Below are 230,686 nucleotides of genomic sequence, written 5' to 3'. Positions count from 1 at the left end.
AGATCGAGGCGCAGGAGGACGGCTGCATGGCATCGGCAGGGGCCGGCGCGGACGCGCTCCCGCACAGGCGGCTGCGCGACGGTGCGCCGGGGCTCCCGCGAGACGATTGCCGCCCGCCCGGGGCGGTGCTCAGCTCCGGGTATGCGATGGCGTATGGCTTGTGTGGGGCTGTGTGGGACTTTGCTGCTCGGAGGCGCAGCGTGTGGCGGTGATGGGGAGCCGCCGGCCGCGTCTGGCGCGGGCGGCGCAGGTGCAGGCGGCACGGGCGCGGGTGGGGGCAGCACGAGCGCGGGGGGAGCAGGCGCGGGCGGCGAGGGGGGAACGGGCGCGGGCGGCGAGGGGGGAACGGGCGCGGGCGGCGAGGGGGGAACGGGCGCGGGCGGCGAGGGGGGAACGGGCGCGGGCGGCGAGGGGGGCTGTGCGCCGACTCCGATCACGACGGTGGCGTGCGCCGATCTCACGGACATGACAGGACAGTGGTCCGCGTTTGCAGAGGACGGCGCGACCACGTCGATCACGCAGCCGGACGGCGGGGTGAACGGCACGTTCGTGCAGGCGGACACGCAGGCTGCCTTCGCGTTTCACCTGCGCTTCGAGCCGGAGTTCCCTGTCGACGCGAGCGCCGCGACGTCGTTGCAGCTCGCGGTGCGCGCGAACAACACGAGCGGCTACGGGTGGCAGATCAACTCGCCCGTGCTCGTCGTCGAGGACCAGGACGGGGCACAGCGGATCTACACGCCGGGGTCGGTCCTCCTGCCGGTCGATGGAATCGCGTGGCGCCTGCTCTCGGTGCCGGTCGCGGGAGGCGACGGGTGGACGGTGGAGGGGCCCGCGATCGACATGGCGCGCGTGTCCGCCATCGAGATCCGCACCGATACATGGGACGCGGGCTTCTCGCTGTCGGTGGACGCGCTCTCGTTCAAGCAGGAAGGGGAAAGTTGCGCCGTGTCGTGCCCGTCGGGCTGCTCCGGCCGCGGCGCGTGCGAACCTTTGTCGCTGGGCTGCTCGTGCGAGATCGGGGCGACGGGGCCCGATTGCGGCGAGTGCGCCGAGGGCTTCGTCGAGAAGGACGGCGCCTGTGCCCTGCAGGACGACGGCGTCCATGCGGAGTGGCCCAATCCCACGAGCCGCGCCAACAGCGATCCGTGGATCGCAGCGCACCACGACGAGATCGAGGTGCTGAGGCCGCGGCTCCTGGTGCTGCACTTCCCGAACCCGTCGGACCCGGCCACGTCCACGATCGTGTCCGACGTCGTCGCCGGCTTCTCCGACGGCTCGCGGTTCCATGCCTACAGGGACGCCGAGGCGGCCCCGCAGCTCGTCTACCAGATCGACAAGGTGGTCGATCTGCGCGACGGCGTGAACGGCCGGCCGCCGGCGCCGCCCGACTATGTCTACGAGAACAGCACGCTGTACCCGCGCAAGAGCACGCCGGACGGCCTGGTGCTCGATTACGGGGCGTTCTTCTCCGAGGAGTTCGCCGAGCTCTACGGGTATTCAGATCCCGACGAGCCGGGGCAGTTCCTGGACCTCTGCGCGCTTTTGGATCGCGGGCTCGTGCACGAGGTCTGGATGGTCGGGTCGGGCGACGTACCGGACGCTCCGGCGTTCGAGGTGCTCGAGAACAAGCAGCGTTACACGGCGTCGGGCACCAGGATCGCGGGCGCGTTCGAGAGGTGCGCGGGCAACGGCTGCTTCGAGCCGGACGTGCCCTTCTGCGGCCGCAGCGTGCGTATCGGCTTCGTCAACTACACGCGTGGCCCGGGCTGCTACATGCACTCGCAGGGGCACGGCCTGGAGTCGGCCGCGGCGCATGGCGTGGCGCCGGGGCTCTCGGAGTGGTTCGCGCCGTTCGCCGCCTTCGACCTCGACAGGAAATATGGGTTGCCGTTCTCCAGCCTGTACGGCCTCGACTGCGCGACGCCGCCTTGCGTGGAGCTCCCCGTCCCCACGAAGGCGGTCTTCACGGCCGGCGACCAGACGTTCGAGGTCGAGCCGTACGACGCAGTCTGCGGCAATGTCCACTTCCCGCCCAATGGCCGCTCTCACTACGATTACGCGCCTTCCGGCGAGGTGATGTCGTCGTGCGCCGCGTTCGGCGAGAACGGCCTGGCGTGCGGCGTCGACGAGACGGAGGCGGTCACGAAGGAGACGTGGGCCGCCTACGAGGCGCTGCACGGCGACTGCGGCGGCGGGTTCTTGACGTGGTGGTACCAGTCCATGCCCGCGTTCGGCGCCGCGAAGACGTTCGCGGACGGCCGTCGGATGAAGAGCGTGTGGCCGTATCTGTTCTACTGAGCGCTCGCGGCCGGACCGAGACGGATTCGCCAGGTTCGTCGACCTCGACCTTCCGTCACATTCGAGAGATCCCCGCGATCCCGCAGGCGAGCTCGGAGAGCACCGTCACGGCCGCGCCGTACCCGCCGGCGTCCTCGGAGCTCGCGTTGCCCTGAAGGCTCCGCCTGTAGACGCCCTGGGCGATCGCGGCGAGGCGGAAGACGCCGAAGGCCATGAAGTACGGCCACGCCTCGATGCCGTCGCGACAGGAGAGCTTGCAGTAAGCGGCGACCATCTCGTCCTCGGTCGGGATCCCGAGCGACGCGACATCGACCCCGGCGAGACCGCCGCGGCCGGGGAGGTTGAGGTGATAGCCCATGCAGGCGTACGCGAGATCGCTCACCGGATGTCCGAGCGTGGAGAGCTCCCAGTCGAGCGTCGCGATCGCCTCGGGGCGAGCGCCGGACGAAAAGACGAGGTTGTCGATCCGGTAGTCGCCGTGGACGAGCGTTGTCTCGTCGTTCGCCGGGACGTTGGCGGCGAGCCAGCGCATCAGCGCCTCCATCGCCGGCACCTCGCCCGTGCGCGAGGCGTCGTACTGCTTCGACCAGCGGTCGACCTGCCGCGCGACGAAGCCGCCCACCTTGCCATAGTCCGCGAGCCCCACGGCGGCGTAGTCGACGCGATGGAGCGCCGCGAGGACACGGATGTATTCTGTATAGATCGCGCGGCGCTCTCCGGCGGTCCCGACCTCGGGCAGGGTCGGATCCCAGAAGATCCGCCCGTCGGCGTACCGCATGACGAAGAACGGCGTGCCGAGCACCGAGCCGTCCTCGCAGAGGGCGAGCGCGTCCGGAACGGGCACCTCCGCGTCGCGAAGAGCGCGCATGACCCGGTATTCCCTCTCGACGGCGTGTGCGGAGGGAAGGAGCTTGCCGGGCGGCTTCTTTCGCAGGACGAGCTCGAGATCTCCGCCGGCCCCGCCGTCGACGCCCACCCAGTAGGTCGGGTTCGACTGGCCGCCCTTGAACTGGGCGACGGTCACGGTGCCTCCCGCGCAGCCCTCGACGTGCTCGGTGAGCCAGCGACCGAGGGCCGCTTCGTCGATCCGGTGCGCCTCGCGGGGCGCGCGTGTGTGGGGCGGCGGAGTGAGGGCCATCGCGCGTCCGAACCTATCACGCAGCCCTCCGGCCTCCTATACTGCCGCCGTGACGATCTCCTTCGATCTGCCCCCCGAGCTGGCCGAGCTCCGCGGCCGAGTGCGCGCGTTCGTCGACGCGCACGTCATCCCGAGCGAGACTTCGATCCTCGAGGAGGATCGCGCGCGACGGAAGGACACGCTGACGGCGCTCCGCGCGCGGGCGCGGGCCGAGGGGCTCTTCGTTCCGCACCTGCCCGCGGAGCACGGCGGGCTGGGGCTCGGCATCATGGGCATGTGCGCGCTCTTTCGCGAGATGGGCCGCTCTCCGCTCGGCGCGGCCTGCTTCAACTGCGATGCGCCGGATCAGGGCAACATGGACCTCCTGCTCAAGACGGCCTCTCCCGCGATCCGCGCCAGGTACCTCGCGCCGCTCGCTCGGGCCGAGATCACGAGCGGCTTCTCGATGACCGAGCCCGCCCCCGGCGCCGGCGCCGATCCGTCGAACCTGCGCACGAAGGCGACCCGGGTCGACGGCGGCTGGGTGATCGACGGTCACAAGTGGTACACGACAGGCGGCGGCGACGCGGCGTTCCTCATCGTGATGGCGCGGACATCCGACGATCCTCGCACCGGCGCGACGATGTTCGTCGTCGATCGTCACGCCGAGGGCGTCGAGCACGTGCGCGACATCCCCGTGATGAGCCCGCCGATGCTCGCGCACCGCGAGGCCGAGCTCCGCTTCCACGCCGTACGCGTCGGCGACGACGCGGTCCTCGGCGGCGTCGGCGAGGGCTTCCTCCTCGCGCAGCGGCGCCTCGTGCCGGCGCGCCTCACGCACTGCATGCGCTGGCTCGGCTGGGCCGACCGCGCGCTCGCGATGTGCCGCGAGTACGTCCTCACGCGGGAGAGCTTCGGCAAGGCGCTCGCGCACCACCAGATGATCCAGAAGAAGATCGCCGACGCGGCGTCGGGCATCCACGCCGGCAACCTGATGACGTTGCACTGCGCGGCGATGCTCGAGCAAGGCAAGGAGAAGGAGGCGCGACCCTACTCGTCGATGGCGAAAAACCACGTCGCGCGGCTCCTCTGCCAGGTGCTCGATGACGCGATCCAGATGCACGGCTCGCTCGGATACAGCGAGGACATGCCGTTCTCGCTCTGGTACCGCTTCGCCCGCGCCGCTCGCATCGCCGACGGCCCGGACGAGGTCCACGACGTCGTCGTCGCGCGTGACTTCCTGCGAGGCGCGTTGACGACGCTGATCTGAGACCTCTTCGTGCTGCTGGCCGCCGGGTTCGAGACGACGACCCACCTGCTCAACGCCGCGCTGGTGCTCCTCATGGATCACCCCGAGGTGTACGCGCGGATCCGCGCGGACCCGGCGCTGATCCCGGTTTTCCTCGAGGAGACGCTGCGGTTCGAGCCGCCGGCCCAGATCGCTTTGCGGCGAGCAGGTCTTCCCGGACCCGGATCGGTTCGATATCGACCGCGAGCGGCAGGTGGGGCTGTCGTTCGGCCACGGCGTCCACTTCTGCGTCGGCGCGGCGCTCGCGCGCGCCGAGGCGAGGATCGGGATCGAGGTGCTGGCGTCCCTCCCGGGGCGGTTCGAGCGGGCAGGGAGGGCGCCGGAGTGGAACCTCTCCCTGCTGTTGCGAGGGCTGAAGGCGTGCTGGGTCCGGTACGTGCTTTGAACGGCTCCCGGTAGAGCGCTCCAGGGGGCTCTCCGCGTGCTCCTCGCGGCAACCGTCGTGTCCATGGAAACACGACAGGGCGTATATCCATGCATCAAAGGGGCCGCCTTCGCTCCACGACCGGCGGGGCTCCCCTCCCGCGAGGCTCAGCCCCTGAGGGTCGCGCCGTCGAGGTGCGCGGCGAGATCGGCGTACTTCATGCGAAACCGGCCGCAGCCCTCGGGGAGCGGCGCGCGGGGCGGGGTGCCCTGGCAGCTGTCCGACCCCACGGGGTTGCGCAGGATGACCGAGGCGGGCGTGCCGTCGGCCCCGCGCTCGATCTTCTCGGCAGCGACCCAGTGGTAGCCACCGTTCCATTTCAGGAGAATGGGCACCTTCTCGCCGCGCCCGATCGCCCCGGCGACGTCGTCGGCGACGGAGGCGCCGCTGCGCAGGAGAGACGAGACGCTCGTGTAGCTGCCGCCCATGATGTCCTGGAACAGGCTCGTGAAATTGCCGAGCGGGATCAGCGAGTCGCCCCCCAGGGCGGCCCAGAACGAGGCGTTGTCCTCGGGGTTGTCGTAATCGAAGATCCAGCTCATCGCGGTCGCGTGGTTCATGAGCGCGGATTGCAACAGCCGGTCGATGTCGACGCGGCCCGAGGCGTCGCGCAGGATCGCATTGCGCGGCACCCTGAGCACGCGGCCCGAGCGGAGCGTCACCTCGCCCGCCTCCCGCGTGATTCCGTCGAGGATCCGCACGAACTCGGCCGGGTCGACGCGCAGCAGGACGTACTCCATCGTTCCCGCGCCGCATGTGCCGTGGTGCGCGCCCTGCTTGACGCGCAGCGGGTTGTCCACGTGCCGGATCGCCTGCGCGAGCACGAGGTGCGGATCGATGCCGCCCTCGAGCACGAGCCTTGGATCGCGCCGGACGCCCGCCAGGGTCCCGAGGTTCGGCAGGAGCGCCCCCGTGTGCAGCCGGCCCGCCGCGAGCAGCCTGCCGAGCGCGGCCAGCGCGCGCGCGTCGCCCCCGAGCGCGCGCCGGACGTCGTCGAGGTGCGCGCTCCGATCGGCGGCGAGCGCGCCGGAGACGGTGGTCGCCGGCCTGTCGCCGGCGGAGTCCACGGCGGGCGGCGGCGAGTCTGGGTCCGGCTCGGCCCCGGGCACGACCTGCGGGAGCCTGTTCGCGTCGGTGAAATAGGCCTGGTCGTGGCGCGAGGGCGCGGCGGACGCCTGGACCGCGGGCGACTTGCGGCCGAGCGCCGCCACCTGCTCAGGGCTGAGCCCCGCGGCCCTGGCCAGGGCCTCGTCGAGCGGAAGCGCACGCCGGGCCGCGAGGCGCCCATCGAGGGCGGCGATCGTCGCGGCGTCGACGATGCCGGTCTGCGGCAGGCCCTCCGCGGCTTGCAGCGCGACGATGGCGGCGCGCGTCTTCGGCCCGAACGAGCCGTCGGCCGTCATCGGGTGGCCGATCGCGCCGAGCGCCTCTTGCAAGGCGCGCACGCCGTCGCCGTGCGCCCCCGGCGAGAGCGTCGCCGCGCCCGCCGCGACCGATCTCAACACCTCGTTCGACGCGAGCTCGGGGGCGCCGAGCCCCGTGTTCCTGTTGTCCCCCATGGGTCCCCCCTCCGGCGATCGCCGCCACCTCGAATTCGTCCCTGGTCGACACCGTACTACCGCGGAGAGATCCCCGCGATCCCGCAGGCGAGCTCGGAGAGCACCGCCACGGCCGCGCCGTACCCGCCGGCGTCCTCGGAGCTCGCGTTGCCCTGAAGGCTCCGCCTGTAGACGCCCTGGGCGATCGCGGTGACGCGGAAGACGCCGAAGGCCATGACGCGGACCCGACCCGCGCGGACCCGACCCGGGTTGAGGTGCGCGGACCCGACCCGGGTTGAGGTACGCGGACCCGACCCGGGTTGAGGTACGCGGACCCGACCCGGGTTGCGGGGACCCGCGGACCCGACCCGGGTTGAGGTACGCGGACCCGACCCGGGTTGAGGTACGCGGACCCGACCCGGGTTGAGGTACGCGGAGGTGCGCGGACCCGACCCGGGTTGAGGTACGCGGAGGTACGCGGACCCGACCCGGGTTGAGGTGCCCGAGGTGACCCGGACCCGACCCGGGTTGCGGACCCGACCCGGGTTGAGGTGCCCGCGGGTTGGAGGTGCCCGCGGGTTGAGGTGCCCGCGAGATGCCCGTCAGCCCACCACAACAGCATAATTGCAAAATTCTTTCATTGTCGCAATTCTGCCGACCCCGCACAAAAGCGCGCCCGCTCCGTCGATCGCGCGCCCCCTCGTTCGTCGTGACGGTAGTGGCAGGGCTCAGCCGGTCGAGACCGTCCGGGCGCCCTGCATCCCACCCGAAGGAGACACGACGATGCGATTCATCATCACCGCAGCACCTGGCACCAACGAGGCGAATGCGAAGGCGGATGGGCCTCCGGACGACGAGCTCTTCGCCGCGTACATGAAATTCAACGAGGAGATGATGAAGGCCGGCGTGCTTGTCGCGTCCGAGGGGCTCAACCCCGGCGGGGCCCGCGCCCGCGTCGGCATCTCCGGGGGAAAGCGCACCGTCCTCGACGGGCCCTTCGTCGAGACGAAGGAGCTGGTCGGCGGCTTCTACCTGATCGAGGTCAGCTCCAAGGAAGAGGCCATCGAATGGGCCTTGCGCTGCCCCGTCGGGTTCGGGAGCGACGATGTGCTCACGATCCAGCAGATGACCGAGCTCTCCGACATCCCCCCGCGGTTCAGGGAGATCATCGCCGACGTGGCGCCGACGTGGAGCGCGTCGTTCTCGAGGGCGCGGTAGGCCCAGCGACCGCACCCACGCTCACGCGGACGTCGCCGCAAGGGCGCTCCGCGATGTCGCACGAACACGGACCCGCACGGTCATGAGCGGAGCTCGATCTCCAGCGATGAGCTCCGCATCCCCGTCCGGCTCAAGGCGCCTGGAGCTTCTCCTTGACCCACCGCCCCGACTCGGTCAGCTGCCCATCTGACCACGGGCCGCCCGTGCTCGCCCCGGGCCTCAGCGCGGCGCAGGCCTCCGCCTTGTCGACGATGGACCAGTTGAGCCAGCTGATGTTGTTGCTGTTCAGGAAGTCGAGCCACCTCTGCGCCTCGCCGAGATCCAGCGTGCCGCTCCCGCTGGCGTCGCAGGTGCCCCACTCGGTCACGAAGAGCGGGAGCCCCGCGGCCATCGCGTTCGTCGCCTTGGTGCGCAGCGCACCTCTGTGCGTGTTGGCATAGAAATGCAGCGTGTAGGCGACGTTGTCGTCGCTCGTGATCGGGTTCCTGGCGGCCACGTCCACGTCCTGCGACCAGGTCGGCGTCCCGACGATCACGAGGTTGTCGGAGCCGGCGTCGCGGATCACGCCGATCACCTCCTCGGCATACGATTTCACCTCTGCCCAGCTCTCGTTGTCCGGCTCGTTGAAGATCTCGAAGATCACCGCGGGCTCGTCGCCGTACTCCGTGGCCATCTCCCGGAAGAAGCGCTTCGCTGCCTCCTTGTTCGGAGCCTGGGCCGCGTTGTGATCGTGCCAGTCGATGATCACGTAGATGCCCTTGGTGATGGCGGCGTTGACGATCGCTCGGACCTTGTTCTTCTCCGCCTCCGGGGTGTGGATGTAGCCGAGTCCCGACATGCTGACGGCCATCGCGGCGCGGACGATGGTCGCATCCCAGTCGTCCACGAGCGTGTTCACGGCGGAAGCGTTGTAGAACTTCGCTCCCTCCCAGATGCTCCAGAACATGCTCATTCCCTTGAGCTGGAGCTCTTCCCCGTACTCATCGACGACGCGGTTGCCCATCACGCGGAGGCGGCCGTGCCGCTCGACCGGCGTTCCGGTGGCCGGGCCTGTCCCGGTCGAGGTCGTCGAGGTCACGCCGCTGGAGCTGGAGGTCACGGCCGACGTGGAGGAATCGCCGCCGCCCATGCCGCCGGCGCCGCCGCCCGAGGAGGCGGACGTGGAGGTCACGGCCGACGTGGAGGAATCGCCGCCGCCCATGCCGCCGGCGCCGCCCGCGCCGCCGCCCGAGGAGGCGGACGTGGAGGTCACGCTCGACGTGGAGGAATCGCCGCCGCCCATGCCGCCGGCGCCGCCCGCGCCGCCGCCCGAGGAGGCGGACGTGGAGGTCACGCTCGACGTGGAGGAATCGCCGCCGCCCGAGGAGGCCGACGTGGATGCCACGGTGGATGCGTCGCCGCCGCCCGTACCGCCGGCGCCGCCCGTACCGCCGCCGCCGCCCGTACCGCCGGCGCCGCCCGTACCGCCGGCGCCGCCTGTGCCGCCGCCGCCGCCCGTTCCGCTGCTCGAGGACGTCGACGTCGACGTGGACGCGTTGCCGCCGCCTCCCGAGGACGTCGATGTCGTCGAGTCGCCGACCCCTGATGCCGAGTCCCCCGACGAGCCATTACAGCCGAGCAGCATCATCGCCGGCAGCGCGAGATGCAGAAAGCCGCGCGTCCACCTCGGCCCAGCGAACAGTCCAGTCGTCACATCGTGGCTCATTGTACTCTCCAAGGAAGGCTCTCGATCGAAGCGCCCTGCATCGAGCAAGGGGCGTCAAGCAGGCGCATCAGCAAAGAAGACAGCTTCGCTGCATAGCAGGCCCACCCCGAGGGGTGAAGGTAAAAGTGGGAGAGCCATCGACTCGGTCACACAGGTTGCACCGGCCGCCGGTCGCGCCGGTCGCGCCGGTCGCCGAGCGCGCCTGCCGACATCGGAGCGTGCCGGCCGGCCCGGCGATCCGAGGTCGCCGAGGCGCGCCTGCCCGGTCCCGCTCCTTCGCGCCTTCCTCGACCTGCCCGTGAAGCGCGCGCGCAGCCCGGCCCCTCATGGCGCGGGCGCCCGTGGCCCTATGCGCGGCGGAGGATCTCCTCCAGCGCGTGCTCCAGCCGGCGCTCGACCTCGGGGTCGTCGAGCACGGGCGTGATCTCCTCGGGCACCACGCGCGCGCGCATGATGATGCGCGCATAGATGAACGCATCGCGCGCGCTCGGAGCCTCCTTGTCGCCGAGACAGGAACGGAGCAGCTGGTAGGCTCTGCCCTTCACCACGCCTCCGTTGCGCGCGCGCGCTCGACCGTGGCAAGGATCCGGCGCACCGCGGCAGAGGCGGTCTCGTGCGCCGCCAGCGCGTCCCGCACGACGTGCGCCGCCCTGGCGGCGGCTCTCTCGTCGAGCGTGCCTTGCAGCACGCCCTCGGCGAGGCGGATGAGCGGGCTGATCTCGACCATGTCCCGCGCGAGGGAGCGCGTCGCCAGGGCGATCTCGGCGGCCGTCTCGGCCGGGGACGAGCGCGAAAGGAGCATCGCGTCCTCGGCCAGCTCCGCCACGATCGCGAACATGTCCCTGTAGCAGTCGACCGCCGCGCGCAGATCGGCCGGGCTCAGCGACGCCGGGGGCGCCTCCGGCAGCGTCGCCGCGGCGCTCTGCGCTTCGGCGATCACCGGAGCGATGGCCGCGAGCGCGTGCTCCAGCGTGCGCGCGGTCTGCTCGAACCGCGCGAGGCGCTCCTTCACGGTACGGCTCGGCGGCGGCGCGTCGCTCTCCAGAACCTCGATCCGCGCGCCGACCTCGGCGGCGAGCCGCTCGAGGCCCTCGAGCACGCGCGGACCGAACCCGCGGGGGACGACGTCGAGCACGCAGAACGAGCCGACCACGTGCCGGCGCACCCGGATGGGCACCCCCGCATAGGCGCGGATGCCGTAACGCTCGACGAGCTCCCTGGGCACGCGCTCGTCGTGCACGGCGTCCTCGACGAGGAGCGGGGCCTCGTGGCGGACCACGAGCTGACAGAAAGAGTTGCTCCGCGAGGTCGCGCAGCTCACGCACAGCTCCGGCGGCAGGCCGCGGTGCGCGCGGAACAGCTGGATGTGACGGACGATCAAGCTCACCAGCGCCATCGGCGCCTGGGCGAGCTCGGCCGCACGCTCCACACAGGAGTCGAGAATGACGTCCGCGTCGTCGCGCAGCAGCACCTGGTGCAGCTCGGCGAGGCGCGCGGGATCGTTCAGATCGGCCATGAGGAGGTGCTCTTGCTCGGGCGAGAGAGAGGGCGAGCGCCGATTCTGCCTCGAGCGCCGTCAGGAAGCAGCCGCGCTTTTCGCGGAGCTTGCCGCAACCGAGCGCTGGCGGCCGTACCCGCGGGCCGCGCCCGCCGGGCTCAGCCGGGCTCAGCCGATGTGTGGAGACACGACGTGCAGCCGATCCCCCGGGTCGTCTGCGGCTTCGCGCGGCCTGCCCCGGCTCACGCGCGCACCTGGACGACCGAGACGCCGAGCTGGCCGAGCACATGGCGGAGCGCGGCGCGCAGCGTGCTGAACGTGCGCAGCTCGCCGAGCTCGACGCCGAGGCCCACCAGCGTCCTGCTCACCGCGGGCGAGATGCCGGAGAGCGCGCACGTGGTCCCGAGCAGGCGGGTGGCCCGCACCAGCTTGAGCAGGTGGTTCGCGGTCGCCGTGTCCACGATGTCGACCCCGGTGAGGTCCACGATGGTGAACCGCGCCCTGCGCACGCTGACGGCCTCGAGGAGCGCGGTCATCATCTCGGCCGCGCGGACGCTGTCGACCACGCCGATGATCGGCATCGTGAGCACCCCGTCCCAGATCTCGATGATCGGCGTCACCAGGGAGTGAATGGTCCGCTGCTGGCGCTCGATGAGGTGCTGCTGCTCCTTCAACGCCAGCTCGTGGCGCCGCCGCTCCCGCTCGGCCGTGATGTCGGCCTGGATGGCCACGAAGCTCGTCACCTGGCCCGACGCGTCGCGCACCGGCGTGAGCGCCATGCGCATCCAGGCGCGCGCGCCGTCGCGCTCGGCCGGGAACTCGACCGAGATCTCCCGGCGCTCGGCGACCGCGCGCGCGAGCTGCTCGGCCGCGGCCGCGTCGGCGACGCTGCCCACGAGCCGCCGGAACGAGGCGCCCAGGAGCTCGGCCACAGGCCGCCCGGACAGGCGTGCGAAGGCGGCGTTCACGTACGTGACGGGCAGCTCCTCCTCGTCGCTCGCTGCGACGAGGATGCCCTGGGAGGCCGCGCCGATCGCCTGCTCCAGGAGCTGCCGGTCCCGCTCGGCGCGCCTCTTGTCCGTGATGTCCCGCGAGACGCCGACCGTGCCGAGCACCTCGCCTCCGGCGCCCCGCAGGGGGGATTTGACCGTGGTCAGCGTCCGGACCGCGCCGTCGTGGCGCGTGGCCGGCTCCTCGTCGATGACCAGCCGATCGCCGGTCTCGAACACGCGCTGGTCGTCCCTCACGTACTGCTGCGTGAAGTCAGGCTCGGTGCGCGGCGAGTCGACAAGGCCGTGGAGCTCGGCGTTGCTCATGCCGTAGAGATCGCGGAACGCCTTGTTGGCCCAGATCACCTTCGACCTCGGACCCTTGACGAGGACCATGTCCTCGATGACGTCGAGGATCTGTTGATAGACCTCCTCCGCGAGGAAGCTCCCGGCCGCGCTCGCCTGTCGGCCGGTGATGTCCTCGAAGACGCCGTACGCCAGGTCGTCTCGGCCGTACGTCGACGCGCGGAGCGAGAGCAGGCGCGTCGAGCCGTCGCCGCGGAGCACGCGACACTCGAGGTCTGCCGTCGAGGGGCCGGGGAAGAGGCCGCCGAGCGTCGAGCGCACCTGCGCGCGATCCGTCTCGACGACGATCTCGTCGAGCGACTTGCCGCTGAGATCCAGGGCGGACCGGCCGAGCGCCCGCGCGCACGCCGCGTTCCACTTCACCAGGCGGCCCTCGGCCGTCACGACGCAGAAGGGGTGCTGGCAGGCCTCGAAGAACAACTCGAAGGAAGGGTGCGCGGTCGGTTGCGTGTTCATAGACCTCGCTCGCTGGGGCAGACTCACCCACAGGGCTGTGCTGTTCCGCGGCGCATCGAACGCCACAGGCACGATGGGATCGATGCGCCTGTCCCCGTTTATACCAGCAGGCCCTCGCTTCGATAGAATCATTTATAATGTCGGCAGATACGTTCTCGTCGTATTGCCGATATCACCAGTATCGCCGGCATCACCGGCATCACCGGTGTTCCCGATCAGTTCCTGACGTAATGCGAGGGCGCGCTCGTCCTGTGTCGAGGCGCCGGCCACACCGCGTCGCGGTCGCCCGTCCGCGAGGGCGCGTCCGCGCTGGACACGCTCGTCGCGAGGTCCATGCGTCGCGCTGCGCCACGCCGGGACGGAGCTCCGCGCCGCCTGCCGGCTTTCTCCTCCAGCATGTCGTCAGACCCGAGCCGAGGTGTGCGCACCTGACAGGTCGAGTGCTCCTGCGTCGATCTCGACTGCCGCTCTCGTCCCCGTGGTCATCTGCGCTCCTTGATCTCCCAGGCTTCAACTACGCGCTTGCGGCGCCTCGGCCCTGCTGCGCCGGCGAGGATTCGCCCGCATCTCTCGGCGCGCCCGCGGAGCGCGGTCGCCGGGCTTCGGATCTCCCCGTCACGGAGGGAGGCCCCCCTTTTTGGTGCGGCAGCAACTTTCCTGTGCCATGGTCGAGGTGTGACTGGCCGCTTCTTGCCGGGTCGGCGGGCGGGGGCAGCGCATGGTAAACCCCGGCGTGCACCTGGTGACGAGGAGGCTTCCTGATGAGCAGCGCGGCAGAGGCCGTTCGGCGGTTACCTGTACAGCTCGACAGAGACCACTTTCTGCGGCAGCTCCTGCGCGAGCTCGCCGGGACGTTGCAGGAGGTCGTCGGCCTCGAGCAGGCGTCGGGCTTCGTGAGCATCGTGGGCCAGAAGATCGGCGACAGGCTCAACGAGGAGTACCGGTCGGGGCTTCAGGCGCCGACGCTCACACGCGAGCAGGTCACCCAGGTGCTTGTGGACCTCAAGCGGCGGATCCAGGGGGATTTCTACGTCATCGAGGAGAGCGAAGAGAAGCTCGTGCTCGGCAACCGCGCGTGCCCGTTCGGCGAGCTGGTGAAGGACCGACAGGCGCTGTGCATGATGACATCCAACGTCTTCGGCGTCATCACCGCAGAGAACCTGGGTTATGCGCGCGTGGTCATCGAGGAGGCGATCGCCCAGGGGCACGCCGGCTGCCGCGTCGTCGTGCACCTGAAGCCGTCGCCCGACGCCGACGGGCAGGCCGGTCAGGTGTATTTCAAGGGATAAGCGCGCTGCATGGTGATGCTCAGCTTCGGCCAGCTCGCCGATGTGCTGCCCGAGCCTGTGCTGCTCGTGTCGACCGACGGGCTCGTCGTCGCCGCGAACCAGCGCGCCCGCAAGGAGCTCGGCGGCGCGAGCGAGGGCCAGCCCCTCTTCGCGCTCTGCTCTGATGCGCGGGAGCACGTCGAGGGATTGCTGAGGCGCAGCGCGCGCGTGCGCCAGCCGACGCTCGGCACGCTCACGCTCAACGAGGGGCGCCGTTATCGTGTCGAGGGCGCGGTCGTGCGCCCTTCGTCGGAGGGCTCACCGGCGATCGTGATGCTCCGCCTCGTGCACGAGCAGGCCGCGCTGGCGGCGTTCGTGGAGCTCAACCGCACGCTCGAGCACCTGCGGCGGGAGATCACGGCCCAGCGGCGCGCGAGCGGGGAGCTCGACCGGCAGCGCGAGTGGCTGCGGGTGACCCTCGTCAGCATCGGAGATGCGGTGATCGCGACCGACGTCGGCGGGCGTGTCGTCTTCATGAACCCCGTGGCGGAGCAGCTCACCGGCTGGACCGAGGGCGAGGCGACCGGCCGGCCGGTGGACGAGGTGTTCCACGCCATCCACGAGACGACGCGAGAGCCGATCGAGAACCCCACCGGGCGGGTGCTGCAGGAAGGGAGCATCGTGGGCCTCGCCAACCACACCCTGCTCGTGGCGCGGGGCGGCGCCGCGACGCCCATCGACGACAGCGCGGCGCCCATCCGCGACGCGAGCGGCGAGATCATCGGCGCCGTGCTCGTCTTCCGCGCCATCGCGGAGCGCCGCGCGCTCGAGCGCCTCGCCGAGCAGCGCCTCGCGGACCTCGTCCTGGCCGACCGCCGGAAGAACGAGTTCCTCGCCATGCTCGCGCACGAGCTGCGCAATCCGATGGCCGCGATCCTCACGGCCTCGACCCTGCTGAGCGCGCCCGACGAGGACCCGGGGGCGGTCACGTTCGCCGCTGCGGTCGTGGAGCGCCAGGTCCGCCACATGGCGCGGCTGGTCGACGACCTCCTGGACGTCGCGCGGATCAGCCAGGGGAAGATCACGCTCCGCGTGGAGGTCGTCGACGTCTCGCTCGTGCTCCAGCAATCCGTCGAGACAAGCCGCCGGCCGATCGAGGCGGGCCGGCACGAGCTCCACGTCTCCATCGCCGGGGGCCTGCCAGCCGTGCAGGGGGACGCCACGCGCCTGGAGCAGGTCTTCGGCAACCTGCTGAACAACGCGGCGAAATACACGCCGCCGGGCGGCCACATCTGGCTGTCGGCGCGCGGCGACCATGACGGGGTGGTCGTCTCGGTGCGCGACAACGGGGGCGGCATCGCTCCGGAGCTCCTGCCGCATGTCTTCGAGGTCTTCGTCCAAGGCGACCAGTCTCTGCACCGTTCCCGGGGCGGGCTCGGCGTCGGCCTCGCGCTGGTCAAGCGCCTTGTCGAGCTGCACGGGGGGTCGTGCTCGTGCGCGAGCGCGGGCGTCGGTCAGGGAGCCGAGTTCATCGTGCGCCTCCCGGCGCTACGCGGCGAGGGCGCGGCGGTCGGCGCGCGCGAGCGCGAGCGCGAGTCGGCAATGCGCGCGGCGCGCCTGCGCGTCGCCGTGGTGGACGACAACCACGATACGGCCAACCTGCTCGCCGTTTCCCTGAAGCGGTGGGGTCACGACGTCGTGGTCGCGCACGACGGGCACGCGGCGCTGGAGCTGGTGCGGGAGCACAGGCCGGACGTCGCGGTGCTGGACATCGGCCTGCCGGGGATCGATGGATACGAGCTCGCGCGGCGGCTGAGGGGCGAGGCGTCGCTCGATCGGTGCATGCTCATCGCGGTGTCCGGCTACGGCCAGGACGCCGACCGACAGCGCGCCATCGACGCCGGGTTCGATCACCACCTGCTGAAGCCGGTCGAGCCGGCGGCGCTCATGCAGCTGCTCGCGAGGGGGATGCCGTCCGGCGGCTCTGCGCCGTAGGCGCCCGGGCGCCGGAGAGGGCGACCAGAGAGCGCCGGCGAGCCGGCCACGGCGGGAGCGCCGGGCGGCGGAGGGCTCGCCATCACTCCATTAGAGCGTTTTCGAGTGGGACTCTGGAGCGTCTGCCCTGTGCCCCACCCGCCCTTCGTGCCGACGAAGCGAGTCGAGCTCTCGAATGGTGGCAACCGCGGTGAGCAGCGAGAAGACGTCCACCATCAGGTGAATTGGGTTTGCCATGGCGGTGACAAGTAATCTTGGCGCGCGAGTGAGATTCAGGGCATCGCGCGCCGAGGCGTCGCCGGCGACGTACGCAACCACTGCCGCCAGCTCGTCGACGCGCCCAGGTTCGACTACTTCGGTCAATGAGTGGCGCGCGATGCTTAGCTGTTCGCGTATCCAGGGGAGCGAATGCTTCAGCGCCGCTTTGCGCCAGAGCAAACGCGCCTGACGACTGGTCGAGCGAACGGATGTAGTCGCGACCGTCACGTCTCGGTGACCGCTGCGCTCGACCATCGCCGGAGCATAGCGATCGTTTGCGAACGGTTGCGCGGCCAGCCTGGGCGATAGGCGCGCCGTGAGCTCGAAGTGCACCCGCTCTTCCAGGCGGTCCGCGAGCGGTAGTGAGTAGTAGTCCTGCAGTAAAGGCAGCGCGAACACCGGGTTCACGTGCGCCCCCCACAGACCGTCGTGGAGCTTGGCCTGACCTACCCAGCGCGTGACCCGCTGCTGCAAGTAAAACAGGTCCGGCACCTGCTCGAGCGGAGTGCCCTGCAGCTCGAGCTCGGTGATCCAGCTGCGCACCGAGCGCACGTGGCTGTGACAAAGGTCCTGGCGCACGACGCGACTCGCGGACGGCCGCTGGAGCAAGCTTCCGGCGAGCTCGTCTGCGGACAGCGAAGGGTCGCTCTGCTTACGCCGGTACACCTCGCCGAGTAGCCCGTGTACGCCGATTTCGCCGCCCGGGAAGACGGCGTCTTTCATGTCCCACGCCGAGAGCATGCCCTCGGTGAACTTTACGTGGCTCTGCACGCTGCTTCGCAGATCGCTGCGCTCGTCAGGCTCCAGTCGCTCGTACGGCAGCCCCAGCATCTTGGCGATCGACCCGCCGACCATGAAATCCGAATGGTCCTCGGGCGCTCTGATGTAGCCCGTGACATGTCCGGGAGCCCCGAGCGCGTCCAGCATCGACATCACCAGCCGACTATCTTTGCCGCCGGTCACGGCCACACGCATCGGCGCGGGCGAGCTGCACACGTCGGCCATGCGCTGCTTGGCTGCCAGCGCGTGCGACTGCCAGTCCACCGCGCCGCGCGCGCGCCTCCTCTCCACGGGTTGACGCGTGGTGCGCTCCACGCGTCCGTCGCGGTTCAGCCGGATGGATTCGCATGGAGCGAGCAGCTCGATGCCTCGGACAGCCGTGCCTCCGGTGCAGAACGGGTAACCTAGATGAACAAGCCGGGCAATCGAGCTCAGGTCCACCTGCAGCTCGAGGCCCTGCCTCGCCCGCAGCAGCCAGAGCGGCCGGCAACGATTGGAGACCGCCGTGTACGCTGAGTTGCAGTCGACATACACGTGCTCTGTCCCCGCTGCCGAGCTGACCGCCAGCAGCGCGGTCTCGTCGCCCGCGATCGCCGACCATTCGCCGTCCACGGTCGCGCACGCCTCCAGCAAGTCGCGCAAGGAGGGCGGCGCCGTCAGCGAGCCTGTTCGCGCCAGCATGTATCCGGAAAGTGCGGAGATGGCTTGAGGGCTACTCGTGACCGTTTCGTGCCAGGCCACTCGGTCGTACTCGTAGACGCGCGCAGCCAGGTTGCCCGCCGACCAGGCGAACGTGCGCTGCGGCACGCGCGGAAGAGCGTCGGCAGCGTCGGCTAGAATGGCGTCTGGCGATATGGCGCTGTGGGACGCGACGCCGCAGTACGTCAAACTCATGTTCGGAGTCTAACACAGTCCAGACCTTCAGGGTGCGCTGAGCGCCTCTCGCGCGGTCCCGCCGGCTCCTTGCCATCGCACCTCAGGCGCTCGCGTCACTTCGCCTTGCGCCTGGCCGGCCGCGCCGGCGGCTCCGGCGCCTTCTCGGGCCGCGCGGCCAGGGCCACGACGCGGCCGAGCTCCTCGCGGAGCGCGTCCGCCTTGCCGGCGCCGAGCCGCTCGCGGACGTGCTTCTGGGTCCGCTCCCACAGCGGGAACGCCGCCTCGATGGCGCGCTCGCCCTGGCGCGTGAGGAAGATGAGGCGGACGCGCGCGTCGTCGGGCGCGCGCGCCACCCGGAGCAGGCCCGCCTTCTCCAGCGGCACGAGGTTCCTCGTGAGCGTCGTGCGATCCATGACGAGCCCGTCCGCGAGCGCGCCGAGCTTCACGCCCCCGTCGCCGCACGTCGCGACCGCGACGAGCATCGTGAGCTGCGTCGCCTGGAGCCCCGAGGGCCGCAGGCTCTCGTCGTAGAGCCGCGTGAGCGCGCGCGACGCGCGACGCACGCGCACGAGGGCGCACTGGCTCGCGATGATCTCGGAGGCCCGGGCAAAATCAACCACAAGTGTGTATGTACACTATTTCGAGCCGGCCTGCCATTTCGGACATCCCGAACTGCTTGACATCTGTTCAGGTGCAGGTACACCTACTTTCACGATGCGGGGCGGCATTCCCCGCTCGATCGCTGGCTCGGCGCCGGGGTTCTCAAGACCCCGGCGCGCTCTGACCGATCCGTCGATGGATCGCTGCCCGGGCCGCGGCGGTGGTGAGGTGCGCACCCGTGGTGCGCATTTACGTGTAGCTACACTTATTTCGACAGCCCGGACCGCGCGGCGGTGAGGGACGCACGACGTGCGTCGTCGCGCGCGCGGGTCGGCTGCGTGGAGAGGACCCATGGGCGAGTACTTCGTCGTTCCCTACTGCGTGAAGTTCGAGGACAGCATGGCTTATGGGAGCCATCACTACCTCACCAACTTCCGCTTCCAGTGCATCGCGCGCGAGACGCTCTACTTCGCCGAGGCCGCGGACGGCACGCTCCCGTACGAGGACGATCGCGCGGCGATCCGGCTGCTCACCACCGAGGGCTACAGCCGGAACCTGGCGCCGGTCCGCGTGGGCGAGCGCGTCGCGATCTTCATGACCCTCGGCGCCGTGACGCGCTCGAGCGCGTACGGCTACTTCCGCACGGTCCGCTTCGACGGCGAGCCCGTGGCGTGCGGCTACCAGCGGATCGTCGCCGTCTCCGCGACGAGCGACGAGCTCGCGCCGCTGTCCAGGTCGGTGACGATGCACGTCGGGGCCCTCGACGAGCAGGTGCCGCACCAGCGCTTCGTCGAGCTCGCCCTGCGCGGCGGCTCCGCGCTGCGCGAGCTCTTCCCCGAGCACCTCCTCCGGCACGCCGTCGAGGTCGCGCGGGAGCCGCTGCACGCGTCGCGCCCGCACCGCACGCAGTGGAGCGCGGCGGGCGCGGCGGGCGCGGCGGACGAGCGCGCGCGGGAAGGGGACCCCGCGGGCGAGGGCCGCGGCGGCGCCGCGAAGGTCGCGCTGCTCCTGCCCGGCCAGGGCTCGTTCGACCTCCGGCTGCTGCGCGCGCTCCACGCCCGCTTTGACGCCGCGCGCGCGGCCGTCGCCGCGGCCGAGCCCGCGGCGCGAGCGCTGCTCGGCGCGTCGCTCGCGGCGCTCGTGGCCGCCGGCGAGGCGGAGGCGCGGGGCGCCCTCGAGGCGTGCGCCGACCTCGATCAGCTCGGCATCCTCGTCCAGGACTACGTCGCGGTCGCGCTGCTCCGGTCCGCCGGGCTCGAGCCGGACGTCGTGGCGGGGCACAGCCTCGGGGAGATCGCCGCGCTGGCGGCAGGGGGGACCTTCTCCCTCGCGACGGCCGCGGAGATCGTGTGCCGGCGGGTGCTCGCCCTCCGCGGCGCGCCGCCCGGCCGCATGCTCGCGGCGCACACCGGCGCCGAGCGGCTGCGCGACGAGGTGCAGGCGCTCGGCCGGGACGACGTGTTCGTCGCGGTGGCCAACGCGGCCGACCAGGCGGTCGCCTCGGGCACGGCGGACGGCATCGCGGCGCTGGAGCGGCGGCTCGAGGGCGCCGGCGTCCGCGCGACCGTGCTCGCGAGCCGGTACGCCTTCCATTCGCCCCTGCTCGCAACGGCGGTCGGTCCGTTCGCGCGCGCCGTCGGGCGCGCCGGCGCGGCGCGGCCCGCGCTGGCCACGTACTCGCCGATCGACCGCGTTCACTACGGCGAGGGCCCGCTCGCGCCCGCGCGCCTGCTCCCCATGCACCTCGTGACGCCGCTCGACTTCGGAGCGGCCGTGCGCGACCTCCACGCGGCGGGCTGCCGCACCTTCGTCGAGTGCGGCGGCGGCGGCACCCTGACCGCCCTCGTGCGGCGGAGCGCGCCGCCGGGGCCCGACCTGCGCGTGATCGCGACGTTCCGCGCCGGAGAGGACGTGGTGGCCGAGCACCGGCGCGCGGTCGAGGCGCTGCGCGCCGCTGGACATGCGCTGACGGCGGTCGCGCCGCTCGCCGAGGAAGCTCGGGACGACCGCGGCCCGCGCGGAGACGCCGCGCCCGCGAGCGCCGCGATGCCCGCCGGCGCCGCGCCGCCCGCGACCCCCGCCGCGCCCGCGGCGACCCCGGACGGCGACGACGCCTCCACGGCGGGCGCGACCCCGATCGCGATCGTGGGCATGGGCGCGGTGCTGCCGGGGTCCGGCGGCGTCGACGCCTACCTCGCGCAGCTGCGCGCGGGCACGTGCGGGATCACCGACACCGGCGCGCGACACCCGGAGCTCGCGACCGATTTTCTGAACCCCGACCGCGCCGCCGACAAGACCTACAGCCTGCTGGTCGGCACGGTCGACGCGCTCGGGCCGTACGCCGAGCGGACCGGGTACGACGCGCCCACCCTCGAGCGGCTACCCAAGACGGCCCGCATGCTGGCGTGCGCGCTCGCCGAGGCCAGGTCGCAGGCGGCGGTGCTCCGCGACGGCGCGCCGCTGCGGATCGCGTGCCTCCTCGGGTCCACGGCGGACGGCTCGATCGAGCACGACGAGGCGACGCTGCTGCTCGGCGTCGAGCGGGCGCTCGCCGGTATCGCCGCCGGCCCGGCGGACAGCGCGGCCGTGGCGGAGGCGCTCGCGGGCGAGCTCGGGCTCGACGCCGAGCGGCGCGCGGCGTGCCGCGGCCACCTCGAGCCGCTCGCGCGCGTCGTGCGCGACGTCGTGCGCGAGGGCGTGCACACCGTCGTCGTCGACGCGGCCTGCGCGTCGTCGATGCACGCGGTGCACCTCGGCGCCGCGATGCTGCGCCGCGGCCTCGCCGACGTCGTGATCGCCGGCGGCGCCTACCAGCCCGGCCCGACCAACGCGTGCCAGTTCTCGCAGTTCGGCGGGCTCTCCGCGACCGGCAGCCGCCCGTTCGACGCGTCGGCCGACGGCGTCGTGTTCGGCGAGGGCGCCGCCGTGGTCGTGCTCGAGCGGCTCGACGATGCCCAGGCGCGGGGCGATCGCGTCGACGCCGTGCTCCTCGGCAGCGGCGTGTCGAGCGACGGCCCGAGCCCGTCGGTCACGGTGCCGCAGAGCCGCGGGCAGAGCCTGGCCATGCGGCGCGCCTACGAGCGCGCCGGCGTCGCGCCGCGATCCGTGCAGTACGTCGAGGCGCACGCGACCGCGACGCCGGTCGGCGACGCCACCGAGTTCCAGGCGCTGGCCGAGGTGTTCGCCGGCGACGAGGGCGCGCCGCGCATCGCCCTGGGCAGCGTCAAGTCGCTGCTCGGCCACACGGGCTGGACCGCCGGCGTCGCGTCGCTCATCAAGGTCGTGCTCGCGATCCGCGAGCGCACGCTCTTCGCGCAGCACGGCTTCAAGGCGCCGAGCGGGCGCATCGACCTTCCGCGCTCGCCGTTCGCCATCTCGACGGCGGCCGCCCCGTGGACCGCCGACGGCGCCCGCCCCCTGCGCGCCGCGCTCGACAGCTTCGGCTTCGGCGGCACCAACGCCCACCTCATCGTCGAGGAGCACCGGCCCGGCCGCCACGCGCCGCGGCCGCGGCCGCGCCATGAGGCCCGCGCGCTGTGCGTCGTCGGGCTGGGGGCCGTGTTCCCCGGCGCCGTCGGCGCGCCCGCGGACACGCCCTCGGACGTCCTCGCGTTCGACGAGCGCGCGCTCCGGCTGCCGGCCCGCGCGCCGGTCCTCCCGGACGCCCTCGAGGCCATGGACCCGACGCAGCTGCTCGCGGCGATGGCCGCGGAGAAGGCGCTCGCGGCGCTGCCCGCGCGCGAGCTCGGCGAGCGCATCGGCGTCGTCGTCGGCCACGAGGGCAAGACGCGCCGCGGCGCGCGCGCGAACGAGCGGCTCTTCGCCGACCGCGTGGCGCGGGCGCTCCGCGCGCGCGGCGTGAGCCCCGCGCTGGCCTCCGCGACGGTGGGCGCGCTCCGCGCCGGCTCGCCAGCGACGGGGCCGTACACGCAGCCGGGCAACATGCCCAACGTCATCTCCGGGCGCGTCGCCAACGTCTTCGGCCTGCGCGGGCCGAACTTCGTCGTCGACACCTCCGCGACCTCGCTGCTCGACGCGCTCGCGGCCGCCGATCTCGTGCTCGACGAGGACTGCGAGGTCGTGCTGGCCGGGGCCGTCAACGCGTTCAGCGACGATGTCGCGCGCGGCGCGTCCGCGACCCGTGACCCGCGGCCGGTGGGCGAGGCGGCGCTGCTCGTCGCGCTGTGCACCGAGGACACCGCCGCGCGCCACGCCTGGCCGGTGCTCGCGCGCCTCCACGTCGCCCCAGGCGCCGGGGCGGCGGAGGGCGGCCTCGCCGGCCGCGAGCTCGTCGTCAACGACCCGCGCGGCCCGCGCGCGCGGCTGCGCGGAGCCGAGGGCGCCGTCGAGCTCCTCGAGGCGATCCGCGACGCGCGCGCGCACGGCGCCGCCGTCGTGCGCTGGCCCTCGGACGCCCGCGCCGTCCACGTCGCGCCCCCCGAGGGGGTGCGCGTCGCGCCGGCGCCCCCGCCCGCGCCCTCGGGCTTCGCGACGGGCACGCCGATCCACCGCTACGTCCCCGAGATCGCGCGCGTGCCGGCGACGGGGCCCGCGGCGCGCGTCCCGTCCCGCGTCCTCTACGTCTGCACCGACGCGGCGCTGGCCGCGGACGTGCGGCGCGCCGCCCGCTCCGCCGAGGAGCGCGCGCGCGTCCTCGAGCTCGCCGGCGAGGCGGCGCCCGACGCCGCGCCCGGGGCCCCGCGCGATCTCGCGGCGCCGGGATCCGAGGCCGGCGGCGGCGGGGGGCCGTCGATCGACGCCCGCGACGAGCAGCGCCTGAGCGCGTCGCTCGTGGCCCTCGCGCCCGACGATGTCGACGCGGTCGTCGTGCTCACCCGCGCCGGAGACGCGCGCGCGTTCCTCGACGGCGCGCCGGGCTCGTACCGGCCGGCGCTGCGCGCGCTGTTCGGCGCGGCGCGCCGCTACTACGACGCCGTGGCGCGCGGCGACGTGGCCTTCGCGGCCGTCGTCGTCGGCGCGGTCGACCCGGCTGGGCGGCTCGCGCCGGCGAGCGGCGCGGTCGGCGGCTTCGTGAAGTCGCTGGCGCGCGAGCTCCCGGGCGGCGACGTGCGCGTCGTCCACACGGACGCGCAGGGCACCGCCGCGGCGCTCGGCGCGCTCTTCGAGGAGTGGCGCCGCGCCCGGCCGGCCGCTCCCGAGGAGGTGGTCGAGCTCGGCGGCGTGCGGCACGTGGTGCAGCTCGCCCGCGCCGCCTCGGAGCTGACCCCGCGCGCGGCCTCTCCGCTCGGCCCCGGCGCGGTCGCGATCGTCACGGGCGGCGCGCGCGGCATCACGGCGCAGTTCGTCGAGGGCCTGCTCGACCGCTTCGGCTGCCGCGCCGTGCTCCTCGGCCGCTCGCGGCTGGAGGACGCCCCCCCGCGCACGGTCGCGATGACCGACGCGGAGCTCGACACGTACGAGCGGGAATTCTACGCCGAGGCGCTGCGCGAGGGCCGGGGCGTGCGGATGCCCGCGCTGCGCGAGCGCTACGCGCGCATCCGGTCGGCGCGCGAGGCGCACCGCGTCCTCTCCCACCTGCGCGCGCGGGGCGGCAGCGTCGACTACCACGCCGCCGACGTGACGAGCGGCGCCGACGTCGATCGCGCCGTGGCCGCTGTCGCCGCCGCCTACGGCCGGGTCGACCTGATCGTGCACGGCGCGGGCATCCAGGTGTCGAGCCGCCTCACGTCGAAGTCGCTCGAGCTCTTCGAGCGGATCGTCGACACGAAGCTCGCGGGCCTCGGCCATCTCCGGCGCGCCCTCGCGCGCCACCTGCCCGCCGCCCGCCCGCACGTCCATCTGGTCACCTCGGCGTTCAGCGTGCTCGGCAACGACGGGCAGCCCGACTACGGCGCGGCCAACGAGGCGCTGAACCGCGCCGCCGCGTACTTCGCGGCCGAGGCGGACGCCGGCCCGTGGTCCAGCATCGCGTGGCTCGGCTGGAACGGCGTCGGCATGACCGCCGGGTCGGAGTACAGCGCGCTCGGCGCGGCGCGCGGGCTCCGGGGCATCGAGCCCGAGGAGGGGAGGCAGATCTTCCTCGATCTCGTGGCCGAGCGCCCCGCCGGCGCGGCCCACGTCCTGCTCACCGACAGCGAGATCGAGCGCTTCGCCCCGCGCATCGCGGCGGCGGGCGCGCCGACGCCGCGCATCGCGCCGGCGAGCCCGCCGGACCGCACGTGGACGATCGATCCGCGCGTCGATCCGTGGCTCTCCGACCACCGGGCGCGCTCGAGCGCCGTCGCGGCCGGCGCGTTCCTCGTCGAGCTGGCCGTCCGGCACGCGCTCGCGACGGCGGACGGCGGCGCGCTCGTCCGCGAGGTCCGCGACGTGCGCTTCCGCGAGTTCCTGCGCCTGCCCGACGACGCGGCGCGCGAGGTGCGCACGGTGACGACCCGCCACGAGCGGCTCGCCGGCGGCCGCGCCGCGTGCGCCGTCGAGGTGCGCGGCGACTTCGTCCACAGGTCGGGCGTGGTCCTCCGCGCGGGCGTGGTCTTCGCGACCTGCGTCGTCGAGCTCGGCGCGCTCGACGCTCGCCGCGACGCCCTCGCCCCGCGCCACGCCGGGCGCGTCGAGGGGCCGGCGGTCCGCGATCCGTACGCGAGCCCCGGCGCGCCGCTCCGGCACGCGGGCTGGTTCGATCACCTCGGCACCGTCGTGCTCGGGGACGCGCTCAAATCGGCCCGGTTCCGCGCCCCGAAGGACGGCGCCCTCGGGCGGCTGCGCGCGGCCGCCACGCCGTTCCTCCTGCTCGACGCCCTCCTGACGCTCGGCACCCTGCGCCGCGACGAGGCGGGCGCGTTCCCGGTGTGCGCCGCGGGCGGCGTCGACCGCATCCGCTTCGGAGCGGCCGCGAACGACCTCGCGATCCGCGACGCGGGCGGCGCGGTCCGGCTCGTCGCCGCGGTCCCGGCCGCGGCGGGCGATCGCGTCCTCGGCGCGTGGGCGCAGGCGCTCGATCCGTCGGGCGGCGTGCTGCTCGACGTCGAGGGGCTCGAGGGGCTCGTGGTGGGCCGCGTCGCCGTGGACGCGCGCAGTGCCGCGCCGGCGTCGCTGCCGCTGGGGGCGTCGTGACGCCGCCGCTCGCGATCGCGGTCGTCCGGGCGGACGAAGGCACGGCGGCGCGCCTCGAGCCCTACCTGACCGCCGGCGAGCGCCGCGCGTGCGCCGGCCAGCGCGTCGCTGCCCGCCGGGCGCAGTCCGCGTGCGCGCGCGTCGCCGCGAAGTGGCTGCGGCTGGAGCTCGCCGCCGGCCGCGGCGCGCCGCTTGTCTCGCTGGACGCGGCCGCGCTCGCGGCGCACAGGCCGGCGGACTACCTCGCCTGCGCGATCACGGGGCCCGGCGGCGGTCCTCCGCGCTTCGACGACGGCGCGTTCGCGCTGTCGCTCTCCCACGCGGGCGACCTCGCGGCGGCGGCGGTCACCACGGCGCGCGCCGTCGGCGTGGACGTCGAGCGGGTCGAGGCGCGCGCGGCGGTCTTCGCCGACGAGCACTTCACGCCGCGCGAGCGCCGGGGGCTCGCGCGCGGCGTCGCGGCGGGGGTCGATCGCGCCGCGCTCGAGACGCTGCTCTGGAGCGCGAAGGAGGCGCTCTACAAGACGGGGGCGCTCGATCTTCCCGCCCGGTTCTCCTTCCGGGACATCGACATCGCGCTCCCGCCGGGAGGCGAGCGCCTGGCGCCGCCCTCCGTCCGCGCCTTCGCGCTGACCGCGCGCGGCGGGCAGTTCTTCGGCCGGGCCGTGCTGACCGGTGCGTTCGCGCTCGTCGCGACCGTGCCGGTCCCTCCGGTCGCCGCTCTGGGATGAATGGCTCTCACAACCACGAGGTTTCGACGATGCAAGCTCAAGATCTCCTCGAACATGTTCGCTCTGTCTTCGTGCGCATGACGCGCTACCCCGACGAGGTCGTCGTCGCCGACGCCGACCTGGAGCAGGACCTCGGTATCGACTCCGTGAAGCGCGGCGAGATCCTCGCGACGCTGCGCGCGGATTTCGGCCTCGCGGAGGCGCTCAAGGCGAAGCCCGACGAGCTGCGCACGGTGGCCCGCGTCAGCGACTTCCTCTCGCGCACGCTCGCGGCGCACTCCGACGCCGCGCCGTGGACCGACGTTGCGGGGGGCGGGAGGCATGGGAATGGCCACGCGGGGCTCGCCGGGCACGCCAACGGCCACGCGGAGCCCATCGGGCACGCCAACGGCCACGCTGCGGGCGATGGCGCGGCGAGCGGCGCCGCCCAGCCGGCGGGCGTGACGGCGAGGCCGTCGCCGGAGTCAGGGGGCGAGGCGCTCCGCGTCGCTGTCCAGGCGCTCGCGGACGTGACGCGCCACCCCGTCGCGCTGCTCGTCCCCGACGCGCTGCTCGAAGAGGACCTCGGGCTCGACCGCCGCCGCCGTGACGAGGTCCGCGCGCTCCTCCGGCAGCGCGGCGCCCTGCCGGACGCCCTCGCGGGGGCGCTCGACGAGGCCCGCACGGTCGGCGGCCTCGCGCGCCTCCTCGGCGCGACGCCGCCCGCGCCGACCGCGCAGCTCGCCGCGGCGCGCGCGCCGGCGGCTCCCGTCGCGCAGCGCGCGAACCCGGCTCCTCTGGCCGCGCTCGCGGGCAAGACGGTCCTCGTGACCGGATCGAGCCGCGGGCTGGGCCGCGCCATCGCGACGCAGCTCGGGCGCGCCGGCGCGCGGGTCGTCATCAACAGCTTCCACTCGCGGGACGACGGCGACGCGATCGCCGACGAGATCCGCGGCGCCGGCGGCGACGCGGTGCACGTCTGGGGCTCGGTCGCCAACCCCGCGCACGTCGACAACCTCTTCGAGGCGATCGCGCGCGAGGTGGGCGAGCTGCACCACTTCGTCAGCAACGCGTCGAACGGCCGGTTCGGCCCCCTCGAACAGACGACCCCGGAGCACTGGGAGCTCGCCTTCCGCACGAACGTCATCGGCTATCACCAGTGCGCCATGCGCGCGGCGCGCCTGATGGAGCGCCACGGCGGCGGGCGGATCGTCGCGCTGTCGTCGAACGGGTCGTCGCGGTACCTGGAGCACTTCGGCGCCATGGGCGCCGTGAAGGCCGCGGTGGAGTCGCTCACGCGCGCGCTCGCCGTCGAGCTCGCCCCGCGGAACGTGCAGGTCAACTGCATCTCCGCCGGGCCGATCTACGGCCACGTGACGAGCAGCTACCCGGATCACGAGCGGATCCTCCCTTACTGGGAATCTCGCACGCCGGGCGGCCGGCTCTGCACCGAGGAGGACGTCGCCGAGGCCGTCCTGCTGCTCCTGTCGGACGGGGCGCGGAGGATCAACGGCGCGACCCTCACCGTCGACGGCGGGGGCTCGCTGTGCATCTGACGGCTGCGATGGTGGGCGCCGGCCTGGTTCCTGCGCGCGGAATCTCGCGTGAGCTCGCGAAAGCTCCCTTTCAGACAGCGGAGAAGGAGGAATCATGATTGCCAATCTCTATCGGCAGCCCCCGGGCCCGGGCCCGCTGGCCAGCCTGCGGTACCTGGCGAATTTCAGGACCGGCGACATGCGTCATTACGAGCACCTCTTCGCGCGGTACGGCGACGTCGTGCGCCTGCGGGCGCCCGGCGCCGAGGACTTCGTCATGGCGTTTCACCCGAACGACATCGCGCATGTCCTCCGCGCGAACATCCGGAACTACCCCAAGGGCAAGCGGTATCACGAGCTCGCCCACGTGCTGGGCTGGGGCCTCGTGAACAGCGAGGGCGAGCTCTGGCGGCGCCAGCGCCGGCACGTGCAGCCCCAGTTCAACCACGCGAACACGCTCAAGCTCGTGCCCATCATCGTCGACCACATGGAGGCGGCGCTGCGGCGCTGGGACGCCCAGCCGGGGGAGTTCGAGCGCGACATCAACGACGACATGATGGACGTGACGTTCGGTATCGCGGGCGAGGCGTTCTTCGGCGCCGCGCTGCAGGCCCACACGGACACTGTCCGCGAGGCGTTCAAATACGCGCTGTCGATCGCGCTCAACCGGATGTACTCCCTGGTCAACCCGCCCCTGTCCTGGCCGCTGCCCAGCCACCTGCGCTTCCGTCGGGCCATGGACCGCGTGCACACCGTGATCGACGGCATCATCGACGGCTATCAGCGCGGCGCGGGCGACGCGGACAACGTGCTCGTGCGCCTCATGAGCTCGGTCGATCCCGAGACGGGCGCCACGATGGGCCGCGCGCAGCTGCGGGACGAGATCAAGACCATCCTGATGGTCGGGCACGAGACATCGAGCGTCACCGCCTCCTGGGCGCTGTACCTCCTCGCGCAGCACCCCGAGGTGTCCGCCCGGCTCACCGACGAGATCGACCGCGTCCTCGGCGGCCGGGCCCCGACGGCGAAGGACTTCGAGTCGATGCCTTACCTCGCCATGGTCTTCAACGAGTGCCTCCGGCTCCTGCCCTCCGTGCCGTTCATCCTCCGCAGCCCGCTGGAGGATGACGTCCTCGGCGGCCACCACGTCGCCGCGGGGTCGACGGTGGCCATCGTCCCGTGGGTCACGCACCGGCACCCGGAGTTCTGGCGCGATCCGCTGCGGTTCGACCCCGAGCGCTTCGCGAATCACCGACGGAGCGCGGACGACAAGCTCGCCTACATCCCCTTCGGCGCCGGCCAGCGGATCTGCCTGGGCGAGTTCATGGGGCAGCTCGAAGGCAAGATCATGGTCGCGATGGCGCTCCAGCGGTATCGACTCCGGCTGGTCCCCGGCTTCGACCCGCGTTGCCGCGGCTTCATCTCGCTGCAGCCGGTGAACGGCATGCGCATGATCCTGAAGCGGCGGGAGCCGGTGAGAACCGCGCGCGCGGCGCCGGCGGGGCGGGCGGAACCGGCGGAGCCGGTGACGGCCGAGCCCCTTGCGGCCGCCATGCGCTCCAGCGGCTGCCCGTTCAGCGCCCGGGCCTGACGCGCACCTCCACGTGCGGCGGGAGGGCTCGCCGGACCTGCCCCTGGTGGTGCTCGTCGAGCACCCCGGAGTGCATTTTCATAAGAAAATTCAATTAGTTACGGAATTTTTCCGCCGCGATGGCGCATGGATCCAAGGTCGCGACGGGCGCGCCTCTCCCAAGCTCCGGCCTCGCTGTCTGTATCATCACCCCATGAAGCGTCGCCGGGGATCGGGATCGCGTGGATTGCCACCGAGGTGCTTGTGCTCGAGGGGGCTGCCGGCCCTCGCCATTCCGGTGCTGGCCACCTCGCTCTGGCCGGCCGTGGCCCGCGCCGACCCGTACGAGCGCTGTCTCCGCGACGCGAAGACCCAGGCCGAGATCGACGCGTGCGCTCCACCGGACAAGCCTATCGAGGTGAGGGTGCGGGCGAAGCCGCCGGCCCGGAGCGCCTCGGACGTCGAGGTGGACGCGCAGGTCATCGCGGCGGCCCCGCACGGCTCGGGCGCCGACGTGCTGAACGTCGCCCCGGGCGTCTTCGTGAGCGACCGCGGCCTGCCCGGCCGCGCGCCGCACCTGTCGCTGCGTGGCTTCGACGGCACGTCGGGCCAGGACGTCGAGATCTTCGCGGGCAACATCCCGATGAACCAGGTCTCGCACATCCGTGCTCCCGGTTATGCCGACCTGCGCCTCATCATGCCGGAGGTGATCCGGTCGGTCCGGATCGCCAGCGGCCCCTACGACCCGAGGCAAGGGGACTTCGGCGTCGCCGGCTCGCTCCGCATGGACCTCGGCCTCCCGGCGCCGGGCTTCTGGTTGAAGGGGGGAGTCGGCTCGTTCGGGACGAGGCGTGTGCTCATCGCGTTCGCGCCCGAGCACGACGAGATGATGGACACGTTCGCGGCCTTCGAGACCGACGCGACCGACGGGCCGGGCGGCGCGCGCGGGGGCGAGCGCAGCTCCTTCGTGGGGCAGCTCGGCGGAGGCAACGAGCACGTCGACTACCGGGCGACGGTGGCGATCGGCTCGGCGCGCTTCGACTTCCCCGGCTACCTGCCGCAGGCCTTCGTCGAGCGCGGCGGCGACCCCTACGCGGCGCAGCGCCCGCCCGGCCGCGATCGGACGTCGCAGGCGCTCATCGGCTCCGAGGTCGTGTGGAGCCCCGGCGACGGCATCCTCGGCATCGGCGCCTTCGCGGGCAAGACCAAGACGACGTTTCACCAGAACCTCACCGGGTTCGCCCTCGACCAGCTCGCCGGCGAGCCGCTCGCCGAGAGCGACGACAGCGAGATGGTGAACGACGCCTCGACCGTCGGCCTCACGCTGCATTACCGCCACGCCGTCGAGTTCACCTCGAAGCGCGATTCCATCGAGATGGGCGTCACTTCGCGCGTCGACACCGTCGACCAGACCGACACGCGCCTGTTCGAGGATGGCACGAAGAACGCCTCGCTCGTCGACGCGACCGTCGACGCCACGAACGTCGCAGCCTACGCCGATTTCTCGCTTTACCCGATCCGCCGCGTTGTCGTCCGCGGCGGCTCGCGCCTCGACTCGCTCTCGTACAGCGTTCGGGATCGCACGAGCGACGCCGGGCTCGAGCGGACAGCGCAGGGGTTCGTCGTGTCCAGCAAGGTCATGGCGGACGTCGCGGTCCGCGGCGGCGTGCACGTCGTGGCGAGCTATGGTGAGGGGTTCCGCTCCCCGCAGGCGCGCGACCTCGCCGAGGGCGAGCGCGTGCCGTTCACCAAGGTCCGCAGCGTCGAGGCGGGGGTGCGGCTCAAGGAGGGGAGGTTGTTTCAGGGCTCGGCCGTCGGGTTCGGCTCGTGGCTCGGCAACGACAGGGTGTTCGACGCGACCTCGCGGCAGCACGTCGAGGCTCCGCCGTCCGTGCGCGCCGGCGCGCAGCTCGTGATGAGCGCGCGCTCGGGCCCGTTCGGCGCGCACCTGAGCGGAACGTACACCCACGCCCGCTTCACCGGATCCGACGCGCGCTTCGCGGAGGGCGACCCGGTGCCTTATGCCCCGGCGTTCGTGCTGCGCGACGACGTGTTCGCCTCGGGGACCGTCGGCAAGCTCTTCGGCAAGGAGGTGACGGTCCGCGTGGGCGCCGGCGTCGAGGGCGTGGCGGGGCGCTCCCTCCCGGGCGGGCGAGCCGGCAAGGACTCGGTCAGCCTCGATGCCGTCGCAGCGGTCGGCTGGCGCGGCATGGAGCTCGGCCTCAATGGCACGAACCTCCTGGGCCTGCGTTATTACGACGCCCAGTACGTGTACGTCTCCAATTTCGAGAAGAGCCTTCCACCGCCGCCTTCATCGCCGCACGTGCTCGTCGCCGCGCCGACCTCATGGATGCTCACGCTCCAGATCCATGTCCGCGGCAAGACACGCGATCAGGCGATGCGCTACGAGTAGCCAGGAGCTTCGCGCTCGCGGGCGTCCGGAGCCGAGGACTTCGTCATGGCATTTCACCCGAACGACATCGCGCATCTCTTCCGCGCGAACGTCGGCCGCCACGAGGAGATCGAGCTACCCGAGGAGCGGCTCGCCCTTGTCCGCCGGGGATCGAGGGCGGGCGTCTGGCACTTTGATTGCAAAGCCGTCGTTCGACGCCGCCGATCGAACCACCCAGCCGATCTCATCCACGAGCCGTGAGGAACACCGAGCCCACGCTTCACCCCCGCGACGCGGCGCAGCGCCTCGTCGATGCCATCCCCGAGGTCGTCGCGCTCTGGGAAGAAAGGTTACGCCGCGAGGTGTCGGCCGCGCGCCGCCAGAGCCGGCCTGCCCTGATCGACACGCTCCCTGTCTACCTGGAGCAGATGTCGAGGGCGATCGCGACCTTCGGAGCGAACCGCGAGGAGATGGAGGACACGGCCCGGCGTCACGCGGCCGAGCGCGCCCAGCTGCCCGGGTTCTCGCTGGAGCAGCTGCTCGTCGAGTACAGCGTCCTTCACCGGACGCTCCTCGACATCCTCGAGCGGGACAGCCGCCTCACCAGCGAGGAGAGCCGCGTCCTCAACGACGTGATCGAGCGCGGCATCCGGGACGCGGCGTCGGAGTACGTCCACGTGCAGCGCTCCCGCAAGCGCAGGCTCACGCTCGAGGCGGAGCGCGCGCAGGAGCAGATCGACGCGCTCCTCCAGAGCGCCAAGGACGGCGTCGCCACCGTCGACCTGGATCGGCGCTACATCTACATGAACGACGAGGCCGCGCGGATCCTGAGCGCAGGGAAGCCCCCGAAGACCAAGGAACAGCTCCTCGGCAAGACGATGTCGGAGGAGTTTCCCGAGCTGATCGGCGACAGGTTCTTCTGGGGCCAGATCCGGGCGCTGGAGACGCAGGCCTCCATGCGGTACGAGGACTACGTCCCTGCGCTCGGGCGCTGGCTCGAGATCAGCATTCACCCCTCGCCGTCGGCGCTGAACCTCTTTTTCCGCGACATCACGGCGCAGAAGAGGGCGGAAGAGGAGATCGAGCGGGGCGAGGCGCGGTTCCGCTCCGCGGTCGAATCGGTGAAGGACTACGCCATCTTCCTCCTCGACCCGGGAGGGCACGTCGCGAGCTGGAACCTCGGCGCCGAGCGCCTGAAGCAATACCGCGCCGAAGAGATCATCGGCAAGCATTTCAGCGTCCTCTATCAGCCCGAGGACGCCGCCATCGGCAGGCCCAGCTACAACCTCACGGTGGCGCGCATCAAAGGCCGCCAGGAGGACGAGTGGTGGAGGCGAAGGAAGGACGAGTCGCGGTTCTGGGCCAACGTGGTGATCACCGCGCTCTACGACGAGTCAGGTCACCTCGTCGGCTTCATGAAGGTGATCCGCGACCTCACGGAGAGGAAGCGGCGTGAGGAGGAAGAGCGCTTCCTCGTCGAGCTCCAGAGCGTGCTCTCGGCGTCTGCCAGCTACGACGACAGCCTGCGGCAGATCGCGGAGCTCGTCGTCCAGGCCCGCGCCGACTGGTGCGTCGTCGCCTCGAGCCGCGAGAGCGACGCGTCCGCCCAGCGCCAGGCGGCGGCGCACAGGGATCCCGCGAAGCGGCAGCTCCTGGAGCGCTTTCGGGAGCGGCACGCGGCCGGTATCACGCTGTCCGGCGGCCCGGCCAGGGTGCTCCGCACGGGGCGCGCCGAGCTCGTGACGGAGGTCGACGACGCAACCATCGACGCCCTCGTCCACCACCCGGAGGCTGCGGAGCTCATCGAGGCGCTCGGGATGCGATCGTACGTGTGCGTCCCGCTGTCCGCGCGGGGGCGGATCCTGGGCGCGGTGACCCTGGTCTCCGCGGACCCGAGCCGGCCCTACGGCATGGACGACCTCAAGTTCGCGGAGGAGGTGGGCCGCCGCGCCGCGCTGACGATCGACGCAGTCCAGAGCCAGCAGCTCATCAGGCTGCGCGAGGAGGTGCTGGCCACCGTCTCACACGACCTCAAGAACCCGCTCAGCGCTATCCTCTCGAGCGCCGAGCTGATCACGCGCGAGGCGCGTCCCGGCGAGAGCGGCGACGTCTTTCGAAAGCAGGTGGCGATCATCAAGCGCTCCGCGCTGAGGATGGACCGCCTCGTCTCGGACCTGCTCGATCTGGCGAAGATGGAGGCGGGACGGTTCACGGTGGAGCGCCAGCGGCTGGACGTCCTCTCCCTCCTGGGCGAGGTGGTGGAGGCGCACCAGGTGCTCGCGCGCGCAAAATCGATCACGTTCGAGGCGAGCTGGGTCGTCGATCGCTGCGAGGTCGACGGCGATCGGGATCGACTGTTCCGGGTGTTCACGAACCTGATTGGAAACGCGATCAAGTTCACGCCTGCGGGAGGTCAGGTGACGGTCCGGCTGGAGCATTGTGGGGACGATGTACGGTTCTCGGTACAGGACTCCGGGCCGGGGATTGCCGAGGAGGATCGGTCACGCATCTTCGAGCGTTACTGGCAGGCCGGGCCGGCCTCGAGGCTGGGTACCGGGATCGGCCTCTCGATCGTGAAAGGCATCATCGAGGCGCACGGCGGCACGATCTGGGTGGAGAGCGAGGTCGGCGCGGGCAGCACGTTCTTCTTCACGCTGCCGGCGTCCGCGAGGGCGACGATGGCTGCCTGAAGCGGCGCGACTTCTGCCCCACGCGGGCCGCGCTGCTCGCTCACTCCGCCGCCGCCGCGAGCCGCGCCGGCTCCGCCGGCCGCGCGCGGTTCCACGCGGACGCGACCGCGGCGAGCGACGCCATGACGGCGCTCCGGTGCGTCCCCACCCCGAAGGTGCGTTTGCGCCCGACCGAGATCGCCGCGTAAGCCACGGACTCGGCGCCTGCGCTCCGCTCGGTCGCGTGCTCCGCGTGTTCGTCCAGCGCGATCGCGATCCCGGCGTGACGCGAGAGCGCGCTGGCAAAGGCCTCGACGGGGCTCTTCCCGGCGGCGCTCAGCACCTGGGGGACACCGCGGATCTGGACGTGGAACTCGTGTCGTTCCCCCTCGCCCTGGCCGCTTCGCCTGTGCTCCGTCACGCGCAGCGGCCCGCCGCGGTTCACGTACTCGCGCTCGAAGATCGCCAGGATCTCGGCCTTCTGCACCTCGCCCTCGGTCCGCTCCGCCCTGCGCTGCACCGCCTGGCTCAGCTCGATCGCGAGCCCCTTCGGCAGCGCATAGCCATGGTCGTGCTCGAGCACGTACGCCACGCCGCTCTTCCCCGACTGGCTGTTCACGCGGATCACCGCCTCGTAGCCGCGCCCCACGTCCTGCGGATCGATGGGCAGGTAAGGCACCTCCCAGACCGTGCTCCCGCCCTCGCGCAGCGCCTTCCAGCCCTTCTTGATCGCGTCCTGGTGCGAGCCCGAGAAGGCGGTGTACACGAGCTCGCCGACATAGGGGTGGCGCGGGTGGACCGGCAGTCGGTTGCAGTGCTCTGCCGTCTCCTTGATCGCCTGGACGTCGTGGATCTCGAGCTCCGGATCGACGCCCTGGGAGAACAGGTTGAGCGCCAGCGTGATGACGTCGACGTTCCCCGTGCGCTCGCCGTTGCCGAACAGCGTGCCCTCGACGCGGTCGGCCCCCGCCATCACGGCGAGCTCCGCCGCGGCCACCGCCGTCCCGCGGTCGTTGTGCGGGTGCACGCTCAGCACGATGCAGTCGCGCTGCTTCAGGTTCCGGTGCATCCACTCGATCTGATCCGCGTAGACGTTGGGCGTGGCCATCTCCACGGTGGACGGCAGGTTCAGGATGATCTTCCGTGACGGGGTGGGTCGCCACACGTCCATCACGGCCTCGCAGATCTCCTTCGCGAAATCGAGCTCGGTGCCCGTGAAGCTCTCGGGGGAGTACTCGAGCACGACGTCGGTCTCGGGCATGCGCGCCGAGAGCTCCTTCACGAGCCTCGCCCCGCGCACGGCGATGTCGACGATGCCCGCGCGGTCCAGGCCGAACACCACGCGTCGCTGGAGCGTGGAGGTGGAGTTGTAGAGGTGAACCACGGCGCGGCGCGCCCCGCGGATGGCCTCGAAGGTCCGCTCGATCAGGTCGGCGCGCGCCTGCGTGAGCACCTGGAGGGTCACGTCGTCCGGGACGAGCCCCTCGTCGATGATCCGGCGCACGAAGTCGAAGTCGGGCTGCGACGCGCTGGGAAAGCCCACCTCGATCTCCTTGAATCCCATGCGCAGGAGCTCGTGCCACATGCGGAGCTTGCGCTCGGGGCCCATGGGCTCGACGAGGGCCTGGTTGCCGTCGCGCAGATCCACGCTGCACCAGCGCGGCGCCCTCTCGATCACGCGGCTGGGCCAGCGCCGATCGGGCAGATGGATGGGCTGAAACGGCTTGTACTTGTGGACGGGCATCGTGGACATGACAGGACTCCCTGAAAGATGAAGATGGGAGTCGTCGCGACGACGATGCGAGGACCCCCACCGGGACAAGAGACCGAGGGGGGCCGAGCTGCGAGGATGAACGTCGTCAGCAGTGCGCGCAGAGCCCCCGAGGCCGTAGGCCTAGGCGGGGGCAAAGGGAGCGCGCGGGCACGACAGACATCGCGGGGCAGCCTAGCGAACGTCCTCTTGCTTGTCCAGCGCCGCGACGCGAGGGGGCTCTGCGCGCGCTGGCCGCGATCAGGACGCCGCGGTGCACCTCTCGCCGCGTCGTCGATGCGCGGGGCCCTGACACGCCAGTGCTGGGCGCCGGTCGTCGTCGCCGCTCGAACCGTTGACGCATTCGAGCACCGCGTCATCGCGCACAGCGCCATGAGGAGCGGCCGAGAGAGGCCGGTGCAGCGCTTCGTGAGCCCGGCCTCACGTGTGATCATTGTGTGATCATCGACTTGCTCGGCGGAGATGAATGCTCATGTGGCGAGGCTCAACCGGCCTCTGCTGGCGGTAAAGATTTCCTTCACAAGAAACCGATGTCGTCCGCCCATGACGACCTCAGCCGGAACCGAGAACCGCGACGACAGTCGCCCGAGAGGTCCGCCGATGCGCAAGATCGCTTACTTGATCGCCCTCAGTTCGGCAGCAATCGTCGCGGGCTCGCTCGCGACCGGCTGCGTCGCGATGATCGGAGATGCCGCAGACAACGACTCCGACGATTCGAACGGAGCGGGAGCGGGGCCCGGCTCTTCGTCGAGTGGAGATAACAACGCCGGCGGCTCCAGCGGCTCCAGCGGCTCCAGCGGCTCCAGCGGCTCCGGAGGCTGGACCAGCGGCTCTGGAGGGTCGTCCAGCGGCACCGGCGCGGGCACCGGCGGCGGCACCAGCACCGGCCCGAACCCGGAGCCCATCGCTGGATGTGAGCTGGGCTTCACCGAGCTCCCGGATGGCAAGGGCGGCGTGAACGTCGAGTCCGTCTGTATCGGGGACGAGGTCGGGTTCGACAGGGCCAGGTCGCTGGAGGCCTTCAAGACGACCGTCTACCCGCTGCTGACACAGAACTGCTCGGCCTGCCACAGCACGACGAGCCGGGCGCAGGCGCCCATCCACTCCGACGTCGACCCGGCGCTGGCCCACGAGTACGCGCTCACGCGCGTGAACTTCAGGAAGCCGGAGGACTCCAAGCTCGTCGTCCGGATGGGCATCGACCGGCACAACTGCTTCGGATCGAGCTGCAAGGACGCGAACGCGCAGATGCTCTCCGCCGTGCAGGCGTGGGCGGCCGCGGTCGCGCCGTCGCTCCCGGAGACCCCGCGCCCCGTCGCGGCAGGCGAGCAGGTCAGCGAGGCGCAGGTCAAGGCGTGGATCGCGGCGGACAAGGCCACCCACGCGGCCGGCGCGGACGCCGAGTTCATCAAGTACACCTCGTTGCACGAGATCCACAACAAGGGCGCCTCGGCGGAGGACATGAACGTGGCCCGCGTCGGCCTGTCGAAGGCCCTGAACTCGACCGCGCGCTGGGCGCCCGGGATCGTGAACCCGGTGGACATCAACGGCAAGGGCATCGTCTACCGCTTCGATACCCGCGACTACTGGGGTCACAACAAGGGCGTCACGAAGCTCCACTTCGGCGGCTCGGACGACGACGTCTTCTTCGGCAGGACCAGCGTCAACTACCTGGGCGAACGGGTCGGCTCCGATGTCACAACGAAGGAGAAGTACAGGTACACGGCGGAGGTCCAGGAGGACCCGAGCTTCGCGAAGCTCGTCTGGGGCCGCGTCCTCGCCGGCAACGTCGAGGGCGCCACGGACAGCGCGGTGCTGCCGCCCTACGTCGACGGCTTCAAGACGGATTACGTCGAGACGAGTCAGCTCGTCTACACGCTGACGCGCCCCGACGTGTACAACGCCATCATGGCGATCCCCTGGTACGCCCAGGACCTCGAGACCGAGCTCGGCGTCATCAAGGACGATGGGATGAAGTCGTACGAGTACATGGTCACAAAGCAGGCCATCACCATCGACTCCCGCATGTACTGGCGGGCCAGGACGAAGAGCGGCGGGTACTACTGGAAGACCTGGGACATCTTCACCGGGCAGCTCGAAGGCAGCGTGCAGACGATCGAGCAGGCGTACGAGCAGGGCCAGATCCGGTTCCCCTTCTGGGCGCACCCGATCCCGACGTTCATCGCCGGGACCGGCGGCGGCGTGACGGCGGGCACCCTCAGCTTCGTCGCGACCCTGGCTCAGCCGTTCAAGAGCTCGGAGCCGTCCGGGTGCGATGGGCAGCCGAACTACGGCGGCAACGATTTCCTGAACTGCCGCTATTACACCGGGACCGCGGGGCTCCAGCAGTCGGCGGAGGAGGTCATCTGGGATCTGCCGAACGGCCTGCAGGGGTACTCGCTGTGGGGTGGCTTCAACCAGCGCCGCGTCGACGCCTTCGTCAACATCGTGCGTGATCCGCGCATCACCCGGCAGGACGCGGACGCCGTGATCACGAGCCGGATCGGCTTCGCCAGCACGGACCGCCGCCTGAACACCGGCAGCTCGTGCATCGGCTGCCACGCGGACGGCATGAACCGCGGCGACAACGACCTGCGCGACTGGCTGGACGAGGGCGGCGCGCGCCTCCCGAAGGGCCAGCACGGGGTCGACGGGTGGATCGACGACGAGCAGACGGTGGCGCAGGTCAAGGAGCTGTACCCGCCCTCGAGCGTGATGAGGCCGCGGATGGAGGACGATCGCCGCGTCTTCATGAAGGCGATGTCCCGGATCAAGCGGGAGATGGTCCTGGGCATCGACAAGAACGTGTACGTGGAGCCGACGATCTGGACCATCGAGTGGGCCCAGAGCTTCTACAAGTACGCGCCGACCCGCTCGAACTGAGCCGGGCCTCGCGCGCCCGCGCGTCTCCGTCGGCTTCGTGCTTCGCGCGGGGGCGCGACGATGATTTTGCCGAGGAACTTCGCGCAGCTGCGGAACGCTTCGCCCACCGACGGCCCGACCGCGCTTGACAGTTCTCCGGCGACACGATGACTTCAGGAGATGAGGTCCTCCCTCACTTATCTTCTTGTCGCGCTATTGCCTCCGTCCCTCCTCGCCGCCGCCTGCACCCCCAGGGCGGACCCGTTCCGGAACCCGCCCAGACCGGCGGCCGAGGGCGGGACGGGCGGCTCGGGGACCCTCGGCGACCTGGGTGTCGGCGGCGGCAGCAGCGGCGGCTTGACGGGGAGCGGATGCTCCGCGGACATGAGAGACGTCGTGGACGCCGAGGGGAACGTCCTCGGCGCGTGCCCGCCCCAGCTGGGGTGTTACCAGGGGCAGTGCATCCCCGCGTGCGAGGCCGCCGAGAAGGCGGGCGGCTCGATCGGTTGCGACTACCTCGCGCCGTCGCCGCCGTTCTTCCAGAACGATCTCGCCGGCTCCACGTTCAGCGGCGCGTGCCATGCGGTCTTCCTCGCGAATACCTGGGATCGCCACGCCAGGCTCCGCATCGCTTACGACGGCGAGGCGCTCGACGCGGCCGGGTTCACCTACCTCCCGAGCGGCATCGGTCCGAGCACCAGGTACACGCGCTTGCCCGAGGACGGCATCCCGCCGGGCGAGGTGGCGGTGCTGTTCCTCTCGCACCGGACGGGTGCATCGACCGGCTTCAGCTCGCTCGAATGCCCGCGGCCTCCCGCCGTGCTGGCCGATGTGGCGGTGCACAGGAGCGGCACCGGCACCGCGTTTCAGGTCGCGTCGGATACGCCCGTCTCGGCGTATGACATCCTGCCGTACGGCGGGGCGTTGAGCTTCCTCCCCAGCGCCTCGCTCCTGCTCCCGCGTAGCACGTGGGGCACCAACTACTACGCCCTGGCGCCGCACCCCCACGGCCTCGGCGTTCCGTGGATGATGCTCGTCGCCGCCGAGGACGACACAACGGTGGATCTCGTTCCCTCATCGAGCCTCCCCGGCGGTCCCGGCGTCCCGGGCGCTCCGGCCAACGCCGCCACGCGGATCCAGCTCGGCGCCGGCGACGTCGTCCAGTGGATGGGCGCCGACCCGAGCGGCGCCGTGCTCCAGTCGAGCAAGCCCATCGGCGTGTGGACCGGCAACACGTACCTGCAGGTGGCGACAAAGACGTCCCCGGCCGGCGGCGGTCAGGACGCCGCCCACCAGCAGATCGCGCCCATCAGCGCTCTCGGCGGCGAGTACGTCGGCGCCGGCGTGGTCTCGCGGCTGTACTCGCAGGAGCCGGAGAGCGTCGTCTACCGCCTGCTCGGCGTGGCCGACGCCACGACGCTCTCCTGGGATCCGGCGCCGCCGGCCGGCGCGCCGGCCACCCTGGCGGCGGGCGAGGTCGCGGAGTTCCAGACGACGTCGCTGTTCTCGGTGCGGTCGCAGGACGGCGATCACCCCTTCATGCTCACGCAGTACATGCCCGGCGCCCCCGCCAGGACGCTCCCTGGCTGCGTGGCGGAGATCCCGGTCTCCGGCTCACCGTGCCAGCTCGGGGACGAGGAGTGGGTCATCCAGCTGCCGCCCGAGCAGTTCCTCGAGCGATACGTGTTCTTCACCGATCCGACCTATGCCACGACAAGCCTGGTGATCACCCGCGTCAGGGGCCCGAACGGCTTCGCGGACGTGGAGCTGAGCTGTCTCGGTCCGGTGACCGGGTGGCGCCCTGTCGGGGCCGCGGGCGCGTTCGAGGTGGCCCACGTCGATCTGAGCCGCGGCTTCGTGGGCGCGAGCCCAGCGTGCGAGACGAGCCAGCACGAGGCGAGCAGCGCGGGCGCCTTCGGCGTCACCGTGTGGGGCACGGACTTCTTCGCTTCGTACGGCTACCCCGCCGGCGGCAACGTCGAGAGCATCAACGACGTCGTGGCCCCGCCCGTCCCGCGCTAGCGACCCGCGCCGCGTCAGGCCGTCAGGGGGCCGCGATCGCCTGCGCGCTCCCCGCGCCTGCGGCGGCGAGCCGCGACGCCACGCGCGACGCGAGCCGCTCCGCGATCTCGTGGAGCGCCGCCCCCATCGCCGCGGCCATGTTCCCGGGATCCTCGATGTCCCCGCGGATCTCGACCTCCGCCGTCATGCTCTGGGTGTCCAGCACGGTGCGGTCGTCCTGCACGGCGTAGTGGAGGGTGATACGCGCGGCGCGGCCGCCTCTCCGGTGCACCTCGTCGAACGCGAGCAGCTCGACGTCGAGCGCCGGTCCGCCGCCGGACACGGCTTGCACGAGCGGGCGCTCCTCGAAGAGCGCCCGCGCGAGCGCGCGGCGGACGAACTCCTCGGGCCTCTCTGTCCAGCGGCGATCCGCATACATCGCGACCTCGACGTCGGAGGAGCGGTACACGATCTGGTTGCGCAGGTGGGAGCTCGACGAGATGCGGCCGAGGCGCAGGCGCGGCCCGTCGGCGCTCCCGCGATCGGGCGCTCGCGGCGACTCTTCCCATCTCGGGGTGAAGTAGCGGACGGACAGCGGCTCGGCCTTGGAGGTGAGCGCGCAGCCCGGGCTCGAGAGGAGCAGAGCGAAACAGAGCGTCTTCACGATCTTCACGGCTGCTTCTTTCCGGCGCGACCTTTGATGAGCATGTCGGGCTCCTTGTCCAGCGACTCGAAGACGTCGCGGACCGCCTCGAGCGCCTCGCGGAACTCGCGCAGCGTCGCGTCGATCTCGCGCGTCGTACCGTGGGCGCCGCGACCGACCTCGCCGAACGCGTCCGTCGCCCGCGTCGCGCTCGCGACGAGCCCGTCGTCTCCGCCGAAGCGCAGGAGCACGCCGTCGAGCCGCGAGACAGCGACATCCATCTTGGCGAGGGTGCTCGCCGCCTTCTCGGGGATCTTCGCCTGGTTGATGCCCTTCACGGTGCCCTGGAGGTCGGCCAGCATGTCATTCATGTTCGCCAGGGTGGCGACCGTCTTCTCCGCCAGGTTCTCGTCCTGGAGCTGCCCGAGCATGACGTCGATGTGATTCAGGGCGGACGAGATCTGCTCCCCCATGGCGGGCAGGCTGTCCGCGGCCCGCACGATGCTGTCCTCGAGGTTCTTCATGAGGGACGGCGCGGCAGGGATGTAGTTCGTCGGCGTCTGGAAAGGCAGCTCGGGGAGCGGGGTGGTCTCGATCTCGAAGAAGTCGATGGCGAGGAACTTCATGCCCGTGATGCCCTGGGACTGGAGCTGCGTCCGGAGCTCGGGCGGCACGGAGAACCGGACGGAGTCCGCCTCGCCGGGCGGCGACGTCTCCGTGAGCCCGAGCCGCCGGATGCTCTCGAGATCGAGCTCTGCGACGACCTGCACGTGCCGCCGATCGGGCGCGATCTCGATCGCGGCGACCGTCCCGATGGTCACGCCGCGGTACTTCACCGGCGAGCCCAGGTCGAGCCCCTGCACCGATTCGTTGAAGTACGTGGCGTAGGCGAGCGTCCGCCGTTCGACCCGGTTCGCCCCGAAGGCCACTGCTGTCGCGAAGGCGGCGGCGAGCCCGAGGAGGACGAAGAGACCTATCTTGAAGTGGTTCGTGGTGGAGAACATCAGACGGCCTCGACGGTGCGGTTGAAGAAGCTGTGGATGCGCGGATCGCCGCTCTCGCGCAGCTCGGAGGGGCGGCCGCGCGCGATGATGCTCCTCGTCTCCTTGTCGAGCAGGATGCACTGATCGACGATCGCGAAGATGCTCTGCAGCTCGTGGGTCACCACCACCACGGTGAGGCCGACGACGCGCTTCAGCGTGAGGATGAGCTCGTCGAGCCCGGCGGACATCACGGGATCGAGCCCGGCCGACGGCTCGTCGAGGAAGAGGAGCTCGGGCTCGAGCGCCATGGCCCGCGCGATCGCCGCGCGCTTCTTCATGCCGCCGGAGAGCTCCGAGGGGAGCTTGTCCGCCGCGCCTTCCAGGCCGACGAGGCGCAGCTTGGCGCGCGCCATGGCGTGCACCACGTCCGGCGGCAGCCTCGTCCACTCGCGGAGGGGGAGCGCCACGTTCTCGACCACGGTCATCGAGCCGAACAGCGCGCCGTGCTGGAACATGACGCCGAACGGCGGGCGGCCCTCGACGAGGCGCGGCGCCCCGACCCCATCGATATGAATGCTGCCCGAGAGCGGCTGCTCGAGCCCGGTGAGGAAGCGCAGCGTCGTCGACTTGCCGCACCCGCTCCCGCCGAGGATCGCGAACACATCGCCGCGCGCGACGCGGAACGAGGCGTTCTCCAGGAGCCGCGTGTCGCCCCAGCCGACGGTGAGATCGAGGACCTCGATCATCGGGTCGCTCATACGTCGAGCGCCCTGAAGAGGACGGTGAAGAGGGTGTCGATGAGGACGATGCAGAAGAGCGATGCGACGACGGTCGACGTGGCGCGGCGCCCCACCCCTTCGGCGCCGCCCGAGGTCGCGAACCCTTGCTGGCACGCGATGAGCGCGATGGTCATGGCGAACGCCGCGCTCTTGATCAGGCCGGTCCCCACGTCGTGGGGGTGGACGGCGATCAGCGTCTCGTTCCAGTAGGCCTGCCGGCTGACGCCGAGCGAGATCGACGCCACGAGCATCCCGCCCGCGATGCCCACGATGTCGGCGAGCAGGGTCAGCACCGGGACGACGAGGAGGAGCGCCAGCGCGCGCGGCAAGACGAGGTAGTTGGCCGTCCCGAAGCCCATGATCCGCAGCGCGTCGATCTCCTCGGAGACCTTCATCGTCCCGAGCTCTGCCGCGATGGCGGCGCCCGAGCGGCCACAGACGATGATCGCGGTCATGAGCGGGGCGAGCTCGCGCGTGACGGAGAGGCCGACGAGGTCGGCGACATAGATGTTGGCGCCGTAGGCCGCGAGCTGCTTCGCGGCCTGGAATGCCATGACGAAGCCGACGAGGGTGTTGATGAGGAGGACGATCGGCAGCGCGTCGACGCCGGTCTTCTCGACGAACGGGAGCGTATCGTGCCAGTTGCCCGTCCTCGGCCGCCGCGCGACGTTGACCGCGGCGACCACCATCTGCCCGAGGAACTCGACGACGAGCCTGGCCTCATCGAGCACGGAGACGGTCGCGCGACCGACCTGCTCGACGAGCCCCTCCGCCCTCTTCGGCACGGGGCGCGCGACGCGATCGTTGCCGCCGTAAAGCTCGATGAGGGCCGCGATGCGCTCGTTCGCCCCGGAGAGATCGAGCCGTGCGCCCCGCTCCGCGAGCACGGCGCGGAGGTGCAGCAGGAGCGACAGGATGCCGCCATCCATGACGCTGACGCCCGTGAGGTCGAACGTCACGGTTCCATCGTGGATCTCCTCGACGGCCGCGGACAGCTCGGGCCAGAGCGCGTCGGCGTCTCGCATGCGCAGCTCGCCGTGCAGCGGGATCAGCCGCCTCGCCGAGGACCCCTGGTCAGGGATCAGGGCCGCCCTTGGGGCAGCGAGCTCAGCGGACGACATGGAGGTTCACTGGGCGCCTAGCTCAGCAGGTGCCGTGCCGGGACAGACGAGGGGGAAAAGCCCTCCCGCGCGGGCGTCGGTGCGGGGCGTAATGGCGCACTTGTGGCATTCGGACACGGGCGTGCGCGTAGCCGCGCCGCTGCGAGCTCCTCGCCAGCCTACACCGCGCGCTGCCGCCGGCTACAAGGCCGACGGCGCCTTTTCACGGCGGCCGGCGCCTGTTCGAGGACGGGCGATGTCGTGAGCCGCCTGCTCCGGGCGCCCTCCGAGGTGGCCGCGAGCTCCCGCGAAGACAGGGACTAGCTAGCGACCCTCTCGGCGCGGGATCGGAGATCCGATTGCACGACGGATGACCGACATCGGCGCAATGGCCCGCGGGATGGCAGCGCAGGCGCATTGACGACAAGACATCGAGATCCGCTGCCCTGGACGAGTCGACTCCCGCGGCGTATATGAGCGCTGTAGCCGGGGACACAGGGGGCCAGGAAACTCATGCCGAAGCTGATCATCGGAAACGTCGCTACCGAGAACATGCTCGGCGAGACGTGGAGGATGACCCACGAAGACCGGCATGGCTGGTCGACCGTGGCGAATCGGCTGGCCTGGCTCGCGGAGGACGGCGACATCATCCTGGCGCCCCAGCCGCTGCCCGAAGCGTTTCTGCGCTACGTGTTCGTGCTGAATGGCGTCGACCGCAGCGCCGTGAGGGTCGTCGTCCCGCCGGGGAGCGAGCGGCAGTCGACGCTGCTCACGTTCGACGTGCTGAGCAGCCCCGCGATGCTGGAGCGGCTCCTCGCGGCGACCCGGGATCGTGGCGACTGGACGGTGTTGCCCTATTATTATGACCGGGCGATAGCCTGGCTTGTCGCTCGTCTGGGCCTTCGTGAGCATCCTTCGGTGCAAGCGACCATGCGCCAGGGCGGCGCCGAGCAGCTGAACAGCAAGGTCGACTTCCGTCGTATCGCGGCTGGCCACGGGATCCCGGTCGCCGAGGGGGCGCCCTGCTCGTCAGAGGTGGAGCTGCGGGCTGCGCTGGACGAGTTTCTCCGTCCGACCGGCGCTGTCATCGTGAAGCAGGATCTCAACGCCGGCGGGCTCGGGAACGTGGTCGTCACCACCGAAGCCCTCGATCTGGACTCCAGCGGGGCGGCGGAGACGATCCTCCTCGGGGAGGCGTCGGACCAGGGCCAGGTGGCCGAGCAGCTCTGGAGGCGCCTCACCGGCCCTCGCAACGCGACCCTGGTGGTCGAGGTGTTCTACCCGCAGGCGCCTTCGTATTACACGGAGCTGGAGATCTTCGTCGACGGGATCCGGCCCTATCTGCTGAACTTCGGCGAGCAGCGCCTGGATCCGATCTGGGTAGGCTTCATGATCCCCTGTCATACACTCGGGCCTTACCACCTGGCCGAGCTGCTCTCGGTCTCCATGAAGCTCGCGGACGTCGCGTGCGCCCGCGGCTACGTGGGCAAGCTGAGCTGCGACGCCATCCTGACCCGGGACGGTCGGATCCTGTTCAACGAGATCAACGGGCGGCTGGGGGGGTGCAGCCATATCCACGTGCTCGCCAGCCGCTTCTTCGGCCCTCGCTACGGCAACGACCACACCCTGCTCACGCGGAACAACGTGAAGGCGGGCCCTTTCCCGCGGGTGCTCGATCTCCTGGAGCAGGATGGGCTGCTGTACTCTCGCGGCCGCGAACAAGGCGTCGTGGTCCTCAACGAGGACACGGAGCGGACCGGGACCGTCGAGTACATGGTCGCCGCCCCGACGAGGACGGCAGCCCAGGAGCTCGAGCATCGCGCGCTACGAACCCTGGAGAGGAGCTGTCGTCCATGAGGATGAGGATCGCGGCGCGCGCCGAGCGGCCTGCTCGTGATTAAGGCGGATCCCACCCGGTCGCTCGGGTTCGCGGTGTGGATCGCGCTCGTGTCTCAGCTTCTCATGAACATGGCCGCCTTCGTGGCGACGCCGTTCATCACGATTTACCTGGGGAAGAACCTGCGGTTCTCCCCCGCCGAGGTGGGCACGATCGTATCGGCGATGATGGTCTCCGGGCGTCTGCTCCAGATCCTGACCGGCCCGGTCGCCGATCGCGTCGGCGGACACTCCATGATGATCGCCGGCTTGCTGCTGCGCGCCGCCGGATTCGCCGGCTTCGCGTTCCTGACCGGCTGGTGGGAGCTGCTTTTCATGACTCTGCTGGCCGGCGTCGGTGACGCGCTGTACGAGCCCTCGGTCAACGGGACCTTCGCGGCCCAGCCGGCCGAGATCCGCCCGCGCGTGTTCATGCTGCGCAATCAGTTCCTGAACATCGGCGTGGTCATCGGCCCCATGCTGGGCGCGGCGCTGGTGGGCTACGGGATACGTGCGCCTTTTCTGAGCGCCGCCGCGTGCTTCGTGGCGCTCTGCGTCCTTCTGGCGGTGGTCGGCCCCCTCGTCGAGTCACCGGAGCGACGGCCGTCCGTCCTCGAGAACTATCGCGCCGCGCTGAGGCACCGGCCGTTCCTGGCCTTCTGGGGCGTCATGGTGCTCTGGTGGATGCTCTTCTCGCAGCTCTTCGTCTCGCTGCCGGTCAAGGCGCTGGAGATCGGGGGCAGCGAGCGGTGGGTCAGCACGGTGTTCCTCGTGAACGGCGTCATCGGCACGCTGGCGATACTCCTTGTGCACCGCCTGAACGAGCGGCTCCCGGTGCACAGGTCGCTGCTCGTCGGCATCGTGCTCGCCGGGCTCGGCCTCGGCTTCGTCCCGCTCTTCCCGGCCATGGGGTGGCTGCTCGTCTGCGTCCTGATCTACACCCTCGGCGAGTCCATCACGCAGCCGTGCGCCGACGTCATGGTCGCAGGCTTCGCCGACGCGCGGACCGGCGCGACCTTCTTCGGGCTCTACAGCGGCTCGTACGCCCTCGGGGTCACGCTGGGGAACTACCTCGGGAGCTGGCTTGTCCTCCGGCTCACCGGCGCCGGGCCATGGCTCGTTTATGGCGCGATCGGAGCGCTGGGCGCGCTGGGAGTGACGCTCTACAACCGGCGGTTCATCGACGCCGCGAGAGCCGAGCGCGCCCTGGCTCACCCATGACCGCCGGGGGCGACCCCCCCAATGGCAACGACGTGACTCGCCCTGCACCACGGAAGGAGCGCGCGCATGACTGCATCCGGATCGATGAGCTCGATTGTCGATGACTATGTCCGTCTGACACCCCGGTCACGAGAGCACTTCGAGCGCAGCCGCGCCGTCGTGCCCGCCGGCGCGACCCGGAGCCTGAACTCCTGGCTGCCTCATCCGGTCTATGTCCGGGGGGGCAAGGGGGCGCTCGTGTGGGATATCGACGGCCGTGAATACGTCGACTTCCTCAACAATTACACAGCGTTGATTCATGGACACGCCCACCCGGCCGTCACGGCCGCGATCTCCGAGCGGCTCGAGAGCGGGACGTCGTTCGGGTTCTCGACCGAGCTCGAGGCGACGCTCGCGGCGCTGCTCGTCGAGCGCGTGCCGTCCGTGGAGCGGGTGCGCTTCACGGGCTCGGGCAGCGAGGCCGTGATGTTCGCGTTGCGCCTGGCGAGGGCCTTCACCGGCCGCATGCGCGTCGCGAAGATGGAGGGGGGGTTCCACGGCGCGCAGGACGATGTGATGGTCAGCGTGAGGCCGCCGCCCGCGCAGGCCGGGCCGATCGCGCAGCCCGCCGCGCTGCCCGAGACCCACGGGCTGCCGCCGGGCCTCGCCGAGCGCGTCCTCGTCCTGCCGTTCAACCATGTGGACGAGACCACGGCGTTGATCGAGGCGCACGCCGGCGAGCTTTCGGCGGTGATCGTCGAGCCGATGCTCGGCGTCGGCGGGATGATCCCGCCGGCCCCGGGCTACCTGGCGCGCCTCCGGGAGCTCTGTACGACGCACGGCATCCTCTTGATCTTCGACGAGGTGATCTCCCTGCGGCTCGCGCCGGGAGGGGGGCAAGAGCTCTATCAGGTCACTCCAGATCTCACGGTCATGGGCAAGATCATCGGCGGTGGGCTGCCCGTCGGAGCCGTGGGCGGGCGGGCCGACGTCATGGCGCTCCTCGAGCCGAGGGGCGGGCATGACATGTATGATCCGCGCGCGGGCGGACCTGCCCTCTACCAGGGTGGAACGTTCACCGGCAATCCGCTGACGCTCGCGGCCGGGCTCGCCACGCTCCGCGAGCTCACGCCCGACCGCCTTGCGTCCCTCGACGCGCTCGGCGACGAGCTGCGCAGGAGAATCGCGGACCTGCTCGGGAGGCTGGGCGCGCCGGCCACGGTCACCGGGGCGGGCTCGCTCTTCACGATCCACATGACCGGGGGACCGCTGCGGACTTTCCGGGAGGTCCGCCGCGCCGATAGCGTCTTGCAGCAGGGCCTGTTCCTCGGGCTGCTGAACGAGGGGGTGATGCTGGCCCCGCGCGGCATGGGCAGCCTGTCGACGCAGACGACCGCCCTTCACGTGGATCGCCTCGTGGACGCGGTGGGCCGCGTGATCTCCGACCTTTGCGACGGGGGCGCGGCGCGGGGCGCGCGCGGGTGAGCCGGCCATGCTGTGGATATGCCAGTGCTGCGAGTACGAGAAGCAGGCGGCGATCGCCGATACCTGCGCGTGGTGCGGCGGCGATCTCGCGCCTGCGGAGCGCGCAGGCGATCACGGCGGCGCGGATCCGGCCGGCGCCCCGACCTTCCTGTGGGCCTGCGGGAAGTGTGAGTACGAGAAGGTGGCGACGTGGGCCCGGTACTGCGCGTGGTGCGGCAGCGACCTCGTGGCCCTGTGCACGGCCTGCCGGCAGCGCGTCGATCGCGGGAGCGGACGCTGCGCCACACATGAAGCTCATGGGGGGAATGGCCCGTCAGAGAGCAGAGGAGGCGACGATGCAGCTTGAGTGGAGCCAGCAGCAACTCGAGATCCGTGAGCGGTTCCGCCGGTTCGCTCGGGCGGAGATCGCGCCCGGCGCGGTCCGGCGCGATCGGGAAGGGTCGTTCGACCACGCTCTGTGGAAGCGCCTGGCGGATACGGGCCTCTGGCGCCTGCTCAGGCGGCGTGAGCCCGGCGGCGACCCTGGCGCGCTGTGGGATTTCCTGGCCGCGTTCGAGGGGCTCTCGTCCACCGCCGAGGATTTCGGGCTCATCATGTCGGTGATCGCCCATGCGGGGCTCCTGGAGGTGCTCCTCCAGCATGGCACCGAGTCGCAGCGCCGTGAGCAGCTCCCGCGGCTCATGAGCGGGTCGGTGGGGGCGACCGCCGCGACGGAGCCTGGCGGCGGGTCGCACATCGCCAGCCTGAAGACCGCGGCGACGCCGGTCGAATCCGGGTACGTGCTCACCGGAGACAAGGTGCACATCACCAACGCGCCCATCGCCGATGACCTCCTGATCGTCGGGCGGATCCCGTCGCTCGGACGGCAGGACATCACCCTCTTCCTCGTCGCGCGCGGCCAGCCGGGCGTGGTCCTGGGGCCCGGTGAGGACCTCCTGGGGCAGCGATCGAGCCCGACGGGCCCCATCGGCTTGCGCGACGTGCGCGTGACGGCCGCCGATTTCGTGGGCGAGCCGGGCCATGGGCTGGCGACGCTCTACTCGTTCCTGAGCTTCGATCGGCTGATGTATGGCATCGCCGTGGCGGGCGTCCTGGAGCCGGTGATCGCGCGCGCCATGGAGCGGATCAGCTCGCGCATGGCGTTCGGGGTGCCGCTCGCCGAGCACGAGTACATCCAGGACAAGCTCGTCGACATGAAGCTGACGATGGAGACATCACGCTGGCTGGCCTACAGCGCCGCTTCGGAGCTGTGCAAAGCAAACCCTGCTTCCAGCATGCAAGCGTCGCTGGCGAAGCTCGCGGCGTCCGAAGGGATGGTTCGGGCAGGGCTGGAGCTCATCCAGCTCTTCGGCCACGAGGGGTACGACCGGGCGTCGGGGATCGAGCGGGTCCTGCGGGACGCGACCGCGCTCCGGCTCGCCGGCGGAACGACCGAGATGCAGAAGAAGAACATCTTCAAGCACCTCGTCAGGCTCAGGGCGCAACACCCTCAGAGGAGCGACGGCGAAAGCTGAAGCGGCGTGGGATGGAGGAGAAAAGCATGAATACGATGACCCTGCCCTCGGATCTCGAATTTCAGGAGCGCATCTCGGTCCGCGTCGAGGACTGCGCGAGCTCCTGGGGAAATGACGGGCTGCTCGCCTTCTCGACCCCGGCGATGCTCGGATACATGGAGCTCGCCTGCGTCAAGGCGCTGCGGCCGCACCTGCCCGCGGGCACCATGACGGTCGGAGGGACGGTGACGCTCCAGCACCTGGCCCCGACGCCGGCGGGAACGCACGTGGAGCTCCGGGTGGCGCTGCGCGAGATCGACGGCAAGCGCCTCCGGTTCGCCTTCACCGTGCACGACGCCCAGGAGAAGGTGGGGGAGGGCATTCACGACCGGTATCTGGTCGACCAGGCGCGGTTCGAGAAGCGGCTGCAGCAAAAGCGCGCGGCCCTCGGCGTCGGCAGCGGCCCGCAGGCCGTGGAGTGAAGGCGGCTCCTTCGATGCATGGATGAGATGCGCCTGCGGCCCACGCACGTCGCGGCGGGCCGATCGACCGCTGTCACGTGGCCTCGTCTCCGAAGAGCGCGTCCATCTCCAGCTCCACCTCCCCGAACGGCTCTGCCCTGACGCGCTCTCCGCGCTCGGCGGTGAGGATCAGCAGATATCCCTCGGACGTCCAGCGGTGGACGGTCAGCGTCTGGTCCTCGGGATCCACGATCCAGTAATGCGGTACCCCGCATCGCTGATAGACGCGCATCTTCTTCACCCGATCGTTGCGTGCGCTGGACGGCGAAAGCACCTCGCACACCCAGTCGGGGCGTACCGAGATCGGCGTCGTCCTGGGCAGCTCGGGCAACCTCTCCCGCCGCCATCCGACCCCGTCGGGGCGATAGACCTGAGCCTCTTCGAGCTGCACCTCGGCCTCGGTCACGATCCACCACCCGCCCGGGAGCCGCCCGCCCGGCCGCCGGTCGTACGGATCGCCGATGCGGCCTCCGAGGACGCGCTGCGCCCTCCCGTGGGGGCCGCTGGGCATGGCCTTGCGCACGAGCTCGCCGTCGAGGATCTCGTGAAAGCGCTGCTCCTCCGGGATGGCCAGCAGATCGGCGAGGGCGGCCCGGGGCCCGAGCTGGATGGCGACCGACATCCCGCCAGCATACACCGCGCGCCGCCGCTGGCTTGCAGGCCGACGGCGGCCGGCGCCTGTCCGGGGACGGGCGATGTCCCTGCTCCCGGGTGGCTCCGGCCACGGCGGGCGACCTGCCACAACTTCGCCACAACCTCTCCGCGTCCCTTCCTTGTCGCGGGCGCGGGCGCGCCTCGCCCGGGGGGTACTTCCGTCGAGGCCTGCGCGGCAGCGACCAGGCCGAGCCTCCTCGGGCGATCGGTCCAGGAGGTTCGGTCGAGCGTGCCGCGCAGCGCTCACCACCCCGGAGGTCCTGTGCACGCGCAAGCTCCCTGTCTTCTCATCCCACCCTCGCCGGAGCCCGGCACGGAAGCCGGTGTTCCCGGGCCCGCGCCGCATCGAGACGACGCGCCGCCGCCGCCCGCGGCCGGCGTGGCCGCCGAGCCCGCGGCGCGCGCTGGACACCCCAGCTGGACGGCCTCTCTTCTCGTCGAGCGGCCGGCGGCCGAGCTCCGTCACGACCTGTCCAGGTTCGGCGTCGGCGTCGGCCTCGCCTCGGTCTATGGCCTCGCGCTCGGCGCGCGGCAGGGCGGCATGTCGTTCGTCCACCACGCCGCCGGCGTCCCCGCGGCCATGATCGCCGTCGCCTGCCTGGGCGTCCCCGCGCTGACGATCGTCCTGACCCTCTTCGACGCGCCGCTCGACCCCTCGCGCGTGCTGTCGGCCACGGCGCGCGCCGCCGCGGCCACCGGCCTCGTGCTCGGCGGCCTCGCGCCCGCCGCCGCGCTCTTCGTCGTCACGAGCGGGTCGCAGGACACGGCGGCGCTCATGGGGCTGCTCGGCCTCGCCGTCGGCGGCGCCCTCGGCGTGCGCGTCTTCCTGCGCGACCTCGGCGCCGCGCTCCGGCGCGATCAGGGCCTCTTCACCCGGTCCGGGTACACCGCGGCGCTCCTCGGCTTCGCGGCGTTCGCCGTCGTGCTCGCCCTGCGCGTCTGGTGGGAAGCGCTCCCGCTCCTGGACGGGGGTAACTCGTGAGCGCCGCCGTCCTGAGCCGCCTGCTCCGGGCGCCCTCCGAGGTGGCCGCGAGCTGCCGTGAGGACAGGGACATCCGCGCCATCGCGCTCGCGTCGCTCGGCGCCATCGCCCTCGGCTCCGCCGTGTTCGGCGGCGTGATCGGCAGCTTCCGCGGCGACGAGCAGATCCTCTACGCGGCCATCAAGGTGCCGCTCGCGATGCTGATCACGCTCGTGCTCTGCGCCCCGGCGTTCCATGCGCTCGCGGCGGTCCTCGGCCGCCCCTGGCCGATGCGGTCCGTCATCGCCCTCGCCCTCGCGTCGGCGGGCCGCTCCTCGCTCGTGCTGCTCGCGTTCGCGCCTGTGCTCTGGCTGCTCATCGATCTGGGGCTCGGCTACCACGCCTCCTCGGTCGCCGCCTGGCTCGCCTACGCCGTCGCGGGCCTCGCGGCGCTCGGCGTGCTCGTGCGCGGCATCGGCGTGGGCAAGGGCCGCTGGCTCACCGCGGTCGCCTTCATGGCTGTCTTCTTCGCGATCGGCGGCCAGGCCGCGTGGATCCTCCGGCCGTACATCGGGCGGCCGAGCGCGAAGGAGGTCCCGTTCCTGCGCGCCCGCGAGGGGAGCTTCCCCGACGCGTTCGTGAAGAGCTGCCGCTCCGCGCTCGGGATCTACGACGACGACGGGCTCCCGCCCGATCCCTCCGACTACCCGCACGGCTACCCGTACCCGTACGAGAACGAAGAGGGCGCCGCGGGCGGCGGCCTGACGGAGGGCGAGCGATGAGCCTCCGCGACCTCTCGATCCTGTACCTGATCGCGGGCCTCGCGTGCGCCGTGGCGGTGTACCGCGCCTCGCGCGATCGCGGCGACGCGCGCCGGCGCGCCGCGCTCTCCGCGGCGCTCTGCTTGCCGCTCTGGCCCATCTGGGCGCCCGTCGCGCTCACCGCGGGCCGCGGGGCGGGCGGCGCGCGCCCGGACGGCGACGCGGGCACCGCCGCCGCGCGCGTCCAGGGAGCCCTGCGCGAGGGGGTCAGCGCGTGCGCCGGCACCTCGTTCGAGGCGCTCCTGTCGCGCGACGCCGCCTCGCGCATCGAGGCCGAGGTGGCGCGCGCCGCCGCCCGCCACGCCGAGCTCGACGCGCTGCTCCGCCAGAGCGGCTTCGACGAGGCCGCCGCCGCCGCGCGCGTCGCCGAGATCGAGCGCGGCGGCGCGGGCTCCGGGCGCGCGCTGGCGACGGCGCACCTCCACCTCGAGAACATCCGCCGCCTGCGGGCGATGCGCGACCGCGACGCCCGCGCCCTCGAGGAGCTCGCGGATCTCGTCCAGGCGCTGCGCACGCAGCTCGTCCTGGCGCGCTTCGCCGGATCCTCGGTCGAGGGCGTCGGTGGTATCGTGTCCGAGGTCTGGGCGCGCGTGGAGGGCCTCGACGCGGCCATCGACGCGCACGGCGGCGCTGGATCAGAGGAACCTATCGCGACGTGAGCAAGCACATCCTGGTCGTCGACGATGAGGCGCGCATCCGCGAGGTCCTGCTCTACGCCCTGCAAAAGGAGGGCTACCTCGTGACGGCGGTGGCCGACGGGCGCGCCGCGCTCGAGGCGGCGGGGGCGGGGCAGGTGGACCTCATCGTGCTCGACGTGATGCTCCCCGAGCTCGACGGCCTGGAGGTGTGCCGGCGGCTGCGCGCCGCGAGCAGGACGCCGATCCTCTTCCTGTCGGCGCGCGGCGACGAGGTCGACCGGATCGTCGGCCTCGAGCTCGGCGGCGACGACTACCTCACGAAGCCGTTCTCGCCGCGCGAGCTCGTGGCGCGCGTGCGCGCGCTGCTCCGGCGGGCCGAGGCGCCGCCGCCCGCGCCGCCGCCCGTAGGCGCGCGCACGGCGGTGCTCCGCCACGGCCCGATCGAGGTCGACACCGACCGTCACGAGGCCCGCTACCTCGGGCAGCTCGTGTCGCTCACCGCGACCGAGCTCGGCGTGCTCGGCGCGCTGCTCGAGCGGCCGGGGGTGGTGCTCTCGCGCGGCCAGCTCATGCAGCGCGCCTACCGCTACGACAACCTCATCACGGAGCGCACGATCGACACCCACGTTCGCCGGATTCGCGCGAAGTTTCGCGTAGTTGGCGGTGATCCGATCGCGACGGTCCACGGCGTCGGCTACAAGCTGCACGGGGCGTAGCCGGGCCGCGCGATGCCGGGCCATGCGATGATCGAGCGCCTGCGCCGCGAGCTCGGCCGGATCCGCGTCCGGCTGCTCATCGTCAACCTGGTGGTCCTGCTCGTGCCGGTGGCCGGGCTCGAGTTCGCGCGCCTCTACGAGCGGCAGCTGCTCGGCTCGCTGGAGCGCGACATGGCGAACCAGGCGGTCCTTGTGGCGGCGATGCTCACGTCGGCGCTCGACCGGGGGCTCGAGCTCGACGCGCCGGAGCACGGCGACGTCCTGACCCGGGCCGCGAGGCACACGCGCACGCGCGTCCGGGTCCTCGACGGGGCGGGCGCGGTGGTCGCCGACTCGCACGAGAACGGTCCGCCCGAGGGGCCGGAGCCGGCGGCCCCCCGGCTCATCTCGGCGCGCAGCCAGGGCGGTTCGGGCCGGGGCCTCGCCGATCTCGCCGACGAGGTGCGGCCTTTCGGCGAGGACGCGCGCGAGCGCTGGCCCGAGGTCCCGGACCGCGCGGAGGTGCGCGACGCGCTCGCCGGGCGCCGCGCAGCGAGCACGCGCGTCCGGGAGCGGCAGCCGGCGGTCCTCCTGTTCCTGGCCGAGCCGATCCGGTGGGGCGGCGAGGTGCTGGGCGCCGTCTACGTGGTGCGCTCGACGCAGCCGGTGCTCGTCGAGCTGCACCGGATCCGCTCGGGGCTCCTCCGTGTCCTCTTGATCGCGAGCCTGTTCACCGGCCTCGTCACGCTGGTGCTCGCGTGGTCGATCTCGAGGCCGCTCGGCAAGCTCTCGCGCGCGGCCAAGCGCATCGCTTCCGGCGAGCGCGACATCGTGGTGCCCGTCTCGGGCAGCGGCGAGATCCGCGACCTCGGCGCGTCGTTCGCGGCGATGAACGAGCGGCTGGGGGCGCGCCTGCGGTACATCTCGGATTTCGCGGCCGACGTGGCGCACGAGTTCAAGTCGCCGCTCACGTCGATCCGTGGGGCTGCCGAGCTGCTGGACGAGGGGGCGGCGGACGATCTCGAGGCGCGGCGGCGCTTTCTGCGGAACATCGAGCTCGACGTGGCGCGGCTCGACCGGCTCGTGTCGAGGCTCCTGGAGCTGAGCCGCATCGAGGCGTCGAGCGAGGCGATGACGGTGTTCGACCTGGAGGCGCTCGTGGCGCGCGTCGTGGAGCGGTGCGCGACCTCCGGGCAGCCGGTCGTGCTGCGGTACGAGCTGCGGAAGCGGCTGCTCCGGGCGCGGCAGACCGACCTGGAGACGGCGCTCTTGAACCTCGTGGACAACGCGGTGAGGTTCTCGCCGCCGGGGGAGGCGGTGGTGGTGACCGTGGAGGGCGGGGAGGGCGGGGCAGGTGGCGAAGGTGGGAAGACGGCGAGGATCGCGGTGCGCGACCGGGGGCCGGGGGTGCCGGCGCAGCATCGGGCGCGGATCTTCGACAGGTTCTTCACGACCGACGAGAGCCGCAACGGGACGGGGCTCGGGCTGGCGATCGTGAAGAGCGTCGTCGAGGCGCACGGCGGGGCGGTGACGGTGGAGAGCGCGCCGGGGGAGGGGGCGAGCTTCGTTGTGGAGCTGCCGGTGAGGCAGTAGAGAGGGGCGGGCAGGGCTGCCAGCCTGCCAGGCGTGGTGAGCTTCATCAGGTCAGATCGATGGAGGGCCATCCACTACCCGCGGTAGCTTGACCCCGGCCGCCTGCGCGCTGCGCCTCGCTGCGCGGCGGGCGCAGTCACGGTGTTGCGGCGCACCTGGCACGTGGCTGCTAGAATCGTCCTCGGTCTCATCCTCTGCACGCCGGAGGAGCTCACCTTCGAGGAGAAGCCATGATAAACGACCCGATCGTGGATGAGGTCCGTGCGATTCGCGACTCTATCGCGAACGAGCACAATTATGATATTGACTCGATCTTCGAGTCCTTTCGGCGCTTGCGAAAAACTGGCGAAAAATCTGCTGCCCGACAATCGCCTGATGAGCACGACTCCGTTTCGTCAGAGGGGGCAGTCGAGCAGGATGGTGCGGCGGAAACCGCTGCGCGCCATCGCTGAGCGCCGAATCGATGTGACGGTGTACCAGCGCGTGCAGGATGTCAGCGATCGCCATCGGACGGCTCGCGCACGCTCATGATCAGGTCGATCGCGCTCTGCACCTGCGCGAGCCGCTCCGTGGGGGACAGGCTGAGCATCCAGCGCACGAGGGAGCGGTCCACGCCGTTCTCGTCGTAGGGGTTGTCGTCCCGCTCCTCGGCGGGAGGCTCCACAGGAGCCCGCGCAGACGGCCCATCGCTGCGCTCGCATCGCTCGTTACTCGTTAGCAAGAGCTCCACCATGCCCTCCGTCCCGCCCACGAGGATCTCCCGGCCATCGGCGATTCGCTCCGTCGCTCCGGACGCGCCGATGACCGCGGGGATCCCGTATTCCCGCGCGACGATGGCCGCGCGGGAGATGGCGCCGTCGGTATTCGTCACGACGCCCGCGGCGTTATAGGTGACTGAGCCACATGTCCCGTTTTTTGTGGTCGCAGCTCATCAACTATTGGTGCGAATCGCCTTCGGAGCGCAATAGTCCTAGGGTAAGAAGTGCATTGCAAAGGCTCTCTTCAAGCGCGCGAAATGCCATAAGCTCGCGCAGCGGACCGAAGTCGTCCATCAAGTCCGCAAGGCGGCGGACATCCGGGCGGAACTGTTTCAGTCGTCTCCCTGATAAATTGCTTGCGGTGCGAAGGGCTTCGAAAAGCACCTGTTTCGGATCGGGAATGGTTTCGGCATCCTTGAGCGGCGGGAGATAGAGCGGTTTGCGGCCATTCGGGCAGCCAGCTGCGCGGCGGATGGCCTGTTCATCGAACAAGAACCATGCTTCCTGCATTCTTACTGGAACGAGGCTGACGACAGGTATGTGGATGTCCCGCGTGGCGTCGAGAATCTCCTCGCGCCGTTTCTCTATCGGTTCGCGTTCCGCATCGCGATGAATGACGAGGAGATTGCATGGGTAAAGATCGAGCGCTCTGCGTACCCGCTCCACGAGCTTCGATGGTGGTCGATGCAAGCGCCGCAAATCTGCCCAGTCCAACTGAAAGAATGCCGTGGAGCGCTCGCGAAGCAGCCATCGGAGGATCGCGAGCAGCGCCTGGTCACTGGCGCCATCCGATAAGAATGTTAAACGCATGTGATCATTCGGCTGCCCGCGGCGATTCGTCGAACGGCAGAAGTTCCTGTAGATCGGGGCGATCCTTCACTCGCCGTCGCCTGGGTGTCTGACTCGACGCACGCCCCGTTTCGCCCGGAATCGTATCGCTTCGTGGCGGGCCAATCGGATCTAGGTACGCCAGCAAGTCCCCTTTGGAGACTGTTGGGTCTTTTTCGTCGTGAACACGCCAGGTCTTTGGGAGAGGCAACAGAACCGCGTGCTCAGCGCCCGATGCTCCCGGGACGAGTTTGGCTACGAGCAGCGAATCCTCGGGCACGTCCGCTACAACTGAAGGAGAGTGTGTGTTGATTAGTACCTGTCTGAGCGGGTTGTCGGGACCGACAGCCTCATCCGTGTCGACGGCGAGCTCTTGAAGAAGGCGAAGCATTGCAGGGACGCGAGCCGGGTGCATCCCGTTTTCTGGTTCTTCGAGGCACAGAAGCGAGCGCGGATGCGGCTCTTCGTGCATAACTGCTAGCGCCAGAAATCGAAGCGTTCCGTCTGATAAGGAGCCTGCCATGTGGGATGTGCCATGCCGATCGGTCATGATGATGCTTAGCAGTTGGCGCTTCTCGTCGATGTCCACAGCGATAGACCGGACTTGCTCCAAGAGCTCCGAAAGCCGATTGGCTATCCGGGCATAGATGTCGGCGTCTCCACCTGCAGTCGCTGCTGCTGCGTCACGCGCGAGTCTGTACAGCGTTGCTGGCAAATGCGATCCATTAGGTCCGATGACCGGCGGTGCCGTGAAGTCGTCGGGCGCACGCAGGGCGGAGGGCTCCAGGTGGAGCTGGGTCCATGACAGCATCTCGCGGCGGGCCAGTGTCGCGGTGCGGTGCTCGGCGGCGTTCTCCGCTGTGGACAGGACCGTACGCGGCAGATCTTGGGGGCGACGGATTTTTCTCGGGTTTCCACCACCGTGCCCACCTTTGGAATCTGCGTGCAACAGCACGGCGCCATCTTTGGTAGTAGAAATGTAGGGCACGGTCCGGCGTCCTTGAATGCACGATTGTCGCCATTCCTCGGAGCATGGGAATCCTAGCGAGCGTTTTGCGCTCGTCAGGTTTAGGTGAGATAAGCTTTCTCTTACGATCTCGATTCCACCATTGGGTCGTGATGGTAGTTCGGATCGATAGCAGAGCTCGAGCTCATATCGGAGGTAGGTCATGGATGCTTCGGCCAACTGGCCTAACTGATCCTCGCCCCTGGGTGGAACGATCATTTCAGCACCCAAGAACATGGTGTCCGCGGCCTTTTCGCCTACACGTCGAAACAGCCCGCGAACATCACCCATCCGACCGGCTCCGCCACGCACGTCGAGTGCCGCTTCAAGGAGTGGCTTCCCGGCTAAGGACGACAGGAACGAGATCGCGTCGAAGAAGTTCGACTTGCCGACGCCATTGGGACCTGCGATGCAGGTGAACGGACCCAGCTGGACATCAATGTCCAGGTTTTTGAAGCCGCGTACACTGAGGCGCGTCAACATGCTCGGGAATGTACTCCGTCGCGGCCGGGTCGACAACGCCTTCTGCCGCGAACTTCTTGGCCCAGCTTGGGCGCCGATTCCTCGAACACTTGGCAGGGCGGGGCTGCAGGTGGACGGACGAGCGGCGCGGACGTGCACTCATCGGCCTCGCCTGCCGACTTCCACGCACGGCTAGGTTGCGCTGAGCTGTTCCGGCCTGGTCCGGCCAAGGTCGAACGCACTGTCGAACTACACATCGAGCTGCTTGATGACCCTGCCGCGCTGACCGACGGCGGCACGATTTGCGCGCATTCGCGCCGCTCGCCTCGGTTGGGTAGCGCGTGGATGCTCTGTAAGGTGACCCTCCCGGACTCTGACCGCGGCCAGCCCGCCTCGCCTGGGTCGCCCTGAGCATCGGCCACCGACGGTCGTCCCTTCGCCATGTTCTCATGGACGTAACACGTCTCGATGTGGGCGTAGCGCGCAGGGCGAGGCGGTGCTGGTCGATTTGCAAGCGCACAGACGGTTGTCGTTGACCGACGCGGGTCGGTACGCTCGTGCGATGAGCGCCAGCGTGCTGCTCGCTTAGCTGTTCAGGCAGGGTGGCGCGGCGCAGCAGGACGCCGGGCTCGACCCCGAGCGCGTCGGCGAGCCGGACCAGCGCTACGACCCCGACGTTCGTTTTCCCGTGCTCGACGCGCTGCAGGAAGCCCGTGCTGATCTCCGCCGCCGCGGTGAGGGCGTCCTGGGTGAGTCCCAGCCGCCTCGACCAGGTGATCGGGGTCGCCGATTTGTTGGAGCCGCTGGGCTCCGTCGAGCAGCCCGCCGGAGGCGAGAAGGACACGCCGCTTGACGATGTCCCGCCGGAGGCGTGAGCGCGGGAGTCATCTGCGTGATGCCCCGCCGAGCAAGTCGAGCGCTATGCACCTGAGCCATTGCGATAACACAACCTATGCGTTGTTTTATTATGGAACGTCCGAATGTACGACGTCCGCATGCGCTGCACACTCCCCGATCCCCGGCAAAATCCACGTCCCTGCAAGCCCCAGCGCCGCCGCGTCCACCAGGCCCCCGCGCCGGCGGGCCGCTCTCCTTCGCGCGGAGGCGCCCGATGAGCCCCACCCCCGTCGACGTCCCCGCGATGCCCGACGCGGCCCTGGTGGAGCTGGTGCTCGGCCTCCCCGACCTGGGCCGCCGTGCCTTCCCTGCCGAGGACCTCCCGTCCCTCGCGCGCCTGTCGCCCGTCGCGCTGGCGGAGCGCGCCGAGCTCGCGCTCCAGGCGGCGACCCGCCTCGCTGCCGCCTTCGAGCTCGGCCGGCGTCTTCACGCCGCGCGCACGCGCCGCCCGAAGCGCCTGCGCCGCCCGCGCGACGTCGCCCGCTTCTTCCACGCGACGCTGGCGCCGCTCGTCCACGAGGAGGTCTGGCTCGCCGCGCTCGACGCCCACGATCGCGTCCGCGGCGCGCGCATGGTCTGCCGCGGCGGCCTCCTGGGCGGCTCGGTGCGCGCCGCCGATGTCCTGCGCGCCGCCATCGAGCTCGGCGCCGTCGCGTTCGTGCTGGCCCACAACCACCCGGGCGGCGACCCCGCGCCGTCCGACGACGACGTCGAGCTGACCCGCGAGATCGAGCACGCCGCCCACCTGATCGGCGTTCCCCTCCAGGACCACGTCATCGTGACGCCCGCCGGGCGCTTCGCCTCGGTCTTCCGGGCTGGCTCATCCCGCTAGACCGTCGGGATCCTGGCGCCCACCGGCGTCCCCGCCGCCAGACCCACGCGTCGCGCGGAGCGACCACCAGGCCCGGGACGTCCCTGCCGCCGCTGCCGAAAGCAACCTTTCGACGGGTCCTCCCGAGGCCGCACTGGGCGCCTCCGGCCTCCCTCCTGGCCAGAACGATGCCAGCCCAGCTATCCCAGCAACATCCCTCGTTTTTCTCACCCATCCATCCCCCGCGCTCCCCCGGACACCGCAGGATTCCGACACCCTCCCTTCTTCTATAAATCATCTTCTCCTTCACTTCTCTCTGGACACCTCTCATCACATCATGAATAGAGCACCCTTGCCCGTCTGGCGTTCCAGCGCAATCCCGCGCTCCTGCCACGGACGAGGATGATCTCATGAGCAAATACACCGCTTCTGAAGTGATCCAGCTCCCCCGCCTCACCGCCGTCGGGGCGATGGCGCTAGGCGAGCAGCTCCTCACGGCGGCGAAGCCCGCGAAGAAGCAGCTCGCGAAGGGCATCGCGCGGGCGCTCGCCGCGCTCTCATCGCGGCACGGCGAGCTCGCGTCGGCGCTGCGCGATCAGGTGTCGCTGTCCGGAGGAGGGGAGGCGAGCGAGGATGCCGTCCAGTGCGACCGTGTCATCGACGGTTGCTGGAGCGGTCTCCACGACTTCCTGACCGCGTTCACCAAGCTGCCGTCCGGCGCGCCCGAGGTCGCCGAGGCGAGCGCGCTGAAGGCGGCCATCTTCACGGGAGGGCTCAAGTTCCTCCAGCTCACGTACGTCCTGGAATGGTCCGAGAGCGAGCTCCGGCTGCAGCGCATCCGCAAGAACGGCCTCGACGCGCGCCTCGAGGCGCTCGGCGGCAAGCGCTTCCTCGTCGTCCTGGAGGCCGCGCACGCCGCTTACGGCAAGGCGCTCGGCGTCACGGCGCCCACGGCCGCGGCCGCGGCGGCGCCGCCGAGCGTGCGCGAGGCGCTCGACGCCTTCACCGAGGCGCTGCGCGTGTACGTGATCAAGGTGATGGGCGCGGTCGAGCCCGACGAGCCGGAGACGCAGGAGCTCGCCGACAAGCTGCTCGCGCCGCTCGCGACCTGGAGCGTCGGGCCGAGCGGTCGCGGCGCCGCCCGGAAGAACGACAAGCCCGAGGGCGAGCCCGCAGCGCCCCCTCCGCCCGACGCGCCGAGCGCCCAGCCGGCGCCGGTCGACCTCTGAGCCCGCTCGCATAACCCCGCCCACCGGACGCCCGCTCGCGCAACACCGCCCCGCCAGACGCCCGCTCGCCCCCGCGTCACCCGCCCAGGAGCACGCCCTGTCCGCCGCCGTGGCGGCCCCCGGCGCCACCGGCATCCGGGCGTCAATTCAGGCCATCGACGGTGACGGTCGGCATGGCTCAGCCTTCCGTGCTCAGGAAACGGTCGGACTGCTCGAGCTCCTCGTCGAGCGCGGTGATGGTTCCCATGTCGTCCACGGAGGGCCCTTGCTGCACCGAGACACCCGCGTCCGACAGGTGCAGCCCGAAGAAGCGCGCGTCGACCTCTCCCCCCTTGCGCGCGAGCAGCATCTCGATCTCGCGCAGCAAGAACAGGCTGTGCGTCGCGATGAACACCTGGATGCCGCCGAGGCTCAGATCGACGATGCTGCCGGCGACCTTCTTGATGATGCGCGGGTTGAGGTTCGCCTCCGGCTCGTCCCAGAACAGGCACCCTTTGTCGAGCAAGGCCCCTGTCGCGATGAGGCGGGCGAGCATGCCGAGCTTGCGGAGGCCCTCCGCGACGAGCGGCATCTCCATGCGACCGCTCCCGCTGCGGAAGTAGAATCGACCGTTCTTGTCGAGCTCGATCGCCCCTCCCATCGCCTCCTCCAGCGGACCAAGGAGCTCCCGGACGCGCTTCTCCTTGGCGCCCCTCTTGAGCGGCGCGCCGAGGAGCAAGCAGGTATCGCGCCATGTCTCCTCGAATTCGAGATAGTGGTTCTCGTACACGGACACGAAGCCTGGATAGATGGTGAGGAGCTCCCGGGTCGGCAGGAAGGCCGGCGCCGCGTCGATCCATTCCGTGGGGAGCGTGTCGATCGAGACGTCCGACTTGCTCTGCGTCGAGAAGCCGAACGAGAACTCCCAGGCCTCGTGGGTGCAGGTCATCCGCACATCGCAGCGCTCACGCCCTTGCTTCCGCCGGGCGAGGCGCCCCAGGGCCTCCGGGCGGAAGACGCTGACGAGCTTGTCCGCGAGGCGGGTCTGCAGAGCCGCCTTGGTCGGGGGCGCCGCGTTCGGCTTGCGCCCCTCCTCCCAGCTCGTCGCGAGGATGGAGTAGGCGAGCTTCAGCGCGTGCGTCTTTCCCGTGCCGTTCTCTCCCACGAACACGTTGAGGTGCTGTCCGAAGTCGAGGTCCGCCTCGCTGAAGGCGGTGAAATTCTTGATATGAAGCGACCTGATCATGGCTTGCGTTCGAACAGATCGAGCGGGTCCTTCGTCTCCGGGACCTCGCCGGCCGCGGCCTCCTCCTTGACCCTGCGGCGCATGAGGTCCGACGTGTCGACCGCGTGCGCGCCGTCGCGGAACCTTCCGTAGAAGTGATCCGCGTCGAGGAGGGAGCCATCCGGCAGCCGGTGGATGAGCTGAAGCGAGTCCGGCGGGATGGGGATCGCCGCGACCACGGTGACCACGCTCGACGGCTCCACGCCTTCCAGGCTCGCGCCGTTCGTGACGTCCTCGAGCTTCACCGTGTTCCTCTTCCGATCGGCGCGAGCATGCCGCGAGGCGACGCACCGTAGCCGGAGCACGCTCGCCCAACAAGGGCCGACGACCGAGGCGCGCCGCTGGACGGCACGAACCGCCCGCTCTGTGCCAACCCCCCGTGATCTGTGCCAGATGAGGGGGGTCCGGCACTGGCACAAACGCAATGCATTGCGACACACAGGGGTCCGGACCCCTCGACGACGCTCTGCAGAGCGTCTCCGGGAGCAAAATTGTGCCAGAATTCGCGTTTCACAGCGGAATTCTGTGCCAGAAGCGCCGTGAACGTGCTGGATCTTGTGCCAGATGGGGGGGCGGGACCCCTCCGGACCGCAAAACAGAGCGCCCGCGCGGGCTCGGCACCCCCTCCGGCCCTCAGAGCAGAGCGCGAGCGAGGAGTTCTGCAGGCTCGTCGGCGAAAGCCGGAGCGCACCCGAGGGCTCGAGCCGTCGCCCCCGGATCAGGATCGGCTGTCTAGCCTCGTCTCTCGCCGGGAGCGTCGCCGGACGAGGCCGCCGCCGTGCGGTCCACGCCCACGTCGCCGCGGAGCGGGTCGGGCGCGGGCGTCTCCACGGATGCCCGCGGGGGAGGCTCTGCCAGCGACGTGTCCGCCGGCCGCTCCGCGTGGGAGCTGCCGGCGACGCGATGGCGCCCCCAGAGCTCCTTCAGATCGGCCGGAAGCTGGCTCCCGATGTCCGTGACCTCCTCCATCGGGATCGCGCGCTCCACGGCCGCGAAGACCGCATGGGACACCGCCCTTGCCTGGTCGTTGTCGATGTGCAGGTGCTCCGCGAGCGTCTCCAGGAACTCTCGACGATTGAAGACCTCGGCATCCTCGTCGCGGTGCGTGGCACATGGCTGTACAATCGCCTGGATCGTCGATGGCAGGGCCGCGGCGAGGTCCCGCGCCTCTCCACCGCTCAGCCGGCGCGACAGCGTGCACAGCGCCGCACCGACGGCCTCGGGCGCCCGCAGGTGCGGCGGCAGCGCGCCGCTCTGCTCGACCTGGCGGAAGACCTGCTCTGATAGCTCGTCGATCGACCGAGCGGCCGCGGTCGTCGCATTCGCCTTGCTGCCCATTCGACTCCTCCTTTCGTGCGGGACCCGGGGGTACCTCCATGACAGAAGGCAAGAGCGGTGCCGCCCCCACCTCGTCGCGCACGGCACGCACAGCAAGAGTCCGAGCTTGCCTCGTCTTCTATGAACCACCTCTCCCTCGGATTCTCACTGGACTCCTCTCTTCACCTCGTGGACAGAGCACGCCAGCTCCTCCGCCTGGTCGACCTCGAGCGCCGGTGCCATTGTCGCGTCGATGGGGCTTGATCGGCCCCATCGCGGACACGATGCCCGTGCCCATCCCGACCGCTCGACGGTTGCCTCGACGATGCAAGTGCGTCTACCATCGCCCATGCGAACCGGCTTATTCTGTTTCGTATCTCTGATCCTCGCAGGTTGTTCCGAACCGGCCCCGTCCACGCCTCCCACGGGCGGCACGAGCTCCTCCAGCAGCGGGAGCGGCGGCGCGGGCGGCACCGGCGGCACCGGCGGCACCGGCGGCACCGGCGGCACCGGCGGCGCGGGCGGCACCGGCGGCGGGTTTTCCCTCGATTGCATGCCGGAGCCGGCCCCGGAGCTCCCGCCCGAGGCCTTCTGCGCGCGTGTCGCCGCCGGCGCCCAGGGCAGCCGCCCCGTGCCCGTCGACCTCTCCGCGGCGCATGCGGGCGTCCGTTTTTTCGGGCCCGTCACCGCATATGCCGACGCGGATCAGGCGCTCGTCGCCGCGCTCCTCCCCGCGGACGCGATCGATTCGCTGGACCTCGCGCCTTATGCCAGCGCCCTGCCCGGGATCGCCTGCGCCCTCTCCGCGAACGCGGCTGCGGCCTCGCTCGACGTCGCGCGGGTCGAGCTCGTGGAGGGCGAGGACGGCGCTGTCGCCCTGGTCCGGCCGGGCACGGGCACGGTCGAGGTGCCGCCCGAGGTGTCGGCAATCGTCGTCGATCTGCGGGATCTGCCGCCTGCGCCGGGCCTGCGCGAGGCGCTCGAGGCCGCCGCGTCCCAGGCCCTCGCCACGCCCGTGCCGCGCCTCGCGCGCCGCGTGCGGCGCCATTACGGGATGACCGACGAGCAGTTCTTCCAGCAGAACCTGTTCAGCAACACGATCGCCGAGATCCAGGGCGACCCGATCCCCGCCGCGAGCAGCGCCGACCGAAAGCTCGCCCTCTTGACGAGCCCGCGGCTCGCGCCCGAAGCGGCCTCGCTCGCCCTCTCGCTCCGGCTCGCGGGACGCGCGACGATCGTCGGCGAAGGGCTCCGCGCCGACGTCGCCGAGGCGCGCTGGCAAGGGATCGGAGATTCCGGGATCGCCCATCGCGCCGCCGATCTGATCTTCCCCGACGGGCAACGTGTCCCCGACTCGATTCCGGCCGACCGCCGGATGGGCGAGCCGGCGTGCATCGTGCATGAAATGGGGGATCTCGAGGCGCCTCCGCCCATCCCGCCCGGGCCGGCGGAGCGGCCCGAGGAGAAGAGCGTCTCGCCGTTCAACGAGCGGCAGCCGCCGGAGATCCACCTCGGCACGGGCCGCGCCGCGCTCGTCGTGGCGCACGGCGCTGCCCGGTCGTTCTTCCCGTACTTCGAGGTCGTGCCCGACGTGATCGATGCGCGGCTCGTGGAGACGATCGACCTGCTCGGCGAGGAGCCGCCCGAGCGCCTCGTGGTCCGGAACGTCCTGCGCCGCTTCGGCAATGCCCTCGACGACAGCCACACGCTGGTGCGGGATTACGTGACCAGGGCGACCGGCTCGTTTCCTTCGTACCTCGAATGGATCGACGGCGAGGCCGTCGTGCGCCAGACCCTGGCCGTGGGCGTCAATCCGGGCGATACGCTGGTCTCGATCGACGGGGTCCCGGCGGCCGACTGGTATGCCATGGAAATGGCTCGCTCGTCGGGGGCGACCGAGGCGAATCGCTTCGTCGTGGCCTCGTACGAGGTGCAGCAGCTCATGAAGCCCGTCGCGCTCGGCCTGCGCGACCCCGATGGCGCCATGAGGACCCTGCCCTTCGAGCCCCAGCCGCTCGCCGACTTCGGTGCCGTCGGCTTCACGCCCACGCTGCGCACCGCCGGATGGCTCGCCGATCTCGGCGCACCGGAGCTTTATTACATCAACCTGGCGGGCGAGGTCCTCTACGACATGAACGATTTCCACACGGCCCTCACCGAGGCCGAGACGGCGGACGGGCTCATCCTCGACATGCGGGGGTATCCGGGCATCGACGTCGCCGAGGTGGCGCAGCGGGTGATCCCGGGGCCGTGGTCGGGCGCGATCTTCCGCGTTGCCGTGCGCACGGGGCCGGACGACGTGTCCATCGACGAGTTCTTCGATACGTTCGGCCCGCTGGATTCGCCCGCGTACGGGGGGCCCATCGTGTTGCTCGTCGGCAACGGGACGCTGTCGGCGGCCGAGCATTTCTCGCTCGCGCTCGTCGACGCGGATCGCGTCACCGTGGTCGGCCGGGGGACGGCCGCGACAAACGGGAGCATCACGGGCGTGCAGCTGCCGGGGCAATTCGCCTTTTCGTTCACCGGGATGGATGCGCGGCACGCGGACGCGCAAAAAAGCGTGTTCCACGGGGTGGGGATCGTCCCCGACATCGAGGTCGCGCTGACCGCGCAGGCGTTCCGCGACGGCGTCGATCCCGAGCTCGACGCGGCCGTCGACCATCTGCTCGCCGCGCCTTGACAGAGGTGAACGGCTCCGGGGGAGGATCCAAAACCACGCCAATCGGGGCGAAAGCCACGCCCTGGCGCGGGTCGGCGCGCAGCGCTACGCACGGGAAGAGGTGCCGGAGATGACCGAGCTCTGGGAGAGCGTGTTCGCTGACAAGCAGATGATGTGGGGGCCCGAGCCGAGCCGATCGGCGGTCTTCGCGCGCGACTACTTCGCGCGCAGTGGGGCGAAGGAGATCCTCGTTCCGGGCCTCGGCTACGGCCGGAACGCGAAGCCATTCCTCGAACACGGGATGTCCGTGACGGGGATCGAGATCTCCGGGACGGCGATCGGCCTCGCGCGAACGCAGATGGGTCTCGATATCCCGATTCACCACGGCTCCGTGGCCGACATGCCGTACGACACTCGCCTGTACGACGGCGTCTTCTCGTACGGGCTCCTCTACCTCCTCGCCCCTCCCGCGCGGGCGAAGCTCCTCCAGGACTGCCATCGCCAGCTGCGGAAGGGCGGAGCGATGATCTTCACCGTCATATCGAAGCAGGCTCCGATGTTCGGTCGGGGGTCAAAGCTCGGAGACGACTGGTACGAGGTCCACCCGGGCGTGCAGATGTTCTTCTACGACGCCGAGTCGATCCGGCGGGAGCTCGGTCCGCACGGCGAGATCGAGCTCTCCGAGATCGACGAAGCGACACCGGGGGGCGGCACGTTCCCGTTCATCAACGTGGTGTGCAGGACGGAGTGAGCACCTGCGCTGCGCGCCACCGCGGGGCATCACGTCGGGGCCTGGTGACCGAGGTGGGCGGGCTGATGACCCATGGCGCGGTGATCGCCCGGGAATACGGCTTGCCCTGGCCGGGCCAGGGGTGAGCACCCGCATCTCGCTGGCGGCCGGCACGGAGCACAGAGGGCAGGTGGACGTCAAGGCGAGCGTGCCCCGCGGGGCCCTGGGACGAGCCGGCGCCGCGACGCAATGCCCAGGTGAGCCCACCGGCGAATCGCGGATGCTGGGGCTCGGGCGTACGCCGCGTTGACGCGACGATACTACGACAATATCTCACCTGCGTTTTCGCAGGGAGGCGGAACAATGCAGCGCCTCGTGGCCGATGGCTCGAGAGCCCGTTGAAACCGTCTGGTCGGGGCGGTTTTCTTCGTGCCATCATCGACGAGGTGAACGTAGGGCCGTCCAGCAGTCGTCCGCCCGAGGCGGGGCATCATCTCCTGCTCGAGCTCGGGCGGGGAGGAACCGCGCACGTCTTCCTCGCCGTGCAGAGCGGCGCGGAGGGCGTGGACAAGCTCGTCGTCCTGAAGTTTCTCCGGCCCGACTTCCAGGACAACGCCGAGCTGCGGGAGATGTTCATCAACGAGGCGCGGTTCTCCGCTCGCTTGAACCACGCGAACATCGTCCAGACGAGCGCGATCGTCCAGACGACCCGCGGGGCCGCCATCGTGCTGGAGTACCTCGAGGGCCAGCCGCTCTCGGTCGTCCGGACGCGGGCGCGCACGAAGCTCCCGCTGGAGATGCACCTCCGCATCATCATCGACGTGCTTCGCGGCCTTCATTACGCCCACGAGCTCACCGGCTTCGACGGCGAGCCCCTCAACGTCGTGCATCGCGACGTCTCGCCGCACAACGTCTTCGTGAGCTACGACGGTCAGGTCAAGCTCATCGATTTTGGCATCGCGAAGCTCCTGGGCACGGGGGCCGAGACGGCGACGGGGGTGATCAAGGGCAAGATCGGGTACATGCCGCCCGAGCAGATCGAGGGCAACCACGTCGATCGGCGCGCGGATCTGTACGCGGTGGGGGTCATGCTCTGGGAGGCCGCGACGGGCGAGCGGATGTGGAAGGGGTTGACCGACGTCGTCATCATGAATCGCGTGCTGAACGGCAACCTCCCGAGGCCGCGCGAGATCAACCCCGACGTGCCCGAGGAGCTCGAGCGCATCATTCTCAAGGCGCTGTCGTTCTCGCGGGAGGCACGCTATGCCACCGCGCCGGAGCTCGAGGTCGACCTCGAGGTGTTCCTCGCCGGGATGATCCCCGTGACGAACCGCGACATCGGCAGGTTCGTGGCGCGCGAGTTCGAGGAGCTCCGCACGGAGACGAGGCGCATCATCGGCGAGGAGATGAAGCGCCGCGCCACCATGGCGCGCTCGTCCGCGCAGATCGACGTCGCGTCGTCGTCCCCGCCGCCGCTGTCGCAATCGCTCGCGCGCGCCGGCTACGCCACGATGACGAGCTCGGACTCGAGGCGCACGGACGTGCAAGGGGAGGCGCCGCGCCCGTGGCTGAAGAGGGCGTCCCGCTCGCTGTTCGCCGCGGCCGTGCTGGCGATCGGCGTCGGCGTCGTCGTCGGCGTCACCTTGCGTGCCTCGCGCTCCCCGTCCCCGTCCGTGGACGCCGCGGATTCGCTGGCGGCGCCGCCTCCGTCGCCCATCCCCGTCGCGCCGGCCGCTGTCGCTGCGTCCGGGAAGCCGGCGCCCCCGCTGCGCGAGGAGGCCGTTCCCTCGTCGGGCTCTGCCGCCGTCGCGGTGGCCGCTGCGCCATCCGCGACGGCAGAGCCGTCCGCGAAGCCGGCCAAGCCGTCCGCGAAGTCCGCCAAGCCGGCCAGGCCGTCGGCGAAGCAGGCGGGGTCGTCCGCGAAGCAGGCCGGATCGTCGGTGAAGGCGCCGGTCGCGGTCGAGGTCGCCGTGCCTCCGGCGTCGGCGGCCAAGCCCGCTCCCGCCGTGCCTGCCAGCCCGCGATGCGACCCGCCGTACACCATCGACGCCGATGGAATCAAGCGCTTCAAGGTCGAGTGCATGTGAGATTGCCTGTCGACACGACCTCGGGTACGGGGGCGCTCTCCGCGCTGGCCCTGGCCGTGATGAGCGGTTGCGGGACAGGCGGAGACACCCGAATCCAGGGCGGCGCCGGCGGACCGGCGACGGTGAGCGTGTCGTCCGGTTCCTCGGCGGGCGCCGGGGGCGCGGGCGGTAGCGGCGCGGGTGCCGGGGGCGCGGGCTCTGGAGACGCCGGCATAGGGGGCGCGGGCGGTAGCGGCGCGAACACCGGAGGCGCGGGCATCGGCGGCGCGGGCTCTGGAGGCGCCGGAATTGGGGGCGCGGGCGGTAGCGGCGCGAACACCGGAGGCGCCGGCGTCGGGGGCGCGGGCATCGGGGGCGCGGGCACCGGGGGCGCGGGGGGTGACGGCGGCGGTTTCGTTGCGACGGACCGTCCTCCGGTCGCGCTCGCCCTCAGCGGAGACGTCCAGGGGGTGCACGATCCGTCGATCGTCCGGGCGGGGGATCTGTATTACGTCTTCTCCACCGGACCCGGGATCGCGATCCGGACCTCGGCGGACCTCGTGCACTGGGGCCTCGCCGGCGCCGTGTTCAGCTCCACGCCGGAATGGGTCGTGAGCGCGGTGGGAGACGTCGACTCGCTCTGGGCGCCGGACATCTCTTACTGGGGCGGGCTCTATCATCTGTATTACGCGGCCTCGTACTTCGGGACGAACCGCTCCTGCATCGGCCACGCGACGAGGCCGTCTCTGGACGACGCGCATACCCGCTGGCTGGATCACGGCGCCGTCGTCTGCAGCGAGGGCACCGATTACAACGCCATCGACCCGAACGTCGTGATCGACGAGCGGGGCACGCCCTGGCTTTTGTTCGGAAGCTTCTGGTCGGGGATCAAGCTCATGCAGCTCACCCTCGCAGGCGCTCCCGTCGACGGGACGCTCACGTCCGTCGCCTCACGCCCGAGCACGGCCATCGAGGCGCCGTTCGTCGTGAGGCGAGGCGAACACTATTACCTGTTTGCCTCGTTCGACACCTGCTGCGCCGGCTCGAGCAGCACGTACAAGATCATGGTCGGCCGGTCCCAGGCGCTCGCCGGTCCCTACGTGGACAGGCTCGGGAGCCGCATGCTCGACGGCGGCGGCTCGCGCGTGCTGACCGGCAGCTCGAGGTGGCGCGGGCCTGGCAGCAACGGCTTGCTCCGAGATGGTGAGTCCTGGTATCATATCTACCATTCGTACGACGCCGACGCGGACGGCATGTGGGCCCTTCGCGTCGCCGAGCTGAGCTGGGGCGCCGATGGCTGGCCGGAGTCCGGCGGGCCGTGAGCTGGCATTCGGGGGTGCCTCTCGGTTCGGCGAGGGCGCCGGGCTCTTTCCCCTGGGCTCCCGTGGTGGCCGTGGTCCCCGGGCCACGACCGCGTCATCGCACGCGCTCAGGAGACGTCAATCTTGTGGGAGGTGACATGAACATGGCAGGTCATGGAAGGATGCTGGCCGGCCCTGCGGGTCTTCGTCCGGCGGCACGTGCGCTCCTGGCGATTGCTCCCCTGCTCCTCGGGGCGTGCTCGTTCGTCGAAGACCTGTCCCGTCTCCAGCAGGGGACGACGAGCGCCGGGGGCGGCTCTGCGACGCAGAGCTCCAGCGGAAGCAGCAGTGGCTCGGGAGGCCTCGGCGGCGATGGCGCGAATGGCGGCGCCGGGGGCGCCGGCGGCGATGGCGGCGATGGCGGCGATGGCGGCATCGGGGGCGTCGGGGGCGATGGCGGCGATGGTGGCGCAGGGAACGCCGGGGGCGCCGGCGCTACCGGGGGCGCCGGCGGGGAGGCCGGCGCCGGGGGCGTCGGGGGCGGTCCCCTCGCCGACCTCGAGCGGGGGCTCTTCCTGCACTACACGTTCGACGAGACCGAGGGAGATCTCGCGGCGGACGCCACCGGCGACGTGCTGCACGACGCGATCGTGATGGGTGGGACGTGGGTGCCGGGGCACATCGGAAACGCGCTGTCCCTCTCGGGGGTCGAGCAGTACGTGGACGTCCCGCCCGGTATCGTGCAGACGCTCGACGAGATCACGTTTTCCCTCTGGGTCTCCCTCGGCCGGCAGCAGCTGTGGCAGCGGATCTTCGACTTCGGATCCGGGGAATCGGCGTGGATCTACCTGTGCCCGAAGGCGGCGGATCCGCCGGGCCTCCGCTTCTCGGTGAACTCCCTTGCGGGCGTCGATGAGTATACAGCGGACTGGACCTTGACGGTCGGGGCGTGGAGGCACGTCGCGGTGACGGCCTCCTTCAACCCGAATCGCTCTTCGATTTACGTCGACGGGGTCGAGGTGATGACCAGCGATCTGATCTACACCCGACCTTCGGAGGTGGGGAACACGACCCAGAACTTCATCGGCCGCTCCCAGTTCGCGACGGATCCCTACTTGAACGGGATCGTGGACGACTTCAGGATCTACGATCGTGCGCTCTCGGCGGCCGAGGTGGCGGCCCTCGCGGCGCTGTGATCGGGGGCGGCGGTCGCGAGCGACCGCGCCCGGCGGACCGTCGGAAGTTTGCTCCACAGGCTGTCGGATGCGAGTCTGCTGGACACGAGGAGCTCGGTGTGATGGCTGGAGAGACGGACGTGCTGCGATGGGCGAAGCCATTCGGGAGGGGGCGCGGCGGGCGCGCGGTGCTCGCGCTGCTGGCGACCTCGCTCTGGCCGCTCTCGGCTCCGGCGGACGAGCCCGCGGCGCCGGCAGCGGGAGCGGCCTCGGGGGTGGAGCAGTGTGTCGCGGCGCACGCCGAGGTGCAGACGCTCCGGAGGAATCAGAAGCTGCTCGAGGCGCGCCGTGTGCTGAAGGGCTGCGCGCGATCGGAATGCCCGGCGCCGGTCCTCCGCGATTGCGCCGCGTGGGTCGACGAGATCGAGAGGGCGACGCCGTCGGTCGTCTTCAATGTGACGAGCGGCGGCGAGCAGGTCGCCGGCTCGAGGGTCCTTGTCGACGGCCAGCCGGTCGAGCTATCGTCGAGCGGCGCGCCGCTCAGGCTCGATCCGGGGAAGCATACGTACCGTGTCGAGCATGACGGGTACAGGCCGGTGGCCAAGGAGCTCATCCTCTTCGAGGGGCAGCGCTTCCGGCAGCTGAACGTCGCGCTCGAGCCCGTCGTGGTCCCGCAGGCCCCGGCGGCTCAGGCCCTCATGACGGAGCGCTACCGTCCGGTGCCGGCGTTGACCTACGTGCTGGCGGGCGTGGGTGTCGCGGGCGCGGCGAGCTTTGCGGTGTGGGGCCTCATGGGTCGATCCGAGCAGGACCACCTCGAACAGACCTGCAGGCCGAAGTGCACGGACAGCGATCTTACCAGCGTGCGTACGCGGTACCTGATAGCCGACATCTCTCTCGGTGTAGGCGCAGCGGCGTTCGCGGGCGCCGCGCTGACCTATCTTCTCCGTCCCACGGAGGAGCGGTCGATCGCGGTGTCCGTGGAGCCGAACCGGACCGGAGTGTATGGTACGGTGTCGTTCCGCGGTATGTGAGATGGGTTCATCTCGCGACCGGACGCTGGAATCTTGACGAGGGTCGCCGTCGTCGGCGCGACCTGCACCACTTTACAACCCTTCTCGAGCACCGTCGGACCGTTCCGTGATGCTCGAGGAATCGCCTTCATTGGAGGATGCTATGAGAGAGGCATCGATCTTGTCGGGTAGTCTCGGGGCCATGCTGCTCACGGCCGTGATGCTCGGAACAGTCGCCACCGGATGCGGATCGAGCGATGACAACCCGGGAAGCGGCGGCAGCGGCGGCAGCGGGACGACGTCGGGGGGAAGCTCCACCACGAGCGGCTCAGGCGGCAGCGGCGGGACCGCGCCTGGCACGGGCGGCAGCGGTGGCGACGGTGGCCTCGGCGGCGCGGGCGGCAGCGGTGGTGAAGGCGGCAGCGGTGGTGCGACCGGCAGCGGTGGTGAAGGCGGCAGCGGTGGTGCGACCGGCAGCGGTGGTGCGACCGGCAGCGGTGGTGCGACCGGCAGCGGCGGTGCGACCGGCAGCGGCGGTGCGACCGGCAGCGGTGGTGCGACCGGCAGCGGTGGTGCGACCGGCAGCGGTGGTGCGACCGGCAGCGGCGGCAGCGGTGGTGAAGGCGGCAGCGGTGGTGAAGGCGGCGGCGGAGCGGGCGGCGGCGGCGGCGCCGGGCCGGCTCCGACGCTCGTCGTGCACTATACGTTCGACGAGGAGGCCGGCCTCATCGCCAGCGACGCGTCGGGGAACGCGAATGACGCCACGCTCGCCGGGAGCGCCGGATGGTCGCCGGCGGGGCGAATCGGCGGCGCGGTCAGCCTGCAGGGCGCCGACCCCTTCGTCGATCTCCCCGACGCCCTCATCGACGGCCTCGACGATCTCACCATCGCGACGTGGGTCAACCTGAGCAGCATCGACAGCTGGTCTCGCATCTTCGACTTTGGCGGTAACGGATTCATGTATCTCACCCCGTCCAACGCTGTCGGGGACCTGCATTTCGCGGTCTACAACGACGGAAACGAGGCGATCGTGGCGGTCCCGAACCCGCTGACCGTCAACGTCTGGAAGCATGTGGCCGTCACGATCTCGAGCGGCACGTACCAGATATGGATCGATGGTGTCTCCGTTGCATCGACCACTCCGGCTCCCCCAGACGACGTGAAGCCGTCCCAGCTGGCGCCCACGGTGAGGAACTACCTCGGCGATTCGCAGTTCGAGCCGGATCCCTTCCTCAAGGGGTACATGGACGACTTCCGGATCTACGACCGCGCCCTCTCGGCCGACGAGATGGCGGCCCTCGCCGCGCCGTAGGCGAGAGGACGCGCGAGGGGGGACTCGCGGTATCTTCCCAAGATTTCCCGACCGCGTTGGCGGAATTCTGCGCCAGGGTCCTCGTGAACACGCTCAATCTTGTGCCGGAAGGGGGGGCAAGACCCCTCCAGACCGCAGGAGAGAGCGCGTAAGCGGGCTCGAGACCCCTCCGGACCGCAAGGCAGAGCCCCGTCCTGGGCTCGGGAACGCCTCGCGGCGCATCGTGGAGCACACGCGAGGGCTCGCGACCGGCCGCGTGTCCGCGGAGCGCGCATGTCTCGCTGGGACGCTTCTGTGGAGAAGCGTTGAGCTGACGAGCCCGGCGGACGGCCCGATGGGCGCTCCCTCGCAGCGCGCAGAGCGCAGCGCTCGTGAGGGCGATCCTCGCAAGCCGCGCTGCCGCGCGGCGCGGCGCCTCCGGAGGCCGGCGTTGACGGAGCTCCTCGGCAGCGTCTACGCTGGCGCAACATCGGCTGCGCCTTTCTGCCGGTGGCCGCTCTGCACATACCCGAGGGGGCGGGACACGCCGAGACGGACATGGAAACGCCAGTTCAGCCCGGAGACGTCCTGCTCGGCAAATACACGATCGAGCGGGTGCTTGGCCAGGGCGGGATGGGGATGGTCCTGGCGGCGCGCCACCGCGAGCTGGGCGAGCTCTTCGCCATCAAGCTTCTCCTGCCCCAGGCGCCCGCCAGCGCGCACGCCACGGAGCGCTTCCTGCGCGAGGCGCGCGCGGCGGTGCGCCTGAAGGGCGATCACATCGTCCGCGTCCACGACGTCGGCAGGCTCGAGACAGGCGCGCCCTACATGGTGATGGAGCACCTCGTGGGGAGCGACCTGCAGCAGGTCGTGCTCGACCGCGGTCCGCTGCCCGTGGACGAGGCCGTCGACTACGTGCTGCAGGCCTGCGAGGGCGTGGCCGAGGCGCACGCCCACGGGATCGTGCACCGCGACCTCAAGCCGGCCAACCTGTTCCTCACGCGCCGGCCGAACGGCGCGCCCTGGGTCAAGGTGCTCGACTTCGGCATCTCCAAGCAGCTCTCACCTGATCACGTGGATCTGACCAAGAGCGGTGCGCTGATCGGCTCCCCATTCTACATGTCGCCGGAGCAGATGGTCCGCGCGAGGCGCGTGGACACGCGGTCTGATATCTGGTCCATGGGCGTGGTCCTGCACCACCTGGTGACAGGCAAGCTGCCGTTCTCTGCAGAGGACCTGACTGAGGTGGTGGCGCACGTGCTGCAAGAAGCGTCGATCCCGCCGAGTCAGCAGCGGCCGGGGCTCCCAGGAGAGATGGACACGGTGGTGGCGCTGTGCCTGCAGAAGCGGCCGGAGCACCGGTTTCAGACGATCGATGAGCTCGCCGCCGCGCTGCGTATCCTCGTTTCCGCGAGCGCGCCGGCGCCGGTGGCGACCGCGTCCGTCAGGGCCGGCGAGGACCGGGCGTTGGCGCTCGCCGATACCCAGGCCGCGCTGGCGCAGACCCCGCCGCGCCCTTCACAGACCACCGTGGAAGGGCCGGCGCCGGGCGCCGACCAGGAGATGGGACACACCCTCTCACGCCCTGCCGAGCGCCCGGCGCCGTCCGTGCGCAGGTCCGACCCGGCCTCTGGCGCGCTGCGCTCGTTCGGGCGGGTGGCCCTGCTCGCTGGCGCCGTGCTGGCCGTGCTCGGCATCGGGAGCGGCTGGCTGGCCTTGCAGCAGCGGGCCGCGCCGGCGGCGGCAGCTTCCGCAGCGCCGGCGGCGCCCGCGCCCGTCGTGACTCCGACCGGGGACGAGGCGCCGCCGCCGGCCGCGGAGGCGGCCGCGGCGGACATCGCGACGACCGGCGCTGCCGAGACCACGCCTTTGGGGGCGGCGGCTCCGAGCAGCTTCGCGGCCCCCGTGCCGACCGAGCCCGCCGGATCGGCCAGCGCGCCGCCGCGCGGGACAGCGCCGCTGCGCCGTCCGGGAGCCGCGGAGGTCCCCGGGCCTGCGGCCGGCGCGGCAGCGGCCGGGGACGTCAAGGCGCCCGCTCCGACGAAGGCCCCGCCGCCGCCCAGGAAGCACGAAGGGATTTACTGAGCACGTGACGACTCGGCAGCGCCAGGCCGGACCACGGCAGGAGAAAGCATCGATGAAGCGAGGGAATCGAGGCACGCGCGCGCTCGCTCCCGCCGCCCTTGCTGCGGTCCTGATGGTCGCCGGCCCGGCGCGGGCCCAGGAGGCAGACAGGCAGACTGCCGTGGCTGCCCAGGCGCTCTACGATCAGGCGACCGCCGAGATGGATGCCGGCGAGCTCGCGAGCGCCTGCGGCAAGCTGGAGGAGGTCACGCGGCTCGTGCCCGACGGGCTGGGCGCCAAGATGACGCTGGCCCAGTGCTACGAGGCGTGGGGGAAGCTCGCGAGCGCCTGGGCGGAGTTCTCGCGCGTCGAGGACCTGGCGGCCAAGGCGGGGCAGACGGAGCGATCGACGCGGGCAGGAGAGAAGGTCGCGGAGCTCAGGCCGAGGCTCGCGACGCTCACGATCGACGTCCCTGAGGAGGTGCGGGGGTATCCAGGCCTCGCGATCACGCGCGACGGCGTCCCGCTCGGCCAGGCGCAATGGGGCGCGTCCGTGCCGGTGGACACGGGAGAGCACGAGATCGCGGTGACGGCGCCGGGTCGCAAGCCCTGGAGAGAGGCCGCCGTCGTGAGGGCCGACGGAGAGTCGGTGTCGGTCGCGATCCCCGCGCTGGGGCGCGACGAGCCAGCGGCCCTGCCGGAGGGGCCTCGGGCGGCGCCGGAGGCGCCCGCACCACCGCGACGGCCGCCGGGCGCGCGTGACGTGCCGCCCGCGCGGGGACGCGCGCAGCGACTCGCCGGTCTCGCGGTTGGCGGGGCGGGCGCGGTCGGCATCGGCGTCGGCGCGATCTTCGGGCTTCGCGCGCTGGTCAAGCTGGGCGAGAGCAACGCGGACGGGCACTGCCACGATGGCAACGTCTGTGATGAGGTCGGCTACGGGCCGCGCGAGCAGGCCGTGAGGGCGGGCAACGTGAGCACCGTGCTGTTCATCGCGGGCGGCGCCGCGCTCGTCGGCGGGGTCGCGCTGTTCCTGACGGCGCCGGATTCGGCGGGGCCGCGCGCGAACATCGGCCTGGGACCTCGCGGGATCACCCTGGAGGGAGGCTTCTGATGCGGACTGAGGGGCGGACGCCGGAGGGGAGGCCGATGCGGCGCGTGCATCGGGCGGCGCAGGCGGGCGCGATCTGCGCGGCGACGTTATGGATCGGGTGCAATGCGATCCTCGGGATCGAGGTGCCGGTGCGAGAGGACGTGGTCGCGGGGCCCGGCGGCGGGAGCGGCACCGGAAGCGGCGGGGATGGCGGCGCTGGTGGGGGCGGCGCTGGGGGTGGTGGCGCCGGGGGTGGTGGCGCCGGGGGTGGTGGCGCTGGCGGAGGAGTCATTGGTGACGGCGGCGCTGGTGGCGGCGGGGATTCGTGTGAGGTCCTCGAGGTCATGCCGGGGGAGAGCCTGGATCTGTCGATCATCGACGACATGGAAGACGAGGACCTCTGGATCCTCGACGGGGACGGCCCAGCGCCTCGGGAAGGGACCTGGTTCATGGACCACGACGAGTCCGTGGACGGGATCCACGAGCCTGTCAACGAGCCTGACCTGATGACCGCCCTCGACCCTCCGCGCGGCGATAGCCTCGTGGCCCTGCACACGAGCGCGAATGACGGCTTCGGTGTCTGGGGAGCCGGTGTCGCCGTCTATTTGTACCACGATGACTACGGCGATGCCTCCGAGTACCGTGGCATCACCTTCTGGGCCCGCGCCGCGGAGGGCTCCTCCAGGAGGCTGAAGGTGATGTTCGTCGAGCGGCAGACCCGCCATACGGGGGGCATCTGCAACAACGCGAACGACCAATGCAACGACCATTTTCACAAGCAGGTCGTGCTGGCGGCCGACTGGAAGCAATTCAAGATTCCAGTGGAGTGCATTAAGCAGGGAGGGTTCGGTCAGCAGTTCGACGCGCCCGCCCTGGACCAGCTCTGGGGTTTCTATTTTCAATTCGATCCGAGGCAGGCGTTCGATGTCTGGATCGACGACGTCGCTTTCTACAGATAGCCGCCCCTGACCATCAAGGTCCTATGCCGTCCGTGTGCGCGAGCCTGTCCACGCCGCTCTGGTCCCCCGGGGGAGATCTCGTGTTCTGCGCCGCGTTCGCGCTCGCGTGGGAGAAGCTGCGGGCGCGGTTCGGCCCGATCCGCATGGATCCCCAGCCGGCCCTGGCCGACGCGCTGAACGCGGCGGCGCTCGGGGGCGAGGTGGTGGACCCGGCGTGGAGCGTGTCGGGCGCCGGGTTCGGCGGAGAAGGGATCGTCGAAGCCCTGCGGGCCGAGCTCTTCTCGAAGTTCCCCGACGCGAAGCCGGAGTACCTGCCGGAGGAGGTGCCGGCCGATGCGCTGCTGGCGTATGGATACCTGAGCAAGATCCTGAAGTTCGGGACGACGTTCGCGGTGCGGGAAGGGACGTTCCAGGGCTCGCGGGTCCGCGCTTTCGGGCTGGACAACAGGGCGTTCGGCCCGGATCCGGCGCGCAGGTCGCAAATCGTCGTGCACGACTGGGCGGCCCCGCAGGATTTCGTGATCGAGCTCGTCGCCGACGATCCGGATTGCCGCGTCGTGGTCGCGCAGATGGCGCCGGTGGAGACGCTGGCCGCGACGGTGGCCAGCGCGCTGGGCCGGCTCGATCGGCTCGGCGGAGAGGCGCGGCTGCTGGCGCAGGGCGAGGCGCTCGCGATCCCGCGGCTGAGGCTCGACCTGGAGGGGCGCTTCGGCGAGCTCATGGACCGGCCCCTGCTCGGCGAGACGCTGGGAGGGAAGTGCTTCGACGAGGCGAAGCAGCGGGTGCAGTTCCACCTCAACGAGGGCGGCGCCGGGGCGACGGCGGAGGCCGTCATCGGCTCGTACGGGCGGCCGCCGCCCCGGTCCTTCCAGATGACGTCGCCGTTCCTGGCGCTGCTCCAGCGACGCGAGGCGAGCGCGCCCTACCTGGCGGCCTGGGTGGAGAGCACGGCCTGGATGGAGGTGCTCGGCCCGGTGCCGCCGCCGGCGGCGCCGCCCGCCGGGTGGGGATCGCCGCCGGGGTGGGGGCCGCCGGTGGGGTTCGGGCCGCCGCCCTCCGGCACAGCGTGAGGGCGCCGGCCGCCGGAGCGGCGCGTGATGGGCACGCCCGGTAGCGCCGCGCACCCAGCTCGGGCCGACGGTGCCCGATCGCCGCATGGATGGCGCAAGCTGCTGCGCCGCCCACCGCACGGATCTCCTCGGATCGGCGTGCGAAGCTCAGAGCCCGGCTACGACGATGGGGAAGCTCACCCTCGGGCTGCCATTGCCGAGGCGACCCACGCCCACCGCCCCCCAAGCCGCAACGGAGCCCGTCTGACGGAGCATGACGGCATGGCGCGTCCCGGCGCTGATGCTCACCGCGTCGGCGACGTTCGAGACTTGCACCGGCGTCAGCGCATCGGCCAGCGAGCCGTTTCCGAGCTGTGCGTCGACGCCGCTGCCCCAGCAGAACGCGCCCCCAAGGGCCGTGACCGCGCAGGTGTGCGTGCCGCCCGCGCTCACCTGAACGGCATTGCCGAGGGTCGAGACCGGGATGGGAATGGTGACGTTCGTTATCGCGCCATTCCCGAGCCGTCCGTTGCCGCCGTTGCCCCAGCAGCTCACGGCACCGGTGCCGTGGACCGCGCACGTGTGCGCGGTCCCTGCATCGAGCGCGATAGCGTCGCTCAGCGCAGTCACCGCGACCGGCGTCCACGAGCCCGTCAAGGTGGCGTTTCCAAGCTGTCCGCTCGTTCCGGAGCCCCAGCACGAGACGGCGCCTGATGCGTGCAAGGCGCATGTGTGATTCATGCCGGCCGTGACGTCGATGGCGTCCGTCACGTTGAGCACGGTGACGGGCGCGCTCTGGTTGGTGGTAGCCCCGTTCCCGAGCCGTCCGTCGCCCCCAGAGCCCCAGCAGCGAACTTGCCCGTTCTGGCGCACCGCGCACGTGTGGAAGCCGCCCGCGCTGATCGCGACGGCGTCCACCAGGTTCGACACCGCAGCGGGCAGGGTGCTGCCCGCCGTCGCGCCGTTTCCGAGCTGGCCATAATCTCCGTGCCCCCAGCACCGAACCTGCCCGTTCTGGAGCAGTGCGCACGTGTGGTGATTGCCCGCACCGACGCGAACGGCGTCGGTCACGCTCGACACGGTGACGGGGCTCGGCTGGTCCGCCGTGGCGCCGTTGCCGAGCCGACCGTGGTCGCCATCGCCCCAGCACTGGACCTGGCCGTTCCGGCGCACGGCGCACGAGTGGTCTGGGCCCGCGGAGATGTCGACCGCGTCCCCCAGGTTCACCACCGAGGCCGGCAACAGCGCGGTGTTGATCGATCCATTCCCGAGCTGTCCACTGCCTGCCAACCCCCAGCAGCGGAGCTCACCGGTGCTTCGCATCGCGCACGTGTGATGCATGCCCGCCGCCACGGCGCGCGCGTCGCTCAGGCCCAACACGGCAACGCCGGCCGAGCTCGAAGCGAACGCCCCCTGCCCGAGCTGGCCATCGACGCCATACCCCCAGCACCGGACGGCGCCGTTCTGGCGCAGCGCGCACGTATGGCCCCAGGCCCCGCCCGAGTAATTGGTCGCGCTGCTCGTCTCGATGGCGACCGCATCCGAGAGGTTCGACACCGTGACGGGCGTGAACACGTCGTCCGAGGAGCCATTGCCGAGCTGGCCATGGCCCCCTCGACCCCAGCAGACGGCGCTGCCGTTCGCCCGCACGGCGCAGCTATACGCCCCGCCGGCCGATATCGTGATCGCGTCGTTCAGGCCGAAGACGGCCACGGGCATCGACTGGTTGGAAGCAATCCCGTTTCCGAGCTGGCCCAAGTTGCCGGCACCCCAGCACACGACGGCGCCGGTCGCGCGCAGCGCGCAGGTATGTGCACCGCCCGCGTCGACGTCGACGGCGTCGGCGAGGCTCGGGACGGCGACCGGCGTCGTCGCGCTCGCCGTCGATCCATGGCCGAGCTGGCCCGCGCTGCCTTGCCCCCAGCAGACGACGGCGCCGGTCGCGCGCAGCGCGCATGCGTGTGCGGCGCCGACATCGAGGGCCACGGCGTCGTCGAGGCCGGACACGGGGACGGGCGTCGTCGTACGCGCGGTGGCCCCGTTCCCGAGCCTGCCCGCATCGCCAGAGCCCCAGCAGACGACGGCGCCGGTCGTGCGCAGCGCGCAACCGTGGTAATCGCCCACGCCGACGGCGACGGCGTCGTTCAGCTTCGAGACCGGCGTCGGCGTGCCCGTCGAGACCGTGGTGCCATTGCCGCGCTCGCCGTTCGAGTTGTTGCCCCAGCAGTAGACCTGGCCGCCCACGACAGCGCACGTGTTGCGCTCTTGCGCGCTGATTGGGTTCCTTTCACACACGCCGTCCTGGACCCAGAGCCCCTCGACGCACGTCGTGGACTGGACCCCGCCGGGACACGTCGCGAGCGCCACCTCGTTGTCGACGCACTCGTCGGGATCGATGCACGCGCCGGTGTCCACCCACGCGCCCCGCGTGCAGATCTGCTGCTGACCGCCGCGTCCATTGAGCCCGCACGAAACGTCCTGCGTCGTGCCGCCCCTGCAGACGTCGGGGTCGACGCAGGCGCCGCTGTCCTGCCACTGACCCGCCGTGCAGACCTGCGGCTTCGTACCCGCGCCGTTGTACCCGCAGCTCGCCTGCTGGGTCGCGCCGTTCGTGCAGACGTCGGGGTCGGCGCAGGCGCCATCGTCCTGCCATTGCCCTGCCGTGCAGACCTGCGGCTTCGTGCCCGCCCCGTTGAAGCCACACGCCGCCTGCTGGGTCGCGCCGTTCGTGCAGACGTCGGGGTCGGCGCAGGCGCCATCGTCCCGCCACTGGCCCGCGGTGCAGACCTGGGGCTGGGTGCCGGCCCCGTTGAGCCCGCAGGCGATCTGCTGGGTCGTGCGGTTCGTGCAGGCGTCCGGATCGACGCAGGCGCCATCGTCCTGCCATTGCCCTGCCGTGCAGACCTGCGGCTTCGTGGCTGCCCCGTTGAGCCCGCAAGCGATCTGCTGGGTCGTGCGGTTCGTGCAGACGTCGGGGTCGGCGCAGGCACCATCGTCCTGCCATTGCCCTGCCGTGCAGACCTGGGGCTGGGCGCCGGCCCCGTTGAGCCCGCAGGCGATCTGCTGGGTCGCGCGGTTCGTGCAGGCGTCCGGATCGACGCAGGCGCCATCGTCCTGCCATTGCCCTGCCGTGCAGACCTGCGGCTCCGTGGCTGCCCCGTTGAGCCCACAGGTCGCCTGCTGGGTCGTGCCGTTCGTGCAGACGTCCGGATCGACGCAGGCGCCCGGCTGCCAGAGGCCGCCCGTACAGACCGAGGTCGCCGTCCCGGCCCCGTTGTGGCCGCAAGGCGCGCTCTGCTGGGCTCCGTTGACGCACTCGTCCGGATCGTCGCACGCGCCTTCGTCGACCCAGACACCGTCGGTGCAGACCTGCGTCTGCTCCCCGTTTCCATCAAGGCCACACGGCACGATCTGCGACGCGCCCGCGGTGCAGCCGGGGCCTCCGCCGCTGCCGCCGGCCCCGCCCGCGCCGCCGGCCCCGCCCGCGCCGCCCGGACCGCTCGTGCTGGTTGCCGCGCTGCCGCCGGTCCCGCCCGGGTCACCGCTGCTCGTGCTGCTGTCGCCTGGCTCGTCGCCGCACGCCACTGTCACGAGCGCGACGAGAGCGACGAGCATCCGCGCGAACAGCGCTCGACTCGCACCTCGACCTGGTACAGCCCTGTTCCCGTCGATGCGAGAGCGCCGCCGAGTGTCCAATGCAATCCTCCGTCTGGCCGTGATAAGCTTCGCAGGAAACTCCAGAAACTCCTTCCTTGTCAAGATCCATCAAGAGAGTAGCGCCCGGCGGCTCCGCGACCTCTGCGGGTGATCCCTGGGGCCGGGCAGGCTCTGGCTCCGGGTTCCCCTGACTGGAGGCATTCCCATGACCTGGTTCGAAGCTGCGATGTGATGGGCCGCGCGTACCGATCGCATCGGAATGCACGCGCTGCGTATCGGGCTGATCACCGTGCTCCTGTGGATCGGCGGGTTCAAGGCGTTGCCGTACGAGGCCGATGGCATCGTGCCCCTCGTCACCCACAGCCCGGCGATGAGCTTCTTCTACGACCGCCCGGCGCCCGAGTACGCGAAGCACATGGACAGAGAGGGAGAGCGGGTGCCGAAGCGTCGGCGACGCGGAGCACGGGTTCCCGTACCTGAGCGCGCGGGGCCGCCTGGTGATCAAAGACGCGATCCTGCTCGGCGCCGCGCCGGTCACCATGGCCCAGTCCGCTCGAGAGTACCTGGCGCGATGCGCGCCCGGGGGAGTGCCCGCCTGCCACGACCCCCCAGGAAACGGTCGGATTCACAGGACTGCACATCGTGAGGCATGCATCCGCCGGTCACGGTGCCAGCGAATCCCCGCCCGTCGTCCACCGCGATCTCCTGCGCGCGGCGCGTCCGCCTTGCCAGGGGATCGCGTGAGGGGGCATCCTGTGCGCGCATGCTGGCTGGCAGGTTGCTCGACGGCCGCTTCGAGCTCGCGGAAGTCGCCGGGTCCGGAGGGATGGGTACCGTCTACCGCGCCATCGATCGGGCGAGCGGCGCGGTCGTGGCGGTCAAGCTGCTGCGCAACGTGGACCCGCGCGCGCAGGCGCGCTTCGCCCGAGAGGCGCTGGCGCTCTCGCGGGCGCAGCACCCGCACATCGTGCGGTACGCGATGCACGGGGTGGCGCCGGCGGGGGAGCCGTACCTCGCGATGGAGTGGCTGTCCGGCGAGAGCCTCGCGGACCGGCTGTCGCGGCAGCGGCTGAGCGTGGGGGAGTGCGTCGCCCTGGCGCGCGCGGTGGCCGACGCGCTCGGCGCGGCGCACGCGCGCGGGATCGTGCACCGCGATGTCAAGCCCAGCAACCTCTTGCTGGTCGACGGCGCGCCCGAGAAGGTCAAGCTGCTCGACTTCGGCATCGCGCGCCTGTCGGACGCCACGGCGCCGTTGACCCAGACGGCCGCGGTGATAGGCACGCCCGGATACATGGCGCCGGAGCAAGTGAGGGCGGAGCGCGAGGTGCTCGACGCGCGCGCCGACGTCTTCTCGCTCGGCTGCGTGCTCTTCGAGTGCTTGACCGGACAGAGGGCCTTCCGCGCGCAGCACGTGATGGCGCTCCTGTGGAAGCTGCTGCTGGAGGACCCGCCGCCGGCGAGGGAGCTGCGGCCCGATGTGCCGCCGGCGCTCGACGAGCTGCTCGCGTGCATGCTGGCCAAGGATCCCTCGGCGCGCCCGGCGGACGGCGCGGCCGTGGCGCGCCGCCTGGACGCGCTCGGTCCCATGGAGGGGAGCGGCACCGCCCTGGGGTGTCCTCAGGGCGAGGTCATCACCACGGGGGAGAGGCGGCTGACGTCGATCGTCGCGGTGCGGTCACCGCGTCCTTCTCTCTCCGGAACGACAGAGTCCCTGGAGCTGCACATGTCATCGCCGAGCACGCCCGCCGCGGTGCGCCGCGAGGTCCTGCCCCTCGGCGCGCAGGTGGAGGAGCTGGCCAACGGGGCGCTGGTGGCGATGGTGACGGGCGCGGGCAGCAGCGCGACGGACCAGGCGGCGCTCGTGGCGCGCTGCGCGCTGCGCATCCGCGAGCTGCTCCCCGGCGCGGCGGTCGTACTGGTGACGGGGCGGGGCGAGCCCACGGGGCGGCTGCCGCTCGGCGCGGTGCTGGAGCGAGCGGCCGCGCTGCTGGAGGAGGCCGACGCGCCTGACGGCGTGGACGGCCGGCACGAGGGCGTCCACATCGACGCGCTGACGCGGGCCCTGCTCGACGTGCGCTTCCATGTCGTGGAGCAGGACGGGCGCTGCTGGATCCAGCAGGAGCGAGAGATCGGCGAGGGGGCGCGCATGCTCCTCGGCAAGCCGAGCCCCTATGTCGGGCGCGAGCGGGAGCTGCGCAGCCTGCTCGAGCTCGTCGAGGAGAGCTTTACCGAGCGGCGCGCCGCGGCGGCGCTGGTGACCGCGGCGGCGGGGATGGGCAAATCGCGCCTGCGCCACGAGGTCGTCGAGGCGCTGCGGCAACGCCATCCCGACCTGGATATCGGCGTCGTCCGCGGGGACGCCATCGGCGCGGGCTCGGCCTTCGCGATGCTCGACGGGTCGCTGCGGGGCGCGCTCGGGATCGCGGCAGGCGAGCCCCTGGATGTGCGGCGGGAGAAGCTCGCGCGGGCCATCGAGCCGCTCTTTGCGGGCAAGGACCGGCTGCGGGTGGCCGGGTTCCTGGGCGAGCTGCTTGGCGTCGCCCTGATGGACGAGGAGCATCCGGCGCTGCGGGCCGCGCGACAGAGCCCGGCGGTGATGGCCGAGGCCATCCAGAGAGCGTACCTCGACTACGCGCGCGCGGTGGCAAGCGTGCGTCCCGTGCTCGTGGTGCTCGAGGACCTGCACTGGGGAGACGCGCCCTCGGTGAGGATCTTCGACCGGGCGCTGCGCGAGCTCGGCGACCGGCCCTACGCGGTGCTCGCCTTCGGCCGGCCCGAGGTCCACGAGCTGTTCCCCCGGCTCTGGGCGGAGCGCGGGCTCTCGGAGCTCCGGCTGCGCGAGCTGCCGGCCCGGGCGGCCGAGCAGCTGGTGCGGAGCGCGCTGGGCGCGTCGATCGAGCCCGGGCAGGTCTCCGCGCTCGTGCGGCAGGCCGGGGGGAATGCGTTCTATCTCGAGGAGCTCATCCGGGCGGTGGCCGAGGGGCGCGGCGGCGCATTGCCGGAGACGGTGCTGGGCATGGTGGAGGCGCGCCTCGCGGCGCTCGGCCCCGAGGCGAGGCGCGTGCTCCGCGCGGCGAGCGTCTTCGGGGAGGTCTCCTGGGCGCGGGGCGTGGGCGCGCTGCTCGGCGCCCTGGCGCCGGGGACGAGTGAACACGACGCGTGGGCCGACCTGTTCGAGCGGGAGATCGTGGAGCGCCGGCCGAGCTCCCGCTTCGCGGGCGAGGAGGAGGTCGGCTTCCGCCACGCGCTCTTGCGGGAGGGCGCCTACGCGATGCTCACGGAGGGCGACCGGGCGCTCGGCCACCGGCTCGCCGGCGCGTGGCTGCTCCAGGCCGGCGAGCAGGACCCGATGGTGCTGGCCGAGCACTTCGCGCAGGGAGGAGACGGCGCGCGTGCGGCCGAGCTGTACCTGCGCGCGGCCGAGCTGGCGCTCCGCGGCGCCGATCTACCGGCGGTGCTCGCGCGCGCGCAGAAAGGGATCGCCTGTGGGGCCGCGGGCGAGACGCTGGCCGCGCTCCATGTCCAGCGGATGGACGCGCTCCTCTGGAACGACGCCCACGAGGAGGCTCACGCGTCCGCGCACCGGGCGCTCGATGCCTCCACGCCCGGCACCCACAGCTCCTGGCGTGCCCTGACCGGCGCGCTGACCTGCGTCGCGAACTTCGATGATCGACGGGTTGTCGAGGTGCTGCTCCCGCGGCTGAATCCAGCGGATCTCCCCGTCGACGTCCAGGGTGCGGAGTTCGCTTGCCGGATCCTGCTCGTCCTGCTGTGGGAAGGGGTACCAGCGCTGGCAGCGCGCTATATGCACCGGATCGAGCGCGATCTCGCGCCAGTTCTCGAGGGCGATCCCTACGCCGAGGCGTGCATCCAGAACGCCCGTGGCGCCTGGCTCTGCCAGGCAGCGCGAGACCCGTGGGGAGCGCTCAACGCCCACCTCGCCGCCGTGCGGCTCCTCGACGCCCTCGGCCATCAGCTGTACTCCCTCTTGACGTCGACGTTCGTGGCCCAGGACTGCCTGTCGCTCGGCGCCCTCGACATCGCCGAGCAGCACATCGGGCGCGTGCTCGCCTCCGAGGGCGCGCCCGGCTTCGCTTCCAGCGGCGCGCTGGTGTTCCGGATCGCCTCGCTCCTCGAGCGGCGAAGGCTCACCGAGGCGCTCGAGCTGACCGGGGCTGTGCTCCGGCGGGCAACGGCGAGGCACGTCGCCAGCAGCCGGAAGGCGATCGTACGCCTGCTCCGCGCCGAGGCCTACCTCCTCCTCGGCGAGCTCGCCGAGGCGGAAGAGGAGCTCCGTGCGGTGGGGGACCCGGGCGCGCTGGTGCCGCTGGTCCGGACCCTGCTCCTGTCGTCGATGGCCGAGGTCCGGCTGCGGCAGGGGCGGGCAGGAGAGGCCGTCGCGTTCGCCCGCGAGGCGCTCGACTGGGACCGTCGCGCCGGCGCGATCTTCGCACCTCGCCAGGAGTCGCTCCCCGCGATCTACGCCGAGGCGCTCCACGCGAGCGGCGACGCCGAGGCGGCCCGCGAGGTCATCCGCGCGGCGCGAGACGAGCTGCTCGCCCGCGCCGACAGGATCGGCGATCCCGCGTTCAGGAGGGGCTTTCTGGAGAACGTCTCCGCCAACGTCCGCACGCTCGCGCTCGCCCGCGCATGGCTGGGGGAAGGCCCTTCGCCGGCGCCGCCCCAGGCCGAGTAGGCCGGAGCGCTTCTCATGCGCGATCCTTGCGTGGACCGCCTCCGGTGGGATTTCCGCTCTCCGCTTCCATGACGAGCGTCGATGATCAAAGCTCCCGGGCGCGAAATGCCCACGGCCCACCCGTGCGGCGACAAGGAGTCATCATGCGAAAACCATTGTTCTTGGGCCTCAGCTCATCAGGTATCCTCGTTCTTCTCATGACGGGGCTCGGGTGCGATTCATCGAGCGATTCATCCTCCGGCGCGGGGGGTGACGGAGGCTCCGGCGGTCAGGGCGCGACGAGCAGCGGGAGCGGAGCCGGCGGCTCCAGCGCCTCCGCCGGCTCCGGGGGCGCGGCGGACGGCGGGGGCGGCGCAGGGACGGGGGGCAGCGCGGTGGGCACCGGCGGCACCGGCGGCACCGGCGGCGGCGTACCTCCGGCGCCGGCCTGGGACTGGACCGGCATCGTCGGCACGGGACAGAGCCTGTCGGTCGGCGCGGAGGGGACGCCGCCGATCGGGACGCAGCAGCGCTTCAACAACCTGAAGCTGTCCCTCGGGGACGCGAGCGTGCCGCCGTTCGATCCGGAGAGCAGCGCCCTCTCCCTGGTGCCGCTCGTCGAGCCCATCCGCAACTTCGCGACGACGTACCCGAGCGCCTACCCGAAGAACCTCTACGGCGAGACGCCCCACACGGCGATGGCCGACCAGATCTCGTCGCTTGTGAAGGCCGCCGCGGGCGGCGACCACGTCACGGTGCACACGGTCGTCGGCGAGAGCGGCCAGCCGATGAGCGTCCTCCGGAAGGGCGCCACCGAGGTGGTCAGCGGCGCCACGTCCATGGGCCGCGCCTACGCGGCGACGCTGTTCGAGGCCGAGGCGATCGCGCGGCTCGCCAGCCAGGCCGGCAAGACCTTCGGCGTCGGCGCCATCCTCATCACGCACGGCGAGTCCGACGCCGGCAGCGCGACCTACGAGGACGAGCTGTTCAAGCTGTGGTCCGACTACAACCAGGACATCCTGCCGCTCACCGGGCAATCGCGGAGCATCCCGATGCTTGTATCCCAGCAGCACTCGGTGCACGCCGAGGTGGGCTCGCGGTCGACGTCGACCCTGGCGCAGTGGCGCGTGGGCGTGACCCATCCGGGCGATATCGTCTGCTCGGGTCCGAAGTACCAGTATCCGTACGCGCAGGATCACATCCACCTCAACGCGAACGGGTACCAGCAGCTCGGCGAGAAATACGGCCAGGTCTACTTCGAGAAGGTCGTCCTCGGGAAGGACTGGCAGCCGCTCCAGCCGACGCGCGTCGAGCGCAGCGGCGACGTCGTCACCGTGCGCTTCCAGGTCCCGGTGCCGCCGCTCGTCTGGGACAGCGCGCTGCCGTCTCCCCACCAGACGGCGTTCACCGAGTGGGCGCAGGGCCGCGGATTCGAGCTCTGGAGCGGCAACACCCGGATCGAGATCAGCGGTGTCGAGATCGACGGCGAGGCGGTGAAGATCACGGCGCGGAGCCTCCCGGCTTCCGGCGTGATGGTCGGCTACGCGGCGACGACCGACGGAACGTCGATGACGGGCGGCACGACGCGCTGGGGTCAGCTGCGCGACTCGGATCCGTTCGTCGGCTCGGTCACGGGCAAGGCCCAGCCGAACTACAGCGTGGCGTTCGAGATGAGCGTCCCGTGATGTGAATGAAGGGGCGGCGCCGGTGCGAGGGAGGGTTCCCGCCGCGCACCGGCGCTCCCGCCCGCGCCGGCGGCGACGCGCCCTTGACAAGACAGACCTGTCTGTCTTAATCAGGGACGTGAGCGACGCCCGGCGGCACATCCTCGAGGTTGCGGAGCGCCTCTTCTATGCGGAGGGGTATCGCGCCGTCGGCGTCGATCGCCTGATCGCCGAGGCGGAGGTCGCCAAGGCCACCTTTTATCGCCACTTCCGGACCAAGGACGAGCTGCTCGTGGCGGTGCTCGACGCGCGCGACGCGCGCTTTCGCGCGTGGTTGGCCGGGCGCGTCGAGGAGCTCGCGAGCGACCCGTGCGAGCGACCGCTCGCGGTCTTCGACGCGTTCGCCGAGCGGTTCGCCGCGAACGACTTCCGCGGGTGCGCGTTCCTCAACACGATGGTCGAGGTCGCGAGCCGGAGCCACCCCGCCCATGAGGCGTCGCAGCGCCACAAGCAGCGGCTCATCGACTATCTCGAGGGGCTCCTGCGCGACGCCGGCGTGCCGGACGCCGGCGCGCTGGCGCCGCAGCTCCTGTTGCTGATCGACGGCGCGACGGTGACCGCCGTCCGCGAGGGGGGACCGGGCGCCGCCGCGCGCGCGCGTTCCCTCGCCGAGGTGCTCCTCGCCACAGCGCGGCCAGAAAGGCGACGACGATGAACCAGAGCATGCGTGTCCCGAGCGGGTCGATTGGACGTGCCGAGGAGCTCCCAGATCCTCATTTCACCGGGGCGGTGCCCGGGGTCGGCGAGCGCTCTGCGCGCCTCTCGCGGACGCCGCCGGCGCGCGCGGCCGCCCTCGCGGCACCGCTGCTCGCGCTCTCCCTGGCCGCGTGCGCGCCGGCGAACCGCGTCGACGCCAGCGCGCCGCCGGCCGGCGTATCGGCCGCCGCCGGGCCCGCGGCCGGCGCATCGGCCGCCGCCGAGGCCACGAGCGCGCGTCTCCAGTGGCGCGGCGGTCCGACGGCGATCCTCGAGCGCGACGGGCTCCGGCTCCTCACCGATCCCGTCCTCGGGCCGCGCGGGCCTGTCGCGTTCGTCCTCCCGAAGCACCCGTCGACCGGCGTCGAGGACGCGCCGGTCGCCCGCTACACGGATCCTCCCGCCGAGCCGCTCGGGCGCCTCGACGTCATCCTCCTCAGCCACAACCACGCCGACCACTTCGATGCGGTCGCGAAGGAGACGCTCCCGAAGGACGTCCCCTTCGTCCTCCCGCCCGACGCGGCCGAGGCGGCGCGCGCCGCGGGGTTCACGCGGCTGACGCCGCTCGACTGGGACAGCGAGACGGTCATTCCGACCCGCGCCGGCCGCCTCCGGATCCTCGCCGTCCCGGCGAACCACGCCCACGATGCGGCGCTCGACGCGACGCTCGGAAAGGGCAACGGGTATGTGCTGCGCTGGGAGGGCGAGACTCCCTATTCGATCTACTGGACCGGCGATTCGGTCTTCACCGAGCCCATGCGCGCGGTGGCGGCCCGCTTCGCGCCCATCGACCTCTGGCTGCCGCACCTCGGCGCGGTCGGCGTCGACGGCGCGCGCGGCCTCCGCACGATGGACGCCGAGGAGGCCGTGGCCGCGGCGGCGCTCCTCCGCGCCCGCCACGTGATCCCGATCCACCACACCACCTTCGGCCATTACCGCGAGCCGGTCACGGCGTTCGTGCAGCGCGCCGCGACGAAGCACCTGCCCGCGCACATCCATGTTCCGGCGGACGGCGCATGGATGCCGCTCCCGCGCTGAACCGGCCGTGCGCGTGCTTGCCGCAGGAGGGGAGCGCGTGAGCGCCGGAGAGCGGAGCGCGAAAAGGGGTTGCCGGGAAGGGGAGATTGGACGAAGGTTCGTTCAGGTGCACCTTGAGCCAGGATCCCGCCGCGCCGCGTCCGCCGTTGCCGCCCTTCACCGCCGAGACCGCCGCCCGGAAAGCGCGGCTGGCTGAGGACGCCTGGAACAGCCGTGAGCCCGCGCGCGTGGCTCAGGCGTACACCGTCGATAGCCGCTGGCGGAACCGGGCGGAGTTCTTCCAGGGGAGGGAGGCGATCGAGGCGTTCCTGCACCGAAAATGGCAGCGGGAGCTCGACTACCGGCTGATCAAGGAGGTCTGGGCGTTCACGGAGGACCGGATCGCGGTGCGCTTCGTCTATGAATGGCGCGACGACAGCGGGAACTTGTATCGAGCCCATGGCAACGAGCAATGGGAGTTCGACGCCCACGGGCTGATGCGGCGGCGCGAGGCGAGCATCAATGACGTGCGCATCGCGGCGGAGGACCGGAAGTTCCACTGGCCTCTCGGACGCCGGCCCGACGATCATCCGGGGCTGAGCGAGCTCGGGCTCTAGGCGGCGGGCAAGCGCATGTCCACCTCTCCGAGCAGGCCCGAGATCGCCACGGCGTACGATCGCTGGGCCGCGACGTACGATGACGATCCCAACCGGACCCGCGAGCTCTCCGCCGCGGTGCTCCGGCAACGGGGCCTGGAGCTGGCCGGCCGTGACGTGATCGAGATCGGCTGCGGCACCGGGCGCAACACGCAGTGGCTCGCCGAGCGCGCGGGGAGCGTCCTCGCGCTGGATTTCTCCGAAGGGATGCTGCGGCAGGCGAGGGCCCGCGTGGTCTCCCCCCGCGTCCGGTTCGTGCAGCACGACATTCACGAGGCCTGGCCGGTCGCCGGCGGCTCGTCCGACGTCGTGATTGCCATGCTCGTGCTCGAGCACATCGAGCACGTCGAGGCGGTCTTCGCCGAGGCGGCCCGCGCCTTGCGTGGAGGCGGCGAGCTCTTCCTCTGCGAGCTGCATCCCATGCGGCAGCTGCGCGGCGGTCAGGCCAACTTCGTCAACCGGGAGACGGGCGAGCCCGAGCGCGTGCCCGCGTTCCTGCACGATGTCTCGGAGTACGTGAACGCGGGCCTGTCGTCCGGGTACGAGCTCGTCCACCTGGGCGAGTGGCGCGACGCAGAGGCCCCGAGGAGCGATCTGCCGCGCCTGCTGTCCGTGCACCTCCGGCTTCAACCGAGCACCAGAGGGGAATAGCGATGAAGCTTTACTACAATCGTGGACCGCTTGCTGGCGCGCCCGCAGATGAAGATGGGGCGCTGAGTCGCTCGCCCGTCGCCGTCTTCGACGGTTGACCACCTCGCCGAGCTCGACAGCGCGGCCCTCATCACGCACGGATCACGGCCACCGTTTCTCCGCAGCTGGTTCCCCGGCCCCGTGAGTGAGCTCGATCAGCCGGCCTGTCGAGCCTGATCGCCGCCCGCGGCCGGTCGCGGGGCGAGCATCGGGTGCAGCTCGGCGATCCCGAGCCGCGCGCGCCCGGCGAACTCGTAGGCGTCGTCGGTCGCGGCGATGTGCTGCGTCGCCGCGTGCAGATCGCGGAAGCAGCGCTGCAGCGGGCTCGCCGCGTACAGCGCGCCCCCGCCGCCGGCGCGGTAGGCGAAGCCCGCGACCTCCGCGGCGACGTCGGTCACGTAGGTCTGGACGAGCCGGATCGCCGTCCAGTCCTCGATGGAGAGCGTCTCCCCTGCGCGCGCCCGATCCCACATCCGCCCGAGGGTGTCGAACGCATAGGCGCGCGCCGCGGCGAGCTTCGCCTCCGCGCGCCCGAGGTCCATGTGGAATGCCGCGTGGCTGCCCAGCGCGAGCTGCGGCCACGCCTTGATGCGGCGCGGAGCGACCGCGGCGATCTCGTCGAGCGCGCGCCGCCCGACGCCGAGCGCGAAGCCGACGTGACCGGCCGCGAGCTGCGCGATCAGGGGGATCGCGTACAGCGCGCCGCCGCGCCGCCGCGGGGCCCCCGGGAAGGGGCACGTCAGCGCCTCGGGCACGAGCGCGCCCTCGATCCGGTAGTGATCGCTCCCGGTGCCGCGCAGGCCGGCGACGTCCCACGTGTCCTCGAGCACCACCTGCTCGATGGGGACGGCGAGGCTGAGCAGCTCGGGCGGCCCCGCCGGAGGGGCCCCGCCCTCCGGCGCCACGACGGCGCAGGTGAACACCCAGCGCGCGTGCCGCACGCCGCTGCCGAACGCCCAGCGGCCCTCGAGCACGTAGCCCCCCGGAACGCGCCGCGCGAGGCCGCTCGGGACCTGGAGCCCCGCGAAGGTGGGGAACGGCCCCGCGAACACCTGCCGGGCCCCCTCGTCGGGCAAGGTGCCCCCGGCGAGGGCGGCGAGCAGCGCGCTGATCATCAGCGACCACCCCGCGGAGGCGTCCGCGCGCGCCATCGCCTCGAAGACCTCCAGCTGCGTCAACGGATCGCTCTCCGCGCCGCCGAGCGCGCGCGGCGCGGCCATCGCGAGGAGGCCGCTCGACCGCAGCGCGTCCACGACCGCAGGCGCGAGCGTGCGCAGCCGCTCGGACGCCTCGGCGTGGGCGGCGGCGACGCCGCGGACGCGCTCCACGGCGGCGAGGAGGTGTTCGCGATCGGGGGATCGACGGGGCTCGGACATACGGGGCTCCTTTCCTGGGGGTACGGCGCGCCGGCCTCTCCGGGCCGCCCGCGCGCCCGATGATGACACTGGCAACATTCGAAAGTTTCCACTGACAACATTTTCTTCACGGCCGTCCCGCGAGCCCTGCGGCGGGCGGACTTCGTGGTACCGTGCGCCTGCGCTGTGGCTCCTCCCCTGAAGCGCCGCCGCCCGCGCGCGCGCACCCCTCCAGCTCCCGCGTCGCGCGCCGTCGACCGGCCCTACCACCACGGCGACCTCCGGCGCGCCGTGCTGGAGGAGGCGCTCGCGCTCATCGAGGCGCAGGGGAACGCGAGCTTCACGTTGCGCGAGGTCGCGCGGCGCATCGGCGTCTCGCACGCCGCGCCGTACCGTCACTTCGCGGACAAGCGCGCCCTGATGACGGAGCTCGCGGTGCAGGCGAGCGCGGCGCTCGGCGCGCAGATCTCGGCCGCCCTCGAGGAGGCCGGGGGCGAGCTCCGGGCGCGCTTCCTGGCCGCCGGCTTCGCCTATGTCCGCTTCGCGCTGGAGCACCCGGCGCCCTTCCACGTGATGTACTCCGGCGAGGTGAACGTGGAGGACCCGCGGGTCGCGGCGGCCACGTCGCAGAACCTCGGGCTGCTCCTCGGGTTCATCGAGCAGGCCCAGCGCGCCGGGGCGTTCCCGCCGGGCGATCCGATGGCGCTGGCGGTCCCGATCTGGGCGATGCACCACGGCCTCGCGACCCTCGCGGCGTCGGGCGCGCTGTCCAAGGCCGGCCCGGTGGAGCTCCGGCGCCTTGTCGACGACGCCCACGCGCGCCTGCTCGACGGGCTGCTCCTCGCCGCGCGCGGGTCGTCGCGCGCCTGACCGGGGAGGCGACCCGAGGCGGGCGCCACCGGCGAGCGGCGGCGCCTTGCGGCGGGGAGGGGCGATCCCCGGCGCGCGCATCGATTCCCGCGCCGTGTCGCCCGGGTTACGCTCGCGCTTCTTATGCGTACCGCCGCGATCGCTCTGCCCGCCCTCCTTGTCGCCCTGTCGCCGGCCGCCGCCGCCGCCGCCGAGCCGTCTCCCGAGCTCACGTACCGGCCGGAGATCGATCTGCCGATCACCGTCGTCGGCGGCGCCGGGTGGGTCATCTCCGAGCTCTCCAAGAAGGGCCTCGCGCCCGCGTCGTGCCGCTGGTGCGCGACAACCGCGCTCGACACGTCGATCCGCGACGCGCTGGTCTGGAGGGGCAACCCGGAAACCGCCCATGATCTCAGCAACGTGACCGTCATCGGCGTCGCGCCCGCCTCGGCGCTGGGCCTCACCGCGCTCGCCGCGTGGCACGACGGCCGCTCCGAGAACACCGCCGCCGACCTCGTGATCGTCACCGAAGCGATGGTGGTGGCGATGGGCCTGAACCAGCTCACCAAGTACATTGTCGGCCGCCAGCGGCCCTATGCCCGCCACGACAACCAGGATGTGCTCTGCGCCGGCGAGAGCTGCTCACGCCCCGTCCCGCACGACGACGATCTCTCCTTTTTCTCCGGCCACGCCACGGCCGCCTTCTCCCTCGCCGCCGCGAGCGGCACCGTGGCGTCGATGCGCGGCTATCGCGCGGCGCCGTGGGTATGGGCGCAAGGAATGGCGATCGCCACGCTCTCCGGCTATCTGCGCATCGCCGGCGACCGCCATTATTTCACCGATGTGCTCACGGGCGCCGTGTTCGGCTCCGCCGCCGGCGTGCTGATTCCAGCTCTGTTTCACGGTCCGCGCCCGGGCGTTGCCGGTCCGGACACGCAGAGTTTCCGCCTCTCGCTCGCACCCGCGATCGGCGGCGTCGGCGCGGGCGTCGCCGGCACGTTCTGAGCTTTCTGGGCTGAGTGTGAGCCGAGTGCGGCGACCGCCGCCTTTGACAAGAGCCCACGCTGCTTTCAGACGCCTATGTAAGTAGAGTTGACAAAGCGATATTCAATTTTACACTACGCCTGTCAGCCACGGATGCTGGCGCTCGAGCCGTCGTTGCTGGAGCGCGAACCGAACACGTCGAATACGCCGTGCCGCCCCCGCGGATCGGCGACGGCGAGCTGCGGCCGGGAATGGGCGCGTGCCTTGGCGCGAGCCCGTGTCAGCGGAGATCCGTCAGCTCGGCCGCATGAAGGAGTCCGGCGACATGAACGTCGTTCACCATTCGTCACGCCATCGATGGATCGCAGGCGGCCTCGCCGCCGCGCTCCCTGTCCTCCTCGCAGGCTGCAGCGATCAGGCGCTCGGGGCGCCTGTGCCCGGCGCCGAGCCGCCGCCGCGGGCCGCCGCGCGCGGGGAGCTGGCTTCGAGGAGCGCCGGCCAGGGCGGTGCCGCGGCTCGGCCGGCCGCGCCGGGGGCCGCCCTGCTGGAGCGCGACGAGCTGCTCCAGGAGGCCGGACGGCTCGCGGCGATCAGGGCCGTGCTCGCGCGGTCGCCGGAGGCGCCGCTCGCCCTGCTCGACGAGCACCGGGCCGAGTTCCCCCACGGCCGGCTCGCGGCGGAGCGGGAGCTCATCGCGATCGACGCGCTGCTGCGCCGCGGGCACGCCGACCCCGCGCGCGCCCGCGCCGAGGCGTTCCTAGGCCAGTTCCCGTCGAGCCCCCACGCGGGCCGGGTGCGCCGCCTGCTCGCCGCGCCGTGAGACGATGACGACAGCGCCGCGCGGCGCCTCAGCTCGCGGGGGTCGGCTCGGACGGGGGCGGTGACATCCCGTCGACCACGACCGGATCGCTCTGCTCGACCAGGTGCGGCTTGCCCCACGTATCGATGAAATGACCCGACCGCTTCGCCTTGGTCTCCAGATAAAAGCGGTTGTGATCGTTCGGCGGGATCACGTGCGGGATACGCCCGGTCACGGACACCCCGTATTGCGTGAGCTGCTGGACCTTGTTGGGGTTGTTCGTGATGAGCTCGACCGACCTCACGTTCAGGCTGTGCAGCATGTGCGCCGCCACGGCGTAGTCGCGCTCATCGTCCCGGAAGCCGAGCGCGAGGTTCGCGTCGACCGTGTCGAGCCCCTGATCCTGCAGCGCATACGCGCGGATCTTGTTGATGAGGCCGATCCCGCGGCCCTCCTGGCGCAGATAGAGCAGGATGCCCCGCTCCATGCTCTTGATCTTCTTCAGCCCTTCGAGGAGCTGATCGCGGCAGTCGCAGCGCAGCGAGCCCATGGCATCGCCGGTCAGGCACTCGGAGTGCAGCCTTGTCGGCACGTTCGAGGCGCCGACGACGTCGCCGTGCACCATCGCGATGTGCTCCTTGGCGTCGCGGTTGTTCCAGAACGCGACGATGCGGAAATGCCCGGCGCGCGTCGGCAGCTCGGCGACGCCGACCACCCGCACGCAGACGTTCACGTGGCCATACCCATCGCAGTCGTGCTCTCGATCGCGGGTGACGAGCTCAAGCAGCGGATTCATCGGGTCGGTCATGTCCTGCCTCCGCGAGGAGCCGCCTCGCGCGCCGAGCGGTGATGGGTAAATGCGCGCACTTCTTACCAGAACAGGACGGGCAGGCAACGCCTGCAGCCACGCTCTGCCGCGAGGCGGCTCCCCGCCAGGGGCCGTTGTCGACGCTGCAAAGGCCTCGTTCGCGCCTGGTGGCGCCGGCCTCCATGCCGGTGCAGGCTGTCGCCGCCACGCGACCGCGGCGAGGCGGCAGCCGGGGCCGCTCAGGCGTCGGCGGGCTGCCGGTGCGTCGGGGCGGCCGCGGTCACCTCGGGCGGCGAGGCCGATCTCCCCGCGCGCAGCACGCGCAGGATCAGGCGGGGATCCACGAGCGCCTCGGGCCCGTCGAGCATGTGCATCACGCGCACGAAGCGCACGTAAACCTCGCGATCGACCTGTGCGGCGCGGTGCAGCATGCCGGTGTACCAGCGCACGATCGGCTGGAGGAGCGGCCTCGGGCCGTCGGTCTCGGGGTAGGCGAGGTCTTCCCCGGTGGACATCTGCCACGGCAGATCGACCGCCTTCGCCGCGGCCACGTGGTAGCGACGCGCGAACCCCGCGAGCGCGCCGGGGCCCGCGCGGCGGCGCTGCTCCATGAGCGCTGTGTCGAGCGCGAGCGCCTGGAGACAGGCCGACGTCATCCCCTGTCCGTAAACGGGGTTGAAGCTCGCGAGCGCGTCGCCCAGCACGGCGAGCCCCTCGGGCATCCTCGCCATGCGCTCGTAGTGCCGCCGGAGGTGCGCCGGGAACTTGTAGGTGGCGATGTCCGTCACCGGCTCGGCCCCGAGCAGCGCCCGGTAGAGCGCGTCGTTCGGCAGGCGGCGCGCGAACTCCAGGAAGCCCTCGGGATCGGCGGGTGGGTGGTCGCCGAACAGGCCCGCGAGCACCACGACCCAGCGCCCGCCCTCGACCGGCGCGATACAGCCGAACCGCCGGCTGTCGGACGGCGAGCCGAGGACGTAGAGCGACGTCCACGGGACCTGCGCCGGATCCCGCGGGCGGTACTGCCGGCCGGCGTACCCCACCCGGACCTGGATGGTCGACTCGTCGGGCCGCGCGTAGCCGAGCGCCTCGAGCCACGCGGGCGCGCGCGAGCCGCGCCCGCTGGCGTCCACCACGAGGTCCGCCGAGAGCTCCTCGAGCCCGCCCGGCTCGTCGCGTCGTCGGACCACGACGCCGGTGATCCGGGAGCGATCGGGAGAGGCCGAGAGCTCGATCACCTCGCGCCGATCCAGGCGCCGCACCGCGGGCAGCGCGAACGTGCGGCGGCGCACGTGCGCCTCGAGCAGCGGCCGGGTCATGCACACGGTCTGCACGCCGGTATGGAAGCGCGGCTTCCACGCGCCGAGGTGGTGCCAGGCGAGGCCGACCCCGAAGTCGTACGCGACGGCCCCGTCCCGGATCAGGTCCTCGGTGAACCCGGGGAACAGGTCGTTCAGGATGCGCTCTCCCCGGGCGAGCAGGCCGTGGAGGTGGCGGGCCTGCGGCGCGCCCTTGCGGGCCTCGCGGAGGTCGTCCGGGATGCCGTCGCGCTCGATGACGTCCACCTCGTCGAAATGGTCGGCGAGCACGCGGGCTGCGACCAGGCCCGCGATGCTCCCACCGATCACCACGGCCCTGCGGCCGGCGAACGAGTGATTGGAGCGCGTGTTCTGCTGGGTGCAAGGCTTCATGCGGCGTCGCGAGTGCAATACGCGGGCCGTTCCCGACGAACGCAGGGCGGACGCAACGCCCGCCTCCCGAGGAGTCGGTCAGGGCGCGTCGCGCGAGCTGCGCAATTCGCGCGCAACCGCGCAACCGAGCGACTGAGCAACGGAGCGACTGCGCCGCGGAGCGACTGAGCAATCGGCGACTGCGCCGCGGAGCGGCCGCGCAATGAGCGACCGCGCCACCGAGCATCTGCGTAAAGGCGCAATCCGATGCGCTCCGTCGAGACGAGAGCGGCGATCGTTCCGCGCGCATCGTCGTCACCGGAGAAGCGCCGGCCGACCGCCTCGGAGAGATCGTGTCGAGACGATGCCTCCGGATGGCGGGTGGCGATTTTACGGTGCGTGTGAGTGCGCCACGCAGGATTCCTCTGCCGGAGCTCCGGCGAGGTGGGGTGAGCGATCTCGGGTCTTCCGGGAGCTCATCCCCCGCAGGACAGGTCGGCTCCGCCCGAGGAGCTCGCGCTCCGCGGCGACAGGGGCCGATTCGCCCTCGGGAGCTGCTGTGTCGTTCTTCGCGAGACGGCCGATTGCGGAGGGCCCGCCCGAGAGCGCGACCCCGGCGGCTATTTCTTGCGGCAGCCGCACTCGGCCGTCGGCGCCTGCGGGGCCGGCGGCCGTTCGCACGTCGTCACGAGGGTGCTCAGGACGGAGATGAGGATCGCGACGCGGAGCCGCATGCGGGCGATTCTTCCCCCGCGGGCCGGGCGGCGTCAATCCTGCCGACACGTCAGCCGAGCGGCAGCTCGAGCGACACCTCGTCGAGCCCGACCCCGAGGAAGCGGCGCGGGCGCACCGTGACCGCGATCTGCGCCCCGCCCTCGCCGCGGCCGGCCTTCACCGCGAGCTCGATGCTGGCCGGGGGCGCGTTCTCGAACAGCGTCCACAGCGCCCCCTCGACGACCGGCTGCACCTCCGCGGGGTCGCTGTCCGCGGGCAGCTTCGCGCACAGCGCGCGCAGGAACTGGACCACGCGCGCGACGAAGAGCTGGTCGACGAGCGAGACGCGCTCGAGGCGCTCCTCGGGCTCGGCCGTCGGGCTGTCGTAGGTGAGCTTCTCCGGAGGGACATAGGCCGTCGGCGCGGTGAGGACGTACACCGCGTCGCTGTTCGGGGCCGACGCGAGCAGGAGCACGCCGCTCTTCGAGAGATCGCGCTGGGTCTCGGTCGACACGAACGCCTCGGTCGGGATCGCGACGCCCTCGTCACCCTCGTACGCGCCTTTCACCTCGTGTACCGGCAGGTCCCCCACCACGCCGCCGCCTATCGCGCCCGCGATGCGGCACGGCCACGCCGTCTCGCGGAAGCTCGCCGCGATCAGCGCGCCGACGACGTACGCCGGCGCGATCCAGACGCGGCCGCCCTCGTCGCCCGGCTGCTCGACGATCGCCGCCTCCCGGATCCGCGAGCTCGACTTGTCGTAGGGCATCCGGCCGAGCACGTGGTTCATGGCGATCGCGACCCACCGCATGCAAGGCCGCGCCGCCGCGGCGCGCCACGGCGCCCGGTGCGGCGCGCGGAACAGCGCGGCCTTGTTGTCGAGCCGCTCGACGCCGCCGAGATCGTCGACCCCGAGCAGCCGCGCGTCGCCGTTCACCACGGCGGGGAGCGCGTGCGCCTCGGCGACGCGCGCGATCGCCTCGAGCCGCGCCAGCGCGGCGGCGCTGCCGTCGATCGCGACGTCCACGATCGCGACCGACGCCGGCGGCTCGGATTTCGCCGTCTGCGCGAGCACCCGCGCGAGCGCGCCGGCCGCCTCGTCCGGCCGGGCGCTGACGACCTCGACCCGGACGCCCTCCGCCGTCTTCACGCGGTCCACGAGCAGGCTCAGCCCCCGCCACGCCTCCTCGAGGCGCCGCACCTCCGGGTGCTGCAGGATCGCGCCGAGCTGCGCGCCGATCGCGCGCTCGATCTGCCCGATCGCCTCGGCGGGGCGAGCGGCCTGCCCCGCGCGGGGGCGGGCGCTCGCCGCCACGGTCGCGATGAGCTCCGAGAACCGTCCCCCCTCCGCGGGCCTCTGACCGGCGCCGCCCGCCTCCGCCGGCGGGGGCGCCGCGCCGGCGTCCCCGCCGCCGAGATCGACCATCGAGAGCAGCGCGTCCACGTCCGAGCCCGGCGCGGGCGCGGCGGGTCGCTCCGGCGCGGGCGCGGCGGGTCGACCCGGCGACGCGCCCTCGCGCTCCGCCGGGAGCAGGCCGAGGATGTCGCGCACGAGCGGGGAGCCGCCCCAGAGCCGATCGAGCTCGGCGCGCGCCTGATCGACCGTGGCCGAGCCGTCGTGTAGCCGCTCGAGGACGCGCCGGCCGTCGAGGAGCGAGCGCAGCAGCGGCACCTCGGCGCACAGCGCGTCGGGCCGGAAGCTCTTCATGCCGGTGGGCGACAGGTCGACGCGCGCGGCCCGGCCGCCCGCGAGCACGCTCGGCACCTCGATCGCGATCCGCGGCCGGAGGATCGCGAAGAGGTTATCGAACCGGCTCGCGTCGACGCGGGCCGCGCCGGCGGGCGGGCTCGCCCCGGCGTTGTGGGGATCGCGCGGGGTGAGATCGGCGACCACGAGCACGCGCAGCGGGAGCAGCGGCCCCCGCTCCACGGCGCCCCCGTCCTCGCCCACGTGGAACCTGAACTCGTTGCCCAGAACGCCCTTGATCGTTTCCGCCATGGCCGTCGCAGCATAGGCGTCACGTCTCGGCGCGAGAAGCGCTAAGCTCCGCGCGCATGAAGACGGAAGGCGCCTCGCCCCTGAACTTGAACCCTGAACCCCACGCCGCCAGCGATCGCAGGCGCCTGCGTGGCGGCGCCCCCATCCAGATCGGGCTCCTCGGCTGCGGGACGGTCGGGGGCGGCGTCCTCCGCCTCCTCGCCGAGAACTCCGGCTACCTGGCGGAGCGCGCCGGCGTGCCCCTCGTGGTGAAGCGCGTGGTCGTGCGCGACCTCGAGAAGGAGCGCGTCGCGGCCCTGGATCGCGGCCTGCTCTCCACGAACCCCGAGGACGTGGTCGACGACCCCACGATCGACGTCGTCGTCGAGGTGATGGGCGGCGATACGCCCGCGCGCGCGCTGATCGAGCGCGCCATCGACCGCGGCAAGGGCGTGGTCACCGCGAACAAGCTGCTGCTCGCCGCCCACGGCCCCGCGCTCCTCGCGCGGGCCGCGTCGCGCCAGGTCGACCTCGCGTTCGAGGGGGCGGTCGGCGGCGGCATCCCGATCATCCGGACGCTCCGCGACGCGTTCGCGAGCGACTGGGTTGAGCGCGTCACCGCGATCTTGAACGGCACCTGCAACTACATCCTCACGCGTATGCGCGACACGGGGTCGTCGTTCGACGCCGCGCTGCGCGAGGCGCAGGAGCTCGGCTACGCCGAGGCCGACCCGACGCTCGACGTCGACGGCCATGACGCCGCGCACAAGCTGATCGTGCTGGCGATGCTCGCCTTCGGGGCGCAGGTCGACAGCGCCGACGTGCCCACGTCCGGGATCCGCACCATCGAGGAGGCCGACCACCGCTACGCCGATCGGTTCGGCTACACGATCAAGCACCTCGCGATCGGCCGCGACCTCGGCGACTCCATCGAGCTGCGTGTGCACCCCACGCTGATCCCGAAGCAGAGCGTGCTCGCCAACGTCTCCGGCGTGCTCAACGCCGTGCTCCTCGAGGGGCGCGCCGTCGGCCCGTCGCTCGTCTACGGGCGCGGCGCCGGCGACATGCCGACCGCGGTCAGCGTCGTCTCCGACATCCTCGACGTCGCGCGCTCGATCGCCTCGGGCGTCGCGGGCATGCAGGGCCGCGGCATGTCGATCAAGCCCCGCCCGGTCCGCCCGCTCAGCGAGACCGTCTCGCGGTACTACCTGCGCTTCGCGGTCGAGGACCGCCCGGGCGTCATGGGTCGCCTCGCCGGCGCGCTCGGCGACGCCGGCGTCAGCATCGAGCAGATCGTGCAGCAGGGGCCGACCAAGGGGAGCTCGGGCGCGGCGCCCGTGGGCGGCCCGGCGGCCCGCGAGCCCGCGGTCGACGTGGTGCTCATCACGCACGACGCGCCGGAGGGGCTCGTGCGGAGCGCGATCGACGCGGTCGCGCGCGAGCACTTCCTCCGCGAGCCGGTGCACCTCTTCCGCATCGAGGAGCCGTGACGTCCCAGCGCGACGCGCCGCTCGGCGTGTTCGACTCGGGCCTCGGCGGCCTCACCGTCGTGCGCGCGCTGCGCCGGCGCTGCCCGGCGGAGGACATCGTCTACCTCGGCGACACGGCGCGCGTCCCGTACGGCACCCGGTCGCCTGAGACGGTGGTCCGCTACGCGCTCGGCTGCGCGCGCGTGCTCATCGGGCGCGGCGTCAAGGCGATCGTCGTCGCGTGCAACACGGTGAGCGCCGTCGCGATCGACATGCTCCGGGTCGAGCTCGATCTGCCCGTCCTCGGGGTCATCCTGCCCGGCGCGCGCGCCGCCGTCGCCGCGTCGCGCGGCGCCACGATCGGCGTGCTCGGGACGGCCGGGACCATCGCGTCGGGCGCCTATCCCCGCGCCGTCGCGTCGCTCAGCACCCGCACCGAGGTCGCTGGCCAGGCGGCCCCGCTGCTCGTCTCGCTGGCGGAGGAGGGCTGGGTCGAGGGCGAGGTCCCGCGGCTCGTCGCGCGGCGCTACCTGGAGCCGCTCATCGGCGCGGGCGCCCGCTCGGTCGTGCTCGGGTGCACGCACTTCCCGCTCCTCCGCGCCGCGATCGAGGCCGAGGCCGCGGCGCTGGCCGGCGGCCCTCTCCCCATCGTGGACAGCGCGTCGGCGACCGCGGACGACGTGGCGTCGTTCCTCGCCGAGCGGGGGCTCGCCACGTCCCGGACTGCGCCGGGCAGCCTCGCGCTGCTCGTCACCGACCTGCCGAAGAGCTTCGCCGCGGTGGCGACCCGGTTCCTGGGCGAGCCGGTCGTCGCCGACGGCGCCGGCCGGTCCCTGACCCCGATCGAAGCGGAAAACGACGGCGCGGGCCGTTCCTCCACGCAGGGCGTCGACGTGGAGCAGATCGACCTGTAATACGCAGCAAGCTTGGCCCGGAGCTCCGGGCGCAGAGGAGGTTTTCCACACGATGACGCAGCTCAGGTGGCTTTCGGCCGGCGAGTCGCACGGGCCGGAGCTCGTTGCGACCGTCGAGGGTATTCCGGCGGGCATGCCGCTCCTTGCGGAGGACATCGACGAGGATCTGGCGCGGCGCCAGCGCGGCTACGGGCGCGGCGGGCGGATGAAGATCGAGACCGATCGCGTCCGCCTCGTCGCCGGCGTGCGCGGCGGCGAGACGCTCGGCGGCCCCATCGCCATGGTGATCGAGAACCGCGATCACGCGAGCTGGGCCGGGCGGATGGGCCCCGAGCCGTTCCCCGAGCCGCCCGAGGCGCTGACCCGCCCGCGCCCGGGGCACGCGGATCTGGCCGGCGGCCTGAAGTACGCCCGGCGGGACCTGCGCGACGTGCTCGAGCGGGCGAGCGCGCGCGAGACCGCGGCGCGGGTCGCGGTGGGCGGCGTCTGTCGCAAGCTCCTCCGGTCGGTCGGCGTCGAGGTCTTCGCCCACGTCCTCTCGATCGGCCCGGTGCAGGCGCAGACCTCCGCGGCCTCTGGCAGCGGCGAGCTCCCGCTCGCCGAGCTCCGCGAGCGCGCCCGCGCCTCCGACCTCGCGTGCGTCGACGCCGCGGCCGCGCAGGCGATGCGCGACGCCATCCGCGAGGCCGCGCACCGCGGCGACACGCTCGGCGGCGTCTTCGAGGTGATCGCCACCGGCCTGCCGCCCGGGCTCGGGAGCCACGTGCAGTGGGACCGCAAGCTCGACGGCCGGCTCGCGCAGGCGCTGATGAGCATCCAGGCGATCAAGGGCGTCGAGATCGGCATCGGCTTCGAGGCCGCGCGCATCTCGGGCTCCGAGGTGCACGACCCGATCGCGTACGACCAGGGGTCGCACGCGTTCACCCGCCCGTCGAACCGCGCCGGCGGTCTCGAGGGCGGCATCACGAACGGCATGCCGCTCATCTGCCGGGCCGCCATGAAGCCGATCGCCACGCTCAAGCGCGCGCTCCCCTCGGTCGACGTGCGCACCAAGGAGCCGTTCGACGCCGCCTTCGAGCGGAGCGACGTCTGCGCCGTCGCGGCCGCCTCGGTCGTCGGCGAGGCGATGGTGGCGATCACGCTCGCCGCCGCCCTGCTCGAGAAGTTCGGCGGTGACAGCCTCACCGAGCTCTCGCGCAACGTCGACAGCTATCTCCAGCAGGTCCGCTCTTACTGAAGGCCATGGCACTCCACCCCGACGCACCTCCGCTCCTGCTCACCGGCTTCATGGGGGCCGGCAAGTCCACCGTGGGCCGCATCGCCGCCGCGCGCGCGGGCCTCCCGTTCATCGATCTCGACGACGCCATCGCGGCCGAGGCCGGCGAGAGCGTGCCGTCGCTCTTCGCCGCGCGCGGCGAGGCGAGCTTCCGCGCGCTCGAGGCGGCGACCCTGCGCCGGCTCCTCGCGACGCCGGGCCCGCGCGTCATCGCCCTCGGCGGCGGCGCCCTGGTCGATCCCGCGCTCCGCCTCGAGGCGCTCGAGCGCGGCTGCGTCGTCGCGCTCAGCGCGTCCCCGCGCACGATCGCCGCGCGCACGCGGGGCGGCACCCGCCCGCTGCTCGACGGCGCGCCGGATCGGGAGGCGCGCGTCCGCGAGCTCCTGACGGCGCGCGCGCCCGTCTACGCCGAGGTCCACGCGCGCGTCGTGACGGACGGCGTCTCCGCGGAGGACGTCGCCGCGCGCGTCCTCCGCGCCTACGCGGATCGCCCGCTCTTCGTGCCGTTCGGCGACAAGAGCTACGCGGTGCGCATCGCCTCTGACGGGGCGGCGTCCACGGCCGACGCCGTCGCCGCGCTCGCGCCGTCGTCGGTCTTCGTCGTCACGGACGAGAACGTGAGCCGCCTCTGGGGCGCGCCGCTGCTCGCCGCGCTCGCGGCGCAGGGAAAGCCGGCCGCGGCGGTCACGGTGCTGAAGCCCGGCGAGGAGCACAAGCGGCTCGCGGCCGTCGAGGCGGCGCTCACGGCGATGATCGACGCGGGGGCTGATCGCGACGCGGTGGTGCTCGCGCAGGGCGGGGGCGTGGTGACCGACATCGGCGGCTTCGCTGCGTCCACGCTCCTCCGCGGCGTCCGCTGGGTCGCGGCGCCGACCACGCTCCTCTCGATGGTCGACGCCTCGGTCGGCGGCAAGACCGGGGTTGACCTCGGCCCCGCGAAGAACGCCGTCGGCACCTTCCACCAGCCGTCCGCCGTCGTCGCGAGCCCGGCGGCGCTCGCGACCGAGACCGACCGCGCCTACCGGAGCGGGCTCGCCGAGGTGGTGAAGTCGGCCTGCATCGGCGATCCGGAGCTGCACGCGCTGCTCGAGCGCGAGGCCGACCGTGTCCTCGCGCGCGACCCCGGCCTGCTCGCCGAGATCATCCGCCGCTCGATCGCCGTGAAGGCGGCCATCGTCACCCGGGACGAGCGCGAGTCGGGCGACCGCGCCCTCCTGAACCTCGGCCACACGCTCGGGCACGCCCTGGAGGCGGAGGGTGGGTTCGTCCGGCTGGCCCACGGCGAGGCGGTGTCGCTCGGCATGGTGGCCATACTCCGCGTCGGCTGCTCGCTCGGCGTGACCGACCGTGCGGCGGCCGACCGGGTGATCCGCCTGCTCGACCGGCTCGGGTTGCCCACCCGGATCGAGGACGAGCCGGTCTCCGCCGCGCTGCGCTTCCTGTCGCTCGACAAGAAGCGCCGGGGCTCGTCGGTCCGGGCGGTGCTGATGCGGGACATCGGCAGCACGTTCGTGGAGCCGATGCCGCTCGACCGCCTCGCGTCGCTGCTCGAGCGCGCGGCGGCGGGCACGGCCTGAGCCCCGCGATCCCGTCGGTTTTCCGCAGAGCGGCCTGGCAAGAGCGGTGTTGACATCGGCGCCGCCGGCTCTCACGACGTCGCGCGGTGTGCCCGGGACTGCCCAGTTCCTGGTGGCCCCGTGCGGCGCCGCGCGCCCTCGTTGCGCGGGCCGCCGGCGCACGCGGCGATTGCACTGACGGTGAAGAAAATCGATGGGCTTCCCATGTGCTGGAAAAAAATCCCGGGACACGGCCCCCGTCGTCCGCTTCGCGCTACTCTTTCCCGGCGCAGATGGTGACCGCGACAAAAAAGCGAGTTTTGGTGGTGGAGGACGAGGAGGACACGGCGGCGATGATCGCCCGGTTCCTCAGCGACGAGTTCGACACCGTGATCGCGACGAACGGGGTCGACGGTCTGGCGCTGGCCCAGCAGGAGCCGCGGCCGGATCTGGTGATCGTGGACATCATGATGCCGAAGCTCGACGGGGTGACGATGACGAAGCGGCTCCGCGAGAACGAGCCGATGCGTCGCGTGCCGATCATCTTCCTGACCGCGAAGTCGGATCCGATGGACGTCATCGCCGGCATCCAGGCCGGTGCTCGTCACTACATCACGAAGCCCTTCGTGCTCGACGATCTCAAGAAAAAGGTCCGCAAAGCCGTCTACGGCCGCTAGAGCGGGGCTCACCCGCTTCGGATACGGGCCCATCTCGGCGTTTTCGGTGCTCGGCGTACTGGAGTACGCCTGTGCGCCGAAAACGTCGATCTGGGCCCGTCTCCTGTGCGGGTGAGCCCCGCTCTGGATCCGGGGGGCGCGGGCGACGCGGGGGGCGCGGGCGACGCGGGGGGCGCGGGCGACGCGGGGGGCGCGGGCGACGCGGGGGGGCGCGGGATGCGCTGTGGGCAGGGCGTTTTCTCTAGGCTTCGGCTCGAAGGGGGCGGGCGATCCGGCGCCGGTCAATGGCCTTCTTGTGAAGATGTGAGAAGAAGGGTGAAGAAGATCGCTTGGTCCTATTGGCGTCTTGGACGTTTCTTGTTTCGAGCCAATCGGTTTCTGGCGTGCCACGTAGTGCCGCGCGCCAGGAATCGTGACGGTTTACGCCTCCGGGCAGGACTGCGCGGTAGTCCCCCCGTTTCCTGTTGGCTTGTCAGGAGAACTCTTGTCTCCTTCACGGCAGGTCGAGCGACCGTTGTACGCCGGGAGACCAGCGCCGAGCAGCAGCTCAGGGCCGGGCACACGCCCGGCAGCAAACGCCGAGCGGTACCTCTCGCGCCAGGCGCACGCCGGGAGGCCTGCGATCGTTCGGGCTGCGGCGGCCGCTCCGGGACCGCCGCGGGGCCGCGGGTGGGCCGGTGCCGGCGAGGGCGAGCGCGGCCAGCCCCGCCGGTCGCGCGGGCGGCGGGGGCGCCCCCGGTCAGCTGCCGCCGCGGGGCGGGACGCTGCAGGACTTGAGGGCGCGCTCGAACAGCTCGAGCGAGCGCGCGACGCTCGAATTCACCCGGCGGATCTCCTCGGCCGAGGTGGTCGCGAGCTTCACGATCTCGAGCGCCTCGCGCGGGTGCGCGTCATCGTAGTTCGCATGCGCCGCGAGCCACGTCAGCGACTTGCTCCCCTCACCGTAGAGCTGGGTGAAGGCCGGCAGCACCACGCGCGACCACTCCCCCGTGATCCCCTCGATCGCATAGTTGACGGCGCCAACCGCCTCCGCGAGCGAGCCGCGGTGGGACACCGACCAGAGCCACTCGAAGAGCGACGCCACCTCCGGCGTCGGACGGTGGCTCGTGATGTCCGACATGCTGATGCCGTGCCCCGCCGCCCAGTCGAGGTACCAGCGCACATGCAGCGCCTCGACCCGGATGTTGCCGATGAGCCAGTCGCGCACCAGGAAATCGCGCGGCGTCTGGCCGTAGGTCGTCTTGGCCAGGCTGAGACCCATGTACTTCGGGAACGCCTCGACCACGCAGAAGAACTCCCGGATGAGCACGCCCCAGGTCTCGTGATCGATCGGCTCCGTCAACGTTCGCGCAATCGGCGGCGTGTAGACCGCCGCCTTCCACTGGTCGGCCAGGGACTCGACCATGTCCTCGACCCAGACCGGATGCGGCGTCGCCTTGAGGCTGTCCTTGACTTCCTTGTGCCGCTGCGAGCGAGGTGACAGCATGAAAATACCTGGAGGGTTGCAGGGTCAATCTCCCTCGTACCTGCTCGCCGGTCTCCACCCCCACCACATCCCCTCAGGCTGACCGGCCAGCGGCCGTCAGGAGACGAGTCGCGGCGCGGGCACGAGGCTGACCCCCACGTTCGAGGGACGAAGGAGCCAGCACGACGACCTCACCACGAGAGGCGTCGTGTACATATGTGTCCCGCCTGCATCCAGTTTGGATCAGAGCGAAGGAACAAGTCAATAGGCAAACGAGGGCGCCGGCAGAACGACGGGAAGACCGAGCTCCCTCAGGTCGTTCACCATACCACCTCGGAGAGGCACTCGGTCGCGCCGCGGAACCGGCACCGCTGGTGCGTCACCTTGGGGGTGGACGCGCCGCACAGGAGCAGCGCCTGCTCGACCCAGCCGCAGACGCCGTCTCCGCAGTTCATCGCTGAGGGCCCCTCGTCGTCCCCGGTCGGGCCCGTGATGGTCAGCATCCACTCCCGCGGCTTCACCATGCGTGGGAAGACCTTGCCGGCGTCGAAGTAGCGCGACCAGAACATTCCAGTGCGGGCGACGATCGTGTCGGGCATGGCGATCGAGAGCGCGAACTTCAACACCGTATTGAGGTCGCGGTCCGCGACGTAGCGAGCAAACCGCTTGATCTCGGCGGCCTGGTCGTTCGCTGTCCGCACGTGCGTTCGCAGGGCCCGGTTCCAGACGCCGATCGGGTACCAGCTGCTCGCCAGCAGCGGCTGATAAAGTACGTCCCGGTCTGACTTGGGCAGCGAGGTCACCAGCCGCTCCCAGGCTCCGGCGTCGCGGTTCGTGTTGACGAACGACCGGAGGTTGACCAGCAACGTTCCTTTGCACTTGCCGGGGGGGGTCGAGGACTTGCTCTTCGTATCGTGCGTCTTCATCGCGGCGAACCTACGGAGGGGAAGCCCCGGCGAAGCCGAGCCCGATCGCGGGCGGAGGCGCGTGCAACCTCGGGCGGGAAGCTCTTCCCGGGAGCACATCGTCGGGACAACTCCAGGAGTCGTGGTTGTACCTTGCAGGGGAGCGTGAGTCGGGCTCGATGGCAAGAGATGATTGGCGGGAGCAGGCGCGCGACACGAGCCGCCGCGGCCCTAAGCAAGATCACACCGTTGCCCAGCTCTCCTTCCGACCCGAGAGGCCATACCCCCGGGCGGCAGCATCGGCGTCGGGGGCGGGAAAAGGTGTAATGCGCATCACGCGCCTTCGCGCGACGGGCTCGACCGGACGGGACGAGCGGACCGCAACCCGGGACGAGCGGACCGCAACCCGGGACGAACGGACCGCAACCCGGGACGAACGGACCGCAACCCGGGACGAACGGACCGCAACCCGGGACGAACGGACCGCAACCCGGGACGAGCGGACCGCAACCCGGGACGAGCGGACCGCAACCCGGGACGAGCGGACCGCAACCCGGGACGAGCGGACCGCAACCCGGGACGAGCGGACCGCAACCCGGGACGAGCGGCGGGGGTGCGGCGCCTCGCAGTTGCCGTCCTCCGCGAACCTCGGTACCCCTACGCCCATGAGCGAATCCACGACGGGCCGGCCCGCCGCCGGGCACGCGGAGCCGGAGCTGCCGCATATCGACGTAACCGAGCGGGGCGCGCCGCGCGACGGGCGGCCGCAGGTCATCGACCGCCGGCTGTTCATGCAGCTGCTCGTGTTCCGCTGCCCCGCCGCCGCCGATCCGGCCGAGCTGACCGCCGCGGTCGGCCAGGCGCTTTCATCCCAGCGCGTCGGCGCGGTCGTCTACGAGGACATCAGCGATCCGCGCGGGATCGCGGTGCTCACGTGGGCGGAGGACCCGGCCGTCTTCGTCCAGACGGTCCGGCCGGCGCTCAACCGCGGCGAGCTCCGCGCCCTGGAGCTTCGCCCCGATTTCACGATGCTGGGGCGCACGTACTCGACCGGCTACGAGCAGGACCTCGACTACTGGCTGCTCCGGCGCCCGTTCGAGACCGTCCTCAACCCCGCCTGGCCCTGGGCGGTGTGGTACCCGCTGCGCCGCAGCGGCGGCTTTGCCAAGCTCGAAGGGCGCGAGCAGGGGAGCATCCTGCGCGAGCACGGCACCATCGGCCGCGCCTACGGCGCACAGGACCTCGCTCACGACGTCCGCCTCGCGTGCCACGGCCTCGACGCCCACGACAACGAGTTCGTGATCGGGCTCGTCGGCAAGGAGCTCCACCCGCTCTCGCACATCGTGCAGGCGATGCGAAAGACCCGGCAGACCGCGGAGTTCATCAGCCAGATGGGCCCGTTCTTCGTCGGCCGCGCCGCCTTCCGCTGCTCCGGCGGCTGAAGGGGCCCGTCAGCCGATGCCGGCGAGGGCCGAGAACGCCCTCGCCAGCGCGTCGAGCCGCGCCGCCGCGCGGGCCTCGACGTCGCCCAGCGGCTCGCCCGCGGCGACCCCCTCGCGCACGTCGAAGTAGAACTTGATCTTCGGCTCGGTGCCGCTCGGGCGCGCGATGATCCGGCTGCCGCCGTCGAGCTCGTACACGAGCACGTTGCTCGGGGGCAGGACGAGCGGCTCGGTCCGGCCGTCGCTCGAGGTGCGCGTGCGCGCCTCGAAATCGCGCCACGCCGTCACCGGGACGCCGCCGATGTCGGCCGGCGGGCTCTTCCGCAGCGCGTCCATGATCGCGGCGATCTTCCCGACCCCGTCGACGCCGCGCAGCGTGTAGGAGCGCTGCCCGCTCACGTAGAGGCCGTGCTCGCGGTGGATCGCCTCGAGCTCGTCGAGCAGCGTCTTGCCCTCGGCCTTCCGCACCGCCGCGAGCTCGGCGAGCACCACCGCGGCGCCGATGCCGTCCTTGTCGCGCACGAGCGGGCCGATCGTGTAGCCGAGCGCCTCCTCGAAGCCGAACACGAAGCGGGCGCCGGTCGAGCGCTCGATGTCCATCGCCCGGTTCGCGATCCACTTGAACCCGGTCAGCGTCTCCTCGTAATGCACCCCGAGCGCCGCGGCGATCACCCCGAGCAGCGGGGTCGAGACGCAGGAGGCCAGCACGAGGCGGCGCTCGTTCGCGGCGTTCCCGGCGGGCCCCTCGGTGAGCAGGTAATGGCCGAGGAGCACGCCGACCTGGTTGCCCGTGAGCTGCACGTAGTCGCCGTCAGGGCGCCGCACCGCCACGGCGAGCCGGTCGACGTCCGGATCGTTGGCGAGGACGAGATCGGCGCCCTCCTCCCTCGCGAGGGCGAACGCCAGGTCCATGGCGCCCTTCTCCTCGGGGTTCGGGAACGCGACCGTGGGGAACGCGCCGTCCGGCTCGGCCTGCTCGGGCACGCTCGTCACGCGCGTGAAGCCGGCCTCCGCGAGCGCCTTGCGGACGAGGCGGTTGCCCACCCCGTGCAGCGGCGTGTAGACGATGCGCAGGCTGCGATCGCCGTCGCTCCGCACCGCGACGCCGCGGATCGCGCGGAGGTAGCTCGGCTCGATCTCCTCGGGGAAGTCGCGCACGAGGCCCTTCTGCCTCGCCTCGTCGAAGGGCATGCGGGGGACCTGGTCCGCCGGCGGCGAGGCGTCGATCGCCGTCGCGACGCCGGTGTCGTGCGGCGGGATGATCTGAGCAGCGTTGTCCCAGTAGACCTTGTAGCCGTTGTACTCGGGCGGGTTGTGGCTCGCCGTCACCATCACGCCCGCGGCCGCGCCGAGGTGGCCGACCGCGAACGCGGCGATCGGGGTGGGGCAGGGGACGGGCGAGAGGTGGCTCGGGATGCCCGCGGCGGCGAGGGCGCAGGCGGTGTCCTCCGCGAACTCGCGGCTCATCCGGCGGGCGTCGTAGCCGACGACGACGCCGGCGCTCCGCGCCTTGTCGCCGAGCGTGGCGAGGAGATGACGGGCGAGCCCGGCGGTCGTCCGGAGGATGACGGCGCGGTTCATCCGGCTCTCGCCGGCGCCGAGGACGCCCCGGAGGCCGGCGGTGCCGAACTCCAGGGGACCGGTGAAGCGCTCGGCGAGCTCGGCGCGGACGCCTTCCTCGCCCGCCCTGGCCGCGTCGATGAGCCGGCGCAGCTCGCTCTGGGTCTCCGGATCGGGGTCGTGGGCGAGCCAGCGCTCGGCGGGCTCGAGGACGAAGTCGTGGCTCACGACATCATCTTTAGTTCAAGCCGGCCGCGGTTTGCACCAGGCGCACGCGCTATTCGGCGCGGGCGGCGAGCGCGGCGCGCTGCGCTGCTCGGGCCGGCGCCGGGTCCGCCCAGGCCGGCGCTATCCGGCCTTCTTGCCGGCGGCGAGCGCCTCGGCAAAGTGCGTGTCGTACTGCCCGCAACGAAAGTCGCCGTCCGCCAGGAGCTGGCGGAGGAATGCGAGGTTTGTCGCGGCGGGCCCCGCCGGGCCGGTGAGCTCGAGCGTCGTCTCGGCCAGCGCCCGGTCGAGGCGGGCGATCGCGTCGTCGCGCGTCGGCCCGTGGGCGACGATCTTGGCGAGCAGCGGGTCGTAGAACGGCGTCACCTCCAGCCCCTCGGCGACGCCTGTCTCGATCCGCAGGTCGTCGCCCGCGGCCGGCCAGCGGAGCGCGGTGATTCGGCCGGGCTGGGGGGCGAACTTCTTCGCCGGATCCTCCGCGCAGAGGCGCGCCTCGATCGCGTGGCCGCGGATCGTGTGGCCCAGGACCTCCGGCGCGAGCGGCTCGCCCGACGCGATGCGGATCTGGTGCTCGACAAGGTCGAGCCCGGTGCACATCTCGGTGACGCAGTGCTCGACCTGGAGCCGCGCGTTGACCTCGAGGAAGAAGAGCTCGCCGTTCTCGGCCGCGACGAACTCGACGGTGCCGGCGCCGACGTAGCCGGCGCTGGTCACGACCCGGAGGGCGCTGTCGAGGAGCCTCTTCCGGCGGGTCTCGCCCACGTCTCCCTCGAAGAACGCGGCGGGCGACGGGGTCTCCTCGATGATCTTCTGGTGCCGGCGCTGCGCGCTGCACTCGCGCTCGCCGAGCGCGACCGCGCCGCCCTGTCCGTCGCAGAGCACCTGCACCTCGATGTGGCGCGGGCGCTCGATGTACCGCTCGATGTACACGCGCGCGTCCCCGAACGCGGAGCGGCTGCGATCCGAGCACGTGGTGATGGCGCGGGAGAGCTTGCCCGGCTCGGTGACGACCTGCATGCCGATGCCGCCGCCGCCGCCCGCGGCCTTGACGAACAGCGGGAAGCCGATGCTCTGGGCGGCGCGCTGGGCGGCCTCGGCGTCGACGAGGTCGATCGGGCCGCCCGTGCCCGGCGGCGGGAAGACGTTGGCCCCGCGCGCGTGATCGCGCGCGAGGATCTTGTCGCCGAAGGCGCGGAGCACCGCGGGCGGCGGGCCGATGAACGTGATGCCGGCGGCGAGGACCGCCTCGGCGAATGCCTCGTTCTCGCTGAGCAGCCCGTACCCGGGGTGGATGCCGTCGGCGCCCGTCGCGCGCGCCGCCTCGACGATCGCATGGACGACCAGGTAGCTGTCCCGGACCGGCGGCGGCCCGATGCGCACCGCCTCGTCGGCCATCGCGACGTGCGGCGCGTCCGCGTCCGCGTCGGAGTACACGGCGACCGTCGCGATCCCGAGCCGTTTGCAGGTCCGGAGGACGCGGCAGGCGATCTCTCCACGGTTGGCGACAAGGATCTTCTTCAACACGGCCGACAGCTACGCCCCCGCGCGGCGGGGCGTCAAGGCGCTCGCTGCAGGCCGCGGCCCCTCGTGCGCTGCCGGACGGGCGCTGACGGCCGCGCCTGACGAACGGCCGCCCCGGCTCGCTGCCGGACGCGCGGGCCGGACCGAGCGCCCGCGCGATCAGCCCAGCGCGCGCCGCACCTTCGGCTTGGCGCCGAGCAGCACGAGCTGGCCGCACGCCGCCGAGACGTCGTCGCCTCGCCGCCGGCGCACGAAGCACGAGTATCCCGCCTGGATGAGCACCTCCTGGAACGCCGCCACGCGCTCCTGGCCCGGCGGACCCAGCGAGGAGGCCTCGATCGGGTTCATCGGGATGAGGTTGATCTTCACCGGCAGCCCGCGCAGGAGCTTCGCCAGCCGGCGCGCCTCGGCGGGATCGTCGTTCTGCCCGGCGACGAGCGTGTACTCGACGGTGATGCGCCGGCGCCGGGGCAGCGGGTAGGCGCGCAGCGCCGCGAGCAGCGCGTCGAGCGGGTACTTGCGGTTGATGGGCATCAGCGCCGAGCGCGTCTCGTCGTCCGCGGCGTGCAGCGAGATCGCCAGCGCGATCTGCCCGCCGAAATCCGCGCCGAGCCGCGCGATCTCCGGGACGAGGCCCGAGGTGGACACCGTGACCCGCCGCGTCGAGAGGTTGATCCCCTCCGGGTGCGTGAGCAGGCGCAGCGAGCGCGCGGTGGCCTCGTAGTTGTGGAGCGGCTCGCCCATGCCCATGTAAACGACGTTGCGGAGGTCCTCGCCCTCCTCGAGCATCGCCCGTCCGAGGAGCACCTGGCCCGCGATCTCCTCGGCCCCGAGGTGGCGCTTGAGCCCCGCCACGCCGCTCGCGCAGAACCCGCACCCCATCGCGCAGCCGACCTGCGTCGAGATGCACTGGGTGACGCGGGTGCGGGGCGTCGCGCCGGCCTCCGCGTCCGCGTCGTCGTCCTCGTCGTCGGCCGCCGCCGCGTCGGCGTCGAGCTGCGCCTGCGAGCCGGGGCCCGACACCGACGGGAGGAGGACCGTCTCGATCGTCGCGCCGTCGTGGAGGCGCAGGAGCAGCTTGCGCGTGCCGTCCTCGGAGCGGTGGACCCGCTCGGGCGTCAGCACCTCGCCGAGCCCCTCCGCGGCGAGGTGCTCGCGCAGCCGCGCCGGGAGGTTCGTCATCGCCGTCGGATCCAGGATGCCGCGGCGATGGATCCAGTGGAATACCTGCTTCGCCGCGAAGGACCGCTCTCCGCGGGCAGCCAGCGAGGCCGACCACTCTTCAGGCAGGCGGGCGACAGGGTGAAGCGGGGTGGAGCGCACCTCCGTGGCGTAATGCGCGCCGCCCCGAGCGGCAAGGGAGCACGAGCGCGGGCGCCCGCGCCCGACCGAGGCGTCAGCCGCTCTGGCTCTCGATGTGCGCCGCCGTGAGCTGCCCGTCGCGCTCGCGGCGCGCCCGCGTCCGGCTCGAGGCCTCGAGCACCTCGCGGGTGTAGCGCTCGAACGCCTCGGCCCGGTGCATCGCCGTGTGCTCGGCGAAGACGCGCTGCCGCGCCCGCTGGCCCAGGGTGAGGCGCTTGTCCTCCTTCATCTCCCTCAGCTTCCGGAGCACGTCCTCCGGCGAGCGGACGAGGAGGATCTCCTCGCCGGGCTGGAAGAACGTCTCGATCCCCGGCCAGGTGTCGCTCAGGACCGGGGTCCCGCACGCGGCCGCCTCGAACAGGCGCGCGCTGGGCGACCACCCGGACTCGGCCATGGCCCGGCGGGTCAGGTTCAACGTGAAGCGCTGGGCGTTGTAGAAGATGCGGTGCTCGTCCGGCGGGAGGTGCTCCGTCCGGGTGAGGTTCTCGGGCCACGCGAGCGACGACGGGTACTGCGCGCCCCCCACCGCGAAGCGCCCGCGGCGCATGCGCCGCGCCGGCTCGAGCAGGAGCCGCTCGACCGCGGCCTGCCGGTCATCGCTGTACGTGCCGAGGTAGCCGAGATCCCAGCGCATCGGCGTCGGCTGGGGGTAATACACGTCGGTGTCGGCCGCGCAATAGAGCGCCCGCGCGCGCACCGCGCCGTGGCTGCGCTCCAGCCGTTCCAGCGTCGGCCCCCCCGTCGCCGACAGGTAGAGGTCGTACCGCGGGATCAGCGCCGGCGTGAGGTACGCGTGATCCCCGTGAGCGAGCCGGCCCAGCGTGACGGGCGTGTCGAGATCGTAAAACGCGGCCTTGCCGCGGGCCTCCTCCGTGAGCCACGCTCCGACGGTCGCCCCCTCCGGAACGAAGGAGCCGACGACCACGAGATCGGCTTCGCGCATCGCGCGTGAGAATCGATCGCGGAGCTCGGTAATGCTCGAGTACTGCTCGGTCGTGCCGTAAGGCGGGTGGGGCAGGTCGCGGTGCTGATCGTAGATGGAGAGGCTCCGCTCCAGAAAGAGCACGTGGTGGCCGCGCGAGGCGAGCGCCCGGAGGAGCGCTCTGTACGTCGTGGCGTGGCCGTTGCCCCACGAAGACGTGATGGAGAGACCCAGGAAGACATAGCGGTAGGTAGGTGTCGTCATAACGTGGTGGCGGCAAAGGTTGAGAGATCCCAGAAGACGTGCCGGCCCCGAATGGCCCGGTCCCGAGACACACCGCGGCGGCGCCCGAGAGGCCGGAGCTGGCCTCGCGTCGCGCGGCCAGGCCAGGCAGCCCAAGCCATGCCTGGCCTGGTAACCCGGCAGAGAGAGCGGCACGTCGATCCGGTTGCTCTGGCGCCGCGCAAGAGGGCGCGACGACGAGCGTGTGGACCCCGGATTAACATGCGTGCTCACGCTCTGCAATCCTGTGAGATGCGGTTTCTCGTCCCAAGATGCGTATTCCCGTCAAGACCCTAGGCGATAAGGCCCGGACTGATCTCGAGACAAGGAACGGCGCACGATCGTAAGTTGCTACGGGATAAAGCGGCTCGATCGCGCAAAGCACCCGTCGGCGCGCGCCGTCGCGCAGCAAGGCAACCGGCCTGTGCGGCACAGGGCCGATCGGAAGCGATGATGAGAAAAACGGGAGCGTTGCCGTAATGGGTCAGTCGTGGCTGCCGGTCGAGCCGAGCGTCAGGCTCGCCGCTGGATCGGCGCCCTGAGCCGCGCAGGCGGGCGCGGGTCTCGCGGAGAAATCGGCAGGGGAGCAGGAAGGCAGGAGCGCACGGCGCCCTCTGGCCGCCTTCCGGCTCACGGGAGGGCGCGCCGCGGAGCGAGCGCTGTCGGGTGTCCAGCCTGGAGCGGTGGGGCGCCGCGCGAATGCCGTCGCGACGTTCAGGTGGCGGGGCGCAGCGCTCGCCAGCCGTCGAGCACCTCGGCCACGTTCGCGAAGCGGCGGTCCGGGCTGTGGGCCAGACCGCGGTTCACGAACACCTCGACATGCTTGTCGACCGGCGGGGGCATGAGGTTGCCGATGCGGCGCGGCGGCGTCCTCGTCTTCATGTCGGCGAGCATCATCAGATTGCGCGCGGCGTAGGGGAGCTCGCCGGTGAGCGCCTGAAAGACCACCGTCATGGCCGCATAGAGGTCGGCCCGGTGATCCACCGTCTTCCCCTTCACGAGCTGCTCCGGCGGCGCGAACCTGAAATCGCCGAGACACCGGCTCGGCGGGCTCACCGCGTCGTCGGAGTGCGCGGGCGGGAGCTTGCACGAGCCGAGATCCAGCAGCGTCAGCCGCTCGCCGTGCGGACCCCGATCGAGGAGCACGTTTGTGGAGCTGATGTCGCGGTGGATGATGCCAATCTCGTGCAGCTCGGCGATCGCCAGCCAGAGCTGCTCGAACAGCGGGTGCAGGGCGTCGAACGGGATCGGCCCCAGCCGGGCGAGGCGGTCGCTGAGGAGCTCCCCCTCGCGCAGCTCGAACACGAGGAGCGGTCCGTGCTCCGGGTCTTTGCCTCCATCGATCGATGGCAGCGTGTGCGGGCCCCGTAGCCGCTGGCACGCCGTCGCCTCGCGCTGAAAGCGCGCCTGGGCCTCTTCCAGGGGCATGCGCTCCGGCGTGCTGAGCACGCCCCCCGGGTCGAGGCGCATCGGAGGCTCGCCGAGCACCTTCACCGCGACGTGGCGGCCAGCGCTCGCGTCCTCGGCGCTGAACACTTCACCGAGGCCTTCGCGGCGGAGATGGCGCACCACGCGGTAGCGCTGGACCAGTACGGTTCCGGGCACGATTGACAAGAGCGGCCTCCTTCGCTTGACAAAAAGGGGTCGAGCGCACTCTGGTCGCCTCCCCCCGGTCCCCAGACAAGCTCATTTATCACGCGGGCGCGACAGAGGAAGCGCCGCGCGCTGGCCGACGTGAAAAGGAGGCCACGCCTACACCTGCCACTTCACATCCCCTGGCCGTTGCGCCGTCGCGCCGTCGCGCCGTCGCGCCGTCGCGCCGTTGCGCCGTTGCGCCGTTGCGCCGTTGCGCTCGAGGTCGCCTGGACGAAAAAGTCCCGTGGCGCGGGCGAGGCGGGCGAGGCGGGCGAGGCGGGCGAGGTGAGCGCCACCTGCCAGGCGCGCCGCGGCGGCGCGGCGACGGGGACGACCGGCGAGGGGCGCCGCGGCCGCTCCGGTGTCCCGCATTGCCGGCCTCGTGAGCCGCTGGAAAGGCCGCTCGGCGCGCCCGGAGGGCGGCGGAGGAATACCGGCGTGTCCTCGCGGCCGGACGCGGGCGGGGGCGCGCCGGGCGCCTCGACGCTGTAGAGTTGCCCCTGACCGCGCTCTCTGGTGACGATGCCGATCGAAGCGCGGCAATCGGTGGGAATTGCATGGAGGAGGCGGAGCCTCGGGGCGCCCGGCTCCGGTGATACGTCAGCACCCCCGAACCGCTGGTCATTCTCGTAAACTTCGCGTAGCTCCCACACAGGACGGACGATCCGCGGGAGCGGCGGTAGGGGCAATGCGAGCGGGAAACGTCATCGACGGCCGGTTCGAGATCGCGGAGCTCGCTGGCGCCGGCGGCATGGGTCACGTCTTTCGTGCGCGCGACCTCAGCACCGGCGAGACCGTCGCCCTCAAGGTCCTCCAGAACGCCGCCTCCCAGGACTCGAGCCGCCTCGCGCGCGAGGCGCAGGCGCTCGCCACGCTGCGGGTGCCGGGCGTGGTGCGGTACATCGCGCACGGCCTCACCGACCTCGGCCACCCGTACCTCGCCATGGAGTGGCTCACCGGCGAGACTCTCTCCCAGCGCCTCGCCCGGCAAGCGTTCACCCTGGAGGAGAGCCTCAAGCTCACCCGGCGCATCGCGACCACCCTCGGGTCCGTGCACCGGCTCGGCGTCGTCCACCGCGACCTCAAGCCGAGCAACCTGCTCCTCGTCGGCGGCGCGATCGACCGCATCACCCTCATCGACTTCGGAGTGGTCCGGATGTCCGGCCTCGACCAGCAGCTCACCATGCCCGGCGCCATCCTCGGCACCCCCGGCTACATGGCGCCGGAGCAGGCCCGCGGCGAGGCGCAGGTCGACGCGCGCGCCGACGTCTTCGCGCTCGGCTGCGTGCTCTACAAGTGCGTCTCGGGGCGCGCCCCGTTCCGCGGCGCGCGCGGGCTCGCCGTGCTCGTCAAGGTGCTCATCGAGGAGCCGCCGTCGCTCCGGTGGCTCCGCGACGACGTGTCCGAGGCGCTCGACGACCTTGTCACGCGGATGCTGTCGAAGTCGCCCGACGGCCGGCCGAGCGACGGCAATGCGGTCGCGGCCGAGCTCGCCTCGCTCATGGATCCCGCGACGCTCTCGGTCCGCCCGCCGTCGAGCTCCATCCGCCCGCCGGAGCTCACGACCGGCGAGCGCAAGGTGATGTGCCTCGTGCTCGCGCGCGACGGCCTCGCCCCCGGCGCCTCCGAGCCGGCGCTCCCCGAGGCCGACGAGCAGGCGCGCGCGCAGGCGCTCTCGGCCACGGCGGCGCGCTACAGGGGCCAGCTCGAGCTCGTCGAGGCGCGGCTGCCGCTCGTCGTGCTCTCCGGCGCCGGCGCGACGACCGACCTCGCGGCGCGGGCGGCCCGCTGCGCCCTCGCCGTCCAGGCGCTGCTCGGCGGCGCGCCGGTCGCGGTCGTCACGGGCAGGGCCGAGATCGCCTCCCGCTTGCCGATCGGCGATCTCATCGACCGCGTGGTCCAGCTGCTCCCCGAGAGCCGCGCCCCGTCCCGCGCCGCGGCGATCCGCATCGACGAGGTGACGGCGGGGCTGCTCGGGGCGCGGTTCGAGATCACCTCCGGCGAATCCGGCCCGTGGCTCCACGGCGCGCGCGAGGAGCCGGACGAGGTGCCCCACCTGCTCGGCAAGGCGACGTCGTGCGTCGGGCGCGAGCGCGAGCTGTCGCTCATTCGCGACGAGCTCGCCCGGTGCGTCGAGGAGTCGACCCCGAGCGTCGTGCTCGTGACCGGGCCGGCGGGCATCGGCAAATCGCGGCTCCGCCACGAGCTCGTCCGCGCGATCCGGGCGGATGGCGAGCGGGTCGAGGTGTGGCTCGGGCAGGTGGACCCGATGAGCGCCGGCACGACCTTCGGCCTGCTCGCGCACGCGCTCCGGCGGGCGATCGGCCTCGCGGAGGGCGATTCCATCGAGGAGCGGCGGCGCAAGGTGCGGGCGCGGGTCGAGCGGCACGCGGCGCTCGACGCCGCGCGGGTCGCGACGTTCCTGGGCGAGCTCGTCGGCGCGCCGTTCCCGGACGACGACGTCCAGCTCCGGGCGGCGCGGCGGAACCCGATGCTCATGGGCGACCAGCTGCGCCTCGCCTGGGAGGATTTCCTGCGCGCCGAGTGCGCGGTGCACCCGGTCCTGCTCGTGCTCGAGGACCTGCACTGGGGCGACCTGCCCACGCTCTCGATGGTCGACGCCGCGCTCCGGAACCTGAAGGACCGGCCGTTCATGGTGATGGCGCTCGGCCGCCCCGAGGTGCACGAGCTCTTCCCGAAGCTGTGGGACGAGCGGCGCGGGCACAAGCTCCGCCTCGCGGGGATCTCGCGCCGGTCGAGCGAGCGGCTCGTGCGGCAGGTGCTCGGCGAGGGCGAGAGCCAGGCGCTCGTGGCGACGCTGGTGGAGCGCGCGGACGGCAATGCGTTCTACCTGGAAGAGCAGATCCGCGCCGCGGCGGCGGGCAAGGGCGCGGACCTGCCGGAGACGGTGCTGGCGATGGTGCAGGCGGAGCTCGACGCGCTCGACGGCGCGGCGCGGCGGGTGCTGCGCGCCGGGGCGGTCTTCGGCGAGACGTTCTCGCGGAGCGGGGTCGCCGCGCTGGTGGGCCGGGCGGAGGTCGACCCGCTGCTCGCCGAGCTCGAGGGGCGGGAGCTCATCGTCCGGCGCTCGGTCGAGGGCGCGCCGGAGGCGGTCGAGTACCGGTTCCGGCACGCGCTCGTGCGCGAGGCGGCGTACGGGATGCTGACCGATCACGATCGCCGCCTCGGCCACCGGCTCGCCGGCGAGTGGCTGGAGCGGGCGGGGGCGGCGGACCCGATGGCGCTGGCCGAGCACTTCGAGCGCGGCGGCGAGCCGGCGCGGGCGGCGACCGCGACCCTGCGCGCGGCGGAGCAGGCGCTGCTCGGGAGCGATCTCGGCGCGGCGATCGAGCGGGTGGAGCGCGGCATCGCGCGCGGCGCCTCGAAGGCGACGGCGGGGGCGCTGCGGCTCTGCCAGGCCGAGGCGCACCTCTGGCGCGGCGAGTTCGCGCTGGCGGAGCGGCGGGGGATGGAGGCGCTGGAGCGGCTCTCGCCCGGGTCGGCGCCGTGGTTCTCGGCGCTCACGCAGATGGTCCTCGCGGCCTCGAAGCGCGGGAATCACGACCAGGTCGAGCGCCTGCTGCGCGTCGCGCAGAGCACGGAGGCGCGGAGGTCGGGGCGCCCTGCGCGCAGCGTGTGCCTGTGCGCGGGCGCCGGGCGCCTCGTCTTCGGCGGGCGGTACCAGCTCGCGGACGAGGTGCTCGACGCGATCGAGCAGGACGCCGAGGAGACCGAGCAGGAGGTCGAGGTGCTGGCGCGTCTCCACGAGGCGCGCGCGTACCGGGCGATGGCGGGCGGAGATCCCGGCGCTTGCCTCGCGGGCTTCGACGCGGCGCTCGCGGCGTTCGAGCACGCCGGCGATCGGCGCAACGCCTGCTGGGCGAGGAACAACCTGGGCTCCTGCTACGCGGAGCTCGGCGATTTCGAGGGCGCCGAGGCGGCGCTGCGCGCGTCGCTCGCGGACGCGGAGCGGATGGGGCTGTCGGACGCGCGGCTCGGGGCGCTCCTTGGCCTGGGCCCGGTGCTGGCGCGGCTCGGCCTCGTCGAGGAGGCGCAGCGGACGGCGGAGGAGGCGATCGCGACGTCCCAGGGCCTCGGCGACGCGCGCCGGGAGGGCGCCGCGCGGACGTGCCTCGCGAGGATCCTGCTCCAGTCGGGCGATCTCGGCGGGGCGGAGCGCGAGGCGCGCGCCGCGGTGGCGATCCTGTACGGCGCGCCTCCGCTGCGCGCGTTCGCGTATGCGGTCCTCGGGCGGGCGCTGCTCGACGGGGGGCAGGCGGTGGACGCGCTGGCGGCGACGACCGAGGCGTTTTGCCTGCTCGAGTCGGTGGGCGCCGAGGTGGGCGAGTCGCTTGTGCGCCTCGCGCACGCCGAGGCGCTCTCGGCGTGCGGCCACCGGCGGGAGGCGGTGATGGCGGTCGCGTCGGCGCGGGAGCGGTTGATCGAGCGGGCGAGGAAGATCGGTGATCCGGTGTGGCGCGCGAAGTTCCTCGGCAATGTGCCGGACAACGCGGCGACGCTGGAGCTGGAGCGCAGGTGGATGGGGGCGTAGGCGGGCCGCCTGCGCTCAGAGGAACTCGCAGAAGTACCCGGCGGGCTGCGAAGCCTTGACGTCGAAGGCGCTCTTGCCCGCCACCTCGAACGACGTCCCCGCCGGGTACACGCGCCATTCCTGCGAGCCGTCGAGGCGGACGGCGAGCTCGCCCGCGACGACGGTCATGCGCTCCGGCGCCTCGGTCGAGAAGTGAAACTCGCCGGTGTCGATGACGCCCATCGTTTGCCGGCGCCCGTGGCGCTCGAAGGCGACGCTCTGGACATTGCCGTTGAAGTAGCTGTTGTGCTTGAGCATGGCGCCCTCCCTACCGCGTCCCACCCCGAGAGGCCAGGACGGTGAGCCTGAGGGCGCCGAGCATCACGACCGCTCCGGCGCTCCAGGCTGCTGTTCGGGAGGGCTCATGACGGCGCGGGCTCGTCTCCTCGCGCTTCGCCGCGGGCCACGGGAGGGCGATCAGGGCAGCTCGTCCGCGCCGCCCCCGTCGTCACCGCTCGGCTCGGTGGCGGGGCTCTCCGCCTCGTCCTCCGGCGGAGCCTCCTCGGGCTTGCTGCTCGCGTAGCGCTTGCCCGCGCGATCCGACGCCCGGAGCACGGGCCCGCGGATGATCTCGATATCTCGCGCCGGCGCGCGGGACATCTCGAGGTTGGAGAGCACGAGCGACACGATCTTGAACCACTGGCTGCGGGCGGCCTGGATGGTGGTCTTGGTGGTGGGCGTGGTGGCCTGGGTCGCCTCGAGCTCCGTGCGGGCGCGCTCGAGCGCCTGCAGCTCGCGGCCCTTGGCGAGCCAGCGCTTCACGACGTCGAGCAGCGACGCCTTGCCGCGGGCGGGGATCGACCTCAGGACGTCGGTGATCTCGGGCTCGTCCTCGAGGAGGCGGGCGATACGGTGGGTGTTGCCCGCCTCGGCGAGCGGCGAGGCGTTGAGGATGGACAGGCCGCTCGGGAAGAGCTTCTTCTGGACGCCATCGCACTGCGCGGCGCGGGCGGCGTCGGCCGGCTCTTCGGCGAGGCAGAGCTCGCGGTGCGTGTCGATACCGTACGATACGGCCCGGGCGAGGTGATCGTGGCACCGGTCGACTTCCGTGCTCTGGTCGATGAGCGCGCGCACCTTCGCCGATGCGCCGCCGCCGCGGCTCGGCTGGACCGCGAGCACCCCTTCGTGGGCCTCCACGACCCGCGGGTGGAGCGCCGCGACCTCGGGGATCGACAGGAACAGCTTGCGCTGCTTCGGGTCCTCCACCCACGGGGAGAGGAGCGCGACCATCTCGTCGAGATTCAGATGCTTCAGCATGAGAGACACCTCCTGATGGGGTGATGGGGGCAATGCCAGAGGAGGCATTGCGGGTGAGCGGGTAAGAGAAGTCCTGTTGTGTCGTGCGTCAAGACGCACGCTGCGCTGATTTCTTGCGATGATCGCGCGTGCGCTGGACTCTTGCAGTCGTAGTGGCGCGCCGGCGATGCGTGGCGTGGCTCGGGGAGGGCGGGCGTCGAGAGGTCGTCAGGTCGTCACGTGTCGGCATCGCCGTGGGAGGCTTCCTGACGGATGCGGGACCGGGATGCGCGGCCGCCGAAGCCGGTGCGGAGAGGTCGCCACGTGGCGGAGCCGCCTCGCGAGGGGGACGGGACGGGTCCGGAACCGGAAAAGGGGACCTCGAAAGGTGGTGCGGAGAGGTCGCGACATGGCGGCGCCGCCTCGGAAGGCGGGGCAGGTCGATGCGGGACCTGGAGGGGTGGCCTCAGGAGGCGGCGCGGAGAGGTCGCGACGTGGCGGCGCCGCCTCGGAGGGGCGGCGGGTCGATCCGGGATCGAGACGGACGGCCTCGGAGGGGGCGGCGGGTCGATTCGAGATCAGAACGGACGGTCCAGAACGGACGGTCCGGGGTTCGGGAATGCACCGATCCGGCTCCGAGAATGCGCCACCGCGGCGCGCGGCGACGAGCAGGGGTAAGCCCCCCTCAGCCCCCCACGTCGACCGGCAACCGCAGCGCGACCTCGAGCCCGCCGCCCTCGGCGTTCCTCGCCTCGACCTCGCCGCCGTGCAGCAGCACCGCCCGCTGGGTGATCGCCAGCCCGATCCCCGTGCCGCCCGCGCCGCGCGCCCGGTGATCGTCGACCCGGTAGAACGGCTTGAAGAGGTCCCCGAGCGTCCCCTCGGGGACGCCCGGCCCGCGATCGCGGACGCGCAGCTCGGCCAGGCCGCCGGCGCACGAAAGGTCGATGCGGACCGTGGTGCCCACCTCGGTGAATCGCACCGCGTTGCGCACGACGTTCTCGATGGCGCGCCGGAGCAGCTCCTCGCTCCCGTCCAGGGAGCACGCGTCGCGCGCCCCGAGCTCGACCGAGCACCCTTTCTGCTCCGCCTCGAACGCGGCGTCGTCGACAAGCTGCTCCACGAGCGCGGTCAGATCCACCCGCTCGGTGCGCTCCATGCCCCGGCCCGACTCCAGCCGGCTCAGCGTGAGCAGCTCGCCGATCATCCCGTTGAGCCGCTCGGTCTCCCGCTCGATCCGGTCGAACGCCGGCTCCACGTCCGGCGGGGAGCGGCGGCGGACGAGCTCCAGCGCGATGTTGAGCCGCGCGAGCGGCGACCTGAGCTCGTGCGAGACGTCACGGAGCAGCCGGCGCTGCGTCTCCAGGAGCTCCTCGATACGCTCGGCCATCCGGTCCATGTCGCGCCCGAGCGCCAGCGTCTCGCCGTCCGCGCCCGCGAGCTGCTGCGCGACGCGGACCGAGAGATCGCCCGCGGCCATCTGCTGCGTGGCGCCGCGCAGGATGCGGATCGGACGCGACAGGTAGCGCGCGAGGCTCACCGCGACGAGCCCGGTCACGACCACGATCGCGAGGAGCCGGAGCGGCAAGGTCTCCGGCACGATGAAGAACATCCACGGCGACCGGACCGGACCCGTCGCGACCGCGGCAAAGGAAGGGTCGCGGCGCAGGACGACCGCGACGAGCTCCCGCTCGCCCACCTCGACGGCGATGCCGTCGGCCGAGCGCCGCGCCTGCTCCTCGACGCCTCGCGCTCCCTCGATGGGCTCGCCGCTCACGAGCGCGCCGGACCGGTAGACCGCGACGCGCAGATCCCGCGGCTCGATCGGCGCGAGGCGCTGCTCGCAGCCGGAGAGCCCGTCCCGCGCGCAGGAGAGCGCGCTCTCCGCCCGGAGCTCGACGCTGCGCGTGCTCAGGCGGCGGCGCAGCGAGCTCGACTCGGCGGAGAACGCCCAGCCGTGGATCCCCGCGAACAGGCCGACGAGGAGCGCCATCGCGATCCACAGCGAGACAAGGAGCCGCAGGAACAGGCTCTTCACGAGCGCCCTCCGAGGCCAAGGCGCCTCACGCGGCCTCCGAGGCCAAGGCGCCTCACGAGCGCCCTCCGGGGCAGGCGCCTCACGCGCCCTCCCGGGCCAGGATGTAGCCGGCGTTGCGGACCGTCTTGATGCGCTCGCCGCCGCTCGGACCGGGGCCGAGCTTGCGGCGGAGGTTCGAGACGTGCATGTCGATGCCGCGGTCGTACGCCGCGAGGCGGCGGCCGAGGACGCGCCGCGCGAGGTCCTCGCGCGAGACCACCGCCCCCGCCTGCCGGACCAGGACCTCGATCAGGTCGTACTCGGCCGTCGTGAGCCGGACCTCCTCGCCGCGAACCCGGACGCGCCGCGCGGCAGGGAACACCTCGAGATCGTCGACCGTGAGGACGCTCTGCGCCTCCGCGGCGCCCGGCCCCGCCGCGACCGCCGCGACCGCGTGGGATGCGCGCCGGTGGAGCGCGCGCACGCGGGCGACGAGCTCGCGCGGGTTGAACGGCTTCGGCAGGTAGTCGTCGGCGCCCATCTCCAGGCCGACGATGCGGTCGACGTCCTCGCCCCGCGCGGTGAGCATCAGGACAGCGACCCGCGAGCTCCGACGGAGCCGCGTGAGCACCTCGAACCCGTTGAGCCCGGGCAGCATCACGTCGAGCACCACGAGGGTGAACGGCCCCTCCTGCGCGCGCGCGAGGCCGGAGATCGCGTCGCGCGCGCTCTCCACCGCGTAGCCCTCCTGACCGAGGAGCTCGGCCAGGAGCTCGCAGAGCTCGGCGTCGTCGTCGATGACCAGGATCTGGGGCGGATCCGCCATGTCGGGGACTGTAGCGCGGTCGTCGCGGCGCCGTGTAAGGCCTGGTCAAAAGGCTCTTGACGAATCTTTACACGAACCGGACACCTCTTGAGACACTGCACCCTAGCCTGGGCTCCATGACGCTCACTCGCTCCGTTCCCTTGCCGTGGCTGGCGTCCCTCGCCGTGATCGCCACGTGCTCGCTGAGCAGCGCGGCGCGCGCCGAGACGCTCACCGCCGAGCAGGCGGTCGGCCGCGCAGCCTCGCAGAACCCGTCGCTGCGCGCGGCCCTGCTCGAGGCCACCGCCGCGCGGCAGGCCGTCGCCGCCGAGCAAGGCGCCCGCAAGCCCACGCTCTCCGCCTCCGTGACCGGACAGTACACCGAGGCCTTACGCAACGGGGACGTTGGGATCACGCGCTCGGGCAGCACGATCGTCGCGTCGAACGTGGCCCTCCGGTACACGACCGACGTGGGGACAGGCCTCGAGGTGGGCGCGTCGGCGAACACGGCGTGGAGCTCCCAGCCCCGGAGCCCGGAGTACACCGCGGAGGCGTACGTCTCCGCGCGGCAGCCGCTCCTCCGGGGCGCCGGGACCGACGCCGTCCTCGCGCCGGTCGTGCAGGCGGAGGCGTCGGCGGTCGCCGCGGAGCGGGAGCGCGACCTCGCGGCGAGCCAGACCGCGCTCGACGTGCTCGATGCGTACTGGGAGCTCTGGTACGCGGAGCAGGCGATCGGCGTGCAGGAGCAGGCGCTCGCGGCCGCGCAGCGGCAGCTGAACGACGCGAAGACCCGCGCCGAGACGCTCGGCACCGGCACGCGGGTGGACGTCCTCCAGTTCTCGACGTCGGCCGGGTCGATCGCGGACGCGCTGTCGCAGGCCCGCGCGGCGCGCTCGGCGCGGGCCATCGCGCTCGGCCGCGCGCTCGGCATGGACCCGGGGCGGGCCGCGTCGCTCTCGCCGGCCGGCGCGCCGCCCTCCCTCGGGGCCCTCCCCGCGACCGACGCGCTGACCCGCGCGGCGCGCGAGCGGTCCCAGGAGCTCGCCGCCCTGCGCGCCGACCTCGAGGCGCAGCGCGCGCGGGTGAGCTCCGCGGAGGACGCCGACCAGGTAAAGCTCGACGTGTTCACGACCGCCTCCGTGGGCACGCTGTGGGCCGATGACGGCCTGCCAGGGCTCTCGCTCCCGGGCGGGCGGCCGGCGTTCAGCGTGCTCGGCGGGCTCGACCTCGAGCTGCCGTTCGGCGGGGGCCGGGCGCCCGCCGACGCGGCGCGCGCGCGCACGCAGCTCGCGGTCGCGGAGGCGCGGTACCAGGCGCGCGCCGAGGCGATCGCGGCCGAGATCACCACGCTGCGGGTGACCCTCGAGGCCGCCGCCGATCAGGTCGCGCTCGCGATGGAGACGGCCCGCCTGGCCGGCGAGCTGGCCGAGGCGGAGCGGCAGCGGCTCCTGCTCGGGACGTCGACGTCGGCCGACGTGGTGAAGGCGGAGCAGACGCTGCGGGAGGCGGAGCTCCGCAAGCTGCGGGCCGTGGTCACGGCGCTCACCTCGCGCTTCCAGCTCGATCACACCACGGGCGCGCTCCTCGATCGCTTCGCTTCGGTGCTCCCCAGGAGGTCGTCATGAACAGGAACAAGAAACGCTACCTGATGTCCGGCGTGGCCGCGGCGGTCATCGCGACGTTCGCGATCGGCGGGTACGCCTGGTATCAGACGCCCTCGAAGGCGCCCGCCGGCCCCACGGTCGAGATCCGCCGCGGGAGCCTGACCGAGACCGCCGCGGCGTCCGGGAAGATCGAGCCCGACGTGCAGGTCGAGGTGAAGTCGCGCGCCGCGGGCCAGGTCATCGAGCTGCTCGTGAAGGAGGGCGACCACGTCGAGGCCGGGCAGCTCCTGGTCCGCCTCGATCCGATGGACGCGGAGCGCAAGCTCGCCGAGACGCGCGTGGCGCGCGACCGCGTGAAGGCCGACCTCGGCGCGGCGCAGGCGTCGCTCTCGGCCGCGGATCTCGAGCGCAAGAACAACGAGGTGAGCCAGCAGATCGCCGAGAAGAGCGCGGAGCTCGGCCTGGGCTCGACCGACACCGCCCGCTCGGCGGCGCACTCGACGAAGGTCGCGGGCGCCAACATGACGCTGCGGCGCGCGCAGGTGACCGCGGCCCAGGCGCAGCTCAAGCAGGCCGAGCTCGCGGTGCAGGACGCCGAGACGCGGGTGAAGGAGATGCAGATCTACGCGCCGATCGCCGGCACGGTGCTCGACGTGGCGGTGGAGAAGGGGACGCTCGTCTCGTCGGCGCTCACCAACGTGAGCGGCGGGAGCGCCGTGATGACGCTCGCCGACCTGACGAACCTGCGCATCGTCGGCGCCATCGACGAGGCGCAGATCGGCCGCGTGGCCCCCGGCCAGCGGGTCGACATCCGCGTCGACGCCTACGGGGACCGGGTGTTCCAGGGCGTCGTCGATCGCGTGAGCCCGCTCGGCAAGGAGGTGTCGAGCGTCGTGACCTTCGACGTCGAGATCGTCGTCAACGACAAGGAGGCGTCGCTGCTCCGGTCGGGGATGAGCGCGGACGTGGAGATCGTGACGGCGGAGCAGAAGGACGTGCTGCTCGTGCCGCTCCTGGCCGTGCAGTCGGCGGGCAAGCGGCGGTTCGTGCGGCTCACGAGCGGCGAGGAGCGGCCGATCAAGACCGGGGCGACCGACGGGACGCACATGGTCGTGGTCGAGGGGCTGAGCGAGGGCGACGACGTCCTCGCGAGCGCGCCCGTCGCGGGCGCGCCGGGGCCGCAGCAAGGGCAGGGGCAGCGCGGCGGGCAGAACCCGATGCGCGGGATGGGCATGGGCATGGGCTCGCGAGGAGGCCGCTGAGATGGACGTCCCGGTCTTCGTGAGCGGTCTCTCCAAGGTGTACCACGCCGATCGCGAGGACCTCGCGGTGCGGGCGGTCGACCGGATCGGCTTCGAGGTGCGCCGCGGCGAGTCGGTCGCGATCATCGGGGCGTCCGGGTGCGGGAAGTCGAGCCTGCTGAACATCCTCGGGTGCCTCGACCGGCCGACGGAGGGCACGTACCGGCTCGGGGGGCGCGACGTGGCGGAGCTCGACGACGACGAGCTCGCGGCGCTCAGGAACCGGCACATCGGGTTCGTGTTCCAGAGCTTCAACCTGCTGCCGCGGATGACGGCGGCGGAGAACGTCGAGCTGCCGCTCCTCTACGGGGCGGTCAAGGACAGCTGGGCGCTCGCGGAGAGCGCGCTCGCGCGCGTCGGGCTCGCCGCGCGCGCGCGGCACCTGCCGTCGGAGCTCTCGGGCGGGCAGCGGCAGCGCGTCGCGATCGCCCGGGCGATCGTGACGCGGCCGTCGATCCTCCTGTGCGACGAGCCGACGGGCGCGCTCGACAGCCGGACGGGGCGCGACGTGCTGGAGCTCTTGATGTCGCTGAACGCGGACGGGACGACGCTCCTCATGGTGACCCACGATCTCGGCGTGGCGCGGTCGCTCGCGCGCGCCATCCACATGAAGGACGGCCGCATCGTGGCCGACGGCCCGTCGGGCACGGTGGTGTCGGCGTTCCACGCGAGCGAGATGGAGTCGGCATGCTGATCAAGGAGACCGCGAAGAGCGCGTGGCGATCGCTCGCGTCGAACCGCATGCGCACGCTGCTGACGATGCTCGGCATGATCATCGGGACCGCCGCGGTCGTGGCGGTGCTCGGCATCGGCGAGGGCGCGCGCAGCAGCGTGGAGGGGCGGATCCGGTCGCTCGGCGCGAACCTGCTGATGGTGCGCCCCGGGTCGGCGTCCGCGAGCGGGGTGCGCTCCGGGACGGTCAAGACGCTGACGGAGGGCGACGCCGAGGCGCTGAAGGGGCTCGACGGCGTCTCGGCGGTCGCGCCGGAGCGGAGCGGCAGCGCGCAGCTCCGGTACATGGCGAGCAACCTGAACGCGTCCGTCACCGGGATCACGGCGGCGTACCTCGAGGTCCGCTCGCTCGCGGTGGCGAGCGGCGTCGCGTTCTCCGACCTCGACGAGCAGCAACGCGCGCGCGTGGTGGTCCTCGGCGCGAACGTGGCGCGGCAGCTGTACGGGGTCGACGCGAGCGGCTCGCCGCTCGGCACGCGCCTCCAGATCAACGGGAGCGCGTTCCGGGTGGTCGGGGTGCTCGCCGAGAAGGGCTCCGGGATGGGCTCGCCGGACGACGGGGTGTTCGTGCCGATGTCGACGCACCGGTCGGTGCTGTTCGGGCAGGACCACCTGTCGACCATCTCGCTCCAGCTCGCGAGCGAGGATCGGTCCGATGTGGTGATCGCGCAGCTCGATCAGCTCCTCCGGCTGCGCCACCGGCTGCGCGCGGATCAGCCGAGCGATTTCGAGGTGAGGTCGCAGGCCGAGATGCTGGCGACGATGGGGCAGATCACGGGCACCTTCACGACGCTGCTCGGCAGCGTGGCGGCGGTATCGCTGATCGTGGGTGGCATCGGGATCATGAACATCATGCTTGTGTCGGTCCGGGAGCGCACCCGCGAGATCGGCGTGCGCATGGCGGTCGGGGCGCGGCGGCGGGACATCCTGCGGCAGTTCCTTGTCGAGGCCGTCGTTGTGTCGCTCGCGGGCGGCGTGGCCGGCGTGGGCCTCGGGTACGCGGCGGCGGTGCTGCTGTCGCGGTTCGGGGAATGGGCGACCATCGTGCCGCCGTATGCCGTCGGTCTGGCGCTCGGGGTGTCGATCCTGATCGGGATCACCTTCGGCGTGGGGCCGGCGCGGCGCGCGGCGCGGCTCGATCCGGTGGAGGCGCTGCGGTTCGAGTGAGCCCGGGCTGCGGGCGGGACTGCCTCGAATGGAGACGAGAGTTGGTCCTGAAGGGGGTTGTCTCGCCGTGAGCCAAAGATGAGCTCGCCGAGCTCACGCCATGATTGCGGTGGATCTCGAGGCGCCTCCGTTTGACACGGTGTGGCAGCCAGCCCCCGTAGCGCCGAGGGGCAGCGTGGCCCTGATCCCGCCAGAGCTTTTCAGGTACCCGCCCGCCGTCGGCCCGCTATCCTGTCGGGGGCATGTCGGTCCTGCTGCAGAACGAGTACCTGACGGTCACGCTCGAACTGGAGCGCTCGGTCGTCCGGAGCACCCGTTCTGAAGTCCCGTATGCCTCCCCCGACGAGTTCATCCGGGTCCACACCGAGGCGCTGCAGATCTACGAGTCGCTCGAGCGCGCGAGCCTCGGCCACCTCGTGGATATCCGCCGGCCCGCCATGAACAACGATCCGGCGTTCGAGGCCGCGACGATGCGCACCCGCAGCATGATATGCCAGGAGTTCGCCGCCGTCGCCGTTGTGGTGCGGACGGCGGTCGGCGCATTGCAGGTGAACCGGCTCCTGCGTGAGGAGAACAACGACAACGTCGTCGTGTTTCACGACGACGACGTCGCGATGGGATATCTCCTCCAGGAGCTCGGGAAGCGGGTGCGTCGCTCCAGCGCGCCGCCGGGCGGCCGATCCCGGAGCTCCCGTCCGTCGGTGCGCCCCGCCAGGGTGCGCTGAGCCCGCGTCGCCCGCCAGGGTGCGCTGAGCCCGCGCAGCCCTGATGACCCGACGGCGGCCACTCCGGCGCCCGATCGAGGGCGCCCGCGTCGCCGCTTCTCGTGAGCGCGCCCTTCGCCTACCATCGGGGGATGCGCACGTGCTCGCGCTGCGGACTCCTGATCGACGCAGAGGGGCGCTGTTATCCGGGGTGCACAGGCCCGGATCCCGGGTGCACAGGCCCGCTCGCCACCGTGCGCTGCGGCGGCTGCTACCAGCTGAACCCGCCCGACGCGGAGCGCTGCGGCGGCTGCGAGCACGAGCTCGGCCTGGAGCCGATCGCGGAGCCGGACGCGCTCCGCTGCTCCGAGTGCGAGGAGCCCTTCTCGGCGTTCCGCGCCGCGACAGGCCTGCTGCGCGACTGCGGTCGATGCGGCGGCCAGCTCGTCGACCACGCGCTCCTGCGAGACCTCCTGGAGAGCCGGGAGAGCTACGGCACGAGCGCGCCGAGGCCGCCGCGGCGCCCGGAGCAGGTCGACGTCCGCGTGCGCTACATCCGCTGCCCGGCGTGCGGCCAGCCGATGAACCGCAAGAACTTCGCCGGCAAGAGCGGCATCATCGTCGACATCTGCAGGGAGCACGGCACCTGGTTCGACCGGGGTGAGCTCCCGCTGCTCCTCGCCTTCGCCGCGTCGGGCGGCACCGCGAGGGCGCGGCAGCAGCAGATCGAGGACGAGGAGCGCTCGCGCCGGCAGGCGGAGATCGCCAGGGACACGGCGAGACGGGCGAGCGCCGTCGTGACCGCCTCGGCCTGGGAAGGCCGGCGAGCCCGGCGGCTCGCGGTGGAAGAGCTGCTCGAGCTGCTGTGGCAGATCACCCGCTGAGCGGGCGTCAGGGCGCCCGCAAGAGGCAGCAGGCGGCGAAGAGCGGACAGCGGACGATACGGCCGCACACGCTCGGAGCGCCGCCGGCGCCGCGCTACAACTCTTCTCCGGGGCATAACACTAATTAACAATCCAGCGTGTGTGTCGCGTGAAGCGCCGCGCGGAAATCCAGGAAACTCGCGTGATGATGCGCGGCGGAGCGCGGTGATCTCGATTCATGACAAGGTGTCATTATGAGGTCTTTGCGTGCAGCGTGGCTGCAGAAGATGCGAAATTCAATCAAACTATTGCTCTCCGACTCATGTGTGCTTTCTCTGTTCCCATGATGACTTCTCGGACCCGCTTTCCTTTGCTCGATGAACGACTCCTGCTGTGTGCCGTGTCCGCCCTCCTCGCCGCCTGCGGCTCGGGAGAGCTCGCCGGCGCCGAGCTGTCCGAGCAGCACGCGTCCGCCGTCGCGCAGGCGGTGAGCCTCGTGCCGACGAGCGACGTCGCGCTCAACATGATCTGGGGTGGGGGCGGCACGGCGCCCATCTTCAGGCTGGTCGACGACGGCACCTCGTTCGGGGCGAGCGACGGCGGCGGCACGTTAGCGCGGAGCGCGCCGGGGGCCGCCGCAGCGTCGCTGACGCTCGGCTACGCGGGCGCCCCGGCGGGCGGCGCGAGCCAGGTCGTCGTCAACTACCAGGCGTGGGCGATCCACGGCGGCGCCGGCACCGTGCGCGTCAACCTCTACGACGGCAATACCCTGATCGGCTCCGGCCCGGCGCGCGCGCTCAGCGCGAGCCAGCAGAACCTGAGCGAACCGTTCGGCGGCCTCGCGGTGGCGAACGGCGACCAGCTGCGGACCGAGCTCGTCTTCCAGAACACCGCCGGCCAGGGGTCGCTCGTCTCGTCGCTCGTCTGGATCGATGTCACGTCCCCGGACGAGGACGGCGGCACGCCGCCGGACGGCGAGCCCGTCGTGTCGGACAAGCTCGTACCGAGGAACGGCGCCTGGTGGGGCGGGTACAACTCGGCGAGGAACCATGGCTGGGACTGGGGCCTCGCGATCAAGGACTTCGAGCAGAAGGCCGGCCGCAAGCTCGACATCGTGTACCGCTACCACGACTGGGGCACCACCGATAACGGCGTGTTCCCGGACAGGTTCGAGACGGCGCAGATGAGGGAAGGATATCTCGTCCACCTGTCGTGGGAGACGCGCCGCTACTCGGCGGGCCAGAACGTCACGTGGACCGAGATCGCGAACGGCTCGCAGGACGCCGTCATCCGGGCGGCCGCGGAGCGCGTCAAGAACGCGCCCGGCAAGCTCATGATCGCCTTCGACCACGAGATGGACAACACCGACATGCACAGCGCAGATGGCCCGGACGCCGATTACGTCGCCGCGCACCGGCGCGTCGTCGACCTGTTCCGCGAGGCGGGCGCGACAAACGTCGTGTGGGTCTGGACCCCGATGGGCTGGAGCGGCACGCGCGCCCGGCTCCCCGCCCTCTACCCCGGAGACAGCTACGTCGACTGGCTCGGATACGACCCCTACAACTTCTATGAGTGCAACGGAGGGGGGTGGAAAGATCCCGCGACGACGTTCGGGAGTCACTACACGTGGATGCACGAGCCGGCGCAGAGGGCCTGGCACGGCGACAAGCCGTACATCCTGAGCGAGTTCTCCAGCCACGAGGACCCGGCAGACCCGAACCGCAAGGGCGAGTGGATGCGCGGCATAGTCGACGCCCTGAAGCGGTATCCCGACATCAAGGCGGTGCAGTTCTACAACTCGAACGTGACGCTCAGGAGCCCTTGCAAGCTGGCCGTCGACTCGAGCCCCCAGTCCGTGGCGGGCTATGCGGAGGCGGGGCGAGACCCGTACGTGAACCAGCCGCACGAGTGAAGCTACGTGCAGGACGGCCGAGGGCGTCGTATGACGTGTCGCCACGACATGACGTCCTTCGACCAGCGCCTGTCGGCCCTCGAGCTGTCCATCCTGCCGGCGTGGGTCTACGACCACGACCGGCACCGCTTCCCCTGGGCCAACGCGAAGGCCCTCCAGTTCTGGCGCGCGCTGGATCGCGCCGAGCTGTACTCCCGCGATCTCTCGGACCTGTCACCGGCCGTCCGCGCGCGGCTCGACGGCTACCTCCGCGTCCTCGCGGAGGGCGGCACCGTCGTGGAGGACTGGACGCTCTACCCGCGCGGGACGCCCGCCACCGTGACGCTCCACGGCCAGCCGATCCACGTCGACGACGGGCGGCTCGCCATCCTGTTCCAGGCGCTCCCGCAGGCCTCCGGCGTCGACGCCTCCATGGTGCGCGGCGTGGAGGCGGTCCGCCACTCGTCCGTGCTGGTCAGCCTCGTCGACCGCGCGGGGGCGGTGCTCTTCCACAACCCGGCGGCCCTGCGCGCCTTCGGCGACGCGCCGCAGATCGACGGGGTGTTCCCGGACGAGGGCGAGGGCGCGAAGGTCCGCGGGGTGATCGACGCCGAGGCGCCCTGGTCGGGGGAGCTGCGGGTCCTCACGACCGACGGCGAGCGGTGGCACCAGGTGGAGGCGCGCCCCACGACCGATCCCGTGACCGGCGCGCGCGCGGTGCTCGTCCAGCAGCTCGACGTCACGGCGCAGCGGCGCGCCGAGGGGCAGATCGAGCAGCAGGTCCGGCTCATCGACCAGCTGAACCGTTCGCTCGCCCTCGTGGAGGAGCAGCGGCGGCAGATCCTCACGCTGTCGGCGCCGATCCTCGACGTCGGCCGGGGCACGCTCGCGGTGCCGCTCATCGGGCGCCTCGACGCCGAGCGCGCCGGTGAGCTCGGCGAGCGGCTCCTGCCCGCCATCGTCGCGCAGCGGGCGTCCCACGTGGTCCTCGACGTCACCGGCGCGGACGCGCTCGATCCGGACGGCGCCGCGGCCCTGGAGCAGCTGGCGCGCGCGATCCAGCTGCTCGGCTCCAGGCCGATCCTCACCGGCGTTCGCCCGGAGGTCGCCCGCGCGCTTGTCGACGTCGACCTCGGCGAGGACCTGCTCGTCCTGCGCAGCCTCGGCCGCGGCCTGGAGGTCAGCCGCAGGCGCGCCGCGGGGAGGCGGCAGGTCTAGCTGTCGATGCCATCCTCGCCGACACAGCGCCCCAGGAAGCGCGAGCCCCCGGGTGCTACACGGTGAGCTGAGCCGGCTCTCCTTCGAGCGCTCGCTCCGCGGCGGCCACCGCGTGGATCCTCGTCGTGTCAAAGACAGGTACCTGAACGTCCTGCTGCCCGACGAGGAGCATGATCTCCGTGCACCCGAGGATGATCCCTTCGGCGCCCGCAGCGACAAGGTTCTCGATGATCGCGAGATACTTCTGTCGAGAGGACGGATTGATCTGTCCAAGACAGAGTTCATCGTAAATGACCCGGTGGATCGTCTCCCGTTCCGCCTCGTTTGGAATTAGCACGTCGAGATCGTGCTGTTCTGTCAGGCGCTGTCGATAAAAGTCCTGCTCCATAGTAAAGCGGGTCCCGAGCAGCCCGACCCGGCGGAGCCTCCGGTGCCGGATCTCTGCGCCTGTGGCGTCAGCGATATGGAGAAGAGGGAGGCGCGTCCGCTCTTCGATGACCCCGGCGACCTTGTGCATCGTGTTCGTGCAAAGGACGAGGAACCCGGCGCCCGCGCGTTCTAGCCGCACCGCTGCGTCTGCGAGCACCTGGCCCGCATCCTGCCAGCGACCTTGCGCCTGCATCTTCTCAATTGGGGCGAAGTCCACGGAGAACATCAGGCACTCCGCGGAGTGCAGGCCACCGAGGCGTTGCTTGACGGCCTCGTTGATGATTCGGTAGTAGTAGAGGGAAGACTCCCAGCTCATGCCCCCGATCAGCCCGATGGTTTTCATGTCGTATGGGGCGGAGCTATAGCCGGTTCCTGCGGAGGGGCCAACCGGCTCCATGGCGGCGCACGAGGCTCACCCGGCGTTGCCAGGACGTTTGTCCCACAGACGGCCCCGCCGCGCGCTGTGTCACACCAGGTGCTGTTCCTTTTTTCAAGGTGACCAGAATCCAGTAAATTTGGCGATTCCAGAAGCTCTTCGAAACGCCATGGTCACGATGCTGCAACCTGTTCTGCCTGGACTGACACTGGACTGACAATCTGACCGTGGCGACGGGCCCCTTCCGCGAAGCCCCGGCGCCCATGGGGTGAACGCGGGGTGCATGCGGGTAAGACGGCATCGCGCACGCCATGGGGGCCCTGGGGGATGGGATCGCGTGAAATCGCGTGGGATCGCGTGGGATCGCGTGGGATCGCGTGGGATCGGAACAGGCTGTTGTTTCTGGATGCCAAAAAATATTGGCACAGAGAAATCGTCATCATATAATGAATGCCTTGTCAGGCCCGACGCCTGGGGTGCTTAGAGAAGGCTGTGGTCTCCAATTTTGAGCATCATCCGCCGGGCGCTCCTGCGCTCCGACCGGATCTGAAGTTCTTTCGGGGCTCCGAGCCGAGCGTCGTCCTGGTCTATGACCCGGTCGCTGGCACGCAGCACGCGCTCTACGAGCTGGATTGCCTCGTCGCCCAGGAGATGGACGGCAGGCGCGATCTGGACCAGCTCACGTCGAGGGCGCGCCGGCATTTCCCGGACGTCACCCGCCAGCAGGTGGCCAGTCTGATCGAGCAGATCGCCGCCCTCGGGCTCCTCGTCGGCCGACAGCCTGCGCTGCACGCCCGGGCGGCGCGGATGGAGCCGCCCGCGGGGATGGCCATCGACTTCGATGCCTTCCGTTCACAGCTCGTTGCGGCTCTCGAGGGCATGCCCGCGCGCCGCCCGAGCGCGGCGGGGAACGGGCTCGTGCACGGCGACGGCGCCGCGGAGCCGTGCGCGTTCAGCGAGAGCAAGGAGGACGAAGACGCCAATGCGCGGCCGGCGACGTCGCCGCCGGACGAGCCTGTGGCGTCCGTGTCGCCCGCCGGGTCGGCGCCGCCCGCCGGGCAGGAGGAGCCAGCGTCCGCGGCGCCGTCGCCTGACGCGGCCAGCCCACCGGAGCCGGCCGATGCTGCGCCCTCCGCCGAGGCGAAGGGTGGAGCCGCGGCACGAGGCGTCGAGGAGCAGCCGGCGCTCGGGGAGGCGTGGGTCCGGGTCAAGGCGCCCTGGTGGACGCGCCCTGCCGCCCGCCGCCTCTTGCCGCTCTGCCTCGCCGCTGTCCTCCTCGGCGCGCTCGCGGTCATCCCCTATCCGCTCTACGTGACGGAGCCGTGCATCGTGCTGCCGTTCAGGCGCGTCGACGTGCGAGCGCACATCGAGGGGCTCGTGGCCGAGATCCTTGTCGACGAGGGAGATCACGTCAGGGTCGGCGATGTGCTCGCTCGGCTCGACGCGCACGACCTCGACACCGCCCTCCTGCGCGCCCATGCAGAGATCGAGCGGCGACGCGCTGAGCTCGCGAAGGTCCGCGCGGGACCGCGCCAGGAAGAGATCGACCAGACGAGGGCCTCTGTCGCCGCGAGGGCGCACGACGTCCAGTTCGCCGAGACCGAGGCCAAGCGCAGGTCGGCCCTCTTCGCCGCGCAGGTCGAGACCGCCGAGCGAAAGGACAGCGCCCTGCGGGACCTGGCGGTGAAGCGCAAGGACCTCGCGATGGTCGAGGCGGAGCTGCGCCTGCTCCTCGCAGGATCAAGGCAAGAGGAGGTCGACGCCGCCGTCGCGGAGCTCGAGCTCGCCAAGATCGAGCTCCAGGACCTCGAGAGGAGGCGCGAGCGGTTGACGATCGTCGCGCCGAGCGACGGGATCGTCGTCACCCCCAAGCTGCGTGAGCACGTGGCGCAGAGCGTCCGTGCCGGCGACACGCTCTGCGAGGTGGAGGACCTCAGAAAAGCACGCATCGAGATCTTCGTCCCCGAAAGGGAGATGGACGTCGTGACGCTCGGTCAGCCGACGGCCGTGAAGGTCCAGAGCTATCCGCTCATGCCCTTCCGGGGCACGGTGAACTTCATCTCCAGGAGCGTGGAGGAGCGGAACGGCGAGCAAGTGATCCGCGTGATGACGGAGGTCGACAATCCTGACGGGCGGCTCCTCGGGAAGATGACGGGCTACGGCGAGATCAACACCGGCGACAGCAGCCTGCTGTGGCTGGCCCTGCGCCGCACCGTCAGGTGGATCCGGCTCCGGTTCCTCATCTGATGAAGCCGCCCGGCCGCTGCAAGCTCCGCGACGACCTCGTGTATCACCGTCAGGACGACGGGGTACGCGCTGTCACGCTGGTCCAGGACCCGCTCCGTTCGGCGTTCTACGAGATGAGCGATCTCCAGATCGCCATCATGGAGCTCCTCGACGGCAAGCGCTCCTTCGCCGAGGTGGCAGGCGAGCTCGAGCTCCTTCACGGCATCACGGTTCCTGTCGAGCGGATCCGGCGGTTCACGGTCTTCCTCGCGGGGAAGATGCTGCTCGACATCACCTCGTACGAGGTGGACCCGCCCGGCATGCGGCGCGCCGTGCTGCGGGAGCTCCGGCGGCGCGGGCTCGCTCTTCGTCGAGGAGAGTCGGAGGGCGGCCGTCGCCTCGCCGCGGAGGAGACCGCGCTCTTCGGGGCGGGATTGCGGCAGATCGAGGCGGGCAGGTGCTGTCAGGCCGCCAGGTACCTCGCCGCGGTGATCGAGGTGAACCCGAACAATACCCGGGCGCGCGCGGTCCTCTCGACGATCGCGGAGGTGTTCTTCCGGTGCCACCGGCTGCTGCCGTCGCACATGAGGATGGTGCACCTCTGGAACCCGGATCGCTTTCTGAGCAGGCTCGACCGGCTGATCGGGCGCTTCGTCTTCAGCGGGTGGGGCGTCTGTTTCCTCGCGCTGCTCCTGGTCGGCGCCGCGGTGGCGCTCGTCGACGTGAGCGTGCCCCCGGCGTCGTCGTTCCACTGGGGGAACGTGCTGCTCGCGCCCCTCGTGATCGGCAGCTCGACGCTGTTCCTGCACGAGCTCGGGCACGGCCTCGCCTGCAAGCATTACGGCGGAAAGGTCGAGAGCATGGGGCTCATGCTCTTCTACGGGGTCATCCCCGGCGCCTACTGCGACGTGACGAACGCCCACCAGTTCTCGAACCGGCGACACAAGATCGTCGTCTATCTCTTCGGGGTGCTCGTCGAGCTCGCCGTGCTGTGCCTCTGGCTCATCTGCTATCACGTCGCGGCAGAGTCTTTCTTCCTTCGCAAGGCGATCCTCGTCTGGTTCACCTACGATCTCTACGTCATCGGCACGAACCTGCTCCCGCTCGTGAAGGGCTACGACGGCTATTTCGCGCTCACGCATTACCTTGATATGCCGGATCTGAGCGAGCGCTCCTTCGCGTACATCCGGGGGCTGCTGAGGCGCACCCTCTTCGGGGTCGGCCCGGAAGCGGGGCCGGTCACGCCGCGCGAGCGGAGGATCTTCATCGCCTTCGGGGTCGCCAGCGGCGTCTATTCCATCCTGTTCATCGGCGGCGTCTGCTTCGGGTTCCTCTTCCCGCTCGCGGTGCGGTATCTCCACGGCGTCGGCGTCGTCCTGGCGGTGCTCTACAGCTACAAGCTCTTCGGCTCGAAGGTCGTGTCCGCGGCGATCGCCTTTGCGCGCTTCCTCCACCGGGAGCGGAGGCAGGTCTTCACCCGGCGCCGCACGCTGGCGATGGCGGCCCTGGGCTCGGCGGTCGCTGGGCTGCTCTGCTGTCCTTGGCCGCTCTCGGTGGACGGCCGCATGGTGGTGGAGCCGCGTGAGCGCGCCGTGGTGCGCGCCGCCGAGGGCGGGATCATCGAGCAGATCGCGGTGCGGGACGGAGAGCTCGTCGCGCGGGGCCAGGTGCTGGCGACGCTCCGCGCAGACGCGCTCGCCATCGAGCGAGACCGGCTCGCCATCCAGCTCGCCCAGGCGCGGCTCCGCGCCCGGTCGATCAAGGAGGGGCCGCGGCAGGAGGAGATCGCGCTGGCAGAGCAGCGCTCGCGGCGAGCGCTGTCGCTGAGGGATCACCTGCGGAAGGAGGCCAGTCGCTCCTCGCTCCTCGTCGACGCCGCGCTGCGCAGCGCGCAGGAACATCTGCTCCTGGCGCACGGCGCCACCCGCGCCGCCGACGACGCGGTGCTCGCCGAGCGGAAGCTCGACGCGCTCCGGAGCGGATCCCGCGAGGAGGACATCGCCGAGGCAGGAGCGCTCGTCCGGAAGCTCGAGGCCGAGCTCACGGGGCTCGAGGTGCGCCGCGAGCACCTCACGGTGCGGAGCCCCATCGACGGCGTGGTGATCGGGCGGCACGTCGAAGAGCGCCTGCACGCGCGGCTCGCGCGCGGGGACGCGCTGTGCGAGATCCACGACCTCCGCCGGATCAGCGCGCGGATCTGGCTCTCCGAGGAGGAGCCGCTCGCCGACCTCGCGCCGGGGAGCAAGGCCGCGCTGCGCGCCCATGGCGACCCGCACCGCGCCGTGGAGGTCGAGGTCCAGGAGATCGCGCCGGTGACCGCCGGGAGCGACGCCTTCGTCGTCGTGGGCACGCGGGAGATGGAGAACCCCGGCTGGCCTTCAGGCATGTCGGGACGAGCGCGAATCTACCTGTCACAAAGGACGCTTGGTTATCTCTGGATCGGCGTCCCCCTCCTCAGGGCCATCGATTACAAGATGTGGTCCCTGCTGGGATGATCGAGCTCCGAGGGGAGCAGCGACGAGGAACGAGAGGCACATCACCGCTCACGGCATCGGGATCGAACAAGGAGCAATGGTCATGCACGAAAAGGTATTCCTGCTTCACTCGCCGATCGCGACGCCGACGGAGCCCCCGGTCGGCGTCTCTCAGCTCGTCGGCTACCTCCGAGGTCACGGGCTGGACCTCACGGTCGCCGACCTGAACATGGCGTTCTTCGACGGCGTCATGACGAAGGAGGCGATGAGCCGCTGCCTGTCGCAGGCGAGGCGCCGCTTCTCGACCCTCGACGCGAGCCCGCGCCTCGCGGGCCGCGCGCTGCTCTCCTATGTTCCGCTGCTGCAGCACGCGTCGCTCGACACGCTCCCCGACCGCATCGAAGGGGCGGTCTCCGTGTTCCGGGACAAGGAGCGGTTCTTCGATTTCGAGAGCTATTTCGAGGGCGCGCGGGCCGCGAAGAGCGCCTTCGGCCTGCTCTCGGCCACGCTGTCGCCGTTCTCCCTGGACTTCACCGAGGCCTCGTCGCTCCTCCACAATTTCGACAGCTCGGTCGAGCTGTACGAGGCCATCGACGAGTTCCAGCGGATCGAGGACAACGTGGTCCTCGAGATCCTGAACCGCGCGCTCGACGCCACGTTCCGTGGGCACAGGCCGTCCGTGGTCGGCATCTCGATCACCTATGCGCATCAGTTCTTCTTTGGCATGCTCCTCGCCCGGCTCGTCCGGCAGCGCTTCCCGGAGACGTACCTGGCGCTCGGCGGCCCGCTCGTCGCGACCATCGCCAACCGGGGCCGCAAGGTGGGCTCGTTCGCGCTCTTCAGAGACGCCGACGCGATCGCGGTGAGCGACGGCGAGGTGGCTTTCCGCACGGTGATCGAGCACGTCGTCGCGGGTCGGCCGGTGCCGCCGACCCCGAACCTCATCGTGTACGATCGCCGGACGGGGGTGGGCGGCGTCCCCGACGTCAACGTGATCGAGGACATCGACGAGATCCCGTCCCCTGATTTCAGCAGCTTGCCGATGGACCGTTACTGGTCGCCCACGCCGGTGTTGCCGTTGCCGATCGCGCGCGGCTGCTACTGGGACAAATGTACGTTCTGCTTCTACGGCTTCGTCCCCGACGGCCGCCGCGCGACCGCGCCGTACCGGGAGCGCTCGGTTCACAAGATCGTGGAGGACATCGCGGTCCTCAACCGGAAGCACGGCTGTACCCATTTCGATTTCACGGTGGATCTCGTCGCCCCCGTCTTGCTGGACAAGCTGGCGGCGGCCCTGCCAGAAGCGGGGCTCGACGTGAAATGGATGCTCGAGGCGCGCGCTGAGAAGAACTTCACCCGCGAGCGCTGCAAGAAGCTCAACGCCGGGGGAATGACCTACGCCGCCTTCGGGTTGGAGTCGATGGACCAGGAGGTCCTCGACGCGATCAGCAAGGGGACGAAGGTCGCCCAGTACGCCGCGACGCTCTCGAACTTCTACAACGAAGGGATCGCGACGCACGCGATGGGGTTCTTCGACTTCCCGAACGAGGACTACAAGGCGGCGCTGTCGAGCATCGAGTTCCTGAAGCAGAACGACAAGAACCTCAGCGAGGTCGGCTGGGGCAGCTTCATCCTCGACATCGGCTCGCAGGTGCACCGCGACGCCGAGAAGTTCGGGATCGAGGCGATCGTCCACGCGGAAGAGGACATCGCCACCTCCGTCTGCCACGCGCCCAAGGCGCCGAGCAAGACGGAGGAAGAGCAGGAGAAGCTCGAGGCGCTCTTCGAGGAGTACCGCCTGACGCACGACAAGTACTCTCACCTCGGCCGGCCGTTCCTGGGCGGCGGGTCGCTCGAGCCTCATTGCCTCATCTATTTCGGCAAGTGCGGCCCCACGGCTGCAGCCGACTTCACCCGCGCCGTGAAGCGCCGGCTCATCCCCGAGGTCACCGGGGCCGACCGGCTCAGGATGGCGGTGCGCGACGCGCGGCTCCACTATCCTGTGAAGGACGTCTATCGGCTCTTCAACGAGCTCAGGAAGCTCCTCTCCGACGACAAGGCCGGCCCCGTGCTGACGATCGGCCGGCGAGGGAGCAAGAGCGAGCGGGTCCGGCGCTTCGACCGCTACGACAAGTTCCTCGTCGGCGGCGACGAGCGGCGGGTCCTCGCGTCGCCGGACCAGATCGTCGAGGTGAGCGAGTCCCAGTGGGAGGTGCTCTCGGCCTTCGCAGAGGTCCGGAGCGTGCAGGAGGTGCTCGACCTCTACGAGGAGAGCGCGCCTCAGATCCAGGCGCTCCTCCGCAAGGCCGTGTCCTACGGGTGGCTGGAGTCGGTGCCCGCCTCCCCGTGCTGATCACGGCTGATTTCATCGCGAGCGCGCGGGGCCACCTCGGTGTGCCCCTCCGCGCTGCGCAGCGCGTCGTAATGCAACATTGGCTCGATTGGTGAAAAAGGGAGATCATTCATGGAACCGAAGAACAACGAGACGAAGACCACCACCGCCCCGTCGAAGCCGCGGCCCATCAGCTTCTGCGTGCTCTCGAAGGAAACCGGCCAGAACGGCTGTCCCGTCGTGCAGAGCGTCGACAAGCTGAGCGCGGCGGCCAAGGCCGGCATCGCGGCCGGCGACGAGATCCTCGCGCTGCACGGCGTGAAGATCACGAGCGCGGCGCAGGCGATGGAGGTCCTCCAGCAGGCGGGGATCGGCGCGACCGTCACCGTCCGCGTGGCGCGCCAGGGCGCGCAGGCGGATCTGTCGATGGTCGTGCAGGCGAAGGCGCTGTCGCTCGACGTCGACGACCTCGACGAGGTCGTCGAGCGCAAGATCGCCCCCGCCGCCTGACGCGGCTCCTCTCGCCGCTTCCGCGCGTTTCAGGGCGGAAGCGGCGAGATCGGAGGCGCCGCGGGGCATCGGCGCGCCGCGGTGGAAGACCGGCGTCCTGCGCTCGCGGTGAGCTCAGGAGGGAGTTTCTTTCTGTTCCTTCGACCCCGGAGAGGTTCACTTGCTCGAAGCTCATCAGACCACGGAGACACGCCGGGGAGGCGAGGCGTGCCTCTCGTCGCATGTTCCTCACCACCTCGCGCTCCTCTCGGAAGGCTGGACGCTCTGGCGCTGGGTGTGCGTGCGAGGGGCCGGATTTCCCGCAGGTCAGGTGCTGAGCCTCGCGATGCCGGAGTGCGCGGCGGCGGCGGACGAGCTGCTCGCGCGTGAGGCAGAGCTCGCGGCGGCGCGAGCGCACGCGCTCAGGGTCTGTGAAGAGAACAACCAGCTGGGCATGGAGGGGGTCGGGAAGGCGCTCGGGCGCGCGATCAAGCGCCTGCGCGGCGGTCAGGTCCCTGAGCCGTTCGACGCCGTCCCGGCGGTGGCTGCCGCGCTCGCCGAGCTGCGGAGGGCGGAGGCACCGGTCGAGCCGGCGCGCGCGACGGTGCGCGCGCTCTTCGAGGTGGGCACCGGGCGCGTGGGGGAGGCGCTGCGCGAGGCCGCGCGGCAGGGGGCCCTCCGCGAGGCGATGCTCTGGCAGAACCGCGGCGCCGTGCGGGGCACGGTCGACGCGCTGCTCCGGCGGCCGGCGGGCGCGGTGGACTCGAAGACACGAGAGCACGAGCGGCTCGTCGCGAGCTACATCCAGCGCTACTGCGTCAAGAACGACACCATCGGCTTCTTCGGCCCTGTCGGCTGGGGCAGGTTGTCGGACCACGGCCCCGCGCTGACGCTGCGGCCCGGCCGCTCGCTGCTCGCCAGGCGCACGGTCTACTTCGAGGCGTGGGGCATCCAGGTGCTCGCGGATCGCCTGTCGGAGAGCCCCGAGCTGCGCCGGTTCATCGCGCCGAGGAGGCTGCCCACGGTGCGGCTCGAGGGGACGACGCTCCATCACTCCATCGGTCGTGCCTCGGAGCTCCCCGTCGACTTCGCCCGCATCCTCGCCGCCTGCGACGGGGAGAGGACCGCCCAGGCCATCGCCGAGGCGCTCTGCGCCGATCCCTCGCTTGGCCTCTCCGGTGAGGACGAGGTCTTCGAGCTGCTCGGGCAGCTCGCCGAGAAGCGGCTCATCACCTGGACCCTCGAGATCCCCACCGTCGTCGCGCACCCCGAGCGGACGCTGCGGGAGATCCTGGAGCGCATGCCGCTCGGCGACGCCCGCGCGCATGCGCTCGGCGCGCTGTCCGACCTCGAGAGCCGGCGGGATGCGGTCGCGCGAACGCCGGACGACGAGATCGGCCTCGAGCGCGGCCTCTCGGAGCTGGACGAGACGTTCGAGCGCATCACGGGCGCTGCCGGCAAGCGCCGCGGCGGAGAGGCGTATGCCGGTCGCACGCTTGTGTTCGAGGACTGCGTGAGAGACGCCGACATCGAGCTCGGACCGGAGCTCCTCAGGCGCCTCGCGCCGCCCCTGCTCCTCCTGCTCAGGAGCGCCCGCTGGTACACGTACACGATCGCAGAGCGCTATCACGCGCTTTTCTGCGGGATCTACCGGGAGCTCTCCCGCGAGTCGGGGCCTCTGCCGATCGACTTTCTCCGCTTCTGGCAGGCGGTGGAGCCGCACTTCACCGGGAGCCAGTACGAGCCCTCGCCGATCGTCGCCGAGGTGATCGCGGAGCTCCGCGCCCGGTGGGCGAAGCTGCTCGCGATCGAGCCGGATCAGCGCTGCGTCGAGCGCTCGGCGGCCGCGCTTCGAGCCGAGGCCGAGGTCGCGTTCGCGGCGCCGCACCCCGGCTGGCCGGGCGCCCGCTATCACTCGCCCGACCTGATGATCGCCGCCGCTGGCCCCGAGGCCGTGCGGCGCGGCGACTACCGGATCGTGCTCGGAGAGCTGCACACAGGCGAGAACACCGCGTCGAACCCCGTGTTCCTGAACCAGCACGGGGACCCCGCGGCGCTGCTCTCCGCGATCGAGCTCGATCTGCCCGAGCCGCGGATCGCGCCCGTGATCCCCAAGCAGCGGAGCACCCGGGCGGATCAGATCTCCTTCTGCCCGCATGACATCGACGTCGAGATCGGGGCCACCCGGTCGTGGCGCCCGCGGACCCACGTCGTCCCGATCTCCGGGCTCGTGGTGGAAGAAGCGGGCGGGCAGCTCATCGTCCGCACCCGCGACGGGGCGCGGCGCTTCCACGCGATCGCCTTCTTCGAGCATTACCTCAAGCTCGAGAGCCTCGCGCATTTCAGCCTGCTCCCCTCGGCCCCGCACGCTCCCCGCGTCTCCCTCGACGGCCTCGTCGTCTCGCGCGAGCGGTGGCGGTTCGCGCCGGCCGATCTCGGCTTTGCCGAGCTCTCCGATCCGCTCGAGCGGTTCCTCGGAGCCCGCCGCTGGGCGCAGCGAGCGGGGCTGCCGCGGCTCCTGTTCGTGAAGGTCCCGGAAGAGGTGAAGCCCTGTTATCTCGACCTGGACAGCCCGGTGTACGTCGAGATCTTCGCGAAGCTCGTGCGGCGCGCCTCGGTGGTGAGCATCACGGAGATGCTGCCGGCGATCGACGAGGCGTGGCTCCTCGATGCAGAGGGGCGCTCGTACACGAGCGAGCTGCGCATCGTGGCGCTGGACCCCGAGCCCTGGCGGGCGCCGTGAGCGAGGAGGGCGCGGAGGACGCGGAGGACGACCGCGTCCCGATCGCGGGCGGCTGGGCGCTCTGGCGCTGGGTCTGCCTGCGCGGCGCGGGCTTCGCCGCCTCCGAGCTGCTCGAGCTGTCGATCCCGGAAGCCGCGCGGGCGGCGGACAGGCAGCTCGATCGAGAAGCGTCGCGCGAGGCGGCGCGGGCGCGAGCGCGGGAGGCGTGCGAGCGAGCGCTCCTGCTCGCCGAAGGCAAGGCGCGCAAGCCGATCGTGCGCGCGCTCAAGCAGCTCGCGGCAGGCGCCGTCCCGGAGGATCTCGGAGGCGACGAGCAGAAGGCGGCGCTCCACGCCCTCCGGCTGGCCAGCGCCGGCGTCGACGCCGCGAGCGCCGAGCTCTCGGCGCAGTGGCGCCCGGCGAACCTCCGCGCCGGCGCGGCGCTGCGGGCCGCGGCGCGGAGCCCGCGCTTCCGGGAGGCGCTCGTGTGGCAGAACCGCCGCGCGCTTCGGACGGGGGTCGACTCGCTCCTCCGGCAGTCCGACGGCGCGACCGACTTCAAGACGCGGCAGAACGAGGCGCTCGTGGCGAGCTACCTCCAGCGCTACGCGGCGAAGAACGACTCGATCGGCTTCTTCGGCCCGGTCGGGTGGGGTCGCTTCGGGGCAGGCGCGGCGGTCTCGCTCGCGCCAGGGCGCGGGCTCCTGGCCACGCGGCAGGTCTATTTCGAGCACTGGGGCATCGACGCGCTGGCCAGCCGCCTCGCCGAGGACCCCGCGCTGCGCCCCCACCTCGCCCCGCGCCGGATGCCGACGGTGCGCGTCGAGGGGACGACCCTGTTCTACCCGATCGGCCGCCGCACCGAGCTGCCCGCCGCGCTCGCGCGGCTCCTCGGCGCCTGCGACGGCGAGACGAGCGCCAGGGCCATCGCGGAGGAGCTCTGCGGCGAGCCGGAGCTCGACCTCTCCGGGCACGAGGAGGTCTACGAGCTCCTCTCGGCGCTCGTCGGCAAGCGCCTCCTCCTCTGGACGCTCGAGCTCCCTCCGGGCGACCCTCATCCAGAGCGGACCCTCCGGCGCCTCATCGAGCGCGTGGACGAGCCGGCGCTGCGCGCCGAGGCGCTGTCGGCGCTCGACGAGATGGAGCGGGGCCGGTCCGGGATCGCCGCCGCGGCCGGCGACGCGGCGGCGCTCGACGAGGCCATGGGGGCGCTGGAAGCGAGCTTCGCCCGCCTCACCGCCACGGAAGGCGTCCGGCGGGCCGGCCAGGCCTATGCGGGCCGGACGCTCGTGTACGAGGACTGCCGGCGGGACGTCGAGCTCTCCCTCGGGCCCGAGCTCCTCGACCGGCTCGGCCCTCCGCTCTCGCTCATCCTCCAGAGCGCCCGCTGGTACACGCACGCGGTCGCGCAGCGCTATCGCGACATCGTTCGCCGCGCGTACCGCGAGCTCCTTCCGCAGGCGACCGGGACCGCGGTCGGGTACCTCGAGCTCTTCCGCCGCATCGAGCCTCACCTGGCGAGCCATCAGGCGGAGGGCACGGCGGCGGTGCGGGAGGTGGTCGACGAGCTCCGCGCGCGCTGGACGCGGCTCCTGCGCGTCGCGCCGGGCGAGCGGCGGGTCGAGCGGCGCGCCGCGGAGCTCGAGCGGGCGGTCGGTGACGTGTTCGCAGCGCCGCACCCGGGTTGGCCGGGCGCGCGGTTCCACTCTCCGGACGTGCTCCTCGCCGCGCGGGGGCTCGACGCGATCCGCCGGGGCGAGTACCTCCTCGTGCTCGGGGAGGTCCACGCCGGGTGGAACACGTTCTCGGTGCCGGTCTTCATCGACCAGCACCCTCGCCCGGAAGCGCTGTTTCGCGCCCTCGAGGTGGACCTCCCGCGGGTCCGCGTCGCGCAGGTGGAGCCGAAGGAGCAGGCGACGCGCGTGTATCAGGCGCTCGTGTCGCGCCACGACCTCGAGCTGGAGGTCGGGAGCACGCGATCCCGGCGGCCGCGGGCGCAGGTCCTCGAGGCGGGCTCGCTCGTCGTCGAGGAGGCCGAGGAGGGGCAGCTCGTCGTGCGAGATCTCGAGGGCCGTCACCGCTTCGACATCATCGCGTTCCTCGAGGGCTACCTGCTCCTCGACAGCATGGCGCACTTCGGCCTCGTGAGCCCCGCGCCGCACACGCCGCGGATCACGATCGATCACCTCGTCGTCGCCCGGGAGACATGGCGCTGCGCGGCCGGCGAGCTCGGCTTCGCGCTCGCGGAAGACCCGATCCAGCGCTTCGTCGGGGCGCGCCGCTTCGCGATGAGCCGCGGCCTGCCGCGGTTCGTGTTCGTGAAGGTCCCTGAAGAGCCGAAGCCCTGTTATGTGGACCTGGAGAGCTCCGTCTACGTGGAGAGCTTCGCCAAGCTGGTCCGCAAGGCGTCGGCGGTCTCGATCTCCGAGATGCTGCCGAGCCTCGACGAGACCTGGCTCGTGGACGCCGAGGGGCGCGCCTACACGAGCGAGCTCCGGATGGTGGCGGTCGATCCGGAGCCGTGGCGGCCGGGGTGAGCGGCGTGGTCTCGAGCAACCTGAAGGGAACAAGGAGACAGCATGCGCAAAGAGACAGGCGGGGTAGGGCTCCAGCTGAACCCCACGATGATATTCGATCTCGGCATGGAGGCGATGCAGCGGATCGATTACGACTTCGCCGAGCTGCTCTGTGACATGTTCGCCGGGCCGCTCGATTCGGGCTATGTCATCGACCCGGGGACGCGCCCCCTCCTCGAGCGACTGGCGGCGGAGGGCCCGCTCATCGCCCACGGCAACTACGGGAACGAGTTCGGGTTCGAGCCGCTCGACGAGACGCCGAGCGTCCTGCGGCACATCGCCATTTCCCACGAGATGAAGAGCCCCTGGTACGCCGATCACCTGTTCTACGGATCCCGGGCGAGCGCGTACATGTGGTCGCAGCCGCTGCAGTTCTCGCGGGCGGAGGTCGAGCGCGTCGCCGGCCGAGCGGCCGCGCTCCAGGACCGGCTGAAGATGCCGCTCCTCCACGAGAATGCGTTCTACTACGCGCCGTTCCCCGGCTCGGAGATGGCCGAGGCGGAGTTCATCGCCGGCGTCGTCGACAAGGCGCAGACGCACCTGCTGCTCGATCTGCACAACGTCTACGCCAACTCGGTCAATTTCAACGCAGGCCGAGGGGCCGCCTCGGGCGCGCTCCCGCGAGGCGCGCCGGATCCGGGAGCTCCCTCGAACGGAGAGCGGGCAGCGGCGCTCGCCGCTCCCGCCGCGGCCTACGACCCGTGGCAGTACCTGAGGACGCTCCCTCTCGATCGCGTCGTCGAGATCCACCTCGCTGGCGGCCAGTGGCTCGACGGCTGGTACCACGACCTGCACAATAGCCCGGTCCCCGGGCCCGTCTGGGAGATGCTCGACTACGTGCTTCGCCGCGCCCCGAACCTGCGCGCCGTCTGCCTCGAGGTGCAAGGGCCGGGACACACCTCGCGATCGTGCCCGGTCACGCCGGACTGGGTCGATATGATCAACGCCGATCTCCAGCGCGCGCGCGACCTGTGGGCCTCGGCGCGAGGAGGGGCGACCGCATGAGCTGCGAACCCCACGAGGCCTTCCGGGTCTGGACGATGCTCGTCGCGGACGAAGCGCTCTATGACGCCACCCTCGCAGGACGTCACGCGGAGCTCGCCGCGAGCCGCGGGCTCGACGCCCGGCACGTGGCCGTCCTCGACGAGCTCCATCGCCAGCCCGGGACGAGGTGGAATATCGAGAACCTGCGCTTCCGCGCTGCGGCCGAGGTGGCCGCGTCGCTCGTCAGTTACTTGCCGCGGACGGCCCTCTTGCTCACCCGCGGCGATCCGGACTGGCTTCAAGAGATCTCGTTCGAGTACCTCGCCCATCACAGGTGGCAGGAGCTCGGACACCTGCGCTTCTCCGAGTGCGAGCGCTTCGCGGGCTACCTGCGCAGGCGGATCCTCAAGCGGCGCCGGCCGCCGGAGCATATCGAGCCGGTGCTGGACTACGAGCTCGCGGTCATCGCCCTGCTCAAGAAGACAGCCTCCATCCCGGCCGACGCCTGGCCCACGGACGTGGAGCTGGACGATGACGTCACCCTCGCGGGCCTGCGCCTCCGCGCCGCCCCGGCCACGGCGATCGTCGATCTGCCGGTGAACCTGCTCGACTGGATCCGCTCGGGAGATCCGCGCGCCGGCGAGGTTCGCGACGAGCCGCTCTCCTTGCTGATCGTCGTCCCGTCGCTCGGGGAGACGCACCGGATATGGACCCTCCGCGAAGGGCCGCGCTCCCTGTTCCCGCTGTTCAACGGGCAGGAGACCACGCGGGAGGTGGCGCAGCGGGCGGGCGACGAGCTCGGCTTCGAGCGCGATGAGGTCTTCGCCATGGCCCGCCGCTGGCTCACCCAGCGCGCGCTCGCCGCCTGAGGGGCCTCTGGGGAGGGGACGGGGCTTCCCCTCGCCACATCACCTCTTCATGCCGAGGAAACGCCGCTGCCAGAGCCGGAGCAGGGATTTCCAGACCGACTCGGCGTCCGCCCCCAGCTCCTCCATGTGCGCCGTGATCTCGGCGACCGTGTGCTCGCCGTCACAGAGGCGGACCAGTTCGAGCAGGGCGGAGGGGGCGACGAAGCTGCGGAGATAGAACATGGGTGAGTGGAGCAGCACGCAGTCCTCACCGTCCTCCATGGGCTCGACCGTCACCGTCCCGTGGAGGCGGGGGCGGAGCGCGGAGCGGTCGCCGGCCAGGAGCTCGGGAGCGGGGACCAGCGCGATCCCGGAGAGGCCCTCGGGGAGCGCGGCCGGGATGTCGCGCCTCCGCATCACCTCGAATCCGAAGTGCTGGACGGGAGACGCGTAGATCGACTCGAAGAGCGTGTGGAGGCCGGTGAATACCCGGTCGATCACCTCCTTGTCGGAGGTGTGATATCCGTCGGCGGGGAAGGCCGCCTGATAGAAGAGCAGGCCGCCCGGCGCGAGCGCCGCCGCGACGTCGGGCAGGATCCGCGAGGCGTCGGCCATGTGATCGAAGAGGTTGATCGCCAGGGCGCAGTCGCACGGAGCCTCCGGCGGGGAGAGGGAGATCCGGTCCTCCATCCCGCGGCGCCCCCGGCTGAACCGCAGGAACTCCTGCTTCACGGGGTTCAGCTCGACGGCGTGGACATGGCATCCGAGGGAGGCGAGGTAGAAGGTGAAGTATCCGGCGCCGGCCCCGTAATCGACCACCCGCCGCGGGGGATGCCGGAGGAGCATCGTCTTGATGATGGCGTCGAAGAGGGGAGTGTACGGGTGCAGAATGTGCTCCCAGACGTCGTGGACCAGGTCGAGGAGCGAGGCGAGCGCGCCCGCGTCGGCCTGCTCGGCGGCGCGCCGCTCGGCCGGCGGGAGCGCGCTCTCGGCGGCGATCGCGTCGCGCACGGCTGCGGGCGGCTCGCTGAGCCACAGGAACAGGTCGGCCACGCGCTGCCAGTCGGACCAGTGCTGCGGCTGCTCCGGCGGGCTCTCGTGAAAGCGATGCTTGAGCTGCCGGTCGCGGATCGCGGGATGAGCTGCCACGAGCGAGGCGCAGAGGCCGGCCATGGCGCTCAGCACCTCGCTCGGCCTCCGTGCCGCGCGCACCGCCGCCTCGAAAGCGGGCGGGGCCGGGGCGCCGATCAAGAACTCAGAGAGCGGGATGAGGCGCAGCGCGCTCAGCAGGGTGTCATCCATGGCGCGGGCTCAGTCCACGATGAAGACCGTGGCGCCTCTCGGGCTCGAGGTCAGGTGGGGTTCCACGCCCTCGGCCACCTGGTAGCTGCTCCCGGGCGCGAGGACGATCTCTCTCCCGTCGCGCAGCGTGGTGACGAACTCGCCATCGAGGACGAGCACCACATGGCCGCGCTCGCACCAGTGGTCTGCCACGTAGCCGGGCGTGTACTCCACCATCCGCACCCGGATATTGCCAGTCTCGACGGTCCTCCAGTAGGCCATTCCAGCCTCGCCGGGGACCTCGACCGGTGGAACCTTGCTCCACTCGGTCGCACAGAAGCTCACGTTCTGGATGATCATGGTCGCGGTCGCCCTGAGCGCCGCGCCGGGAAGAGCCGGGAGCGCTCGATCGTGAGGAAGGGTCGGCAGACACGCTCTCGAGGAGAAAGCGGGGTGAAGCTGCCCCGGAGCGACAGGGCGCTGGGCCTCGACGACTGAGGCGCTACACGAGGCCAGGACCGCTGTCAACCGACCGGGATCCCCCGGGGGGACGTCGAGCGCTCGAGTGCGCGCTGGACGTCCGTCGTGCCTGTGCATCCGCCAGGGGAGGTCCGCCGCAGGCGTGCCGCGGCGAGGCGGCGGGTCTATGAAGACGGCGCATGCCCAAAGCCACCCAGATCGGCATCCCCACGCTGGTGCGCATCAAGCCCGGGGCGCTCCCGCGCAGCGGGCTCTACCTCTCCCGCGCGGCGCGCCGCCACGTCCTGCTGCTGTCGAGCGCGGGGACGCCCCCCGCCATCGAGGCGGCGATGCGCGAGGGGCTGAACGAGCAGGCGATCGAGGTCGTGGCGCAGCGCGAGGTCAGCTCGGCCAGCTTCGAGGAGGCCTCGGCGCTCCTGCCCGCGCTCCCGGCGCGCTGCGACGCGATCGTCGGGCTCGGCGGCGGCCGCGCCCTCGACACGGCCAAGTACCTCGCGTTCCTCGCCAGGCTGCCGTTCCTCGCCGTGCCCACGTCGCTCTCGAACGACGGCTTCTGCAGCCCCTCGGCCAGCCTCACGATCGGCGGCAGGCGCCGCTCGCTCCCCTGCGCCGTCCCGTTCGGCGTGGTGGTCGACACCGACGTCTGCCTGCGCGCGCCGGAGATCCTCTGGCTCTCCGGCGTGGGCGACCTCGTGGCCAAGGTGACGGCGGTGCGCGACTGGAAGCTCGCGTTCCACGCGCGCGGCGAGCCGGTCAACGACTTCGCCGCCCTGCTCTCGGACGCGACCGTGTTCCAGTTCATGGCGCGCCCCCGGCGCGACCTCGAGGGCATGCGCCTGCTCGCGACGGCGCTCATGCTGAACGGCATCGCCATGGAGATCGCCGGGTCGTCCCGGCCGGCGAGCGGCAGCGAGCACCTCATCTCGCACGCGCTGGACCAGACCTCCAGCCGGCCGCGGCTGCACGGCCTGCAGGTCGGCACGGCCGCCTACGTCGTGAGCCAGCTCCAGGGGCGAGACACCGACCACATCGCCGCCGTCCTCGACGCGACCGGCTTCTGGGACGCGATCCGGGCCGACCCGTTCTCGCTCGACGAGTGGCGCGAGGCGGTCCGCGTCGCGCCGGAGATCAAGTCCGGCTTCTACACGGTCCTCTCCTCCCGCGACTGCGCGGCGGAGGTCGAGGCGATCCTCCGGACCGATCCGCGCCTGAAGGGGTGCTTCGTATGACCCTTCGGCCGCGCTCTCGGCGCGGCGGCGAGGAGGGCGCCCCCACGGTCGGGGGAAGCCCTCGCGCGCGCCGGGCGCCGGCGGGGCGCCTCGCTTTTGAGGTGCGAGAGGGGACGGGCCCTGCCATAAGGCACCGCCATGACGGTGGAAATCCAAGGAAAGTGGGCGCTGGTGACCGGCGCGAGCCGGGGTATCGGAAAGCAGATCGCGCGCGGCCTCGCGGGGCTCGGCTGCAACCTGGTCCTGCACAGCCGCGACGCGGCGCACACGCGGGAGCTCGAGGGCGAGCTCGCCGGCAAGGGGATCCGGGTGAGCGCCGTCTCGGGCGAGCTGTCGGATCAGGCGGCGGTCGACCGGATGCTGGACGGCGCGATCGCCGCGTCGGGCGGGATCGACATCCTGTTCAACAACGCTGCCATCATGACGCCTTTCCGCACCTCGACCCTGGAGACGCCGGCGGAGGATTACCGGCTCAGCTTCGAGGTGAACGTCATCAGCCCGATCCGGATCACCTACCGGCTGCTGCCGACGATGCTGGAGCGCCGCTGGGGGCGCATCATCCAGGTGACCTCCGGGATCCAGGACCAGCCGGAGCTCATGGCCTATGCCGCGTCGAAGGCCGCGCTCGACAAGTTTGTGCGCGACACGGTCCCTTCGCTGCGTGGCACAGGCGTGCTGATGAACCTCCTCGACCCGGGCTGGCTGCGGACCGATCTCGGCGGGCCCAGGGCGCCGAACGACGTCGAGTCCGTCCTGCCCGGCGCGCTCGTCCCGGCGCTTGTCGACGGCGAGGTCCACGGGGTGTTCTTCCGCGCCCAGGACTACGCGCGCCCCGCCGCGCGCTGAGGCGCCCCGAGCGTGCCTCGACCCAGCGCTCCGGCTCGGGGCCGCGCCAGCAGGAACGATTGGTTCGCGCTCGTGGTACGTGTGTTGCTAAAGTAGTTGGAGTGAAAGAGATCTCGGACCCCCAGGCGGAGACGAGACGTCGTGCGGTAGGCGATGCAGGGAGCGCTTCGCCGGCGCGCACGACGGTGGTCAACACGCGTCCACCGCGGTGGCGATCCTTGTGTGCGCTCTTGCCGGTGCTGGCCTGCGCGTGCTCGCTGGAGGGGTTGTCCGCGGCGTGGGACACGTCGTCGGCCTCCGCGGGAGGGGCGGGCGTGTCCAGCGGCGCGGGCGCGACGGGCGGGGCGGGCGGGGGCGGCGCGGGCGCGGCGGGCGGGGGCGGCGCGACGGGCGACGTGCTCAAGCGCGAGGCCGAGGCCTGCGAGCTCACTGGCAGCTTCATCAAGGTGGAAGACGAGCTGGCCGACGGCGGATATTACGTGGTCGTCCCCGAGTCGGCGGGATGCGACGACGACCGGGTCAGCTGCTCGTTCAAGATCAGCGAGGCCGGCACCTATCAGATCAAGGTCAGGGTCGCCGCGGGACCCAGCGAGAGCACGGACAACTCGTTCCTGGTCCGCGTGGACCAGGCGCCGCCGCCGGGATACCAGTACAACTTCATCGGCACCGATTTCCACCTTGATTACGTCAACGACTCGGACGCCGAAAAAGGAATGATGCTCACCTTCGCGCTCGAGCCTGGGAGTCACCTCGTCTCGTTCGCGTGCCGCGAGGACGGGTCCAGGCTCGACTGGGTCGAGCTCGTTCGAATCGGCCCCTGAGCCCACCACAGGCCGCGGCGGCGAGCCCGGCGACGCCGAGTCGCTCGAGCTCGCGCAGGCGGCCCATCGCGCCGAGGCCGACGACGCGGTGCTTCACGTGTCCACAGTGTCCATCTGCGGTTGACAGACTCGGTCGCGGCGCCGCGGTTGCCCGTCGGGGGAGGGGAAGCGCGCTGCGGCTGTCACCGCGGAAACGCCATGGAAGGCCGGGATCCGGGCGGCTTCGGACCGTCATGCGCTGGTGGCACATGCGTTGCTATGGAGCTCCCGAGAACGGCCCGTGCGCTGTCCGGCTTCTCCACCCGCGTCGCGCGAGCTGCTTGGCTCATCACGGAAAGGGTACTTGCTCATGAAGTGCGAATCTCGAGTCGCTTGGGCTGCGCTGATCGCGCTCGGCATCGCCGGCATCTCGGTGGTCGGGTGCGGCTCGGAAACGTCAGATCCGGAAGAGAATGAGGGCCAGCCGACGAGCAGCGGGAGCGGCGGCTCCACCACGAGCGCCAGCACCGGCGGGACCGGTGCCGGCAGCGGAGAGGGCGGCTCCAGCAGCGGAGAGGGCGGCTCCAGCAGCGGAGAAGGTGGCTCGAGCAGCGGAGAAGGCGGCTCCAGCAGCGGCGAGGGCGGCTCGAGCAGCGGCGAGGGCGGCTCGAGCAGCGGCGAGGGCGGCTCCAGCAGCGGCACCGGCGGCAGCAGCCCCGGCGGCGTCGACTTCAGGCTCTACGGCTACGCCACGACCGGCGACGGCACCACCGGCGGCAAGGGCGGAGAGGTCGTCTCCGTGAGCTCGCTCGACGCTTTGAGGACCGAGGCCGCGAAAGACGGCGCGCGGATCATCCAGATCACCGGCAAGATCAGCGGCAGCGGCGACGACGTGCGCGTCGCGTCCGACAAGACCATCGTGGGGGTCGGGTCGAGCGGAGAGCTGCAAGGGATCGGGCTCAACCTGAGGAGAGCCTCCAACATCATCGTCCGCAACCTGAAGATCCACCACGTGCTGGCCAGCAGCGGCAACGGCGACGGCATCCACATGGATGAGAGCCACAACGTCTGGATCGACCACTGCGAGCTCTGGGCCGACTCTGCCGCCGTGAACTCGGACAAGGACAAGTACGACGGCCTCATCGACGCCACCCACGAGTCCTCGGATATCACGATCTCGTGGAGCTACCTGCACGACCACTGGAAGGGCATGCTGGTCGGCTCGTCGGACAGCGACGACAGCGATCGCCGCATCACCCTCCATCACAACCGCTTCAGCAACGTGAACTCCCGCCTCCCGAGCTACCGCGGCGGCAACGGTCACATCTTCAACAACTACTTCGAGAACGTCCCCACGTCCGGGGTGAACTCGCGCGTCGGCGCCTGCCTGCGCGTCGAAGGCAACCACTTCTACAAGGTCAAGAACCCCATCACCACGCTCGACAGCGCGGCCGGCGGCACGCATCGCATCGACAACGTCTTCGAGGAGACGACCGGGACGCAGGCGTCCGGCGAAGACTGCTCCTGGACCGCTCCGTACACATATCCGCTCGACCGCGCGGCCGACGTCAAGGCCATCGTCCTGGAGCACGCGGGCGTCGGCAAGACGGATCCCCTGGAGAACCTGCCCTGACGCGGCTGGCGAAGGGGATCGTCGAGGTCCGCTCCGGCACGGCTCAAGGAAAACACCGGGTCGCTCCCAGCGGAAGGTTCTCGTAGGATGCTCCGACAGGTGACGAGGCCACCTGTCGGATGAGACGGTAGCTGGGATCAGGACTCGGGCTCGTTCCCCCATGGATTGAAGTCGTGCACCTGCGCCGGGGCGGGCTTCCTGCCCTGGTTGAACGCGTCGAGCAGGACGTCCTGGAGCGGCTCTTCCTCGGCGCGCCGGTACGTCCCGGCGCGCTCCGACCAGGCGATCTGGCGGCGGAGCGTCTCGACCAGCGGCACGGTGGTCCGGAAGCCGAGGTCGCGCGCGGCCTTGCTGTTGTCGAAGATCGACCCGTATTGGTAGATGAACTTGACGCCCACCATGCGGCGAGGAGCGACCTCGTAGAGCCAGCCGGTCGGGATCGAGACCACGGGGGACTTGCCGCCGGCGGCCTCCTGCAGCGCGGCGAAGACGCCGCCCCACGTGGTGTGCTCGTCGCTCGTGAGGTGGTAGGCCTGCCCATAGGCCCTGTCGTTGCCGAGGGCGTTCACGAACCCTCGGGCCACATCCGAGACGTGCGCGATGGCCCACGGCGCCGCGCCGTCGTCGTGGACGACGAGCGGGAGGCCGCGCCGGACGCGGTCGGCCATCGAGTCATCGAAATAGAGCGCGCCGAGCGCGGTGTGCCCCTCGCCGGTCGTGAACGACGGCCGCAAGATCGTGGTCTTGAGCCCGTTCTGGCCGCTCGCCGCGAGCAGCGTCGATTCGATGCGCGACTTGTTCTGGCCATACTTCGTCACGGGGCGGTGCGGCTCGTCGTCGGTCGCCGGAGAGCGCGTGAGGGGCCCGCCGTAGACGCACACCGTCGAGCAGACGACCAGGTGCCCCGCGCGGCCCGAGAAGGCCCTGAGCAGCGAGTCGGCGTTCTCGGGGGCGAAGGCGACCATGTCGATCACGGCGTCGAACGTGCGCTGCTGCATCTCGCGCTCGAACTCGGCGTACTGCCAGCGATCACCGACGATGACCTCGACATCGCCCTCGAACCGCCGCGCCGTCACGCCCCGGTTGAAGAGCGTGACGCGATCGCCCCGCTCGAGGAGCTGCTGCACGATGGCCGTCGAGATGAGCCCGGTCCCGCCAATGATGAGAACTCTCATGAAAGCACCTCGGTCGATTGCCCTGCTCCCGGGCCGGCCGCCCCCGCTGGGGCGAGCCGACCCGGCGGGCGTCTCTGGAGAACGCCCGCCCACCGCTCCGGCGCGGAGCGCCGCCGGCTACCGGCTCGGCGATTTCGCCCCCGCCGGGGCCTCGTCCAGCCAGAGGATGGCCGTCACGCCGCGCGGGTAGTAGCGGCTGCCGACGGGCACGCCGCGCTGCATCTGGTCGGAGTAGGCCCAGTAGCCGGAGCCCTCGATCTGCCAGCGGACGTGGGCCTGCTCGTGGCGCTCGGCGTCGGGCAGGTCGGCCTTCAGGATCACGCGCGCGATGTGCTGGCAGAGCGCGATCTTGCTCGCCCACGAGTTGTCGCTGCTGCTCGAGAGCTTCCAGCCGCCCTCGGGGAACAGGCACACACCGGGCTTGACGATGGCCTGGAAGTGGCGGCGGAGCACCCGGACGAGCTCGCCGTGCTCGCCCTCCGCGGCGTTGCCGTCGAGCAAGCCCATGGCGTGCGGGTACAGGAGCCCCTCGATCGCGGGGATGATCGCGCTCGTCGAGCTCCCGTCGAGCAGGGCGGGGATGTAGCCCGACGGCTCGTGGAAGGCCGACACGATGGCGCGCGCGGTCTTCTGGCTCGCCGCCCTGGACTCCGCGGCGAGGGGGGCGTCTCCGCAGCGCCGGAGGAGGTCGGCGAGCACCAGGTACGACGCCCACGTCTTGCCGGCCAGGTAGAGGTTGCCGCGCGCGCGCCCGAGCGAGTGATCCAGCGAGTCGTAGGTCGTGATCTCGGCGCCGGTCCCGCAGCGGCTGCTGTCGAGCGCCATCACGCCGGTGCGCGCGCCGGGCTCGGGCGCGTCGCGGTGGAGGAGGCTCGCGAGCAGCTCGGCGAAGAGGCCCCGGTGGCGCTCGAGGAAGCCCTTGTCGCCGGTGCGCGCGACGTACACGCCGGCGCAGCAGATCCAGTTCGTGAGCTGCTCGTGCGTCATGTAGCTGAAGCAGGCGGCGTCGAGGTTCGGCCGCTCGTAGCTGGAGTCGCCGGCCGGCGAGAAGTGGTTGCCGACGCCCATGTCGTGCGTGAACGACACGCCGCCCGGCAGGAGCTCGCCGTTCGCGCCGGGGCGCTTCACCTTGTCGCGGTAGCTGTAGCGGTCGACGAAGAGGTCGAGGACGTCGCGCACGGCCCAGGACGCGTAACGCAGCTCGAAGAAGAGGTGATCGATCGTGAGATCGAAGGTGTTCATCATCTCGTACTCGCCCTCGTTCACGACCCACAGCGGCGCGGGCGGCGAGGCGTCGTCGAGCGCGGTGTCCAGCCACTCGGTGGACCCGAAATAGCCGTGCGTCGCCTGGGCGAGCAGCCACTTCTGCGAGGGGCTGAGCGCCGACTGCGCGAGCTCCTCATCGCGCTGGACCGCCTCCTTGACGAGCGCCTCGCGGCGGTCGAGCGCGAAGGAGAGGACGTCCTCGAGCCTGCGGAAGTAGCGGGTGTAGGCGTAGCGCGCCTCGATCCCGGTCGTGATGGTGCCGGCGTCGTGGAACCCGAGCGCGATCCAGACCTCGCGCTTTTCCCCCGGGGGGACGTCGATGAGCAGGCCGCCGGTCTTGCCGAGGCGGAACAGCCGATCGGCGCTGCCGTCGAGCGCGTTCTCGGGCGCGAAGGCCTGGAAGGCGCGGACGCCCGGCTCCGGGCGGACGGCGAGGCCCCAGCGCCGGCCGTGCGCGACGCCGACCAGGCGGCCGTCGCTCGTCGACTCGAGGTCGCGCAGGCTCGACGCGTCGAGCGAGAAGACGCCCGTCATGGGCTTGTCGCTGCCGGTGTTGTCGAGCTCGAGGCGCGCGATGAGCGCCGGGCAGGACCGCTCGGCGACCTCGGAGGGCGCCGCCGTGCGCGGGTCGGGGATCGGGCCGAACGGCGAGTAGAGGGCGAGCGTCAGCCGCCCGGCGCGGATCGTGTCGCTCGCCCACCCGAGCTCGCGGCGGATGTCCTGCTCGCCGAAGACGCGGCGCATCCGCGTGTCATGGGTCAAGGTGACGCCGAACGGGACGTCCGGGCCGCTGTGGCCCTCGAAGTAGGGGAGGCAGAAGAAGTCCCCGTCTCCCTCGCGGTAGCCGATGTAGAGGTTCGATTCTCCCGGGCGGCCCACCTGGGAGGCGAAGCCGCCCCGGCGGTTGAAGCTTCCGAGCGTGAACGAGGCAAAGGCGCCGACCGGCGCGTGCTGGACATTGTAGGAGGAGGTCACGGCGGCAACATAGCGTAACCGCCTCGCGATGCGATCTCGCGAAGCGATGCGGCGGAGCGGCCTGCGGGACGGCGCGCGGCGCCATCACGAAGGCGGCCCTGTACCACCCCGCGGGCCGTCCGCGTCCGACGGCCCGGCCGCGATCCGTCGGCTGCGAGGGCCCGGACGGCGGCTGCGAGGGGGACGGCGCCGCCGGCGGCCAGACGGGCGGGGCAGGGGCGCAGGGGTCGAACGTGACGGCGCTCGGCGCCGGATACGCCGGCTTCCAACAGAGCAGGACCGCGAGCCGGCTGAAGCGCGGCGCGAGGCCTGCCTTGCCGCGACCGAACAGGGCACCTCCTGGGGGTTCGTCCCGTGGAAGACGTCATCCGCAAGGCTCGCGATCTCGAGTCCAGCGTGAGAATCTCCACGAGCACAATGGTGCGAGTGCAATTGTTTCGTGTGGCTGTATTCGCGGCGGCGGCAACAGGAAGGGAGGTGCGGTGTCGTACGTGCGCGATCTCCATCGGCTCTTCGGCCTCTCGCATCGCTCGCCTGTCGATCGTTCCTTGGATCGGCGTGCCTGACGGCACCGCCGCCGGCCGGGGGTCTTGCAGGTGTGTCATGTGCGCTGGATGTGAGTCACGTGGGAGCAAGGTATGGCGAGCGCTGACAGTGTAGTCCGCGCGGGGCCGGAGGTTGCATCGTTCCACCCAGGGCGTGTCGTGGCCCCCGGTGATCCCGTCGTGGACTGATGTATAAATGCCTATCGGGCCCTGGTGAGCGGGCGGTGCGCTGGTTGGGTGGGCGCCGCCCGCTCGAACAGCACGGAACTCGGGGAAGACCTTCTCATGTTGACCTTCGCGACGCTTTGTGCCCAGAGCCGGGCGCTCTCACGGATGGCCTTCGACCGGAGGTACCCTCACGCGTGGCTGCTCCGGGAGCTCGGCCCCGAGGACCAGCCCCCCCCGTCGTTCAAGACCGTCTTTGCCGGCACCTCGCCCGGATCGAGCAATCAACCGGCCGTGTGCCGCCACCGGATCTCGTCGGGGATGACCGTCGCGTCCCACGGCTGCGAGCTCCTGCCGGTGGCGAAGCGCCCGGAGAGCCCCTGGCAGGATCGCATCCTCATCGGGCGCGCATTGAACAGCGATATCGTGCTCCGCGATCCGTCCGTCTCCAAGGTCCAGGCTCACATCTCGGTCCTGATCGCGGACACCCCGATGCTCCACGCGAGGAAGAGCACCAACGGCACGTTCCTGAACGACCGGCTCCTCACGCCGGCCGGGGATGGCACGCCCCTCCGCAGCGGCGACATCCTCCAGTTCGGCAACGTCGTCTGCGAGTTCATCGTGAACGCCGATCTCTACCGGCTCATCGCCCGCTGAGGCCGGCGCCCCTCTGCGGCCTGCCTCCGCGGCCTGAACACGCGCTCGGCCGCGTGCGCCGCCGCGCTCGTCCGCGCGCGCTGCCGTCCGACCGGCGGGATCAGCTCCGCTCCGGGTGGGGCGCGCGGAACAGCACTTCCACCGGGCCCCCGTGCGTCTCCACCACGTAGCTCGCCTCCACCGGGTCGCCGCCGCGGAAGGCCTTCGTGATCTCCTTGCGCCGCTTCATCAGCTCGACCAGGCCGAGCGCGAGCGCCTCGGAGGCGGTGAGCTCCTTCGGCGTCGGCTTGCGGCCGATCAGCTCCTCGTCGACCATCGCGAGCGTGGGGTAGGCGTCGGGCCCGGCCAGCTCCCAGCGCTGCTCGGCGACCTCGGCGCGCAGCGCGGGGTGCAGGTCGCTCGCGCGGTCGAAGCTCAGCGAGAAGAAGCTCGCCGGCAGCGACGCGGGCGGCGCGTCCGGCAGCTTCGCGGTCTCCGCGAGGTAGAGCTCGAACCCGCGCGCGCTCTCGAACAGGAGCACGCCGTGGCTCTGGCCGGCCTGCCCGACGACGCACAGCGCGAGGTCGCGCGCGCCGAGCGACGGGATCGACAGCGCCATGATGTCCGCGTCGCTGGGCACGGTCTTCCAGGGCGTCACGCGGTAGAGCGCGGCCGCCGCGCGGAAGAAGGACGCCATCGCCGGCGCCTCGATGCCGCCGCCGAGGAAGCTCGGCGTCAGGCGGCCGTCGCGCGCGCCGAGGTGCGCCTCGAGGTCCTCGGCCACGACGTCGATCTCCGGCGTCGGCGCGACGCGGACCTCGATCGTCGGGCCGGGCCGCGCCCTCAGCGCGTCGGCGAGCGCGGGCGAGGCCACGCGGACGCGCTCGGGCAGGCGCGGCTGCCCCTCCAGGGGGCCCCTGGCGGCGGCCTCGAAGCTGTCGACCGCGCCCGCGACGACGTCGCCCGGGCGCAGCGCGGCGCAGCTCAGCACGAAGCCGCGCTCGGTCATCCAGACGACCGCCTCGGGACGGTACGCCTCGTCGCCCTCGTGCACGAACGCGCGCAGGGAGAAGAAGCCGCCGATCCACTCTTCGTCCTGGCGGGGCAGGGAGGGCGCGCTCTTCTTGGACCGCTTCTTCTTGGGGGCGGGCACGGAGGACATCAGGGCACCTGTTCGCGGGAGCGCTCCAGCCGGCACGCTCGATGACGCGGGAGCCAGGGACGAGACCGGAATCGAGGGCGGAAAGCTAGCGCAAAGGCCGCAAGGGTCGAAGCGGAACGCGGGGCGTGCGGCCGCGCCGCGCGGGAGCGCCTCAGGCGGGCGCGGGCCCTTCCACGCCACGCAGCGCGCCCGTCTGCGCCGCGCCGCGTGGCGTGGAAGGGCACCGGCGCGGCGGCCAGCCCACGGGGCCTTTCGGCCTGGCGCTCCTCGCGGTGCCCTGTTATCGGTCGTCGCGGTCCAGCGCACGGACCTGACGCAGGCGCTGCTCGCCGGCCGACCAGGGGACTCGATGCCTGAAGAGATCTGCAGAGGACCCCGCCGCTCCGCGGGCAGCGCCGGGCGCGCGGCGCGGAGCGCCCTCGGCCGCGCTCCGCTCGGGCTCCTCCTGGCGCTGGCCGCCTCGGCGCCGGCGGTCCCAGCCTGGGCCGAGCCGACCATCGCGGAGCGCGCGCGGGCCGACGCGCTGCGCCGGGAAGCGCTGGCGCTCCTGGCGAACGATCGGCCGGACGCGGCCTGTCCGAAGCTCGAGGAGAGCGAGCGGCTGCGCCCGTCGACGGAGACGAAGCTCGAGCTCGCCGGGTGCCACGAGCGCGCCGGGCGCCTCGCGAGCGCGTGGGCGCTCTACACCGAGATCGACGTGGCGGAGGCGGCGGGCGGCGACGCGAAGCGGGGCGCCGAGGCGCGCGAGCGCGCGGCGGCGATCGCGCAGAAGCTCCCGAGGCTCGCGATCCTCGTGTCCGACGAGGTGAAGGCGCTGCCGGGGCTCGCGGTGACGCTCGACGGGGTGGCGGAGCGGGAGCTCTGGGCGGCGCGCCCTGTCGAGCCGGGGAAGCACCGGGTCAGCGCGAGCGCGCCCGGCAGGCAGGCGTTCTCGCGCGAGGTCGAGGCGAGGCAACCGGGAGAGCTTATCGAGGTCCACGTGAGGGCGCTCCAGCCCCACGCGGCGGCGCCGGCGCCTCTTGCCGCCGACCTGGAGCGCCGCGGGCCGATGCCGTACGGCCAGAGGCCGGATTCGATCCACCGGAACCTGATGTGGGTGACCGGCGGGCTCACGCTGGCGGGCATCGCGCTCGGGAGCACGTTCGGGGGGCTGGCGATCTCCACGTGGGACAAGGTCGAGGACAAAGCCAGGACGACGTGCAGGGAACCGGGGCGTTACCTGGACTGCGCGCAGCCGGTACCCGATCTGGCCAGAAGGGCGATGTCCTACGCGACCGTCTCCGATTTCTCCTTCATTGCCGCGGGCGCGGCGCTCGCCGGCACGGCCGTCCTCTGGCTGACGCTGCCCGCGGACGGCCCGCGCGCGAGCGCCCGCGTGCAGATCGCGCCGGGCATCCTCGGCGGTGCTGTCGTCGGGGTGTTCTGATGACGATGAGGCTCGATCGGCGTGCGCGGTTCTGGCTGGCGACCGCCCTCGTCGCGGCGGGCGGCGCAAGTTGCGCGGAGATCGCCGGCATCCAGCCGGTCAACGAGCTGGGCGTCGGGGGCGGGACGGTCAGCGAGCCCGGCTACACGTGCCAGTGGGCGATGTCGTTCGGCGACGCCGACACAACGCTCGGCGGGATCGCGGCCGACGGCGACGGTACCTTGTGGCTGGCGGGCGGCTTCAAGGGGGACCTCACCGTCGCCGGCGGCGCGCCGCTCACGGCGGGAGGCGCTGGCAAGGACGTCTTCGTGGTGCACCTCGCGCGCGACGGGAACCACGTGTGGAGCGAGCGCTTCGGGAACGCGGAGAACGACACCGCGACGCGCACCCATCAGGCGACCTCGATCGCATTGGGCGAGGGCAGCGTCTATGTCGCGGGCGACTTCACGGGCAGCCTGTCGTTCGGCGCGGACTGCGCGTCGCCCGAGGGCGCCGGGGACGGCGACGCGTTCGTGGCGCGGCTCGACAAGAACGATCCGGGCGGGGTCGCGGCGTGCGTGACGCACGGGTCGAGCGGCCCCGACGAGGCGAAGGCGGTGGCCGTGGAGGGCGACCGCGTCTTCGTCCTGACGTCGCTCCAGGGCGGGGCGGACATGGGGTTCTCCAGCTACGATGGACAGACCCTCTTGACGCCATGCAGCGGTGTCTTCTCGGGCCGCGAGGGGGCGCGCTACCGGCCCCGCGCGCTCCGCGTCTCCTCCGGAGAGGCCTTTGTCGTCGCCGATTTCGAGGGCCGCGTGAACGTCGGATTCCCCGGCTTCGAGCGCGGGCTGCCGCCCGACGACGCGGTCGCGGAGGGGACCGATTTCCTCCTCGCCTCGTTCCCGGCGTCCTGGGTCTGCGACGGATCGAGCGCCGATGGCGCAGGCCTCTGGTATCGACACTACTCCCCCCTTCGCGGCGATCAGCGCGCCGGCGCCGTCGCGGTGCACGAGGCCGGCGTCGTCCTGGCCGGCTCGTTCGAGGGGCAGATCGATCTCGCCGGCGAGCTCGTCGCCACGGAGGAGGACGGCTTTGCGGCGCACCTCGACCGGCGCGGCGTCGCCACGTGGGCCAAGCACCTCGGGGGCAGCGGGGCTCAGTCGGCGCAGGCCGTCGGGATCGACGCGCTCGGGCGGGTCATCGTGGCCGGGCACTTCCAGCGGCAGATGACGATCGACGACACCGAGGTGAGCGGCGACGCCGGCCCGGGGGACATCTTCCTCGCGCGGCTCAGGGCCTCGGGCGGCGAGGTCGAGTGGCTCGACGCGCTTGGCGGCCCGGAGCTCCAGCAGATCCAGGCGCTGGCGATCTCCGGGACGGACGTCTTCCTGGCGGGCACCTCGGGCGCCGATTTCCCGCTCCTGAACTGTCAGGTCGACGCCGCGGGCGGTCAGCTGTTCGTCGCCAAGCTCTCGGTCGCCTCGCGCTGAGGGCCGGCCGCAGGGCGCGGGCCGCCGCGCATGAGCAGCGCCCGCGCGCAGGGCGCGATGACCTGCGCGAGCGCGCGCTGCCGGATCTCCCGCCGGTGCTGCGGCGAGAGCACGCCGAAGCCGAGCAGGCCGCCGCGGTCGGCCTCGCCCGGGGCGGCGGGCTCCGAGGCGGCGGCGGCGAGCTCGTCGACGACGGTGCTCGCCAGGGAGGGGTCGCGCTCGATGGCCCAGGCGGCGAACCGGAAGGCGAGCTCGGCGTGCCGCGTCTCGTCCTCGGCGATCTGCTCGAGGGCGCGCCGGATCGCGGGATCGGTCGCGTGGAGGGCGGCTTCTGCGGCCTCGATCGCGGCGATGGTCTCGCCGATGCATCCCTCGCGGAGGGTCGTCACGAGGATCGCGCGGGCGCCTTCGCCGCCGAGGGCGCCGTCGATGGCGAGGGGCCCCGGGCCGATGCCGCGGCCGGCGAACGCGCTGGCCAGCTCGAAGCACATGCGCGCGTGCTCGGCCTCGTCGCCCATGGCCGCCTGCGCCGCGCCGACGAGCTCCGGCGGCGCGCCGAGCGACAGGAGCTGGAGCGCGAAGCGGGCGAACGCGGCGATCGACGCGTGCTCGAGGAGGGCGGCGCGGGTCCAGTGATCGGCGAGCGCCGTCTGCTGCTCGGCCGAGAGCCCGTCGCGGCGGGGCGGCGCGTCTGGCGCGGCGGCCCGCCAGTCGTCGCGCGCGGCGGGCTCGGCGGTGCGCTCGACCCCGTCCACCAGGAACGGCCGGCCGATCGCGCAGGTCGACGGCGCGCAGGCGTGGCGCAGCGCCGCGAGGGAGCACTCCTGCTCCCCTGGGCAATCGTCGTCGCCGGCGCACTCGTCGGTGGGCGTCTGGCATGCGAAGCCGGTCCCGCCGCAACCCGGGTTGAGGACGTAGCTCGAGCAGAGCAGCCTGCCGCAGTCCTGATCGCTGGTGCACAGCGCTGGCACGCAGCGCCCGACCGGATCGCCGCACAGGCAGATCTGTCCCTCGGTGCAGTCGGCATCGATCGTGCATCCGTACTGGCAGAAGCACCCCGGGAGCGCATCGTTTCCGGCAACGGGGTCGCAGTGGCCGTGGGGCTGCTCCGTGCAGTCGGCGTCGGAAGAGCAGGCACCGGGGTTGTCGCTCGGCTCCGGGCACGCCTCGGCGCGCGGGAGCGGGCTCGGGCAGGCGACGATCTCCGCGCGGTGCATCCAGCCGCCGGCGCAGCGCACGTACCCGGTGTTCTGGCCGGCGACGACGATGGGCTCGGGATCGTCGCACGCGAACGGGAAGCCTTCCGGTGGCGCGGTTCCCGTGCTCCCGGAGGCGCCTTCGCCCGAGCTCGCGGCCGGGCCTTCCGCCGTGCTCCCGTGCGATCCTGCGCCCCCGCCTCCGCCCGAGCCTTCCTCGGTCATGACGTCGCTGCCGCAGCCCAGGGCGGGCGCGAGCGCCAGCACCGAGAGCAACCGCGCACCCCAAGAGTCGATCGAGACAAGCAATCTCATAAATTGAACCTCGTTCGAGGATCTTAACCGCGTTTGTCGCGGACGTCGCGGACGCTGCGAGCGAGCTCGTCGCCGCCGGCGCATCGTATCCCCCGCGGCGCGGAGCCCCGCGGGCGGGCCGCGATCCACGGGGTGGCGGAGGTGCGCCTGCACGAGAGGGCGACGGGCGCGCCCGGGCGCTGGAATCGGCAAGGTCGCCTGGAGGACGTGCTGCCTCACTTCGCCGCGTGGTGCCTCTCGATAGCTCATCGAGAGCGGAGCCGATAACCACACGCGCGGTGTGGCTGTGGCAGGGCAGGGGCGCCACCCACAGGGATGCGCACGCCGGACGGACGTCGGACAGGCCGGCGCACGACGCCCTCGTCCCGGCGAGCTTGCGTCGAGGCGAGCGGCAATGCGGCTTGATTGATACTTCGAAATCGAATACCAAAATTTAACTATGCTACCTCGCACGAGCCTTTTCTCCTTCACCACGGAGGATCCTTCCGCGTTCGGGGTCTATCTCGCCGCGGCGGCGAAGGAGCACCCCATCTACTTCGATGAGGGGCTCGGCGTGACCGTCGTGCTCCGCGGCGCCGAGGTGACCGCCGTGCTGCGCGACAGCGAGACGTTCAGTAATCGAGCTTACGACATCGGGATCATGAAAGGGGCGCTCGTGGCGCTCGACGGCGCGTCGCACACGCGCATGCGGCGGATCTTCAACGCGGTCCTCTCCCCGCGCGTGGTCAACCGCTACGAGGAGACGATCGTGACCCCCGTGGCGCGCAGGATCGTGGACAGGCTCGCGCGGAAGCAGCAGGCGGACCTGGTCGACGATTTCGCGATCTCGATGCCCATGGGCGTGACGAGCGCCCTGTTCGGGATGCCGGAGGAGCGGATCGCCGAGAATGACGTGCTGATTCGCAAGATGATCCGCAGCGCCATGGCGCCGCAGGATCCCGTCCTGGTGGCCGAGGGGCGGCGGGCCCACGCCGCGATGGGCGCGCAGCTGCGGGAGATCGCGGAGCGCGAGGTGGCGAATCCGGGCGACACGCTGCTCGGCGAGATCGCGCGGACGCTCGCCGCGGAGGGGCTGGGCGGCGTGGAGGCGTGCGAGGGGGTCGTGCTCAGCTTGATCCTCGGCAGCTACGAGACGACCAGCTGGATGCTCGCCAATCTGCTCGTGGCGCTGCTCGCGCACCCTGACGCGATGGGCCAGCTGCGCCAGCAGCCTTCGCTCCTGCCGCAGGCCATCGACGAGGCGATGCGCTGGTGCAGCAACGCGACGGGGATCGTGCGGTTCGTGGAGCGTGAGGCGACGATCGGCGGTGAGACGGTGCCCGCGGGGACGCTCCTCTACGTGTCGCTCACCGCGCTCCACTACGACGAGGAGGCCTACCCGCGCCCGGAGGTCTTCGACATCCAGCGGCGGCCCACAGGGCTCTTGAGCTTCGGCGTGGGCCCGCACTACTGCGTCGGGGCGCCGCTCGCGCGGATGGAGGCGCGGATCGGGGTCTCGCTCCTGCTCGAGCGATTCCCGGCGTTGCGGAGCGATCCGACCCAGCGGCCGATGTTCTCGACGGCGCCGCGCGGCGCAGCCGCCTTCGGGCCCGACCGGATCCCGGCGCTGCTCGTTTGACGCCCCCCCCACCCGACCCAGGTTCGGCAACCCGACCCAGGTTGGCAACCGCAACCCGACCCGGGTTGAGGCTGTGTCGTAGGCCCGTGTCAGGAACTCGGGCGGCCCGGCGGCGCGTCGCCGGCAGTCTTGGATGAGTTGAGTGACGTCCGACCGAGATTGGCGGGTGACCCGACCCGGGTTGGGGCGCGGGCGGGTAACCCGACCCAGGTTGGGGGGGATCCACCCAGGTTGGGGTGACCCGGACCCGGGGTGACCCCAGGCGGGCGTCCTGGCGGCCGCCACCCATGGAACGCGGCCGCCACCCCAGCGAGGGGGGTAACTCCTCGAAATAATCCACCACAACACTGGCACGGTGTTTGTTGGTGTGCGCCGGCCATGAGCCAGCCCCGCGAGATCGCTCCCGGCGCCACGTACATGATCACCCGGCGCGTCCTGCGCCGGCACCTGCTCTTTCGGCCCGACGTAGCCATCACCCAGCTCCTCATTTATGCCCTCGCGGTCTCCGCGCGTCGCTACGGTCTCCAGGTCCATGCCATCTGTGCGATGTCAACGCATCTGCACCTAATTGTGACCGACGTGACGGGCGTCCTGCCGCGCTTCCTGCAGTTCTTCCATCGCATCGTCGCGCTCGGTACCAAGGTGCTCCGCACTTGGGAAGGACCGGTGTGGGACCACGAGGCCCCGAGCGTCGTACGCCTGCTGACGCGCGCGGCGGTGGTGGAGAAGATCGCCTACGTCCTCGCGAATCCCGTCGCTGCTGGCCTCGTCCGACATGCGCATGAGTGGCCGGGCGCCAAGGTGGATGTGGGCGAGCTCGGTCGCGGCGTGCTGCGTGCGGCGCGTCCGTCTGCGTATCTCGACCCGGAAAATCCTCAGTGGCCCGAGGAAATGACGCTCTCGCTCTCACTGCCGCCGGCTATAGAGATGGACAGCGCGGAGGGCTTTCGTCAAGAGGTCGCCGCCGAGCTCGAGCGACAAGAAGCGCAAATTCATGCGGAGATGCAGCACCATGGGCGTCGCTTCTTGGGCGCCGAGCGAGCCAGCAAGATCTCCCCCTACGCGCGCGCCACGAGCTTCGAGGCGCTGCGCGAACGCAATCCTACGTTTGCGGTCGGCCGTGACCAGGGTGACACATGGCGAATCGCCGGCGCCGCTGTACGGGCGTTTCGCGCGTTATACCGCGCCGCGCTGGAGCAGTGGCGCACCGGTGTGCGCAGTGTCGTGTTCCCGGCGGGGACGTGGTGGATGCGTACGTTTCACGGCGCCAGCGTGACGGACGTCGTAGCCGATATATAACTATTGCGACCGGCTGCAGGGCGAGGCGGACGACGGTTCCCACGTCGCATCGCGAGGAACGTCCGTGTGGAGAAGACGGAGCGCGCGGCGCCATGCTCGACCCGATACAGGTTGGGCGGGGAGGGGCGCGATTCAGATTGGCAATTCCAGTTCATTCCTTATCGCGTCCTGCGCCATCATTCGCGCTTCCGCGCAGATTTGGCCATGAACCAGCTCTTGAGCTGCGCTCGTCCATCTCGATCCATGAACTGTCTATAGGGCAACCCGGGTTGGGTCCACGCCTGCTCCATTATTCGTGGCGTCCATCCGCTCTTCCGACCGGAGTCGGCCGTGACCCAGCCCCGGTCTACGTCCGCCCGTACCTATCTGCGCACCCGAGCTATGGGAGGGCAACCCGGGTCGGGTTGGTTGTTAGGGCGTCAACCCGGGTCGGGTCGGGTTCCCCTCCGGGCCTTTTCCGGCAACGACGCCCGCGAACGCCGCCGCGAAGCGGCGCCGGAAATCCTCATCCTCCATCAGCTTGTCGCGTAGCGCTCGCGACAGCTCGAGGTGGTAGAACGGCGCGCCCATCTGGCGCGACCAGCGCGCCTGCACGTTGGTGGCGCCGCCGAGCTTGTTGATCTCGGCGGGGTAGGCGAGGACCTTCCCGTCGCTGACGACCGACCGCAGCGGGGCGAGCAGCCGCTCCAGGTCGGCGTCGTGCCCCACGGCGCTGGCGATGGCGGCGGCGTCCGGCGCCGAGCTGTCCTGAAAACCGTGCAGCTGCACCGACGGTATGCCGGGAAAACTCTGGAGCAGCGCCCGATGGGCCGACAGGAAGAACGAGCGCTCCGCGTGCGCCACGTCTGCGAAGGCGAGGGATGCAGCCAGCCGCTCGCGGGCGGCACGGATGTCCCCCCGAGCGCCGCCACCTGCGCCCTGGACGCCGCCACCTGCACCGTGGTTGCCGCCGGCGCCTGTGGCGCCCTCGGCCCCCGCGCGCCCGCCGCCTATCACCCGAGCGCCGCTCCCCGTGGCCTCCCCCTTTGCAGCCCCGTCGTCCGCGCCCGCGCCGCCCTCTCCGCCCGCTCCTTCTGCGCCTTCGTCATCCCCGGCGGCGTTGCTCGGCTTGGGGCCCCCGCCGTACCGGTGCGACGTGTTGACGACCAGCGCCCGCGCCCGCTGCGCCTCGAAGACGGCCAGCGCGACGGGCAGCGTCCCCCGGTCGAAGAACGTGTGCGGCGCCTCCACGATGAGCGGTGCTGCCGCCCCTGCGCGCAGCACGACCGCGGCCGCACCCCGACGGCGCGAGCCGTCCTCGGACAGCACCCAGAAATCGCGTCCGGGGACCGCCCGCAGCGCGAACCCGGGTGGGGCAGCCGGCGGCGGCTGCCGGTTCTGGGCGGCGAGCCCCGCCGCCGCGACCCACCTGACGTACGCCTCCTCCTCCGCGTTGTCCGGCGGCTCCGCGATGAGGTGGCGCCCGCCCTTGCGCAGCGGGGCAATCTGCTCGTCCAGCGCCTGCTGCTCGCCGCTGTCGGCCGCCTGGGCCTCAACCCCGGTCGGCTCCGGCTCCGCGGTCGCAACCCCGGTCGGCTCCGCGACGGTCGGCACCGCGGAACCCGCCGGGCTCGGCGCCGTGCCCAGCGCGCTCCCGACGCTCCGACACACCCCCTGCGAGCACCCGGCGATCGTGAACAGCACCACATAGCCTGCGCTCTTCATGGTCGTCCTCGCCGCCGCAACCTCGACGACATCTTCACTTTTCTCACGCCACAGTCCGCGAATCCAGGATAACGCATTGCGTTATGAGACGTCGCCTTCTCTTTCGCTGCGGGGGCGGTTTGCGCTAGTAGCACTGCATGCCTCGCCCCTTTGAACCCGTGGAGGCGCCGCCGCTCCCGGAGCAGGCCGGTCGCACGTTCCCGCGTCTGGTCGAGCTGATGCAGCGGCTCCTCGCGCCCGACGGATGCCCGTGGGATCGCGAGCAGAACTTCGCGACGCTGCGGCGCTACGTGCTCGAGGAGGCCTGCGAGGTCATCGACGCCATCGACGGCGGCGACCGCAAGGAGCTGTGCACCGAGCTCGGGGACCTCCTGCTCCAGGTCGTGTTCCAGGCCGAGCTCGCCCGGGCCGAGGGAGCGTTCGGCCCGGATGACGTGGTCGCCGCGATCTGCGAGAAGCTCGTGCGGCGCCACCCCCACGTGTTCGCGGACGAGAGCGCCGAGAACGCCGACGAGGTGCTCCAGAACTGGGAGCGCATCAAGGCGGCCGAACGGGCCCGGCAGGGCAAGGACCGCGGGGTGCTCGGCGGCGTTCCCCGCAGCCTGCCGGCGCTGACCCGGGCGCAGCGCGTCGGCGAGAAGGTCGCGCGCGTGGGCTTCGACTGGCCGGACGCGCGGGGCTCGCGCGCGAAGGTCGAGGAGGAGCTCGGAGAGCTCGATCGGGCCTTCGAGAGCGGCGATCCCGCCGCGATCGAGGAGGAGCTCGGCGACGTGCTCTTCGCGCTCGGGAACCTGGCGCGCCACGCCGGCGTGGACGCGGAGGGGGCGCTGCGCCGGACGATCGACAAGTTCACCCGGCGCTTCGAGCACGTCGAGCGCCGGGTCATCGAGCGGCACGGCGGCTGGCCCGCAAGGGCGTCGGACGACACCCTCACGCTGGAAGAGCTCGACGGCTACTGGGATGAAGCCAAGCGCGGCGAGCCGCGGACCTGACCGCGGCCGCGAGCTCGACGCCGTACGCGCGCACGCTGTGCGAACGGGCTCCCAGGCGCGCGCGGGCTCAGTCACGTTCCGCGGTCAGCACGAAGCGCTCCCGCACGCGCGCCTCGTTCGACTCGTGACGGACGTGGATCTCGTAGCGGCCCGGCTGGGCGACCGCCACGCTGAGCGGCGCCTCGCCGCGGTAGCGCGTCAGCCGATGCGAGCAGCGCTCCCGCTGGCAGTGCTCCTCCAGCGCCCCGCCTTCGCCGTCGGGGAGCCGCACGCGCACGTGCTCGGGGACCTCGAGGTGAACCACCGCCGGCGCGTCGGCGTGGCGGTGGGTCCACAGATCGAGGTGCGTCCACGCGTGTCCGTCGCCAGGCAACGCCACGGCGCGCTCCTCGGAGCGCTCGATCGCGGGAGAGCGCGCGCCCCCGCCGCCCGCCAGGAAGACGGCGAGCGCCAGCGCGGCGAGCGCCGGCGCCGCGAGGATCGCCCTCCACCTCCAGGGGCCGCGCGCCCGCTGCGACCTCTTGCCGCCCTCCACCGCAGGCCGCTCTGGCCGCTCCGGGAGCTTGCTCAGCGCGCGCTCGACGAGCGCTTCGGAGGGGCTCATCGCGCGCAGCGTCCGCACGCTCGCCGCGAGATCCTGCGGAATCGGAGGCACATCGTGGTCCTGCCCGCTCACGTCGATCCCTCCCGCGCCGCCACGACGAGCTGCGCCGCCACACGCTCGTATGCATCGCGCAGCCGCGCGCGCCCGCGGGCGTGGCGGCTCTTCACCGTCCCCTTGGGGATGCCGAGGAGCTCGGCCACGCTATCGTAACCGAGCTCCTCGATGTCGCATAGCACCACCACGGTGCGAAACTCCTCTGGCAGCTCCTGGAGGCAGGCGAGGAGCACCCCCGTGTCCTGGCTCAGGATCACGGCCGCCTCCGGGCTCGGGACATCGGCGCGAGGCAGGATGCCGAGCGCCTCGGTGCACACGTCGACGAGCCGATCGAGCAGGCCGCGGCGCCGCGCCTCGGTCCGGTACGCCTCCAGGTACTCGTGCCGAGCGATCCCGCAGAGCCAGACCCCGAGGTCCGAGCGCCCCTCGAAGGACGCCGCGTGCAGGTACGCCTTGAGCAGCGCATTCTGGAACAGATCGTCCGCCTGATCCCGAGCACCACAGAGGGAAATACAGAATCGATAGAGGCGCGGGAGGTTCGGGCGTATCGCCGACTCGAACTGCGCGCGCGATTCGCCGAGGAGGGGTCGCGATTCGGTCATGAGGGCCGTTCGAGCGTCTGGAGCGTCGAGGCCCTGAACTCTAGCGTGGATTGGACGGCGGGGTAGCACCCGTTGCTCGGGCCACAGCGGAGCGAGCAGCGGCACCCCGAGCGGGGGAGAGCTGTACATCGGCGGCTCCCCTGGGACGGAACGGAGCCGCACGCAGGTTCCTGCACATCGGTCGAAATCGTCACCCCGCGTGGGAACCTCGGGCCGAGTGGTCCCGTCCTGGAGCGTGTTCTGACGAACATCGGGCCCCACAGGGGGTCCGCGTATCCGAGGGCTGAGCACCGCATGTCCAAGTCGAGTATTTCAGGCGCGCCCGCGTCAACGCCTGCGTCCGCCTCGTGGAAGAACGACCTCGTTTCAGGCTTCCTCGTCTTCTTGATCGCCCTGCCGCTCTGCCTGGGAATCGCCATGGCAAGCGGGTTTCCCCCCATCGCTGGCGTGCTCACCGCCGTGGTCGGCGGCATGGTCGCCACGTGGCTCGGCAGCGCGCCGCTGACCATCAAGGGACCCGCGGCGGGCCTCATCGTCATCGCGCTGGGCGCCGTGCAGGAGCTCGGCGGCGGGGACAACGCGGTCGGCTACCGCCGCGCGCTCGCGTGCATCACTGTCGCCGCGCTGATACAGATCGCCTTCGCGCTGGCGCGCGCCGGGGCGCTCGGGGACTTCTTCCCCGGCTCGGTGGTGCACGGCATGCTGGCGGCCATCGGGATCATCATCTGCTCGAAACAGATCCACACGCTCGTCGGCGTCACGCCCGCGGCGAAAGAGCCGCTCCACCTGATCCTCGAGATCCCGCACAGCCTGTTTCGGCTGAACCCAGAGATCGCCTTGATCGGCGTCCTCTCGCTGGTCATCCTCTTCGGTTATCCAGCGGTCGCCAGGAGAGCGCGCCTTCTGCAGAAGATCCCCGCGCCGCTGCTGGTGCTGGCGCTCTCGGTGCCGCTCGCTCACGTCTTCGATCTCGAGCACGAGCACACCTACACGCTCGCGGCGACCCAGACGACGTACGCGCTCGGGCCGAGCTTCCTGGTCAACCTGCCGGGCAACCTCCTCCAGGCGATCGTCTTCCCGGACTTCAGCCACGTCGGCACGCCCGCGTCGATCAAATACATCATCATGTTCTCGCTGGTGGGTAGCATCGAGTCTCTGCTGTCGGCGAAGGCCGTCGACTCGCTCGATCCCGCGAAGCGCCGCTCCGACCTCGACCGGGATCTGCTCGCCACGGGCGCCGGCAACCTCATCGCGGGCCTGCTCGGTGGGCTGCCGATGATCTCCGAGATCGTCCGCAGCTCCGCGAACATCGGCTACGGCGCGAAGGGCCGACTGTCGAACTTCTTCCACGGCACCTTCCTCCTGCTCTTCGTCGCCTTCGCGCCGGGGCTGATCCACAGGATCCCCCTCGCCGCGCTGGCCGCCATGCTCACGTTCACGGGCACCCGCCTCGCGTCCCCCAAGGAGTTCGTGAGGACGCTCCGCATCGGCAGGGAGCAGCTCCTCATCTTCGGCACCACGGCCGCGCTGTGCATCGCCTCCGATCTGCTCGTCGGGGTCGCGGCCGGCATCGCCGTGAAGATGCTCATCCACGTGATCAACGGCGCGCCGCTGCGCGTTCTCTTCCGCTCCGAGGTGGAGGAGCGCGTCGAGGGACAGCGGGTCGTGCTGCGCGTCAAGCACGCGGCGGTCTTCAGCAACTATCTCAGCCTCCAGCGGAGGCTCGCGAGTCACGCGAACGCCTCCAGCATCGAGATCAATTTCGCGAATGCCCGCCTGGTCGATCACACGGTCATGTCCAACCTGCACGAGCTCCAGGGCACGATGGAGCGAGAGGGGCGGACCTTGACCCTAGCGGGCCTCGGCGATCACTTCCAGATGTCGTCTCACCCGCTCTCTGCGAGGAAGAGGGCTGTCATCAGCCCTGTCGCCGAGCGCTGAATCGAGGCGAGGCACGACCTCCGCGACAGGGGCGCACGCGGGTGAGGCTCCAGGAACAACCTTTCTCCAGGATCGCCATGAACAGCGAGCTCTCTCGAGATCTCCGCGCGAGCGCCGCCCGGCAGAGGCGCCTTTGCGACGTGGTCGAGCACGCCGGGCACCTCCTGCCGGCGCAAGGGCCCATCGGCGTGTTCGTCCACCACAACACGCTGCACGCGTTCCAGCACCTGCCGTTCCACGACGCGCTCGCCGCGGCGAGCGCCGTCTTCGAGGCGGAGCCGTACCTCGCGGAGGCGGATTACCGCGCGCACATCGCGTCGGGTCGCATCGACGACGAGGACCTCGAGGCGGCGCTCGCGGGGCGCTTCGCGGCGCATCCGGACGAGCGACGGGGCCCGCTGTCCCGCCACGAGATCGAGCGGCTCGCGCTGCGCTATCCCATCGAGGCGGAGACGGCGGCGGGCCTCTCGTGGCGCATCTCCGAGGTGGGGGAGACGCGGAGGCTCCGGGCCGACGCCCCCGCCGAGCGGCGCTGGCGCATCCTGGAGAGCACGGAGCGCTGGCTCGAGGAGCGCCCCGAGACCGCAGCGCGCCTCCTCGACCAGGGCGGCCGCGATCCGGAGTCGCGCGCCGCGCTCGCGCTCTGGGACGCGTGCCGCGCCGTGCCGCTGCCGCCCGCCCCGCCCGCGGAGCCGCCGCTCGTCGATCGCGTGGGCGTCGACCGGTCGCACCGCGATCTGCTGCTCGCGCTGGCAGGCGAGGATCCGGCCGAGCTCGTCGATCCGCTCGTGATCCGGCTCCTCGCCGCCTACCTCGACGAGGGCGTCGCGCACTGGGCGATGCCCGATCGGGCGCAGGGGATCTGGCGCTGCTTCCGCGACATGGCGCTCGAGGGCTCGCGCCTCGCTGCTCCGGCCTTCACGGGGCTCGACGCGGAGCTCCGCCGCCTCGACGCGGCGGGGCTCCCGCCGCCCGCCATCGCCGCCCGCGCCCTCGACGAGCTCGGGGTGCCCGAGGACCCCTGGGAGGGGTACGTGACACGCGTGCTGCTCGAGCTGCCGGGGTGGGCCGGCATGATCCACCGCCTCGAGCATACCCCGGGCGACCGGCCGTCGGGCTCGCCGCCCGCGTCGCTTGTCGAGTACCTGGCCGTCCGCCTGACCCTCGCCCGGTACGCGCTGCGCGACGTCGCGCGCCGGCGTCTCGGATACACAGGGCCCCTCGCCGGGCTCGTCGAGCACGCCCGCCGCGGGGCACGGCCGACGGCGCCGCCGGCGCGCTCGCCCGAGCACGATCGGCCGTTCCGCCTGTTCCAGCTCGCTCAGCTCGCCGGGCTGCCGGCCGCCGAGGTCGAGCGGCTGTCGAAGGCGGATCGCGTCTGGGCGCTGTCGGCGCTCGAGGCGTTCGACGGGATCGCGCGGCGCCGCGTCCTGCAGGAGGCCTACGAGCACCACCATCGGGTCGAGGCGCTGCACGGGATCGCCGCGAACCTGCGCCGCCCGGAGGACGACCGCGCGGTGAAGGAGCCCCGCTTCCAGGTCGCCTTCTGCATCGACGATCGCTGCGAGGGGCTGAGGCGGCATTTCGAGGAGCTCTCGCCGCGGCACGAGACCTTCGGCGTGGCCGGCTTCTTCGGCGTGCCGATCCGCTACCGGGGGCTCGACGACGCCGGCCACGCGAGCCTCTGCCCGGTCGGCGTGGAGCCGGCGCACGAGATCGTCGAGCGACCGCACGAGGAGGAGGCGGGCCGCCGCCGAAAGGTCCGCCGTAGGCGCTGGGCGCGGCTCCTGCACGCCCTCGGGCGCGGCACCCGCACCCTGGCGCGCGGCGTGCTGCTCACGCCGACCCTGGGCCTGTTCTCCACCCTCCCGCTCGTCGGGCGCATCCTTTTCCCGCGGGCGACGGCGCGCCTGCGCCGCGCGCTCGAGCGGCGCATGTTCCCCGCGGTGCCGACGCGGCTCCACAGCCCGCACGACGAGGGCTCCGGCGCGGCCGGCGAGGGGCGGCCGTTCACCGCCGCCGAGAAGGCGGCCCGGGTGGCCGCCACGCTGGAGAACATGGGGCTCACGCGCGGCTTCGCGCCGATCGTGGCCGTGCTCGGCCACGGGTCGACCAGCGTGAACAACCCGCACCAGTCGGCCTACGACTGCGGCGCGTGCGGCGGCCGCCACGGCGGCCCGAACGCGCGGCTGTTCGCGGCCATGGCGAACGACCCCGAGGTCCGCGCTTCGCTCCGCGGCCGGGGGATCGACCTCCCGGACGGGACCTTCTTCCTCGGCGGCATGAACAACACGACGACCGACGAGATCGTCCTCTACGACCAGCACCTCGCGCCGGCGTCGCACCGCGGCGAGCTCTCGGCGCTGCTCGGCGCCCTGGACGCGGCGCGCGAGCTGCACGCGCACGAGCGCTGCCGTCGCTTCGCGTCGGCGCCTGACGAGAGCGACCCCGCGCGGGCGCTCGCGCACGTCGAGGCGCGCGCCGCGGATCTCAGCGAGGCCCGGCCCGAGCTCGGGCACGTGACCAACGCCGTCTGCGTGGTCGGCCGCCGCGCGCTCACGCGCGGGCTGTTCCTCGATCGCAGGGCGTTCCTCGTGTCGTACGACCCGACGCAGGACCCGGGCGGCGCGATCCTCGAGCGTGTCCTGCTCGCGGTCGGCCCGGTCGGGGCGGGGATCAACCTCGAATACTACTTCTCCTGCGTCGACAACCGCCGCTACGGCGCCGGCACCAAGCTCCCCCACAACCTGGTCTCGATGCTCGGGGTCATGGAGGGAGCGCTGAGCGACCTGCGCACCGGGCTGCCGAGGCAGATGATCGAGATCCACGAGCCGGTGCGCCTGCTCGTCGCCGTGGAGGCGAGCACGGAGACGGCCGCCGCGCTCTGCGCGCGGCAGCCGGCCCTCCGCGAGCTCATCTGCAACGGCTGGATCCAGCTCGCCTGCGTCGATCCGGCGACGCGCCGGATCGCGTGCTTCACGGGGGACGGCTTCGCGCCGTTCTCTCCCCCGGACGACCCCTTGCCGGCGGTCCAGCGCTCCGCCGACTGGTACGCCGGGAGATCCGGCTTCGTCCCGCCAGCGCTCATCGGCGCCGCGTCCACGCGGCCACGTGAGGTCAAAGGCCATGCTGTCTGACGTGCTGCTCGGCAAGCTCGCCGCGCTCGCCGTGCTCTCCCCGGCGGCGATCTTCGCCGCGCTCGGGGCCTACCTGCTGCTCCTGCGCACGCCGAGCGAGCGCGTCATCTCGCGCGCCGTGCTGTCCGCGCTCTCGGTCTCGCTCGCGGCCTCGCTGGCCATCTGGGGCTCGGCCGTCGCGGCGCCCTACGCCTTTCTCCCGGTGGAGCTCGGCCGCTGGTTCGGGACCGGAAGCTACGCGTTCGAGATCGTCCTGCTCGTCGATCGCCTGTCGGCGACGATGATGGTGCTCGTCTCGCTGATCGCGCTCACGGTCGGCCGGTTCTCGGTGGCGTACCTGCACCGCGAGCCAGGGTTTGCGCGGTTCTTCCTGCTCCTCGCGCTGTTCTCGACGGGCATGCTGGCGCTCGTGTCGGCGGGCACCGTCGACCTGCTCTTCGCCGGCTGGGAGCTCGTGGGCGTGACGAGCGTGCTGCTCGTGGCCTTCTTCCACGACCGCGAGGCGCCGCCGCGGGCCGCGGTGCGCGTCTACATCACCTACCGGCTCTGCGACGTCGGGCTGCTCGGGGGCGCGGTGCTCATGCACGATCTCGCCCGCTCCTCGCAGTGGGGCGTGGCGTTCGGCGGCGCCCCCTGGCCCGGGGCCGCCGCGTCGCTCGGCCCCGGAGCGGCCACGGCGATCGCGCTGTGCCTGTTCCTCGCCGCGATGGGTAAGAGCGCGCAGTTCCCGCTGGGGAGCTGGCTGCCGCGGGCCATGGAGGGGCCGACGCCCTCGAGCGCGCTCTTCTACGGCGCGATCTCGGTGCACGCGGGGGTGTACCTGATGCTGCGCGTGGCCCCGCTGCTCCAGCGCTCTCCGGCCGCGAGCGCGGTGATCGCCTGCGTCGGGGCGGCGACGGCCATCTACGGCACGATGGTCGGGCGCGTGCAGGCGGACGTGAAGAACGCGCTCGCGCACGCGACGATGACGCAGGTGGGGCTCATGTTCGTGGAGATCGGGCTCGGGCTCTACCGGCTCGCGCTCGTCCACCTGTTCGCGCACGCGTGCCTGCGCTGCCTCCAGATGCTGCGCGCCCCCTCGGCGCTCCGCGACGCGCAGGAGATCCGGGCCGCGCACGCCGGCGAGCCGCTGCCGCCCCTCGGGCTCGCCGCCCGCATGCTGCCGGCGGCGCTCGTGCGGCGCGCGTACTGGCTCGCCCTCGATCGCTTCCACCTCGAGGCGCTGCAGGAGCGGCTCGTCGCCGCGCCGCTGATGCGCCTCGGGCGCCTGCTCGACCGGAGCGAGCGCCGGTGGGTGGCGGCGCTGAGCGGCTGGCCCGAGCGCGCCGCCGCCGAGCCGGGGGAGCAGCCCGCGCGCGGGATCGAAGACGAGCGCGCCATGGCCTTCGAGCCTCCAGCGCGCGACACGAAGGGAGCGCGGACGTGAGCTCATTTCCGATCCTCGCGGCGCTCATCCTCACGCCGGCGGTCGCGGCGCTCGTCGCCTCCCGGGCGCGCAGCGACGAGGGCGCGCGCCGCGCGGCCGTCGTCGGCGGGGCGCTCACCCTGCTCCTCTCGGTGGTGCCGCTCGCGCTCTCGTGCGCCGGCGTCGCGCTCACCGCGGGGGGGCCCGCCCTGCCGCTGCTCGGGGCGCGCCTCCGGCTCGGCCTCGACGGCTACACCACCGCCCTGCTCCCGCTGCTCGGCTTCGTCCTGCTCGCCCTGGTCGCGGCGGGCCCGCGCGCCGCGCTCGATCGGCCCACCGCCGCGGCGCTGCTCGCCACGGGGAGCGCCATCCTCGGCGTGTTCTGCGCGCTCGACCTCGCGGTGCTCGCGGCGTCGTGGCTCGCCGCGCTCGTGCCGATCGAGCGCCTGGTGGCCAGGAAGGGCGCCCTGGACCCGCTCCTCCGGCGCACCTGCCGCATCTTCCTGCTGGGAGGCGCGGCGCCGCTCACCCTGGCGATCGGCGCCATGGCCGTGCTCGCCGCGCGCCGCGGAGCGGCCCTGCCGTTCGACATCGAGGAGATCTCGCGCGTCGGCATCCCCGAGGCGTGGCAGTCGCCGCTGTTCGCGCTCGTCGGGATCGCCGTGCTGATGCGCATGGCCGCCGTGCCGTTCCACGGCTGGCTGCCCGTGCTGCTCGAGCGGGGGCCGCTCGGCGTGACCGTCCTGCTCGCCGAGATGCAGGTCGGCGTCTGCGTGCTCCTGCGCGTCGGGGTGGCGCTCCTGCCCGCCGGCTGCGCCGAGGGCATGCCGATCCTCGCCGTCCTCGGCCTGGTGAGCGCGCTGCACGGCGCCGTGCTCGCGCTCGTCCAGACGGATCTGCGCCGGCTGCTCGGCTACCTCGTGGCGAGCCAGAAGGGGCTCGTGCTCCTGGGGATCGCCTCGCTGAGCCGGGAGAGCGTGAGCGGAGCGCTCCTCCAGACCGTCGCGTCGTCGATCGCGATCACGGGGCTCGCGATGGTCATCGGAGCGCTCGAGGCGCGCACCGGCACCGCCGACACGCGCGCGCTCGGCGGCCTCGTGGCCCGGACGCCGCGCATGGCCGCGTTCTTCTTCCTGCTCGCGTGCGCGGCGATCGGGATGCCGGGGGCGCTCTCGTTCGTGAGCGAGGATCTGCTCCTGCATGGAATTTTACACATTCACCCGGTGCTGGCGGTGCTGGCGCTGGCGGCGGCGGCGCTCAACGGGATCACGCTGTTCCGCGCGTTCCAGCGCGCCTTCCTGGGTCCGCTGGGGCGCGACCTGCGGGGCGCCTCGGTGGAGGCGCTCCTGTTTCGCGAGCGGGCGTTCCTGCTGGCGATGGTGGCGCTCACCGTGGTCCTCGGCGTGGCCCCGGCGCGGCTGCTCGCGCTGCACGAGCCGATGGTCGAGCAGGTGCTCCACGGCGCGGCCCGCGGCGCAGCGATGCGCGCCGGGGCGGCGAGGAGCCGCCGAGCCATCGCCGATGGCGGCCTGGGATCCCCGTCTGGGACGACGACCGTCGCGGAGGGCCCGGCGGACGAGCAGGGCGCGCCGCGGCCGGACGCGGCTCAGGTCAGGTAGCGCTCCCCCGAATCGGGCAGCACCGTCACGATCGTCCCGCGCACCTTGCGCGCGACCTCCAGGGCCGCATGGACGTTGGCGCCGGAGCTCGGCCCGACGAGGAGCCCCTCTTCGCGGGCGAGCCGCCGCACCATGCGGGACGCGCCCGCCTCCGTGACGGTGAGGATCTCGTCGATGAGCGAGCGCTCGAGGATCGCCGGCACGAAGCCGGGGCCGAGGCCCTGGATGCCGTGCGGGCCTGGGCCTCGACCCGAGAGCACGGCGCTGTTCGTCGGCTCGACGGCGCAGATGCGGACCGCGCTGCCCAGCTGCTCCCTGAGCACGCGCCCGCAGCCGGTCAGCGTGCCGCCGGTGCCCACGCCGACGACGAGCGCCGCGATGTCGCCGCCGGTCTGCGCGAGGATCTCGAGGCCGGTGGCGCGCGCGTGAGCGGCGGGGTTCGCCGGGTTCTGGAACTGCTGGCTCATCCAGGCGCCGGGGGTCGCCGCGCAGATCTCGGCCGCGCGGGCGACCGCGCCGGCCATGCCCTGGCCCTCGGGCGTGAGGACGATCTCGGCGCCGTACGCGCGGAGGATGTGCCGGCGCTCGACGCTCATGTCCTCGGGCATGACCACCACGCAGCGGTAGCCGCGCACGGCCGCGATCATCGCGAGGCTGATCCCGGTGTTGCCGCTCGTCGCCTCGACGAGGGTCGACCCTTTCCTGAGGGCCCCTTCGCGCTCGGCGCAGAGCACCATGCCGAGCGCCGCCCTGTCCTTGACGCTGCCGCCCGGGTTCATCGACTCGAGCTTGCCGTAGATGACGCCGCCTCCCTCGGGCGAGATCCGGGCGAGTCGGACGAGCGGCGTGCCGCCGATGAGCGCCAGGGCGTCCGGCACGACCGGGCCGACGCGCAGGGGGGCAGCGGGCAGGGGAGCCGAGCACTCGCCGGGAGCGTCGGGCGGGCTCGGCGGGGCGTCGCCCGGGGCTCGAGGGGTCGACATGACGCCAGTGTACACGTGAACAGGGCATCCTAGAGGATGCCCGGGGGTCGACGGGGGCTCCTCGGCCGTCCTCTCGGCTTGCCGAGCACCCGCTCGCGCCAGCGCTCGAGCTCGGCCCTCGGCCGCGTCGAGGCGGGCGACGGCCGGCGCCGGCAGCCCGCCGGAGCGAGCCCTAGATCGAGAGCTCCGACAGCACCCCGTAATGATCCGAGGCGGCGACGCCGTCCTCGAGCTCCTCGAAGACGACCCGCGACGAGAGCGGCTTGCCCCGCCCTTGCTTGTCCGGGCCCCGGACGAAGACGTAGTCGATGCGGCGCGGGTACTCGTTCGTGATCGCCGCGAACGGGTTCCGCACGGGATCGAAGGTGAACCCGGGGCCCTTGCCCGTCTGATCGAAGGTGTCGGCGAAGTACACGCTCTTCTGGTTCAGGGCGTGCAGCCCCTTCATGAATCGGATCTCCGTGGACTCGGGCTGAGCGTTGAAGTCGCCGACCACGATGGGCGGCAGGCCGTCCATGGGCGCCTCGCGCAAGACGACCTCGGCCACGGCCGCGACCTGCGCCTCGCGCACGGCGCCGTGGTGGAACTTCCAGTTCAGGTGGGTGACGAAGAACGGGATCACGCCGCGAGGCGACGCGAGCTCGGCGAGCAGGATCGAGCGCTTCTCGTCGGTCTCGCCCGTCGGCAGGGGGAACGCCTGGCTCCGCCGGATCGGCCAGCGCGACAGCACGGCGTTGCCGAAGAGCACGCCGCCGCCGAGGTCGTGCGCGGCGCCGAACGCGGCCTCGTAGCCGAGCCCCTCCGCGATGTCGTCGGCCAGCGACCGGCCCTCGTACGACAGCACCTCCTGGAGCCCGACCACGTCGGGGTCGAGCTCGCGAACGCCCTTCCGGATGAGGCCGAGGCGCGCCTCCCACGGGTCGTGGCGGTTCCAGATGTTCAGGGTGAGCACCCGCAGGCAACTCTGGGCAGCCGCGCCGGAACCGCCGTGCACGGCGCCGCCGGCCCCGGTGCCTTCTCGAGGACGAACCATGCCGACGGGCTACGCCAGCTGCGCGTCCGAATCCAGCCGTGATACGAAGGGCTCGGCGCAAGCCGCTCCCTTCCGGCGCGGAAGGGCGACCTTGACCGGGAGAACCCTGAATGATCGCGAGTGCTCCTCGAAGGGGGCGGCCTGGAACGGCCTCCTTCCGATCTCGAACCCCGCTCCGCCTGGCCGAAAGCCTCCTCCTGCTCGCGCTGCTCGCCGGCTGCGACAGCAAGATGGAGCCCAAGGAGTGCGACAAGCTCCGCGGTGACGCCTTCGAGATGGTGAACAAGGCGCAGCACTGCAACACGGACGTCGACTGCCGCCAGAGCGAGTGGCCGGGCTGTGCGAAGCCCATCAGCAATGCGACCTCCGACAAGATCAAGCCCCTCGCGGAGAGCTACAAGACGGGCCAGTGCGAGGAGCCCAAGGTCGACTGCAAGAGCCCGCCGCAGTCCTACTGCAAGCAGGGGCTCTGCGTGCACCGCGAGATCGGCGCCCCGGAGGGGGCGGGCAACACGCCCACCGACCAGATCCAGATCCAGTGATCGCGGCGGCGTCGCCCGACCGCGAGCCCCGCGCGTCGGTACGCGCTTGACGCGCGCACCCGCAGAGGCCACGGACGCGGCCGTGAGCGAAGGCTTCTATCGCGGCAAGCGGGCCGTCGTGACCGGCGCCGGCGGGTTCATCGGCAGCCACCTCGTCGAGGCGCTGGTCCGGGAGGGCGCGCGCGTGCGGGCCCTCGTCCGGTACACCTCGGGCTCGCGGCGCGGGCACCTCGACCGGCTCCCCGAGGACGTCCTCGCGCAGGTGGAGGTCGTCCCCGGCAACGTGGAGGACGCGGGCGCGGTCCGGTCGCTCGTGCGCGGCGCCGACGTCGTGTTCCACCTCGCGGCCCTGATCGGCATCCCGTACTCGTACGTGGCCCCGCAGCAGTACGTCGCGACGAACGTGCAGGGCACGCTGAACGTCCTCGAAGCGGCGCGCGAGCACGGCGCGCGCGTGGTCCACACCTCGACGAGCGAGACCTACGGCACCGCGCGCTACACCCCGATCGACGAGGCCCACCCGCTGACCGGCCAGTCCCCGTACTCGGCCACGAAGATCGGCGCCGACAAGCTCGCCGAGAGCTACCACCTCTCCTTTGGCCTCGAGGTCGCGACGATCAGGCCGTTCAACACCTACGGCCCGCGGCAGTCGTCGCGCGCGATCATCCCGAGCGTGATGCAGCAGCTCGCCGCCGGGAGCGCCGCGCTCCGCATCGGGAGCACCGCGCCGGTGCGGGACCTCAACTTCGTGTCCGACACCGTCGCGGGCTTCCTCCTCGTCGGCTCGAGCGCGCGGGCCGTCGGGCAGACGCTCAACGTGGGGAGCGGGCGCGCCATCTCCATCGGCGATCTCGTCCGGCTCATCTTCGAGGTGACCGGCAAGCGCGCGGAGCTCGTGACGGACGAGGCCCGGGTGCGCCCCGACGCGAGCGAGGTGATGGTGCTGCTCGCCGATTTCCGCCGCGCCACGGAGCTCGTCGGCTACGCGCCCCGCGTGCCGCTCGAGGAGGGGCTCGCGCGCACGTACGCCTATGTCGAGCGCCACCTCGCCGAGTACCGGCCCCGCGAGTACGCGATCTGACGCACGACGCCGCGCCGTCCGGGCGCCTCACGCTCGGCTCTCCGGCGCGGCGCCGGCGGGGATGGATGGAACGCCATGTGGAAGATACCTCTCAGCGATCTCTCGTTCGGGCCTGAAGAAGCGGAGGCCGCGCGGCAGGTCGTCGCGTCGGGCTGGCTGACGATGGGGGAGCGGACGGCGCAGTTCGAGCAGAAGCTCGGCGAGGCGCTCGGCACCCCGAGGGTGCTCGCCGTGACGAACTGCACCGCCGCGCTGCACCTCGCGTACACGGCGCTCTCGGTGGGCCCCGGCGACGAGGTGATCTGCCCGAGCCTCACGTTCGTGGCGACCGCCAACGCCGCGCTCCAGTGCGGCGCGAACGTGGTGCTCGCCGACATCGTCGGCGACGACGACCTCGGCGTCGACCCCGCCGACATCGCCCGCAAGATCACCCCGAGGACGCGGGCGATCGCGGTCGTCCATTACGCCGGCTACCCCTGCGACATGGACGCGATCGCCGCGATCGCGGCCGAGCGGGGGATCGCCGTGGTCGAGGACGCGGCGCACGCGCCGCTCGCGAGCTACCGGGGCAGGGCGCTCGGGACGCTGGGCGACGTCGGCTGCCTGAGCTTCTTCTCGAACAAGAACCTCGCGGTCGGCGAGGGGGGCGCCGTGATCGCGAAGGACGACGCGCTCCTCGCGCGCATGCGGCTCCTCCGCGCGCACGGGATGACGACGCTGACCCTCGACCGGCACAAGGGGCACGCGTTCACGTACGACGTCGTGGCCGCCGGCATGAACTACCGCATCGACGAGATCCGCAGCGCCATCGGCATCGTGCAGCTCGGCCGGCTCGCGGCGGGCAACGCGCGGCGGCGGGCGCTCGTGGCGCGCTACCACGAGCGCCTCGCCGGCCTGCCGGGCGTCGGGCTCCCGTACCGCGACTTCTACGCGCGCGGGCTGGGCGAGAGCGCGCACCACATCATGCCGGTGCTCCTGCCCGAGGGCGCCTCGCGCGAGGCCGTGATGGAGGCCATGAAGGCGCGCGGCGTCCAGACGAGCGTGCACTACACGCCGATCCACCGCTTCTCGCACCACGGCGCCTCGGACCGGGTGCGCAAGGAGGGGCTCTCGCGGACGGACGCGATCGCGGGCCGCGAGCTCACGCTCCCGCTCCACCCGCGCATGCAGGACGCCGATGTCGACGCCGTGTGCGAGGCGCTCGCCGCGTCACTCCGGTAGGTACCGCTGCCGGTTCTTCTCGAACTCCTCCTGCGCCTCGGCGAAGTCGTCGCTCCTGCCGATGTCGAGCCAGTGGCCCCGGAAGGGGAAGGTGGCCACCTGCTCGCCGGCGTCGAGCAGCGCGTGCATGAGGTCGTCGAACCCGAACGGCCGGCCCTCCGGGATGAAGCGCAGCACGGAGCGGCTCATCGCGTAGATGCCCATGCTGACCCAGAACGTGTACGTGGGCTTCTCGCGGAACCCGACGACGCGCCCCTCGGGGCCGAGGTCGAGCACGCCCAGGTCGATCTTCGAGGCGCGCTCGCAGACGGCGACGGCGAGCGGCGCTCCGGCCGCCTCGCCCGTGCGGTGGAGCGCCGCGAAGTCGATGTCGCTGAGGATGTCGCCGTTCATCACGAGGAAGCGCTCCGGCAGGTCCCGCTCGATGACCCGGAGCGGGCCCACGGTCCCGAGCGGCGTGTCCTCGCGCTGGTAGGAGAGGCGCAGCCCGTACCGCCTCCCCTCGCCGACGACCGCCTCGATGAGGGCGGCCTGGTGGCCGACGCACATCACCACGTCGGTGACCCCGGCGTGCGCGAGCTGCCGGAGGAGGATCTCGACGATCGTGTGATCGCCGATCGGCATCAGCGGCTTCGGGATAAGGGCGGTGTAGGGGCGGAGCCGGGAGCCTTTGCCGCCGGCGAGCACGACTGCCTTCATGCGGTGACGTATACCCACGCGCTGCTCGGACGGGGGACCATTCCGCAGAATTTCGCGCTCATCCGGCCCGCCGCGTCCTCTCCGATTGACTCTCTTACGGCTGCTCTTTAGTGATGGAGAGCGTCCCGCGGCAGGTCAGCCCCTGCGCGGCGCGATTCAACCTTCACAGGCGGCTTGGGCAGCAATCATGACGATGGTCCCCCCGTCCCGTACCCCCGGAAGGAAGCGCCGGAAGCTCGGATATCGCGGCAGCGGCACCTTCGCCATGTGCAGCGCCGGCCCGCACCCGGGCGGTCCGCTCTTCCGGCAGCTCTGCACGCTCGCCGACCGCTTCAGCGCGTGCCCGGACGACCCGGCCGCGGCGCAGATCGGGAGCGTGCTCTCCCTGCTCGCCTTCTACGCAACGAAGCCGAACGACCGGGATTTCCGGCTGTCGTTCGGCTCCTTCGTCATGGACCTCGCCCTCGCCGACGAGGAGCGCGCGCGGGCTCGGGCCGAGGGCGACGGGCCCGTCCCCTACCGGCGTCCGCTCCTCGCTCGCTGACCTCGGCTGCGATGAGCACGCGCGAATTACCGACGCGCCCCGCGGGGCGCAGCATGCGGACGGCCTCTGCCTCGGTCGTCCTGATCGTGAGCGCCAGCGAGCAGCTCGCGGAGCGTTGCCGCCGGCTGGTCTTCGTCGAGGGCGCCGACCTGCTCGCGTGCGATCTCGTGTCGCTGCGCGGGAGCGCGGCCTGGCTGAACCCGCTGGCCATCGTGATGACCCAGGACGTGCGGGCGTTCGATCCGGAGGGGTTCATCGAGCTGTCGCGGCGCATCGGCGCGGAGCTCGTCGTGCTCCCGTCCGAGAGCGTCTCGGACACGCAGCTCACCGCGATGATCACGGCGGCGCTGGACATCGCCCTGCGCCGCCGGACCGACTGACGCGATCGGGCCGCGCCGGCGATCGCGTCAGTCGCGCGGCGGGAGGACGTCGCCGGACCGGCTCGCCAGCAGGCACCCCTCGTCCAGGCCGAGCTTGCACGCCTTGGTGAACAGCTCGACCGACTTCGGTCCGTCGCGCTTCACGCCTTCGCCCTGCGCGTGGAGGTGCCCGAGCTCGACGCAGGCGGGGGCGTTGCCGCGCTCGCAGACGCGCTGGAACAGCGCGGCCGCGCGCCCGGCGTCGGCGCTCGCGCCCTGGCCGTGGAGGTAGGCCCTGCCGGCCGCGAGGCAGCCGAGGTTCGCGCCCGCGTGGCACGCGCGCGCGTGCCAGTAGAGCGCCGCCGCGTCCGCCGCGTCCGCCGCGTCGGCGTTCTCGGGGGGCGCGAGCCGATCGTGGTACGCGTCGCCGAGCCGCAGGCAGCCCCGCGCGCTCCCCTCCGCGCACGCCTCCTTGAACAGCCCCATCGCTCGCCCCACGTCGACCGAGACGATCGCGCCGCCCAGGTACATCGATCCGAGCGTCACGCAGTCCTCGATCTGGTGGTCGGTGCAGCCGTTCGTGCAGCCCACGAGATCGTCCCGCTCGCACGGCAGCCGGAGCGGCGGTGGGGCGGCTTCGGCCGGCGCCGCGGCGGGCGGCGTCGCCGCGGTGGCAGGCCGGAGGGGCCCCGCGGCGTGGCGCGGCGTGATCGTGGCCGCGCCGCCGCAGCCGCAGAGGAGGAGCGCGCCGAGGAGCGCCTGGGCGAGTTCACGCACGTGCATCCTCGAACTCATGACACACCGGTCGCCCTCTCCCAACGCCGCCCGCGGAGGCGTTTGCCCCGGACGCGCCGGGGGCCGGGGCGCGCCGGGGGCTGGTCCCCCGCCGGGCCTCGGTGTAGACGGATCCGATGCCGCTCATGAGCCCTCCTCCGCTGCAAACGCTTGACGAGCCCAACCTCGAGGCGCTCGTCGAGCTGATGTTCCTCGCGGCGTTCGCCGACGGCGAGTTCAGCCAGGAGGAGAAGGTGCATTTCGCGCGGAGCGTGGAGTCGCTCACGGACCGGCGGATCCCTCAGAGCACGATGGACGAGCTCATCCGTACCGTGGTGGAGCAGCTCCAGAAGGAGGGCCGCGCCGCCCGGCTTGCGTCGCTCAAGGAGCGGCTCGCCACCCCGCAGGCCCGGAAGGTCGCCTTTTTCCTGGCCGCCCAGGTCGTGGTCTCCGACGGGATCGTCAGGACCAGCGAGCGCGAGCTCCTGCTCGACGTCGCCGCGGCGCTCGAGCTCGATCAGACCGAGGCCGCGGACGTCCTGCGGAAGCTCGCGGCTTCATGAGCGTCCGGCCGGTCTCGGCGCGCTGCGCCCGGGCCGTCCCGGGGGTCTGCTCGGCCGCGGGGGCGCGCTCCAGGGCGGGGCGAGCGCCGCGGGGTGAACGGGCGCCGTCGTTTTCGGTTACGATGGCGTCGCCGTGACCTGGTCCTCGACTGGCAGTTTCCTGATCCCGTTTCCGGTGCCGGGCTCAGCGCTGACCTCCACCCGGGGCACGTACATGATCGGGGCGCTCATCGGCGACGGCCAGTATGGCTCGGTGTACGAGTGCAGCGGGCCGTTCGACCAGGTGTACGCCCTGAAGATGCTGCGGCCGGCCAACAAGCCCTACCAGGTCGTCAAGGAGGAGTGGTCGCGCGAGATGCTCCGCCTGGAGAGCTTCCGCCACCCGAACATCGTCTACATCCACGACGCGTTCGAGGTGAACTACCTCTTCTACCTGGCGCTCGAGCGGTGCGACACGAGCCTCCGGGCGCTGCTCGGCACCCCGTTCCAGCCGCCCTTGCTCCTGGAGCTCGCGCGCCAGCTCCTGATGACGCTGCAGTACCTGCACGACAACGGCGTCGTGCACGCCGACCTGCACGCGGGCAACGTGCTCATCTCCCAGCTTGACCACAGGCCGCTCGTCAAGCTCACCGACTTCGGCGTGGCCCACCAGCTCGACGGCGTCACCCGCTGGTTCCGCCCGCAGGTCGCGAACCCGAAGATCCTCGTGCCCGAGCTCGTGACGGCGGGCTACACGACGACGCAGAGCGACCTCTACCAGCTCGGGCTTCTCATGTACCAGATGCACACCGGCCAGCCGGCCATCGACGTGAACGCCCCTTACGAGGAGATCACGCGGCAGATCGCCGAGGGGACCCCGCGGCAGAAGGCCGAGGCGCTCGGCACGCCGCTGAGCCAGGTGGTCGCCAAGCTGCTGCGCCGCCGCGACGCTTACCGCTATTTCTCCGCGCGCGACGTCTGGGACGACCTGCGTCAGCTCCGCTGGACGTAGCGCGCTCTCCGCTGCGCCCGCGGCGCGCTCCGGGCTACACCTCCCTCGCGTCGCCCGCGGCGCACCTCGTCTCCCTGGGCGCCTCCTTACTTCTTGGCCGGCGCGGCTGCGTCGTTCGGGGCGTCGCCGATGCCGAGCAGCTCGATGTCGAAGACGAGCGTCGCCTTGCCCGGGATCTTCGGCGGGCTGCCCGACTCGCCGTAGGCGAGGGGCGAGGGGATCGTGAGCTTGCGCTTGCCGCCCACCTTCATCCCGACCACGCCCAGGTCCCAGCCCTTGATGACCTCCGTATTGCCGAGGGTGAACACGAACGGCTCCCGGCCGACGGAGGAGTCGAACTCGGCGTTGGTCTTGAGCAGGCGCCCTGTGTAGTGGACGCGGACCTTGTCGCCGTCCTTCGCCTCCGGGCCGGTGCCCACGACGGTGTCTTCCTTGATGAGGTCGGCGGGCTCCGGCTCGGCGGGCTTCACCTGCGGCACGGCGCTGCCCGGCGGCAGATCCGGTTCGGGGACCTTGTCCTCGCAGCCCGCGACCGGACCGAGGAGGACAGCGCAGGAGAGGGCGAGGACGATTTGGATAGGCTTCATGCCGCCACCTCTTACGCACCCCGCGCGGCCCGATCAACGGTCTCCCGCCGCGCCCGGGTCCCGGGGGCGGGCCGGGTTTCCGTTGCGGCGCTCCGGCCCGCGCGGTTAGGGTGCGGCCACCTTGGCTCGTGCGTTCTCCGTCGCTGCCCTGGCGATCGCCGAGGGAGGCGCCAATGCCGTCGGCGCCGTGCGCTTCACCTGCGCCGAGACGGAGCTCGAGGTCGAGCTGGTCCGTGTCGCCGGCTACGCCGAGGGGTTCGCCCTGGGCGCCGTGGCGGCGCCGGTCCGCTTCGGGGTCCCCTACACCGCGATCCGTGGCCTCTTCCGTCGCGGCAAGGCGCTCTGCGTGGCGCTCGATCCGTCCGCGTGCTCGCCGCACAACTGCTTCGTCCTCGCGCGCTTCGAGGGCGATCTCCCCGGCGTGCCCGGCGTGATCTCGCCGGCGGCGATGGAGGCGATGGAGAGCGCCTACCGCGCGCGCCTCCGCGCCCGCGCGGCGAGCTGGATCGCGCCGGCGCCGGTCGGCGTGCTCGCGGCCGGCCTGTCCCCCGACTATCTCGCGAGCGGCCCGCTCGGCACCGCGTCGCTCGCGCTCCTCGTCGGGCTCGCGACCTGGCTCGCGCTGCGCTTCGCCGCGCGGCTCGTGACCTGGGGAGGCCTGCCCTCGGATCGCCTGCGCGACGCGCTCGTGGCGGAGCTGTCGCGCCGCATGGGCTTCGCGTCGGACCGCCTCGCGGCCTCGACCCCCGACGCGCCGGCCGCGCCCGTGTTCGCGCCCCGGCCGACGCCGCTCGGCGCGCAGCCCGGGCGTGAGCGCGGCGGTGAGGACGGGTTCGACGCCCTCCCGCTCCGGGCCCGCGTGCTCGTGCCCGCGGCGCTCGCCGTGGTCGGCATCGTGGCCACGATGGCGTTCGTGCAGCGGTTCGCGGCGCCCCGCGACCTGCCTCCGGCCGAGCGGCGGGCGGCGCGCGGCGTCGGTCCGACGGCCCGCGGAGCCGCCGCAGCGCTCCTCTCGAGCGAGGCCCGGGAGCGCGCCGAGCCGTCGTTCCCGCACTGCCTCTGTGACCGCGCCGACTCGCCGCTCTGGCGGCAGGGGGTGCCGATCCTCAGCGTGCTCGGCTCGACCGGGCCCGACGATGGCGCCGGGGTGATCGCGCCGATCCTGCGGCGAGACCGGGCGGAGGACGACGAGGCCGCCGCGGAGCCGGGCGAGACCGGCGTGGAGCCGGCCGATGCCGGCGCCGAGCCGGCCGATGCCGGCCGCGATGGGGGCGGGCGCCCGCCGCGGCCGGCGCGTGGCCGCTACGATTTCGAGCTCGCGGTCGTGAACAACAGCGGCGCTCCCGTGAGCGACTTCCGCGTGCTGCTCACGTTCGCGCGGCGCGATCGCCGCGACGAGCGCGCCGGGATCACCGAGCGCGGTCTGTTCTGGGAGGGCGCGCTCGGGCCGGGGCGCGCGGTGAAGTGGCACGTCGAGGCGCCCGGGACCGAGGTCAAGATCGAGCCGGGGGTGACGGGCCTGCTCGACGGCGAGACCGGGGTGGCGTCGCCTGACGCGTTCTTTGAGCTGACGCGCGCGCGCTACCGCGTGGTGCGCATCCACGCGGCGATGATGCTCGCCTGGCTCCGCGACCCGCGCGCCCGCGACGCGCTCCTGTCGCTCCTGCCCGCCGCGTCCGGGGAGGAGGAGAAGCTCGGGCGGATCCGGCGTGCGACGGCCGACGTCGTCCCGTGCTCGGTCGCGGTGGAGGAGGGACGGCTACGCGCGTGCCTCTTCAACGGCGGCGTGGCTCCGCTGCGGGGCGTCACGCTGCGCGAGGTCGCGGCGGGCGAAGGAGGGGCGCCGCGTGCCTGGCCCATCGCGGCGACCTTGCCGGTCCACGAGGGGGTGGAGGTGACGCTGCCCCTCGAGGGGAGCGCGGCGCCCGAGGAGCTCGAGGTGGTGCCGCAGGGCCGCTGAGACGATGATGAGGGGATGAAGAGAGGCTTCCGGGCCGCGCTCGCCCTGGTCGCGGCGCTCGCGGCCGCGCTGGCGCAGCTCGCCGGGGCCCGCGAGGCCGCCGCCTGGGCGCCGCTCGATCTCGAGGTCGTCCCCCGCTGGAGCGCGCTTCCGGTCCGTTACCACATCCATCACAAGACGATCCCGGGTCCGCTCTCCGGCTTCGCCGCCGCCGGCATCGAGGCCGGGTTCGCGGCCTGGTCGAGCCCCGCGTGCACGGCGTGGGAGACCGAGCTCCTCGGCGACACGGACGCCGGCTACGACTTCGACGACGGCAAGAACGTGTTTCTCTGGCTCAGCGACAGCTGGCCTGCCGAGCTCGGTCGGACCGACTCGGTGATCGCGATCACGATGCCGGTCTGGGGTACCGACAGCGTCATCGACGACGCGGACATGGTGTTCAACAACGTGGGCTTCTGCTGGGACGACGCCGGCGAGGGCGACTGCATCGATCTGCGGTCGATCGCCACCCATGAAGAGGGGCATTTCCTTGGCCTCGGCCACTCGAACGTGCGCGGCGCGACGATGCTCGGGACCTACCGGGGCGGCACGTCGGCGCGCACCCTGGAGGACGACGACATCGAAGGGGTCTGCGCGCTGTATCCGATCGGCGGGACGACCGTCGCGAGCTCGGGCGCCGGCTCGGGCGGCGACGCCGGCTGGGGCGGCGGCGCCGGCTGGGGCGGCGGCGCCGGCTGGGGCGGCGCGGCGCCGGAGACCGAGGACGGGCCGAAGAGCGGCGGCGTGGACGAGACCGAGGGCGACGCCGGCTGCTCCTGCTCGGGTGGCGGCCGGCAGCCGGGGGCTCCTGGAGCGCTGCCGCTCGCCGCGCTCGGCGCGCTCCTGTCGCGCCGGCGCCGGGGAGCTCGGCAGGCTCCGCGCGAGCGGTAGCAGGGCCGGGGCAGGAGAGCGGGCGCCCCGCGTTGGCGCGCGGACGGGCCCGCTTTACAACCCAGCGCAGCCGGGGCAAACGTGCCGCCATGCCCGAGCCGAGCACCGCAGCATTCGAGGCGGAGGTCGCGCGTGCCCTCCGCTCTCTTGAGGTCGATAGCTCCGTTCCCGCACTCGATCCGCTCGGCGATCCAGCCGGCGCGGCGCGCGCTTTCGCGGCGGAGGGCGACGGCGCGCCGTTGCTCCTCCGCGCGGCGCCGGAGCTCGGCGCGCCGCAGCGCGACAAGGACGCGCGCTTCGGCCCGGCGCCGCGCGACCCCGTCTGGCTCCGGATCGAGCGCGGCGCGAGCGCCCTCCGGCTCGCGCCGCTGCGGCTCGCGGGCGCGGCCGGCGGCGCGGGTGGGGCAGGGGAGGGCGCGGCCGAGTCGCGCGATGCCGTGCGCGTCGAGGTGACCGCCGAGCAGCGTCCATGCTGCGCCGCCCCCACGTGCACGCGCGAGCGGACCCACGTTGCCGTCTGGCTCGCGCTCGCCCCGCCCGTGCCAGCGCGCCCCGGGGCAGCCCAGCGCCTGCTCGTCGCCGAGGCGCAGGACCTCGATCCCGGCCGGGCGGAGGCGCTCGTCGAGGCGGTGGCGGCGCCGCTCGCGGCCGCGCTGCGCCTCCCGCTGGCGACGGCGCGCGGGGCCGAGCCGCCCGGCGCCATCGCCCCGCGGCCCCTCCCGGAGGTTGCGCCCGCGCCCGCGCTGACGGCCGCCGCGCTGGCGCGGTTCGCGATCCGGAGCGAGGGCGAGCTCCTCGTCGTGCGGGACCACGCGAGCCAGGGACCGCGCGCGGCCGCGACCCGCAACGCGCTCATCGGCGCCGTGCTGCTCGTCGCCGCGCTCGCGCTGTGGATCCAGACCATGCGGAGCGCCTCCGCGGGCGACAGCGGCATCGCGATCGGCGTCGGCAGCGCCGCCGCGCTGCTCTCGCTCGCGGGCTACGCCTTCCTCGGCGTCGCCCGGTTCTCGTCCCGGTATGCGGCGCGCTCGGTCCCGGTGGCGTCGTTCGGTCCGGGCCGCTTCGTCGTCGCCCCCTGGGTGAGCCGCACCGGCGCGATCGACCTGCGCCCCGAGGGCAGGCTCGGGGCCGCCATCTCCGCCGGGGAGGTCCACGGCGTCGGCGTGCAGCCCCGCGGCGACCGCTTCGCGGTCGAGATCGAGAGCGACCACGGCCCCATCGACGTCCTCCTCACCGACCGCGAGGACGTCGCGCGCTACTGGCGCGACGCCATGGATCGCGCCGTCGCGTCGGTCCGCCACCCCGGCGGCCCTTCCGCCAAGCAGCGCCTCCGCGCGCGCTCCCAGGCGCAGCCGTCCACCGCGGCCAGCTGAGCCGCGGCTGGGCTGTCGCGAGGTCGCGCTCATCGGAGGCGAGGCGTACCTGCCCGCTTGCGCGTCGCCTGCCTCCATGTAATGAACACGTTCAGTGAACGCGTTCACTCAAAAGCCTGGCCGCCGTGACGCCCAGAGGGACGCGACGCGCGCCCGGATCCTCGAGACCGCGCGCGACCACTTCGAGCGTCACGGCTTCGAGGCGGCGAACGTCCGCGCCATCGCCGCGGACGCGGGTGTCGCCGCGGGCACGGTCCTCCTCCACTTCGCCGACAAGCGCGACCTGCTCCACGCCGCGCTGTTCGACGACCTCGCCGCCACCGCGGCCGAGGCGGTCCGCGACGACGAGCCCGGCACCCTCGAGCAGCGGATCCACCGGCTCGGGGCCGCGTTCTTCGCGTACTACGCCCGCAGGCCGACGCTGTCGAAGACGCTGCTCCGCGAGGCGCTCTTCGCCGACCCGCCGTGGCAGGCGCGCTTCACCGAGCAGGTCGCCGCGGTGCACGGCCGCGTCGTCGCGCTCTTCAACGCCGCCCGCGCGCAGGGGGAGGTCGCCGACGACGCCGACGCCGCGCTCTTCGGCGTCGCGTTCTTCTCCTTCTACTACTTCGCGCTGATCGCGTGGGTCCAGGGCGCGCACCCGTCGCCCGTCGCCCTGCTCGATCGGCTCGTCGCTCAGCACCTCTGCGGCCTCCGCCCCGCAGCCAATGTCAGGAGGGCTCGATGACGTCATCCATCATCTTTCGCAGTCCAGAGGCGCGCGCGCGCATCGCCGCGTGGTTCGAGCGGTTCCGCGAAAAGGTCCCGGTCCCGGCCCGAGCGCGCGAGGTCTCGACCCGCTTCGGCGCGACGCACGTCCTCGTCGCCGGCCCCGAGCACGCCCCGCCGCTCGTCTGCCTGCACGGCGCGCTCGCGAGCTCCGCGCATCTCCTGCCCGAGCTCGGCCCGCTCCTCACGCGCTATCGCGTCTATGCGCCCGACGTCATCGGCCAGTCCGTCAAGAGCGCCGACGTCCGCCTGCCGCTCGACGGCCCCGCCTACGCCGAGTGGCTCACCGACGTCCTCGACGCGCTCGGGCTCGCGCGCGCCCACCTCCTCGGCGTGAGCTGGGGAGGCTTCGTGGCCCTGCGCATGGCCCAGATCGCGCCCACCCGCATCGATCGGCTCGTCCTGATCGTGCCGGGCGGCCTCGTGTCCGGCCCGGTGTGGCAGGGCCTCACGCGCGTGGCCATCCCGATGGCCCTCTACCGCGCGTTCCCTTCCGAGGAGCGGCTCGCGCGCCTCCTCTCCGGGCTGTTCTCCACGCACGACGACCTGTGGGGCCCCTACTTCGGCGACGCGGTGCGGAGCTACCGGCTCGACATGCGGGTGCCGCCGCTCGCCACGCCGGAGGCCCTCGCCGGCTTCGCGCGGCCCGCGCTCGTGTTCGGCGCCGACGACGACGTGAGCTTCCCCGGCGCCAAGCTGCTCGCGCGCGCGAAGGTGCTCCTGCCGCGCGCCGAGGCCGAGCTGCTCGAGGGGTGCCGCCACTCGCCCCCCACCGACGACGCCTTCCGCGCGCGTCTCGGCGAGCGCATCGCGCGCTTCCTCGGGCCCGACGCCGCGTCGCCCCGGCTCGCCCCCCAGGCCGGGTGAGTCACCCCTTCCGCGCGCCGGCTAGCGACACGCAGATCCGCGATCGCGACGATCCGACGGCTGCTGACGTAGCGGGCGCTGCTCGGGAAATTGCATCGACAGTGGAATCCGCCCGGGCAGCGCGGCCGGTGCGCGCCGGCCGGTAGTGCATGCAGGACGGCAACGACCGCTCTCGACGACCGGCAGGCGATCGGGGTAAAATTTTTTGTGCATGACCGTTTCCACTGCGTCTCAGGAAGAAGTCGAGGCCGGACAGCTTGCGCGCAGGCGTGCGCTCCTTTTTGAGCGGGCGCCGCTTGCGATCGTCCAGTACGGCATGGATCTCACGATCGAGGACTGGAACGGTGCGGCCGAGCGCCTGTTCGGCCATGCGCGTCACGAGGCGCTCGGCCGGCGCGTGGACGAGCTGTTGCCGGCGTCCGGCGACCCCGATGCGTGGCGGCGGCTCCTCGCGGAGGACGGCGCGGCGCCGCGGGTGTGGAGCCACGTCAGCAAGGGCGGCGGCGTGGCGTACTTCGAGTGGCGCCACGAGCGCCTCCTCGACGAGCGCGGCGAGGTCAGCGGCGTCGGGGTGTTCGGGCAGGACGTGACGGAGCGGAGCGAGCAGCTCCGCCGCCACCAGCAGAAGGAGGTGATCCTGCGGACCGTCACGCAGACGCTGCCGATCGTCGTCTGGGCGATCGACGCGGAAGGGATGTTCACGTTTCACGAGGGCAAGGGGGTCGACGGCGCGGGGCTCCAGGAGGGGGAGCACCTTGGCCACAACGTGTTCGAGCTCTACGCCGGCTCGGAGGGCGTCGACGTGCTGCGACGAGCGCTCGCGGGCGAGGCATCCCATTCGCACTCCGCGACGCACGGGGTGTTCTGGGAGAACTGGGAGATCCCCGTCCGCGACGAGCGAGGAGATGTGTACTCGGTCGTCGGCGTCACCCTCGATATCAGCCAGGCGAAGAGCACGGAGCAGGATCTCCGGACCAAGCTGGAGCTCATCGAGCGGCAACAGCAGGTCATCCGCGACCTGTCGACTCCCATCATCCAGGTGTGGGAAGGCGTGCTGACCTTGCCGATGATCGGGGTCCTCGACAGCCAGAGGACCGCGGAGGTGATGGATACCCTCCTCGAGGCGATCGTGCGCACGGGCGCGCGTTACGCGATCCTCGATCTCACCGGCGTCGACATGGTGGACACGAAGACGGCGAGCTACCTCCTCGATCTGGTCGGCGCGATCCGGCTCCTCGGCGCCGAGGGCATCGTCACGGGCATCCGGTCGAACGTCGCCCAGACCATCGTGAGCCTCGGCCTCGATCTGGACAAGATCACGACCCTCGGCAACCTCCGCGCCGCGCTCCAGCACTGCATTCGCCAGATGAACAAGGAGGCGGCGGCTCACGCCACGCGATCGATCGCCCCCTGAACGCCCTCCTGCTTGGAGCAGTGCGCACAGCAGTAGAACGCCCCGCCGGCCTCGATGCCGTGCCCGACGATCCTGCAGGCGCAGTGGGCGCACACTGGCGCGAGCTTGTGAATCGCGCACTCGAAACAGTCGAACGTGTAGGTCGTGCCGCCCACCATGATCTGGAAGGCCTTGTCGTAGCTGTTGCCGCAGCAGTCACACGTGTTCATGAAAACCTCTCGATGGTTAGGGGATGACGTTACGCCGCGCTGAAAGCGGAGCCGGCCCTCGCGATCACACCGGGCTCCCTGGGCGGCTGCCCCGGCGCCGGCGGGTCTTCGATCTCCGGAGAGGGCTCTCCGGGCGCGGGAGGCGGGGGCGGGGGATCCCGACGCGCCGGCTCGCCCGGATCCGGGTCGCGCCGCGGCGGCTCGCTCGGCGCAGGATCCTGCACCGGCGGACCCGGTTCGGGATCACCGACCGGCGCGGGGCTGGGCGTTCCTCGGGACGGGGGCGCATTCACCGGCATGAAAGGTCCTCTCCTCGCGCGTCCTGCGTTGAGCTCGGTTTGACGCGATGCAAACAAGGCTGCATGAACCGCGCCACGAGCGCTTCCGAGCGGAGCGCCTCGACGGGGCGACGCGCTGCGCCCACCGTGGCTCGCCGTGGGCCCCGAGGGCGCGCATTCCTGTCACACTGAGGCGCCGCTGCAGGCCGCCGCGAGCGGGCCGGATGGGCCCGCCCGGCGACCGGGGGCGCTTCACTTCGGGAGGAAGTCGAGGAGCTGCCCGAGCGCCTTGGTGAGGCTCGCGGCTTCCAGCACGTCCGGCAGCACAAGCACGCCGAGCACGCTCAGGCCGATGCCCATCAGCGAGCCCCCGGCGATCACGCCCGCGCAGATGGCCTCGGTGTTCTCGGCGGCGAGCGCGTACCAGGGCCGCTTGACCGGCGCGGGGGGCGCCTCGGTGAGCCCGCCGGGCCCGGTCGCGCTCAGCCGCGCTTCGCGCTCGTTGTGCTCGCGCGTCCTGTGCCATGTCGCGGCGCGCCGCTCGATGAGCCAGAAGAGGAACGAGCCGAGGAACATCGACCAGATGTCGGTGAAGTTCAGGATGAACGCGAGCCCGAGGGCGACCGCGGAGAGGGGGAATCGGTTCTTCGTGATCTGCTTCGTGACCTCGACGACGACGCCGACGATCGCCCCGACCACCACCGCGGACTTGGCGGTCGGGTGGAGGAAGTCGATCCCCTTCATCAGCACCTCGGCGACGGCCTTCCAGGTGAGCGCGCTCGGGACCGGCAGCCTCTCCGTCCCGTAGCGCCCGATGTCCCCCTGGATGAGCACGAGATACCAGACAGGCACCGAGAGCACGAGCCCCGCGACCGCCCCGAGCACGTGCCCCAGCGCCTGGTGGCGCGGCTTGCCGCCGAGCATGTAGCCCGGCTTGATATCCATCAAGAGGTTCGCCGTGTTGCTCGAGACCTCCGCCGTGATCCCGGCCGTCATCAGGTTCGTCGTGATGTTCTTCGGCGCGAGGACGCCGTACGTGAGCTGCGTCAGCTTGCCGAGCGCCCCGACCGGCGTGATCGCCGTCATGCCCGTCGAGTTGACGGCGATGAGCGAGAAGATGAACACGAGCGGGATCGCGAGCACCCCGAGCCACCAGGAGATGCCGAACCAGAGCTCCCCGAGCACGACGACGACCAGGCCGACGATGGGGATGCCGATGATCGACAGCTTCACCGGCAGCTCGATGTCCGCGAGCACGTCCCTCGCTCCGCCCTTCTTGGAGAGGCCCCGGAACGCGTCGAGGATCACCTTGGGCTTGGAGAAGAAGGCGTAAAGCGAGGACGTCGTCATGCACGCGACGCCGCCCCAGAGCGCCCAGAGCGTGATCTGCCCGAACCCGTAGTGCCCGTTCCTCGGCAGGATGATCCCGTGCTGGATCAGGAGGGGGGCCAGGATCCAGTAGTTGAGGACCCCTCCGAGGAGGAGCGACGCGCCGGTCCGGATGCCCATCAGGCCGCCTGTGGCGACGAAGATGATGCTTGTGTCGAAGCGGATCGTGAGCTCGTTCAGGGGGATGCCCCGGATCGCCGGCGAGACGCCCCCTCGCTTGAGCAGGTCGGCGAACCAGCCGTGATAGAAGAGCTCGTCGTAATAATGGGGGATGCTCTTCAGCGCGAAGAGCGCGCGCATCACCTTGTCGTCGCGGAGGAGCTCGAGGGCGGCGCTCGCGAGGCCGCCGCCGAGGAGGAGCTTCGCCTTGAAGAGCCCCTCCTTCGCGTCGCTCTCGTGCAGCGCGTCCATGACGACGCCGGCGGCCATGCCCTCGGGGAAGGGGAGCTGCTCGTCGTTGATGAAGCGCTTCTTCATCGGGAACGCGAAGAGCACGCCGAGGATGGCGAGGATGAACATCCAGATCATCGCCCGGCCCATGGGGATGATCGTGGTCGTGACCATCGAATAGGCCGCGAGGCTCGTGAAGAGCGGCGCGTTCATGTATCCGGCCGACGTCGCGATGGACTGCATCGCGTTGTTCTCGAGCACGGTCATGTCGCGGCCGAGGCCCAGCCTGGAGAGCACCTTGAAGAGCCCGAAGGCCAGGATCACGCTCGTGATCCCGACCCCGAGAGACCAGCCGGTGCGCGCGCCGATGTACAGGTTCGTGAGCGAGAGGAACGCGCCGAGGAGCATGCCCGTGATCGCCGAACGCCACGTGAGCTGAGGCATGTCGCCGCGGTAGACGTTCTTCAGCCACCATGTGTCCTTCTCTTCGAGGGACATGGTGTGAATCTGCTCGGGCGTGAGCTGCTTGATGGCCATCCGGCGACCTCCGCGCACCTTGTACCATGGTGAGCGACGCCTCGTGCAGCTCTTCGCCGCGCGCCCCCGCGCCGCGCCCAGGACTCTGCGGCAGCGACGGAATTGCTGGTCTCGTGTCGTGAAGCCCGCTCAGTCGCTATCGCGAGCGCTGCCGGCGAAGGCGTCGTCCCGGTTGGCGAAGAGCACGTTGAACGTGGTGAGCGTGCCGTAACAGCCGGTGATGTACGCCTGGAGCTGGACCTTCTCTGCGTCGGTCAGCCCCTCGTGCGCGTTGATCTTCTGCTCCAGCACGCGGAGCTTGTCGCGCAGCATGACGATCTTGTGGAAGAACACGTCGAGCGGGATGCGCTTCTCGGACGTGCCCTCCTTCCCTGGCCGGAGGACGATCTCCCCGCCTTCCCAGCGGCCACCCATCTCGGCGCGGCCGACGCCGAGCTCCTCGGACAGCACCTCGCGCAGCACACGACGGAACTCGTCGATATCCATGTCGATGTCGATCTCCCTTGGCAGCGGCGAACGGAGGGGCTGCGGCGCGGCTCCGGGACGGCGCTCCGGCAACGGCGAGCGCTCGACCGGCCGCGACCTGCCGCCCGAGCCGCGCGGCTGACCTGCGGCCCGGGGAGGAGGAGGCGGCGGCGGCGCGCCCCTGGCCCGATAGCGGCCGCACGTCGCGGTCGCCTTGATCGGCGGCGGGTACACCTCGAGGGCGCAGTCGCCGACGCGACCGCGCACTGGATCCTCATGCACCCGGGTGTATGCCGCGCAGCTTCCGCACCGGCCCGCGTAATCGTTCACGGCGGCGGCACTGTACCAGCTTTGCGTGCGTCCGGGGGGCGCATTGTCGGCGCAGGGTCGAGCTTGCCAGCGACGCCGCGCTCCGGCCGGGATCCCGCGCGCGCCGTCCGGGCCGGCTCACCGCCCGCGCCGCCGCTCCCTCGCCGGCCGCCGGCCCGTCGTGCGCCGCAGCCGCGTCGCGGGGCTTCAAGTCCTACCAGGCGGGCTCAGCCATGTTCACGGGCGAGCTGCGCCCGCCGCCTGGCCAGCCACGCCCGCGCCTCCGCCTCTTCGTTGGCGAAGTGGGCGGCGACGTCGACCCCCGTGGCGAGCGCATAGCCCCGGAGAACCAGCTCGGTCATGACCCTCCCCGTGAAGGTCACGCGGTAATAGACCACCCCGCGGATGGGCGGCACCCTGCCCGATTCCTTGACGACCCTTTTCCGGGACTCGGCCGGAATGCGGCCCACCTGGACCACGTCGCCGGTGACCAGCATGTAGCGCTGCCCGGCCAAATGGGACGCCATGAAATCGAAGAACCGCACCACCTCGTCCGGCGAGACGTCGCCCCGCAGCAGCAGATCCACGGTGTCCTCGTGTTCACCGATGCGGACCGTATGCTCCCCTATCCTCAGCACGCGCGCGATCATGTGGGCTCCCCCTGAGGTGTTGTGCTGGCGTCCCCGGCAAGCTGCGCCGCCGCCGTCCCCCCTGCAGGCGAGCACGAGGTCGGCCTACGGTAAGTATGTACGCGCCGCGCCGACGGCGCGTCAACGTGGGGGATCGCCTGTCGCAGGGAGGGCGAGGCCGCCGCTGCTGGGCTACCCTTTGCCCGTGCGTTCCCCGGCCTCGCTCTCCGCTCTCCTCGCTCTTGCCTCGCTCGCCGCCTGCGCCGCCGATTCGTCCCCGCGCGCGTCGGCGCCCCTGGCCGCCGCGGCGTCCCCGCCCGCCGCCAGGCCGGAGCCGGCGGCGGCGGCGCGGCCGCCGCTCGAGTTCATCCGCGACGACCTGCCGGGGGCGCGCGAGAAGGCCCGGGCCGAGGGCAAGGCGCTGTTCGTCGATGCGTGGGCGCCGTGGTGCCACACCTGCCTGAGCATGAAGCATTACGTGCTGACCGATCCGTCGCTGCGCCCGTTCGCCGATCGGGTGGTGTTCGCCGACATCGACACGGATCGACCGGAGAACGCGCCGTTCCTGGAGCGGCACGAGGTGACGGTGTGGCCGACGTTCTTCGTCCTCGAGCCGTCGGACGGCGAGGTGGTCGGGCTCTGGCGGGGCGCCGCGTCGGTGCAGGAGCTGCGCGAGCTGCTCCGCGAGGCGCTGCACGCGATGGATTCCCGGGCGGCCTCGGCGCTGCCCGCGGACGACCCGAACCGCCTCCTGGTCGAGGCGAAGCGGGCCCACAGCGCCGGCGATCACGCGGCCGCGGCGTCCGCCTACCGGCGCGCCGTGGCGCGGGGCGGCGAGGCGTGGCCGCGGCGCAGCGAGGCGCTGCTCGGCCTCGTGTCGGCGCTCCGCAGGAAGGACGCCGCGGCGTGCGCGGAGCTCGGCAGGGCGCACGTCGGCGAGGTGAAGGGCGCGGCGCTGCCCGCCGATTTCGCGAGCGTCCTGCTCTCCTGCGCGGCCGCGCTCCCCGACGGCAAGGCCCAGCGGGCCGTGCGCGAGGCCGCGGTCGCCCGGCTCAGGTCGATCGTCGAGAGCCCGCCCGCGGACTCGAGCGCGGACGACAGGGCCGACGCGTGGGGCCTGCTCGCCGAGGGGCTCCAGGCGCTCGGCGACGCGGCCGGCGCCCGCGCGGCGAACGAGTCGAAGCTCGCCGTGCTGGAGCGGGCCGCGAAGGAGGCGAAGGCGCCCGAGGCGGCCGCCGCGTACGACTACGGGCGGGCCATGGCGTACCTCGCGCTCTCGCGCGGCGACGAGGCGGTCGCGATGCTGAAGGAGCGCGAGGCGCAGATGCCGGCGTCGTACGAGCCGCCCGCGCGGCTCGCGCAGGTGCTCCACGCGATGGGCCGCGAGGCGGAGGCGCTCGCCGCGGTGGAGCGCGCCGTCGGCCGCGCCTACGGTCCGCGCCGGCTGCGTTACCTGAAGCTCCGCGCGGAGATCCAGCAGCGGCTCGGGCAGGGCGCGGAGCAGGTCGCGACGCTGCGCGAGGAGGTGGCCGGCTACGAGGCGCTCCCGAAGGGCCTCGCCAGCCAGGCAGCGCTGGACGACGCGCGCCGCCGGCTCGCCGAGGCCGAGAAGGCCCAGCGGGGCGGCGGTGCGAAGAAGCGCTGACGCAGGGGCGCGGGCAGACGGGCGCGACCGGGCCCGGGCGCCTGCGCCCGCTACGGGCAGTCGCCGCCGATGCTCAGCCCGGTCGCGAGGAGGTGGTAGGCCTCCGGCTCTTCCGGCGACGTCACCGTGATATCCACGCTGATGTTGCACAGGACATAGGTGCTTGGACCGGCCTCCCACGAGAGGATCCCGGTGGCGCCGGTCGCGTGGACGGTGCTGCCCATCGAGCTCCCCGCCGGGTCCTCCGGTGCGTCCTCCTCTGGCGCGGGCACCCGTCTACGGGCAGCCGCCGTCCACGGTCACGTCGGCCAGTACGTCGCGGTGAAGTCGCCGCCCACGGGCTCGAGGCAGGAGGTGCTCTCCGAGACGTCCACCCCGGCCTGGTGCGCGCCGCACGCATTGCAATAGAACTGGCCGTCGCACCCGCAGACGCCCGGGCAATCCGCCGGACAGCCCCCGGGCCGGGCGGAGCACTGGCCCTCGCTGTCGAACGTTCCGCAGGAATCGTCGGGAAAGTCGCAGTACTCCTCCGCGCCGCAGATTCCCCCGCTGCGCCCGCCACAGGCAACCGGCGTCCCGCCGCCGCTCGAGATCGAGCCGGTGTCGCCGCCGGCACCCCCGGTGCCGCCCGCGCCGCCGCTGCCGGGCGGGATGTCGACGGAGCCGCCGCAGGCAGCGAGGAGGAGCCCGGAGAGAGCTGAGCGCAGGAGTGCATGGTTCATGGGCGGAGTATGCCACGACCGGCCCTGGGCCAGGAGCCGCAGGACGTATTCTGGGCTGTCTCCCGCGGCCTTCCGGCGTGGATCAACGATCCGGCCGCTCGGCGCGGAGCGCCCGGGGATCGACGAGGACCCACTGCATGCCCGCCGCCTTCGCGGACTCGATCCCCAGCACGGCGTCCTCGAAGACCAGGCACTGCGCGGGCTCGACGCCCAGGCGCTTTGCCGCCTCCAGGAACGGGTCGGGCGCCGGCTTGCCCCGCGCATAGTCCTCCGCCGCGACGACCACGTCGATGTACCCGCGGAGACCCAGGAATTCGAGCGTCTTCTCCACCGAGGCGCGAGGGCTCCCCGAGACGACGGCGCGCTTCGTGCGCGGAGGAGCGTCGCGGAGCGCGGACACGACCTCTGGCACGCCTCGGACGGTCGGCATCAGGCGGTAGTACGCGTCTTCCTTCGCCACGGAGATCTCGTCCGGCGGCATCCGCAGCCCGTACTTCTGGTTCAGGAGGTCGACGATGCGATCGGTCGGCATACCCGCCCAGCCGTAGAAATCCTCGTTGGTGAGCTCGCACCCGTGCGGGGCGAGCGCCTCGAGCCAGGCCCGATGATGGACCGGCATGGAGTCCGCGATCGTCCCGTCGCAATCAAAGAGGTAGGCGGCAAAGGATCCGGAGGGGAACACAAGTCCAGGCACAGGCCGGATCCTTAGCACATCGGTCGGCGTCCTGCGGTTGCTCCTTCTGCTCTCCCTGGTCCAGAGAGGGGCCCTGCGCGCGTTCCTCGCGTGGCGAAGACGCCGGCTGGGGGGATCCTGGGCCACCGCCGCACAGGAGAGCTCTCTCCTAGAGCGTCGGCAGCACGCCGCGGTCCCGGCCGAGCGGGAACGCCGTCTCCAGGCGGGCGATGTCCTCGCCGGTGAGGCGCAGATCGCCCGCGGCCGCGTTGTCGAGCGCGTGCGCGGCGCTCGCGGCCTTCGGGATCACGAAGACCGGCCGGCGGCGGAGCAGGAAGCGCAACGCGACCTGCCGCGGGGTCGCCTTGTGGGCGGCCGCGATCGACGCGATCACCCTGCCCGCCGTGCTGTTCGGCGCCGGGAATCGGCCCGAGCCGAAGGGGCTGTAGGCGACGACCGCGATGCCGTGCCGCTCGCAGAGCGGCAGCACGCGGTGCTCGATCGCCCGCTCGAGCAGGTGATAGAGCACCTGGTTGCAGGCAATCTCGTGCACGCCGGCGATCGCGATCGCCTTCGAGAGCTCCGCCTGGTCGAAGTTGCTGACGCCGAAATAACGGATCTTGCCCTGAGCCCTCAGGTCCTTGAAGGCGCGAAAGGTCTCCTCGAGCGGGTGCGATCCGGGCCAGTGGAGCAGATAGAGATCGAGCCGGTCGGTGCGGAGCCGCTCCAGGCTGCGTTCGCAGGCGGCGAGCGTGCCGGAGTAGCTCGCGTTGGTGGGCAGCACCTTGGAGACGAGGAACACCTCGTCGCGCCGCCCCTCGATCGCCTTGCCCACGAGCGACTCGACCGCGCCCGAGCCGTACATCTCGGCCGTGTCGATGTGCGTCATGCCGGCGTCGATCCCCCGCCGGATGGCGTCGAGGCAGGCCGCCTCGTCATCCGCCTCCATCTGCCAGGTGCCCTGTCCGATGACCGGGATCTCGACGCCCGTAGAACCGAGGTTGCGCTGCTCCATAGAACGATGACCCTCCGCTGCGTCCCGAAAAGACAGCATGCGGCTCCCCCCTCTCCGAGGCGAGCCTCCGTCCGCGTGGAATCGCTGAATTCACTGCGGAAGGCAAGCGCCCGAGCGCCGCGCCAGCGGCCGTTGCGTCGCGCGCCGGCGTGAGGCGCGCGCTCAGGGCGTTCACATCCTCCGCCGGTTCGGCAGCACGCCGCCGGAGCGGCGGGTAGGTCCTTCAGAAAATCGAGCAATTTCGAATATTTCCATGTCGACGTCGCCGGCCGGCGGAGCGAGCCACGGGCCGTCGAACCGCGCGACAAGCACGGTCACGTTGTCGTGGCCTCCGGCGGCGAGCGCGGCGTCGATCAGGGCGCTGGAGGCCTCCCGCGGGTCGGGGTGGGCGTCGAGCACGGCGGCGATGCGCGGATCGTCGATCAGGTCGCTCAGCCCATCGGTGCAGAGCAGCAGGGTGTCCCCGCGGCGGAGCTCCACGGCGGAGAGCGCGATGCTGAGGTGCTGGCGGAGCCCGAGGGCCTGGAGCATCACGCCCCGGTGCTCGAAGGTGGCGGCCTCCTCGGGCCTCAGCTTGCCGCTATCGAGCAGCGACTGGACAAGGGTCTGATCGCGGGTGACCTGCGTGAGGGCGCCGCTGCGGAGGAGGTAGGCGCGGCTGTCGCCGACCTGCGCGAGCAGCAGGCGCTCGTCGCAGAGCGCGGCCACGGTGGCCGTTGTGCCGCTGCTCCGGTGCTGCGGACCCCTGCGGGCGTTGTCGAGGACGGCGCGCCCGGCCGCGCCGAGCGCCTCGAGCAGGCTGCGCTCGAGCGCGTCGCTCGAGCGGGGCGCGGCTCGGCTGAGGACGGCGTGGACCGTGCGCGCGGCGAGCCGGCTCGCCGCGTCGGGGGACGACGCGCCGCCGGAGCCGTCGTAGACGCCGAGCGCCAGGGCGAGCGGCGGCTCCACCGACGCCTGGGCCGCCGCAGGACCGTGGGTGAGCCCGCGCGCGAGGTCGCTGATCAGGAAGGCGTCCTCGTTGTGGTCGCGGCTGAGCCCGACGTCGGTCCGGGCCGCCATGGCGACCGACGCGGCATGCTCGACGGCGGACGAGCGGTACACGGGCATGCGCATATCGTACTCCGGCGGCGCCGTCCGAGGGAGGCGCCGGCGCTTGCCGCTCGACGCGCCGCGCGATCCGTGCGTGAACGGGCGCATGAGGCTCGTCCCCAACCCCGAGCGCGCGTGGGCGCGCCCAGCGCACCTGGAGGCCCCGGCGGGCGCCGCGATCGACCTGACGCGCGCGGAGATCGCGCGGCGCATCGGGCCCTTCTCCGGCGAGATGGAGGTGCTCTCCGGCGGGCTCGTCAACACGAACGTGCGCCTCGGATCCGATCGGGTGCTGCGGGTGTACCGGCGAGACCCGGGCGCGGCGCCGAAGGAGGCCAGCCTGCTCGCGCGGGGCTGGAGGTCGTTCCGCGTCCCAGCGGTCCTTTCGGCGGGCGAGGACTTTCTCCTTCTCGAGCACGTCCCCCACGGACCGCTCCAGGACACCGCGGCGTGCGGTGCTGCGGTCGGGCGTGCGCTCGCCGAGATCCACGGCGTCGGCTTCGACAGCGCGGGCTTCCTGGGGCCGGATCTCGCCGTGGCCGCGCCGTTTGCCGACTGCGTGGGCGCGCTTCGGGGCTATGTCGCCTCGGTCCTCGAGAGGCTGGACCCTGCCCTGCGCGGCGAGCTGGGCGAGCGCGTGAGCGCCTTTCTCGACGCGAACGCTGGGGCGCTCCGCGAGCTCGCGTCCGTCTCCGTGCTCCTGCACGGAGACTTCAAGGCCTCGAACCTGCACTGGCTGGCGTCGGGCGAGCTCCTCGTGCTCGACTGGGAGTTCGCGTATGCCGGCCCGAGCCTGATGGACGTCGGGCAGCTCCTGCGCTGGGGACCGGGGCCCGAGTTCGTGGCGGCGTTCGCGGGCGTTTACCGCGAGCACGCGCCGCTCCCCGAGGAATTCGAGCGCTGGGCCGCGGCCTTCGACCTGTTCAACCTGGTGGGATTGCTCGAGGGGGCGGCGCCAGGCTCGCGCAGGGCCATCGAGCTCCACGGGCGCATCCTGCAGACCACAGGGAACAGGCAGAACTGAGAGGGAGCGCAACCTGCTGCTGCGGTTGCTTCGCGGCCCGCAGCCGTGCCGGCGTCCCCGGCGCGGCGGGCAACGTGGCCCGCCGGTCCGGAGCCACGCGGCCCGCGGGCACGGAGGGCGGCCCCGTTCAGGACGGGGCGACGGCGGTCAGGACGAGACCTTCACCCAGGCCGGACGCGCGCTGATGCGCTTCCACCAGGCCGCGACGTTCGGCCGGTCGGTGATGAGCTCCTCGACCTTCGATATCACGAGACAGTGGAGGTACGGCGTCCACGAGACGTCGGCCAGCGAGTAACTCGAGCCCGCGAGGTACTCCTGGCTGGCCATCGCCCTGTCGACCACGTCGAGCGCCCGCGCGATCTCGGCCTTGGCCGCATCGACGACGGACTCGTCGCTCTGCTGGCCGCGCATCGGGTGGATGACCCTCTGGAAGACGATCTTGACGGCGGGCGTGGAGACGTACGATTGCTCCACGCTGATCCACTGATCCATGAGCGCCCTCGCCCTGAGCTCGGTCGGCGTCAGCGAGGCGCCCGGGAGCTTCTGGTCGAGATAACGCATGATCGCCCTCGACTCGTAGAGGGAGAAGTCCTCGTCCTCGAGCACCGGGATCACGCCGAAGGGCTGGCGCGCGAGGTGCGCGGGCTGCTTCTGCTCGCCCTTCATCAGGTCAACGAGCTCGAATTGCGCCTCGTGACCCTTCTCGGCGAGCACCGTCAGCACCTTGCGCGTACACGTGCTCATGGGATGTCCGTAAAGCTTCATGGCGTCTCCTTGTCCTGTGTCCTGCCGTGAGGCGCCGACCGGCGGCGACCTCCGCGGCGCGCCACAGTAAACGGATTCCTTCGTCTGACAACGCCGCGATGGCGGCGGGACGGCCGGCGGCGCGCGATCACGCCTCGCGCCGCCGGTCCTCCTGCCACTCGGCGTCGCGGGCCGCGGCGAAGACGGGGAGGCGCGCGAGCCACCGCTCGCCGGCGTTCGGGCGATCGAGCGCGATGCGCAGCGCGGCGATGAGCTCCAGCGGCGCGGCGTCGAGGCCCTGCTCCCTCGCGGCCCAGCCCAGGCCGGCGAGGACGGCGTTCGCCACCTCGTAGCCCGGGCGGTGCATGGGCGCCGTGGGGACGGCCGCGGGCGCGGCGAAATGGCGCTCGCACGCCGCGGCGTCGAGGGAGGTCCAGCCCGCGCAGACGACCGGGCGGACGGCGTGGACCGAGCAGGCGCCGCGCTCGTCGAGGAGCGGGCAGGGGACCCCGGCCTCGGCGCGCTCGAGCCGGGAGAGGCCGCGGGTCGCTGTGTCGGCGGCGCGCACGCGCTCGGCGAGCGCGGCGAGCTCCGCCTCGGTCCGGGTGGCGCGCAGGTGGGCCGCGATGCGGAGCACCTCCGGCGCCAGCACGAGCACCTTGCTCACGCAGCAGGTCGAGCAGCCGGCCCTGCAGGCGATCGGCCGGGCGGGCGGCTCGGCGGCCACCGCGGCCTCCTCCAGCGCCTCGGCGCGCGCGAGCGCCGAGGCCGCGGCCGCCACGGCGCCGGCCTCGGTGCGCTTTCCGAGCGAGAGCGCGAGGGCGGCGCGCTCGCCGTCGGCGATGCCTTCGAGGACGGCGGGGGTGTACCGCGTCCCGGGGGCGAGCGGCAGGGAGCGCTTCTGCCGGGACATCGCGGCGCTAGCCGAGCTCCGGGAGCCGCCAGTCGATCTCGTCGGCGCCGCGGGCGCGGAGGGCGGCGTTGATGGTCGAGAACGGCTTGCTGCCAAAGAAGCCGCTCCTCGCCGACAGCGGGGAGGGGTGGGCCGCCTTGATCACCGTGTGGCGGCGCGCGTCGATGAGCTTCGCCTTCTTCTGCGCGTGGCCGCCCCAGAGCACGAACACCACCCCGTCCGGCCTGTCGTTGACCTTCCGGATCACGGCGTCGGTGAACGTCTCCCAGCCCTGGTTCTTGTGCGAGTTCGGCGTGTGCGCGCGGACGGTGAGCACGGTGTTCAGCAGCAGCACGCCCTGGCTGGCCCAGGCGGTGAGGCAGCCGTGGCGCGGGACCTTGAAGCCCGGCAGATCGGAGAGCGCCTCCTTGTACATGTTGGCGAGCGACGGCGGCGGCGGGACGCCCGGGCGCACGGAGAAGCAGAGGCCGTGCGCCTGCCCGTCGTCGTGGTACGGGTCCTGGCCGAGGAGCAGCACGCGGACGCGATCGTACGGCGTGAGCTTGAACGCGGCGAAGACGTCGTCCTCGGCCGGGAAGACCCGGTGCGCCTTCCGTTCGGTCTCCAGGAAGCGTGTCAATTGCTGGAAGTAGGGCTGCTCGAGCTCTCCCGCCAGCACGCCCTGCCACGAGTCGGGCATATCGATCTTCATCTCTCGCTCAAACCCCTTCTTTCGGACAGAGATCGCTCATGCGACATTCCGTGCACCTGGGCTTCCTGGCCACGCACGTGTACCGACCGTGCAGGACCATGGCAGGGCCGAAGAAGGTCCATTGATCCTTCGGCACGATCCTCATGAGGTCCTCCTCGATCTGCTCGGGTTTCTCGCGCTTCGAGAGGCCGATGCGGCCGCTGAGGCGGGCGACGTGCGTGTCGACGATGATGCCCGAGGGGAGGTTGAACGCCGTGTTGAGGACGACGTTCGCCGTCTTCCTGGCCACGCCCGGCAGCGAGGTGAGCTCGGCCATGGTCCCGGGCACCTCGCCGCCGAAGCGCGCGACGAGCGCCTGGCACGCGGCCTTCACCGTCTTCGTCTTCTGCCGGTAGAAGCCGGTCGGCTTGAGCTCCTCCTCGAGCACCTCGGTGGGCGCGTCGGCGTACGCCTGCGCCGTCGTGTACTTCTTGAAGAGGGCGGCGGTCACCCGGTTGACGCGCTCGTCCGTGCACTGCGCGGCCAGGATGGTCGCGACGAGCAGGTCGAGCGGCGTCTCCCAGTTGAGCTCGTAACGCGCGGCGGGGTAGGCCTCGCGCAGGTGGTCGAGGAGGAGGGGTACGCGATCTCGGGCGTTCATGCGGGTCGCCGCAGGGTAGCCCAGCCTGGCGCCGTCCGTCAGCGCCGCCGGCGCCGGGCCGTACGCGGAGAGCGCAGAGCGCCGTCGCTCGACCTCCGGAGCGGCCGGCGCCGCTCACGCCTTCTTCCTGAGCGCCACGTCGACCAGCACGTCGCCGAGCGGCGCCTCCAGGAGCAGGTGCACGCCCTCGCCCGTCGACCTCCAGTGTGCGATGGAGCAAGGCTCCACCTGGAAGCGCGCTGACGTCGTGATCGCCCCCCCATCGATCCGGACGACCGCGTGTTCTCCCGGCGCGTGCTCGACGAGCACGTAGAGCCCGTCATCGCCAGCAGCGAGGTCGATGGGCCGGCCTTCGAGCCTGGCGGACCCGGCGCGCGCGCCCTCCCAGGCGACGAGGTTGCCCTCCGGCGCGAACCACGCGAGCGCGCGTGTCGCCAGCGCGCGCGGCAGCGGCGCCCCGGCCGCGCCGAGCTCGACGTACGCTTCCTCCTCCTCTTCGTCGACCTCGAGGAAGATGGGCATCGGCTCCTGCGCCTCCACCCGCTCTGCGCAGCGCCGCCGCGCGCGCTCCCAGCGCGAGCGCGCGACGCTGTAAGCGAGCGGCGAGCGCGCGATGCGGGACCAGAGGCTGGGCTCGGTCGCGACGAGCGGCCCCCCTTTCGTCGACACCTCGCAGATACGGTCGTTCAGCCGGAAGCACGCGCGCCCTTCGCGCGCGAAGAGGGGGGTGTGCACGCCGGGGAGCTCGAACAGGACTTCCCCCTCGGGCGCGCCGGCGCTGAACCGGGTGATGGAGAGCCCATCCAGCGCATCGACGTGATCGCCATCTCGGCAGACCCGCGACAGGCGGCCGTGCTGCGCCGCTGCAAGGAGCCGGGTGCCCTCGGGAGCCGCCAGCGGAGGAGGAGCGATCGCCGCATCGAACGCGCGGCTGCTCCCCACGATCTCCGAGGTCCGCGCGGCCTCCCGCAGCGCCGGGAGGGCGCCCGAGAGCCGTTCGCTCCGCCGCTTCTGGTCCGCGCGCGTCGCGATCGTCTCCGCCACGAAGCGGGCTGCCCCGCGCCGCGCGGGGTCCGAGCTCAACCCGGCGCAGATGGCGTAGTCCACCACGGCGTCTCCGAGCACGCGGAGCAGGGCGAGCGGCACGGGATCCCTGTGCGGCGCGGCCTTCCACGTGCCTGTGTCGCGACCTAGCCATTCCAGCAGCGCCGTGGCCTGATCCAGAGGCGCCGGACGCGCTTGCCCCAACGCCGACAGCGCCTCGATCGCTCCCGCGAAGCGGCCCTCGGCCGCCGCCGCGAGCACCCCGCGGAGCGGAGCGAGCTCCGGAGGCACGCCATCCGGCCAGCGGGGCCCTTCCGCCGCGCTCTCTGGCTCCGAGCCCGGTGTCACACCCGGCGACGCGGGGCACCCCCGCTCGGCCAGCCAGCCCGCGAGCTCCTCCGGGCGCACGAGCGCGGCGGCCGCGTTCCAGCCCGGATAACCGAGCGCGAGCCCGCGATGCAGCGTGATCGTCGCGACGCGCTCGCCCCGGCCGAACAGCTCGAGCACCGGCGCCTCATGCCACGCGCGCTCGGCCGGCGGCGCCCTGTCGCCGATCTGAAGCAGCGGCCGGAGCTCGGCGAGCGCGGCGCGGTCCACCCACGCGAGCGTCGGGGCGACGCTGCGCCCTGGCTCCGGCCGTCGCGCGAGCACGCGTCCGAAGCTGGCCCGCGAGAACAGCGCGTCGAGATCCGCCTGCCGGGGCGGCCCGCCAAACGGGGAGGGGACGCTCTCGGGACGAAGGCTCATGGCTTGAACGGGACGCCGCTGACCGATCCGGAGGGCGTCACTCCAACGTAGTAGCCTTGATGCACGAAGGGGCCCTGTGGCGTAGGACACATCTCGCCAGGGCGATAGGGATACTGGGGCGGATTCCCCCAGAATTTCCAGAAGGGCTTCTTGCCCTGGTAGTTGTGGACCTTGTTCGGATCGACCGACGGGTCGCGCATCGCGCCGTTCGCGTTGGCGCGCGTGGACGAGGCGATGCCATGGGCGATGCTCTTCTGGCCCGCCGCGGGCGTCGCCGCGTTGCAGGCGGAGACGTCCACCACCGCGCCCGCGCCGCCCTGGAACCCGGCGTTCTTCAGCATGTCACCGATTTGTTCGCCGCTGGCGCTGCCGTTGCCCCACTGCGCGCTCCCGGGCGCGCCGTGGGTTGTCACCACGACGTGCTTCTCGTTGGGATCGATCTTGTTGTTCTTGCCGCGGAGCTTCTGCCACAAGCCAGGCGGCTTTCCCAGCTGATCCGAGGTGATCACCTTCGCGCCCGGATACTGCTTCTGCAGGATCTTCGCGTGGCTCTTGATGGTGGGGTCGTTGGGAGCGCCCACCACGATGGTCGTGAGCCCGAGCGGATCGATGTACAGCGTCACATTGGGCACGAAGCCCACGTCGTTGAGCGTGGCGTCGATCCCCAGCGGATCGGGCGTGAGGAAGACGTGGAGGGCGGGGGCGTAGTGCCGGTGATGGTTGTAGTGCAACCCGGTGAACGCGTCCTCGCGCTGTCCGGCGAACCGCAGGCCGCCCGGCCGGCCGCCCCGGCGAGCGACAGCGCCCCACGCCGAGAGGTCGATCTCGTCGAGGCCGCGGCTCGGATCCACGTAGAGCCACGGCGTGCCCGCCGCGTCGGCGGCGATCATCCGGAACGCGCGGCCGTCCTCCGCCTCGAGCAGCGGCACATACCCGTCGTCGCGGAAGACGCGGCGTACCGTACCGCCTCTCGTCCCGCGCTCCTCGACAGGGCTGTCGATGTCCCACCCGAACCAGGTGCTCTCGCCGTCGTCGTACGTCTCCGCGAGGCGTCGCCCGAACGGGTCGTAGAGGTAGCGAACGCCGAGGCCATCGCCGCGCCTCGCCTCGATCAGGCGATCGTTCTCGTCATAGGTATACGTCCAGCATCGCTGCGGATCGGGGGCATGCTGCGCAGCGAGGCGGCCGAGCGCATCCCACGCGACGTGCACGTCACCGGCGCTCGTCGGACGCCCGCCGCGGCCGATCGCCCACGGCTGCCCCCGCGGCACCGGCGTGCCCTGCGGCGCATACTGGAAGCGCTCGGCGGCCCCGAGCCCCTCCGCCGCGAGAGGTCGTCCGAGCGGATCGAGCTCGTACCGCCGCTGCCCGGCGTCGGTGTCGAAGACCCGCAGCAGCGGCCCACCCGCGGCCCACTCGTACCGCCGCTCTCGCAGCAGCGCTTCGCCCTCGCCCAGCACGGAAACGCGCGTCGGGAGCCCATACGCATCGCTCTCCGTCGCGATCGCGCCGGGGCCGGTGGCGCGCCGGCGGAGCGTCTCCACCCCGCGGTCGTCGTACTCGAAGCGGAGCTCTTCCGGGTTCTCCGTGACGGCGCGCAGCGCGAGGGGCACGCCGTCTCCCGGACGCCGGATGAACGAGACGCTCCAGCCGGTCGAGTACGCCTTCCCGAGGACGCCCCCGTTGTCGTCGTACTCCGTGCCGATCTCGAACCGCCACCCGCCCGCCTCCTGGATCTCGCGGAGGATGCGCCCTTCCTCGTCACGCTCGAACCGCACGCGGACGCCCTGGCTCTCGGCCGCTGTCAGCGCGCCGCCCACGCCGTAGGCGAACCGCTCCGCGAGCCCGGTCGAGTGTTCCCGTGCCACGAGCCGCCCCTCCGCGTCGCGCACGAGGTGAATCCAAGAGCCGTCTGCTCGGGTGACGGACACGAGCTGGTTCGAGCCGTCGTAAGCGTACTCCGTTGTCACGCCCGCGAACGAGGTCTCGCGGACGACGTTGCCCGCGCCGTCATAGGTGCGCTGATAACGCTCGCCAGCCGGGTTCTCGATCCACACGAGGCGGCGCAGGGCGTCGTACCCGAACGCGTAGCGGGTCCCATCCGCGCGCACGCACTCGACCAGCGCGCCCGCGACGTGACGGTAGCGCGTCACCGCGCCGGACGGGTCGCGCACCGCCTCGATCAGGCGGGCCGCGCCGATCCGGAGCTCCGTCCTCTTGTCGCCCGGCTCGCCGATGAGCACGAGATCTCCACGCGAGTCGTAACCGAGCTCGTAGTCTGCCCCGCGCGGCGTCCTGACCCGCACGGGGCGACCGAAGAGATCGAACGTGTACCGCGCCCGGGTGCCGTCCTCGAAGGTATGCTCGCTGATGTTGCCGTGCGCATCGTAGGAGCGCGCCTCCACCGTGCCGTCGGGATAGGCGATGTCGCGCAGCAGCCCGCGGGCGTCGTAGGCGAAGCGGGTGATGTGCCCGCGGGCGTCCTCGTTCTCGACCGTCCGCGTGCCGCACGACGTCTCGATCTCCCGCTTGCCAGCGGCGTCGACGCTGACGATCTTGCTCTGCTCGTCGTCGTTCTTCCAGGCCCACCGCACGGAAGCAGGCGCGCGTGTCCTCAGCGGAAACCCTGCGGTCCGAGCGTGCTGCGCCGCCGGGCTCGCCGTCCGTCAGCGCCGCCGAGCGACGGGGCCCGAGCGCCGCCGGCCGAAGTAGATCTCGAGCAGCTCGCGGCCGACGAGGTTCGCCTTGGTGCGCCACGCGATGTCGTTGGCCAGCATCACCGAGACGGCGATCTCGGGGCGATCGGACGGCGCGAACGAGGCGAACCAGGAGAACATCCGCGAGGGGCTGCCGCCGACCAGGGTGCCGGTCTTGGCGGCGACGGGCATGGTGCCGAGGGCGCGCGTGCCGTCCGGCTTGCGGAACGCCTTGGCGCAGGTGCCCCGCCGCGTCGTGACCTCGAGCATCGACCGGAGGGTGCGCGCGACCTCGGGTCGGAGTCCGCGGCCGTCGGTGCTCCGCGGCGCGGGCGCGCCCGCGTCCCCGCCGGCCTGCGCGCCCGGCGGCGCGAGCAGCGAGAGCCGGACGCGCTCGCCGTCGTTGGCGATGGTCTGCATCGCGAACAGGGCGCCGAGCGGGCTGAGGCGCCCGCTCCAGAACCCCGCGCCGGCGCGGGCGAGGCCGAGCGCATCCGACGGGATCTCGGCGGTGCTGGGCGCGACCGGGATGTCGATGGGGACCTCGCCGTCAAAGCCGAGATCGCGGGCCTTGCGGCGCAGGTCGGCGGCCGTGAGGTGCCGGCTGGCGAGGCGAGCGAAGACGCCGTTGATGCTGCGGCCGAGCGCCTCGCCGAAGACGGTGCAGGTGGAGCCGCGGCCCAGAAGGTCGCGCGCGGTGATCGCGCTCATGCCGCCCGTGTAACAGACGGGCGTCGCGACATTCACCTTGCCGCCCTCGAGGAGCGCCGCCGCGGTGACGATCTTGAAGAGGCTCGCGCTCGGGGCGAGCGGGGTGGCGACGTAGTCGCGCTTGCCGCGGCTCGCCCAGACGAGGATTCGGCCGGTGCGGACGTCGGAGGCGACGATGGCGCCCTCGGGCGCGCCGGAGCGGGCGAGGAGGCGCTCGGCGGCGCGCTGGAGCTCGGGATCGAGCGTGAGGCGCACCTGCTTGCCCGACGCGCCGACCGCGGCGTGGACCGCGCCGCCTTCGACGTGGAGCTTGCGAACGCCCGGGGGCGCCGGAGATGCCGTCGCCGGCGCGATCCACAGGGCAACCGCGGCGGCGAGCGCGAGGTAGAGACGCGATCGCACCCGACGCAAATGCAAGAGAGGGCGCGTGCGGGCCAAGTTCCGCGCAGCACGAGCACGAGCACGCCATCGGCGAGGCTCATCCCTTGTCGCGCGGGAGGCTTTGCCGGGCCGACCGTGGGCGCGGAGCCAGGTGAAGGGTTTGGAGGAGTCGAGCTTCGAGACGCTGTGGCGATAGGGCACATCGACGAAGCGGCCCTCCGGCCCGCGTCACCCGCGGCCCCGGACGCCAGAGGGCGGCCTGTTCAGATTCACGCGGTCTCTGGCGAGCGTTGACACCCACGCGCTGACCTGGTAGGTGAGCGTAGCGTCCGCGCGAACGCGGCTGGCGGCGAGAGATGCGGGTGAGTTTTTGCCTCGCGAGACGACGGATGCGCAGGGCTTGGTCCCGCTTACGCGTCGCCCACAGGCTGCCACCACGCGCTGGAGTACCACGTTGCTGTAAGGTTACCGCCGCCGCCGCTGTCGTGGACCGGATCGAGCAGCACGGCCGGTGCCGCAGGGTGCGGCGATACGAGCGCCTCCACGGATCCAGCGAGGGCAGCGTACGTAACCGCGGTCAGGTCGCGCGGATCGTCCCTGCGGGGGATGTCGACGCGGCTCAGCCAGGTACGGTGACCGGCACGAGACGCCGGTGGCGGAGGCTTGTTGTCGAAGGCGCCCTCTGATATAAGACACACGCAAACCACGAGCTGGAGATCCGTTTATGACCGTTGTGACTGGCGACAAAGAGTACTTCCCTGGTGTTGGCAAGATCCCCTATGAGGGGCCTGAGTCCGACAACCCCCTCGCCTTCAAGTGGTACGATGCCAACCGCGTCGTCGCTGGCAAGGCCATGAAGGATCACTTCAAGTTTGCCGTGTGTTACTGGCACACGTTCTGCGGTCGTGGGCACGATCCGTTCGGTCCCGGGACGATCCACCTTCCCTGGGATGAGGGCAAGGACGCGCTGGCCCGTGCTCGTATGAAGATGGACGCGAACTTCGAGTTCATCACCAAGCTGGGTGCGACGCACTACTGCTTTCATGACATCGACCTGGTAGAAGAGGGCGATAGCCGCGCCGAGACGTCGCGTCGTCTTCAGAGCATCGTCGAGTACGCCAAGCAGAAGCAATCGCAGTCAGGTGTCAAGCTGCTGTGGGGTACGGCAAACCTGTTCACCAACCCGCGCTTCATGAACGGCGCTTCCACGAGCCCCGATTTCTCCGTGGTGGCCTATGCCGGCGCCCAGCTCAAGGACGCCCTCGACGCCACCATCGCCTTGAACGGTGAGAACTATGTGTTCTGGGGTGGCCGCGAAGGTTACATGAGCTTGCTGAACACGGACATGAAGCGCGAGAAGGCTCACCTCGCTCGCTTCTTGACCATGGCGCGCGACTACGCGCGCTCGCGCGGCTTCAAGGGGGTCTTCTTCATCGAGCCCAAGCCGATGGAGCCCTCCAAGCACCAGTATGACTTCGACGCTGAGACCGTGATCGGGTTCTTGCGTCAACACGGCCTGGACAAGGACTTCAAGCTCAATCTGGAGACGAACCACGCGACGCTCGCTGGCCACACCATGGACCACGAGATGCAGGTGGCTGCGGACGCCGGTATGCTCGGCAGCATCGACGCCAACCGCGGCGACTATCAGAACGCGTGGGACACCGATCAGTTCCCCTACAGCATCAACGAGACGGTGGAGATGATGCTCATCTTGCTCCGCAGCGGTGGGTTCCAGGGTGGCGGCGTCAACTTCGACGCCAAGCGTCGCCGTAATTCGACGGATCTGACCGATACCTTCCACGGACACATCGGCGGCATGGATGTGTTCGCTCGTTCGCTCCTCATCGCCGATGACCTGATCCGCAAGTCGCCGCTCGAGTCGATGCGCAAGGCGCGTTACGCATCTTTCGACGGTGGTAAGGGTGCAGAGTTCGAGCTGGGTAAGTTGACGCTGGAGCAGCTGGCCGAGATCGGCAACGCTGGTGGTGAGGTCAAGCTCACGAGCGGTCAGCAAGAGCTGTACGAAAACATCGTCAATCGATGGATTCGATGAGTTGATCGATTGAGGAGCGACAGCTGGGCGACGCCGCTGCGAGCCCGGCTGTCTTCCGAGGTCACGACGGTTCGCCACCGCGAGTTCGTCCCTGGGTGACGCTGGTTCGCCGCCGAGGGACCGTTGCGCCGCAGCGCCGACACGACGGGCGCCGCGCCCGTGCGGGAGAGAGCGTCGCTCAGGCGGCCGAGCAAGGGCAGGGCGCTCCCGGCGCGACCGCGGGGCCTGGCACCGGCGCGACCGCGGGGCCTGGCACCGGCGCCACCGGCGCCACCGGCGCCACCGCGCGACCTTTCGCCCGGACCGGGGCGGACGCGTTCGAGATACGCGCTGCTCCTGTGCGCGCTATGGTGTCGTCTCCCGGCCGGGGCCGGGGCTTCCTCGTCGCCCATGCCGCCGACCCGCCTGCTGCGCAGCACCGAGATCCCCCAGGCCGACAACCTCGCGAACGTCCGGCGCGTGCTGGAGGCGCTCGCCGGAGAAGTGACCGCGAAGGAGCAGATCGTGGAGCAGACGGGCATTTCCCTGCGCCACGTCGGCTACGCGCTCGCCGCTGCCCGCGTCCTCGGCTGGCTCGGCGACGACGACGCCTCGATCACGCCCGCTGGACGCGAGCTGCTCGCCGCCCCGCCGGGCACCGCCGACGAGCGGACGCTCCTGCGGCGCGCGATCTTCGCGTGCGACGTCGTGAAGGAGGTCGCGCCCGATCTCTTCGATCCGGCGGCGCCCACCACGGGGGCGCTCGCGCGGCGCCTCTACCGCTTCACCGCCGGCATCGGGAAGGAGACGGCGCGCCGGCGCGCGCAGACGCTGCTCGCCTGGCGGAGCCAGGTGCTGGAGCAGCAGCTCCCGCTCTTCCCCAGGCGTCCGAGGAAGCGCCGCGCCGCCTCTCCGGCGGGCGCCGGCGACGAGGTAGCGCCTGGCGCTGGCGCGGGCGATGCGACAGCGCCTGGCGCTGGCGAGGAGACCTCGCCGCCCATCGGGCGAGGCGACAGCGACCCCCCTGCAGCCGACCGCCCGTCGCACCCGGGGCGGGCGCAGGGGCGCTCGCGGCGCTGAGCGGCGAGCGCCGGGGGAGGGGAGCGCGCGCCGCGCGCCTGCCGCGATGCTACTTCGCTGCCGGCTGCTTGCGCGCGTGGCGCGCCGCGCGCAGCTCGTCGGCGGTCAGCTTGCTGTCGCGGTTCGCGTCCGCCGCCTTCACCCGCTCCCAGCGCTTGTCGCCCACCTCGTCCCTGGTGAGGAAGCCGTCGCCGTTCTTGTCGCTCCTGACGAAGCGCGCCTGCTGCTTCGCTGCGCGCGCCTTCGTGCGCTGCTCGGCGTGCGCCTTGAGCTCCTCGGCCGACAGGGCGCCGTCCTTGTTCGTGTCCGCCTTGCCCAGCCGCTTCTGCGCCTTCTCCGGGAGCTCGGCGACGGCCAGCTTGCCGTCCCCGTTCTTGTCCAGGCGCTTGATGAGGCGGGCCGGATCCCTGGGGCGGTGGTCGCGCCGGGCGTCCTTGTCCTGGCGCGGCGCCTGGGTGTCCGCCGCGCCGTTCGCGCGGGGCGCCGCGTAGGCCGCTCCGCTGCCGGCGAGCACGGCCGTCGCGAGGAAGCTGCCGAGGACGAAGCGACGGATGGCGCTGTGGGCCGTGTTCGAGAAGAGGGAGAGGGTCATGGGGGTCGTGCTCCTTGGTGCAAGGGCCAGCCTGTTCTTGCCGGCTTCTGTTCCTGGGACGCTCCCCGGCGGGCCCTCCCTACGCGCGCTTCGATTTTTTTGAGCGGGCGCGGCCCTGGCCTTGGCCGGTCCCCAGGGATCCATGCCACAGCAGCACGGGCTGCCCCGGCGGGTCGCCGCCTGTCCGGTCGTGCCGACGTGCGCCCTGGGGCTAACCGACCAGCGACTTCGAGCCCATCCTGCTCCGGAGCCGCGCGACGTCGCGCGACGGCGGCGCCCCGAACAGCCGGCTGTACTCGCGGCTGAACTGCGACGGGCTCTCGTAGCCGACGCGGTAACCGGCGGTCGCCGCGTCCACGACCTCGCCGAGCATCAGGCGGCGCGCCTCCTGGAGCCGGAGCTGCTTCTGGTACTGTAGCGGGCTCATGGCCGTGACGGCCTTGAACTGATGGTGCAGCGCCGAAGGGCTCATGTGCACCTCGCGCGCGATGGCCTCGATGCGCAGCGGCTGGGTGTAGTTGCTCTTCACGAGGCTGATCGCCTTCGCGATCCGCTGCGCCTGGCTGCCAGCCAGGGCGATCCGCAGGAGCTGTCCTCCCTGCTCGCTCTGCAGCAGGCGATAGAGGATCTCGCGCACGGCGAGCGGGGCCAGGATGGGAATGTCCTGGGGCGCCTCCAGCAGGCGGATGAGCCGCAGCGCCGCGTCCATCAAGGGGAGCTCCGTCCGGCTGACGAACAGGCCGCGCGCCTCGGGCTCACTGCCGGGTGCGGCGCTCGGCCTGGGGAGGCCGGGCTCGGTGAGGAGCGCGCTGACGTCGCTGGGCTGCACGTCGACCGCGAGGCACAGGTAGGGACGCTCCCTCGACGCCACGAGCACCTCGCCGACGAGGGGCAGGTCGACCGTGACGACCAGGTGGCGCCCGGGGCCGTAGATATACACCTCGTCCGCCAGCATCACCTGCTTGCGACCCTGGGCGATGACGCACAGCATCGGCTTGTAGACGGTCGGTATCGGATCGGAGGGCTGCGCGGCGCGGATCAAGCTCACGCCATCCACGACCGTCGCGTGCATGCCGTCCCCGGGGGCGAATCGCTCGATCAGGGCTGCCAGCTCCTCGAGCCGCCGCTCGACCTCACGATCCAGCCTCTCTGCCGCCGGGACGCCTGCATGCATGAGTCCAGGGTACCTCATCGCGCTCGATCCGCCCACCCGGCAGAGGCCCGCGAGGGCGCCGGAGGCTCGCCGTGCAGGATCGGGCAAGAGCCGTCCAGGAACCGACTACCGCGTGCTCGCGGTGAAGCCCTAGGTTCTCCTCGTGACCGGCGCAGTCCCGCGCCGGCGAGCAATCTGTATCAAGGAGTCTCCCATGCCTGGTATCGAGGGTAAGGTCGTTGTGATCACCGGCGCGAGCAGTGGTATCGGCGAGGCCACCGCGCGCCTGCTTGCCCGGCGCGGCGCCCGGGTCGTGATGGGCGCCAGGCGCACGGACAGGCTGGAGAAGCTCGCGTCCGCCATCCGCGCGGAGGGCGGCACCGTGGAGTATCGAGGCCTGGACGTCACGAAGCGAAAGGACATGGCGGATTTCGTGGCGTTCGCGCAGGCGACGTTCGGCCGTGTCGACGTGATCGTCAACAACGCCGGCGTCATGCCGCTCTCGCCCCTCTCGTCGCTGAAGGTCGAGGAGTGGGACCGCATGATCGACGTGAACATCCGCGGCGTCCTGCACGGGATCGCGGCCGGCCTGCCGATCATGAAGGCGCAGGGGCACGGGCAGTTCGTCAATGTCGCGTCGATCGGCGCGCACAGCGTGCTCCCGACGGCCGCGGTCTACTGCGCGACGAAATACGCGGTCTGGGCCATCTCCGACGGTCTCCGGCAGGAGTCCACCGACATCCGGGTGACCGTGATCTCCCCCGGCGTCACCGAGTCCGAGCTGGCCGATACAATCACGGACGACAGCGCGCGACAGGCGGTGAATGAGTGGCGAAAAATCGCGATCCCATCGGATTCCGTCGCCCGCGCGATCGCGTTTGCGATCGAGCAGCCGGAAGACGTCGACGTGAACGAGATCGTCGTTCGCCCGACGGCGAGCCCGATCTGAGCTCGACGGGCCGCTAGGGCACCCGGAGCCTCAGGGCGCGCCACCCCCGCCCGCGCCACCATCGCCCGGTTTTCCACCGCCCGCGCCACCCTCGCCCGGGTCTCCGCCGCCCGCGCCACCCTCGTCCGGGTCTCCGCCGCCCGCGCCACCCTCGCCCGCGCCACCCCCGCCTGCACCGAATCCGCCCGCTCCGGCGCCCAGGCCGCAGTCCTGGGGATAGCCGCAGAAGCCACCGCAATCGACCTGGGGAGGAACGCAGAGCTGCGGCTCGTCACGGTTCCTCTCCAGCTCCACCGGCAGGAACTGGAGCTGCGCCGTGATCCAGGCGTCCAGCAGCTCGTATCGCTCCTCATCGCCCGAGCGGAGCATGCCCTCGTCCGACAGTTGCTCGTAGATGCCCTTCAGGACCGCGTTGGGGTCCAGCGCTGCGAAGTCCTCGATCACGTCCTCGCACGCCGCGATCGTGTCGGCCCAGCAGGCCGGCTCGTTCTGGCATCCGCGGGCCAGCGCGCTCGTGCCGGGCAGAGGGACCTGCGGATACCAGCTCTGCCCCAGGCTGATGTCGACCGAGTACGGCAAGTACTGGAACAGACCATCGTTCCGCTCGACGAGCACGACGTTGTTGCCGTTGTGAAGCGTGTCGTCTCCGGTGGCGAGCACCCACGACAGGCACTGAAAGCGATGGAAAGCCGGCCAGTCGATCCAGCCCGCGAGCGCAGCCTTGAAGCCCTCGCCTTGCGGCGTCTCCGCGATCGCCTCCTCGAGCTCCTTCACGCGGGTGTTGTCGCACGTCTTGAGCTGGCAGCTCCCTGGATCGTCGAAGACGCTGCCCCCGGGCGGCACCACGTCGATCGGGATCCCGCCGCCGCCCCACGGGTCGTTGCCGGCGAAGTCTCCGGCGAACTCCCACATGTTGGCGCAGCCGCCGCCGAGCTTGTCCTCGAGGCGCGAACAGAACGCCTTCTTGTAACGCTCGACCACGACGTAGGGGATGGACACCTCCGCACCCCAGACATTGCTCGAGACCCAGGCGTAGCTGGTCAGGGGGGCCGGGTAATCGAGGCGCGCATAGAGCTCGAGCGTGAGGCGCTCGCGGAAGATGGTCCCGACCTGGCCGTTGTTGAGCCGCAGGTGCTCGACGCCGCCGAGCCGCTGCTGCTCGACGAACTCGTCCGCGTCGATGTTGAGGTTGGGAATCGAGCGCTTCGTCCAGGGCCGCATCGTCGACTGTCCGGCGATCCCCACCTGGACCTTGCCGTAATCGGCCGTTTTGCCCCGGGCGCCGGCCGTCGTCACCCAGAGATGATCCACGAAGGTCGCGTCCTCCCCGGTCGGTGAGTAGATATCCCCGAACTCCGATCGTTTGATGGGGATCCCGCCGCCGGCGAACCCTTCGTTCATGATCTCGAGCTGCTCTTCCGAGACAGCGAACCAGTAGCGGTTGCCGATGGTGCCGAAGACATCGAGCGCAAGCTCGGCCACCTCGGTATCCGCGGTGGGCGCTCCTGGGTACTCCTCCGCGGGCGCACCGCCGGCGCCGCCGGCCCCGCCCTCCCCGGTCGTGTAATAGTAGTTGTAGTAGTTGTCCGGCTCATCCGCGCAGCCCGCCAGGAAGCCGGCAGACGGGATGGCGCACAGCGCGAGCAGCGAGACCGCTCGCGTGCGGGACGACCATGACCGAACAGAAGGAGAAGACGGTAGCCGATTGGACATGAGCGCGACCTTTCCGCGACACGCCCACTGCAAAAGTCGTACCGTCCACAGCAAAAAAATCGCGACCGCCCCGTGTCGCTGCCCTGGAACCCGATCCGCCGGGCAGGTCCGCTGAGATCGTTGGGGAGCTCCTCCTTTTCGCCTGGCGGGGCGGGGCGCGCGGTCGGCGCCCCCTCATGACACGACGATCAGAGGCTGGCACACTGCCCTGTCGCGGAGGGCGGACGACGACGGACGACGATCACCCGCCCGGGCAGGGGGCGCCGGCGCGAGCCCAGGTCTCCCAGGCAGCCACGAACTGGGCGTAAGGCGTCGGGATGGGCGTGCGGCCAGCGCCTGGGTTCCAGCCCCAGGTCACGAGGGGATCCTCGAGGTGGACGCGCAACGCCGCCATGTCCTTGCCGCCGTTGCGCGCCGGATCCTTGATCTGCTCGCAGAGCGCCCCCGGGGCGACGCCGACGAACACCATCGGCATCTCGGGCGGCGGCATGTGCCAGCCCTTCGAGACGCCGGGCGGCACGTGCGGGCCGTAGCTGCCGGGCGGGTTTGTCGGCCCGTGACACGTCGTGCACTCGGCGCCGGCCATGCCGTTGCCCCTGGGACCGCGGAGCACGAACTGGTTGTGAAGGCGGCCGTCGTCGCCCTGCAGCGGTACGTCGCCCGCGGGGTGACAGTTCTGGCAGCGAGGATGCTGGAGGACGCCGCGCACGGTCTCGAACGCAGCGAGGGCGGCGTCGCGGCTGACGGGCGACGACGAGTGGCCCTGCGAGGCCCCGGGCGTCTGTCCCCCGCACGCGGCGAGGAGAAAGGCGAGAACAAGAGACGATCGGATCATGGTCAGCACCTACGCGAGGCGGAACGGGAGGGAGCGCAGCCGCTGCTTGGTCAACGCGAACACCGCGTTCGCCACGGCGGGCGCGATCGGCGCGGTGGCAGGCTCCCCGATGCCGCCCATCTTGGCCTTGCTCGGGATGAGGTGGACGGCGATGCGCGGCATGTCGGCCATCCGGAGCATGGGATAGTCGTGGAAGTTGCTCTCCTGGACCTTCCCCTCGACGATGTTGAGCTTGCCGTAGAGCGCAGCCGTGAGGCCGAAGGCGACGCTGCCCTGGACCTGCGCCTCGATGCCGAGCGGGTTCACCGCGGTGCCGCAATCGACGCTGCAGGTGACCGCGTGGACGCGGATGCGCCCCTGCTCGATCGAGACCTCGGCGACCTCGGCGACGATGGAGCCGAACGACTCGTGCATCGCGAGCCCGCGCGCCCGTCCCGGCGCGGGCGCCGTGCCCCAGCCGGCCTTCTCGGCGGCCACCTTCAGCGCATGGGCGTGTCGCGGCTTGTTCTTGAGCAGCTCGAGCCGGTACGCGAGCGGGTCCTGCCCGGCGGCGTGCGCCAGCTCGTCGACCATGCTCTCCACCGCGAAGGCCGTGTGCGTGTTGCCGACCGAGCGCCACCAGAGCACGGTGACCGGCGTCCTCGGCGAGTGCAGCGACACCCGCAGCGCGGGCGTCCCCTCGATATAGGGCGACTCGGCGATCCCTTCCACCGAGGTGTGGTCGATGCCGTTCTTTACGATGAACGACTCGAGCGGTGTGCCGGCGACGATCGACTGGCCAACGACGCTGTGATCCCACGCCGCCGGCATGCCGCGCCCGTCGACGCCGACCCGGACCCGATGAACGTACGCGGGGCGGTAATAGCCGCCGCGCATGTCGTCCTCGCGCGTCCACACGACCTTGACCGGCACGCCGGCGGCCTTCGCGACGATCACGGCCTCTCCGACGAAATCCGCCACGGGGCTGGCGCGCCGCCCGAAGCCGCCGCCGAGGAACATCGTGTGGATCTGGACCTTCTCGGGCGTCGTGCCGAGGATCTTCGCCGCGGCCATCTGGTCGCCGGTCTGGAACTGCGTGCCCGTCCAGATCTCGCAGCGATCGCCCTCGATCTTGACCGTACAGTTCAGCGGCTCCATCGAGGCGTGCGCGAGGTAGGGCACGTCGTACTCCACCTCGAGCCTCGACTTGGCCGCGGCCAGGGCGCCCTCGACCTCGCCGACCTGGCTGGCGACCGCGCCGGGCGTCCGCGCCAGCGCGCGGAAGTCGGCGAGCAGCTTGGCGCTGTCGGCCCCGCCGCCCTCGGGCTTCGTCCACTCGGCGCGGAGCGCGTCGCGCCCGAGCTTGGCGGCCCAGAAATGCGCGGCGAC

General features: G+C 71.7%; 179 protein-coding genes and 4 pseudogenes (2 of these 183 cut by a window edge). 109 read left to right on the top strand and 74 right to left on the bottom strand.

The features are described 5' to 3' along the window. Both WME75_RS25790 and WME75_RS25785 read left to right on the top strand, forming a co-directional pair. Nucleotide 1: a 1-nt sliver of a WD40 repeat domain-containing serine/threonine protein kinase gene (locus WME75_RS25790; RefSeq protein WP_437476101.1), read on the top strand. The gene continues 2,915 nt to the left of window position 1, outside the view; only 1 of the gene's 2,916 nt is visible here; its start codon lies off the left edge, out of view; the stop codon is cut by the window's left edge — 1 of its three bases falls inside, at nucleotide 1. Nucleotides 2-180: 179 nt separating this feature from the next. Further along, nucleotides 181-2,298 (top strand): calcium-binding EGF-like domain-containing protein, encoded by a 2,118-nt coding sequence (locus WME75_RS25785; protein ID WP_437476099.1) that lies wholly within the window; start codon nucleotides 181-183, stop codon nucleotides 2,296-2,298. A 55-nt stretch (nucleotides 2,299-2,353) separates the two neighbouring features. Here WME75_RS25785 and WME75_RS25780 read toward each other — a convergent pair whose 3' ends face one another. Further along, complete coding sequence (locus WME75_RS25780) at nucleotides 2,354-3,436, bottom strand: phosphotransferase family protein (protein ID WP_437476097.1); 1,083 nt, start codon at nucleotides 3,434-3,436, stop codon at nucleotides 2,354-2,356. A gap of 49 nt (nucleotides 3,437-3,485) precedes the next feature. Here WME75_RS25780 and WME75_RS25775 point away from each other — a divergent pair, with 49 nt between their 5' ends. From WME75_RS25775 to WME75_RS25765, 3 genes and pseudogenes are all read left to right on the top strand, one after another. Beyond that, complete coding sequence (locus WME75_RS25775; protein WP_437476095.1) at nucleotides 3,486-4,685, top strand: acyl-CoA dehydrogenase family protein; 1,200 nt, start codon at nucleotides 3,486-3,488, stop codon at nucleotides 4,683-4,685. A gap of 9 nt (nucleotides 4,686-4,694) precedes the next feature. After that, nucleotides 4,695-4,745, top strand: a pseudogene (locus WME75_RS25770) (hypothetical protein); the annotation flags it as partial. Between the two features lie 172 nt (nucleotides 4,746-4,917). Continuing rightward, nucleotides 4,918-5,109 (top strand): hypothetical protein, encoded by a 192-nt coding sequence (locus WME75_RS25765; RefSeq protein ID WP_437495087.1) that lies wholly within the window; start codon nucleotides 4,918-4,920, stop codon nucleotides 5,107-5,109. Between the two features lie 146 nt (nucleotides 5,110-5,255). Here the strand turns inward: WME75_RS25765 and WME75_RS25760 are convergent, their stop codons facing one another. Together WME75_RS25760 and WME75_RS25755 are read right to left on the bottom strand one after the other, a co-directional pair. Beyond that, a complete protein-coding gene (locus WME75_RS25760; RefSeq protein ID WP_437476094.1) occupies nucleotides 5,256-6,707 on the bottom strand; it encodes a peptidoglycan-binding domain-containing protein in 1,452 nt (483 codons plus the stop codon). 56 nt (nucleotides 6,708-6,763) lie between these two features. Further along, nucleotides 6,764-6,922 carry a hypothetical protein gene (locus WME75_RS25755; RefSeq protein ID WP_437476092.1) on the bottom strand — a complete coding sequence of 53 codons (159 nt, stop codon included), beginning with the start codon at nucleotides 6,920-6,922 and terminating at the stop codon, nucleotides 6,764-6,766. A 547-nt stretch (nucleotides 6,923-7,469) separates the two neighbouring features. Here WME75_RS25755 and WME75_RS25750 point away from each other — a divergent pair. After that, nucleotides 7,470-7,904 (top strand): YciI family protein, encoded by a 435-nt coding sequence (locus WME75_RS25750; protein WP_437476091.1) that lies wholly within the window; start codon nucleotides 7,470-7,472, stop codon nucleotides 7,902-7,904. Between the two features lie 130 nt (nucleotides 7,905-8,034). Here the strand turns inward: WME75_RS25750 and WME75_RS25745 are convergent, their stop codons facing one another. From WME75_RS25745 to WME75_RS25730, 4 genes are all read right to left on the bottom strand, one after another. Then, a complete protein-coding gene (locus WME75_RS25745) occupies nucleotides 8,035-9,609 on the bottom strand; it encodes a glycoside hydrolase family 5 protein (protein WP_437476089.1) in 1,575 nt (524 codons plus the stop codon). A gap of 347 nt (nucleotides 9,610-9,956) precedes the next feature. Further along, nucleotides 9,957-10,154 carry a hypothetical protein gene (locus WME75_RS25740; protein WP_437476087.1) on the bottom strand — a complete coding sequence of 66 codons (198 nt, stop codon included), beginning with the start codon at nucleotides 10,152-10,154 and terminating at the stop codon, nucleotides 9,957-9,959. Continuing rightward, complete coding sequence (locus WME75_RS25735) at nucleotides 10,151-11,125, bottom strand: GAF domain-containing protein (protein WP_437476085.1); 975 nt, start codon at nucleotides 11,123-11,125, stop codon at nucleotides 10,151-10,153. Before WME75_RS25735 ends, WME75_RS25740 begins: the two co-directional genes overlap by 4 nt. Before the next feature lie 224 nt (nucleotides 11,126-11,349). After that, nucleotides 11,350-12,918, bottom strand: coding sequence for a PAS domain-containing protein (locus WME75_RS25730; protein WP_437476083.1), 1,569 nt, complete (start codon nucleotides 12,916-12,918; stop codon nucleotides 11,350-11,352). Between the two features lie 761 nt (nucleotides 12,919-13,679). Between WME75_RS25730 and WME75_RS25725 the strand changes: the two genes are divergently transcribed. Both WME75_RS25725 and WME75_RS25720 read left to right on the top strand, forming a co-directional pair. After that, entirely contained in the window at nucleotides 13,680-14,207 is a 528-nt protein-coding gene (locus WME75_RS25725) for a methanogen output domain 1-containing protein (protein ID WP_437476081.1), read from the top strand. 9 nt (nucleotides 14,208-14,216) lie between these two features. Then, nucleotides 14,217-16,181, top strand: a complete 1,965-nt coding sequence (locus WME75_RS25720; RefSeq protein ID WP_437476079.1) for an ATP-binding protein — start codon at nucleotides 14,217-14,219, stop codon at nucleotides 16,179-16,181. A 90-nt stretch (nucleotides 16,182-16,271) separates the two neighbouring features. Here WME75_RS25720 and WME75_RS25715 read toward each other — a convergent pair whose 3' ends face one another. Next, entirely contained in the window at nucleotides 16,272-18,113 is a 1,842-nt protein-coding gene (locus tag WME75_RS25715; RefSeq protein WP_437476077.1) for a hypothetical protein, read from the bottom strand. A 95-nt stretch (nucleotides 18,114-18,208) separates the two neighbouring features. Further along, nucleotides 18,209-18,715 carry a MarR family winged helix-turn-helix transcriptional regulator gene (locus WME75_RS25710; RefSeq protein WP_437476075.1) on the bottom strand — a complete coding sequence of 169 codons (507 nt, stop codon included), beginning with the start codon at nucleotides 18,713-18,715 and terminating at the stop codon, nucleotides 18,209-18,211. 331 nt (nucleotides 18,716-19,046) lie between these two features. Between WME75_RS25710 and WME75_RS25705 the strand changes: the two genes are divergently transcribed. From WME75_RS25705 to WME75_RS25675, 7 genes are all read left to right on the top strand, one after another. Continuing rightward, the gene (locus WME75_RS25705; RefSeq protein WP_437476073.1) at nucleotides 19,047-25,769 is read left to right on the top strand and encodes an SDR family NAD(P)-dependent oxidoreductase; all 6,723 of its coding nucleotides are present in this window, start codon (nucleotides 19,047-19,049) and stop codon (nucleotides 25,767-25,769) included. Next, nucleotides 25,766-26,500 carry a 4'-phosphopantetheinyl transferase family protein gene (locus tag WME75_RS25700; RefSeq protein WP_437476071.1) on the top strand — a complete coding sequence of 245 codons (735 nt, stop codon included), beginning with the start codon at nucleotides 25,766-25,768 and terminating at the stop codon, nucleotides 26,498-26,500. The genes WME75_RS25705 and WME75_RS25700 overlap by 4 nt, the downstream gene beginning before the upstream one ends. 29 nt (nucleotides 26,501-26,529) lie before the next feature. Further along, nucleotides 26,530-28,035 carry an SDR family oxidoreductase gene (locus tag WME75_RS25695; RefSeq protein ID WP_437476069.1) on the top strand — a complete coding sequence of 502 codons (1,506 nt, stop codon included), beginning with the start codon at nucleotides 26,530-26,532 and terminating at the stop codon, nucleotides 28,033-28,035. Nucleotides 28,036-28,129: 94 nt separating this feature from the next. Next, nucleotides 28,130-29,605 carry a cytochrome P450 gene (locus WME75_RS25690; protein WP_437476067.1) on the top strand — a complete coding sequence of 492 codons (1,476 nt, stop codon included), beginning with the start codon at nucleotides 28,130-28,132 and terminating at the stop codon, nucleotides 29,603-29,605. Between the two features lie 277 nt (nucleotides 29,606-29,882). Beyond that, the gene (locus tag WME75_RS25685) at nucleotides 29,883-31,997 is read left to right on the top strand and encodes a TonB-dependent receptor (RefSeq protein WP_437476065.1); all 2,115 of its coding nucleotides are present in this window, start codon (nucleotides 29,883-29,885) and stop codon (nucleotides 31,995-31,997) included. A 45-nt stretch (nucleotides 31,998-32,042) separates the two neighbouring features. Next, a complete protein-coding gene (locus WME75_RS25680) occupies nucleotides 32,043-32,237 on the top strand; it encodes a hypothetical protein (protein ID WP_437476063.1) in 195 nt (64 codons plus the stop codon). Continuing rightward, nucleotides 32,234-34,666 carry an ATP-binding protein gene (locus tag WME75_RS25675; RefSeq protein WP_437476061.1) on the top strand — a complete coding sequence of 811 codons (2,433 nt, stop codon included), beginning with the start codon at nucleotides 32,234-32,236 and terminating at the stop codon, nucleotides 34,664-34,666. Before WME75_RS25680 ends, WME75_RS25675 begins: the two co-directional genes overlap by 4 nt. A 40-nt stretch (nucleotides 34,667-34,706) precedes the next feature. Here the strand turns inward: WME75_RS25675 and leuA are convergent, their stop codons facing one another. Beyond that, the gene (gene leuA / locus WME75_RS25670) at nucleotides 34,707-36,398 is read right to left on the bottom strand and encodes a 2-isopropylmalate synthase (protein WP_437476059.1); all 1,692 of its coding nucleotides are present in this window, start codon (nucleotides 36,396-36,398) and stop codon (nucleotides 34,707-34,709) included. 618 nt (nucleotides 36,399-37,016) lie between these two features. Between leuA and WME75_RS25665 the strand changes: the two genes are divergently transcribed. Both WME75_RS25665 and WME75_RS25660 read left to right on the top strand, forming a co-directional pair. Beyond that, nucleotides 37,017-39,299, top strand: a complete 2,283-nt coding sequence (locus tag WME75_RS25665; protein ID WP_437476057.1) for a hypothetical protein — start codon at nucleotides 37,017-37,019, stop codon at nucleotides 39,297-39,299. Between the two features lie 159 nt (nucleotides 39,300-39,458). After that, complete coding sequence (locus WME75_RS25660) at nucleotides 39,459-41,300, top strand: IgGFc-binding protein (RefSeq protein ID WP_437476055.1); 1,842 nt, start codon at nucleotides 39,459-39,461, stop codon at nucleotides 41,298-41,300. Nucleotides 41,301-41,322: 22 nt separating this feature from the next. On the opposite strand, the gene WME75_RS25655 is transcribed toward WME75_RS25660, so the two are convergent. The 4 genes from WME75_RS25655 to WME75_RS25640 are packed head-to-tail and all read right to left on the bottom strand — an operon-like array spanning nucleotide 41,323 to nucleotide 44,805. Then, complete coding sequence (locus WME75_RS25655) at nucleotides 41,323-41,952, bottom strand: ABC-type transport auxiliary lipoprotein family protein (RefSeq protein ID WP_437476053.1); 630 nt, start codon at nucleotides 41,950-41,952, stop codon at nucleotides 41,323-41,325. Beyond that, entirely contained in the window at nucleotides 41,949-42,926 is a 978-nt protein-coding gene (locus WME75_RS25650) for an MlaD family protein (RefSeq protein WP_437476051.1), read from the bottom strand. The genes WME75_RS25655 and WME75_RS25650 overlap by 4 nt, the downstream gene beginning before the upstream one ends. Continuing rightward, nucleotides 42,926-43,663: an ABC transporter ATP-binding protein gene (locus tag WME75_RS25645; protein WP_437476050.1), complete on the bottom strand. Its 738-nt coding sequence runs from the start codon at nucleotides 43,661-43,663 to the stop codon at nucleotides 42,926-42,928. Before WME75_RS25645 ends, WME75_RS25650 begins: the two co-directional genes overlap by 1 nt. Next, nucleotides 43,660-44,805, bottom strand: a complete 1,146-nt coding sequence (locus tag WME75_RS25640; RefSeq protein ID WP_437476048.1) for an ABC transporter permease — start codon at nucleotides 44,803-44,805, stop codon at nucleotides 43,660-43,662. The genes WME75_RS25645 and WME75_RS25640 overlap by 4 nt, the downstream gene beginning before the upstream one ends. 492 nt (nucleotides 44,806-45,297) lie before the next feature. On the opposite strand from WME75_RS25640, the gene WME75_RS25635 reads away from it, so the two are divergent. From WME75_RS25635 to WME75_RS25610, 6 genes are all read left to right on the top strand, one after another. After that, nucleotides 45,298-46,641 (top strand): peptide ligase PGM1-related protein, encoded by a 1,344-nt coding sequence (locus WME75_RS25635; protein WP_437476046.1) that lies wholly within the window; start codon nucleotides 45,298-45,300, stop codon nucleotides 46,639-46,641. A 90-nt stretch (nucleotides 46,642-46,731) separates the two neighbouring features. After that, nucleotides 46,732-47,880 carry an MDR family MFS transporter gene (locus WME75_RS25630; RefSeq protein WP_437476044.1) on the top strand — a complete coding sequence of 383 codons (1,149 nt, stop codon included), beginning with the start codon at nucleotides 46,732-46,734 and terminating at the stop codon, nucleotides 47,878-47,880. Nucleotides 47,881-47,964: 84 nt separating this feature from the next. Continuing rightward, complete coding sequence (locus WME75_RS25625; RefSeq protein ID WP_437476043.1) at nucleotides 47,965-49,344, top strand: aspartate aminotransferase family protein; 1,380 nt, start codon at nucleotides 47,965-47,967, stop codon at nucleotides 49,342-49,344. A 7-nt stretch (nucleotides 49,345-49,351) separates the two neighbouring features. Then, nucleotides 49,352-49,690 (top strand): hypothetical protein, encoded by a 339-nt coding sequence (locus WME75_RS25620; protein WP_437476041.1) that lies wholly within the window; start codon nucleotides 49,352-49,354, stop codon nucleotides 49,688-49,690. After that, on the top strand, nucleotides 49,680-50,858 hold the full coding sequence (locus WME75_RS25615; RefSeq protein ID WP_437476039.1) for an acyl-CoA dehydrogenase family protein: 1,179 nt from the start codon (nucleotides 49,680-49,682) through the stop codon (nucleotides 50,856-50,858). Before WME75_RS25620 ends, WME75_RS25615 begins: the two co-directional genes overlap by 11 nt. A gap of 26 nt (nucleotides 50,859-50,884) precedes the next feature. Continuing rightward, nucleotides 50,885-51,319: a thioesterase family protein gene (locus WME75_RS25610; protein ID WP_437476037.1), complete on the top strand. Its 435-nt coding sequence runs from the start codon at nucleotides 50,885-50,887 to the stop codon at nucleotides 51,317-51,319. A gap of 73 nt (nucleotides 51,320-51,392) precedes the next feature. Here the strand turns inward: WME75_RS25610 and WME75_RS25605 are convergent, their stop codons facing one another. Further along, nucleotides 51,393-51,980: a Uma2 family endonuclease gene (locus tag WME75_RS25605; RefSeq protein ID WP_437476035.1), complete on the bottom strand. Its 588-nt coding sequence runs from the start codon at nucleotides 51,978-51,980 to the stop codon at nucleotides 51,393-51,395. 294 nt (nucleotides 51,981-52,274) lie between these two features. Between WME75_RS25605 and WME75_RS25600 the strand changes: the two genes are divergently transcribed. The 6 genes from WME75_RS25600 (at nucleotide 52,275) to WME75_RS25575 (ending at nucleotide 57,172) form a co-directional block, all read left to right on the top strand. After that, nucleotides 52,275-52,994 carry a hypothetical protein gene (locus WME75_RS25600; RefSeq protein ID WP_437476033.1) on the top strand — a complete coding sequence of 240 codons (720 nt, stop codon included), beginning with the start codon at nucleotides 52,275-52,277 and terminating at the stop codon, nucleotides 52,992-52,994. Then, nucleotides 52,991-53,755, top strand: a complete 765-nt coding sequence (locus WME75_RS25595; protein ID WP_437476031.1) for a hypothetical protein — start codon at nucleotides 52,991-52,993, stop codon at nucleotides 53,753-53,755. Before WME75_RS25600 ends, WME75_RS25595 begins: the two co-directional genes overlap by 4 nt. After that, on the top strand, nucleotides 53,752-54,453 hold the full coding sequence (locus WME75_RS25590; protein ID WP_437476029.1) for a hypothetical protein: 702 nt from the start codon (nucleotides 53,752-53,754) through the stop codon (nucleotides 54,451-54,453). Before WME75_RS25595 ends, WME75_RS25590 begins: the two co-directional genes overlap by 4 nt. Continuing rightward, a complete protein-coding gene (locus WME75_RS25585; RefSeq protein ID WP_437476027.1) occupies nucleotides 54,450-55,148 on the top strand; it encodes a response regulator in 699 nt (232 codons plus the stop codon). Before WME75_RS25590 ends, WME75_RS25585 begins: the two co-directional genes overlap by 4 nt. Before the next feature lie 12 nt (nucleotides 55,149-55,160). Beyond that, on the top strand, nucleotides 55,161-56,720 hold the full coding sequence (locus tag WME75_RS25580) for a sensor histidine kinase (protein ID WP_437476025.1): 1,560 nt from the start codon (nucleotides 55,161-55,163) through the stop codon (nucleotides 56,718-56,720). 230 nt (nucleotides 56,721-56,950) lie between these two features. Further along, a complete protein-coding gene (locus WME75_RS25575; RefSeq protein ID WP_437476023.1) occupies nucleotides 56,951-57,172 on the top strand; it encodes a hypothetical protein in 222 nt (73 codons plus the stop codon). 41 nt (nucleotides 57,173-57,213) lie between these two features. Here the strand turns inward: WME75_RS25575 and WME75_RS25570 are convergent. From WME75_RS25570 to WME75_RS25555, 4 genes and pseudogenes are all read right to left on the bottom strand, one after another. Then, a pseudogene (locus tag WME75_RS25570) lies at nucleotides 57,214-57,600 on the bottom strand (PEP-utilizing enzyme); the annotation flags it as partial. A gap of 55 nt (nucleotides 57,601-57,655) precedes the next feature. Further along, the gene (locus tag WME75_RS25565) at nucleotides 57,656-58,288 is read right to left on the bottom strand and encodes a hypothetical protein (RefSeq protein WP_437476022.1); all 633 of its coding nucleotides are present in this window, start codon (nucleotides 58,286-58,288) and stop codon (nucleotides 57,656-57,658) included. A 4-nt stretch (nucleotides 58,289-58,292) separates the two neighbouring features. After that, nucleotides 58,293-59,795, bottom strand: a complete 1,503-nt coding sequence (locus WME75_RS25560) for an AAA family ATPase (RefSeq protein WP_437476020.1) — start codon at nucleotides 59,793-59,795, stop codon at nucleotides 58,293-58,295. Then, a complete protein-coding gene (locus tag WME75_RS25555; protein ID WP_437494923.1) occupies nucleotides 59,749-60,480 on the bottom strand; it encodes a hypothetical protein in 732 nt (243 codons plus the stop codon). The genes WME75_RS25560 and WME75_RS25555 overlap by 47 nt, the downstream gene beginning before the upstream one ends. 7 nt (nucleotides 60,481-60,487) lie before the next feature. Between WME75_RS25555 and WME75_RS25550 the strand changes: the two genes are divergently transcribed. The 3 genes from WME75_RS25550 to WME75_RS25540 all read left to right on the top strand — a co-directional run bounded on the left by WME75_RS25550 (nucleotide 60,488) and on the right by WME75_RS25540 (nucleotide 62,711). Continuing rightward, nucleotides 60,488-60,649: a hypothetical protein gene (locus tag WME75_RS25550; protein WP_437495085.1), complete on the top strand. Its 162-nt coding sequence runs from the start codon at nucleotides 60,488-60,490 to the stop codon at nucleotides 60,647-60,649. Nucleotides 60,650-60,885: 236 nt separating this feature from the next. Then, complete coding sequence (locus tag WME75_RS25545; protein WP_437476018.1) at nucleotides 60,886-61,503, top strand: JAB domain-containing protein; 618 nt, start codon at nucleotides 60,886-60,888, stop codon at nucleotides 61,501-61,503. 389 nt (nucleotides 61,504-61,892) lie between these two features. After that, nucleotides 61,893-62,711 (top strand): hypothetical protein, encoded by an 819-nt coding sequence (locus tag WME75_RS25540; protein ID WP_437476016.1) that lies wholly within the window; start codon nucleotides 61,893-61,895, stop codon nucleotides 62,709-62,711. Nucleotides 62,712-62,889: 178 nt separating this feature from the next. On the opposite strand, the gene WME75_RS25535 is transcribed toward WME75_RS25540, so the two are convergent. The 3 genes from WME75_RS25535 to WME75_RS25525 form a co-directional block, all read right to left on the bottom strand. Next, nucleotides 62,890-63,936: an AAA family ATPase gene (locus tag WME75_RS25535; RefSeq protein WP_437476014.1), complete on the bottom strand. Its 1,047-nt coding sequence runs from the start codon at nucleotides 63,934-63,936 to the stop codon at nucleotides 62,890-62,892. Continuing rightward, complete coding sequence (locus tag WME75_RS25530) at nucleotides 63,933-64,220, bottom strand: hypothetical protein (protein ID WP_437476012.1); 288 nt, start codon at nucleotides 64,218-64,220, stop codon at nucleotides 63,933-63,935. Before WME75_RS25530 ends, WME75_RS25535 begins: the two co-directional genes overlap by 4 nt. A gap of 487 nt (nucleotides 64,221-64,707) precedes the next feature. Then, nucleotides 64,708-65,313, bottom strand: a complete 606-nt coding sequence (locus tag WME75_RS25525) for a DUF2267 domain-containing protein (protein ID WP_437476010.1) — start codon at nucleotides 65,311-65,313, stop codon at nucleotides 64,708-64,710. A gap of 328 nt (nucleotides 65,314-65,641) precedes the next feature. Here WME75_RS25525 and WME75_RS25520 point away from each other — a divergent pair, with 328 nt between their 5' ends. The 12 genes and pseudogenes from WME75_RS25520 to WME75_RS25465 all read left to right on the top strand — a co-directional run bounded on the left by WME75_RS25520 (nucleotide 65,642) and on the right by WME75_RS25465 (nucleotide 80,710). Continuing rightward, nucleotides 65,642-67,972, top strand: coding sequence for a S41 family peptidase (locus WME75_RS25520; protein WP_437476008.1), 2,331 nt, complete (start codon nucleotides 65,642-65,644; stop codon nucleotides 67,970-67,972). A 109-nt stretch (nucleotides 67,973-68,081) separates the two neighbouring features. Continuing rightward, the gene (locus tag WME75_RS25515; protein WP_437476006.1) at nucleotides 68,082-68,702 is read left to right on the top strand and encodes a class I SAM-dependent methyltransferase; all 621 of its coding nucleotides are present in this window, start codon (nucleotides 68,082-68,084) and stop codon (nucleotides 68,700-68,702) included. A 29-nt stretch (nucleotides 68,703-68,731) separates the two neighbouring features. Continuing rightward, a pseudogene (locus tag WME75_RS25510) lies at nucleotides 68,732-68,809 on the top strand (PEP-utilizing enzyme); the annotation flags it as partial. Nucleotides 68,810-69,127: 318 nt separating this feature from the next. After that, on the top strand, nucleotides 69,128-70,768 hold the full coding sequence (locus WME75_RS25505) for a serine/threonine protein kinase (protein WP_437476004.1): 1,641 nt from the start codon (nucleotides 69,128-69,130) through the stop codon (nucleotides 70,766-70,768). Beyond that, nucleotides 70,765-72,069: an arabinan endo-1,5-alpha-L-arabinosidase gene (locus WME75_RS25500; RefSeq protein ID WP_437476002.1), complete on the top strand. Its 1,305-nt coding sequence runs from the start codon at nucleotides 70,765-70,767 to the stop codon at nucleotides 72,067-72,069. The genes WME75_RS25505 and WME75_RS25500 overlap by 4 nt, the downstream gene beginning before the upstream one ends. A 143-nt stretch (nucleotides 72,070-72,212) precedes the next feature. Beyond that, a complete protein-coding gene (locus WME75_RS25495) occupies nucleotides 72,213-73,244 on the top strand; it encodes a LamG domain-containing protein (RefSeq protein WP_437476000.1) in 1,032 nt (343 codons plus the stop codon). A 101-nt stretch (nucleotides 73,245-73,345) separates the two neighbouring features. Then, the gene (locus tag WME75_RS25490; RefSeq protein ID WP_437475999.1) at nucleotides 73,346-74,257 is read left to right on the top strand and encodes a hypothetical protein; all 912 of its coding nucleotides are present in this window, start codon (nucleotides 73,346-73,348) and stop codon (nucleotides 74,255-74,257) included. A gap of 181 nt (nucleotides 74,258-74,438) precedes the next feature. Then, nucleotides 74,439-75,548, top strand: a complete 1,110-nt coding sequence (locus WME75_RS25485; protein WP_437475997.1) for a LamG domain-containing protein — start codon at nucleotides 74,439-74,441, stop codon at nucleotides 75,546-75,548. Between the two features lie 537 nt (nucleotides 75,549-76,085). Then, nucleotides 76,086-77,612 carry a serine/threonine protein kinase gene (locus WME75_RS25480; protein WP_437475995.1) on the top strand — a complete coding sequence of 509 codons (1,527 nt, stop codon included), beginning with the start codon at nucleotides 76,086-76,088 and terminating at the stop codon, nucleotides 77,610-77,612. Between the two features lie 52 nt (nucleotides 77,613-77,664). Continuing rightward, nucleotides 77,665-78,702 (top strand): hypothetical protein, encoded by a 1,038-nt coding sequence (locus WME75_RS25475; protein WP_437475993.1) that lies wholly within the window; start codon nucleotides 77,665-77,667, stop codon nucleotides 78,700-78,702. After that, nucleotides 78,702-79,640, top strand: a complete 939-nt coding sequence (locus tag WME75_RS25470; RefSeq protein WP_437475991.1) for a hypothetical protein — start codon at nucleotides 78,702-78,704, stop codon at nucleotides 79,638-79,640. Before WME75_RS25475 ends, WME75_RS25470 begins: the two co-directional genes overlap by 1 nt. 23 nt (nucleotides 79,641-79,663) lie before the next feature. Continuing rightward, on the top strand, nucleotides 79,664-80,710 hold the full coding sequence (locus WME75_RS25465; protein ID WP_437475989.1) for a hypothetical protein: 1,047 nt from the start codon (nucleotides 79,664-79,666) through the stop codon (nucleotides 80,708-80,710). Nucleotides 80,711-80,857: 147 nt separating this feature from the next. On the opposite strand, the gene WME75_RS25460 is transcribed toward WME75_RS25465, so the two are convergent. Then, complete coding sequence (locus tag WME75_RS25460; protein WP_437475988.1) at nucleotides 80,858-84,304, bottom strand: RCC1 domain-containing protein; 3,447 nt, start codon at nucleotides 84,302-84,304, stop codon at nucleotides 80,858-80,860. 301 nt (nucleotides 84,305-84,605) lie between these two features. Between WME75_RS25460 and WME75_RS25455 the strand changes: the two are divergent. The 7 genes and pseudogenes from WME75_RS25455 to WME75_RS25425 all read left to right on the top strand — a co-directional run. Next, a pseudogene (locus WME75_RS25455) lies at nucleotides 84,606-84,927 on the top strand (DUF417 family protein); the annotation flags it as partial. 182 nt (nucleotides 84,928-85,109) lie between these two features. Then, the gene (locus WME75_RS25450; protein ID WP_437475986.1) at nucleotides 85,110-89,042 is read left to right on the top strand and encodes a protein kinase domain-containing protein; all 3,933 of its coding nucleotides are present in this window, start codon (nucleotides 85,110-85,112) and stop codon (nucleotides 89,040-89,042) included. A gap of 143 nt (nucleotides 89,043-89,185) precedes the next feature. Beyond that, nucleotides 89,186-90,706, top strand: a complete 1,521-nt coding sequence (locus WME75_RS25445; RefSeq protein WP_437475985.1) for a dockerin — start codon at nucleotides 89,186-89,188, stop codon at nucleotides 90,704-90,706. 118 nt (nucleotides 90,707-90,824) lie between these two features. Continuing rightward, nucleotides 90,825-91,400 carry a TetR/AcrR family transcriptional regulator gene (locus WME75_RS25440; protein ID WP_437475983.1) on the top strand — a complete coding sequence of 192 codons (576 nt, stop codon included), beginning with the start codon at nucleotides 90,825-90,827 and terminating at the stop codon, nucleotides 91,398-91,400. Then, a complete protein-coding gene (locus tag WME75_RS25435; protein ID WP_437475982.1) occupies nucleotides 91,397-92,479 on the top strand; it encodes an MBL fold metallo-hydrolase in 1,083 nt (360 codons plus the stop codon). The genes WME75_RS25440 and WME75_RS25435 overlap by 4 nt, the downstream gene beginning before the upstream one ends. Before the next feature lie 113 nt (nucleotides 92,480-92,592). Further along, nucleotides 92,593-93,075, top strand: coding sequence for a DUF1348 family protein (locus WME75_RS25430; RefSeq protein ID WP_437475981.1), 483 nt, complete (start codon nucleotides 92,593-92,595; stop codon nucleotides 93,073-93,075). Between the two features lie 15 nt (nucleotides 93,076-93,090). After that, nucleotides 93,091-93,765 carry a class I SAM-dependent methyltransferase gene (locus WME75_RS25425; RefSeq protein WP_437475980.1) on the top strand — a complete coding sequence of 225 codons (675 nt, stop codon included), beginning with the start codon at nucleotides 93,091-93,093 and terminating at the stop codon, nucleotides 93,763-93,765. Nucleotides 93,766-93,959: 194 nt separating this feature from the next. Here WME75_RS25425 and WME75_RS25420 read toward each other — a convergent pair whose 3' ends face one another. Further along, nucleotides 93,960-95,180, bottom strand: a complete 1,221-nt coding sequence (locus WME75_RS25420) for an acyl-CoA dehydrogenase family protein (RefSeq protein ID WP_437475979.1) — start codon at nucleotides 95,178-95,180, stop codon at nucleotides 93,960-93,962. Nucleotides 95,181-95,345: 165 nt separating this feature from the next. Here WME75_RS25420 and WME75_RS25415 point away from each other — a divergent pair, with 165 nt between their 5' ends. The 3 genes from WME75_RS25415 to WME75_RS25405 all read left to right on the top strand — a co-directional run bounded on the left by WME75_RS25415 (nucleotide 95,346) and on the right by WME75_RS25405 (nucleotide 97,812). Then, on the top strand, nucleotides 95,346-96,029 hold the full coding sequence (locus WME75_RS25415; RefSeq protein ID WP_437475978.1) for a TetR/AcrR family transcriptional regulator: 684 nt from the start codon (nucleotides 95,346-95,348) through the stop codon (nucleotides 96,027-96,029). 123 nt (nucleotides 96,030-96,152) lie between these two features. Then, a complete protein-coding gene (locus WME75_RS25410; RefSeq protein WP_437475977.1) occupies nucleotides 96,153-97,013 on the top strand; it encodes a phosphatase PAP2 family protein in 861 nt (286 codons plus the stop codon). Nucleotides 97,014-97,269: 256 nt separating this feature from the next. Further along, nucleotides 97,270-97,812, top strand: coding sequence for a hypothetical protein (locus WME75_RS25405; RefSeq protein ID WP_437475976.1), 543 nt, complete (start codon nucleotides 97,270-97,272; stop codon nucleotides 97,810-97,812). A gap of 28 nt (nucleotides 97,813-97,840) precedes the next feature. Here WME75_RS25405 and ribA read toward each other — a convergent pair whose 3' ends face one another. From ribA to WME75_RS25390, 3 genes are all read right to left on the bottom strand, one after another. Continuing rightward, a complete protein-coding gene (ribA, locus tag WME75_RS25400; RefSeq protein WP_437475975.1) occupies nucleotides 97,841-98,587 on the bottom strand; it encodes a GTP cyclohydrolase II in 747 nt (248 codons plus the stop codon). A 251-nt stretch (nucleotides 98,588-98,838) separates the two neighbouring features. Further along, nucleotides 98,839-100,287, bottom strand: a complete 1,449-nt coding sequence (locus WME75_RS25395) for an FAD-dependent oxidoreductase (protein ID WP_437475974.1) — start codon at nucleotides 100,285-100,287, stop codon at nucleotides 98,839-98,841. A gap of 763 nt (nucleotides 100,288-101,050) precedes the next feature. Continuing rightward, the gene (locus WME75_RS25390) at nucleotides 101,051-102,979 is read right to left on the bottom strand and encodes a type VI secretion system contractile sheath domain-containing protein (protein ID WP_437475973.1); all 1,929 of its coding nucleotides are present in this window, start codon (nucleotides 102,977-102,979) and stop codon (nucleotides 101,051-101,053) included. Nucleotides 102,980-103,035: 56 nt separating this feature from the next. On the opposite strand from WME75_RS25390, the gene WME75_RS25385 reads away from it, so the two are divergent. The 5 genes from WME75_RS25385 to WME75_RS25365 all read left to right on the top strand — a co-directional run bounded on the left by WME75_RS25385 (nucleotide 103,036) and on the right by WME75_RS25365 (nucleotide 108,850). Then, entirely contained in the window at nucleotides 103,036-104,448 is a 1,413-nt protein-coding gene (locus tag WME75_RS25385; RefSeq protein ID WP_437475972.1) for a homoserine dehydrogenase, read from the top strand. Beyond that, nucleotides 104,445-105,341, top strand: coding sequence for a glutamate racemase (gene murI / locus WME75_RS25380; RefSeq protein ID WP_437475971.1), 897 nt, complete (start codon nucleotides 104,445-104,447; stop codon nucleotides 105,339-105,341). The genes WME75_RS25385 and murI overlap by 4 nt, the downstream gene beginning before the upstream one ends. A 52-nt stretch (nucleotides 105,342-105,393) precedes the next feature. Continuing rightward, the gene (gene aroC / locus WME75_RS25375) at nucleotides 105,394-106,578 is read left to right on the top strand and encodes a chorismate synthase (RefSeq protein WP_437475970.1); all 1,185 of its coding nucleotides are present in this window, start codon (nucleotides 105,394-105,396) and stop codon (nucleotides 106,576-106,578) included. Nucleotides 106,579-106,583: 5 nt separating this feature from the next. Next, a complete protein-coding gene (aroB, locus tag WME75_RS25370) occupies nucleotides 106,584-108,194 on the top strand; it encodes a 3-dehydroquinate synthase (protein ID WP_437475969.1) in 1,611 nt (536 codons plus the stop codon). 86 nt (nucleotides 108,195-108,280) lie between these two features. Then, the gene (locus WME75_RS25365; protein WP_437475968.1) at nucleotides 108,281-108,850 is read left to right on the top strand and encodes a response regulator transcription factor; all 570 of its coding nucleotides are present in this window, start codon (nucleotides 108,281-108,283) and stop codon (nucleotides 108,848-108,850) included. A gap of 739 nt (nucleotides 108,851-109,589) precedes the next feature. Here WME75_RS25365 and WME75_RS25360 read toward each other — a convergent pair. After that, complete coding sequence (locus WME75_RS25360) at nucleotides 109,590-110,336, bottom strand: TenA family transcriptional regulator (RefSeq protein WP_437475967.1); 747 nt, start codon at nucleotides 110,334-110,336, stop codon at nucleotides 109,590-109,592. A gap of 299 nt (nucleotides 110,337-110,635) precedes the next feature. After that, entirely contained in the window at nucleotides 110,636-111,241 is a 606-nt protein-coding gene (locus tag WME75_RS25355; protein ID WP_437475966.1) for a hypothetical protein, read from the bottom strand. A gap of 644 nt (nucleotides 111,242-111,885) precedes the next feature. Between WME75_RS25355 and WME75_RS25350 the strand changes: the two genes are divergently transcribed. Further along, nucleotides 111,886-112,662 carry a chlorite dismutase family protein gene (locus tag WME75_RS25350; RefSeq protein WP_437475965.1) on the top strand — a complete coding sequence of 259 codons (777 nt, stop codon included), beginning with the start codon at nucleotides 111,886-111,888 and terminating at the stop codon, nucleotides 112,660-112,662. 9 nt (nucleotides 112,663-112,671) lie between these two features. Here the strand turns inward: WME75_RS25350 and WME75_RS25345 are convergent, their stop codons facing one another. The 5 genes from WME75_RS25345 to WME75_RS25325 form a co-directional block, all read right to left on the bottom strand. Further along, entirely contained in the window at nucleotides 112,672-114,450 is a 1,779-nt protein-coding gene (locus WME75_RS25345) for a phospho-sugar mutase (RefSeq protein ID WP_437475964.1), read from the bottom strand. 120 nt (nucleotides 114,451-114,570) lie between these two features. After that, nucleotides 114,571-115,971, bottom strand: a complete 1,401-nt coding sequence (locus WME75_RS25340; protein WP_437475963.1) for an acetyl-CoA carboxylase biotin carboxylase subunit — start codon at nucleotides 115,969-115,971, stop codon at nucleotides 114,571-114,573. Nucleotides 115,972-116,127: 156 nt separating this feature from the next. Further along, on the bottom strand, nucleotides 116,128-117,291 hold the full coding sequence (rlmN, locus tag WME75_RS25335; RefSeq protein ID WP_437475962.1) for a 23S rRNA (adenine(2503)-C(2))-methyltransferase RlmN: 1,164 nt from the start codon (nucleotides 117,289-117,291) through the stop codon (nucleotides 116,128-116,130). 73 nt (nucleotides 117,292-117,364) lie between these two features. Further along, nucleotides 117,365-118,516: a CgeB family protein gene (locus tag WME75_RS25330; RefSeq protein WP_437475961.1), complete on the bottom strand. Its 1,152-nt coding sequence runs from the start codon at nucleotides 118,514-118,516 to the stop codon at nucleotides 117,365-117,367. Nucleotides 118,517-119,248: 732 nt separating this feature from the next. Beyond that, entirely contained in the window at nucleotides 119,249-120,139 is an 891-nt protein-coding gene (locus WME75_RS25325; RefSeq protein WP_437494921.1) for a serine/threonine-protein kinase, read from the bottom strand. Nucleotides 120,140-120,857: 718 nt separating this feature from the next. On the opposite strand from WME75_RS25325, the gene WME75_RS25320 reads away from it, so the two are divergent. Then, nucleotides 120,858-124,721, top strand: a complete 3,864-nt coding sequence (locus WME75_RS25320; RefSeq protein WP_437475960.1) for a serine/threonine-protein kinase — start codon at nucleotides 120,858-120,860, stop codon at nucleotides 124,719-124,721. Nucleotides 124,722-124,736: 15 nt separating this feature from the next. On the opposite strand, the gene WME75_RS25315 is transcribed toward WME75_RS25320, so the two are convergent. The 4 genes from WME75_RS25315 to WME75_RS25300 form a co-directional block, all read right to left on the bottom strand. Further along, complete coding sequence (locus tag WME75_RS25315) at nucleotides 124,737-125,018, bottom strand: pyrimidine/purine nucleoside phosphorylase (RefSeq protein WP_437475959.1); 282 nt, start codon at nucleotides 125,016-125,018, stop codon at nucleotides 124,737-124,739. Nucleotides 125,019-125,177: 159 nt separating this feature from the next. After that, nucleotides 125,178-126,017, bottom strand: a complete 840-nt coding sequence (locus WME75_RS25310; RefSeq protein WP_437475958.1) for a hypothetical protein — start codon at nucleotides 126,015-126,017, stop codon at nucleotides 125,178-125,180. A gap of 664 nt (nucleotides 126,018-126,681) precedes the next feature. Further along, nucleotides 126,682-128,034, bottom strand: a complete 1,353-nt coding sequence (locus WME75_RS25305; protein WP_437475957.1) for a sensor histidine kinase — start codon at nucleotides 128,032-128,034, stop codon at nucleotides 126,682-126,684. A gap of 79 nt (nucleotides 128,035-128,113) precedes the next feature. Then, nucleotides 128,114-128,839, bottom strand: a complete 726-nt coding sequence (locus WME75_RS25300; protein WP_437475956.1) for a response regulator transcription factor — start codon at nucleotides 128,837-128,839, stop codon at nucleotides 128,114-128,116. A gap of 116 nt (nucleotides 128,840-128,955) precedes the next feature. Between WME75_RS25300 and WME75_RS25295 the strand changes: the two genes are divergently transcribed. The 8 genes from WME75_RS25295 to WME75_RS25260 all read left to right on the top strand — a co-directional run bounded on the left by WME75_RS25295 (nucleotide 128,956) and on the right by WME75_RS25260 (nucleotide 138,298). After that, nucleotides 128,956-130,443, top strand: coding sequence for a TolC family protein (locus WME75_RS25295; protein WP_437475955.1), 1,488 nt, complete (start codon nucleotides 128,956-128,958; stop codon nucleotides 130,441-130,443). After that, nucleotides 130,440-131,684 carry an efflux RND transporter periplasmic adaptor subunit gene (locus WME75_RS25290; RefSeq protein WP_437475954.1) on the top strand — a complete coding sequence of 415 codons (1,245 nt, stop codon included), beginning with the start codon at nucleotides 130,440-130,442 and terminating at the stop codon, nucleotides 131,682-131,684. Before WME75_RS25295 ends, WME75_RS25290 begins: the two co-directional genes overlap by 4 nt. A gap of 1 nt (nucleotide 131,685) precedes the next feature. Beyond that, nucleotides 131,686-132,417 carry an ABC transporter ATP-binding protein gene (locus WME75_RS25285; RefSeq protein WP_437475953.1) on the top strand — a complete coding sequence of 244 codons (732 nt, stop codon included), beginning with the start codon at nucleotides 131,686-131,688 and terminating at the stop codon, nucleotides 132,415-132,417. Beyond that, entirely contained in the window at nucleotides 132,411-133,622 is a 1,212-nt protein-coding gene (locus WME75_RS25280) for an ABC transporter permease (protein ID WP_437475952.1), read from the top strand. Before WME75_RS25285 ends, WME75_RS25280 begins: the two co-directional genes overlap by 7 nt. Nucleotides 133,623-133,864: 242 nt before the next feature. After that, the gene (locus tag WME75_RS25275; RefSeq protein WP_437475951.1) at nucleotides 133,865-134,347 is read left to right on the top strand and encodes a hypothetical protein; all 483 of its coding nucleotides are present in this window, start codon (nucleotides 133,865-133,867) and stop codon (nucleotides 134,345-134,347) included. A 131-nt stretch (nucleotides 134,348-134,478) separates the two neighbouring features. Continuing rightward, the gene (locus WME75_RS25270) at nucleotides 134,479-135,210 is read left to right on the top strand and encodes a zf-TFIIB domain-containing protein (RefSeq protein WP_437475950.1); all 732 of its coding nucleotides are present in this window, start codon (nucleotides 134,479-134,481) and stop codon (nucleotides 135,208-135,210) included. 379 nt (nucleotides 135,211-135,589) lie between these two features. Then, a complete protein-coding gene (locus tag WME75_RS25265) occupies nucleotides 135,590-137,101 on the top strand; it encodes a glycoside hydrolase family 26 protein (protein WP_437475949.1) in 1,512 nt (503 codons plus the stop codon). A 48-nt stretch (nucleotides 137,102-137,149) separates the two neighbouring features. Next, nucleotides 137,150-138,298 (top strand): PAS domain-containing protein, encoded by a 1,149-nt coding sequence (locus WME75_RS25260; RefSeq protein WP_437475948.1) that lies wholly within the window; start codon nucleotides 137,150-137,152, stop codon nucleotides 138,296-138,298. A gap of 55 nt (nucleotides 138,299-138,353) precedes the next feature. Here WME75_RS25260 and WME75_RS25255 read toward each other — a convergent pair whose 3' ends face one another. Continuing rightward, a complete protein-coding gene (locus WME75_RS25255) occupies nucleotides 138,354-139,070 on the bottom strand; it encodes an aspartate/glutamate racemase family protein (RefSeq protein WP_437475947.1) in 717 nt (238 codons plus the stop codon). Between the two features lie 525 nt (nucleotides 139,071-139,595). Here WME75_RS25255 and WME75_RS25250 point away from each other — a divergent pair. From WME75_RS25250 to WME75_RS25215, 8 genes are all read left to right on the top strand, one after another. Beyond that, nucleotides 139,596-141,350, top strand: coding sequence for an efflux RND transporter periplasmic adaptor subunit (locus tag WME75_RS25250; RefSeq protein WP_437475946.1), 1,755 nt, complete (start codon nucleotides 139,596-139,598; stop codon nucleotides 141,348-141,350). After that, the gene (locus WME75_RS25245; RefSeq protein WP_437475945.1) at nucleotides 141,350-143,824 is read left to right on the top strand and encodes an HlyD family efflux transporter periplasmic adaptor subunit; all 2,475 of its coding nucleotides are present in this window, start codon (nucleotides 141,350-141,352) and stop codon (nucleotides 143,822-143,824) included. Before WME75_RS25250 ends, WME75_RS25245 begins: the two co-directional genes overlap by 1 nt. Before the next feature lie 82 nt (nucleotides 143,825-143,906). Beyond that, on the top strand, nucleotides 143,907-146,156 hold the full coding sequence (locus tag WME75_RS25240) for a B12-binding domain-containing radical SAM protein (protein WP_437475944.1): 2,250 nt from the start codon (nucleotides 143,907-143,909) through the stop codon (nucleotides 146,154-146,156). Nucleotides 146,157-146,267: 111 nt separating this feature from the next. Next, a complete protein-coding gene (locus WME75_RS25235; RefSeq protein WP_437475943.1) occupies nucleotides 146,268-146,645 on the top strand; it encodes a PDZ domain-containing protein in 378 nt (125 codons plus the stop codon). A 160-nt stretch (nucleotides 146,646-146,805) separates the two neighbouring features. Beyond that, nucleotides 146,806-149,367 (top strand): lantibiotic dehydratase, encoded by a 2,562-nt coding sequence (locus tag WME75_RS25230; RefSeq protein ID WP_437475942.1) that lies wholly within the window; start codon nucleotides 146,806-146,808, stop codon nucleotides 149,365-149,367. After that, on the top strand, nucleotides 149,364-151,883 hold the full coding sequence (locus tag WME75_RS25225) for a lantibiotic dehydratase (protein WP_437475941.1): 2,520 nt from the start codon (nucleotides 149,364-149,366) through the stop codon (nucleotides 151,881-151,883). The genes WME75_RS25230 and WME75_RS25225 overlap by 4 nt, the downstream gene beginning before the upstream one ends. A 42-nt stretch (nucleotides 151,884-151,925) precedes the next feature. Continuing rightward, nucleotides 151,926-152,927 carry a DUF692 domain-containing protein gene (locus WME75_RS25220; protein ID WP_437475940.1) on the top strand — a complete coding sequence of 334 codons (1,002 nt, stop codon included), beginning with the start codon at nucleotides 151,926-151,928 and terminating at the stop codon, nucleotides 152,925-152,927. Further along, nucleotides 152,924-153,775, top strand: a complete 852-nt coding sequence (locus tag WME75_RS25215; RefSeq protein ID WP_437475939.1) for a hypothetical protein — start codon at nucleotides 152,924-152,926, stop codon at nucleotides 153,773-153,775. Before WME75_RS25220 ends, WME75_RS25215 begins: the two co-directional genes overlap by 4 nt. 39 nt (nucleotides 153,776-153,814) lie before the next feature. Here WME75_RS25215 and WME75_RS25210 read toward each other — a convergent pair whose 3' ends face one another. After that, nucleotides 153,815-155,056 carry a class I SAM-dependent methyltransferase gene (locus tag WME75_RS25210; protein ID WP_437475938.1) on the bottom strand — a complete coding sequence of 414 codons (1,242 nt, stop codon included), beginning with the start codon at nucleotides 155,054-155,056 and terminating at the stop codon, nucleotides 153,815-153,817. A 9-nt stretch (nucleotides 155,057-155,065) separates the two neighbouring features. After that, nucleotides 155,066-155,395: a DHCW motif cupin fold protein gene (locus tag WME75_RS25205; RefSeq protein ID WP_437475937.1), complete on the bottom strand. Its 330-nt coding sequence runs from the start codon at nucleotides 155,393-155,395 to the stop codon at nucleotides 155,066-155,068. Nucleotides 155,396-155,694: 299 nt separating this feature from the next. Between WME75_RS25205 and WME75_RS25200 the strand changes: the two genes are divergently transcribed. The 4 genes from WME75_RS25200 (at nucleotide 155,695) to WME75_RS25185 (ending at nucleotide 160,023) form a co-directional block, all read left to right on the top strand. Beyond that, nucleotides 155,695-156,744, top strand: coding sequence for an iron-containing alcohol dehydrogenase family protein (locus WME75_RS25200; RefSeq protein WP_437475936.1), 1,050 nt, complete (start codon nucleotides 155,695-155,697; stop codon nucleotides 156,742-156,744). Nucleotides 156,745-156,882: 138 nt separating this feature from the next. Then, nucleotides 156,883-157,590 carry an SDR family NAD(P)-dependent oxidoreductase gene (locus WME75_RS25195; RefSeq protein WP_437475935.1) on the top strand — a complete coding sequence of 236 codons (708 nt, stop codon included), beginning with the start codon at nucleotides 156,883-156,885 and terminating at the stop codon, nucleotides 157,588-157,590. Nucleotides 157,591-157,808: 218 nt separating this feature from the next. Further along, nucleotides 157,809-158,411 carry a hypothetical protein gene (locus WME75_RS25190; protein ID WP_437475934.1) on the top strand — a complete coding sequence of 201 codons (603 nt, stop codon included), beginning with the start codon at nucleotides 157,809-157,811 and terminating at the stop codon, nucleotides 158,409-158,411. Nucleotides 158,412-158,760: 349 nt separating this feature from the next. Beyond that, nucleotides 158,761-160,023, top strand: coding sequence for a pectate lyase family protein (locus WME75_RS25185; protein ID WP_437475933.1), 1,263 nt, complete (start codon nucleotides 158,761-158,763; stop codon nucleotides 160,021-160,023). Between the two features lie 137 nt (nucleotides 160,024-160,160). On the opposite strand, the gene WME75_RS25180 is transcribed toward WME75_RS25185, so the two are convergent. Together WME75_RS25180 and WME75_RS25175 are read right to left on the bottom strand one after the other, a co-directional pair. Beyond that, nucleotides 160,161-161,198, bottom strand: coding sequence for an NAD-dependent epimerase/dehydratase family protein (locus WME75_RS25180; protein ID WP_437475932.1), 1,038 nt, complete (start codon nucleotides 161,196-161,198; stop codon nucleotides 160,161-160,163). 117 nt (nucleotides 161,199-161,315) lie between these two features. Beyond that, nucleotides 161,316-163,439: a glycoside hydrolase family 52 protein gene (locus WME75_RS25175; RefSeq protein WP_437475931.1), complete on the bottom strand. Its 2,124-nt coding sequence runs from the start codon at nucleotides 163,437-163,439 to the stop codon at nucleotides 161,316-161,318. Between the two features lie 830 nt (nucleotides 163,440-164,269). On the opposite strand from WME75_RS25175, the gene WME75_RS25170 reads away from it, so the two are divergent. Continuing rightward, on the top strand, nucleotides 164,270-164,806 hold the full coding sequence (locus WME75_RS25170) for an FHA domain-containing protein (protein ID WP_437475930.1): 537 nt from the start codon (nucleotides 164,270-164,272) through the stop codon (nucleotides 164,804-164,806). Nucleotides 164,807-164,906: 100 nt separating this feature from the next. Here the strand turns inward: WME75_RS25170 and WME75_RS25165 are convergent, their stop codons facing one another. Further along, nucleotides 164,907-165,947 (bottom strand): hypothetical protein, encoded by a 1,041-nt coding sequence (locus tag WME75_RS25165; RefSeq protein WP_437475929.1) that lies wholly within the window; start codon nucleotides 165,945-165,947, stop codon nucleotides 164,907-164,909. Nucleotides 165,948-166,296: 349 nt separating this feature from the next. On the opposite strand from WME75_RS25165, the gene WME75_RS25160 reads away from it, so the two are divergent. Next, nucleotides 166,297-167,373 carry a hypothetical protein gene (locus WME75_RS25160; RefSeq protein ID WP_437475928.1) on the top strand — a complete coding sequence of 359 codons (1,077 nt, stop codon included), beginning with the start codon at nucleotides 166,297-166,299 and terminating at the stop codon, nucleotides 167,371-167,373. After that, a complete protein-coding gene (locus tag WME75_RS25155) occupies nucleotides 167,373-168,845 on the top strand; it encodes a hypothetical protein (protein ID WP_437475927.1) in 1,473 nt (490 codons plus the stop codon). The genes WME75_RS25160 and WME75_RS25155 overlap by 1 nt, the downstream gene beginning before the upstream one ends. Here WME75_RS25155 and WME75_RS25150 read toward each other — a convergent pair. Then, nucleotides 168,806-170,356 (bottom strand): ferritin-like domain-containing protein, encoded by a 1,551-nt coding sequence (locus WME75_RS25150; protein ID WP_437475926.1) that lies wholly within the window; start codon nucleotides 170,354-170,356, stop codon nucleotides 168,806-168,808. The genes WME75_RS25155 and WME75_RS25150 overlap by 40 nt on opposite strands. 439 nt (nucleotides 170,357-170,795) lie before the next feature. On the opposite strand from WME75_RS25150, the gene WME75_RS25145 reads away from it, so the two are divergent. Further along, nucleotides 170,796-171,974 carry a cytochrome P450 gene (locus tag WME75_RS25145; RefSeq protein ID WP_437475925.1) on the top strand — a complete coding sequence of 393 codons (1,179 nt, stop codon included), beginning with the start codon at nucleotides 170,796-170,798 and terminating at the stop codon, nucleotides 171,972-171,974. Nucleotides 171,975-172,352: 378 nt separating this feature from the next. Further along, entirely contained in the window at nucleotides 172,353-173,273 is a 921-nt protein-coding gene (locus WME75_RS25140; RefSeq protein ID WP_437475924.1) for a transposase, read from the top strand. A 411-nt stretch (nucleotides 173,274-173,684) separates the two neighbouring features. On the opposite strand, the gene WME75_RS25135 is transcribed toward WME75_RS25140, so the two are convergent. Next, complete coding sequence (locus tag WME75_RS25135; protein WP_437475923.1) at nucleotides 173,685-174,977, bottom strand: hypothetical protein; 1,293 nt, start codon at nucleotides 174,975-174,977, stop codon at nucleotides 173,685-173,687. A 137-nt stretch (nucleotides 174,978-175,114) separates the two neighbouring features. Here WME75_RS25135 and mazG point away from each other — a divergent pair, with 137 nt between their 5' ends. Continuing rightward, a complete protein-coding gene (gene mazG, locus WME75_RS25130; RefSeq protein WP_437475922.1) occupies nucleotides 175,115-175,969 on the top strand; it encodes a nucleoside triphosphate pyrophosphohydrolase in 855 nt (284 codons plus the stop codon). A gap of 67 nt (nucleotides 175,970-176,036) precedes the next feature. On the opposite strand, the gene WME75_RS25125 is transcribed toward mazG, so the two are convergent. After that, a complete protein-coding gene (locus tag WME75_RS25125) occupies nucleotides 176,037-176,624 on the bottom strand; it encodes a hypothetical protein (protein WP_437475921.1) in 588 nt (195 codons plus the stop codon). Between the two features lie 17 nt (nucleotides 176,625-176,641). After that, nucleotides 176,642-177,229, bottom strand: a complete 588-nt coding sequence (locus WME75_RS25120) for an RNA polymerase sigma factor (protein WP_437475920.1) — start codon at nucleotides 177,227-177,229, stop codon at nucleotides 176,642-176,644. 294 nt (nucleotides 177,230-177,523) lie between these two features. On the opposite strand from WME75_RS25120, the gene WME75_RS25115 reads away from it, so the two are divergent. From WME75_RS25115 to WME75_RS25100, 4 genes are all read left to right on the top strand, one after another. Next, nucleotides 177,524-179,170 (top strand): SulP family inorganic anion transporter, encoded by a 1,647-nt coding sequence (locus WME75_RS25115; protein ID WP_437475919.1) that lies wholly within the window; start codon nucleotides 177,524-177,526, stop codon nucleotides 179,168-179,170. 77 nt (nucleotides 179,171-179,247) lie between these two features. Further along, complete coding sequence (locus WME75_RS25110; protein WP_437475918.1) at nucleotides 179,248-182,307, top strand: YbcC family protein; 3,060 nt, start codon at nucleotides 179,248-179,250, stop codon at nucleotides 182,305-182,307. Continuing rightward, nucleotides 182,297-183,733 (top strand): NADH-quinone oxidoreductase subunit 5 family protein, encoded by a 1,437-nt coding sequence (locus WME75_RS25105; RefSeq protein ID WP_437475917.1) that lies wholly within the window; start codon nucleotides 182,297-182,299, stop codon nucleotides 183,731-183,733. The genes WME75_RS25110 and WME75_RS25105 overlap by 11 nt, the downstream gene beginning before the upstream one ends. Next, nucleotides 183,730-185,331, top strand: a complete 1,602-nt coding sequence (locus WME75_RS25100) for a complex I subunit 4 family protein (protein ID WP_437475916.1) — start codon at nucleotides 183,730-183,732, stop codon at nucleotides 185,329-185,331. The genes WME75_RS25105 and WME75_RS25100 overlap by 4 nt, the downstream gene beginning before the upstream one ends. Here the strand turns inward: WME75_RS25100 and cysK are convergent. Then, nucleotides 185,319-186,209, bottom strand: a complete 891-nt coding sequence (gene cysK, locus WME75_RS25095; protein ID WP_437494919.1) for a cysteine synthase A — start codon at nucleotides 186,207-186,209, stop codon at nucleotides 185,319-185,321. The genes WME75_RS25100 and cysK overlap by 13 nt on opposite strands. Before the next feature lie 277 nt (nucleotides 186,210-186,486). Next, complete coding sequence (locus WME75_RS25090; RefSeq protein WP_437475915.1) at nucleotides 186,487-187,347, bottom strand: endonuclease/exonuclease/phosphatase family protein; 861 nt, start codon at nucleotides 187,345-187,347, stop codon at nucleotides 186,487-186,489. Nucleotides 187,348-187,457: 110 nt separating this feature from the next. On the opposite strand from WME75_RS25090, the gene WME75_RS25085 reads away from it, so the two are divergent. The 3 genes from WME75_RS25085 (at nucleotide 187,458) to WME75_RS25075 (ending at nucleotide 190,191) form a co-directional block, all read left to right on the top strand. Next, nucleotides 187,458-187,889, top strand: coding sequence for a hypothetical protein (locus tag WME75_RS25085; protein ID WP_437475914.1), 432 nt, complete (start codon nucleotides 187,458-187,460; stop codon nucleotides 187,887-187,889). A gap of 82 nt (nucleotides 187,890-187,971) precedes the next feature. Next, nucleotides 187,972-188,970, top strand: a complete 999-nt coding sequence (locus WME75_RS25080; RefSeq protein ID WP_437475913.1) for an SDR family NAD(P)-dependent oxidoreductase — start codon at nucleotides 187,972-187,974, stop codon at nucleotides 188,968-188,970. A gap of 75 nt (nucleotides 188,971-189,045) precedes the next feature. After that, nucleotides 189,046-190,191, top strand: a complete 1,146-nt coding sequence (locus WME75_RS25075; RefSeq protein WP_437475912.1) for a DegT/DnrJ/EryC1/StrS family aminotransferase — start codon at nucleotides 189,046-189,048, stop codon at nucleotides 190,189-190,191. Here the strand turns inward: WME75_RS25075 and WME75_RS25070 are convergent. Further along, nucleotides 190,180-190,890, bottom strand: a complete 711-nt coding sequence (locus WME75_RS25070; protein ID WP_437475911.1) for a nucleotidyltransferase family protein — start codon at nucleotides 190,888-190,890, stop codon at nucleotides 190,180-190,182. The two genes, WME75_RS25075 and WME75_RS25070, sit on opposite strands and share 12 nt — an antisense overlap. Nucleotides 190,891-191,077: 187 nt before the next feature. Here WME75_RS25070 and WME75_RS25065 point away from each other — a divergent pair, with 187 nt between their 5' ends. Both WME75_RS25065 and WME75_RS25060 read left to right on the top strand, forming a co-directional pair. Further along, on the top strand, nucleotides 191,078-191,434 hold the full coding sequence (locus WME75_RS25065; RefSeq protein WP_437475910.1) for a hypothetical protein: 357 nt from the start codon (nucleotides 191,078-191,080) through the stop codon (nucleotides 191,432-191,434). 53 nt (nucleotides 191,435-191,487) lie between these two features. Next, nucleotides 191,488-191,814, top strand: coding sequence for a hypothetical protein (locus WME75_RS25060; RefSeq protein ID WP_437475909.1), 327 nt, complete (start codon nucleotides 191,488-191,490; stop codon nucleotides 191,812-191,814). Nucleotides 191,815-191,841: 27 nt separating this feature from the next. Here WME75_RS25060 and WME75_RS25055 read toward each other — a convergent pair whose 3' ends face one another. Further along, nucleotides 191,842-192,576: a tetratricopeptide repeat protein gene (locus WME75_RS25055; RefSeq protein ID WP_437475908.1), complete on the bottom strand. Its 735-nt coding sequence runs from the start codon at nucleotides 192,574-192,576 to the stop codon at nucleotides 191,842-191,844. 137 nt (nucleotides 192,577-192,713) lie between these two features. On the opposite strand from WME75_RS25055, the gene WME75_RS25050 reads away from it, so the two are divergent. Next, complete coding sequence (locus WME75_RS25050) at nucleotides 192,714-193,130, top strand: tellurite resistance TerB family protein (RefSeq protein WP_437475907.1); 417 nt, start codon at nucleotides 192,714-192,716, stop codon at nucleotides 193,128-193,130. 133 nt (nucleotides 193,131-193,263) lie between these two features. Further along, nucleotides 193,264-194,121, top strand: coding sequence for a serine/threonine protein kinase (locus WME75_RS25045; protein ID WP_437475906.1), 858 nt, complete (start codon nucleotides 193,264-193,266; stop codon nucleotides 194,119-194,121). 86 nt (nucleotides 194,122-194,207) lie between these two features. Here the strand turns inward: WME75_RS25045 and WME75_RS25040 are convergent, their stop codons facing one another. After that, nucleotides 194,208-194,708: an FKBP-type peptidyl-prolyl cis-trans isomerase gene (locus tag WME75_RS25040; RefSeq protein ID WP_437475905.1), complete on the bottom strand. Its 501-nt coding sequence runs from the start codon at nucleotides 194,706-194,708 to the stop codon at nucleotides 194,208-194,210. Between the two features lie 121 nt (nucleotides 194,709-194,829). Between WME75_RS25040 and WME75_RS25035 the strand changes: the two genes are divergently transcribed. The 6 genes from WME75_RS25035 (at nucleotide 194,830) to WME75_RS25010 (ending at nucleotide 202,020) form a co-directional block, all read left to right on the top strand. Further along, nucleotides 194,830-196,668, top strand: coding sequence for a hypothetical protein (locus tag WME75_RS25035; protein WP_437475904.1), 1,839 nt, complete (start codon nucleotides 194,830-194,832; stop codon nucleotides 196,666-196,668). Between the two features lie 15 nt (nucleotides 196,669-196,683). Further along, on the top strand, nucleotides 196,684-197,598 hold the full coding sequence (locus tag WME75_RS25030; protein ID WP_437475903.1) for a matrixin family metalloprotease: 915 nt from the start codon (nucleotides 196,684-196,686) through the stop codon (nucleotides 197,596-197,598). Between the two features lie 89 nt (nucleotides 197,599-197,687). Continuing rightward, nucleotides 197,688-198,971 (top strand): hypothetical protein, encoded by a 1,284-nt coding sequence (locus WME75_RS25025; protein ID WP_437475902.1) that lies wholly within the window; start codon nucleotides 197,688-197,690, stop codon nucleotides 198,969-198,971. Between the two features lie 94 nt (nucleotides 198,972-199,065). Next, nucleotides 199,066-199,698, top strand: coding sequence for a TetR/AcrR family transcriptional regulator (locus WME75_RS25020; RefSeq protein ID WP_437475901.1), 633 nt, complete (start codon nucleotides 199,066-199,068; stop codon nucleotides 199,696-199,698). Then, nucleotides 199,695-200,606 (top strand): alpha/beta fold hydrolase, encoded by a 912-nt coding sequence (locus tag WME75_RS25015; RefSeq protein WP_437475900.1) that lies wholly within the window; start codon nucleotides 199,695-199,697, stop codon nucleotides 200,604-200,606. Before WME75_RS25020 ends, WME75_RS25015 begins: the two co-directional genes overlap by 4 nt. Before the next feature lie 211 nt (nucleotides 200,607-200,817). Further along, nucleotides 200,818-202,020 carry a PAS domain-containing protein gene (locus WME75_RS25010; protein WP_437475899.1) on the top strand — a complete coding sequence of 401 codons (1,203 nt, stop codon included), beginning with the start codon at nucleotides 200,818-200,820 and terminating at the stop codon, nucleotides 202,018-202,020. Here WME75_RS25010 and WME75_RS25005 read toward each other — a convergent pair. The 4 genes from WME75_RS25005 to WME75_RS24990 form a co-directional block, all read right to left on the bottom strand. Then, the gene (locus WME75_RS25005) at nucleotides 201,993-202,229 is read right to left on the bottom strand and encodes a hypothetical protein (RefSeq protein ID WP_061617136.1); all 237 of its coding nucleotides are present in this window, start codon (nucleotides 202,227-202,229) and stop codon (nucleotides 201,993-201,995) included. The genes WME75_RS25010 and WME75_RS25005 overlap by 28 nt on opposite strands. Nucleotides 202,230-202,759: 530 nt before the next feature. Beyond that, nucleotides 202,760-204,823: an OPT family oligopeptide transporter gene (locus tag WME75_RS25000; protein ID WP_437475898.1), complete on the bottom strand. Its 2,064-nt coding sequence runs from the start codon at nucleotides 204,821-204,823 to the stop codon at nucleotides 202,760-202,762. Between the two features lie 129 nt (nucleotides 204,824-204,952). Then, nucleotides 204,953-205,555: a hypothetical protein gene (locus tag WME75_RS24995; RefSeq protein WP_437475897.1), complete on the bottom strand. Its 603-nt coding sequence runs from the start codon at nucleotides 205,553-205,555 to the stop codon at nucleotides 204,953-204,955. Nucleotides 205,556-205,824: 269 nt separating this feature from the next. Then, nucleotides 205,825-206,247, bottom strand: coding sequence for a hypothetical protein (locus tag WME75_RS24990; protein ID WP_437475896.1), 423 nt, complete (start codon nucleotides 206,245-206,247; stop codon nucleotides 205,825-205,827). A gap of 184 nt (nucleotides 206,248-206,431) precedes the next feature. Between WME75_RS24990 and WME75_RS24985 the strand changes: the two genes are divergently transcribed. Next, nucleotides 206,432-207,871, top strand: coding sequence for a thioredoxin family protein (locus tag WME75_RS24985; RefSeq protein WP_437475895.1), 1,440 nt, complete (start codon nucleotides 206,432-206,434; stop codon nucleotides 207,869-207,871). A gap of 50 nt (nucleotides 207,872-207,921) precedes the next feature. Here the strand turns inward: WME75_RS24985 and WME75_RS24980 are convergent, their stop codons facing one another. From WME75_RS24980 to WME75_RS24960, 5 genes are all read right to left on the bottom strand, one after another. Next, nucleotides 207,922-208,095: a hypothetical protein gene (locus tag WME75_RS24980; RefSeq protein ID WP_437475894.1), complete on the bottom strand. Its 174-nt coding sequence runs from the start codon at nucleotides 208,093-208,095 to the stop codon at nucleotides 207,922-207,924. Between the two features lie 75 nt (nucleotides 208,096-208,170). Continuing rightward, the gene (locus WME75_RS24975; protein WP_437475893.1) at nucleotides 208,171-208,593 is read right to left on the bottom strand and encodes a hypothetical protein; all 423 of its coding nucleotides are present in this window, start codon (nucleotides 208,591-208,593) and stop codon (nucleotides 208,171-208,173) included. Between the two features lie 82 nt (nucleotides 208,594-208,675). Further along, nucleotides 208,676-209,287: an HAD family hydrolase gene (locus WME75_RS24970; protein ID WP_437475892.1), complete on the bottom strand. Its 612-nt coding sequence runs from the start codon at nucleotides 209,285-209,287 to the stop codon at nucleotides 208,676-208,678. A 148-nt stretch (nucleotides 209,288-209,435) separates the two neighbouring features. Then, nucleotides 209,436-210,281, bottom strand: coding sequence for an aldo/keto reductase (locus WME75_RS24965; protein WP_437475891.1), 846 nt, complete (start codon nucleotides 210,279-210,281; stop codon nucleotides 209,436-209,438). A gap of 171 nt (nucleotides 210,282-210,452) precedes the next feature. Continuing rightward, nucleotides 210,453-211,388, bottom strand: a complete 936-nt coding sequence (locus tag WME75_RS24960) for a PP2C family protein-serine/threonine phosphatase (RefSeq protein ID WP_437475890.1) — start codon at nucleotides 211,386-211,388, stop codon at nucleotides 210,453-210,455. Here WME75_RS24960 and WME75_RS24955 point away from each other — a divergent pair. Then, nucleotides 211,387-212,394 carry a phosphotransferase family protein gene (locus WME75_RS24955; protein WP_437475889.1) on the top strand — a complete coding sequence of 336 codons (1,008 nt, stop codon included), beginning with the start codon at nucleotides 211,387-211,389 and terminating at the stop codon, nucleotides 212,392-212,394. The two genes, WME75_RS24960 and WME75_RS24955, sit on opposite strands and share 2 nt — an antisense overlap. A gap of 147 nt (nucleotides 212,395-212,541) precedes the next feature. On the opposite strand, the gene WME75_RS24950 is transcribed toward WME75_RS24955, so the two are convergent. The 7 genes from WME75_RS24950 to WME75_RS24920 form a co-directional block, all read right to left on the bottom strand. Next, nucleotides 212,542-213,159: a glutathione S-transferase family protein gene (locus WME75_RS24950; RefSeq protein ID WP_437475888.1), complete on the bottom strand. Its 618-nt coding sequence runs from the start codon at nucleotides 213,157-213,159 to the stop codon at nucleotides 212,542-212,544. A gap of 127 nt (nucleotides 213,160-213,286) precedes the next feature. Further along, the gene (locus WME75_RS24945) at nucleotides 213,287-214,051 is read right to left on the bottom strand and encodes a YkgJ family cysteine cluster protein (RefSeq protein ID WP_437475887.1); all 765 of its coding nucleotides are present in this window, start codon (nucleotides 214,049-214,051) and stop codon (nucleotides 213,287-213,289) included. A gap of 7 nt (nucleotides 214,052-214,058) precedes the next feature. Further along, nucleotides 214,059-214,742 (bottom strand): uracil-DNA glycosylase, encoded by a 684-nt coding sequence (gene ung, locus WME75_RS24940; protein ID WP_437475886.1) that lies wholly within the window; start codon nucleotides 214,740-214,742, stop codon nucleotides 214,059-214,061. Between the two features lie 7 nt (nucleotides 214,743-214,749). Next, nucleotides 214,750-215,382: an endonuclease III gene (gene nth, locus WME75_RS24935; protein ID WP_437475885.1), complete on the bottom strand. Its 633-nt coding sequence runs from the start codon at nucleotides 215,380-215,382 to the stop codon at nucleotides 214,750-214,752. 114 nt (nucleotides 215,383-215,496) lie between these two features. Next, a complete protein-coding gene (locus WME75_RS24930; protein ID WP_437475884.1) occupies nucleotides 215,497-217,173 on the bottom strand; it encodes a hypothetical protein in 1,677 nt (558 codons plus the stop codon). Next, entirely contained in the window at nucleotides 217,170-219,767 is a 2,598-nt protein-coding gene (locus WME75_RS24925) for an RHS repeat-associated core domain-containing protein (RefSeq protein ID WP_437475883.1), read from the bottom strand. The genes WME75_RS24930 and WME75_RS24925 overlap by 4 nt, the downstream gene beginning before the upstream one ends. Before the next feature lie 72 nt (nucleotides 219,768-219,839). Beyond that, nucleotides 219,840-220,982: a penicillin-binding transpeptidase domain-containing protein gene (locus tag WME75_RS24920; protein WP_437475882.1), complete on the bottom strand. Its 1,143-nt coding sequence runs from the start codon at nucleotides 220,980-220,982 to the stop codon at nucleotides 219,840-219,842. Between the two features lie 703 nt (nucleotides 220,983-221,685). Here WME75_RS24920 and xylA point away from each other — a divergent pair. After that, nucleotides 221,686-223,017 (top strand): xylose isomerase, encoded by a 1,332-nt coding sequence (gene xylA / locus WME75_RS24915; protein ID WP_437475881.1) that lies wholly within the window; start codon nucleotides 221,686-221,688, stop codon nucleotides 223,015-223,017. Between the two features lie 390 nt (nucleotides 223,018-223,407). After that, a complete protein-coding gene (locus tag WME75_RS24910) occupies nucleotides 223,408-224,076 on the top strand; it encodes a hypothetical protein (protein WP_437475880.1) in 669 nt (222 codons plus the stop codon). A gap of 49 nt (nucleotides 224,077-224,125) precedes the next feature. Here the strand turns inward: WME75_RS24910 and WME75_RS24905 are convergent, their stop codons facing one another. Both WME75_RS24905 and WME75_RS24900 read right to left on the bottom strand, forming a co-directional pair. Further along, entirely contained in the window at nucleotides 224,126-224,668 is a 543-nt protein-coding gene (locus tag WME75_RS24905; protein WP_437475879.1) for an EF-hand domain-containing protein, read from the bottom strand. A gap of 211 nt (nucleotides 224,669-224,879) precedes the next feature. Next, a complete protein-coding gene (locus WME75_RS24900; RefSeq protein ID WP_437475878.1) occupies nucleotides 224,880-225,842 on the bottom strand; it encodes an AraC family transcriptional regulator in 963 nt (320 codons plus the stop codon). A gap of 193 nt (nucleotides 225,843-226,035) precedes the next feature. Between WME75_RS24900 and WME75_RS24895 the strand changes: the two genes are divergently transcribed. Next, a complete protein-coding gene (locus WME75_RS24895) occupies nucleotides 226,036-226,770 on the top strand; it encodes an SDR family oxidoreductase (protein WP_437475877.1) in 735 nt (244 codons plus the stop codon). Nucleotides 226,771-226,800: 30 nt separating this feature from the next. Here WME75_RS24895 and WME75_RS24890 read toward each other — a convergent pair whose 3' ends face one another. The 3 genes from WME75_RS24890 to WME75_RS24880 form a co-directional block, all read right to left on the bottom strand. Further along, nucleotides 226,801-228,483 (bottom strand): hypothetical protein, encoded by a 1,683-nt coding sequence (locus WME75_RS24890; protein WP_437475876.1) that lies wholly within the window; start codon nucleotides 228,481-228,483, stop codon nucleotides 226,801-226,803. Nucleotides 228,484-228,724: 241 nt separating this feature from the next. Next, on the bottom strand, nucleotides 228,725-229,318 hold the full coding sequence (locus WME75_RS24885; protein ID WP_437475875.1) for a hypothetical protein: 594 nt from the start codon (nucleotides 229,316-229,318) through the stop codon (nucleotides 228,725-228,727). A 9-nt stretch (nucleotides 229,319-229,327) separates the two neighbouring features. Continuing rightward, nucleotides 229,328-230,686 carry the 3' portion of a molybdopterin cofactor-binding domain-containing protein gene (locus WME75_RS24880; RefSeq protein ID WP_437475874.1) on the bottom strand. It continues 777 nt past the right edge of the window, so the window shows 1,359 of its 2,136 coding nt (coding positions 778-2,136); its start codon lies beyond the right edge, outside the window — the gene reads right to left on this strand; the stop codon is at nucleotides 229,328-229,330.

Origin of the sequence: Sorangium sp. So ce1014, from assembly GCF_051521505.1 — a bacterium.
Lineage (GTDB): Bacteria > Myxococcota_A > Polyangia > Polyangiales > Polyangiaceae > Sorangium.
Note: the sequence above shows the minus strand (reverse complement) of the source record. Positions and strands in the feature narration are given on the sequence as shown.

What these genes read in the sequence shown, in the direction of transcription:
- WME75_RS25450 (WP_437475986.1), top strand. Translation starts at nt 85,110, where the DNA reads ATGCTGGCTGGCAGGTTGCTCGACGGCCGCTTCGAGCTCGCGGAAGTC.
- WME75_RS25150 (WP_437475926.1), bottom strand. Translation starts at nt 170,356, where the DNA reads ATGAGATTGCTTGTCTCGATCGACTCTTGGGGTGCGCGGTTGCTCTCG.
- WME75_RS25760 (WP_437476094.1), bottom strand. Translation starts at nt 6,707, where the DNA reads ATGGGGGACAACAGGAACACGGGGCTCGGCGCCCCCGAGCTCGCGTCG.
- WME75_RS25650 (WP_437476051.1), bottom strand. Translation starts at nt 42,926, where the DNA reads ATGTTCTCCACCACGAACCACTTCAAGATAGGTCTCTTCGTCCTCCTC.
- WME75_RS25040 (WP_437475905.1), bottom strand. Translation starts at nt 194,708, where the DNA reads ATGAAGCCTATCCAAATCGTCCTCGCCCTCTCCTGCGCTGTCCTCCTC.
- WME75_RS25610 (WP_437476037.1), top strand. Translation starts at nt 50,885, where the DNA reads ATGAATACGATGACCCTGCCCTCGGATCTCGAATTTCAGGAGCGCATC.
- WME75_RS24930 (WP_437475884.1), bottom strand. Translation starts at nt 217,173, where the DNA reads ATGAGCCTTCGTCCCGAGAGCGTCCCCTCCCCGTTTGGCGGGCCGCCC.
- WME75_RS25690 (WP_437476067.1), top strand. Translation starts at nt 28,130, where the DNA reads ATGATTGCCAATCTCTATCGGCAGCCCCCGGGCCCGGGCCCGCTGGCC.
- WME75_RS25745 (WP_437476089.1), bottom strand. Translation starts at nt 9,609, where the DNA reads ATGAGCCACGATGTGACGACTGGACTGTTCGCTGGGCCGAGGTGGACG.
- WME75_RS25255 (WP_437475947.1), bottom strand. Translation starts at nt 139,070, where the DNA reads ATGAAAACCATCGGGCTGATCGGGGGCATGAGCTGGGAGTCTTCCCTC.
- WME75_RS24960 (WP_437475890.1), bottom strand. Translation starts at nt 211,388, where the DNA reads ATGCCCGTGTACCGCTCGTCCGCCGTCGAGCATGCCGCGTCGGTCGCC.
- WME75_RS25635 (WP_437476046.1), top strand. Translation starts at nt 45,298, where the DNA reads ATGCCGAAGCTGATCATCGGAAACGTCGCTACCGAGAACATGCTCGGC.
- WME75_RS24950 (WP_437475888.1), bottom strand. Translation starts at nt 213,159, where the DNA reads ATGAAGCTTTACGGACATCCCATGAGCACGTGTACGCGCAAGGTGCTG.
- WME75_RS24910 (WP_437475880.1), top strand. Translation starts at nt 223,408, where the DNA reads ATGCCGCCGACCCGCCTGCTGCGCAGCACCGAGATCCCCCAGGCCGAC.
- WME75_RS24905 (WP_437475879.1), bottom strand. Translation starts at nt 224,668, where the DNA reads ATGACCCTCTCCCTCTTCTCGAACACGGCCCACAGCGCCATCCGTCGC.
- WME75_RS24945 (WP_437475887.1), bottom strand. Translation starts at nt 214,051, where the DNA reads ATGTCCCGGCAGAAGCGCTCCCTGCCGCTCGCCCCCGGGACGCGGTAC.
- WME75_RS25420 (WP_437475979.1), bottom strand. Translation starts at nt 95,180, where the DNA reads ATGTCCGAGCCCCGTCGATCCCCCGATCGCGAACACCTCCTCGCCGCC.
- WME75_RS25330 (WP_437475961.1), bottom strand. Translation starts at nt 118,516, where the DNA reads ATGACGACACCTACCTACCGCTATGTCTTCCTGGGTCTCTCCATCACG.
- WME75_RS25725 (WP_437476081.1), top strand. Translation starts at nt 13,680, where the DNA reads ATGAGCAGCGCGGCAGAGGCCGTTCGGCGGTTACCTGTACAGCTCGAC.
- WME75_RS25245 (WP_437475945.1), top strand. Translation starts at nt 141,350, where the DNA reads ATGAAGCCGCCCGGCCGCTGCAAGCTCCGCGACGACCTCGTGTATCAC.
- WME75_RS25680 (WP_437476063.1), top strand. Translation starts at nt 32,043, where the DNA reads ATGGCATTTCACCCGAACGACATCGCGCATCTCTTCCGCGCGAACGTC.
- WME75_RS25010 (WP_437475899.1), top strand. Translation starts at nt 200,818, where the DNA reads ATGACCGTTTCCACTGCGTCTCAGGAAGAAGTCGAGGCCGGACAGCTT.
- WME75_RS25665 (WP_437476057.1), top strand. Translation starts at nt 37,017, where the DNA reads ATGCGCAAGATCGCTTACTTGATCGCCCTCAGTTCGGCAGCAATCGTC.
- WME75_RS25590 (WP_437476029.1), top strand. Translation starts at nt 53,752, where the DNA reads ATGAGCCTCCGCGACCTCTCGATCCTGTACCTGATCGCGGGCCTCGCG.
- WME75_RS25640 (WP_437476048.1), bottom strand. Translation starts at nt 44,805, where the DNA reads ATGTCGTCCGCTGAGCTCGCTGCCCCAAGGGCGGCCCTGATCCCTGAC.
- WME75_RS25580 (WP_437476025.1), top strand. Translation starts at nt 55,161, where the DNA reads ATGCCGGGCCATGCGATGATCGAGCGCCTGCGCCGCGAGCTCGGCCGG.
- WME75_RS25575 (WP_437476023.1), top strand. Translation starts at nt 56,951, where the DNA reads ATGATAAACGACCCGATCGTGGATGAGGTCCGTGCGATTCGCGACTCT.
- WME75_RS25695 (WP_437476069.1), top strand. Translation starts at nt 26,530, where the DNA reads ATGCAAGCTCAAGATCTCCTCGAACATGTTCGCTCTGTCTTCGTGCGC.
- WME75_RS25295 (WP_437475955.1), top strand. Translation starts at nt 128,956, where the DNA reads ATGACGCTCACTCGCTCCGTTCCCTTGCCGTGGCTGGCGTCCCTCGCC.
- WME75_RS25360 (WP_437475967.1), bottom strand. Translation starts at nt 110,336, where the DNA reads ATGCTGTCACCTCGCTCGCAGCGGCACAAGGAAGTCAAGGACAGCCTC.
- WME75_RS24885 (WP_437475875.1), bottom strand. Translation starts at nt 229,318, where the DNA reads ATGATCCGATCGTCTCTTGTTCTCGCCTTTCTCCTCGCCGCGTGCGGG.
- WME75_RS25015 (WP_437475900.1), top strand. Translation starts at nt 199,695, where the DNA reads ATGACGTCATCCATCATCTTTCGCAGTCCAGAGGCGCGCGCGCGCATC.
- aroB (WP_437475969.1), top strand. Translation starts at nt 106,584, where the DNA reads ATGGCACTCCACCCCGACGCACCTCCGCTCCTGCTCACCGGCTTCATG.
- WME75_RS24965 (WP_437475891.1), bottom strand. Translation starts at nt 210,281, where the DNA reads ATGGAGCAGCGCAACCTCGGTTCTACGGGCGTCGAGATCCCGGTCATC.
- WME75_RS25660 (WP_437476055.1), top strand. Translation starts at nt 39,459, where the DNA reads ATGAGGTCCTCCCTCACTTATCTTCTTGTCGCGCTATTGCCTCCGTCC.
- WME75_RS25195 (WP_437475935.1), top strand. Translation starts at nt 156,883, where the DNA reads ATGACGGTGGAAATCCAAGGAAAGTGGGCGCTGGTGACCGGCGCGAGC.
- WME75_RS25620 (WP_437476041.1), top strand. Translation starts at nt 49,352, where the DNA reads ATGCTGTGGATATGCCAGTGCTGCGAGTACGAGAAGCAGGCGGCGATC.
- WME75_RS25535 (WP_437476014.1), bottom strand. Translation starts at nt 63,936, where the DNA reads ATGATCAGGTCGCTTCATATCAAGAATTTCACCGCCTTCAGCGAGGCG.
- WME75_RS25110 (WP_437475918.1), top strand. Translation starts at nt 179,248, where the DNA reads ATGAACAGCGAGCTCTCTCGAGATCTCCGCGCGAGCGCCGCCCGGCAG.
- WME75_RS25025 (WP_437475902.1), top strand. Translation starts at nt 197,688, where the DNA reads ATGCCCGAGCCGAGCACCGCAGCATTCGAGGCGGAGGTCGCGCGTGCC.
- WME75_RS25145 (WP_437475925.1), top strand. Translation starts at nt 170,796, where the DNA reads ATGCTACCTCGCACGAGCCTTTTCTCCTTCACCACGGAGGATCCTTCC.
- WME75_RS25385 (WP_437475972.1), top strand. Translation starts at nt 103,036, where the DNA reads ATGAAGACGGAAGGCGCCTCGCCCCTGAACTTGAACCCTGAACCCCAC.
- WME75_RS25270 (WP_437475950.1), top strand. Translation starts at nt 134,479, where the DNA reads ATGCGCACGTGCTCGCGCTGCGGACTCCTGATCGACGCAGAGGGGCGC.
- WME75_RS25075 (WP_437475912.1), top strand. Translation starts at nt 189,046, where the DNA reads ATGTGGAAGATACCTCTCAGCGATCTCTCGTTCGGGCCTGAAGAAGCG.
- WME75_RS25315 (WP_437475959.1), bottom strand. Translation starts at nt 125,018, where the DNA reads ATGCTCAAGCACAACAGCTACTTCAACGGCAATGTCCAGAGCGTCGCC.
- WME75_RS25170 (WP_437475930.1), top strand. Translation starts at nt 164,270, where the DNA reads ATGTTGACCTTCGCGACGCTTTGTGCCCAGAGCCGGGCGCTCTCACGG.
- WME75_RS25300 (WP_437475956.1), bottom strand. Translation starts at nt 128,839, where the DNA reads ATGGCGGATCCGCCCCAGATCCTGGTCATCGACGACGACGCCGAGCTC.
- WME75_RS25090 (WP_437475915.1), bottom strand. Translation starts at nt 187,347, where the DNA reads ATGGTTCGTCCTCGAGAAGGCACCGGGGCCGGCGGCGCCGTGCACGGC.
- WME75_RS25205 (WP_437475937.1), bottom strand. Translation starts at nt 155,395, where the DNA reads ATGATCATCCAGAACGTGAGCTTCTGTGCGACCGAGTGGAGCAAGGTT.
- WME75_RS25705 (WP_437476073.1), top strand. Translation starts at nt 19,047, where the DNA reads ATGGGCGAGTACTTCGTCGTTCCCTACTGCGTGAAGTTCGAGGACAGC.
- WME75_RS25565 (WP_437476022.1), bottom strand. Translation starts at nt 58,288, where the DNA reads ATGCGTTTAACATTCTTATCGGATGGCGCCAGTGACCAGGCGCTGCTC.
- WME75_RS25755 (WP_437476092.1), bottom strand. Translation starts at nt 6,922, where the DNA reads ATGGCCTTCGGCGTCTTCCGCGTCACCGCGATCGCCCAGGGCGTCTAC.
- WME75_RS25210 (WP_437475938.1), bottom strand. Translation starts at nt 155,056, where the DNA reads ATGGATGACACCCTGCTGAGCGCGCTGCGCCTCATCCCGCTCTCTGAG.
- WME75_RS25460 (WP_437475988.1), bottom strand. Translation starts at nt 84,304, where the DNA reads ATGCTCGTCGCTCTCGTCGCGCTCGTGACAGTGGCGTGCGGCGACGAG.
- WME75_RS25390 (WP_437475973.1), bottom strand. Translation starts at nt 102,979, where the DNA reads ATGGCGGAAACGATCAAGGGCGTTCTGGGCAACGAGTTCAGGTTCCAC.
- WME75_RS25060 (WP_437475909.1), top strand. Translation starts at nt 191,488, where the DNA reads ATGCGGACGGCCTCTGCCTCGGTCGTCCTGATCGTGAGCGCCAGCGAG.
- WME75_RS25160 (WP_437475928.1), top strand. Translation starts at nt 166,297, where the DNA reads ATGCCTGAAGAGATCTGCAGAGGACCCCGCCGCTCCGCGGGCAGCGCC.
- xylA (WP_437475881.1), top strand. Translation starts at nt 221,686, where the DNA reads ATGACCGTTGTGACTGGCGACAAAGAGTACTTCCCTGGTGTTGGCAAG.
- WME75_RS25735 (WP_437476085.1), bottom strand. Translation starts at nt 11,125, where the DNA reads ATGGCCGATCTGAACGATCCCGCGCGCCTCGCCGAGCTGCACCAGGTG.
- WME75_RS24890 (WP_437475876.1), bottom strand. Translation starts at nt 228,483, where the DNA reads ATGTCCAATCGGCTACCGTCTTCTCCTTCTGTTCGGTCATGGTCGTCC.
- WME75_RS25615 (WP_437476039.1), top strand. Translation starts at nt 49,680, where the DNA reads ATGCAGCTTGAGTGGAGCCAGCAGCAACTCGAGATCCGTGAGCGGTTC.
- WME75_RS25605 (WP_437476035.1), bottom strand. Translation starts at nt 51,980, where the DNA reads ATGTCGGTCGCCATCCAGCTCGGGCCCCGGGCCGCCCTCGCCGATCTG.
- WME75_RS25275 (WP_437475951.1), top strand. Translation starts at nt 133,865, where the DNA reads ATGTCGGTCCTGCTGCAGAACGAGTACCTGACGGTCACGCTCGAACTG.
- WME75_RS25070 (WP_437475911.1), bottom strand. Translation starts at nt 190,890, where the DNA reads ATGAAGGCAGTCGTGCTCGCCGGCGGCAAAGGCTCCCGGCTCCGCCCC.
- mazG (WP_437475922.1), top strand. Translation starts at nt 175,115, where the DNA reads ATGCCTCGCCCCTTTGAACCCGTGGAGGCGCCGCCGCTCCCGGAGCAG.
- WME75_RS25165 (WP_437475929.1), bottom strand. Translation starts at nt 165,947, where the DNA reads ATGTCCTCCGTGCCCGCCCCCAAGAAGAAGCGGTCCAAGAAGAGCGCG.
- WME75_RS25005 (WP_061617136.1), bottom strand. Translation starts at nt 202,229, where the DNA reads ATGAACACGTGTGACTGCTGCGGCAACAGCTACGACAAGGCCTTCCAG.
- WME75_RS25485 (WP_437475997.1), top strand. Translation starts at nt 74,439, where the DNA reads ATGCTGCTCACGGCCGTGATGCTCGGAACAGTCGCCACCGGATGCGGA.
- WME75_RS25215 (WP_437475939.1), top strand. Translation starts at nt 152,924, where the DNA reads ATGAGCTGCGAACCCCACGAGGCCTTCCGGGTCTGGACGATGCTCGTC.
- WME75_RS25445 (WP_437475985.1), top strand. Translation starts at nt 89,186, where the DNA reads ATGCGAAAACCATTGTTCTTGGGCCTCAGCTCATCAGGTATCCTCGTT.
- WME75_RS25180 (WP_437475932.1), bottom strand. Translation starts at nt 161,198, where the DNA reads ATGAGAGTTCTCATCATTGGCGGGACCGGGCTCATCTCGACGGCCATC.
- WME75_RS25350 (WP_437475965.1), top strand. Translation starts at nt 111,886, where the DNA reads ATGAGCGAATCCACGACGGGCCGGCCCGCCGCCGGGCACGCGGAGCCG.
- WME75_RS25480 (WP_437475995.1), top strand. Translation starts at nt 76,086, where the DNA reads ATGGAAACGCCAGTTCAGCCCGGAGACGTCCTGCTCGGCAAATACACG.
- WME75_RS25515 (WP_437476006.1), top strand. Translation starts at nt 68,082, where the DNA reads ATGACCGAGCTCTGGGAGAGCGTGTTCGCTGACAAGCAGATGATGTGG.
- WME75_RS25235 (WP_437475943.1), top strand. Translation starts at nt 146,268, where the DNA reads ATGGAACCGAAGAACAACGAGACGAAGACCACCACCGCCCCGTCGAAG.
- WME75_RS25320 (WP_437475960.1), top strand. Translation starts at nt 120,858, where the DNA reads ATGCGAGCGGGAAACGTCATCGACGGCCGGTTCGAGATCGCGGAGCTC.
- leuA (WP_437476059.1), bottom strand. Translation starts at nt 36,398, where the DNA reads ATGTCCACGATGCCCGTCCACAAGTACAAGCCGTTTCAGCCCATCCAT.
- ribA (WP_437475975.1), bottom strand. Translation starts at nt 98,587, where the DNA reads ATGAATCCGCTGCTTGAGCTCGTCACCCGCGATCGAGAGCACGACTGC.
- WME75_RS25050 (WP_437475907.1), top strand. Translation starts at nt 192,714, where the DNA reads ATGAGCCCTCCTCCGCTGCAAACGCTTGACGAGCCCAACCTCGAGGCG.
- WME75_RS25525 (WP_437476010.1), bottom strand. Translation starts at nt 65,313, where the DNA reads ATGGGCAGCAAGGCGAATGCGACGACCGCGGCCGCTCGGTCGATCGAC.
- WME75_RS25355 (WP_437475966.1), bottom strand. Translation starts at nt 111,241, where the DNA reads ATGAAGACGCACGATACGAAGAGCAAGTCCTCGACCCCCCCCGGCAAG.
- WME75_RS25200 (WP_437475936.1), top strand. Translation starts at nt 155,695, where the DNA reads ATGCCCAAAGCCACCCAGATCGGCATCCCCACGCTGGTGCGCATCAAG.
- WME75_RS25475 (WP_437475993.1), top strand. Translation starts at nt 77,665, where the DNA reads ATGAAGCGAGGGAATCGAGGCACGCGCGCGCTCGCTCCCGCCGCCCTT.
- WME75_RS25520 (WP_437476008.1), top strand. Translation starts at nt 65,642, where the DNA reads ATGCGAACCGGCTTATTCTGTTTCGTATCTCTGATCCTCGCAGGTTGT.
- WME75_RS25750 (WP_437476091.1), top strand. Translation starts at nt 7,470, where the DNA reads ATGCGATTCATCATCACCGCAGCACCTGGCACCAACGAGGCGAATGCG.
- WME75_RS25135 (WP_437475923.1), bottom strand. Translation starts at nt 174,977, where the DNA reads ATGAAGAGCGCAGGCTATGTGGTGCTGTTCACGATCGCCGGGTGCTCG.
- WME75_RS25410 (WP_437475977.1), top strand. Translation starts at nt 96,153, where the DNA reads ATGCGTACCGCCGCGATCGCTCTGCCCGCCCTCCTTGTCGCCCTGTCG.
- WME75_RS24900 (WP_437475878.1), bottom strand. Translation starts at nt 225,842, where the DNA reads ATGCATGCAGGCGTCCCGGCGGCAGAGAGGCTGGATCGTGAGGTCGAG.
- WME75_RS25625 (WP_437476043.1), top strand. Translation starts at nt 47,965, where the DNA reads ATGAGCTCGATTGTCGATGACTATGTCCGTCTGACACCCCGGTCACGA.
- WME75_RS25545 (WP_437476018.1), top strand. Translation starts at nt 60,886, where the DNA reads ATGAGCCCCACCCCCGTCGACGTCCCCGCGATGCCCGACGCGGCCCTG.
- WME75_RS25240 (WP_437475944.1), top strand. Translation starts at nt 143,907, where the DNA reads ATGCACGAAAAGGTATTCCTGCTTCACTCGCCGATCGCGACGCCGACG.
- WME75_RS24975 (WP_437475893.1), bottom strand. Translation starts at nt 208,593, where the DNA reads ATGAACCATGCACTCCTGCGCTCAGCTCTCTCCGGGCTCCTCCTCGCT.
- WME75_RS25465 (WP_437475989.1), top strand. Translation starts at nt 79,664, where the DNA reads ATGCCGTCCGTGTGCGCGAGCCTGTCCACGCCGCTCTGGTCCCCCGGG.
- WME75_RS25065 (WP_437475910.1), top strand. Translation starts at nt 191,078, where the DNA reads ATGACGATGGTCCCCCCGTCCCGTACCCCCGGAAGGAAGCGCCGGAAG.
- WME75_RS25030 (WP_437475903.1), top strand. Translation starts at nt 196,684, where the DNA reads ATGAAGAGAGGCTTCCGGGCCGCGCTCGCCCTGGTCGCGGCGCTCGCG.
- WME75_RS25120 (WP_437475920.1), bottom strand. Translation starts at nt 177,229, where the DNA reads ATGACCGAATCGCGACCCCTCCTCGGCGAATCGCGCGCGCAGTTCGAG.
- WME75_RS25720 (WP_437476079.1), top strand. Translation starts at nt 14,217, where the DNA reads ATGGTGATGCTCAGCTTCGGCCAGCTCGCCGATGTGCTGCCCGAGCCT.
- WME75_RS25715 (WP_437476077.1), bottom strand. Translation starts at nt 18,113, where the DNA reads ATGAGTTTGACGTACTGCGGCGTCGCGTCCCACAGCGCCATATCGCCA.
- WME75_RS25490 (WP_437475999.1), top strand. Translation starts at nt 73,346, where the DNA reads ATGGCTGGAGAGACGGACGTGCTGCGATGGGCGAAGCCATTCGGGAGG.
- WME75_RS25290 (WP_437475954.1), top strand. Translation starts at nt 130,440, where the DNA reads ATGAACAGGAACAAGAAACGCTACCTGATGTCCGGCGTGGCCGCGGCG.
- ung (WP_437475886.1), bottom strand. Translation starts at nt 214,742, where the DNA reads ATGAAGATCGATATGCCCGACTCGTGGCAGGGCGTGCTGGCGGGAGAG.
- WME75_RS24955 (WP_437475889.1), top strand. Translation starts at nt 211,387, where the DNA reads ATGCGCATATCGTACTCCGGCGGCGCCGTCCGAGGGAGGCGCCGGCGC.
- WME75_RS25000 (WP_437475898.1), bottom strand. Translation starts at nt 204,823, where the DNA reads ATGGCCATCAAGCAGCTCACGCCCGAGCAGATTCACACCATGTCCCTC.
- nth (WP_437475885.1), bottom strand. Translation starts at nt 215,382, where the DNA reads ATGAACGCCCGAGATCGCGTACCCCTCCTCCTCGACCACCTGCGCGAG.
- WME75_RS25085 (WP_437475914.1), top strand. Translation starts at nt 187,458, where the DNA reads ATGATCGCGAGTGCTCCTCGAAGGGGGCGGCCTGGAACGGCCTCCTTC.
- WME75_RS25310 (WP_437475958.1), bottom strand. Translation starts at nt 126,017, where the DNA reads ATGCTGAAGCATCTGAATCTCGACGAGATGGTCGCGCTCCTCTCCCCG.
- WME75_RS25395 (WP_437475974.1), bottom strand. Translation starts at nt 100,287, where the DNA reads ATGAAGCCTTGCACCCAGCAGAACACGCGCTCCAATCACTCGTTCGCC.
- WME75_RS25285 (WP_437475953.1), top strand. Translation starts at nt 131,686, where the DNA reads ATGGACGTCCCGGTCTTCGTGAGCGGTCTCTCCAAGGTGTACCACGCC.
- WME75_RS25470 (WP_437475991.1), top strand. Translation starts at nt 78,702, where the DNA reads ATGCGGACTGAGGGGCGGACGCCGGAGGGGAGGCCGATGCGGCGCGTG.
- WME75_RS25425 (WP_437475980.1), top strand. Translation starts at nt 93,091, where the DNA reads ATGTCCACCTCTCCGAGCAGGCCCGAGATCGCCACGGCGTACGATCGC.
- WME75_RS25645 (WP_437476050.1), bottom strand. Translation starts at nt 43,663, where the DNA reads ATGAGCGACCCGATGATCGAGGTCCTCGATCTCACCGTCGGCTGGGGC.
- WME75_RS25780 (WP_437476097.1), bottom strand. Translation starts at nt 3,436, where the DNA reads ATGGCCCTCACTCCGCCGCCCCACACACGCGCGCCCCGCGAGGCGCAC.
- WME75_RS25560 (WP_437476020.1), bottom strand. Translation starts at nt 59,795, where the DNA reads ATGTTGACGCGCCTCAGTGTACGCGGCTTCAAAAACCTGGACATTGAT.
- WME75_RS25280 (WP_437475952.1), top strand. Translation starts at nt 132,411, where the DNA reads ATGCTGATCAAGGAGACCGCGAAGAGCGCGTGGCGATCGCTCGCGTCG.
- WME75_RS25055 (WP_437475908.1), bottom strand. Translation starts at nt 192,576, where the DNA reads ATGCACGTGCGTGAACTCGCCCAGGCGCTCCTCGGCGCGCTCCTCCTC.
- aroC (WP_437475970.1), top strand. Translation starts at nt 105,394, where the DNA reads ATGACGCAGCTCAGGTGGCTTTCGGCCGGCGAGTCGCACGGGCCGGAG.
- WME75_RS25185 (WP_437475933.1), top strand. Translation starts at nt 158,761, where the DNA reads ATGAAGTGCGAATCTCGAGTCGCTTGGGCTGCGCTGATCGCGCTCGGC.
- WME75_RS25220 (WP_437475940.1), top strand. Translation starts at nt 151,926, where the DNA reads ATGCGCAAAGAGACAGGCGGGGTAGGGCTCCAGCTGAACCCCACGATG.
- WME75_RS25140 (WP_437475924.1), top strand. Translation starts at nt 172,353, where the DNA reads ATGAGCCAGCCCCGCGAGATCGCTCCCGGCGCCACGTACATGATCACC.
- WME75_RS25105 (WP_437475917.1), top strand. Translation starts at nt 182,297, where the DNA reads ATGCTGTCTGACGTGCTGCTCGGCAAGCTCGCCGCGCTCGCCGTGCTC.
- WME75_RS24980 (WP_437475894.1), bottom strand. Translation starts at nt 208,095, where the DNA reads ATGGGCAGCACCGTCCACGCGACCGGCGCCACCGGGATCCTCTCGTGG.
- WME75_RS25155 (WP_437475927.1), top strand. Translation starts at nt 167,373, where the DNA reads ATGACGATGAGGCTCGATCGGCGTGCGCGGTTCTGGCTGGCGACCGCC.
- WME75_RS25435 (WP_437475982.1), top strand. Translation starts at nt 91,397, where the DNA reads ATGAACCAGAGCATGCGTGTCCCGAGCGGGTCGATTGGACGTGCCGAG.
- WME75_RS25115 (WP_437475919.1), top strand. Translation starts at nt 177,524, where the DNA reads ATGTCCAAGTCGAGTATTTCAGGCGCGCCCGCGTCAACGCCTGCGTCC.
- WME75_RS25540 (WP_437476016.1), top strand. Translation starts at nt 61,893, where the DNA reads ATGAGCAAATACACCGCTTCTGAAGTGATCCAGCTCCCCCGCCTCACC.
- WME75_RS24895 (WP_437475877.1), top strand. Translation starts at nt 226,036, where the DNA reads ATGCCTGGTATCGAGGGTAAGGTCGTTGTGATCACCGGCGCGAGCAGT.
- WME75_RS25495 (WP_437476000.1), top strand. Translation starts at nt 72,213, where the DNA reads ATGGCAGGTCATGGAAGGATGCTGGCCGGCCCTGCGGGTCTTCGTCCG.
- WME75_RS24990 (WP_437475896.1), bottom strand. Translation starts at nt 206,247, where the DNA reads ATGATCGCGCGCGTGCTGAGGATAGGGGAGCATACGGTCCGCATCGGT.
- WME75_RS25260 (WP_437475948.1), top strand. Translation starts at nt 137,150, where the DNA reads ATGACGTCCTTCGACCAGCGCCTGTCGGCCCTCGAGCTGTCCATCCTG.
- WME75_RS25730 (WP_437476083.1), bottom strand. Translation starts at nt 12,918, where the DNA reads ATGAACACGCAACCGACCGCGCACCCTTCCTTCGAGTTGTTCTTCGAG.